The organism is Curtobacterium sp. MCBA15_012, assembly GCF_001864935.2.
Classification (GTDB): Bacteria; Actinomycetota; Actinomycetes; order Actinomycetales; family Microbacteriaceae; genus Curtobacterium.
Map to the genome: position 1 here is coordinate 1203357 of NZ_CP126267.1, position 230686 is coordinate 1434042.

Annotated in this window: 216 protein-coding genes, 1 tRNA gene, 3 rRNA genes and 1 riboswitch (2 of these 221 only partly in view); of the genes, 133 read left to right on the forward strand and 87 right to left on the reverse strand. The window is 72.4% G+C overall.

The annotated features are described in order from the left end of the window. Positions 1-581 carry the final stretch of a DNA polymerase Y family protein gene (locus QOL15_RS05530; RefSeq protein ID WP_370692466.1) on the forward strand. Its footprint begins 967 nt before the window's first position, so the window shows 581 of its 1548 coding nt (coding positions 968-1548); the start codon falls outside the window, past its left edge; the stop codon is at positions 579-581. A 46-nt stretch (positions 582-627) separates the two neighbouring features. Continuing rightward, the gene (locus tag QOL15_RS05535; protein WP_071245837.1) at positions 628-4044 is read left to right on the forward strand and encodes an error-prone DNA polymerase; all 3417 of its coding nucleotides are present in this window, start codon (positions 628-630) and stop codon (positions 4042-4044) included. 42 nt (positions 4045-4086) lie between these two features. Here QOL15_RS05535 and QOL15_RS05540 read toward each other — a convergent pair whose 3' ends face one another. After that, positions 4087-5625, reverse strand: a complete 1539-nt coding sequence (locus tag QOL15_RS05540) for a cell wall metabolism sensor histidine kinase WalK (protein WP_083393846.1) — start codon at positions 5623-5625, stop codon at positions 4087-4089. Further along, positions 5622-6299, reverse strand: coding sequence for a response regulator transcription factor (locus QOL15_RS05545; protein ID WP_065963855.1), 678 nt, complete (start codon positions 6297-6299; stop codon positions 5622-5624). The genes QOL15_RS05540 and QOL15_RS05545 overlap by 4 nt, the downstream gene beginning before the upstream one ends. Positions 6300-6534: 235 nt before the next feature. Between QOL15_RS05545 and QOL15_RS05550 the strand changes: the two genes are divergently transcribed. After that, on the forward strand, positions 6535-6849 hold the full coding sequence (locus QOL15_RS05550; RefSeq protein ID WP_071245840.1) for a hypothetical protein: 315 nt from the start codon (positions 6535-6537) through the stop codon (positions 6847-6849). A 122-nt stretch (positions 6850-6971) separates the two neighbouring features. On the opposite strand, the gene QOL15_RS05555 is transcribed toward QOL15_RS05550, so the two are convergent. Continuing rightward, positions 6972-8162 (reverse strand): aromatic acid exporter family protein, encoded by a 1191-nt coding sequence (locus QOL15_RS05555; RefSeq protein ID WP_175473119.1) that lies wholly within the window; start codon positions 8160-8162, stop codon positions 6972-6974. Positions 8163-8242: 80 nt separating this feature from the next. Here QOL15_RS05555 and QOL15_RS05560 point away from each other — a divergent pair, with 80 nt between their 5' ends. Together QOL15_RS05560 and QOL15_RS05565 are read left to right on the forward strand one after the other, a co-directional pair. Next, positions 8243-9487, forward strand: coding sequence for a phosphotransferase enzyme family protein (locus QOL15_RS05560; RefSeq protein WP_065963860.1), 1245 nt, complete (start codon positions 8243-8245; stop codon positions 9485-9487). Positions 9488-10041: 554 nt separating this feature from the next. After that, positions 10042-12168: a DEAD/DEAH box helicase gene (locus tag QOL15_RS05565; protein WP_065963861.1), complete on the forward strand. Its 2127-nt coding sequence runs from the start codon at positions 10042-10044 to the stop codon at positions 12166-12168. A 166-nt stretch (positions 12169-12334) separates the two neighbouring features. Here the strand turns inward: QOL15_RS05565 and QOL15_RS05570 are convergent, their stop codons facing one another. Next, positions 12335-12607 carry a mycoredoxin gene (locus QOL15_RS05570; RefSeq protein ID WP_065963863.1) on the reverse strand — a complete coding sequence of 91 codons (273 nt, stop codon included), beginning with the start codon at positions 12605-12607 and terminating at the stop codon, positions 12335-12337. Positions 12608-12685: 78 nt separating this feature from the next. On the opposite strand from QOL15_RS05570, the gene QOL15_RS05575 reads away from it, so the two are divergent. Further along, positions 12686-14218 (forward strand): CYTH domain-containing protein, encoded by a 1533-nt coding sequence (locus QOL15_RS05575; RefSeq protein ID WP_071245845.1) that lies wholly within the window; start codon positions 12686-12688, stop codon positions 14216-14218. 84 nt (positions 14219-14302) lie between these two features. Here QOL15_RS05575 and QOL15_RS05580 read toward each other — a convergent pair whose 3' ends face one another. Continuing rightward, positions 14303-16474: a S9 family peptidase gene (locus QOL15_RS05580; protein ID WP_071245847.1), complete on the reverse strand. Its 2172-nt coding sequence runs from the start codon at positions 16472-16474 to the stop codon at positions 14303-14305. Beyond that, a complete protein-coding gene (locus QOL15_RS05585) occupies positions 16471-17808 on the reverse strand; it encodes a Fic family protein (RefSeq protein ID WP_071245849.1) in 1338 nt (445 codons plus the stop codon). The genes QOL15_RS05580 and QOL15_RS05585 overlap by 4 nt, the downstream gene beginning before the upstream one ends. Positions 17809-17971: 163 nt before the next feature. Between QOL15_RS05585 and QOL15_RS05590 the strand changes: the two genes are divergently transcribed. Beyond that, positions 17972-19177, forward strand: a complete 1206-nt coding sequence (locus tag QOL15_RS05590) for an amidohydrolase (RefSeq protein WP_071245851.1) — start codon at positions 17972-17974, stop codon at positions 19175-19177. 72 nt (positions 19178-19249) lie between these two features. Here QOL15_RS05590 and QOL15_RS05595 read toward each other — a convergent pair whose 3' ends face one another. Both QOL15_RS05595 and QOL15_RS05600 read right to left on the reverse strand, forming a co-directional pair. Then, positions 19250-20140, reverse strand: a complete 891-nt coding sequence (locus tag QOL15_RS05595; protein ID WP_071245853.1) for an aminodeoxychorismate lyase — start codon at positions 20138-20140, stop codon at positions 19250-19252. 20 nt (positions 20141-20160) lie between these two features. Continuing rightward, positions 20161-20511, reverse strand: coding sequence for a tryptophan synthase subunit alpha (locus tag QOL15_RS05600; RefSeq protein ID WP_065959777.1), 351 nt, complete (start codon positions 20509-20511; stop codon positions 20161-20163). Between the two features lie 64 nt (positions 20512-20575). On the opposite strand from QOL15_RS05600, the gene QOL15_RS05605 reads away from it, so the two are divergent. Continuing rightward, positions 20576-21106: an 8-oxo-dGTP diphosphatase gene (locus QOL15_RS05605; RefSeq protein ID WP_071245855.1), complete on the forward strand. Its 531-nt coding sequence runs from the start codon at positions 20576-20578 to the stop codon at positions 21104-21106. 56 nt (positions 21107-21162) lie between these two features. Here QOL15_RS05605 and QOL15_RS05610 read toward each other — a convergent pair whose 3' ends face one another. From QOL15_RS05610 to QOL15_RS05620, 3 genes are all read right to left on the reverse strand, one after another. Further along, entirely contained in the window at positions 21163-21450 is a 288-nt protein-coding gene (locus QOL15_RS05610; protein WP_065959780.1) for a hypothetical protein, read from the reverse strand. A gap of 77 nt (positions 21451-21527) precedes the next feature. Further along, complete coding sequence (locus QOL15_RS05615) at positions 21528-23171, reverse strand: ABC transporter permease (RefSeq protein WP_071245857.1); 1644 nt, start codon at positions 23169-23171, stop codon at positions 21528-21530. Between the two features lie 100 nt (positions 23172-23271). Then, complete coding sequence (locus QOL15_RS05620) at positions 23272-24960, reverse strand: sodium:proton antiporter (protein ID WP_071245917.1); 1689 nt, start codon at positions 24958-24960, stop codon at positions 23272-23274. A 115-nt stretch (positions 24961-25075) separates the two neighbouring features. Between QOL15_RS05620 and QOL15_RS05625 the strand changes: the two genes are divergently transcribed. The 3 genes from QOL15_RS05625 to QOL15_RS05635 all read left to right on the forward strand — a co-directional run bounded on the left by QOL15_RS05625 (position 25076) and on the right by QOL15_RS05635 (position 28366). Then, positions 25076-26332: an inorganic phosphate transporter gene (locus QOL15_RS05625; protein ID WP_065959785.1), complete on the forward strand. Its 1257-nt coding sequence runs from the start codon at positions 25076-25078 to the stop codon at positions 26330-26332. Beyond that, entirely contained in the window at positions 26332-26628 is a 297-nt protein-coding gene (locus QOL15_RS05630) for a hypothetical protein (protein WP_071245859.1), read from the forward strand. Before QOL15_RS05625 ends, QOL15_RS05630 begins: the two co-directional genes overlap by 1 nt. Before the next feature lie 247 nt (positions 26629-26875). Continuing rightward, positions 26876-28366, forward strand: coding sequence for an aspartate ammonia-lyase (locus QOL15_RS05635; RefSeq protein WP_071245863.1), 1491 nt, complete (start codon positions 26876-26878; stop codon positions 28364-28366). A 20-nt stretch (positions 28367-28386) separates the two neighbouring features. Here the strand turns inward: QOL15_RS05635 and QOL15_RS05640 are convergent, their stop codons facing one another. Beyond that, positions 28387-29481 carry a YihY/virulence factor BrkB family protein gene (locus tag QOL15_RS05640; protein ID WP_071245865.1) on the reverse strand — a complete coding sequence of 365 codons (1095 nt, stop codon included), beginning with the start codon at positions 29479-29481 and terminating at the stop codon, positions 28387-28389. A gap of 149 nt (positions 29482-29630) precedes the next feature. Beyond that, complete coding sequence (locus QOL15_RS05645) at positions 29631-30947, reverse strand: MFS transporter (RefSeq protein ID WP_083393850.1); 1317 nt, start codon at positions 30945-30947, stop codon at positions 29631-29633. Between the two features lie 138 nt (positions 30948-31085). On the opposite strand from QOL15_RS05645, the gene QOL15_RS05650 reads away from it, so the two are divergent. The 3 genes from QOL15_RS05650 to QOL15_RS05660 all read left to right on the forward strand — a co-directional run bounded on the left by QOL15_RS05650 (position 31086) and on the right by QOL15_RS05660 (position 34718). Continuing rightward, entirely contained in the window at positions 31086-31457 is a 372-nt protein-coding gene (locus tag QOL15_RS05650; RefSeq protein WP_065959796.1) for an FKBP-type peptidyl-prolyl cis-trans isomerase, read from the forward strand. Continuing rightward, positions 31457-32293 (forward strand): aldo/keto reductase, encoded by an 837-nt coding sequence (locus QOL15_RS05655; protein ID WP_065959797.1) that lies wholly within the window; start codon positions 31457-31459, stop codon positions 32291-32293. Before QOL15_RS05650 ends, QOL15_RS05655 begins: the two co-directional genes overlap by 1 nt. 178 nt (positions 32294-32471) lie before the next feature. Beyond that, positions 32472-34718, forward strand: coding sequence for an AAA family ATPase (locus tag QOL15_RS05660; protein ID WP_071245868.1), 2247 nt, complete (start codon positions 32472-32474; stop codon positions 34716-34718). Positions 34719-34800: 82 nt separating this feature from the next. On the opposite strand, the gene QOL15_RS05665 is transcribed toward QOL15_RS05660, so the two are convergent. The 3 genes from QOL15_RS05665 to QOL15_RS05675 all read right to left on the reverse strand — a co-directional run bounded on the left by QOL15_RS05665 (position 34801) and on the right by QOL15_RS05675 (position 37398). Then, a complete protein-coding gene (locus tag QOL15_RS05665; protein WP_071245870.1) occupies positions 34801-35070 on the reverse strand; it encodes a protealysin inhibitor emfourin in 270 nt (89 codons plus the stop codon). 9 nt (positions 35071-35079) lie between these two features. After that, positions 35080-36249 carry a M4 family metallopeptidase gene (locus QOL15_RS05670; protein ID WP_083393851.1) on the reverse strand — a complete coding sequence of 390 codons (1170 nt, stop codon included), beginning with the start codon at positions 36247-36249 and terminating at the stop codon, positions 35080-35082. Positions 36250-36315: 66 nt separating this feature from the next. Then, the gene (locus QOL15_RS05675) at positions 36316-37398 is read right to left on the reverse strand and encodes a glycoside hydrolase family 6 protein (protein ID WP_071245873.1); all 1083 of its coding nucleotides are present in this window, start codon (positions 37396-37398) and stop codon (positions 36316-36318) included. A 144-nt stretch (positions 37399-37542) separates the two neighbouring features. Between QOL15_RS05675 and QOL15_RS05680 the strand changes: the two genes are divergently transcribed. The 3 genes from QOL15_RS05680 (at position 37543) to QOL15_RS05690 (ending at position 39224) form a co-directional block, all read left to right on the forward strand. Next, positions 37543-37989, forward strand: a complete 447-nt coding sequence (locus QOL15_RS05680; RefSeq protein WP_139197315.1) for a VanZ family protein — start codon at positions 37543-37545, stop codon at positions 37987-37989. A 121-nt stretch (positions 37990-38110) separates the two neighbouring features. Then, positions 38111-38380, forward strand: a complete 270-nt coding sequence (gene rpsO / locus QOL15_RS05685) for a 30S ribosomal protein S15 (RefSeq protein WP_058742593.1) — start codon at positions 38111-38113, stop codon at positions 38378-38380. Between the two features lie 175 nt (positions 38381-38555). Further along, entirely contained in the window at positions 38556-39224 is a 669-nt protein-coding gene (locus tag QOL15_RS05690; protein WP_071245874.1) for a CE1759 family FMN reductase, read from the forward strand. A gap of 37 nt (positions 39225-39261) precedes the next feature. On the opposite strand, the gene QOL15_RS05695 is transcribed toward QOL15_RS05690, so the two are convergent. Then, the gene (locus tag QOL15_RS05695) at positions 39262-40458 is read right to left on the reverse strand and encodes a lytic transglycosylase domain-containing protein (protein ID WP_071245875.1); all 1197 of its coding nucleotides are present in this window, start codon (positions 40456-40458) and stop codon (positions 39262-39264) included. A 289-nt stretch (positions 40459-40747) separates the two neighbouring features. Here QOL15_RS05695 and QOL15_RS05700 point away from each other — a divergent pair, with 289 nt between their 5' ends. Next, positions 40748-43021: a polyribonucleotide nucleotidyltransferase gene (locus QOL15_RS05700; RefSeq protein ID WP_065959809.1), complete on the forward strand. Its 2274-nt coding sequence runs from the start codon at positions 40748-40750 to the stop codon at positions 43019-43021. Between the two features lie 82 nt (positions 43022-43103). Here QOL15_RS05700 and QOL15_RS05705 read toward each other — a convergent pair whose 3' ends face one another. Further along, the gene (locus tag QOL15_RS05705) at positions 43104-43631 is read right to left on the reverse strand and encodes a YbhB/YbcL family Raf kinase inhibitor-like protein (protein WP_071245876.1); all 528 of its coding nucleotides are present in this window, start codon (positions 43629-43631) and stop codon (positions 43104-43106) included. 100 nt (positions 43632-43731) lie between these two features. Beyond that, positions 43732-44379: a TetR/AcrR family transcriptional regulator gene (locus QOL15_RS05710; RefSeq protein ID WP_175473797.1), complete on the reverse strand. Its 648-nt coding sequence runs from the start codon at positions 44377-44379 to the stop codon at positions 43732-43734. A 246-nt stretch (positions 44380-44625) separates the two neighbouring features. On the opposite strand from QOL15_RS05710, the gene QOL15_RS05715 reads away from it, so the two are divergent. Both QOL15_RS05715 and QOL15_RS05720 read left to right on the forward strand, forming a co-directional pair. Further along, on the forward strand, positions 44626-45960 hold the full coding sequence (locus QOL15_RS05715; RefSeq protein WP_065959814.1) for a pitrilysin family protein: 1335 nt from the start codon (positions 44626-44628) through the stop codon (positions 45958-45960). A gap of 5 nt (positions 45961-45965) precedes the next feature. Continuing rightward, positions 45966-46568, forward strand: coding sequence for a histidine phosphatase family protein (locus QOL15_RS05720; RefSeq protein ID WP_065959919.1), 603 nt, complete (start codon positions 45966-45968; stop codon positions 46566-46568). Here QOL15_RS05720 and QOL15_RS05725 read toward each other — a convergent pair. Then, a complete protein-coding gene (locus QOL15_RS05725; RefSeq protein WP_071245879.1) occupies positions 46565-47053 on the reverse strand; it encodes a GNAT family N-acetyltransferase in 489 nt (162 codons plus the stop codon). The genes QOL15_RS05720 and QOL15_RS05725 overlap by 4 nt on opposite strands. Before the next feature lie 23 nt (positions 47054-47076). On the opposite strand from QOL15_RS05725, the gene QOL15_RS05730 reads away from it, so the two are divergent. Together QOL15_RS05730 and QOL15_RS05735 are read left to right on the forward strand one after the other, a co-directional pair. Beyond that, positions 47077-47823: a 4-hydroxy-tetrahydrodipicolinate reductase gene (locus tag QOL15_RS05730; RefSeq protein ID WP_071245881.1), complete on the forward strand. Its 747-nt coding sequence runs from the start codon at positions 47077-47079 to the stop codon at positions 47821-47823. A 53-nt stretch (positions 47824-47876) separates the two neighbouring features. Further along, positions 47877-48290, forward strand: a complete 414-nt coding sequence (locus tag QOL15_RS05735; protein WP_065959921.1) for a tetratricopeptide repeat protein — start codon at positions 47877-47879, stop codon at positions 48288-48290. Positions 48291-48429: 139 nt separating this feature from the next. Here the strand turns inward: QOL15_RS05735 and QOL15_RS05740 are convergent, their stop codons facing one another. Further along, complete coding sequence (locus QOL15_RS05740) at positions 48430-49341, reverse strand: TIGR01777 family oxidoreductase (RefSeq protein ID WP_071245882.1); 912 nt, start codon at positions 49339-49341, stop codon at positions 48430-48432. Positions 49342-49467: 126 nt separating this feature from the next. On the opposite strand from QOL15_RS05740, the gene QOL15_RS05745 reads away from it, so the two are divergent. From QOL15_RS05745 to dapF, 17 genes are all read left to right on the forward strand, one after another. Continuing rightward, positions 49468-50298 (forward strand): thymidylate synthase, encoded by an 831-nt coding sequence (locus QOL15_RS05745; RefSeq protein WP_071245884.1) that lies wholly within the window; start codon positions 49468-49470, stop codon positions 50296-50298. Next, positions 50298-50840, forward strand: coding sequence for a dihydrofolate reductase (locus QOL15_RS05750; protein ID WP_083393855.1), 543 nt, complete (start codon positions 50298-50300; stop codon positions 50838-50840). The genes QOL15_RS05745 and QOL15_RS05750 overlap by 1 nt, the downstream gene beginning before the upstream one ends. Before the next feature lie 281 nt (positions 50841-51121). After that, positions 51122-52099, forward strand: a complete 978-nt coding sequence (dapA, locus tag QOL15_RS05755) for a 4-hydroxy-tetrahydrodipicolinate synthase (protein ID WP_065959825.1) — start codon at positions 51122-51124, stop codon at positions 52097-52099. Positions 52100-52146: 47 nt separating this feature from the next. After that, the gene (locus QOL15_RS05760; RefSeq protein ID WP_065959827.1) at positions 52147-53823 is read left to right on the forward strand and encodes a ribonuclease J; all 1677 of its coding nucleotides are present in this window, start codon (positions 52147-52149) and stop codon (positions 53821-53823) included. A 191-nt stretch (positions 53824-54014) separates the two neighbouring features. Beyond that, on the forward strand, positions 54015-55052 hold the full coding sequence (locus QOL15_RS05765; RefSeq protein WP_071245886.1) for an efflux RND transporter periplasmic adaptor subunit: 1038 nt from the start codon (positions 54015-54017) through the stop codon (positions 55050-55052). Then, positions 55049-55798 (forward strand): ABC transporter ATP-binding protein, encoded by a 750-nt coding sequence (locus tag QOL15_RS05770; protein ID WP_071245888.1) that lies wholly within the window; start codon positions 55049-55051, stop codon positions 55796-55798. The genes QOL15_RS05765 and QOL15_RS05770 overlap by 4 nt, the downstream gene beginning before the upstream one ends. Beyond that, positions 55795-57051, forward strand: coding sequence for an ABC transporter permease (locus QOL15_RS05775; RefSeq protein ID WP_071245890.1), 1257 nt, complete (start codon positions 55795-55797; stop codon positions 57049-57051). Before QOL15_RS05770 ends, QOL15_RS05775 begins: the two co-directional genes overlap by 4 nt. A gap of 48 nt (positions 57052-57099) precedes the next feature. After that, positions 57100-60063 carry a DNA translocase FtsK gene (locus QOL15_RS05780; RefSeq protein WP_071245892.1) on the forward strand — a complete coding sequence of 988 codons (2964 nt, stop codon included), beginning with the start codon at positions 57100-57102 and terminating at the stop codon, positions 60061-60063. A gap of 19 nt (positions 60064-60082) precedes the next feature. Then, positions 60083-60721, forward strand: a complete 639-nt coding sequence (gene pgsA, locus QOL15_RS05785) for a CDP-diacylglycerol--glycerol-3-phosphate 3-phosphatidyltransferase (RefSeq protein WP_071245894.1) — start codon at positions 60083-60085, stop codon at positions 60719-60721. A 149-nt stretch (positions 60722-60870) separates the two neighbouring features. Further along, entirely contained in the window at positions 60871-61353 is a 483-nt protein-coding gene (locus tag QOL15_RS05790) for a CinA family protein (protein ID WP_071245925.1), read from the forward strand. Between the two features lie 152 nt (positions 61354-61505). Further along, a complete protein-coding gene (locus tag QOL15_RS05795) occupies positions 61506-61814 on the forward strand; it encodes a helix-turn-helix domain-containing protein (RefSeq protein ID WP_058742950.1) in 309 nt (102 codons plus the stop codon). Between the two features lie 178 nt (positions 61815-61992). After that, positions 61993-62217, forward strand: a complete 225-nt coding sequence (locus QOL15_RS05800; protein ID WP_065959838.1) for a DUF3046 domain-containing protein — start codon at positions 61993-61995, stop codon at positions 62215-62217. A 341-nt stretch (positions 62218-62558) separates the two neighbouring features. Beyond that, on the forward strand, positions 62559-63620 hold the full coding sequence (recA, locus tag QOL15_RS05805; RefSeq protein ID WP_065959841.1) for a recombinase RecA: 1062 nt from the start codon (positions 62559-62561) through the stop codon (positions 63618-63620). Then, entirely contained in the window at positions 63617-64492 is an 876-nt protein-coding gene (locus tag QOL15_RS05810) for a regulatory protein RecX (protein ID WP_083393858.1), read from the forward strand. Before recA ends, QOL15_RS05810 begins: the two co-directional genes overlap by 4 nt. 141 nt (positions 64493-64633) lie before the next feature. After that, positions 64634-66130: a tRNA (N6-isopentenyl adenosine(37)-C2)-methylthiotransferase MiaB gene (miaB, locus tag QOL15_RS05815; RefSeq protein ID WP_071245896.1), complete on the forward strand. Its 1497-nt coding sequence runs from the start codon at positions 64634-64636 to the stop codon at positions 66128-66130. Then, complete coding sequence (miaA, locus tag QOL15_RS05820) at positions 66117-67070, forward strand: tRNA (adenosine(37)-N6)-dimethylallyltransferase MiaA (protein WP_171898699.1); 954 nt, start codon at positions 66117-66119, stop codon at positions 67068-67070. Before miaB ends, miaA begins: the two co-directional genes overlap by 14 nt. Continuing rightward, a complete protein-coding gene (dapF, locus tag QOL15_RS05825; protein ID WP_065959845.1) occupies positions 67067-67957 on the forward strand; it encodes a diaminopimelate epimerase in 891 nt (296 codons plus the stop codon). Before miaA ends, dapF begins: the two co-directional genes overlap by 4 nt. A gap of 72 nt (positions 67958-68029) precedes the next feature. On the opposite strand, the gene QOL15_RS05830 is transcribed toward dapF, so the two are convergent. After that, positions 68030-68644, reverse strand: a complete 615-nt coding sequence (locus QOL15_RS05830; protein ID WP_071245898.1) for a class I SAM-dependent methyltransferase — start codon at positions 68642-68644, stop codon at positions 68030-68032. A 61-nt stretch (positions 68645-68705) separates the two neighbouring features. Between QOL15_RS05830 and hflX the strand changes: the two genes are divergently transcribed. Further along, positions 68706-70244 carry a GTPase HflX gene (hflX, locus tag QOL15_RS05835; RefSeq protein ID WP_071245927.1) on the forward strand — a complete coding sequence of 513 codons (1539 nt, stop codon included), beginning with the start codon at positions 68706-68708 and terminating at the stop codon, positions 70242-70244. Between the two features lie 374 nt (positions 70245-70618). Here the strand turns inward: hflX and lexA are convergent, their stop codons facing one another. Further along, on the reverse strand, positions 70619-71263 hold the full coding sequence (gene lexA, locus QOL15_RS05840; protein ID WP_071245900.1) for a transcriptional repressor LexA: 645 nt from the start codon (positions 71261-71263) through the stop codon (positions 70619-70621). A 236-nt stretch (positions 71264-71499) separates the two neighbouring features. Between lexA and QOL15_RS05845 the strand changes: the two genes are divergently transcribed. From QOL15_RS05845 to QOL15_RS05885, 9 genes are all read left to right on the forward strand, one after another. Next, positions 71500-71877 (forward strand): LysM peptidoglycan-binding domain-containing protein, encoded by a 378-nt coding sequence (locus QOL15_RS05845; RefSeq protein ID WP_065959850.1) that lies wholly within the window; start codon positions 71500-71502, stop codon positions 71875-71877. Positions 71878-72023: 146 nt separating this feature from the next. Then, positions 72024-73160: a histidinol-phosphate transaminase gene (locus QOL15_RS05850; RefSeq protein WP_071245903.1), complete on the forward strand. Its 1137-nt coding sequence runs from the start codon at positions 72024-72026 to the stop codon at positions 73158-73160. Continuing rightward, positions 73157-73759, forward strand: coding sequence for an imidazoleglycerol-phosphate dehydratase HisB (hisB, locus tag QOL15_RS05855; RefSeq protein ID WP_065959853.1), 603 nt, complete (start codon positions 73157-73159; stop codon positions 73757-73759). Before QOL15_RS05850 ends, hisB begins: the two co-directional genes overlap by 4 nt. Beyond that, positions 73756-74406, forward strand: coding sequence for an imidazole glycerol phosphate synthase subunit HisH (hisH, locus tag QOL15_RS05860; RefSeq protein WP_253181533.1), 651 nt, complete (start codon positions 73756-73758; stop codon positions 74404-74406). The genes hisB and hisH overlap by 4 nt, the downstream gene beginning before the upstream one ends. Before the next feature lie 301 nt (positions 74407-74707). Then, positions 74708-75454: a bifunctional 1-(5-phosphoribosyl)-5-((5-phosphoribosylamino)methylideneamino)imidazole-4-carboxamide isomerase/phosphoribosylanthranilate isomerase PriA gene (priA, locus tag QOL15_RS05865; RefSeq protein ID WP_065959937.1), complete on the forward strand. Its 747-nt coding sequence runs from the start codon at positions 74708-74710 to the stop codon at positions 75452-75454. A 4-nt stretch (positions 75455-75458) separates the two neighbouring features. Next, positions 75459-76331, forward strand: a complete 873-nt coding sequence (locus tag QOL15_RS05870) for an SseB family protein (protein ID WP_071245905.1) — start codon at positions 75459-75461, stop codon at positions 76329-76331. Between the two features lie 207 nt (positions 76332-76538). After that, on the forward strand, positions 76539-77417 hold the full coding sequence (locus QOL15_RS05875; protein ID WP_065959856.1) for a ParA family protein: 879 nt from the start codon (positions 76539-76541) through the stop codon (positions 77415-77417). Beyond that, on the forward strand, positions 77401-78252 hold the full coding sequence (locus QOL15_RS05880; protein ID WP_065959858.1) for a ScpA family protein: 852 nt from the start codon (positions 77401-77403) through the stop codon (positions 78250-78252). The genes QOL15_RS05875 and QOL15_RS05880 overlap by 17 nt, the downstream gene beginning before the upstream one ends. Beyond that, on the forward strand, positions 78242-78991 hold the full coding sequence (locus QOL15_RS05885; protein WP_083393859.1) for an SMC-Scp complex subunit ScpB: 750 nt from the start codon (positions 78242-78244) through the stop codon (positions 78989-78991). The genes QOL15_RS05880 and QOL15_RS05885 overlap by 11 nt, the downstream gene beginning before the upstream one ends. On the opposite strand, the gene QOL15_RS05890 is transcribed toward QOL15_RS05885, so the two are convergent. Further along, positions 78894-80237 (reverse strand): hypothetical protein, encoded by a 1344-nt coding sequence (locus tag QOL15_RS05890; RefSeq protein WP_305405908.1) that lies wholly within the window; start codon positions 80235-80237, stop codon positions 78894-78896. The genes QOL15_RS05885 and QOL15_RS05890 overlap by 98 nt on opposite strands. Positions 80238-80396: 159 nt before the next feature. Here QOL15_RS05890 and QOL15_RS05895 point away from each other — a divergent pair, with 159 nt between their 5' ends. The 6 genes from QOL15_RS05895 to QOL15_RS05920 all read left to right on the forward strand — a co-directional run bounded on the left by QOL15_RS05895 (position 80397) and on the right by QOL15_RS05920 (position 86584). Continuing rightward, positions 80397-81227 (forward strand): pseudouridine synthase, encoded by an 831-nt coding sequence (locus tag QOL15_RS05895; RefSeq protein WP_083394138.1) that lies wholly within the window; start codon positions 80397-80399, stop codon positions 81225-81227. A gap of 19 nt (positions 81228-81246) precedes the next feature. Beyond that, the gene (locus QOL15_RS05900; RefSeq protein WP_254784159.1) at positions 81247-82365 is read left to right on the forward strand and encodes a prephenate dehydrogenase; all 1119 of its coding nucleotides are present in this window, start codon (positions 81247-81249) and stop codon (positions 82363-82365) included. Between the two features lie 182 nt (positions 82366-82547). Then, positions 82548-83231, forward strand: a complete 684-nt coding sequence (gene cmk, locus QOL15_RS05905) for a (d)CMP kinase (protein WP_253181540.1) — start codon at positions 82548-82550, stop codon at positions 83229-83231. A 182-nt stretch (positions 83232-83413) separates the two neighbouring features. Then, positions 83414-84937 carry a ribosome biogenesis GTPase Der gene (gene der, locus QOL15_RS05910; RefSeq protein ID WP_071249400.1) on the forward strand — a complete coding sequence of 508 codons (1524 nt, stop codon included), beginning with the start codon at positions 83414-83416 and terminating at the stop codon, positions 84935-84937. Positions 84938-85110: 173 nt separating this feature from the next. After that, the gene (locus tag QOL15_RS05915; RefSeq protein WP_254784160.1) at positions 85111-85635 is read left to right on the forward strand and encodes a hypothetical protein; all 525 of its coding nucleotides are present in this window, start codon (positions 85111-85113) and stop codon (positions 85633-85635) included. Positions 85636-85714: 79 nt separating this feature from the next. Beyond that, positions 85715-86584 carry an oxidoreductase gene (locus QOL15_RS05920; RefSeq protein WP_071249404.1) on the forward strand — a complete coding sequence of 290 codons (870 nt, stop codon included), beginning with the start codon at positions 85715-85717 and terminating at the stop codon, positions 86582-86584. Between the two features lie 526 nt (positions 86585-87110). On the opposite strand, the gene QOL15_RS05925 is transcribed toward QOL15_RS05920, so the two are convergent. Then, positions 87111-89240, reverse strand: a complete 2130-nt coding sequence (locus QOL15_RS05925; RefSeq protein ID WP_065959864.1) for an ATP-dependent DNA helicase RecQ — start codon at positions 89238-89240, stop codon at positions 87111-87113. A gap of 129 nt (positions 89241-89369) precedes the next feature. Continuing rightward, positions 89370-90104 carry an SGNH/GDSL hydrolase family protein gene (locus QOL15_RS05930; protein WP_071249406.1) on the reverse strand — a complete coding sequence of 245 codons (735 nt, stop codon included), beginning with the start codon at positions 90102-90104 and terminating at the stop codon, positions 89370-89372. 140 nt (positions 90105-90244) lie between these two features. Here QOL15_RS05930 and QOL15_RS05935 point away from each other — a divergent pair, with 140 nt between their 5' ends. From QOL15_RS05935 to QOL15_RS05945, 3 genes are all read left to right on the forward strand, one after another. After that, positions 90245-91093 carry an endonuclease/exonuclease/phosphatase family protein gene (locus tag QOL15_RS05935; RefSeq protein WP_071249407.1) on the forward strand — a complete coding sequence of 283 codons (849 nt, stop codon included), beginning with the start codon at positions 90245-90247 and terminating at the stop codon, positions 91091-91093. Beyond that, complete coding sequence (locus tag QOL15_RS05940; RefSeq protein ID WP_139197597.1) at positions 91090-91845, forward strand: hypothetical protein; 756 nt, start codon at positions 91090-91092, stop codon at positions 91843-91845. Before QOL15_RS05935 ends, QOL15_RS05940 begins: the two co-directional genes overlap by 4 nt. Before the next feature lie 132 nt (positions 91846-91977). Further along, positions 91978-92051: transfer RNA gene (locus tag QOL15_RS05945), tRNA-Pro, on the forward strand. A 446-nt stretch (positions 92052-92497) separates the two neighbouring features. Here the strand turns inward: QOL15_RS05945 and QOL15_RS05950 are convergent. Next, positions 92498-93520: a LacI family DNA-binding transcriptional regulator gene (locus tag QOL15_RS05950; protein ID WP_171898702.1), complete on the reverse strand. Its 1023-nt coding sequence runs from the start codon at positions 93518-93520 to the stop codon at positions 92498-92500. A 218-nt stretch (positions 93521-93738) separates the two neighbouring features. Here QOL15_RS05950 and QOL15_RS05955 point away from each other — a divergent pair, with 218 nt between their 5' ends. The 13 genes from QOL15_RS05955 to QOL15_RS06015 all read left to right on the forward strand — a co-directional run bounded on the left by QOL15_RS05955 (position 93739) and on the right by QOL15_RS06015 (position 105762). Next, positions 93739-94734: a family 43 glycosylhydrolase gene (locus tag QOL15_RS05955; RefSeq protein WP_071249423.1), complete on the forward strand. Its 996-nt coding sequence runs from the start codon at positions 93739-93741 to the stop codon at positions 94732-94734. A 49-nt stretch (positions 94735-94783) separates the two neighbouring features. After that, positions 94784-96109, forward strand: coding sequence for an extracellular solute-binding protein (locus QOL15_RS05960; RefSeq protein WP_065959874.1), 1326 nt, complete (start codon positions 94784-94786; stop codon positions 96107-96109). A gap of 73 nt (positions 96110-96182) precedes the next feature. Then, positions 96183-97169, forward strand: a complete 987-nt coding sequence (locus QOL15_RS05965; protein ID WP_253181538.1) for a carbohydrate ABC transporter permease — start codon at positions 96183-96185, stop codon at positions 97167-97169. Then, complete coding sequence (locus QOL15_RS05970) at positions 97166-98014, forward strand: carbohydrate ABC transporter permease (RefSeq protein ID WP_071249411.1); 849 nt, start codon at positions 97166-97168, stop codon at positions 98012-98014. Before QOL15_RS05965 ends, QOL15_RS05970 begins: the two co-directional genes overlap by 4 nt. Next, on the forward strand, positions 98011-98985 hold the full coding sequence (locus tag QOL15_RS05975; protein WP_071249413.1) for an alpha/beta hydrolase: 975 nt from the start codon (positions 98011-98013) through the stop codon (positions 98983-98985). Before QOL15_RS05970 ends, QOL15_RS05975 begins: the two co-directional genes overlap by 4 nt. A 156-nt stretch (positions 98986-99141) precedes the next feature. Continuing rightward, complete coding sequence (locus QOL15_RS05980; RefSeq protein WP_071249417.1) at positions 99142-99882, forward strand: hypothetical protein; 741 nt, start codon at positions 99142-99144, stop codon at positions 99880-99882. A gap of 272 nt (positions 99883-100154) precedes the next feature. After that, positions 100155-102995, forward strand: coding sequence for an alpha/beta fold hydrolase (locus QOL15_RS05985; protein WP_071249419.1), 2841 nt, complete (start codon positions 100155-100157; stop codon positions 102993-102995). Between the two features lie 422 nt (positions 102996-103417). Then, positions 103418-103876 carry an Asp23/Gls24 family envelope stress response protein gene (locus QOL15_RS05990; protein WP_065959883.1) on the forward strand — a complete coding sequence of 153 codons (459 nt, stop codon included), beginning with the start codon at positions 103418-103420 and terminating at the stop codon, positions 103874-103876. Further along, entirely contained in the window at positions 103869-104060 is a 192-nt protein-coding gene (locus tag QOL15_RS05995; RefSeq protein WP_065959885.1) for a DUF2273 domain-containing protein, read from the forward strand. The genes QOL15_RS05990 and QOL15_RS05995 overlap by 8 nt, the downstream gene beginning before the upstream one ends. Beyond that, entirely contained in the window at positions 104057-104371 is a 315-nt protein-coding gene (locus tag QOL15_RS06000; RefSeq protein WP_065959887.1) for a hypothetical protein, read from the forward strand. Before QOL15_RS05995 ends, QOL15_RS06000 begins: the two co-directional genes overlap by 4 nt. 8 nt (positions 104372-104379) lie before the next feature. Further along, positions 104380-104955, forward strand: a complete 576-nt coding sequence (locus QOL15_RS06005) for a DUF6286 domain-containing protein (RefSeq protein ID WP_065959888.1) — start codon at positions 104380-104382, stop codon at positions 104953-104955. After that, on the forward strand, positions 104952-105515 hold the full coding sequence (locus QOL15_RS06010; RefSeq protein WP_305405604.1) for a hypothetical protein: 564 nt from the start codon (positions 104952-104954) through the stop codon (positions 105513-105515). The genes QOL15_RS06005 and QOL15_RS06010 overlap by 4 nt, the downstream gene beginning before the upstream one ends. A gap of 55 nt (positions 105516-105570) precedes the next feature. Next, positions 105571-105762 carry a hypothetical protein gene (locus tag QOL15_RS06015; RefSeq protein ID WP_065959893.1) on the forward strand — a complete coding sequence of 64 codons (192 nt, stop codon included), beginning with the start codon at positions 105571-105573 and terminating at the stop codon, positions 105760-105762. Between the two features lie 135 nt (positions 105763-105897). Here the strand turns inward: QOL15_RS06015 and QOL15_RS06020 are convergent, their stop codons facing one another. Then, positions 105898-106500, reverse strand: a complete 603-nt coding sequence (locus tag QOL15_RS06020) for a dihydrofolate reductase family protein (protein ID WP_071249315.1) — start codon at positions 106498-106500, stop codon at positions 105898-105900. A gap of 101 nt (positions 106501-106601) precedes the next feature. Next, a complete protein-coding gene (locus tag QOL15_RS06025) occupies positions 106602-107180 on the reverse strand; it encodes a tetratricopeptide repeat protein (protein ID WP_083394123.1) in 579 nt (192 codons plus the stop codon). A gap of 116 nt (positions 107181-107296) precedes the next feature. Here QOL15_RS06025 and QOL15_RS06030 point away from each other — a divergent pair, with 116 nt between their 5' ends. Then, positions 107297-108739 carry a GAF domain-containing serine/threonine-protein kinase gene (locus QOL15_RS06030; RefSeq protein WP_071249313.1) on the forward strand — a complete coding sequence of 481 codons (1443 nt, stop codon included), beginning with the start codon at positions 107297-107299 and terminating at the stop codon, positions 108737-108739. 74 nt (positions 108740-108813) lie between these two features. Here the strand turns inward: QOL15_RS06030 and QOL15_RS06035 are convergent, their stop codons facing one another. From QOL15_RS06035 to QOL15_RS06045, 3 genes are all read right to left on the reverse strand, one after another. After that, entirely contained in the window at positions 108814-109506 is a 693-nt protein-coding gene (locus tag QOL15_RS06035; protein ID WP_083394122.1) for a bifunctional 2-polyprenyl-6-hydroxyphenol methylase/3-demethylubiquinol 3-O-methyltransferase UbiG, read from the reverse strand. 240 nt (positions 109507-109746) lie between these two features. Continuing rightward, positions 109747-110691, reverse strand: a complete 945-nt coding sequence (locus QOL15_RS06040) for a DUF1648 domain-containing protein (RefSeq protein ID WP_139197588.1) — start codon at positions 110689-110691, stop codon at positions 109747-109749. A gap of 11 nt (positions 110692-110702) precedes the next feature. Continuing rightward, complete coding sequence (locus tag QOL15_RS06045; protein ID WP_071249309.1) at positions 110703-111053, reverse strand: GntR family transcriptional regulator; 351 nt, start codon at positions 111051-111053, stop codon at positions 110703-110705. Between the two features lie 200 nt (positions 111054-111253). Between QOL15_RS06045 and QOL15_RS06050 the strand changes: the two genes are divergently transcribed. From QOL15_RS06050 to rrf, 8 genes are all read left to right on the forward strand, one after another. Further along, positions 111254-111421, forward strand: a complete 168-nt coding sequence (locus tag QOL15_RS06050) for a hypothetical protein (protein WP_171898703.1) — start codon at positions 111254-111256, stop codon at positions 111419-111421. After that, the gene (locus QOL15_RS06055; RefSeq protein ID WP_071249307.1) at positions 111418-112581 is read left to right on the forward strand and encodes a helix-turn-helix domain-containing protein; all 1164 of its coding nucleotides are present in this window, start codon (positions 111418-111420) and stop codon (positions 112579-112581) included. The genes QOL15_RS06050 and QOL15_RS06055 overlap by 4 nt, the downstream gene beginning before the upstream one ends. Before the next feature lie 97 nt (positions 112582-112678). Next, positions 112679-113554: an alpha/beta fold hydrolase gene (locus tag QOL15_RS06060; protein WP_065959904.1), complete on the forward strand. Its 876-nt coding sequence runs from the start codon at positions 112679-112681 to the stop codon at positions 113552-113554. 200 nt (positions 113555-113754) lie between these two features. After that, on the forward strand, positions 113755-114993 hold the full coding sequence (locus tag QOL15_RS06065; protein ID WP_071249303.1) for a C40 family peptidase: 1239 nt from the start codon (positions 113755-113757) through the stop codon (positions 114991-114993). Between the two features lie 273 nt (positions 114994-115266). Further along, positions 115267-116511, forward strand: a complete 1245-nt coding sequence (rlmN, locus tag QOL15_RS06070) for a 23S rRNA (adenine(2503)-C(2))-methyltransferase RlmN (protein ID WP_065959908.1) — start codon at positions 115267-115269, stop codon at positions 116509-116511. Positions 116512-117036: 525 nt separating this feature from the next. Continuing rightward, positions 117037-118558, forward strand: a 16S ribosomal RNA gene (locus tag QOL15_RS06075). A gap of 469 nt (positions 118559-119027) precedes the next feature. Continuing rightward, a 23S ribosomal RNA gene (locus QOL15_RS06080) occupies positions 119028-122154 on the forward strand. Positions 122155-122291: 137 nt separating this feature from the next. Further along, a 5S ribosomal RNA gene (gene rrf, locus QOL15_RS06085) occupies positions 122292-122408 on the forward strand. Together the 16S, 23S and 5S rRNA genes form the textbook arrangement of a ribosomal RNA operon. A gap of 217 nt (positions 122409-122625) precedes the next feature. Here the strand turns inward: rrf and QOL15_RS06090 are convergent. Together QOL15_RS06090 and QOL15_RS06095 are read right to left on the reverse strand one after the other, a co-directional pair. Further along, complete coding sequence (locus QOL15_RS06090) at positions 122626-125046, reverse strand: excinuclease ABC subunit UvrA (RefSeq protein WP_071249321.1); 2421 nt, start codon at positions 125044-125046, stop codon at positions 122626-122628. A 231-nt stretch (positions 125047-125277) separates the two neighbouring features. Then, complete coding sequence (locus QOL15_RS06095; protein ID WP_071249323.1) at positions 125278-125793, reverse strand: excalibur calcium-binding domain-containing protein; 516 nt, start codon at positions 125791-125793, stop codon at positions 125278-125280. A gap of 182 nt (positions 125794-125975) precedes the next feature. Here QOL15_RS06095 and QOL15_RS06100 point away from each other — a divergent pair, with 182 nt between their 5' ends. From QOL15_RS06100 to QOL15_RS06115, 4 genes are all read left to right on the forward strand, one after another. Continuing rightward, positions 125976-126893, forward strand: coding sequence for a hypothetical protein (locus QOL15_RS06100; protein ID WP_065962647.1), 918 nt, complete (start codon positions 125976-125978; stop codon positions 126891-126893). Further along, entirely contained in the window at positions 126893-127735 is an 843-nt protein-coding gene (locus QOL15_RS06105) for a hypothetical protein (RefSeq protein WP_071249326.1), read from the forward strand. Before QOL15_RS06100 ends, QOL15_RS06105 begins: the two co-directional genes overlap by 1 nt. Further along, positions 127725-128033 (forward strand): hypothetical protein, encoded by a 309-nt coding sequence (locus QOL15_RS06110; RefSeq protein ID WP_071249328.1) that lies wholly within the window; start codon positions 127725-127727, stop codon positions 128031-128033. Before QOL15_RS06105 ends, QOL15_RS06110 begins: the two co-directional genes overlap by 11 nt. Before the next feature lie 64 nt (positions 128034-128097). After that, positions 128098-129027 carry an NADP-dependent oxidoreductase gene (locus tag QOL15_RS06115; protein ID WP_071249330.1) on the forward strand — a complete coding sequence of 310 codons (930 nt, stop codon included), beginning with the start codon at positions 128098-128100 and terminating at the stop codon, positions 129025-129027. A gap of 203 nt (positions 129028-129230) precedes the next feature. Here QOL15_RS06115 and QOL15_RS06120 read toward each other — a convergent pair whose 3' ends face one another. Beyond that, a complete protein-coding gene (locus QOL15_RS06120; protein WP_083394124.1) occupies positions 129231-130049 on the reverse strand; it encodes an SDR family NAD(P)-dependent oxidoreductase in 819 nt (272 codons plus the stop codon). Between the two features lie 110 nt (positions 130050-130159). On the opposite strand from QOL15_RS06120, the gene QOL15_RS06125 reads away from it, so the two are divergent. Continuing rightward, positions 130160-131104 (forward strand): AraC family transcriptional regulator, encoded by a 945-nt coding sequence (locus QOL15_RS06125; protein ID WP_071249332.1) that lies wholly within the window; start codon positions 130160-130162, stop codon positions 131102-131104. A 614-nt stretch (positions 131105-131718) separates the two neighbouring features. Here QOL15_RS06125 and QOL15_RS06130 read toward each other — a convergent pair. From QOL15_RS06130 to QOL15_RS06145, 4 genes are all read right to left on the reverse strand, one after another. Continuing rightward, on the reverse strand, positions 131719-132165 hold the full coding sequence (locus tag QOL15_RS06130) for a hypothetical protein (protein ID WP_071249334.1): 447 nt from the start codon (positions 132163-132165) through the stop codon (positions 131719-131721). Between the two features lie 111 nt (positions 132166-132276). Next, the gene (locus QOL15_RS06135; protein ID WP_216093123.1) at positions 132277-133560 is read right to left on the reverse strand and encodes a hypothetical protein; all 1284 of its coding nucleotides are present in this window, start codon (positions 133558-133560) and stop codon (positions 132277-132279) included. Positions 133561-133729: 169 nt separating this feature from the next. After that, on the reverse strand, positions 133730-134722 hold the full coding sequence (locus QOL15_RS06140) for a hypothetical protein (protein ID WP_065962695.1): 993 nt from the start codon (positions 134720-134722) through the stop codon (positions 133730-133732). A gap of 118 nt (positions 134723-134840) precedes the next feature. Then, the gene (locus QOL15_RS06145) at positions 134841-135065 is read right to left on the reverse strand and encodes a hypothetical protein (protein WP_139197590.1); all 225 of its coding nucleotides are present in this window, start codon (positions 135063-135065) and stop codon (positions 134841-134843) included. Between the two features lie 595 nt (positions 135066-135660). On the opposite strand from QOL15_RS06145, the gene QOL15_RS06150 reads away from it, so the two are divergent. The 3 genes from QOL15_RS06150 to QOL15_RS06160 are packed head-to-tail and all read left to right on the forward strand — an operon-like array spanning position 135661 to position 136860. Continuing rightward, entirely contained in the window at positions 135661-135924 is a 264-nt protein-coding gene (locus tag QOL15_RS06150; RefSeq protein ID WP_065962664.1) for a hypothetical protein, read from the forward strand. Next, positions 135921-136496, forward strand: a complete 576-nt coding sequence (locus tag QOL15_RS06155) for a hypothetical protein (RefSeq protein WP_083230249.1) — start codon at positions 135921-135923, stop codon at positions 136494-136496. The genes QOL15_RS06150 and QOL15_RS06155 overlap by 4 nt, the downstream gene beginning before the upstream one ends. 37 nt (positions 136497-136533) lie before the next feature. After that, positions 136534-136860, forward strand: a complete 327-nt coding sequence (locus QOL15_RS06160; RefSeq protein ID WP_083230250.1) for a hypothetical protein — start codon at positions 136534-136536, stop codon at positions 136858-136860. 853 nt (positions 136861-137713) lie between these two features. Here QOL15_RS06160 and QOL15_RS06165 read toward each other — a convergent pair. The 4 genes from QOL15_RS06165 to QOL15_RS06180 all read right to left on the reverse strand — a co-directional run bounded on the left by QOL15_RS06165 (position 137714) and on the right by QOL15_RS06180 (position 141036). Then, complete coding sequence (locus QOL15_RS06165) at positions 137714-138025, reverse strand: hypothetical protein (RefSeq protein WP_139197591.1); 312 nt, start codon at positions 138023-138025, stop codon at positions 137714-137716. Beyond that, positions 138025-138837: a TdeIII family type II restriction endonuclease gene (locus QOL15_RS06170; protein ID WP_175473871.1), complete on the reverse strand. Its 813-nt coding sequence runs from the start codon at positions 138835-138837 to the stop codon at positions 138025-138027. Before QOL15_RS06170 ends, QOL15_RS06165 begins: the two co-directional genes overlap by 1 nt. Next, entirely contained in the window at positions 138818-140026 is a 1209-nt protein-coding gene (locus tag QOL15_RS06175; RefSeq protein ID WP_083230253.1) for a DNA cytosine methyltransferase, read from the reverse strand. Before QOL15_RS06175 ends, QOL15_RS06170 begins: the two co-directional genes overlap by 20 nt. A gap of 227 nt (positions 140027-140253) precedes the next feature. After that, on the reverse strand, positions 140254-141036 hold the full coding sequence (locus QOL15_RS06180; RefSeq protein ID WP_175473872.1) for an NUDIX hydrolase: 783 nt from the start codon (positions 141034-141036) through the stop codon (positions 140254-140256). 88 nt (positions 141037-141124) lie between these two features. On the opposite strand from QOL15_RS06180, the gene QOL15_RS06185 reads away from it, so the two are divergent. Further along, positions 141125-142066: an ADP-ribosylglycohydrolase family protein gene (locus tag QOL15_RS06185; RefSeq protein ID WP_065962669.1), complete on the forward strand. Its 942-nt coding sequence runs from the start codon at positions 141125-141127 to the stop codon at positions 142064-142066. 592 nt (positions 142067-142658) lie between these two features. On the opposite strand, the gene QOL15_RS06190 is transcribed toward QOL15_RS06185, so the two are convergent. Then, the gene (locus QOL15_RS06190; protein ID WP_083394126.1) at positions 142659-143792 is read right to left on the reverse strand and encodes a G1 family glutamic endopeptidase; all 1134 of its coding nucleotides are present in this window, start codon (positions 143790-143792) and stop codon (positions 142659-142661) included. Positions 143793-143934: 142 nt separating this feature from the next. Between QOL15_RS06190 and QOL15_RS06195 the strand changes: the two genes are divergently transcribed. Next, positions 143935-144339: a hypothetical protein gene (locus tag QOL15_RS06195; RefSeq protein WP_253181642.1), complete on the forward strand. Its 405-nt coding sequence runs from the start codon at positions 143935-143937 to the stop codon at positions 144337-144339. Between the two features lie 230 nt (positions 144340-144569). Here QOL15_RS06195 and QOL15_RS06200 read toward each other — a convergent pair whose 3' ends face one another. The 4 genes from QOL15_RS06200 to vsr all read right to left on the reverse strand — a co-directional run bounded on the left by QOL15_RS06200 (position 144570) and on the right by vsr (position 146569). Continuing rightward, on the reverse strand, positions 144570-145049 hold the full coding sequence (locus QOL15_RS06200) for a DUF4395 domain-containing protein (RefSeq protein ID WP_071249340.1): 480 nt from the start codon (positions 145047-145049) through the stop codon (positions 144570-144572). Further along, entirely contained in the window at positions 145046-145507 is a 462-nt protein-coding gene (locus QOL15_RS06205; protein WP_071249342.1) for a thioredoxin family protein, read from the reverse strand. Before QOL15_RS06205 ends, QOL15_RS06200 begins: the two co-directional genes overlap by 4 nt. A gap of 70 nt (positions 145508-145577) precedes the next feature. Next, positions 145578-146096: a DUF5336 domain-containing protein gene (locus tag QOL15_RS06210; RefSeq protein WP_071249344.1), complete on the reverse strand. Its 519-nt coding sequence runs from the start codon at positions 146094-146096 to the stop codon at positions 145578-145580. After that, complete coding sequence (gene vsr, locus QOL15_RS06215; RefSeq protein WP_071249346.1) at positions 146093-146569, reverse strand: DNA mismatch endonuclease Vsr; 477 nt, start codon at positions 146567-146569, stop codon at positions 146093-146095. Before vsr ends, QOL15_RS06210 begins: the two co-directional genes overlap by 4 nt. Positions 146570-146753: 184 nt before the next feature. On the opposite strand from vsr, the gene QOL15_RS06220 reads away from it, so the two are divergent. Beyond that, the gene (locus QOL15_RS06220) at positions 146754-146972 is read left to right on the forward strand and encodes a DUF1653 domain-containing protein (RefSeq protein WP_254780157.1); all 219 of its coding nucleotides are present in this window, start codon (positions 146754-146756) and stop codon (positions 146970-146972) included. Between the two features lie 57 nt (positions 146973-147029). On the opposite strand, the gene QOL15_RS06225 is transcribed toward QOL15_RS06220, so the two are convergent. The 5 genes from QOL15_RS06225 to QOL15_RS06245 all read right to left on the reverse strand — a co-directional run bounded on the left by QOL15_RS06225 (position 147030) and on the right by QOL15_RS06245 (position 150312). Next, positions 147030-147626 (reverse strand): hypothetical protein, encoded by a 597-nt coding sequence (locus QOL15_RS06225; RefSeq protein ID WP_071249348.1) that lies wholly within the window; start codon positions 147624-147626, stop codon positions 147030-147032. A gap of 65 nt (positions 147627-147691) precedes the next feature. After that, positions 147692-149143 (reverse strand): hypothetical protein, encoded by a 1452-nt coding sequence (locus QOL15_RS06230; RefSeq protein ID WP_071249350.1) that lies wholly within the window; start codon positions 149141-149143, stop codon positions 147692-147694. Beyond that, on the reverse strand, positions 149140-149388 hold the full coding sequence (locus tag QOL15_RS06235) for a hypothetical protein (protein WP_071249351.1): 249 nt from the start codon (positions 149386-149388) through the stop codon (positions 149140-149142). The genes QOL15_RS06230 and QOL15_RS06235 overlap by 4 nt, the downstream gene beginning before the upstream one ends. Positions 149389-149410: 22 nt before the next feature. After that, positions 149411-150145, reverse strand: a complete 735-nt coding sequence (locus QOL15_RS06240) for an ABC transporter ATP-binding protein (RefSeq protein WP_139197592.1) — start codon at positions 150143-150145, stop codon at positions 149411-149413. A 41-nt stretch (positions 150146-150186) separates the two neighbouring features. Continuing rightward, positions 150187-150312, reverse strand: coding sequence for a hypothetical protein (locus tag QOL15_RS06245; RefSeq protein WP_302847165.1), 126 nt, complete (start codon positions 150310-150312; stop codon positions 150187-150189). A 110-nt stretch (positions 150313-150422) separates the two neighbouring features. Here QOL15_RS06245 and QOL15_RS06250 point away from each other — a divergent pair, with 110 nt between their 5' ends. Both QOL15_RS06250 and QOL15_RS06255 read left to right on the forward strand, forming a co-directional pair. Next, complete coding sequence (locus tag QOL15_RS06250) at positions 150423-154034, forward strand: TM0106 family RecB-like putative nuclease (protein ID WP_071249355.1); 3612 nt, start codon at positions 150423-150425, stop codon at positions 154032-154034. Between the two features lie 176 nt (positions 154035-154210). Continuing rightward, positions 154211-154978 (forward strand): nuclease-related domain-containing protein, encoded by a 768-nt coding sequence (locus QOL15_RS06255; RefSeq protein WP_175473873.1) that lies wholly within the window; start codon positions 154211-154213, stop codon positions 154976-154978. Positions 154979-155139: 161 nt separating this feature from the next. Here QOL15_RS06255 and QOL15_RS06260 read toward each other — a convergent pair whose 3' ends face one another. The 3 genes from QOL15_RS06260 to QOL15_RS06270 form a co-directional block, all read right to left on the reverse strand. Further along, entirely contained in the window at positions 155140-155568 is a 429-nt protein-coding gene (locus QOL15_RS06260; RefSeq protein ID WP_071249357.1) for an SseB family protein, read from the reverse strand. A gap of 41 nt (positions 155569-155609) precedes the next feature. Then, entirely contained in the window at positions 155610-156275 is a 666-nt protein-coding gene (locus QOL15_RS06265) for a GPP34 family phosphoprotein (protein WP_071249359.1), read from the reverse strand. 123 nt (positions 156276-156398) lie between these two features. Further along, a complete protein-coding gene (locus QOL15_RS06270; protein ID WP_370692468.1) occupies positions 156399-157163 on the reverse strand; it encodes an HNH endonuclease family protein in 765 nt (254 codons plus the stop codon). 177 nt (positions 157164-157340) lie between these two features. Between QOL15_RS06270 and QOL15_RS06275 the strand changes: the two genes are divergently transcribed. Beyond that, the gene (locus tag QOL15_RS06275) at positions 157341-158120 is read left to right on the forward strand and encodes an aldo/keto reductase (protein ID WP_071249361.1); all 780 of its coding nucleotides are present in this window, start codon (positions 157341-157343) and stop codon (positions 158118-158120) included. A gap of 15 nt (positions 158121-158135) precedes the next feature. Here the strand turns inward: QOL15_RS06275 and QOL15_RS06280 are convergent, their stop codons facing one another. Further along, on the reverse strand, positions 158136-161615 hold the full coding sequence (locus QOL15_RS06280) for a DEAD/DEAH box helicase (RefSeq protein WP_139197593.1): 3480 nt from the start codon (positions 161613-161615) through the stop codon (positions 158136-158138). A 139-nt stretch (positions 161616-161754) separates the two neighbouring features. On the opposite strand from QOL15_RS06280, the gene QOL15_RS06285 reads away from it, so the two are divergent. The 3 genes from QOL15_RS06285 to QOL15_RS06295 all read left to right on the forward strand — a co-directional run bounded on the left by QOL15_RS06285 (position 161755) and on the right by QOL15_RS06295 (position 163932). Beyond that, positions 161755-162204 carry a BLUF domain-containing protein gene (locus tag QOL15_RS06285; protein ID WP_253181734.1) on the forward strand — a complete coding sequence of 150 codons (450 nt, stop codon included), beginning with the start codon at positions 161755-161757 and terminating at the stop codon, positions 162202-162204. 65 nt (positions 162205-162269) lie between these two features. Then, positions 162270-162575 (forward strand): hypothetical protein, encoded by a 306-nt coding sequence (locus QOL15_RS06290; RefSeq protein WP_065965207.1) that lies wholly within the window; start codon positions 162270-162272, stop codon positions 162573-162575. A 247-nt stretch (positions 162576-162822) separates the two neighbouring features. Further along, positions 162823-163932: an acyl-CoA desaturase gene (locus tag QOL15_RS06295; RefSeq protein WP_305405625.1), complete on the forward strand. Its 1110-nt coding sequence runs from the start codon at positions 162823-162825 to the stop codon at positions 163930-163932. A gap of 111 nt (positions 163933-164043) precedes the next feature. Here QOL15_RS06295 and QOL15_RS06300 read toward each other — a convergent pair whose 3' ends face one another. Next, entirely contained in the window at positions 164044-165474 is a 1431-nt protein-coding gene (locus tag QOL15_RS06300) for an amino acid permease (protein ID WP_071249544.1), read from the reverse strand. 45 nt (positions 165475-165519) lie between these two features. On the opposite strand from QOL15_RS06300, the gene QOL15_RS06305 reads away from it, so the two are divergent. Then, entirely contained in the window at positions 165520-166011 is a 492-nt protein-coding gene (locus QOL15_RS06305; protein ID WP_071249540.1) for a DUF427 domain-containing protein, read from the forward strand. 436 nt (positions 166012-166447) lie between these two features. Here QOL15_RS06305 and QOL15_RS06310 read toward each other — a convergent pair whose 3' ends face one another. Further along, positions 166448-166780 carry a hypothetical protein gene (locus QOL15_RS06310; RefSeq protein WP_065964782.1) on the reverse strand — a complete coding sequence of 111 codons (333 nt, stop codon included), beginning with the start codon at positions 166778-166780 and terminating at the stop codon, positions 166448-166450. A gap of 103 nt (positions 166781-166883) precedes the next feature. Between QOL15_RS06310 and QOL15_RS06315 the strand changes: the two genes are divergently transcribed. Continuing rightward, the gene (locus QOL15_RS06315; protein WP_065964781.1) at positions 166884-167276 is read left to right on the forward strand and encodes a hypothetical protein; all 393 of its coding nucleotides are present in this window, start codon (positions 166884-166886) and stop codon (positions 167274-167276) included. 209 nt (positions 167277-167485) lie between these two features. Next, positions 167486-167920, forward strand: coding sequence for a hypothetical protein (locus QOL15_RS06320; RefSeq protein WP_065964780.1), 435 nt, complete (start codon positions 167486-167488; stop codon positions 167918-167920). A 206-nt stretch (positions 167921-168126) separates the two neighbouring features. On the opposite strand, the gene QOL15_RS06325 is transcribed toward QOL15_RS06320, so the two are convergent. Together QOL15_RS06325 and QOL15_RS06330 are read right to left on the reverse strand one after the other, a co-directional pair. Then, positions 168127-168741, reverse strand: a complete 615-nt coding sequence (locus tag QOL15_RS06325) for a hypothetical protein (protein WP_065964779.1) — start codon at positions 168739-168741, stop codon at positions 168127-168129. 213 nt (positions 168742-168954) lie between these two features. After that, the gene (locus tag QOL15_RS06330) at positions 168955-170598 is read right to left on the reverse strand and encodes an APC family permease (protein WP_305405627.1); all 1644 of its coding nucleotides are present in this window, start codon (positions 170596-170598) and stop codon (positions 168955-168957) included. A 126-nt stretch (positions 170599-170724) separates the two neighbouring features. Here QOL15_RS06330 and QOL15_RS06335 point away from each other — a divergent pair, with 126 nt between their 5' ends. After that, entirely contained in the window at positions 170725-171153 is a 429-nt protein-coding gene (locus QOL15_RS06335; RefSeq protein ID WP_065964778.1) for a hypothetical protein, read from the forward strand. 141 nt (positions 171154-171294) lie between these two features. Here the strand turns inward: QOL15_RS06335 and QOL15_RS06340 are convergent, their stop codons facing one another. From QOL15_RS06340 to QOL15_RS06350, 3 genes are read right to left on the reverse strand one after another with little or no spacing between them, the layout of a single operon-like run. After that, the gene (locus QOL15_RS06340; RefSeq protein ID WP_305405629.1) at positions 171295-172077 is read right to left on the reverse strand and encodes a uracil-DNA glycosylase; all 783 of its coding nucleotides are present in this window, start codon (positions 172075-172077) and stop codon (positions 171295-171297) included. Then, the gene (locus tag QOL15_RS06345) at positions 172077-173279 is read right to left on the reverse strand and encodes a glycosyltransferase (RefSeq protein WP_071247461.1); all 1203 of its coding nucleotides are present in this window, start codon (positions 173277-173279) and stop codon (positions 172077-172079) included. Before QOL15_RS06345 ends, QOL15_RS06340 begins: the two co-directional genes overlap by 1 nt. 9 nt (positions 173280-173288) lie before the next feature. Further along, positions 173289-174125, reverse strand: coding sequence for a DUF429 domain-containing protein (locus QOL15_RS06350; protein ID WP_071247458.1), 837 nt, complete (start codon positions 174123-174125; stop codon positions 173289-173291). Positions 174126-174324: 199 nt separating this feature from the next. On the opposite strand from QOL15_RS06350, the gene ligD reads away from it, so the two are divergent. After that, the gene (ligD, locus tag QOL15_RS06355; protein WP_065964121.1) at positions 174325-175344 is read left to right on the forward strand and encodes a non-homologous end-joining DNA ligase; all 1020 of its coding nucleotides are present in this window, start codon (positions 174325-174327) and stop codon (positions 175342-175344) included. Positions 175345-175384: 40 nt separating this feature from the next. Here the strand turns inward: ligD and QOL15_RS06360 are convergent, their stop codons facing one another. Further along, the gene (locus tag QOL15_RS06360) at positions 175385-175525 is read right to left on the reverse strand and encodes a hypothetical protein (RefSeq protein WP_175473141.1); all 141 of its coding nucleotides are present in this window, start codon (positions 175523-175525) and stop codon (positions 175385-175387) included. 170 nt (positions 175526-175695) lie between these two features. Continuing rightward, the gene (locus tag QOL15_RS06365) at positions 175696-176739 is read right to left on the reverse strand and encodes an ATP-dependent DNA ligase (RefSeq protein WP_071247449.1); all 1044 of its coding nucleotides are present in this window, start codon (positions 176737-176739) and stop codon (positions 175696-175698) included. A 116-nt stretch (positions 176740-176855) separates the two neighbouring features. Between QOL15_RS06365 and QOL15_RS06370 the strand changes: the two genes are divergently transcribed. Continuing rightward, on the forward strand, positions 176856-177905 hold the full coding sequence (locus QOL15_RS06370) for an MBL fold metallo-hydrolase (RefSeq protein ID WP_083393994.1): 1050 nt from the start codon (positions 176856-176858) through the stop codon (positions 177903-177905). A 67-nt stretch (positions 177906-177972) separates the two neighbouring features. Here the strand turns inward: QOL15_RS06370 and QOL15_RS06375 are convergent, their stop codons facing one another. The 3 genes from QOL15_RS06375 to QOL15_RS06385 all read right to left on the reverse strand — a co-directional run bounded on the left by QOL15_RS06375 (position 177973) and on the right by QOL15_RS06385 (position 181459). Continuing rightward, positions 177973-178605, reverse strand: coding sequence for an FMN-dependent NADH-azoreductase (locus QOL15_RS06375; protein ID WP_071247446.1), 633 nt, complete (start codon positions 178603-178605; stop codon positions 177973-177975). A gap of 179 nt (positions 178606-178784) precedes the next feature. After that, a complete protein-coding gene (locus QOL15_RS06380; protein WP_139197487.1) occupies positions 178785-180416 on the reverse strand; it encodes a putative Ig domain-containing protein in 1632 nt (543 codons plus the stop codon). A 116-nt stretch (positions 180417-180532) separates the two neighbouring features. Further along, positions 180533-181459 (reverse strand): LysR substrate-binding domain-containing protein, encoded by a 927-nt coding sequence (locus QOL15_RS06385; RefSeq protein WP_065964127.1) that lies wholly within the window; start codon positions 181457-181459, stop codon positions 180533-180535. Positions 181460-181540: 81 nt separating this feature from the next. Here QOL15_RS06385 and QOL15_RS06390 point away from each other — a divergent pair, with 81 nt between their 5' ends. The 4 genes from QOL15_RS06390 (at position 181541) to QOL15_RS06405 (ending at position 186304) form a co-directional block, all read left to right on the forward strand. Beyond that, complete coding sequence (locus QOL15_RS06390; protein ID WP_071247440.1) at positions 181541-185002, forward strand: proline dehydrogenase family protein; 3462 nt, start codon at positions 181541-181543, stop codon at positions 185000-185002. A 152-nt stretch (positions 185003-185154) separates the two neighbouring features. Further along, positions 185155-185310, forward strand: a complete 156-nt coding sequence (locus QOL15_RS06395) for a hypothetical protein (RefSeq protein WP_175473840.1) — start codon at positions 185155-185157, stop codon at positions 185308-185310. Further along, positions 185307-185789: a VOC family protein gene (locus tag QOL15_RS06400; RefSeq protein ID WP_253181688.1), complete on the forward strand. Its 483-nt coding sequence runs from the start codon at positions 185307-185309 to the stop codon at positions 185787-185789. Before QOL15_RS06395 ends, QOL15_RS06400 begins: the two co-directional genes overlap by 4 nt. A gap of 77 nt (positions 185790-185866) precedes the next feature. Continuing rightward, on the forward strand, positions 185867-186304 hold the full coding sequence (locus tag QOL15_RS06405; RefSeq protein WP_071247437.1) for a VOC family protein: 438 nt from the start codon (positions 185867-185869) through the stop codon (positions 186302-186304). 61 nt (positions 186305-186365) lie between these two features. Here the strand turns inward: QOL15_RS06405 and QOL15_RS06410 are convergent, their stop codons facing one another. Then, on the reverse strand, positions 186366-186800 hold the full coding sequence (locus QOL15_RS06410; RefSeq protein WP_065964133.1) for a thioesterase family protein: 435 nt from the start codon (positions 186798-186800) through the stop codon (positions 186366-186368). An 85-nt stretch (positions 186801-186885) separates the two neighbouring features. Continuing rightward, complete coding sequence (locus QOL15_RS06415; protein ID WP_071247434.1) at positions 186886-187524, reverse strand: QsdR family transcriptional regulator; 639 nt, start codon at positions 187522-187524, stop codon at positions 186886-186888. A gap of 45 nt (positions 187525-187569) precedes the next feature. Between QOL15_RS06415 and QOL15_RS06420 the strand changes: the two genes are divergently transcribed. After that, entirely contained in the window at positions 187570-188763 is a 1194-nt protein-coding gene (locus QOL15_RS06420) for an acyl-CoA dehydrogenase family protein (protein ID WP_071247432.1), read from the forward strand. 284 nt (positions 188764-189047) lie between these two features. Here QOL15_RS06420 and QOL15_RS06425 read toward each other — a convergent pair whose 3' ends face one another. The 3 genes from QOL15_RS06425 to QOL15_RS06435 all read right to left on the reverse strand — a co-directional run bounded on the left by QOL15_RS06425 (position 189048) and on the right by QOL15_RS06435 (position 191576). After that, complete coding sequence (locus QOL15_RS06425; protein WP_071247429.1) at positions 189048-189920, reverse strand: patatin-like phospholipase family protein; 873 nt, start codon at positions 189918-189920, stop codon at positions 189048-189050. Between the two features lie 145 nt (positions 189921-190065). Further along, the gene (locus tag QOL15_RS06430) at positions 190066-191094 is read right to left on the reverse strand and encodes an NADPH:quinone reductase (protein WP_071247426.1); all 1029 of its coding nucleotides are present in this window, start codon (positions 191092-191094) and stop codon (positions 190066-190068) included. A 110-nt stretch (positions 191095-191204) separates the two neighbouring features. Further along, complete coding sequence (locus QOL15_RS06435) at positions 191205-191576, reverse strand: helix-turn-helix domain-containing protein (protein ID WP_071247423.1); 372 nt, start codon at positions 191574-191576, stop codon at positions 191205-191207. A 90-nt stretch (positions 191577-191666) separates the two neighbouring features. Between QOL15_RS06435 and QOL15_RS06440 the strand changes: the two genes are divergently transcribed. Then, positions 191667-192320, forward strand: coding sequence for an NAD(P)-dependent oxidoreductase (locus tag QOL15_RS06440; RefSeq protein ID WP_065965039.1), 654 nt, complete (start codon positions 191667-191669; stop codon positions 192318-192320). A gap of 1110 nt (positions 192321-193430) precedes the next feature. On the opposite strand, the gene QOL15_RS06445 is transcribed toward QOL15_RS06440, so the two are convergent. Further along, complete coding sequence (locus QOL15_RS06445) at positions 193431-194756, reverse strand: MFS transporter (protein WP_071247420.1); 1326 nt, start codon at positions 194754-194756, stop codon at positions 193431-193433. A 272-nt stretch (positions 194757-195028) separates the two neighbouring features. Between QOL15_RS06445 and QOL15_RS06450 the strand changes: the two genes are divergently transcribed. Continuing rightward, positions 195029-195886, forward strand: coding sequence for a LysR substrate-binding domain-containing protein (locus QOL15_RS06450; protein WP_065965176.1), 858 nt, complete (start codon positions 195029-195031; stop codon positions 195884-195886). 16 nt (positions 195887-195902) lie between these two features. On the opposite strand, the gene QOL15_RS06455 is transcribed toward QOL15_RS06450, so the two are convergent. Both QOL15_RS06455 and QOL15_RS06460 read right to left on the reverse strand, forming a co-directional pair. Continuing rightward, complete coding sequence (locus QOL15_RS06455; protein WP_071247417.1) at positions 195903-197564, reverse strand: hypothetical protein; 1662 nt, start codon at positions 197562-197564, stop codon at positions 195903-195905. A gap of 166 nt (positions 197565-197730) precedes the next feature. Then, positions 197731-198498: an NADPH-dependent F420 reductase gene (locus QOL15_RS06460; protein WP_139197486.1), complete on the reverse strand. Its 768-nt coding sequence runs from the start codon at positions 198496-198498 to the stop codon at positions 197731-197733. Between QOL15_RS06460 and QOL15_RS06465 the strand changes: the two genes are divergently transcribed. From QOL15_RS06465 to QOL15_RS06480, 4 genes are all read left to right on the forward strand, one after another. Beyond that, complete coding sequence (locus QOL15_RS06465) at positions 198497-198793, forward strand: GNAT family N-acetyltransferase (protein WP_065965141.1); 297 nt, start codon at positions 198497-198499, stop codon at positions 198791-198793. The two genes, QOL15_RS06460 and QOL15_RS06465, sit on opposite strands and share 2 nt — an antisense overlap. Before the next feature lie 19 nt (positions 198794-198812). Next, positions 198813-199274 (forward strand): VOC family protein, encoded by a 462-nt coding sequence (locus QOL15_RS06470; RefSeq protein ID WP_071247505.1) that lies wholly within the window; start codon positions 198813-198815, stop codon positions 199272-199274. Between the two features lie 87 nt (positions 199275-199361). Further along, entirely contained in the window at positions 199362-199832 is a 471-nt protein-coding gene (locus QOL15_RS06475; protein WP_065965143.1) for a MarR family winged helix-turn-helix transcriptional regulator, read from the forward strand. 7 nt (positions 199833-199839) lie between these two features. Next, positions 199840-200343, forward strand: coding sequence for a metallophosphoesterase (locus QOL15_RS06480; protein ID WP_065965146.1), 504 nt, complete (start codon positions 199840-199842; stop codon positions 200341-200343). Positions 200344-200357: 14 nt separating this feature from the next. On the opposite strand, the gene thiD is transcribed toward QOL15_RS06480, so the two are convergent. From thiD to thiM, 3 genes are all read right to left on the reverse strand, one after another. Continuing rightward, positions 200358-201887, reverse strand: a complete 1530-nt coding sequence (thiD, locus tag QOL15_RS06485; RefSeq protein WP_071247414.1) for a bifunctional hydroxymethylpyrimidine kinase/phosphomethylpyrimidine kinase — start codon at positions 201885-201887, stop codon at positions 200358-200360. Continuing rightward, positions 201884-202645 (reverse strand): thiamine phosphate synthase, encoded by a 762-nt coding sequence (thiE, locus tag QOL15_RS06490; RefSeq protein ID WP_083393993.1) that lies wholly within the window; start codon positions 202643-202645, stop codon positions 201884-201886. Before thiE ends, thiD begins: the two co-directional genes overlap by 4 nt. Continuing rightward, the gene (thiM, locus tag QOL15_RS06495) at positions 202642-203514 is read right to left on the reverse strand and encodes a hydroxyethylthiazole kinase (RefSeq protein ID WP_071247410.1); all 873 of its coding nucleotides are present in this window, start codon (positions 203512-203514) and stop codon (positions 202642-202644) included. Before thiM ends, thiE begins: the two co-directional genes overlap by 4 nt. Beyond that, positions 203503-203599: riboswitch (TPP riboswitch) on the reverse strand. It overlaps the preceding gene by 12 nt. 202 nt (positions 203600-203801) lie before the next feature. Here thiM and QOL15_RS06500 point away from each other — a divergent pair. The 3 genes from QOL15_RS06500 (at position 203802) to QOL15_RS06510 (ending at position 206627) form a co-directional block, all read left to right on the forward strand. Then, positions 203802-204716, forward strand: coding sequence for an NUDIX domain-containing protein (locus tag QOL15_RS06500; RefSeq protein ID WP_071247408.1), 915 nt, complete (start codon positions 203802-203804; stop codon positions 204714-204716). A gap of 136 nt (positions 204717-204852) precedes the next feature. Next, entirely contained in the window at positions 204853-205602 is a 750-nt protein-coding gene (locus QOL15_RS06505) for a phosphotransferase enzyme family protein (RefSeq protein WP_065964356.1), read from the forward strand. A 77-nt stretch (positions 205603-205679) separates the two neighbouring features. After that, positions 205680-206627: a DnaJ domain-containing protein gene (locus QOL15_RS06510; RefSeq protein ID WP_071247406.1), complete on the forward strand. Its 948-nt coding sequence runs from the start codon at positions 205680-205682 to the stop codon at positions 206625-206627. A gap of 47 nt (positions 206628-206674) precedes the next feature. Here the strand turns inward: QOL15_RS06510 and QOL15_RS06515 are convergent, their stop codons facing one another. Next, entirely contained in the window at positions 206675-207037 is a 363-nt protein-coding gene (locus QOL15_RS06515; protein ID WP_065964352.1) for an RNA-binding S4 domain-containing protein, read from the reverse strand. 61 nt (positions 207038-207098) lie between these two features. Here QOL15_RS06515 and QOL15_RS06520 point away from each other — a divergent pair, with 61 nt between their 5' ends. Together QOL15_RS06520 and QOL15_RS06525 are read left to right on the forward strand one after the other, a co-directional pair. Beyond that, on the forward strand, positions 207099-207473 hold the full coding sequence (locus tag QOL15_RS06520) for a hypothetical protein (protein ID WP_254784118.1): 375 nt from the start codon (positions 207099-207101) through the stop codon (positions 207471-207473). Between the two features lie 83 nt (positions 207474-207556). Next, positions 207557-208711, forward strand: a complete 1155-nt coding sequence (locus tag QOL15_RS06525; RefSeq protein WP_071247404.1) for a hypothetical protein — start codon at positions 207557-207559, stop codon at positions 208709-208711. A 56-nt stretch (positions 208712-208767) separates the two neighbouring features. Here QOL15_RS06525 and QOL15_RS06530 read toward each other — a convergent pair whose 3' ends face one another. Continuing rightward, a complete protein-coding gene (locus QOL15_RS06530) occupies positions 208768-210369 on the reverse strand; it encodes a S1C family serine protease (protein WP_083393992.1) in 1602 nt (533 codons plus the stop codon). A gap of 284 nt (positions 210370-210653) precedes the next feature. On the opposite strand from QOL15_RS06530, the gene QOL15_RS06535 reads away from it, so the two are divergent. The 5 genes from QOL15_RS06535 to QOL15_RS06555 all read left to right on the forward strand — a co-directional run bounded on the left by QOL15_RS06535 (position 210654) and on the right by QOL15_RS06555 (position 214794). Further along, a complete protein-coding gene (locus tag QOL15_RS06535; protein ID WP_071247402.1) occupies positions 210654-211706 on the forward strand; it encodes an iron chelate uptake ABC transporter family permease subunit in 1053 nt (350 codons plus the stop codon). Then, positions 211703-212683, forward strand: coding sequence for an iron chelate uptake ABC transporter family permease subunit (locus tag QOL15_RS06540; protein WP_071247399.1), 981 nt, complete (start codon positions 211703-211705; stop codon positions 212681-212683). Before QOL15_RS06535 ends, QOL15_RS06540 begins: the two co-directional genes overlap by 4 nt. A gap of 167 nt (positions 212684-212850) precedes the next feature. Then, complete coding sequence (locus QOL15_RS06545; protein WP_071247397.1) at positions 212851-213330, forward strand: FHA domain-containing protein; 480 nt, start codon at positions 212851-212853, stop codon at positions 213328-213330. Further along, entirely contained in the window at positions 213330-214034 is a 705-nt protein-coding gene (locus tag QOL15_RS06550) for a MerR family transcriptional regulator (protein WP_065964341.1), read from the forward strand. Before QOL15_RS06545 ends, QOL15_RS06550 begins: the two co-directional genes overlap by 1 nt. Positions 214035-214233: 199 nt before the next feature. Further along, on the forward strand, positions 214234-214794 hold the full coding sequence (locus QOL15_RS06555) for a MerR family transcriptional regulator (RefSeq protein WP_065964365.1): 561 nt from the start codon (positions 214234-214236) through the stop codon (positions 214792-214794). A gap of 920 nt (positions 214795-215714) precedes the next feature. Here the strand turns inward: QOL15_RS06555 and QOL15_RS06560 are convergent. Further along, positions 215715-216554, reverse strand: a complete 840-nt coding sequence (locus QOL15_RS06560) for a ParA family protein (protein WP_071247497.1) — start codon at positions 216552-216554, stop codon at positions 215715-215717. Between the two features lie 282 nt (positions 216555-216836). Here QOL15_RS06560 and QOL15_RS06565 point away from each other — a divergent pair, with 282 nt between their 5' ends. Continuing rightward, on the forward strand, positions 216837-217340 hold the full coding sequence (locus tag QOL15_RS06565) for a peptide deformylase (RefSeq protein WP_065964877.1): 504 nt from the start codon (positions 216837-216839) through the stop codon (positions 217338-217340). 168 nt (positions 217341-217508) lie between these two features. Beyond that, the gene (locus QOL15_RS06570) at positions 217509-217640 is read left to right on the forward strand and encodes a hypothetical protein (protein ID WP_290439187.1); all 132 of its coding nucleotides are present in this window, start codon (positions 217509-217511) and stop codon (positions 217638-217640) included. Between the two features lie 340 nt (positions 217641-217980). Here QOL15_RS06570 and QOL15_RS06575 read toward each other — a convergent pair whose 3' ends face one another. After that, entirely contained in the window at positions 217981-219825 is a 1845-nt protein-coding gene (locus QOL15_RS06575) for a long-chain fatty acid--CoA ligase (RefSeq protein ID WP_065964875.1), read from the reverse strand. 179 nt (positions 219826-220004) lie between these two features. Here QOL15_RS06575 and QOL15_RS06580 point away from each other — a divergent pair, with 179 nt between their 5' ends. The 3 genes from QOL15_RS06580 to QOL15_RS06590 all read left to right on the forward strand — a co-directional run bounded on the left by QOL15_RS06580 (position 220005) and on the right by QOL15_RS06590 (position 223181). Further along, positions 220005-220958: an ROK family protein gene (locus QOL15_RS06580; protein WP_065964879.1), complete on the forward strand. Its 954-nt coding sequence runs from the start codon at positions 220005-220007 to the stop codon at positions 220956-220958. Between the two features lie 38 nt (positions 220959-220996). Continuing rightward, positions 220997-221722, forward strand: coding sequence for a 1-acyl-sn-glycerol-3-phosphate acyltransferase (locus tag QOL15_RS06585; RefSeq protein WP_065964873.1), 726 nt, complete (start codon positions 220997-220999; stop codon positions 221720-221722). A 73-nt stretch (positions 221723-221795) separates the two neighbouring features. Further along, positions 221796-223181, forward strand: coding sequence for a class II 3-deoxy-7-phosphoheptulonate synthase (locus tag QOL15_RS06590; protein ID WP_071247395.1), 1386 nt, complete (start codon positions 221796-221798; stop codon positions 223179-223181). Positions 223182-223569: 388 nt separating this feature from the next. Here QOL15_RS06590 and pknB read toward each other — a convergent pair whose 3' ends face one another. After that, on the reverse strand, positions 223570-225594 hold the full coding sequence (pknB, locus tag QOL15_RS06595; RefSeq protein ID WP_071247392.1) for a Stk1 family PASTA domain-containing Ser/Thr kinase: 2025 nt from the start codon (positions 225592-225594) through the stop codon (positions 223570-223572). Positions 225595-225723: 129 nt separating this feature from the next. Beyond that, on the reverse strand, positions 225724-227025 hold the full coding sequence (locus QOL15_RS06600; RefSeq protein WP_254784117.1) for a LysM peptidoglycan-binding domain-containing protein: 1302 nt from the start codon (positions 227023-227025) through the stop codon (positions 225724-225726). Positions 227026-227196: 171 nt separating this feature from the next. On the opposite strand from QOL15_RS06600, the gene QOL15_RS06605 reads away from it, so the two are divergent. After that, complete coding sequence (locus QOL15_RS06605) at positions 227197-227553, forward strand: Rv2175c family DNA-binding protein (RefSeq protein WP_253181572.1); 357 nt, start codon at positions 227197-227199, stop codon at positions 227551-227553. A gap of 112 nt (positions 227554-227665) precedes the next feature. On the opposite strand, the gene QOL15_RS06610 is transcribed toward QOL15_RS06605, so the two are convergent. Continuing rightward, complete coding sequence (locus QOL15_RS06610; RefSeq protein WP_071247390.1) at positions 227666-228784, reverse strand: polyprenyl synthetase family protein; 1119 nt, start codon at positions 228782-228784, stop codon at positions 227666-227668. Between the two features lie 192 nt (positions 228785-228976). Between QOL15_RS06610 and QOL15_RS06615 the strand changes: the two genes are divergently transcribed. From QOL15_RS06615 to rsmH, 3 genes are all read left to right on the forward strand, one after another. Next, positions 228977-229378 carry a DUF3040 domain-containing protein gene (locus QOL15_RS06615; protein ID WP_065960846.1) on the forward strand — a complete coding sequence of 134 codons (402 nt, stop codon included), beginning with the start codon at positions 228977-228979 and terminating at the stop codon, positions 229376-229378. Positions 229379-229737: 359 nt separating this feature from the next. Further along, complete coding sequence (gene mraZ, locus QOL15_RS06620) at positions 229738-230169, forward strand: division/cell wall cluster transcriptional repressor MraZ (protein ID WP_065960850.1); 432 nt, start codon at positions 229738-229740, stop codon at positions 230167-230169. 107 nt (positions 230170-230276) lie between these two features. Then, positions 230277-230686 carry the start of a 16S rRNA (cytosine(1402)-N(4))-methyltransferase RsmH gene (gene rsmH, locus QOL15_RS06625; protein WP_065960933.1) on the forward strand. Its footprint extends 547 nt past the window's final position, so 410 of the gene's 957 nt are visible here — the first part of the coding sequence; its start codon is at positions 230277-230279; its stop codon lies off the right edge, out of view.

Here is a 230686-nt window from a genome sequence, read left to right on the forward strand (position 1 = left end):
CCGTCGTCCAGGTCGTGCTGGAGCCGGCCGCGGTGGACGACGCCGCGAACCACGAACGCGGGCTGTGGGGCACGGGACCCGACGAGCGCGTGCACCACGCCCTGGCCCGGGTGCAGGGGCTCGTCGGGCACGAGGGCGTCGTCACCCCGCGGGTCGGTGGCGGACGCACCCTGGCGGAGCGTGTCGTGCTCGTGCCGTGGGGCGACGCCCCCGTGGGCGGTGAGCGTGCCCTGGCGACCGTCCGGGACCGCCCGTGGCCCGGCAAGCTGCCCGGCCCCCCGCCCGCGACGGTGCTCGAACGCCCCCGCCCGGTGGACGTCGTCACGACCGACGGCGGCTCCGTGGACGTCGACGAGCGCGGCGTCCTGACCGGCGCGCCCGAACGGTTCCGGGCCGAGGGGGAGCGGGGCGGACGGTTCGCCCCCGTCACCGCGTGGGCCGGGCCCTGGCCGCTCGTCGTGCGCTGGTGGGAGTCGGGCGGGCGGCGGCTGCACCGGTTGCAGCTCGTCGACGGCGACGGTCGTGCCTGGTACCTGGTACTGGCCGACCACCGCTGGTGGGCCGAGGCGGTCGCGACGTGAACCGCGGCCGTGACGTGGGCCCCCGTCCCGACGACGAGGAGTGCTGATGGGCTACAGCAACCCCCCGATCCCGTGGTCGCAGTTCGAGCGGGCGCTGTCGGACAAGCGTCCCGAGAGCACACACGCCGGCGACGGCGGGGACAGTCCCGCGTGGTCGCGCAAGCGGTCCCGGTACGTCCCGCCGCCCGCGCCCTCCGAGGACGCCGAACCGGTCGTCCCGTACGCCGAGCTGCACGCGCACTCGACGTTCAGCTTCCTCGACGGCGCGAGCGGTCCCGAGCACCTGGTCGAGGAGGCCGCACGACTGCACCTGCACGGGCTGGCGCTCACCGACCACGACGGCTTCTACGGTGCCGCCCGGATGGCCGAGGTCGCCGAGGCGTACCCGACGGTGGCGACCGTCTACGGCACCGAGCTGTCCCTGGGACTCACCGAGCCGCAGAACGGGGTGCCCGATCCCGAGGGCACGCACCTGCTGCTGCTCGCCGACGGCCAGGAGGGCTACCACCGGCTCGCCGCCGCGGTGACGCGGGCACACCTCGCACCCGGGGCCGAGAAGGGGCGCCCGCAGTACGACCTCGACGACCTCGCGGCCCGGGCGGACGGGCACTGGCGGGTCCTCACCGGCTGCCGGAAGGGGGCCGTCCGGCAGGCGCTCGAGCGCGGGGGCGAGTCGGCGGCCGACGAGGCCCTGCGCACGCTGCTCGACCGGTTCGGCACCGCCGGGGTCGTCGTCGAGCTGACCGACCGCGGCGACCCGCTCGACTCGGCCCGCAACGACGCCCTGTCCGTCCTCGCTGCCCGGCACGCGTTGCCCGTCGTGGCGACCGGGAACGTGCACTACGCGACCCCGGACCGCTTCCCCGTGGCGACCGCACTCGCCGCGGTGCGGGCGCGGCGCAGCCTCGACGAGGCCGACGGCTGGCTGCCCGCCGCCCCGACCGCACACCTGCGGTCCGGGGCCGAGATGGCCCGTCGCTTCGCCCGGTACCCCGGCGCGGTGGCGACCACCGTCGACCTCGCCGACGCGCTCGGCTTCCGGCTGCGGGCCGCCAAGCCGGGGTTGCCCGACGTCGACGTCCCGGCGGGGCACACGACGATGTCGTGGCTCCGCGAGCTCACCTGGCGCGGCGCCCGTCGGTTCTACCCGGGCAGCGCGGACGGCATCGACCCGCTCAAGCGCGAACGCATCGAACGCGAGCTCTCGGTGATCGAGGAGAAGGACTTCCCGGGCTACTTCCTGATCGTGCGCGACATGGTGCAGTTCGCCCGCGACCGCGGGATCCTCTGCCAGGGGCGCGGCTCCGCGGCGAACTCGGCGGTCTGCTACCTGCTCGAGATCACCGCCGTCGACTCGATCCGGTACGGGCTGCCGTTCGAGCGGTTCCTGTCGGCGATGCGCGACGAGGAGCCCGACATCGACGTCGACTTCGACTCCGACCGGCGCGAAGAGGTCATCCAGTACGTCTACGACAAGTACGGCCGGTTCAACGCCGCGCAGGTGGCGAACGTCATCACCTACCGGCCGAAGGGCGCCGTCCGCGACATGGCGAAGGCCCTCGGGCACAGTCCCGGGCAGCAGGACGCGTGGTCGAAGCAGGTCGAGCGCTGGGGTTCGGTGACCGAGAGCCAGGACCACGACATCCCCGACACCGTGGTGGACATGGCGCAGCAGGTGCTCGGGTTCCCGCGGCACCTCGGCATCCACTCCGGTGGCATGGTGCTGACGGACCGGCCGGTGGGCGAGGTCGTGCCGATCGAGCACGCCCGGATGGACGGCCGCACGGTCCTGCAGTGGGACAAGGACGACTGCGCCTACATGGGGCTCGTGAAGTTCGACATGCTCGGTCTCGGCATGCTCGCGGCGCTGCAGTACGCGTTCGACCTGGCCGACGAGCACTGCGGGGAGCGCTGGGACATGCACTCCATCCCGAAGGAGGAGCAGGGCGTCTACGACCAGCTCTGCCGTGCCGACACGATCGGGGTGTTCCAGGTGGAGTCCCGGGCGCAGATGGGCACGCTCCCGCGGCTGCTGCCCCGGCGCTTCTACGACCTGGTCATCGAGGTGGCCCTGGTGCGCCCCGGGCCGATCCAGGGCGGCGCGGTGCACCCCTACATCCGACGACGTACCGGTGAGGAACCGATCACCTACATCCACCCGGCGCTCGAGCCCGTGCTGGAGCGGACGCTCGGGGTGCCGCTGTTCCAGGAGCAGCTGATGCAGATGGCGATCGCCGTGGGCGGGTGCTCGGGCGACGACGCCGACCTGCTGCGGCGGGCGATGGGGTCGAAGCGCGGACTCGAGAAGATCGAGCGGCTGCGCGAGAAGCTCTACCTCGGCATGGCGGCGAACGACATCCACGGGGACGACGCCGACGCGATCTACGCGAAGATCCAGGCCTTCGCGAACTTCGGCTTCGCCGAGAGCCACTCGATCAGCTTCGCGCTCATCGTGTACGCGAGCGCGTGGATGCGGTTGCACTACCCGGGAGCGTTCCTGGCGGCACTGCTCCGGGCGCAGCCGATGGGGTTCTACTCACCCCAGACGCTCGTCGCCGACGCGCGTCGACACGGCGTGCAGGTGCTGCGTCCCGACGTCCTGCTGTCGGGGGTCGACGCGACGCTGGAGCCCCTCGACGGGACGGCGGACACCGCGCCGACCGGGCTCGACGCCTGCACGGCCGAGGAGCAGCCCCCGGTGCTGCCGTTCGACGGTTCGGCACCCGACGACACCGCGCAGCACCGACGCGACGGTGCGTTCGCGGTCCGGCTCGGGCTGGCCGAGGTGGCGTCGCTCGGGCGGCGGAGCGCCGAGGCCATCGTCGCCGAACGCACGGCGCACGGACCGTTCACGGACATGTCCGACCTCGCCCGACGGGTCCGGCTGAGCACCGCGCAGCTCGAGGCCCTCGCGGCCGCAGACGCCTTCGCGGGCCTCGGGATCGACCGCCGGAGCGGCATGTGGTCCGCTGCCCAGGCCGCCGCCGAGCGCCCCGACCAGCTCCCGGACACCCAGGTGACCGTGCAGCCGCCGCTGTTCGGGCAGATGACGAGCGGCGACGTGCTCATCGCGGACATGTGGTCGACGGGGATGACGACCGACGACCACCCGGTGGGGCACCTCCGCGACCGGCTCCTCGCCCGCGGCGTGCTCAGCGTGCAGGACACCGCGACGGCCGAGTCCGGGCGTCGCATCGAGGTCGGCGGGATCGTCACCCACCGGCAGCGGCCCGCGACGGCGTCGGGGATCACGTTCCTCAACGTCGAGGACGAGACCGGGTTGGTGAACGTGATCTGCAGCGTCGGGGTGTGGGGACGCTACCGACGGGTGGCGCGTGAGTCACCCGCGGTGATCGTGCGGGGCATCCTCGAGCGGTCCCCGGACGGTGTGGTCAACGTCGTCGCGGACCGGATCGAACACCTGCCGCTCGCCGTCCGGACACGGTCGCGGGACTTCCAGTGACCGCGGTCGGCCCCGGCGGCCGCCTCGCGCGTGCGACGGGCTTCAGTCCTCGGCGGGCACCGCCGGCACCCGGATGGTGACCTCGAGACCACCCGAACGCACGTTGCGGAGGGACGCCGTGCCTCCCGCCCGTTCTGCGATCGCACGGACGATCGCGAGCCCGAGGCCGGAGCCGCCCGGCATCGGGACCCCGCCCGTCGCCGGGTCCGGGTCCCGGCGCGAGGTCCTGGCCTCGTCGGGACGGGTGAACCGGTCGAACGCGACCGGGATGAACGACTCGGGCACGCCCGGTCCGTCGTCGGTGATCTGCAGGACGCCGTCGGTGCCGTCGCTGCGCCACGACACGTACACGCCGCCGCCGCGGGGCAACGCCGCGACCGCGTTGCTGGCGGTGTTGGTGACCAGCTGCGCCATGCCGCCGGTGTCCAGGCGGTACCGCGGTTCGGCGGACGCAGTGTCGCTCGTGCCCGCGCCGGTGGCCCCGGACGAGCTGCCCGACGAGAGGGTCGGCGGCTCGAGGTCGAAGTCGACCGTGACGTCCTTCGCCGACGCGATCATGCGGACACGGTCCACCGCGGCCATCACCTCGTCGCCGAGGTCGGACCACGCGGTCGTCGTCTGCTGGACGCCGTCCTCCTCGCGGCGCTCCGACTCCTCGATGCGGGAGAGCGTGAGCAGGTCGTTCGCCAGACGCGAGAGCCGGGCGACGCTCCGCTTGGCGCGGTCGATGTGGGCGGCGAGCGCAGCGGCGTCGTCCCCGTCGAGCGAGGCCAGGTCGAGCTGGGTGGTGAGGATCGCCAGGGGCGTCCGGAGCTCGTGGCTCGCGTCCGACACCATCTGGCGCTCGCGCTCGGTGACCTGGCGGGTGCGGGCGAGGAACGCGTTGAGGGTGGTGGCGAGCGAGGCCAGTTCGTCCTGCGCCGGGCCGACCGGCAGTTCCGCGCGTTCGGGGGCGACCGAGAGCCGCTCGGCCTCACGGCGCATCCGGTTCACCGGCCGCAGGGCGGCGGTGGCGAGTGCCCACGAGGCGACCCCGAACGCGATGAGGATCGCGAGCCCGGTGAGCGACAGCGTCGTGGTGAGGTCGTCGACGACGATCGCCTCGGCCTGGGAGTTGCGTGCTGCGACGACGGTCCACCGCCCGGCCTGGTTCACGGGGTGCTCGATGACGACCCGGTACTCGGAGTCGGAGACGTCGATGAGCGAGGTGCCGGCCTTGGTCGAGGTGAGGCTGCCGAGCGCGCGTTCGACCCGGGGCGGCATGGTCGACAGCCGGATCTTGCCGGACGGGTCGACGACCGCGACGAGCTGCGCGTTGCCCGGCGCGGACAGGTCCGGGTCGCTGTCGACCTCGAGCGTCGCCACGTACGGGTCGACGTCGGCGTCGAGCAGCGTCCGGGTCGCACTCGCGACGACGCTCACGACCTGGAACCGCATGACGAGCACGAGCAGCAGGATCACCACGGCGGCGATCGCGGTCGAGCCGATCGTGATCCGCGCCCGCAGGGAGAGCACGCGCAGCGGCCGGGGCAGACCGCTGCGGACGCGGTCGGTCCCGGCCCTGGGCGCGGGGTCGGTCACGCCCCGAGCAGGTCGAGCCGGTACCCGCGACCGCGGACGGTGGCGATGGCGACCGTCGCCTCGTGCGAGGTCAGCTTCTTGCGGAGGTACGAGATGTACTGCTCGACGACGTTCGGGTCGACGTGCTGCGAGCCGTCCCAGACCTCCTCGAGGATCTTCGGCCGGTCGACCACGGTGCCGACCGAGCGGGCGAGCAGGCGGAGGAGGGCGAACTCGGTCGGGCTCACCGCGACGCGCTGGCCCTTGATCGAGACCCGGCGGGCCTCGGAGTCGATCGCGACGTCGCCGACCTCGATGGTGCGCGGCGCACCGGCGGACTCACGCCGGCCGAGGGCGCGCAGGCGGGCGGTGAGTTCCGCGAAGGCGAACGGCTTGGTGAGGTAGTCGTCGGCTCCGGCGTCGAGGCCGAACACCCGGTCGTCCACGGCGTCGCGCGCGGTGACGAGCAGGATGCGCACCGGGTCCTCGCGTTCGCGGATGCGTCGGGCGAGCTCGAACCCGGACATGCCGGGCATCATCACGTCGACGATCGCGAGGTCGAACCCCTGCTCGCCGAGCGCGATGAGCGCTTCCACACCGTTCTCGACCGCAGTGACGCGGTACCCCTCCGCAGCGAGCCCGCGCTCCATGAGCGCGCGCATCTCGTCGTCGTCCTCGACCACCAACAGGCGCATGATCGACCTCCTCGGACCCCATCGTGGCATCGAACCGGGCCCCGGGGGCAGTGGCGGCTCCGAAGTCGCTGAATCTCGTCACAGTGACTTCTGTGCGTCTGCGGTCCGGGCGACCCGTGGACAGGGGTAGGACGTGCGTCCCACGGACTGGGGCGGGAGCATGTCACAGCTCGTTGCTAGGGTTCCCCGCGAGGACCCGTACCCGACGGGCCCTCATGTGGTTCTTGGGGGAACGATGAACGACCAGCCGGCCCACCCGGCCCTCGTCCGACTGCGCGCCGAACTCGTCGCGGCCCGCTCCGGCCTGGGGGTGCTCGGCGAGCTGGAGGGCTCGCGGCGTGACCGCGTCCTCGCCGACCTGCTGACGAGCGTCTCCGACGCCGCCAGCCGAGCGGCGCGGGTCGCCGGTGCCGAGGTCGTGGTGGCCGAGGTGCAGCGGTTCGCGTCGGTCGACGGTGCCGCCTCCGGTCCGGGTGGGGCGCCGGCGGTGTGGGACGACATCGCACAGGCGGCGATCGAGGCGGCCACCGCGGTGCACGCGCAGGCCTGACGGCGGCCACCGCGGTGCGTGCGCAGGCCTGACGGCGGCCACCGCGGTGCACGCGCGGGCCTGACGGCGGCCGCCGCGGTGCACGCGCAAACCTGACGGCGGCACGGCCCGCGCCCCGCGCCTCAGTCGTCCTCGCCGAGCAGCTCCTCGCGCACCCGTCGGATGTCCTCGAGCAGCGCCCCGATGAGCACCCAGTGCCGTGAGTTCGGCCGGACCACCCGGATCGGCCTGGTCAGCGCGGGCTCCGCGACACCGAACCCGGCGACCGCACCGCCGCCGTCGCGCGCACCGGTACCGCCGACGGCCTCGCCCGCACCACTGTCGCCGTCGCCCGCCGCGTCGGTGCCGTCCGACACCCCACCCGCACCACGGAGACCGTCGACCCCGTCCGGCCGCGCTCCCTCGTCCCGGGCGTCGAGCCGCGTGGCCTCCACCCGTGCGCTCAGCGACCGGACGTCTGCCCCGATGCGGGCGACCTCGGTGGCGATGCTCCCCACCACGGGGTCCGCGCGCAGGTCCTCGGCGGTGTTGTCCCGGATCGCGCGGGTCATGCCCGTGACGCGGGTCACGAGCACGCGGAGGTGCTCGGTGACGGCGACGTCCCGTTCCAGGATCGTGCGGTGCCGGCCGCCGCGCGGGTTCATCGTGAGCGACTCGCCCGCCGCGGTCAGCGAGGCCTCGGTGCGCGCGTGCTGCTGGCGGAGCGCCCGGGCCTGCAGCAGGGCCTCGTGCCACCGGGCCTCGTCCCACCCCTCGGTCAGGCCGATCGCGATCCGCTCGAACGCGGCGGCGGTGTCGCGGGCCAGCCGGGCGACGGCGAGGTGCGCCGGTTCGAGCAGCACCGGCGGGACGATGAGCGCGTTCACCACGAGCGCGACCAGTGCACCGACGACGGTCTCCAGGATCCGGTCGGCGGAGTAGTTCGGGGTGACGACCCCGGCGGTCAGCACGAGCATGCCGCTGATGCCGACCTGGGTCGCCGAGGTCGGGGTGAGCCGGAGGGCCCAGCTGAGCAGGATCGCGAGCACGATCACCACGAGCACGACCCACACGCCGTCGCCGAGCCACAGGTGGAACCCCGTCGCGAGCACGACGCCGAGCACGACCCCGGCGCTGCGTTCGAGCCCCTTGACGAACGACTGGGTGATGCTCGGCTGCACGACGAGCAGCGCGGCGATCGCGGCGAACGTCGGGAACGGTCCGTCGATGAGGACCCGGCAGAGCAGGACCGCGGCCACCACGGCCACCGCCGTCTTCACGACCTGCAGGAAGGGCGTGCGGGCGGAACTGCGGAGGCGCGCGACCGGGTTCACGACCACCACGGTAGCCACGAGCCGCACGCCGAGCCGTGCACGATGGCGACGAATCCGCACGGGCACGGTTGACTGGTCCCGTGTGGCCCAACCACGAGCGCGTCATCCCGCAGGCCTTCGCCGGCTCCGGGACCTCCGTCGTCGCAGCGCGCGCCCACTCGGTCGAACCCTCCGGCAACGGGTACCTCTACGGCTACGAGGTCGACACGGTCGACCGCGCCGGCCAGCGCGCCACGGTCCTGACGTACGTCGACACCGGCGGCACGCACGACCAGAACAGCGCGATCGTCACCGACCCGGTCACGGGTGACCCGGTGTCGGTGTGGGCGTACCCGAACGACCCCGGGCTGCCGGTGCTCCCGCAGGTGACGTACCGCGACGCCGTGACCGACCTGCTCGGCGGGATCGGCATGCCGGTCACCGACCCGGTGCTGTCCGTGGCGGCCTACCGTCCGGGCAAGCGTGCCGTGGTCCGGGTCGACGCCCCGGAACGCACCCTCTTCCTCAAGATCGTGCGCCCGCACCGGGTGGCCCCGATCGTGGAGTCCCACGAGCAGTTCGTCGCGGCCGGGCTCCCGGTCCCGCGCGTGCTCTCGAGCCGCGGGGACGGCCTGCTCGTGCTCGAGCGGATCCGCGGGGTCCCCGCCGGCAGCCGCATCACCGAGATCGCCGACGACCCGCGCTTCGTCGCCTCGCTCGCCGCGCTGACCGGCCGCATCGCGACCGTGCCGATGACGCAGCAGGCCCGAGCGGACGCCATGGACCACGCCGACTGGCACCGCCGGACGCTCGTCGCCGCGCTGCCGCAGGACGCCGAGGAGATCGACGCCCTGTACGACGAGATCGGGCGGCGCTCGGTGAGCTGGGGGAGCGGGACCCGCCAGGTCGTGCACGGCGACCTGCACCTCGAGCAGGTGTTCGTCGACGAGGACGAGCCGTGGCGCATCTCGGGGCTGCTCGACATCGACACCGCCGGCTGGGGCTTCCCGGTCCGCGACATCGGTGCGGTCGTCGCGCACCTCGTCGTCACGGCGCTCTGGCACCGCTCACGTGGCGACGCCGAACGGGGTGCAGCGGCGGAGCGGCTCGCCGACGCCGTGGCGCGCGACTGGGTCGCGCGGAACCCCGGCGAGGCCGAGCGGATCGGCCCCGCGATCGGTGCCCAGCTCCTCGCCCACGCCGGCGGGCAGGCGACGACGGGGTCCGCCAACGGCGTGCAGACCGCGCAGCACCTGCTCGCGGCGACACGTGCGGCGCTCGCCGACGCTGCACCCGTGCTGCCGTCCGACGGTCTGGTGCGTCCGCGGTCCGCACCGCAGGTCTGAGACGACGACCCTCCGCACCGGTCGGGAGGCGCATGGCGGCCCGGCACCGTGCCTCCGGTCGGTCCGGCTGCCGGTCGGGAGGCGCGTGGCGGCCCGGCACCGTGCCTCCCGTCCGTCCCGTGCGCGGTCCGGAGGTGCGTGGCGCCCGGCGCCGCGCCTCCCGTCCCGTGCGCGCGACGCGCGCGGGGACGCGGGAGTCGCCGCCGTCGGGGGTCGGGGAGTAAACTGCCTGGAGCACGCACCGTGTGCTCGCGTGCCGCGTCGATTCCGGATGCGGCGGTCGGTCGGTTGACCGACGCGGGGGCCGGGCCGTGAGCGTCCAGTGGGGCGCCACGTGCGTGCGACGGCGCCGGACCCCGGCGCGGACCGACGTGTCGCGTACCGAGCGGTGCACGACGGCACGGTCCGCAGGGCTCCACCGGAGTTCCGCAACGGGACCGGCGCACCAGCGGGCCAGGGTGGCCCGCGGGACCGGAGCCGTGCCGGCACCGGTCGAGGACTTCCCGCCACCGACGGCGGCTCGCCCGTGCAGACGGGCGGAACAAGGAGGAGCGTTGGCTCGATCAGGCACCCGGCGTGCAGCCGGCGGGACGCGGACCGCGTCGCGCCGCACCAGGCCGCTCGACAACGACGGCGTCATCCCCGTCCTCGCCCGCGCCGTGCGCGAGGTCGAGGCCGCGGCGCAGCGCGGTCCGCTCAAGGCCACCAACCGGACGAAGTTCCAGGCGGTCGCACTGCTCATGCGTGAGGAGCGTGCCCGCGTCAAGGCGGACACCGAGCTCACCGACGCGCAGCGCGCCGAGCAGCTGAAGCGCCTCGACGGCGTGGCGACGATCCTCGCGAAGACGGCGGCACGCGACACCAGCGTGATCCAGCTGCTGACCGAGGAGGCCTCGGTCAGCGAGGCCACCCGCACGGTCAAGCGCGACATGATGATCGCCGGCGGGATGGAGCTGCAGCCGGAGGACCTCGTCATCGCCGCCGAGCCGTCCCCGGTCGTCGAGACCCCGGTGCGGTCGGTGCTCCCGCAGGCGGTCGTGCAGCGGCAGCTCGCGAACCCGTTCATGCCGCCGGACTTCGCGCTCGCCGACCAGCCCGTCGCGCACCCGCGTCGCCTGGCGAACTGGGAGCTGTTCGGCCCGCTGTTCAAGTCGTTCGAGTACGGCGCGGGCGGGGGAGCGGCGTCGATGCCGCTGCCCGAACCCGCGAACCTGCACACGCGCTCGGGCACCACGCTCATGAAGCACCAGGCGGAGCTCGTCGCCGCCGCGTCGCAGGGACACCGCACGTTCCTGCTCGCCGACGAGCCGGGTCTCGGCAAGACGGCGCAGTCGCTGCTCGCCGCCGACGCCGCGAACGCCTTCCCGCTGCTCGTCGTCGTGCCGAACGTCGTCAAGACGAACTGGGCACGCGAGGCCGAGCGCTGGGTGCCGAACCGCCGCGCGACCGTCATCCACGGTGACGGGGACGACCTCGACGGGTTCGCCGACATCGTCATCGTGAACTACGAGATCCTCGACCGGCACGTCGGCTGGCTCGGCTCGTTCGGGTTCAAGGGCATGGTCGTCGACGAGGCGCACTTCATCAAGAACAAGGAGTCGCAGCGCTCCCGGTTCGTGCTGCAGCTCGCCGAGAAGATCCGCGAGCGCACGGCCGCGCCGCTCCTCATGGCGCTGACCGGGACCCCGCTGATCAACTCGGTCGAGGACTTCCGCACCATCTGGGAGTACCTCGGCTGGATCGACGACAAGAAGCCCCGCGCAAAGCTCATGAACGAGCTCGAGGACATCGGGCTGACTCCCGCCGACCCGGGCTTCTTCGTCGAGGCGCGCAAGGCCGTCATCGACCAGGGCATCGTGCGGCGGCGCAAGGTCGACGTCGCGGCGGACATCCCGGCCCGTCGCATCGCCGACATCCCGGTCGAGCTCGACGGTGAGGAGGGCCGCTCGATCCGCGACGCCGAGCGCGAGCTCACCGCGAAGCTCGTCCGCCGGTACCACCAGGCCCTCGCGGCCCGGACCGGGCAGGACCCGGTGGTCGGCATCGACCACAAGCTCGTGCGGCAGGTCGCCCGCTGGGAGCTCGAGGACCAGGACGCCTCGTCGACCGGCGAGAACGTGTTCTCGATGGTGCGTCGCATCGGCCGTGCGAAGGCCCAGCTCGCGGCGGACTACGCGGCGCAGCTGGCGTCGAACGTCGGCAAGGTCGTGTTCTTCGCGAAGCACCTCGACGTGATGGACCAGGCCGAGGAGGTCTTCGCCCGTCGTGGCCTGAAGACCGCGACCGTCCGCGGCGACCAGACCCCGGTGCAGCGCACGGCCGAGATCGACGCGTTCGTGAACGACCCCGACGTCGCCGTGATCGTCTGCTCGTTGACGGCGGCCGGCGTCGGCCTGAACCTGCAGGTGGCGTCCAACGTCGTGCTCGCGGAGCTGTCGTGGACGAGCGCCGAGCAGACCCAGGCGATCGACCGCGTGCACCGCATCGGGCAGGAGGAGCCGGTCACCGCGTGGCGCATCATCGCCGCGCAGACGATCGACACCAAGATCGCCGAGCTCATCGACTCGAAGGCGTCCCTGGCCGCCCGCGCGCTCGACGGCTCGGACGAGGAGGTCGTCGACTCCGGTGACATCCAGCTCGACGCGATGGTCGCACTGCTGACGGACGCGCTCTCGCGCTGAGTGCGGCGGGGGCCCGCGTGCGTTCGCACAACGAGAAGCGGCTCGAACCACGGAATTCCGTGGTTCGAGCCGCCTCTCGTTGTGCAGGAGCACGTCGCGCCGCGGGGTGGCTCCGGTCAGCACGTCGCGCCGCGGGGTTGCTCCGGCCAGCGCGCCCAGCCGCGGGTCAGATGCGGGACTGCACCTCGGCGAGCGAGGGGTTCGTCGCGGTGCTGCCGTCCGGGAACACGAGCGTCGGCACCGTCTGGTTGCCGCCGTTGACCTCGGCGACGAGCTCGGCCGTGCCGGGCGTCTGCTCGATGTCGACCTCGCGGAAGGGGACGCCCGCCTTGGTCATCTGGTTCTTCAGGCGCGCGCAGTACCCGCACCAGGTGGTCGTGAACATGGTGACGCCGCCGGCCTCCGGCACGAACGCGTCACGGGTGATGGTGTCGCTCATGCCGCGAGCCTAGATCGCCCGGGTGGACGTGCCCCGCGAGTTCGTGGTGCACGACACCGTCCTGGTAGACAGGAGCACGTGACGGACACGCACCTCGAGATCGAGCGCACCTACGACCTGCCCGAGGGCGGGGCCCTCCCGGACCTGATCGGCGTCGGCAGCATCACCGCCACGGACCACCAGGAGCCGTTCGCCCTCGACGCGACCTACTGGGACACCGAGCGCTACGACCTGGTGGCGTCCCGCGTCACCGTCCGCCGACGCACGGGTGGCCCCGACGCCGGCTGGCACATCAAGCGCTCGGCCTCCGACACCGTCCGGCACGAGCAGCACTTCCCCCTCACCGAGGACGCCGACGCCGTGCCCGACGAGGTCCTCGCCGCCCTGTTCACCGAGCGCCGGGGCCGCGCGCTCCGACCGGTCGTGCACATCGCGACCACCCGTACGGTCACGCGCCTGCTCGACGAGGACGACGAGCAGGTCGCCGAGCTCGCCGACGACCTGGTCACCGCGCAGCGTCTGGACGCCGACGCCCCGGCCACGCCCCGCACCTGGCGTGAGGTCGAGGTGGAGGCCGTCGCCGGCGTCGACGAGCAGGTCGCGCACGAGCTGTTCGCGGCGCTGGACGGGCGCTTCGCGGCCGTGGGGGCCGCCCCTGCGGCCGTCGCGTCCAAGCTGGCACGCGGGCTGGCAGGCGCACCGGCACCGCGCCTCCAGACCGCCGACAAGCCCGAGAAGGGCACCGCGGCCCGCGCGCTCGCCAAGCAGCTGAAGAAGCTGCGCGCCGCGCTGCTCGCCCAGGAGGCGCAGCTCCGGTCCGGCGGGCCGGCCGACCTCCGCGAGACGGCCCGGACCGCCCTCGGCATCGCCGCCGTGCTCGGGTCGTACCGCCCGGCGTTCGCCGGGACGGCCGCCGCCGACCGCGCGGCCGAGGCCGCCGACGGCCTTGCCGCGGTGACCGCGCGGGCCGCACTCGCCGACTACCTGGTGGAGCGGCTGCCGTACGCGTCCTCCCCGGCGCAGGACCTCCTGGTCGACACGATGACCCGCGAGCGGGTGCTGGCGGCGACCCGGGAGCGCCGGGCGGTCGCGGTGGCCGAGGTCCTCGCGTTCCTGCACGGTGAGCCGTACCTCGAGCTGCTCGACGCCCTCGACGACGCCGTGGAGCGTCCGGCCCCGACCGACTGGGCACTCCGGTCGCCGAAGCGCGTCGCGCAGGACGTCTCGGCCGTCGAGAAGCCCCGGGTGCGCCGACTCGTGCAGACCGCGGTCGGCGAGGAGGACGACTCCCTCGGCCTGCTCGACCGCGAGGCGACCGAGCGTGCCGCGACCGAGGAGGCCTGGCGTGCCGCCACCCGGGCCCGCGCGGCGATGGACGTGCTCGGCGACGACGCGTTCCCGCACGCGCTGTGGAAGCGGATCGGCGACGCTGCGGACGTGCTGACCGAGCGGGTGCGGTCGCTGCACGCGCTCGACGTGCTGCGGGTGCACTCCGGCATCGCCGAGCGCGGTGGCGAGGGCACGTTCGGGTACGGCGTGCTCGCGGGCGACCGGGTGCGGTTGGCCGAGGACTCCTACGACCAGGCGGTGCACGCGCTCAACCGCGTGTGACGGGCGGGCGCGGGCTGCCGCGTCCGCCGCTGGCCCGCGTCCACCCCGGGCGCGGGCGCGACCCGGGGGCCGCGCCCGTTCGGGTCAGCCGGCGGCGATCGGCTCCGCAGCGGCTGCCGGGTTCACGTCGGCGAGCCCGAGCACGTCGAGCAGCCAGGCGATCTCGAACGCCCGCTCCTTCCACGAGTCGTACCGGCCGCTCACGCCACCGTGCCCGGCTGCCATCTCGGTCTTCAGCAGCACCGGGGCGCCGACCTCGCGGAGCTTCGCGGTCCACTTCGCCGGCTCGACGTAGAGCACGCGGGTGTCGTTGATCGACGTCACCGCGAGGATCCGCGGGTACTGCACGTCGTCGCGGACGTTCTCGTACGGCGAGTACTCGCTCATGTAGCGGTACACCTCGGGGTCGTGCAGCGGGTCGCCCCACTCGTCCCACTCGATGACCGTGAGCGGCAGGTCGGGGTCGAGGATGCTCGTGAGCGCGTCGACGAAGGGCACGGCTGCCAGGATGCCGGCGAAGCGCTCGGGTGCGAGGTTCGCGACCGCACCCATGAGCAGGCCGCCCGCGCTGCCGCCCTCGGCGACGAGCCGGTCGGCGCTGGTCCGCCCGGACGCGATCAGGTGCTCGGCGACCGCGACGAAGTCGGTGAAGGTGTGCTTCTTGGTGAGGGTCTTGCCGTCCTCGTACCAGTGCCGGCCCATCTCGCCGCCACCGCGGACGTGCGCGACCGCGAAGACGACGCCGCGGTCGAGCATCGACAGCCGCATGACGCTGAAGCCCGGGTCGATCGAGTGCTCGTACGAACCGTAGCCGTACAGGTGGAGCGGTGCCGGCCGGTCGGCGTCGACGGCGTCGCGTCGCCAGACGAGCGACACCGGGACCTCCGTGCCGTCGGGGGCGGTCGCCCAGTCGCGCTCCTGCACGTAGTCCGCCGGGTCGTAGCCGCCGAGGACGGGTTGGCGCTTCAGCACGGTGACCTCGCCGGTGGCCAGGTCGAGGTCGCTCACCTCGGACGGGGTGACGAACGACGTGTACCCGATGCGCAGGGTCGGCTGGTGCCACTCCGGGTTGCCGCCGAGTCCCGCCGAGAACAGCGCCTCGTCGAAGGGGACCTCGTGCGCGTCGCCGTAGCCGTCGACCTCGATCGGGATGACGGCGACGCGGGGGAGCGCCTCGGACCGGTACTCGAGCGCGAGGTGCCCGGCGAAGGCGTCCACCGACTCGATGCGTCGCTCCGGGTGGTGCGCGACGACGACCCGGCGGTCCCGCTCGGAGGTGGGGTCGTCGGCGGGCACGTCGACGAGCTCGAAGTTCTCGGCGCCGTCGTTGTGCAGGACGAGGAAGCGGTCGCTCCCGCCGACGATGGCGTGCTCGATCTCGTACTCGACGCCCTCGCGCCGGGGCCACACGACGGTGAACTCGCCGGTCGGGTCCGACGCGTCGAGGACGAGCGCCTCCGAGGTGATCTTCGACCCGAGCTCGATGACGATGTACTGCGACGACCGGGTGACCCCGACACCGACCCAGTACCGGTCGTCCGGCTCCTCGAAGACCACGACGTCCTCGGACGCCGACGTGCCGACCCGGTGCCGCCAGATGCGGTCGGGCCGCCAGGACTCGTCGACGGTCGGGTAGAACAGGTACCGTCCGGAGGGGTCGAAGGTCGCACCCGAACCGGTGTCGGGGATATCGTCGCCGAGGTCCTCGCCGGTCGTCAGGTCGCGCACGTGCAGGGTGTAGCGCTCGTCGCCCTCGACGTCCACGCCGTAGACCAGGCGGGTGCCGTCGTCGCTGATGTCGTAGCTGCCGAGCGAGAAGAAGTCGTGTCCCTCGGCCAGGGCGTTGCCGTCCAGGACGACCTGCTCACCGGGGAGCGTCCCCGCACCCTCGGCGACCGCGGGTGGGGTCCAGTCGTCGGGGCCGGTGATCGGTGCGCGGCAGTGGGTGCCGTACTGGCTGCCCTCGGCGGTGCGCGTGAAGTACCACCAGTCGCCCATGCGGACCGGCACCGAGAGGTCGGTCTCCTGCACGCGGCTCTTCACCTCGGCGAAGACACGGTCGCGCAGCGGGGCGAGGTGCTCGGTGGCGGCGTCGGTGTACGCGTTCTCGGCCTCGAGGTAGGCGATCGTGTCCGGTGACTCCTTGTCGCGCAACCACTCGTAGTCGTCGACGAAGTCGATGCCGTGGTGGGTCCGCGTCACGGGCCGCTTGGCGGCGGACGGCGGGGTGGTGGCCTGGGCGTGCTCGCTGCTCACCGTCCCACCCTATTCGGCGGGTCCGAGCGGCCGCCCACCGACGCGGTGCCGGCTCCGTCCCGAGCGCTCGTCGCCGCAGGGGATCCGCGCGCCCGGGCGTCGACCCCGTCCCGGATCCGCTCGGTGAACGCGTCGAGCTCGGCGACGACCGCGGGCGCCACCCACGCCCGGTTCCGCCGACGCGTGGTGACCGGTCGCAGGACGCCCGCTCGACAGAGGTCGTCGGTCATCCGGTCGACCACGGCCCCGACGTCGCGGCCCACCCCCGGACCGGTCCCACCGGCGGCGCGGCGGACGAGCCGCTCGGCGTGGTCCTCGGTGAGCACGGCGTCCTGCTCGAGCGCCCGCCCCAGCACCGCGTGCACCCCGGACCGGCAGACGCCCGCGGCACGGTCGACCCCCACCTCGGCGAGCAGCAGGGAGGTGACCAGGGCCTCGTCGGCTGCGGCACCCACCGCGATCGCCAGGTCCCGCACCCAGTCGTCGACCGCTCCCTGCCGGTACCGCTCGAGGTGCGCGAAGTACCGGTCGCGTTCGGCGTCGAGCACGACGGCGAGCGGGACGACGGCCGACCGCGCGGCCCCGCGGGCGCGCAGGACCGCGGCGACCAGTGCCCGACCGATGCGGCCGTTGCCGTCGGTGAACGGGTGGATCGACTCGAACTGCGCGTGCGCGATCGCGGCCTGGGCGACGGGGTGCAGGTCGTCGCGCCGGAGGAACGCGAACAGGTCGGCCATGAGCGCCGGGACGTGCTCCGGCGGCGGTGGGACGTACCGGGCCGTCCGCGGGGTGGCGCCGCCGCCGATCCAGTTCTGCACGTCCCGGTACCGCCCGGCGTCCGGCCCGTCGAGCGGGTCGTCGCGCATGAGGTGGTGGTGTGCCCGCAGCAGCGCGGGCTCGTCGACGGTCCCGCCCGACGCCGCCTCGACGAGACCGACGATCGCCTCGGCCGCGCGGACGGTCGCCGTGGCACCCGCGTTCGCCCGCGAGCCGGCGAGGGCACGGGCGATGTCCTCGGTCGTGGCGTGCTCGTGCTCGATCCGCGACGAGGAGACCGCCTCGGTGCGCGCGAGCACGTGCTGCAGGGGACCGGTGCCCGGCGCGTCGTCCAGCGCACGGAGGGCGAGCGCCGCGCGCGCGAGCAGCACCGCCGTCCCGTCGTCGGGGGACCAGACCGCCCCGGCCACGGGCGGCGGCAGCGACACCCGGACCGAGCGCAGGAGCCGGTCGGCGCGCGGGCCCCGCACGGCGCTCCGCCACGGGCGTTCCTCGGTGCGGTGCGACGGCCACACCGGCGTGGTCGTCAGGGGGGTCGTGCTGGTGGGGTCGGGCACGGGCCTCCTCGGGCGGTCGTGGGTCGGACGAGCAGGGACGCCGGCGGCGCCGGACGGCCACCGTCCAACGACGGTAGGACCGGGCGGACGCGCCCGCCAAGGAATGCACATGTCGCATGCACGACCGCGCGGCCCCGGACCCCGACCGCCGTAGCGTGGACGCATGCGTTCCTCCTCCTCCTTCGTCGTCACCGGCGCCCACGTCGTCCCCGTCTCCGCACCCGCCTTCGACGGCGGTGCCGTCGTCGTCGAGGACGGCCGCATCACCGCGGTCGGCCCCGACGTCACCCCGCCGCTCGGCCTGCCCGTCGTGGACGCCGCCGGCGCCTGGCTCGTCCCCGGCTTCGTCGAGGCGCACGGCCACGTCGGCATCCACGAGGAGGCGAACGGCTGGGCGGGGAACGACACGAACGAGATGACCGACCCGAACACGGCCGCCGTCCGGGCGATCGACGCCGTCGACATCGACGACGAGGGCTTCCGCGACGCACTGTCCGGCGGCATCACGAGCATCGTCGTGAAGCCCGGCTCCGGCAACCCGATCGGCGGACAGACCGTGGCGATCAAGACCTGGGGCGGCCGGACGATCGACGAGCAGCTCATCTCCGACGCCGTCAGCGTCAAGAGCGCCCTCGGCGAGAACCCGAAGCGCGTGTACGGCGACAAGGGGCAGACGCCCTCGACCCGCCTGGGCGTCGCGAAGGTCATCCGCGAGGCGTTCGTCGCCGCGCAGGACTACCGCGCCGCACGCGAGGCCGCGGCGGCGAAGGGCGAGCCGTTCACGCGCGACCTGACGAAGGAGACCCTCGTCCGCGTGCTCGACGGCGAGCTCGCGTGGGACCAGCACGTGCACCGGCACGACGACATCGCGACGGCCCTGCGGCTCGCCGACGAGTTCGGGTACCGACTCGTCGTGAACCACGGCACCGAGGCGCACAAGATCGCCGACGTGCTCGCCGAGCGGGACGTACCGGTGATCTACGGCCCGCTGTTCACGAGCCGCTCGAAGGTCGAGCTCCGCGACCGCGGCATCCGGAACCTCGCGACGCTCGCCGCTGCAGGCGTCCGGGTGGCGATCACGACGGACGCCCCGGTCGTGCCGATCAACATGCTCGTCGACCAGGCCACCGCCGCGGTCAAGGAGGGGCTGCCCTGGCAGTCCGCGCTCGAGGCGCTCACCACGAACCCCGCCGACTTCCTCGGCTTCGGGCACCGCGTCGGCCGCATCGAGCCCGGCTTCGACGCGGACCTCGTGCTCTGGGACGGCGACCCGCTCGCCGCGACCAGCCGCGCGACGCGCGTCTGGATCGAGGGCGCGTCCGTCTACGCGTGGGCCGACGGGACCGGCGTCACCACCCCGCGCTGGTGACCGGCTGACGGACGGTAGGCGCGTGGCGGCCCCGCCCCGCGCCTCCCGTCCGCCCTCCCCGCCCCCGGCGGGCTACTGCTCGCGGGACAGCAGGAAGTCGTTGATGCGCTCGGTCATGTCGAGGTCCACCGCGCGCGCGACCCCGTTGACCGAGCGGATCGGCGCCGCCTGGCGGACGCTGGACAGCAGCCAGAGCGCGTCGGCGGCCTCGAGGTCTGCGAGCGTCACGAGCTCGTACGACGTCGCGATGCCCTCGCGCTCGGCGAACCGGAAGACGTCGGCCTGCGTCGTGCCGGCGAGGATGCCGATGTCGGTCCGCGGCGTCACGAAGCGCCCGCCGACCGCCATGACGAGGTTGGCGCGTGTGCCCTCGAGCACGTAGCCGTCCGTCGAGACGAACAGGGCGTCGTCGGCACCGCGGCGCTCGGCTTCGCGCAGCGCGGCCATGTTCACCGCGTACGAGAGCGTCTTCGCGCCCTGCAGCAGCCACGGCGAGGTCCGCTCGACGTCGTGCCGGTAGCCGCGGTCGAGCGTCACGACCGCGATGCCCTCGGTGCGGGCCGCGCTCTGGTCGCCCGAGGGTGCGGCGTACACCCACCCGGTGGGGCGACCGCTGCCCTCGACCCCACGGGTCATCACGGTCTTCGCGAAGGCCTCGTGCACGGGGTCGAGCCGTGCGCACACCGCCTCGATCGCCCGGCGCCAGGCGTCGAGGTCGGGCGTGGGCAGGTCGAGCATCGCCGCGGACCGGACGAACCGCGCCAGGTGCGGTTCGAGGGCCTGCGGACGGCCGTCGACGACCGTGATCGTCTCGAACACGCCGTCGCCGCGGACCGCACCGAGGTCCTGCACCTGCAGGTGCTCCTCGAGCGGCTTCGCCCACGTGTACGCGTCGGCCGCGGGGTCGTGCGGCGCGGCGTCGCGCGAGGGCTGGTTGAGGACGGCGAGGACGGTGTCGGTCATGGCCCCCATCCAACCGCAGGTCAGTCGGCGCGGGGCAGCGACCCGAGGAGCTTCCACACCGCCGGTGTCAGCTCGGGGTGTTGCAGGGCGATGCGGCGCAGCCGGTGGTACTCCTCGCCGAGGGCGGTGCCCTGCCCGGAGGCCGGGTGCCCCGACCAGTGCGCGCTGCGCTGGCTGATCGCCGCGTCGAGCTCGACGGCGTCGGCACGGAGGATGAGCACGACCTGCTCGTCGACGGACGGCAGGGTGGGCATGAACTCCCACGGGTCCTCGCCGGCGCGGCTGCGGTGCTCGACGATCACCGAGATCTCCTCGGCGGCCTCGGCGCGCAGCACTTCGAGGCTGCGCCCGGTCCTGCGGGACTCAGCCACGGTGCCCCCACAGCACGCCTGCCATGCGCCAAGCCTACGTCAGCGGATCGGCCACACTGGACGCGTGACCCCGCGCGACCAGACGAAGTCCCAGCACCCACCGGTCGTCGTCGTGTACCTGCTGCGCGACGGCACGGACGGCCCCGAGGTGCTGCTCGGCGAGAAGCGACGCGGGCTCGGCGCGGGGCGCCTCGTCGGTCCGGGCGGCAAGGTCGAGCCGGGGGAGCCGCCGGTGGCGGCCGCCGTCCGCGAGGTGGCCGAGGAGGTCGGCCTGCGGCTCGACCCCGCCGACCTGGAGGCGCGTGGCACGTTGGACTACCGGTTCCCGTACCGCCCGTCCTGGTCCCAGGTCTCGGACGTGTTCGTCTGCCGCCGCTGGCAGGGGAGCCCGACGGGCAGTGACGAGCTGGTGCCGCGCTGGATCCCGGTCGACGCCGTGCCGTACGACGCGATGTGGGACGACGCCCGCTACTGGCTGCCCGGCGTGCTCGCGGGCGGGACGGTGGACGCGCGGTTCACCTTCGCCGAGGACGACGCGACGGTCGCCGGGTTCACCGGCACGGGGGTGCGGGCGGAGGGCCGCCCGTCCCGGTAGTCGCTCGGCGCTCGTCGTCGGTCAGGTCAGCGCCGGGCTTGCGTCCTGGGGGCAGCTCAGCGCTGGGGCTGCGTGCGGGTGCTGCCGGTGCGGGCCTCCTCGGCCGCGGCGAGCACGTCGGCGTCGCCGCTGCGCCCACCGAGCGGCCGGACGAAGAAGTCGACCACGCCCGCGGCGATCGCGGCGAGCACCGCGAAGATCGCCCAGCCCACGAACAGCCCGGCGACGTTGCGCCCGTCGGCCGGGGCGAGCAGCACGCTCGCGGCGTACAGCCCGGCCGCGACCACGAGGAACACGACGACGACGGTGACGAGGGCGCGGTGCCAGGCGGTGCGGGAGGTCATCGGCCCAGGATACGCCCGGCGCCGGGCGGTTCCGCGTCCTGCCCGCGAGCCCGACGCTCCGCGGGTCGCCCGCGCCGTCACCGCTCCGCGTGCCGCCCGTGGGTGCGGGAGCGGTCCGCCGTGTCGGGCCGGGCCGTCGCGTCGGCGCGCCCCGTCGCGCCGGACCGGGCCGGTCCGTCGGGCCGGGCCGACGTCCTGGACCCGTCCACCCGCGGGACGGGACGGGTGCGCGGACCGTTCCCCGCGCCTCCCGTCCGGGTCGGACCGGAGCGGTCCGCCTGCCGCACCACGGGGATGCGTCCGGTCGGGGTGGTCTCCGTCTCGAGGCCGTCCCGGCCCCCGGTGAAGACGTCCCCGGAGACGCGCTCGTCCTCCCAGTCGTCGTCGCGGAGGACACTGAGCGTGCCCGTCTCGGTCGAGGTGAGGCCGTGCCGCTCGAGCTCGGCGTCGCGCTGCTTGCCGAGGAACTCGCGGTTCGCGTTCTGGGCGTCCTGGAACATCGTGGTGCGGTTGTTCACGATCGCCGAGATGCGGCGTCGCTCCCACCACTGCTTGCCGAAGAACATCAGGACGAGCCCGGCGGCGGCGTAGCAGCCCATCGTCAGCAACCCGCGGCCGAAGCCGGGGCCGACGCCGTAGACCTCGTGCTTGATCATGTCGACCATGCTCGAGCCGACCACCACGTGGTTCAGCCACGCGAACGGCTCGGGCATGAACCACTTCGGGTAGGCGCCACCGGACGACGGCATCGACAGGAAGACGAAGCAGATCATCGCGGGGGCGGCGATGAACCGCCCGACGAAGTAGCTCAGGCCGTTGACCGCGAGGCCGATCGCGACGATCCAGCCCCAGGCGATGAGGACGAGTTCGATCCAGTGCCCGTGGATCGCGCCGACCACCGGACCGGCGAGGGTGTTCGTGATGAGCGAGATGACGAGGCCGCCGACGACGATGACCGCCATCCGGGTGCGGTGCCGCAGCGGGCCGCCCATGATGCCGATGAACATCGCGACCATGTAGCCGCCGATGCACCACGCGAGCATGACGTACATCGCGACGGTGCCGTACTCGTCGTAGGCGGGCAGCGGCGCGAGCTCGGTGACGGTGGGGGCCGGGCCACCGGTGGCCTCGATCACGCTCGAGAGCGTCGCGGGCACGAGCGACGCGACCTGGAACTGGTGCGCGCTGGCCTTGAAGACCTCGTTCGCCGACGGGTCGACCGCGACGGCCATCGTGCCCGCGAGCACGTCGCGCTTCGCCTGTGCGAGGGAGTCGTAGACGTGGAAGACGTACTCGCCCGGCAGGGCCTTGTCGACCGCGGCGACGAGCGTGGGGTCGCTGCCGACCAGGGCGACCGGGACGTCGTGCGGGTGCGGGGCGTGGAACGCGAAGACGTAGCAGAGGCAGAAGCCGACGATGAAGAACAGCGGCATCCAGAGCTGCAGGCCGATGAGCTGCAGGGAGGGGTGCAGCGTGCCGTACCAGCGGCGGTACCGGCTGACCTTCTGCGGTGCGGGGACGGGCGCCTGCCGGACCTGGGACGTCCGGGAGACCGAGCGGCTGCCGGCGACCGGGGCACCGCGGCGGGGCTTCGATCCGCCGCGCGTGGACGGTCGGGTCTGCCGGGACTTCGGTGCGGGCTTCGGCGCGGTGGTGCGCGGCGCTCCGTCTCGGTCAGGGAGGTCGGTGTTCCTGGGGACGTCGTTCCGCGGCTCGCTCACTCGGCGCTGTGCTCCTTCTCCTGGTCGGAGCGTCACGATACGCCCGGGTTGCTCCCCGCGTGCCGTGAGCGGGCGCGGCCGCCGTCCCGCGCGGGACGGTTCAGGACCGGCTGCGCGACGCCTGTGCCGAGTCCATCGCGAGCTCCTCGGCGTCGAGCGTCACGAGCACGCGGCGCATGACCTCCTCGTCGAGGTTGCCCTTCTCGCGCTCCTCGAGCACGATCTCGCGCCGACGGTCGAGCAGCTCGCGCCGGATGTCCTGGATCTGCGCACCGCGGAGGCGCATCGGGGCGTTGCGTTCTTCGTCCTCCTCTTCCTCGGCGTCGCGGCGGAAGGTCTCGGCCTGCCGCTCGAGGCGCGCCTTGAGCCGGTTCACGACGGAGTCCACCGCCTGCGGGCCGTACTGCTCCGACCAGGCCGAGCGGCGGCGTTCGAGGAGCGCGATCGCGGCCTCGGTCGTGCGCTGGTTGAGCCGCATCTCGCTGCGGACGTCCTCCTCGCCCTCGCGCGGGTCCTGCACCTTGAGCGCGCGGATGACGAAGGGGAGCGTGAGCCCCTGCAGCAGGAGCGTGCCGACGGTCACGACGAACGCGATGATGAAGATCGTGTCCTGGGCCTTGATCTCGACCGGGTCCGCCACGACCGCGACCGCTGCGGCGAGCGTCACCACGCCGCGCATGCCGGTCCACGAGACGACCGTGAGCTCGCGCCAGTTGAGCTTCGGCTCCGCCGAGCCGCGGATCCACCGCAGGGAGGGGTGACCGCGGGACAGCCGGACGCGCAGGGGCCGGACCCACCGCCCGTGGAAGCGGTTGCGCACGTACGACTCGAAGACGAACAGCGGCCGGACCAGGACCACGACGACGAGCACGACGGCCGCGGCGGTCAGGGTCTGGCCGAGGCTGCGGTCGCTCTCGACGAGGTCCTGCACGACGGTGTTCAACTGCAGGCCGATGAGCGCGAACACGAAGCCCTCGAGGATGACGTCCATGCTCGTCCACAGCGGGCGCTCCTGCAGGCGGGTCGCGTAGCCCTCCTTCGGCGAGTTGTAGCCGATGTACAGGCCCGCGGTGACGACCGCGATGACGCCGGAACCGGACAGGTGCTCGGCGAGGACGTAGGCGACGAACGGCAGCAGGATGCTCATGATCGTCTCGACGACCGGGTCGTTGATGCGCATCCGGATCCAGTGCACCGCGACGCCGAGCACGATGCCGACCGCGAAGCCGACGCCGATCGCGAGCGCGAAGATCCCGAGGTCCTGCCAGATCGTCAGCGAGGTGCCCGCCGCGATGAGGGTGAACACGCGCACGAGCGTCAGCGAGGCGGCGTCGTTGATGAGGCTCTCGCCCGACAGCACGGTCATCACCCGGCGGGGGAGCCCGAGCTTGCGGCCGATCGACGCCGCGGACACCGCGTCCGGCGGGGCGACGACGGCACCGAGCAGGATCGCCGCGGGCCAGTCCATGTCCGGGATGATCAGGTAGGCCGCGAGGCCGACGGCCAGCGCGGTGATGATCACGAGGAAGACGCCGAGTCGTCGGATCTGCTTGATCGACTGCCGGAAGCTCTGCCACGACACGTCGAGTGCCGCCGAGTACAGCAGCGGCGGCAGGACCACCGTGAGGATGACCTCGGAGTCGATCTCGATCTCGGGCAGCCCCGGGACGAACGACACCGCGAGCGCGACCGCCGTCACGAGCAGGGGCGCTGGTAGTCCCTTGGCGCGGGCGAAGCCGGTCACCGCGAGCGAGCCGACCAGCAGGATGAGGAGCTCGACGATGTCCATGGCCTCCATCCTCCCATCCGGTGGTTCCGATCCTGAACGACCCCGAAGGCCGGGTGGACGCGGGATGAACGACAGGGTTTGTGCTCAGGGGGCAGGCCTGGGACACTCGTCCGCGGTGGACATCACACTCATAGTCGTCCTGGTCATCGCGTTGGCCCTCTTCTTCGACTTCACAAACGGTTTTCACGACACCGCCAACGCGATGGCGACACCGATCGCCACGGGCGCCATGAAGCCCAAGGTGGCGGTCACGGTCGCCGCGGTGCTCAACCTCATCGGTGCGTTCCTCAGCACCGCCGTGGCGACGTCGATCTCGCACGGACTCATCAACGAGGGGCCCGGTGGCGTCGCCATCACCCCCGAGATGATCTTCGCCGGGCTCATCGGCGCGGTGGTCTGGAACATGATCACGTGGCTGCGCGGCCTGCCGTCGTCGTCCTCGCACGCGCTGTTCGGCGGGCTCATCGGTGCTGCGATCGTCGGTGCCGGGTTCGGCTCGGTGAACTACGCCGCGCTGCTGACGGTCGTGATCATCCCGGCGTTCCTGTCCCCGGTCATCGCGGCGCTCGTCTCGCTGCTCGCGACCCGCATCGCCTACCGCGTCACCCGCCGTCCGGTGTTCCCGAACGAGCGCGGCGGCTTCCGGATCGGCCAGGTGTTCACGAGCTCGATGGTGTCGCTCGCGCACGGCACGAACGACGCGCAGAAGACCATGGGCGTCATCACGCTGACCCTGATCGCCTCCGGCTCGCAGTCGGCGGACTCGGGCGTCCAGTTCTGGGTGATCGTCGCCTGTGCGCTCGCGATCGCCCTCGGCACGTACACGGGCGGCTGGCGGATCATCCGCACGCTCGGCTCGGGCCTCACCGAGATCCGCGCGACGCAGGGCTTCGCGGCCGAGGCGTCGACCGCGGCGACGATCCTGGCCTCGAGCCACCTCGGGTTCGCCCTCTCCACCACGCAGGTCTCCTCGGGCTCGATCATCGGTGCCGGCCTCGGCCGTCGCGGGTCGAAGATCCAGTGGTCGACCGCGGGCAAGATCGTGATCGCCTGGTTCATCACGCTCCCCGCCGCCGCCGCGGTCGGGGCGATCGCCTCGGCCATCGCCCTGCTCGGCGTCCCCGGCCTGGTGATCGACGCGGTCGTGGGCGCGGCCGTGATCCTCGGCCTGTACCTCTGGTCGCTCCGCAAGCCGCACGACCAGGCCGCCGCGATCGAGGTCGACGTGGCCGCGAACGCCGTGTTCACCCGCAAGGAGCTCCGCGACATGCAGCGCAAGAAGCGTGCCGCCCGGGTCGCGGAGCGTCGCGCCGAACTCAGCCGCGAGCGCACGCTGCGCCGCATGGCCGGACGCAACGGAGGACGCCGCTGATGAGCATCGACTGGTTGGCCTTCCTCACCGTCGCCGTGGTCGCGGTCGTCTCCGCGTGCTTCGTCGTCCTCGTGTACTCGATCGGGCTGCGCCTGTGGAGCGAGGCCGACACCCGTGCGGGCAAGTACACCGTGAAGGACGACGGCACGATCGGCCCGGCAACGGCCGGCTTCCCGCGGCCGGGGGCGGTGCAGCCCGCCGTGCGCGCGTTCCGCGCGCTGTCGATCGCGTGCTTCGCGGTCACCGGCGCCGCCGTGCTGTACGGGATCTCCCTGATCGTCCCGCAGTTCCACTGATCCCCGAGTCCCACCGGCGCCGGTCGCGGGACGCGACCGCGTGACGGACGGGAGGCCCGTGGCGACACCGCCACGGGCCTCCCGTCCGTCCACCGGTCACCGCGACCACCCGGCGGCCGCCCGTCGGACCGTCCCGTCTCGCGGTGCCGTGCGCCCGGTGCGGCCGCCCGCCCGTCGTTCGGTCCGACGCCACGCAGCGCCGTGCGCGCTGCCGGACCGGACCGACCGGACGGGCTAGCCTCGTGGGGTGACCGGCAACGAAGCAGCACGCACCCGCACCGAGACCGACTCCCTGGGATCCCTGGAGGTCCCCGTGGACGCCTACTGGGGGATCAACACCCTGCGGGCGCTCGAGAACTTCCCGATCACCTCGGTGCCGATCGCGGTCTACCCGGACCTGATCGTGGCGCTCGCGACGGTCAAGCAGGCCGCCGCCCGTGCGAACAAGGCGATCGGGGTGCTCGACGCCGAACGTGCCGACGCGATCGACCGTGCCGCGCAGGAGGTGCGCGACGGCGCGCTGCGGGAGCAGTTCGTCGTGGACGTCGTGCAGGGCGGTGCCGGGACGAGCACGAACATGAACACGAACGAGGTGCTCGCGAACCGCGCCCTCGAGCTGCTCGGCCGCGAGAAGGGCGACTACGGGTACCTGCACCCGATCGACCACGTCAACCGCAGCCAGTCGACCAACGACACGTACCCGACGAGCGTCAAGCTCGCGATGATCCTCGGCGTGCACCGGCTGACCGAGCAGCTCGAGCTGCTGTCGGAGGCCTTCGCCGAGCGGGGCCGCGCGTTCCAGGACGTCCTCAAGGTCGGCCGCACGCAGCTGCAGGACGCCGTCCCGATGACCCTCGGGCAGGAGTTCACCGGCTTCTCGCACACCATCCAGGAGGACGTCCTCCTGCTCCGCACGGTGACGCCGCTGCTCGCCGAGACGAACCTCGGCGCGACGGCCATCGGGACCGGCATCACCGCCGACCCGCTCTACCGCGACGAGGTCCGCCGGCAGCTCCAGGTCGCGAGCGGGCTCGACATCGTGACGGCGCCCGACCTCATCGAGGCGACGAGCGACGCGGGTGCGTTCATGACCCTGTCCGGCGCCGTCAAGCGCAGCGCCGCCAAGCTCTCGAAGATCTGCAACGACCTCCGGTTGCTCGCCTCCGGTCCGCAGGCCGGGCTCGGGGAGATCACGCTGCCGGCTCGTCAGGCCGGGTCGTCGATCATGCCCGGCAAGGTCAACCCGGTGATCCCCGAGGTGGTCAACCAGATCGCGTTCGCCGTCGCGGGTGCCGACACCACGGTGACGATGGCGGCCGAGGGCGGACAGCTGCAGCTCAACGCCTTCGAGCCGATCATCGCGCACTCGATCCTGCAGTCCCTGCAGTGGATGGCGAGCGGGTGCGCGACGCTCCGGGTGAACTGCGTCACCGGGATCGAGGCGAACGAGGCGAAGCTCGCCGCCCAGGTGGACACGAACGTGGGTGTCGTCACGGCACTGACGCCGTACATCGGGTACGCGGCGGCGGCGTCGATCGCGCACACGGCGCTGACGACCTCGACGCCGATCGCGACCCTCGTCACGGCCGCGGGGCTGATGGACGAGGACCAGGTGACCCGGGTGCTCTCCCCGGCACGGCTGTCCGGCATCGAGCTCGCGACCGGGGCGATCCCGGTCGTGACCGAGGAGATGCTCGACGCCGAGGCGGCACGGGTGGCGCGGGAGCGCGAGCAGTAGTCAGGGCTGACGCGGGCGCGTCAGGGCATCGGGGGTTCGCCGACGCGCACCTGCCGGGACAACGCCCGCAGGTGCTCGGCCGTCGGGTCCGGCTCCTCACCGGTCGACTCGTCCGCCGCCGCCTGCTCGGCAGCCGCCAGCCGGACGCGGTGCGCGGTCGCGATGTCCTGGTCCCGCCACCGGGCCAGCACGAAGTTCCGCGTGACGTCGCGCAGCGGCAGCCGGATCGACTCGTCGGCCTCGATCCCGGCGAGCAGCTGCCGCATCCGGATCACCTCGGAGTCGAGCTCCCCGCCGACCACGAGCACGAAGTTCGAGATGTACAGGTAGACGAGCAGCAGGATCGCGCCGCCGAGCCACCCGTACGCCTTGTTGCTGCCGCCGATCGTCTCGACGTAGAGGGCGAAGCCGACCGTGGCGACGGCCCAGGTCCCGATCGCGAACGCGGCACCCGCCGAGACCCACCGCAGCTGCGGCGTCTTCACGTTCGGCGTCGCGTAGTACAGCACCGCCACCATCACGACGAGGTCCACCGCGAGGACGGGCCACTTCGCCACGTTCCAGAGGTCGTCGACCCAGGACGGCCAGCCCAGCTGCGTGATCACCGCGGCCGAGATCGTCGGGGTGACGAGCAGGATGACGATCGCGATCGCACCGCCGACCATCACGAGCAGGGTGACGAGGAGCATCATCGCGCGGAACTTCCAGATCCGCCGGCCCTCCTCGACCTCGTACGCGGTGTTCATCGCGCGGCCGAACGCGGTCGCGTACCCGGACAGCGACCACAGCGTCAGCACCAGGCCGATCGTGAAGCCGGCCCACGGGTTGTCCAGGGAGAGCAGCTGGCGCAGCGGCCCCTCGAGGTGCTGCGCGGTCTCCGGCCGGACGATGAAGCCGAGCACCTGCACCACGTCGGTGAGGCTGTCGCCCTGCCGGTCGACGACCGACAGCGCGGACACCACGGCGAGGGCGCTCGGGAACACGGTGAGCAGGGCGAAGAACGTCAGCGAAGCTGCCGCGTCCACCACCCGGTGCCGGATGACGGAGTGGTAGGTGCGCCGGACGACCGCGCGGAGGCCGGTCCGCTGCAGGTCGCGCGAGGCGCTGTCGGGCATGCCGAGAACGGTACCCGACCCCGGGACGGACGGGAGGCGCGGTGCCGGGCCGCCACGCGCCTCCCGCTGCCGCGGTGCGGACCGGAGGCGCGGTGCCGGGCCGCCACGCGCCTCCCGGCTGCCGCGGTGCGGACCGGAGGCGCAGTGCGTCAGTTCGCGTGCGGGTGCAGCGCGTCGTAGCGGCGGAACGACGGCACCAGCCGGAGCAGCAGCGCGACGAGCCCGATGATGAGCACGCCGCCGATCACCGGTGGGTACGCGATCCCGGCGGCGACCACGAGCCCGGCGTACAGGTCACCGAGGCGCGGACCGCCGGTGACGACCACGATGAAGATGCCCTGGAGTCGGCCGCGCATGCCGTCCGGCGAGGCGGCCTGCAGGATCGTGTTCCGGAACACCGAGCTGACGTTGTCCGCGCCGCCCGCCATCGCGAGGAACAGTGCGGCGAGCCCGAGGGCGGGCAGGATCTCGACGCCGAACGCCTCGCCGGACCGGCCGCCGAGCGCGTGCGCGAGTGCGATGACCACGCCGAACGCCGCGATCGCCCCGCCGTACGCGGTGATCGCCCAGCCGACGGCCTCGCCCTGGCGGCGCACGTGCCCGAGCGGGCCGGAGAACACGCTCGACAGCAGGGCACCGATCGCGTACGCGGCGGTGAGCGTGCCGACCGTGATCGATCCGCCGCCGATGACGAGCGCGCCGATCGCGGGGAAGAGCACGCGCGGCTGGCCGAAGGTCATCGCGACGATGTCGAGCACGAAGGTCATCGTGATGTTGCGGGAGCGCCGGAGGAAGCGCGCACCCTCGACGAGCGAGCTCAGCCCGGGCTTCAGCGCGTCGCGGTCGGCCGCCATCCGCGGCAGCGTGAACACCCCGAGGAACGCGAACGTGAACAGGACGACGTCGATCGTGTACGTCGGCGCGAACCCGACGCTCGCGATGAGCACGCCCGCGATCGCCGGGCCCACCGTGACCTGGAACCCGGACGCGATGCCGCCGAGGGCGCTCGCCGCGGGGAGCAGGTCGGTGCCGACGAGCCGCGGCACGATGGCCGACCGGGAGGCGTTGCTCACGGTGGCGGCGACGGCGTTCACGGTCGCGAGCACGTAGAGGAGTGCGACGCTCTGCAGCCCGAGCCAGGCGTGCGTGGCGATGAGGGCCACCGCGGCCCAGGCGACGATCGAGGACACCAGGGCGACGAGCCGCCGGTCGAAGGCGTCGGCGAGCATGCCGCCGTACAGCCCCGCGACGATCATCGGGAGGAGTGCGATCACCCCGACGAGCGCCACCGCGAAGGTCGAGTGGGTGATCTCGTACACCTCGAGGCCGACCGCGACGGTGGTCATCTGCGTGCCGATCCCGGCGATCGCGGTGCCGGCCCAGAGCCGCGCGAACGCGGGGGAGCGGCGGAGCGGGGTGAGGTCGGCGAGCAGGCGGCGGCGGGGCGCGGTGTCAGGTGGTGTCACGGTGGAACCATTCTGGTGCCTGGCGCGTCCGTCCGCGCGTCCGCGCGTTCGCGCGTTCGCGCGTCCGCGCGTTCGCGGGGAGCGAGACCCTGCGCGGCCCGGGATCGCCCAGACTGACGACCTGGTTGACTGGCGCGCATGACTGACCTCAACAGCAAGCCCGAGTTCGACGCCCCCGAGGGTCCGGCCCCCACCGAGCTCGTGATCACCGACATCGTCGAGGGCGACGGCCCCGAGGCCTCCGCGGGTTCGACGGTCAAGGTGCACTACGCCGGCGTCGAGTACGAGACCGGCGAGGAGTTCGACAGCTCGTGGAACCGCGGCGAGCCGATCGACTTCCCGCTCGCGGCGCTCGTGCGCGGCTGGCAGGAGGGCATCCCCGGCATGAAGGTCGGCGGACGCCGCAAGCTCGTCGTCCCGCCGGAGCTCGCCTACGGCCCGGCCGGCGGCGGCCACTTCCTGTCCGGCAAGACCCTGATCTTCGTGATCGACCTGCTCGGGGTCCGCTGATGCGCGTCGGCGCCCCGACGATCGAGCTGAACGACGGCCACCGGTTCCCGGAGCTCGGGCTCGGCACGTACGGGCTGAACGGCGACGAGGGCGCCGCGGCGGTCGGCGCGGCGATCACGAGCGGCTACCGGCTGCTCGACACCGCGCTGAACTACGGCAACGAGGACGCCGTCGGTCGTGCCGTGCGGGAGTCCGAGGTGGACCGCGAGGACCTCGTCGTCACGTCGAAGCTGCCCGGCCGGCACCACGGCTACGACGAGGCGCACCGCTCGGTCGAGGAGACCCTGGGCAACCTCGGCCTCGACCGCGTGGACCTGTACCTCATCCACTGGCCGAACCCGTCCGTGGACCGGTTCGTCGACACGTGGAAGGCGCTCGTCGACCTGCGTGACAGCGGCACCGTCCGCTCGATCGGCGTCTCGAACTTCACGCCGGCGCACCTGGAGCGGATCATCGACGCCACCGGTGTCGCGCCGGCGGTGAACCAGGTCGAGCTGCACCCGTACTTCCCGCAGGCCGAGCTCCGCAAGGTGCACGCGCAGTACGGGATCGTGACCGAGAGCTGGAGCCCGCTCGCGAAGCAGTCCCAGCTGCTCACCGAACAGCCCGTGCTGGACGCGGCGTCCGCGCACGGGGTCACCCCCGGCCAGGTCGTGCTGCGCTGGCACGTGCAGCTCGGCGCGGTGCCGGTGCCGAAGTCGGGCGACCCGGACCGGCAGCGCGAGAACCTCGACGTGTTCGGCTTCGCGCTCACCGACGACGAGGTGCACGCGATCTCCGCGCTCGAGCGCGGCCGCCTGTGGGACGGCGACCCGGACACCCACGAGGAGATGTAGGGGCTGACGCCCCGACGGTCGGTGCGTCCCGCACCGACCCGCTGCGGACGGGAGGCGCGGTGCCAGCAGGCACCGCGCCTCCCGTCCGTCCGCGGTTGCGTCCCGAGCCCGCACCTGCGTCCTGGGTGTCGGTGCGCCGGGACTACACTGGACACCCCTGTTTCCCGAAGGGTGGCGTGTGTCCGAACCGACCGAGACCGACCGCGAGCGCGGCTACGTGGACGGGCTCTTCGCCCGTCTCGACGACCTGACGGCCGAGGCCGAGCAGCGACTCGCCGAGACCCGCCGCCAGGCGGTCGGCGGCAACCACCAGAGCCGCAGCGAACGCGACGCGTACGCCCGCCTGTACGAGGACACCATCGCGACGCTCGAGCGCGTCGGCGACCGGCTGGTGTTCGGTCGGCTCGAGGTGTCCGAGCCCGCCGACGACGAGGACGCCTTCCGCTACATCGGCCGCGTCGGCCTCCGTGACGACGAGCACCGGCCGCTCCTGCTCGACTGGCGCGTGCCCGGGGCGAGCGCGTTCTACCAGGCCACCGCGGCCCACCCGATGGGGATGCGGGCGCGGCGGCACCTGACGCTCGAGGGCCGCCGGGTGGTCGGCGTCGAGGACGAGGTCTTCGACGCGACGCTCTACGACGACGAGCGCACCCACCTGCAGGGCGAGGGGGCGCTCCTCGCGGCCGTGACCGCCGAGCGCACCGGCCGGATGACCGACATCGTCGCGACGATCCAGGGCGAGCAGGACCGCGTGATCCGCTCCCCGCTCGAGGGCGTCCTCATCGTGCAGGGCGGCCCCGGCACCGGCAAGACCGCGGTCGCGCTGCACCGTGCGGCCTACCTGCTCTACACGCACCGTGACCGGCTCCGCGGGTCCGGCGTGCTCATGGTCGGGCCGTCCTCGGCGTTCCTGACCTACATCGAGCAGGTGCTGCCGTCGCTCGGCGAGACCGGCGTCGTGATGGCCTCGCTCGGCTCGCTGTACCCGGGCGTCCACGCCACCGTGCACGACTCCCGGGACGTCGCCGCCGTGAAGGGCTCCGGGCAGATGGCCGCCCTGCTCCGTCGTGCGGTGCGCTCGCGGCAGGTCGTGCCCACCGAGTCGGTCGTGCTCGACGTCGAGGGCGAGCGCCTGGCCGTCCCCGCGCAGCTCGTCGCCGACGCGGTGAAGCGGGCGCAGGACCGGGGCAAGCCGCACAACGTCGCGCGTGTGACCTTCAACAAGATCGCCCTCGACGCCATGACACGGCTGCTGGCCGACCAGCTGCGGGAGCGCGGCACGACGGTCGACGAGGCCGACGAGAAGGTCCTGCGCGAGGACATCCGCAGCTCGTACGACGCCCGGGTGCTGCTCAACACCGCGTGGCTGCCGCTGCCGCCCGAGAAGTTCCTCGAGGACCTCTACGCCCGGCCGAACTGGCTCGCCTCGCTGACCCCGGACTGGACGCCCGAGCGGCGTGCGCTCCTCGCCCGTCCGCGCGGCGCCGGCTTCACGGTCGAGGACGTCCCGCTCCTGGACGAGGCGGCCGAGCTCCTCGGTCCGTTCGACCCGACCGGCGGCGCGGCCAAGCGGCAGGCCAAGGCGAGCCGGGACCGCGACGTCGAGAACGCCCGCCAGGCCATCGAGAACATGGGCGTCGAGGGGATCGTCACCGCCGAGCAGGTCGCCGGGTCCTTCGCCGAGGGCGGGGACGGCCGGACCACGGCCGAGCGCGCTGCGGCCGACCGTGAGTGGACGTACGGGCACATCGTCGTCGACGAGGCCCAGGAGCTCTCGCCGATGCAGTGGCGTGTGCTCGCCCGGCGCAACCCGCTCCGGTCGTTCACGATCGTCGGGGACATGGCGCAGGGTTCCTCGCCGGGTGCCGCGCGGACCTGGGACGACGTGGTCGGTGCCCTCGCCCGCCGGCGTCGCGGTCGCGCACCGCTCGTGCCGATCGACCACCGCATCGCCGAGCTCACGGTGAACTACCGCACCCCGCGCTCGATCGTGCAGGCCGCCGGGGAGTACGCCGACGCCGCCGGGCTCACCGTGACGCGCAACGAGGCCGTGCGCGACGGCGACCCGGTCGACCGCGTGACCGTGCGTCGTGCCGACCTGCTCGACACCGTGGCCGACCACGTCGTCGCCGAGCGGGAGCGCATCGGGTCGGGCACGATCGGCGTCATCACCCCGGAGGTGCTCGTCACCGCGGTGCGGGAGCGGCTCGCGGCGACGCAGGCCGACGTCCGCGGGCTCGGGTCACCGCGTCCGGGGTCGGTCACGGTGCTCACCGGTGCTGACGCGAAGGGGTTGGAGTTCGACGGGGTCCTGCTGGTGGACCCGGAGCGGGTCGGTGCCGACGCGGCACGTCCGGCGGCGGCGGTCTACGTCGCGATGACGCGACCGACCCGCCGGTTGGTCGTCGTCGACGTCGAGGACTGATGCGGCGGGCGGTGCGCCGGCCGGACCTGCCCGCCACCGCCCCGCCGTCGTCGACGTCGTGGACGGCCGCTGCGCGCGGCCATCAGTCCGGGTCGCCCTGGTCGTGCACCCGCGCGACCAGGGTCGCCCACGGCCCGTCGAGCTGACTGCCCGGGATCGTGACCGTGGTCCGCGCGACCGTGACGGTCCACGTGAAGTCGTCGGGCGGTGTCCGGTGGCGGACGGGGGCCTCGCGCGGCAGGGCACCGACCAACTCGTGCCAGGTCTCCGGGTCGTCGCACGTGTCGGTGTCGATCCGCCAGCCCCGCGAGGTGCCGGCGAACCCACCCGAGCGGCGGACGACGATCTGCATGGCCGGAGGCTACGCCCTGTGGCGCGGGCCGTCCCCGCTGCCGTCCCCGCTGCCGTCCGTGACGGCGTCGCCGTCCGTGCCCACGTCACCGTCCGTGTCCGTGACGCCGTCCGTGGTGCCGGCTGCCGTCGCCCCGAGCACCCCGACCGTCCGCCAGGCGTCGGCGACCGCGGTGGCCTCGGCCGAGCCCCGGCCGAACCGTCGGGCCGCCGCGTCGACCGTGACCCGCGCGAAGCCCGCGAAGTCGATCGACTCCGTGGTCGCGTCGGAGGTCAGGGCGTCCCACCACACGGCACCGGCGCCCTCCCACGCGTTCCCGCCGATGGCCGTGGCCGCCAGGAAGAAGGCGTGGTTCGGGATGCCGGAGTTCAGGTGCACCCCGCCCGAGTCCTCGGTGGTCTGCACGTACCCGGCCATCGTCGCGGGCTGCGGGTCCTTGCCGAGGACCGGGTCGTCGTAGGCGGTCCCCGGCGCACGCATCGACCGCAGCGCGTCGCCGTGCACCGCGTCCGTGAAGAGGCCCTCGCCGATGAGCCACGTCGCCTGCTCGGCGGTCTGGCCCGCGGCGTACTGCGCGACGAGCGAGCCGAAGACGTCGCTCACCGACTCGTTCAGCGCACCCGACTGCCCCTCGTACGTCAGGTCGGCGGTGTACTGCGTGACCCCGTGCGCGAGTTCGTGGCCGATCACGTCGAGCGCGACCGTGAAGCGGCGGAACACCTCGTCGTCCCCGTCGCCGAACACCATCCGCTGCCCGTCCCAGTAGGCGTTGTCGTAGTTCTGGCCGTAGTGGACCGTCGCGTCGAGGGGGAGTCCGGCGCCGTCGATCGACACGCGGCCGAACACCTCGAGCCAGAACGCGTGCGTCGCGCCGAGGCCCGCGTACGCCTCGTCGACCGCGGCGTCGCCGGTGGCGGGCTCGCCCTCGCGTCGGACGACGGTGCCGGGGAGCGTGGTCGTGCCTGCGGCGTCGGCGATCGTGCGCTGCGGTGACCGGTCGGGCGTGGCGGCGAGCTGTCGCGGTCGGACGCGGTGCTCGTGCTTGGGCGCGCTGACCGCGGACATCTCGGCGAGGGCGGTGCGGGCGGCCGCGGCGGCACGGGGGTGTTCGGCCGCCCGGGCCACGGCCTGCAGCAGGTAGGGCGGGACGACGGAACGGAACCGGTCGTGTGCGGTCATGGCGTCATGCAACCACCGACCGCCGACGGTCGCGTGGCCCGTGCGGGGAACGGCGGGCGGCGCGGCTCAGTCCTGGCGGCGGTTCGCCACCAGGTCGAGCGCGTAGGACTCCCACCACTGCCCGGCCGCCGGGCCGCCGTTGCAGGTGCCGTCGCTCAGCCCCGGGGTCTTCACCCACAGCAGCGCGTCGAGCCGGGTCGTGCCCCGGGTCACGTGCGGCGGCTGCCCGAGCCCCGCGCCCTCGGGGTTGCACCACGTGCCGCGCCAGCCCTGTCCGTTGCGGGAGACGTCGACGACGAAGTGCGGGTCGCCGCCGATCGCGTCGGCCAGCCGGTCGGCGTAGGCGCGCTCCTGGTCGACGCGGTAGAAGTTCGACACGTTCGTCGCGAAGCCCTGCACCCGGTCGACCCCGGCCTGTCGCAGCCAGCGGGCCATCGTCGCCACGGGGACCCGGTCCTCGTTGCCGCCGTCGAGGTACACCGTCAGGCCCCGCCCGGTCAGCTCGTCGACGGCCTGGCGCAGCAGGTGCAGTCGGTCGGCGCCGAGCCGCTCGCACACGTGGATCTGCGCGATCGAGTCCGGCTCGACCAGGACCACGGCGTGCGAACCGGCCATCGCCCGCACCGCCGACCGGACCCACGGCAGGTAGTCGCGCTCGGCCGTCCCGCCCTTCGAGAAGCTCCCGCAGTCCCGGTCGGGGATCGCGTACAGGACGAACACCGGGGTGCGGCCCTGCTGCCGGGCGTCCCGGACGACCCGGCGCACGACCTGGCGCGTCGCGGTCTCGTCGGGGTCGGTGAGCCAGGTCGCGACGGGCTGGTCGGCGATCACCGCGAGCCGCCCGGCGGTGCTCGTGTCGCCGGCGGCGCGGGCGTCGGCCTCGCGCCGGCCTGCCTGGTTGTCCTGCACGGGCTGCTGTGCGAGCCCACCCGGGAAGGCGGCCGCCGCGGTGCGCCGCGCGGTGATCGTGCGGTCGTCGTGGTGGTCGGGCGGTCGGACCAGCACGACGGCGGTGACGATCGCGACGACGAGGAGCGCGACGGCGCCGATCCACGCCCACTGTCGGCGCCCGCTGTCCCGACGGGCACCGCGCGTGCGCCCGCCCGGACGTCCGGTGTCGCCCCGGCCGTGGTCCCCTTGCTGCGGCATGCGTCCATGCTGGCAGGTCGAGCGCCGGGGGACCACTGCACGACGTCGGGTCACAGGCTCGGCGGTCGGTCCGTTCAGGGTCGCCGGGCGTCCGCACAGCCCGGACGCCGGGTCCTGCCAGGCGTGCACCCCGATACTTGCCGGATGTTCCGGAAGGCCCTGCTCCTCGCCACCACCGTCGGCTACGGCTGGGTGATCTGGCGGATGACGCTGACCCCGCGGGTCTTCTCGCACGCCCAGGACGCGCTGGTCCTCCGGGCGATCGCCTGGGTGCAGCAGCTGCCGCACGGCACGTGGTTCACCTACGACCGGGTCGAGTTCCTCGCGAACATCGCGATGTTCGTCCCCGTCGGCGTGCTCGCGGCCCTCTGGCTGCCGCGGCGCTGGTGGGTCCTCGGCGCCGTCGTCGCGGTGGGCCTGTCGACCGGCATCGAGCTGGCGCAGGCCGCCTTCCTGCCGTACCGCGTCGCCGACCCCCGCGACGTGCTGTCGAACGGTCTCGGCGGACTGCTCGGGGCGACGCTCGTCGGCCTCGTCCGGAGCCTGCTGCCGGCGCCGCGCCGCCGCCGGCTCCGCGTCCGCACGGTGTGACCGGCGGCGTCGGCGTGCCCGATCTCTGGTAGTCTCGTCCGGTTGCCGTCGAACGGCCGCGGACAAAGAGCGCTCGTGCATCAGGCACGGGCACCGCGCAACGGACAGAGAGGGGATCACCATGGCACTTGACGCGAAGGTCAAGCAGGAGATCATCGAAGAGTACGCGACCCACCCGGGCGACACCGGATCCCCCGAGGTCCAGGTCGCCGTTCTGACGCGTCGCATCAACGACCTGAACGAGCACCTCAAGGAGCACAAGCACGACCACCACTCGCGTCGTGGTCTGCTGCTCATGGTCGGTCAGCGTCGCCGTCTCCTCGGGTACCTCTCCGACGTCGACATCAGCCGCTACCGTGCGCTCATCGAGCGCCTCGGCCTGCGCCGCTAGTCGTCTCGCAGACACTGCTCGACCGGACGCCCCGGTCCTCCTCGTGAGGACCGGGGCGTTCCTCGTTCCCACCCGGCGCGGACGGAGGTGCTCCTCGTCCGCACCGGGAATGGTTGCGTCCGCCTCCCGGTTCGGTAGGATGTTCATGCAAACGCATCGAAAGACAGGACGCACCATGACCACCATCGCCGTCGTCTCCGCCGGGCTCTCCGAGCCCAGCTCCACGCGCCTGCTCGCCGACCGCCTCGCCGAGGCCACGGTCGCCGCCGTCGCGGCCGACCAGGCATCGGCCGGCCCGACGACGGCCGACCGGACGACGGGTGACGGCCGGGGAGGCGCGGTGCAGGTCCGCCACGTCGAGCTGCGTCCGATCGCGCACGAGATCGTCGACGCGATGCTCACCGGGTTCGCCGCGCCCGCGCTCGCCGCCGCGCAGGCGACCGTCCTCGAGGCCGACGCGGTCGTGTTCGTCACGCCGGTCTTCACGGCCGGGGTGAGCGGCCTGGCGAAGAGCTTCCTCGACGTGCTCGACAAGGACGCGCTCGTCGACGTGCCCGTGCTCCTGGCGGCCACGGGCGGGACCGCGCGGCACTCGCTCGCGATCGACCACGCGCTGCGGCCGGTCTTCGCCTACCTCCGTGCGGCGGTCGTCCCGACGGGCGTCTTCGCCGCGACCGACGACTGGGGGAGCGCCGCCGACTCGGCCGCGCTCGACGCGCGCATCCGCCGGGCCGGGGTCGACCTGGCCTGGGCGATCCGCGCCTCCCGGCGGACGCCGCAGCGGGCCGACGCCCTCCCGGAGACGGTCGACTTCGCGTCCCTGCTCGGCGGCCTCGGCCACTGAGCCGAGGGGCCGGCCGACCGACGGTCCGGTGGGCCCGTCAGTACCAGTGCGGGTTGACGCTCATCTCGTGGTGCCACGCGCCGCACGGCGACCCGTAGGCGTCCCGGATGTACGCCAGGCCCCAGTCGACCTGCGTCGCCGCGTTCGTGCGCCAGTCGGCCCCGGCCACCGACATCTTGTTCGCGGGGAGTGCCTGCGGGATGCCGTAGGCCCCGCTCGACGCGTTGAGGGCGTTCGCGCGCCACCCGGACTCCTGCGTCCACAGCGACACGAGGCACGAGTACTGGTCGGAACCCCAGCCGTAGCTGCCGAGCCGGCTCTGCGCGTACGCCTTGGCGCCCGCCGGGTCGACCGCGACGCCGTCGGTGCTCGGGTAGGCGTTCCCGCCGCCCGACGACGCCGACGATCCCGACGACCCCGCCGCCTGTCGTGCCTGCTCCGCCAGGGCGGCGGCCTGCGCGGCGCGGGCCTGTGCGGCGGCCTGTGCCGCGACCGCCTGGCCGACGGCGTACTGCTGCTCGGTCGCCGCGGTCGTGTCCTTGAGCGCCGCGAGCTGTGCGTACAGCTCGTCGCTGTGCTGCTGCGTGCTGTCGACCGCCTGCTGCGCGGCGTCCGACGCGGACGTGGCGGCGTCGGACTTCTGCTCCGCCGCCGCGGCCAGCGCGGTCCGCTCGTCCTCGGCGCGGAGGGCCTGCTCGTGCAGGGACGACGCCGTGTGCGCTGCGACGGACGCGTCGTCGAGGACGTCGGTCCAGGTGCCGGTGAGCTGGTCGAGTGCGCCGAGCTGGTAGAGCAGCTCGTCCGGGTCGTGGGCGCTCGCGATGCGGGTGGTCATCGCGCCCTGGTTGCCGTCCCGGTACAGGCTCGCCGCCAGTTGGCCGGCACGGGTCTTCGCCCGGTCGGCGGTCTGCTGCGCCTCCGTCGCCTGGGCCTGGAGGCTCGTGGCGGTCTGGGTGGCCACGGTCAGGTCCGCCTCGGCGCGGTCGGCGGCCGCGGACGCGTCGAGCGCGGCCTGCGACTTGGTCGCGGCGTCGGCCTGTGCCGCGTGCAGGGCGTCCTGGATCGTGGCGACCTCGGCCTGCTTCGCCTGCTCGTTGCCCTTCGCGGCCTCGACGTCCTGCCACGACGGGTAGGTGGTGGCGCTGGCGGGGACGGCGGTGACGACCGGGGCGACGAGCGCGCCGGCGACCAGGGCCACCGCGACGAGCACCGCCCGCGAGGGAGAGGAGCGCATGGCGGCAGGTTACCGGGGACACGCCCGTTCGCCACGAGCCTCGCCGTCCGGCGCCCGAGGGCTGGTAAAGTCCTCATCGTCCAGGGACCGATCCCCGGACGTCACACACGCTGTGACACCACAACATCGCGCAGACCGGGCACGGAGCTGGTCATCGGTGGTGGTTCGCGGGCCGTCCGGAGTCCCGAGTGCTTCTACTGCTGGCCAGACATGCGCCCCGACACATCGGCGCGCACGCACCACGAGTGCCGTCGCCCAGGTCTGCCGAACACGTCAAGGAGGCACCCTTTTGGAGGGTCCCGAGATCAAGTTCGCCGAGGCTGTCATCGACAACGGCCGCTTCGGCACGCGCACCGTCCGGTTCGAGACCGGTCGGCTCGCACAGCAGGCCCAGGGCGCGGTTGCCGCGTACCTCGACGAGGAGACCATGCTCCTCTCGGCCACCAGCGCCGGCAAGCACCCGCGTGAGGGCTTCGACTTCTTCCCGCTGACGGTGGACGTCGAGGAGCGCTCGTACGCCGCCGGCAAGATCCCCGGTTCGTTCTTCCGTCGCGAGGGCCGCCCCTCGACCGAGGCGATCCTGGTCTGCCGTCTCATCGACCGGCCGCTGCGCCCGTCGTTCGTCGACGGTCTCCGCAACGAGGTCCAGATCGTCATCACCGTCCTGAGCATCGCGCCGGACGAGTTCTACGACGCGCTCGCGATCAACGCCGCGTCGGCGTCGACGCAGATCTCCGGTCTGCCGTTCTCCGGCCCGATCGCCGGTGTGCGCCTCGCGCTCATCGACGGCCAGTGGGTCGCGTTCCCGAAGGCGTCGCAGCTCGCCGAGGCCGTCTTCGACCTCACCGTCGCGGGCCGTGTCGTCACGGACGAGGCCGGCAACGAGGACGTCGCGATCATGATGGTCGAGGCCGAGGCCACCGAGCACAGCTGGGACCTCATCCAGGCCGGCGCGACGAAGCCCGACGAGGCCGTCGTCGCGCAGGGCCTCGAGGCGGCCAAGCCGTTCCTCAAGGTCCTCGTCGAGGCGCAGGCGAAGATGGCCGCGCAGTCGGCCAAGGAGATCCAGGACTACCCGGTCTTCCCGCCCTACGCCCCCGAGGTCTACGACGCCGTCGAGGCGATCGCCCTCGACGAGCTCAAGGACGTCTACCAGATCGCCGGCAAGATCGAGCGTCAGGACAAGGACGACGCCCTCAAGGCCCGCGTCAAGGAGGCCATCGCCGCCAAGGTGACGGCAGGCGAGCTCCCCGAGAGCGCCAACGGCCAGGTCAGCGGCGCCTACAAGTCGGTCACGAAGAAGGTCGTCCGCGGCCGCATCCTGACCGAGCAGGTCCGCATGGACGGTCGCGGCCTCGCCGACATCCGTCCGCTCGACGCCGAGGTCGCCGTGATCCCGCGCGTCCACGGTTCGGCGGTGTTCCAGCGCGGCGAGACGCAGATCCTCGGCGTCACCACGCTGAACATGCTCAAGATGGAGCAGCAGATCGACTCGCTGTCGCCCGTCACGAAGAAGCGTTACCTGCACCACTACAACTTCCCGCCGTACTCGACCGGTGAGACCGGTCGCGTCGGGTCGCCGAAGCGTCGCGAGATCGGGCACGGCTTCCTCGCCGAGCGCGCCCTCGTGCCGGTGCTGCCGTCGCGTGACGAGTTCCCCTACGCCATCCGCCAGGTGTCCGAGGCGCTGAGCTCCAACGGCTCGACGTCGATGGGCTCGGTCTGCGCGTCGACCCTGTCGCTCCTCAACGCCGGTGTGCCGCTCAAGGCCCCGGTCGCGGGCATCGCGATGGGCCTCGTGTCCGACACCGTCGACGGTCAGACCCGCTACGCGGCGCTGACCGACATCCTCGGTGCCGAGGACGCACTGGGCGACATGGACTTCAAGGTCGCCGGCACGGCGGACTTCGTCACGGCGATCCAGCTCGACACGAAGCTCGACGGCATCCCGTCGTCGGTCCTCGACGCCGCGCTCAAGCAGGCGAAGGAGGCCCGCTCGGCCATCCTCGGTGTCCTCAACGAGGCCATCGACGGACCGGACGAGATGGCCGACACCGCCCCGCGTGTGATCTCGGTGCAGATCCCCGTCGACAAGATCGGCGAGCTGATCGGCCCGAAGGGCAAGACGATCAACGGGATCCAGGACGAGACCGGCGCCGACATCTCCATCGAGGACGACGGCACCGTCTACATCGGCGCCGTCGACGGCCCGTCGGCCGAGGCCGCCCGTGCCCAGGTCAACGCGATCGCGAACCCGACGAACCCGGAGATCGGGGACCAGTTCCTCGGCACGGTCGTCAAGATCGCGACCTTCGGTGCCTTCGTGTCGCTGCTCCCGGGCCGCGACGGTCTGCTCCACGTCTCCGAGGTGCGCAAGCTCGCCGGTGGCAAGCGTGTGGAGAACGTCGAGGACGTCCTCGGCGTCGGCCAGAAGATCCTGGTCGAGGTCACCAAGGTGGACGACCGCGGCAAGCTCTCGCTCGCGCCGGTCGTCGCCGACGAGGTGGACACCGAGGGCCGCGAGGGTCACGAGAAGCACGCCGAGGCTCCGGCCGAGGGCTGAACCCCAGCGCGCTGACACACGGACGGCCGCCACTCCCCGCCGGGAGTGGCGGCCGTCCGTCGTTCGTGGTCCGGTCCCGCCGTCAGGAGGCGGGGGTCTCCTGCGTGCCGGTGAGCTGCGCGCGCCCGAGCAGGTGCTCGCGCAGCAGGAACCCGACGACCGCGGGCGTGGCGTCGGCGGGTGCCTCGAGGACGGGGACGTCGAGCGCGCTCACCGTGAAGACGTAGCGGTGCGGTCCGTGTCCGGCGGGCGGTGCGGCGCCGAGGAAGGTGTCGGTGCCGTACTCGTTGCGGCGACGCAGCGCCTCGGCGGGCAGCAGCGCGTCGTCCGTGCCGGCGCCGCGCTCGAGCGACGTGGTCGACGCGGGGAGGTCGGTCAGGCTCCAGTGCCAGAAGCCGGAGCCGGTCGGGGCGTCGGGGTCGTACACCGTGAGCACGTAGCTCTGCGTGCCCTCGGGCGCCCCGGTCCACTCGAGTGCGGGGGAGCGGTCCTCGCCACCGGCGTCGCCGCCGCGTGCCCAGTCGGGCAGGACGCCGCCGTCGGCGAAGTCGGGACTCGTCAGGGTGAACGTGGGGACCTCGGGGAGGTTCCAGTTGGGGTCGTTGGCCATGGGACCAGCCAACACCCGCGCCCTGTCCCGGGGATGGGACGGACGGGAGGCGCGTGGCGGGCCCGCCACGCGCCTCCCGTCCGGGACGTGGACCGGTCGGTCAGGCCGCGATGACGCGGTCGACCACGCGACCGAGCGCCGCCGTCGCGGCGATCGCGTCGCCCGCGTAGGCGCCGGACATCGCGCCGTCGCGCGCGAGCATGAGCTCGTCGGCACCGTCCCCCGGCAGCGGGTGGCCGGCGCGCTGCAGCAGGGCGAACAGTTCCTCCGTGTACCAGTCACGGTGGCTGGCGACGACCTCGCGCACGGGGTGCCGGGGGTCGTGGTACTCCGCGGCGGCGTTGAGGAACGCGCACCCGCGGAACTCGGCCCGGCTCACCTCGCCGGAGACGGCGGCGACCCACGCGCGGACGGCCTCGGTGGGGGTCTCGGCCTCGGCGACGAGCTGTTCGAAGCCGGCGCGGACGCGCTCGTGCTGGGCGTGCACGTAGGCGAGGATCAGGTTGTCCTTCGAGCCGTAGTGCTTGTAGAAGGTGGCCTTCGTGACGCTCGCGGCCGAGATGAGCCGGTCGACGCCGACGCACTGGATGCCCTCCTCGTAGAAGAGCCGCGACGCGGTGTCGAGGATGCGGACCTTCGCGCCGCCGGAGCGGGGAGTCGGGGGGACGCTCGACCCGTCCGGCGACGCGAGGTTCGTGCTCGGGCCGGGGAGACGCTGGACGGCCGGTTGGGGGGAATCGACCGTCACAGCGTTGCTCCTCGGACTCATCGGCTCCGCGGGGGAGTGGGGGGACTCCGCCGCGCAGGACTGATGTCCCGAGCCACCGGGTCGGAATCTAGGGGGGCTTCCGACCCGATGAGAAGAACTGTACCACAGTGAGGACAGACAGACGAGTCTTTCTATCCTCCACAGATGTACCCCAGTTTGAGGCACGTGGCGTGTGGCTGGGGAAACTGGGCGGCGCGCTCGTGCGGATCAGTAGGCTCTCCTGCGATGAACCAACCAGTGCCGTTGCCGCTCGAGGCCCCTGACACGTCGTTCCTGACGTCCGGTGGTGCATTCGTCCGTCGAACCGTGCTGCCGTCCGGTGTGCGGGTCCTCACCGAGACCGTCCCGGGGGCCAGCTCGACGAGCCTCGGCTTCTGGGTGGGCGTCGGGTCCCGCGACGAGCGCGAGGGGCAGTACGGCTCCACGCACTTCCTCGAGCACCTGCTCTTCAAGGGCACCGAACGTCGCAGTGCGCTCGACATCGCGATCTCCTTCGACTCCGTGGGCGGCGAGCACAACGCGGCGACGGCGAAGGAGTACACCTGCTACTACGCCCGTGTCCGGGACACCGACGTCCCCATGGCGGTCGAGGTGATCGGTGACATGGTCACCGGATCCGTGCTCGAGGCCGAGGCGTTCGACGTCGAGCGCGGCGTCATCCTCGAGGAACTCGCGATGGCGGCCGACGACCCCGCCGACGTCGCGGGCGAGGCGTTCTTCGCCGCGGCCTTCGGCGGGCACCCCCTCGGTCGCCCGATCGGCGGCACCCCCGAGAGCATCCGCGCGGTCGGACGCGACGAGGTCCTGTCCCACTACCGCGAGCACTACGCGCCGAACGGCATCGTCGTGACCGCGGCCGGTGCCGTCGACCACGACCGCTTCCGCGAGCTCGTCGAGCAGGTCTTCCGCGACGCCCCAGACGCCGCACCGCTCGCCCGCCGGACCCCGAGCGCGGCGGCCGACCCCGCGGTCTCCGAGCTCACGGTCACGCACCGGCCGACCGAGCAGGTCAGCATGCTGCGCGGCTCGCAGGGGCTCGACCTCCGCGACGACCGCCGCCCGGTGCTCAGCGTGCTCAACGCCGTGCTCGGCGGCGGCATGAGCTCGCGGCTGTTCCAGGAGGTCCGCGAGCGTCGCGGCCTCGCCTACGCCGTGTCGTCGTTCGCGCCGGCCTACCTCGACAACGGTGCGTTCGGCGTGTACGCCGGGTGCGCGCCGGACAACGTCGCCGGGGTCGTCGAGATCATCGACGCCGAGTTCCGCCGCATGGTCGACCACGGCATCACCGAGGACGAACTGCGCCGCGCCAAGGGCCAGATCGAGGGCGCGCTCACCCTGTCGCTCGAGGACTCCGACGCCCGGATGACCCGGCTCGGCCGATCCGAGCTCGGCACCGGGGAGTTCACCGACCTCGGCACCGCCCTGCAGCGCGTCGACCGGGTCACGCAGGTCGACGTCCTCGAGCTGGCGCGCGACCTGCTCACCCGTCCGACGATCACCTCGGTGGTCGGTGCCGTGCAGCAGTCCGAGCTGGCCGCGGCCCTCGGCGTCGAGGGGTGACGGACGTGTCGCACTACCTGTACCTCGTCCGCCACGGTGAACACCAGGACGCCGAGCACGGCCTCCGCGACGGCAAGCTCTCCGAGCGCGGGAAGCGGCAGTCGATGCTCGTCGCCGACCGCCTGGGCGGCGTGCCCTTCGACGGCGTGTACCACTCGCCGCTCGACGCCCCGAGCGAGACCGCGTCGTTCCTGGCGAAGCGCCTGCCCGCGATCCAGCCGCAGCCGTCGACCCTGCTGTTCGACTGCATCCCGTCCGGACCGACCCCGGACATGCCGCACGCCTACCAGGGCTGGTACGGCGGCGTGACCGAGGAGGAGATCGTCGCCGGTCAGGCCCAGATGGGCGACGCCGTCGCGGAGTGGTTCACGCCCGCGCGCGAGGACCGGCACGACCTGCTCATCACCCACAACGCCGTCATCGGGTGGTTCGTCCGCGAGGCGTTCCAGGCACCCGAGTGGCGGTGGATGGGCACGAACGTCGCGCACACGGCACTGACGATCATCCGCATCCGCAGCGCCAAGCCCGCCGAGGTGGTCACGCTGAACGACCTCGCGCACCTGCCGGTCGAGCTGCGCACGGGCCTGCCGGTCGACCAGCCCGTCTAACGGCTCCCGTCCGCGAGCGGCAGCCGGTACCAGGCGGTCGCGTTCGGGTTGTCGTTGAACGGCTCCGTCCGCCGGTAGCCACGACCGCGGTACATCGCCCCGGCCGCGACGAGCGAGTCGTTCGTGTCGAGCACGACGCCCGTCGCCCCGGCGTCGCGGGCCGCGGCCTCGAGGGCGTCCATCACGGCCGTGGCGACGCCCCGTCCGCGACCAGCGGGGGAGACGTACACGTGCTTCACCTCGAAGCGGACGTCGTCGCCGTCGTCCGCGATCCGCCGGAGCCCACCGCAGCCGACCGGGACGCCGTCGTCGTACGCGACCACGAAGGTGCCGCGCGGTGCCGTGAACTCGACCGCCGGCGTGCGCTTCCGTGCGTACGTCCCCTGCGCACTCGGGAAGGTCGCCTCGCGCTCGTCGAGGTACGCGTCGAGCAGCACGTCCACCTCGGGTGCGTCCGCGGGCACGGTCCTGACCTGGAGCGTCATGCGTCGATCCTAGGATGGGAGCCATGGTCACTCCCGTCGCCGTCGTCGGCGCCACCGGTCGTCTCGGAGGCCTGGTGTCCTCCGTCGTCGAGTCGCTCGAGGGCTTCGAGCTCGTCGCGTCGCTCTCGTCGCGGGACGGCGCCCACGAGGCACCCCCGTCGGTGTTCGGCGGTGCCGCGCTCGTGGTCGACGTGACCGTCCCCGCGCTGAGCCCCGCGATCGTCGACAACGCACTGGCGAGCGGTGCGAACGTGCTCGTCGGCACGTCCGGCTGGTCCGCCGCACGGCTCGCGACGCTGCGCTCCGGGCTCGAGGACCGCCCCGAGCAGGGTGTCCTCGTGGTGCCGAACTTCTCGATCGGATCGGTGCTGGCGACCCACCTCGCGACGATCGCCGCGCCCTGGTTCCCCTCCGCCGAGATCGTCGAGACGCACCACGCCGGCAAGGTCGACTCGCCCTCGGGCACCGCGGTGCGCACGGCCGAGCTCATCGCCGAGGCCCGCCGCGACGTCGGTCCGGTCGAGGCCCCGCACGTCGACCAGCGGGCCCGCGGGCAGCAGGTCGCGAGCGTGCCGGTCCACTCGCTCCGTCTGCCCGGGGTGAAGGCCGTGCAGGACGTCGTGCTGAGCGGGCCGGGCGAGACCGTCACGATCCGGCACGACACGAACGACGACGTCGCCTACGTCGCCGGCATCCGGGCCGCGCTGGCCGCCACCGTCGGAGCCCGCGGGCTCACGGTCGGCCTCGGCAGCGTGCTGGGCATCGCGTGACCGAGCGTCCGTTCCTCCGGGCCGTCCGCTCCCCGTTCTGGGGCGCCGCGCTCATGGCCGTCCTGCTCGCGCTGTACATCGTGCTCGTCGGGCAGCGCGCGGTCGCGTTCGTCGCCACCGGGCAGCCGATCGGGATCGGCATCGGGGTCGCGCTCGTCGTCGTCGCCGTGATCGGCGCGCTCCTGCTCGTCCTCGAGTTCCGCTTCGGCATCCGGATCACCCGGCTCGGCGCGCGCCTCGAACGCGAGGGCGGGACGCCGCAGGAGGTCGTCGCGCTCCTGCCGAGCGGTCGCCCGGACCGTGCGGCCGCCGACGAGCTGTTCCCCGCCCACCGCGACGCGGTCGAGGCGGACCCGGATGACTGGCGGGCGTGGTTCCGCCTCGGCGTCGTCTACGACGCCGCCGGCGACCGCAAGCGCGCCCGAGCGGCGATGCGGACCGCGCTCGCCAAGGCGAGCACGCGCTGACGGGAGGCCCGTGGCGGGCCCGGCCCGCGCCTCCCGTCCGGCGCCGCGCCGGTCAGGAACGGACCAGCGGGGCTGACCCGCGCCTCCCGTCCGCAGCGCCGAGTGTCGGCACGCGACCTGCGTCGGGACGCGACCTGCGTCAGAACGCGGCGTCGACCGCGTCCTCGGCGCGCTCGTACCGGAACCGGTACCCGGTGTCGAGGAGCTTCCTCGGCACCATCCGCTGGTTCGACAGGAGCATCTCGTCGGCGGCCTCGCGCAGCAGTGCCTTGAGCGCGAACGCGGGCACGTTGACGAGGTAGGGGCGGTGCAGGTCCTCGGCGACGCGCTTCGTGATGCGGTCGGCGACGGCGGGCTCGGGTCCGGCGAGGTTGACCGGGCCGCGGACCTCGGCGGCGTCCGGGCTGGTCGCGAGGTGCACGATCGCGCCGACCTCGTCGTCGAGTCCGATCCACGGCCACCACTGGCCGCCGGTGCCGAGCTTGCCGCCGAGGCCGGCCTTCGTGAGCGGGACGAGCGGTGCGAGCGCGCCGCCGCCCTGGCCGACGACGACGCCGGTGCGGAGCAGCACGACGCGGACGCCCTCGGGTGCGGCGGTCGCGGCGGCCTCCCACGCGGTGCAGACGTCGGCGAGGAAGCCCCGGCCGGCGGCGGCGTCGTCGTCGAGCACGTCCGCGGGGCGGTCGCCGTACACGCCCGAGGCGGACCCGGACAGGAAGAGCGCGGGCGGGGTGGGGGCCTTCCGCATGGCCGCGACGAGCGTCTCGGTCGCCTGCACGCGGGAGTCCAGGATCTGTCGCTTGTAGGACTCGGTCCACGGGAGATTGCCGATGCTCGCGCCCGCCAGGTTGACGACCACGTCGGCACCGTCGAGGACGGCCGGGTCGAGCGGGCGGGAGCCGGGCGACCAGCGGAACTCCGACGCGGTGCGCGGCTCGCGTCGCACGAGCGTCGTCACGTGGTGTCCGGCCTCGCGCAGGGCACGGACGAGGGGGGTCCCGATGAAGCCGGACGCACCGGCGACGAGGATCGAGAGCGGCTCTGGCGTCATGCCGTCGACGTTACTCAGCCAGCTGACGGGAGGCCCGGTGCGCGTCCGGTGGTCGGCTCGCCGTGGCGGCGGCGCGCGTCCCGCGCTCGGCTCGCCGTGGCGGCGGAGCGCGTCTAGGCTGCTGGCGTGACCGACAGCGTGACCGTGCAGCCCGACCCCACCGTCCCGACCCCGTACGAGGACCTGTTGCGCCGGGTGCTCGAGGAGGGCGCGCCGAAGGGCGACCGCACCGGGACCGGCACGCGCAGCCTGTTCGGCGCGCAGCTGCGGTACGACCTGTCGCAGGGCTTCCCCCTGGTCAGCACGAAGCGGGTGCACTTCAAGTCGGTCGCGTACGAACTGCTCTGGTTCCTGCGCGGCGACGGGAACGCCCGCTGGCTGCAGGAGCACGGCGTCCGGATCTGGAACGAGTGGGCGGGTGAGGACGGTGACCTCGGCCCGGTGTACGGCGTGCAGTGGCGCTCGTGGCCGACGCCGTCCGGGGAGCACGTCGACCAGATCGCCCAGGTCATCGAGCAGATCCGCACGAACCCGGACAGCCGACGGCTCATCGTCTCGGCGTGGAACGTCGCCGACGTGCCGGACATGGCGCTCGCCCCGTGCCACGCGTTCTTCCAGTTCTCCGTCAACGACGGCAGGCTCTCGTGCCAGCTGTACCAGCGGAGCGCGGACATGTTCCTCGGCGTCCCGTTCAACATCGCCTCGTACGCGCTGCTGACCCACATGGTCGCGGCGCAGACCGGGCTCGAGGTCGGCGACTTCGTCTGGACCGGCGGCGACTGCCACGTGTACGACAACCACGTCGAGCAGGTCCGCGAGCAGCTCACCCGGACCGCGTACCCGATGCCCCGGCTCGAGCTCGCGCCGCGCGACTCGATCGACGACTACGTCTACGAGGACATCACGGTCGTCGGGTACGAGCACCACCCGGCGATCTCGGCCGCGGTCGCGGTCTGATGCCGGAGGCCCCCTCGACCGACCCCGTGCGGACCGACCCGACGTGGACCGAGCCGGCGCGCGGCGTCGGGCTCGTCTGGGCACGCACGGCCGCCGGCGTGATCGGCGCCGACGGCGGGATCCCGTGGCACCTGCCCGAGGACCTCGCGCACTTCCGGCGGGTCACCGGCGACGGCGTCGTCGTCATGGGGCGCCGCACCTGGGACTCGCTGCCGCCGCGGTTCCGGCCGCTGCCCGGACGCCGCAACGTCGTGCTCACCCGGGACGCGACCTGGTCGGCCCCCGGCGCGGAGGTCGTCCACGACCTGGCGACCGCGCTCGACACCGACGAGCCCGTGTGGGTGATCGGCGGGGGAGCGGTGTACGCCGACGCCGTGCCGTTCGCCGACCGGGTGTCCGAGACGATCGTCGACCTCGAGGTGCCGGGCGACACCCGGGCGCCCGACCTCGGCGACGGGTGGACGCTCGTCGAGGACGGGCCGTGGCAGGAGTCCCGCGTGGACGGCACCCGCTACCGCTTCCGGGAGTGGCGCCGCGCCTAGGGCCCGATGCACGCCGCGGTCGCGGCGCGACGTGCTCGCGCACAACCGGAAGCACGTCGCACCACGCGATCCCGCGGCGCGACGTGCTTCCGGTTGTGCACGGCGCCAGTCCCGGTCGCGAGCCGAGCACCGGGCGTGACCACGCGCCTCCCGGCCTGGACCGTCCGGGCGCGACCACGCGCCTCCCGGCCTGGACCGTCCGGGCGTGACCACGCGCCTCCCGGCCTGGACCGTCCGGGCGGACTGCGGAGCGGACGCACCGGGCCGGTACGCTGGTCGGCGTGTCCCAGCGTGAGAATCCCTTCGGTCAGGTCCTCGTCGCCCTCGTGACGCCGTTCACGGCCGACGGCGAGGTCGACTGGCCCGGCGTCGAGCAGCACATCGACGACTGCATCACCGCCGGCGCCGACGGCATCGTCGTGACCGGCACCACCGGCGAGACGAGCACCCTGACCGACCCGGAGAAGCTCCGCCTGGTCGAGGTCGGCAAGTCCGTCGCCGCGGGCCGCGCGAAGATCATCACGGGCGGTGGCTCGAACGAGACCGCGCATGCGATCCACCTGTACAAGCAGAGCGAGCGGGCCGGCGCGGACGGCGTCATGATCGTCACGCCGTACTACAACAAGCCGACGCAGGCCGGCGTGCTCACGCACTTCCGGATGATCGCGGACGCCACCGACCTGCCGGTGATCCTGTACGACATCCCCGGACGCACCGGCATCCCGATCACGTACGAGACCATCGTGCGCGCGTCGAAGCACCCGAACATCCTCGCCGTGAAGGACGCCAAGGGCGACTTCGCCGAGGTCTCGCGCGTGCTCAACAACACCGACCTCATGTACTTCTCGGGCGACGACACGAACGTCCTCCCGCACCTGTCGATCGGTGCCACGGGGCTCATCGGCGTCACCGCGAACATCACGAGCACGCCGTACCGCACCATCGTCGACGCCGTGAACCGCGGCGACCTGGCGACCGCGACCGCCGAGCACAAGCGCGTCGAACCCCTCGTCCGTGCGATCATGACCCACGTCCCCGGGACCGTCGCCGCGAAGTACGTGCTGCACGGGCTCGGCCGGATCGGCAGCCCGCGCGTGCGGTTGCCGCTCGTCGGCCCCGAGGACAGCGAGGCGTACGCCATCGAGACCTCGCTCGAAGCGGTCCGGGACGTCCCCGGCGCCGACTTCTCGAACTTCCGTCCGGACCGCAACGCAGCGGCGGGCGGCGCACTGCCGAAGGTGCCAGGCACCACACGTTAGGAAGACCGCGGCGCGCTGGTGGCGCGTCGCACGACAGTCAGGACCGAATGCCCACCCAGATCTCCACACCGCAGCCGCTCGAACCCGGAACCCTCCGCGTGATCCCCGTCGGGGGTCTCGGCGAGATCGGTCGCAACATGACCGTCTACGAGTTCGAGGGCAAGCTCCTCGTCGTCGACGCCGGCGTGCTGTTCCCCGAGGAGCACCAGCCCGGTGTCGACCTCATCCTCCCGGACTTCTCGCTCATCCGGGACCGCCTCGACGACGTCCTCGGCGTCGTGCTCACCCACGGGCACGAGGACCACATCGGCGCGGTGCCGTACCTGCTCAAGCTCAAGGGCGACATCCCGCTGATCGGCTCGACGCTGACCCTCGCGCTCGTCGAGGCGAAGCTCAAGGAACACCGGATCAAGCCGTACACGCTCGTCGTGGCCGAGGACCAGACCGAGCAGCTCGGCCCGTTCCACCTCGAGTTCGTCGCCGTGAACCACTCCATCCCGGACGCACTCGCCGTCGCGATCACGACCCCCGCGGGGCGCGTGCTGCACACGGGTGACTTCAAGATGGACCAGCTGCCGCTCGACGACCGGATCACGGACCTCCGTGCCTTCGCGCGCCTCGGCGAGCAGGGCGTCGACCTGTTCCTGCCCGACTCGACCAACGCCGACGTCCCGGGCTTCACCGCCCCGGAGCGCGACATCGGCCCGGTCCTCGAGAGCATCATCTCGAAGGCCCGCAAGAAGGTCGTCGTCGCGAGCTTCTCGTCGCACGTGCACCGCGTGCAGCAGGTCCTCGACGCCGCCGCGGCCGCGAACCGCAAGGTCGCGTTCATGGGCCGCTCGATGATCCGCAACATGACGATCGCCGCCGAGCTCGGGTACCTGCGGGTGCCGGAGGACGTGCTGATCGACACGAAGAAGGCCAAGAACGTCCCCGACGACCAGGTCGTCTACATGTCGACCGGCTCGCAGGGCGAACCGATGGCTGTCCTCGCGCGCATGGCGAACCTCGAGCACCAGATCGAGATCGGCGAGGGCGACACCGTCATCCTCGCGTCGAGCCTCATCCCGGGCAACGAGAACGCCGTCTACCGCGTCATCGACGGGCTGACGAAGCTCGGCGCGAAGGTCGTCCACAAGGGCAACGCGAAGGTGCACGTCTCGGGCCACGCATCGGCTGGCGAGCTGCTCTACTGCTACAACATCCTCCGCCCGAAGAACGTCCTCCCCGTGCACGGCGAGCACCGCCACCTGTACGCGAACGCCGACCTGGCGATCCAGACCGGTGTCCCGCCGCGCAACGTGATCCTCGGGCAGGACGGCATCGTCGTCGACCTCAAGGACGGCGCCGTCACGGTGGCCGGCCAGCTCGACATCGGCTACGTCTACGTCGACGGGTCGACCGTGGGCGAGATCACCGACGCCGACCTCAAGGACCGCCGGGTCCTCGCGGAGGAGGGGTTCATCTCGGTCTTCTGCGCCGTCGACTTCACCACGGGCCAGTGCGTGGTCGGGCCGGAGATCCAGTCGCGCGGTTTCGCCGAGGACGACTCGGTCTTCGACAGCGTCCGCCCGCAGATCACCAAGGCCATCGCCGAGGCGGCGGCGAACGGCACGCGCGACGCGCACGCCTTCAGCCAGGTCGTCCGGCGCACCGTCGGCCGCTGGGTGAACACGAAGCACCGTCGGCGCCCGATGATCGTCCCGGTGGTCATCGAGGCGTAGCGCGCACGGCGCGCTGCGCGCCGCATTGCCGGCCAGGAGGCGCGGTGCACCTCCGTCAGGAACGTGCACCGCGCCTCCTGGCCGTCCACCGTCCGTGGTCCGTCGGCCGACGGCGGTCCCGTCCCACAGGCCAACCTGGTTCATCCCACAGGATGATGCTCCCTCGGTATGTCAGCCAATACCGTCCAGAGGTGACCGTCCTGCGACGCTGGGTGTGGCCCGGCCTGAAGTTCCTCGTGTTCGCCGCCATCGCGGTGGCCCTCGTCCGCCTCGCGTTCTTCGCGGCCCAGCCCGACGGCGAGGAGACCACGCCGACCGCGCAGCTCGAGGACCCGACGGTCGCGGTGACCACCGGCGACGTCGTCAACGACGTCGAGGCGACCGGGACCGTCGAGTCCGTCCCGTCGACCGCGGTGCGCGCCACGGCCGAGGGCACCGTCAACCGGGTGTTCGTCGCGAACGGCACCGCCGTGCAGCAGGGCACGCCGATCCTCGACCTGCGCGTCGAGACGCCGTCCACCGCGACCGCCGAGGACGGCTCCGCGCTGCCGCCCAAGGTGACGTTCGCCACCGTCGTCGCACCCGCGGCCGGGAAGGTGTCCGGCCTCGACCTCGTGGCGAAGCAGCCCGTCGCGATCGGTGACACCGTGGCGCGGGTCGCCCCGGACGCCTACCGGGTGTCCGCGACGCTCGCCGCGGCGCAGCTGTACCGTCTGACCGCGCGCCCGTCCGAGGCGACGGTCACGGTCACCGACGGCCCGGCCCCGTTCACCTGCACGAACCTCACGTTGACGAGCGCCGGCCAGGACGCCGGCTCACCCGGGTCCGCCGCGGGCGGGTCGCAGTCGGGCGACCAGGGCGCGGGCACCGGCACCGGGGGCGGCGCCGGGACCTCCGGCGGCACGCAGCTGCAGTGCGACGTCCCGGGCGACGTCACGGTGTTCCCCGGGCTCGAGGTGAAGGTCGCCGTCGCGGCGGGTTCGGCGAAGGGCGTGCTGACCCTGCCCACCACGGCCGTGCAGGGCACCGCGCAGCAGGGCGTCGTGACGGTCGTCGACGACGAGGGGAAGCGCAGCGAGCGCACCGTACAGCTCGGCCTGAACGACGGCGAGACCGTCGAGGTGCGCGCCGGCGTGGCCGAGGGCGACACCGTGCTGCAGTTCGTGCCGGGCAAGCAGGAGCAGCCCGAGGACGACGCGACCGAGGGCGGGACGGTGACGGGCGGATGAGCCTCGTCCACGTGCGCGGGCTCCGGAAGTCCGTCCCGCTGCCCGACGGGTCGACGCTGGAGATCCTGCGCGGGGTCGACCTCGACGTCGAGGCGGACAGCCGCGTCGCGATCGTCGGTCGCTCCGGCTCGGGGAAGTCCACGCTGCTCAACGTCCTGGGGCTGCTCGACACCCCGACCGACGGGCTGCACGAGTTCGACGGACGCGACGTCGGGCGTGCCGGTTCGGTGCGCCGCGACGGCATCCGGGGCGCCGACGTCGGCTTCGTGTTCCAGCAGTTCAACCTGCTGCAGGGCCGGACCGCGGTCGAGAACGTCGAGGTCCCGTTGCTGTACGCGAGCGGGCGTACCTTTTGGACGCGCCGCCGTGCCGCCCTCGAGATGCTCGACCGCGTCGGGCTCGCCGACAAGGCCGACACCCAGCCGCACCGGTTGTCCGGCGGTGAGCAGCAGCGGGTCGCGATCGCCCGGGCGCTCGTGCGCGGGCCCCGGCTGATCCTGGCCGACGAGCCGACCGGCGCGCTCGACGTCGACACCGGACGCGTCGTGATGGAGCTGCTCGAGACGGTGGCGTCGGAGACCGGAGCGGCGCTCGTCACGATCACGCACGACCCCGCGGTGGCCGCACGGGCGGACGTGGTGCACACGATCGACCACGGGGTGGTCGTGGACGGGCCGGTCCCGGACGGGGGCGGCGCGGGTCCCACCGAGGACGTGCGCGTCGCCGGTGCGGGGGTCGTCGCGTGAACCGGCTGCTCACCACCGTGGTCGGGACGTTCGTCGAGTCTTGGCAGGAGCTCCGCGTCCACCGGGGACGCGTCGTCCTCAGCCTGGTCGGCGTCACCATCGCGGTCGCCTCGCTCGCGGTCGTCGTCGGGTTCGGCTCGCTCGCGGAGCGCGTCACCGCCGCCTACAGCGAGCAGTACGGCGGCCGGGCGGCGACCTGGACCTTCAGCGGGACCTCCCCGGCCTCGTCCGGGACCGGGACCGGGACCGGTCCCGCGGCCGTCGCGGACGCCGCCGCACTCGACCGGGAGCTCCGGGCCGGGGCCGAGCGCTACCGCGTGCGGTACGTCACCGAGGCGACCTACCTGCAGCGCGACGTGCAGTTCCCCGACGGCGTCGCCTCGGTGTCCGGCACGACGGTCGACCCCGCCTACGCCGAGATGCACCGGGTGCGCCTCGGCGCGGGGGAGTGGTTCACCGAGGCGGACCGGGACCGACTCGCCCCTGCGATCGTCGTGAACCAGGCGTTCCTCGACCGCATCGGGAACCCCGACATCAGCACCCACCCGACCGTCCGGCTCCCCGGGAGCCCGGCCGTCACCGCGGTGGTGATCGGGTCCGTCGTCACGTCGGAGTACGACACCGACCCCACGATGTTCCAGCTCGCGAACTCCGTCGCCACCGCGAACGCGACGGCGTCCCCCGACCTCGGGACCCAGCGCGCCTTCGAGGTCTGGGTCCCGGAGGCCGACGGCAAGGCGGTCGCGAAGCGCATGGCGTCCGACGCGGAGCGCGCGCTCGGCCCCGGGTGGACGGTCGAGCCCTCGCGCTCGGACGCCGGTGGCTCGGTGGGCGGCGACCCGCTCGGTGCGCTCCGCTGGGTGATCGCGGGCACCGCCGTCCTGGTCCTGGTGCTCGGCGGCCTCGGGCTCCTCAACGTCTCGCTCGTCAGCGTGCGACAGCGCATCCGCGAGATCGGCATCCGGCGCGGGGTCGGCGCGACCGCGGGCCGCATCTTCGTCGCGGTGCTGCTCGAGAACGTGCTGGGAACCCTCGTCGCCGGCGGGATCGGCGTCATGGTCGGCGCCGCGGTGCTCGGCAACGACACCGTGCGCGGGCTCATCACCGACGGTGTCGAGATCGGCGGGGCACCGTTCCCCGTCGAGGCGGCGCTCGTCGGGGTCGGTTCGGCGGTGCTCGTCGGGGCGCTCGCCGGCTTCCTGCCGGCGCTCGTCGCGGTCCGGGTCAAGGTGATCGACGCGATCCGGTACTGATGGCGGGGCATCCACGGAATGTCCCGGCCGGGGATTAGGGTCGACGCCATGGCCGGAGGCACCAAGTCGACCACGCGCTCGCGCGCGTCCACGTCGTCCCGCGGGAGCGGGTCGCGCGGGACGTCGCGCACGCAGGCGACCACGAAGAAGCTGCCGCAGGCCACCCCGACACCGGTGTTCCGCGAGCAGAACCCGCTCGTCACGGCGTGGCTCGGCATGGCGCACGGCGTCGGCGCGCTGTTCCGCCTGCTCGGCAAGGAGTCCCTGGCCGCCGACGAGCGGCGCGACGGCTTCCCGTTCCTGCTGTTCGTGCTCGCGCTCGCCGGTGGCGTCGTCGAGTGGCTCAACCCGACGAACCCGGTGTCGATCGCCCTCGACGCGTACACGTTCGGCGGGATCTTCGGCCGTCTGGCGTTCGCGCTCCCGGTCATCATGATCGTCTTCGCGGGGTGGCTCTTCCGGCACCCCGCCTCGGTGCACGACAACACCCGGATCGGGATCGGCCTCGGGCTGCTCCTGGTGTCCATCGCCTCGCTCTGCCACGTGTTCGGCGGGCAGCCGAGCGCGGCCGACGGCATGGTCGCGCTCGCGTCCGCCGGTGGTGTCCTCGGCTGGGTCGTGATCAGCTGGCTCGTGGCGGTGGCCACCGTGTGGGTCGCGGTCCCGGTCGCCGTGGTGCTCCTCGTGCTCTCGCTCTTCATCATCACCAAGACGCCCCCGAACAAGACCGGCCGACGGCTGCACGAGCTCTACGCGTACCTGTTCGGCGCCCCGGCGCCCGCGGACACCGAGGACGTCGACGAGCCGGCCGCCCCGGCGCAGCCGACGCCGCGCACCAAGGGGTCGCGTCGGACGAAGCAGGACGGACCCGAGCTCCAGCTGTTCGACGACCTCGGGTTCGACGAGCAGGGCGACCCCGAGGCGGCCGACGCCGAGGGCAGCACCGTGCCCTGGTGGCGGCGGAACAAGTCCGGCCGCGAGGAAGACCCGGCGTACGACAGCCCCGTGCTGCCGGCCGCCGCGACGCAGCAGGCACCGCCCGTGCCGCCGACGGTCGCCGCGCCCGCGGTCTCGCCGAACGGCGGAGCCGCCGCCGGTCTCGTCGACCACACCCCGGCCGTGCCCGCCTCGGTCAACCTCAACGACTCGGTCGAGCAGGACGTCGAGCACGACCTCGACGTCGCCGAACAGGCGCTGCGCAACTCCGGGGTCGCCGTGCCCGAGCGGCCCGCCCCACCCGTCGTCCGTCCCGACGCGGGTGTCTCGCCGGTCGTGTCGGCCTCGGCGCCCGAGCCCGACGACGCGGGACCGCTCGCCGCGACGGACGCCGACGAGGACCCCGCCGCGCCGTACCGCCTGCCCGCCGCGACGACCCTGAGCGCCGGCACGCCCTCGGTCGCCCGCAGCCAGGCGAACGACGACATCGTCGCCGCGATCACCGGCGTGCTCACCGAGTTCAAGGTCGACGCGAAGGTCACCGGCTTCTCGCGCGGCCCGACGGTCACGCGCTACGAGATCGAGCTCGGCCCGGGTGTGAAGGTCGAGCGCGTCACGGCGCTGTCGAAGAACCTGTCGTACGCGGTCGCGTCGAACGAGGTCCGGATCCTGTCGCCGATCCCGGGTAAGAGCGCCATCGGCGTCGAGATCCCGAACACCGACCGCGAGGTCGTCTCGCTCGGCGACGTCCTGCGTTCGAACGCGGCGACCAAGTCGAAGCACCCGATGACCATCGGCGTCGGCAAGGACGTCGAGGGCGGCTTCGTCGTGGCGAACCTCGCGAAGATGCCGCACATGCTCGTCGCGGGTTCGACCGGCTCCGGCAAGTCGGTGTTCATCAACTCGATGATCACCTCGCTGCTCATGCGCGCGAAGCCGTCCGAGGTCCGGATGGTCCTGGTGGACCCGAAGCGCGTCGAGCTCTCGATCTACGCCGGTGTCCCGCACCTCATCACGCCCATCATCACGAACCCGAAGAAGGCGGCCGAGGCGCTGCAGTGGGTCGTGAAGGAGATGGACATGCGGTACGACGACCTCGCGTCGTTCGGGTTCCGTCACGTCGACGACTTCAACAAGGCCGTGCAGAACGACGAGATCATCCTGCCCGCGGGGAGCGAGCGGAAGCTCAAGCCGTACCCGTACCTGCTCGTCGTCGTCGACGAGCTCGCGGACCTCATGCTCGTCGCGCCGCGTGACGTCGAGGAGTCGATCGTCCGCATCACGCAGCTGGCACGTGCGGCCGGCATCCACCTCGTGCTCGCGACGCAGCGTCCGTCGGTCGACGTCATCACCGGTCTCATCAAGGCCAACGTGCCGTCGCGCATCGCGTTCGCGGTGACGAGCGTCACCGACTCGCGCGTCATCCTCGACCAGCCGGGAGCCGACAAGCTCATCGGGCAGGGCGACGCGCTGTTCCTGCCGATGGGGTCCTCGAAGGCCGTGCGCGTGCAGGGCGCCTGGGTGCAGGAGAGCGAGGTCGCCGAGGTCGTCGCGCACGTCACCCGGCAGGCCCGCCCCGAGTACCGCCAGGACGTCCAGGCCGTGGTCGAGCGCAAGGAGATCGACGCCGACATCGGCGACGACCTCGAGCTCCTGCTCGCGGCCGTCGAGCAGGTCGTGTCGACGCAGTTCGGCTCGACGTCGATGCTGCAGCGCAAGCTCCGCGTCGGGTTCGCGAAGGCCGGACGGCTCATGGACCTCATGGAGTCCCGGGACATCGTCGGGCCGTCCGAGGGGTCGAAGGCGCGCGACGTCCTCGTCACCCCGGACCAGCTCCCCGGTGTGCTGGCGAAGCTGCGCGGCGAGGACCCGCCGGCCGCTGCCGCTGCCGCTCCTGCCGTCGGTGCGGCGTCCGACGGCATCGGTGGCGCCGCGGGTGCGGCGGGCGGTGCGGTGTCGTCCGACGGTGACGACGACCGCTACGGGGCCGACCCGGTGGCGGACATGACCCGTGGGTACCCTGAGGAGGACGAGGGGCCGGACGAGGACGCGTGGGGGTTGACGGGTCGTGACTGACGGACGAGGGACGGGTGCGATGAGCGGGACGGGCAGCAGCCGCAGCGCGGCACGGTTCCCCTGGCGGGGCCGCGTGCTGCGCAAGGGCCCGGGGCCGGCGTCGACCGCGAACGTGGCGAACGTCATCACCGTCGTGCGCATCCTCATGGCGCCGCTGTTCTTCGTCATGCTGCTGACCGACGACGGGCAGGACACGTCGCTGCGCATCTGGGCGGCCGTCGTGTTCGTCGTGGCGATCGTCACGGACAGCGCCGACGGGATCATCGCCCGCCGACAGGACCTCGTCACCGACTTCGGCAAGCTCGTCGACCCGATCGCCGACAAGGTGCTCATCGGCGGCGCGCTCGTGGCGCTGTCGATCCTGGGCGAGCTGCCCTGGATCGTGACGGTGCTCATCATGGTCCGCGAGATCGGCATCACGGTGTTCCGGTTCGCGGTGCTGTCCGACCGCGTCATCCCGGCGAGCCGCGGCGGCAAGGTGAAGACCGTGCTGCAAGCCGTCGCGATCACCCTGGCGCTGTTCCCGTGGTGGAACCTCGTCGGCGACCTCGCGCACTGGGTGAACGGCATCCTCATGACCGCGGCCCTCGCGGCGACCGTCCTGAGCGGTGTGGACTACCTGTGGCAGGCCTGGAAGCACAACCGGACCACGTCCTGATGGCGACCGACCCGGGGGCGCACGACGCCCCGGCGACGCGGGTCGCGCCTCCCGGCCCGTCGTCCGGCGACCACGTGCCGGACGTGCCCGACCAGTCGGAGCCGACCGGCCAGGCGGAGCCGACCGCCCGGCCGGACGCGACCGTCGGGGTGGCCCGGGCACTCGTCGCGGCGCTCACCGAACGCGGCGAGACCGTCGCGGTCGCCGAGTCCCTGACCGGGGGCCTGGTCGTCGCGACGCTCGTCGGGGTCCCCGGTGCGAGCGCCGTCGTCCGCGGTGGGGTCGTGGCGTACGCGACGCCCGTGAAGCACACCGTGCTCGGGGTCGATGCAGCGCTCCTCGCGGCGAACGGCGCCGTGGACCCGGAGGTCGCACGGCAGATGGCGAGCGGCGTCCGCACCGCGCTGGCGGTCGACGGCGAGCCCGCGACGTGGGGGATCAGCACGACGGGTGTCGCCGGTCCGGACCCGCAGGACGGCAAGCCCGTCGGCACCGTCTTCGTCGGCATCGCGTCGGCCGACGGGGCCCGGGCGGTCGAACTGCACCTCGACGGCGACCGCGGGGCAATCCGGGACGCGACCGTCTCCGAACTCCTGACACGGATGTCGGCGACGGTGCACGAGGGGGAATAGGCCTCGTTACCGCTGGGTTACATCCCACGCAATCTCCAGCAGGACGGCAGGCAGCGTCGCTAGCATGCTGCGATCGGCAACGTCACTGTTGCAACCCGACCCCGGTCACCCGGACCAGGCGGGCGCGGAGACGACAGGAAGGAGGAGTCCACATGGTTCTCGTTCGTCAGGAGATCGGCGACGTGCTTCGGGACTTCCGCTTGCAGAAGGGCCGGACCCTCCGTCAGGTCGCGTCCAAGGCCAGCGTCGCGCTCGGTTACCTGAGCGAGGTGGAGCGTGGGCAGAAGGAAGCCAGCTCCGAGATCCTCGCCTCGGTGGCCGACGCACTCGACACCCCCATCTCGACCATCATGCGAGAGGTCGGAGACCGTCTCGCCGTCGTCGAGGGACTCACCCCGGTCCCCGACACGCTGCCCGATGACCTCGTCGCCGAGTTCGACAACGACCTCGCGGTGCGCTGACCCGTCCCGCCACGACACGTGACGCCCCTGCCGACCACGGCGGGGGCGTTCGTGCGTCCGGGGGTGTGCGTGCGGCCGTGGCAGGTCGTGCTCCCGGCGGTGCTGGTGCGCTCCCGGCGGTGCCGGTGCGCTCCCGGGAGTGGGGGAGGCGTGGCTGCGACCTCGGTACGCTGGACGGATGCGGGTGAGTGAGTTCTGGCGGGCCGTCGACCAGGTGTTCGGTGCGGCCTACGGTGCCGTCGTCACCCGGGACGTCGTGCTCGAGGAGCTCGGCGGCCGGTCGGCAGCCGAGGCCCTGGACGCCGGGGTCGACACCCGACGGGTCTGGGACGCCCTCTGCGAGTCGCAGGACGTCCCGCTCGACAAGCGGCACGGCAAGGGGCTCGCCGAGCCGCACGACTGACCGGGCGCGGGCGCGGGCTCGCTGGCGGACGCGGGCGGGGGCTCGCTCGCGGGCATCGGTGCTCCGGTGCCGGGCTCGTCGCGGGGCGCCGCGCCCGAACGTGTGTTCGGCGTGTTGCTCGAACGCGTGTTCGATCGGTGCTACGTTCCTCCACAACGGCGCTGTTCCAGAAGCTCGTCCACAGGACCCGCGGTCGTCGGCAGTGATGTCGGTGGCCCGCCCTAGGTTCGAGTCATCGGGAACAGCCCGAAGCCTTGTCGCACAGCACCGGCCCTGCACCACCGGCCGGGGTGGACGCGACAGCCTACAGGCGGCCGACATCGAGCACGAAGGAGCACCCCATGCCATCACCGGCAGACCGCGAGAAGGCCCTGGAGACCGCACTCGCACAGATCGACAGGCAGTTCGGCAAGGGCACGGTCATGCGCCTCGGCTCGGACGACCGGGCACCCGTCGCCACCATCCCCACCGGGTCCGTCGCCCTGGACGTCGCACTCGGCATCGGCGGCCTGCCCCGCGGCCGCATCATCGAGATCTACGGCCCGGAGTCCTCCGGCAAGACGACGCTGACGCTGCACGCCATCGCGAACGCCCAGCGGGCCGGGGGCATCGCAGCCTTCATCGACGCCGAGCACGCGCTCGACCCCGAGTACGCCAAGAAGCTCGGCGTCGACATCGACGCACTCCTCGTGTCGCAGCCCGACACCGGTGAGCAGGCGCTCGAGATCGCGGACATGCTCGTCCGCTCGGGCTCGATCGACCTCATCGTCGTCGACTCCGTCGCGGCGCTCGTGCCCCGCGCCGAGATCGAGGGCGAGATGGGTGACTCGCACGTCGGTCTGCAGGCGCGACTCATGTCGCAGGCGCTCCGCAAGCTCGCGGGTGGCCTGAACCAGACCCAGACCACAATGATCTTCATCAACCAGCTGCGCGAGAAGATCGGTGTGTTCTTCGGCAGCCCCGAGACCACCGCGGGCGGCAAGGCGCTGAAGTTCTACGCCTCGGTGCGCCTCGACATCCGTCGCATCGAGACGCTGAAGAGCGGCACCGACGCCGTCGGCAACCGCACGCGCGTCAAGGTCGTCAAGAACAAGATGGCCCCGCCCTTCAAGCAGGCCGAGTTCGACATCCTGTACGGCACCGGCATCTCCCGCGAGGGCTCGCTGCTCGACTTCGGCGTCGACCACGGCATCGTGAAGAAGTCGGGCGCCTGGTACACGTACGACGGCGACCAGCTCGGGCAGGGCAAGGAGAACTCGCGCTCGTTCCTCATCCAGAACCCGGACATCGCCGCTGACATCGAGGGCAAGATCCTCGTGAAGCTCGGCGTCGGTGGGGCGAAGGAGACGGACGCGAAGGTCGAGCCGATCGCGCCGAAGATCGCGGAGCGCAAGGGCGCGTGACGGACGAGCACGACCACGGCGAGGGTCTCGCACCGGTCACCGACCTGTTCGGTGCGCGGTCCCGCCGTGGTCGCCCTCGCACGGACGACACCGCGGGAGCAGGTGCCGCCGGGGGTGCAGCGGGCGTCGATGACGGACTGTCGGTCGCCGCACAGGACTCCTGGGCGGACGACCGTGGCGAGGACGGCGCTCCCGCTCCGGCCGAGTGGCTGTCCCCGGTCGTCGGTGACGGCACCGGGCGCAGCGCCCGTGCCGAGCTCGACGGCTACGACAGCGACACCGCGGACGCGGCCGGCGCGTCGGTCTTCGCCATCCACTCCGGCGAAGCGCTCGACCCGGCGGATGCGCCGCGACCGATCGAGGAACAGCGCGCGGACGCCGAGCGACTGAGCATGCGCGCGCTGGGTCGCAAGGGCGTCAGCGAGTCCGAGATGCGTCAGGTGCTGACCAAGCAGGACCTCGACCCCGACGTCGTCGAACACGAGGTGGCACGCCTGACGCGCGTCGGTCTGCTCGACGACGTCGCCCTCGCGACCGACCTCGTGGACCGCCTGCACGACCGCAAGGGCCTCGGCCGGCAGGGCGTCGTCGCGGAACTCCGCCGACGGGGCATCGACCAGGCGGCGATCGAAGCCGCGCTCGACGCCGCTGCCGACGACGCGGACGACGAGTTCGTCCGCGCGATCGAGCTCGCCGAGAAGCGCGCCGGGCAGATGCGCGGACTCGACCGGGCGACCGCGGAACGACGACTGAGCGGCTTCCTCATGCGCAAGGGCTACGGCTCGGGCGTGGTGCGGGTCGCGGTGGCCCGGGCGCTCGACGGCGGGCCTCGGCGCCCCTCGCCGGGTGGCGGCGCGGTCCGCTTCGAGTAGCGGCGCGGGGCGGTCCGAGGGGTGGCCGGCGGGGCGCGCCGCTGCATCCCGGTGCATGCGCCCCGACGGCCGGACGGGGTGTGCCTGAGCGCCTCGGACCGGGCCCGGCGGCCGCGCCGTCAGACCTACACTGGGACGATCATGGCCACCGTCGCAGCGCCCACGCGCACCTACGAAGTCCGCACCTACGGGTGCCAGATGAACGTGCACGACTCGGAGCGGCTCAGTGGTTCGCTCCAGGCCGCCGGGTACGTCGCGGCGGACGGTGAGCAGGCCGACGTCGTCGTCATCAACACCTGCGCGGTGCGCGAGAACGCGGACAACCGACTCTACGGCAACCTCGGGCAGCTCGCGGGCATCAAGCGGGAGCACCCCGGCATGCAGATCGCCGTCGGCGGGTGCCTGGCGCAGAAGGACAAGAACGTCATCCTCGAGAAGGCGCCCTGGGTGGACGTCGTCTTCGGGACGCACAACATGGGATCCCTGCCGACGCTGCTCGAGCGTGCGCGGCACAACGACGAGGCGCAGATCGAGATCCTCGAGGCGCTCGACGTGTTCCCCTCGACCCTGCCGACGAAGCGCGACTCGACGCACAGCGGCTGGGTGTCGATCTCGGTCGGCTGCAACAACACCTGCACGTTCTGCATCGTGCCGTCCCTGCGCGGCAAGGAGAAGGACCGCCGGCCCGGTGACGTCCTCGCCGAGATCCAGGCGCTCGTCGACGACGGCGCGATCGAGGTCACGCTCCTCGGGCAGAACGTCAACTCGTACGGCGTCGAGTTCGGCGACCGCCAGGCCTTCGGCAAGCTGCTGCGAGCGGCCGGTGCGATCGAGGGCCTGGAGCGCGTGCGGTTCACGAGCCCGCACCCGGCCGCCTTCACCGACGACGTGATCGACGCCATGGCCGAGACGCCGAACGTGATGCCGCAGCTGCACATGCCCCTGCAGTCCGGCTCCGACCGGGTGCTCAAGGCGATGCGCCGCAGCTACCGCAGCGAGCGGTTCCTCGGCATCCTCGACCGGGTGCGCGCGAAGATCCCGCACGCCGCGATCTCGACCGACATCATCGTGGGCTTCCCCGGCGAGACCGAGGAGGACTTCCAGGACACCCTCCGCGTCGTCGAGCAGTCCCGGTTCGCCTCGGCGTTCACGTTCCAGTACTCGATCCGACCCGGGACACCGGCCGCGACGATGGACGAGCAACTGCCGAAGGCCGTCGTGCAGGAGCGGTACGAGCGACTCGTCGCGCTGCAGGACCGGATCACCGCCGAGGAGCACGCGAAGCAGGTCGGCCGCACGGTCGAGGTGCTCGTCGCCACCGGTGAGGGCAAGAAGGACGACGCCACGCACCGGCTGTCCGGCCGCGCCGAGGACTCCCGCCTCGTGCACTTCGCGGTGCCGCAGGGCTCCGCGGTGCCACGTCCGGGCGACGTCGTCACGGTCGAGGTCACCCGGGCCGCCCCGCACTTCCTCATCGCCGACGGCGACGCACCGCTCCGCATCCGCCGCACACGCGCCGGCGACGCATGGGACCGCGCCCAGGCGGAGAGCTGCGGGGTCCCCGCTGCGCCGACCCCCGCCGCGAACGGCCCGCGTCCCGTCTCGCTCGGCCTGCCCACGCTCCGTGTCGGACGCTGAGCCCGCGACCCACGCCGCTGCCGTCGACCTGATCGCCGTCGTCGGCGCGACGGGGACCGGGAAGTCCGAGTTCGCACTCGCGATCGCCGAGCAGCTCGCGCGGTCCGGTCGCGCGGCGGAGATCGTCAACGCCGACGCCATGCAGCTGTACCGCGGCATGGACATCGGGACCGCCAAGCTCGACGTCGCGGAACGGCGGGGTGTGCCGCACCACCAGCTCGACGTGCTCGACGTCACCGACGAGGCCAGTGTCGCGGCCTACCAGCAGGAGGCCCGCGCCGACGTCGAGCGGATCACGGCGTCGGGGTCCGTGGCGCTCCTCGTCGGCGGCAGCGGGCTCTACGTGTCGTCGGTGCTGTTCGACCTCGCGTTCCCGGGCACGGACCCCGAGCTGCGCGCACAGCTCGAGCGCGAGCACGCCGAGCTCGGACCGGGCGTGCTCGTCGAACGGCTGCGCGCCCTCGACCCCGCGGCCGCAGCCGACGTCGACCAGCGCAACCCGCGGCGGTTGATCCGGGCACTCGAGATCGCGAGCCGGTCCGAGGTCGTGACCCCGCGCCTCCCGTCCGCGCCCCGCGCCTGGCGACCCGCCCGCGTCCTGCACCTGCACCGCGAACGGACCGCCCTCGTCGAGTCGCTGCACGCGCGCGCAGCGCGCATGTTCGACCGGGGGCTCGTCGACGAGGTGGCCGGCCTGCGAGCGCGGGGACTCGAGCAGGGCCGGACCGCCCGGGCCGCGATCGGCTACTCGCAGGCGCTCGACGTGCTCCACGGGCGGGCGACCGTCGACGAGGCCGTCGAGGCGACCGCAGTCGCGACCCGCAAGTACGCGCGGCGACAGGTGTCCTGGTTCAAGCGCTACGCCGACGCCGAGGTGCTCGACGTCACCGGGGCCGACGTCGCGGGGCTGCAGGAGGCGGCCCGTAGGATCGTCCCGTGACCGAGCTGCACTTCACCAAGGGCCAGGGGACCGGCAACGACTTCGTCCTGTTCGCCGACCCCGACGCGACGGTCGACCTGACCCCCGAGCGCGTCCGCGCCATCGCCGACCGCCGGTTCGGTGTCGGCGGCGACGGCGTCATCCGCGCGGTCCGCTCCGAGGCGCTGCCCGAGGGCCGTCCGCTGCTCGCCGTCGCACCCGAGGCGACGTGGTTCATGGACTACCACAACGCCGACGGCTCGATCGCGGAGATGTGCGGCAACGGCATCCGGGTGTTCGCGCGGTACCTCACCGAGTCCGGGCTCGTCGACCTGGCGCCCGGCGAGACGCTGACCGTCGGCAGCCGGAAGGGGCTCGTCGACGTCCAGCGCACCACGAACGGCTTCTCGGCCGACCTCGGACGGTGGGGGCTCGGCATCGAGGGCGGCGGTGCGAACGACGTGCTGGTCCGTGCCAGGGAGCTCGACGGCGCACGACCGGGCCTGGGGATCGACGTCGGCAACCCGCACGTCGTCGTCGCGGTCGCCACCGAGGACGAACTGTCCGGTCTCGACCTGACCTACATCCCGGTCCTCGACCCCGCACCGGAAGCCGGGGCGAACGTCGAGTTCGTCCTGCCCGGCGACCCGCTCGTCAAGGACGGCGTGGGCGAGATCACCATGCGCGTGCACGAGCGGGGGAGCGGCGAGACGCTGTCCTGCGGGACCGGGGCGGTCGCCGCCGCCCTGGCGACCCGGTACTGGGCCGGACCGTCCGCGCCGGACACCTGGCGCGTGCGCGTCCCCGGTGGCGTCGTCACCGTGCGGATGTTCGCGGCCGAGGACGGCGAGCACGTGGCGCTCGCGGGGCCGGCGGAGCTGGTGTTCTCGGGGGACCTGACCGTCTGAGCGGCGGGCATCCCGCCGGACGGTCACGATCGGACATCCCGCCGGTCGGGCGGCGGGGCGGCTCGCGGCCCGCTACTCGGCGGTGCGGTGCACCCGGATGACGCGGAACCCCTTGGCCGTCGACGCCCGGCTGACCACGAACGCGCCGCCGAGCGTGTCCGCGAGCCACTTCTGCAGCGAATCCCCACCGAGGTCCTTCGACACGACGAGCCAGGCGTCACCGCCCACCTCGAGCCGCGGCAACCACGTCGTGAGGATGGTGTGCAGTTCGTCCTTGCCGACGCGGATGGGCGGGTTGGACCAGATCGTGCGGAAGCGGAGGTCGGCGGGGACGTCGTCGGGGAGGGCGACGGTGACGTTCTCGGTCCCCGCGGTCTGCGCGTTGGCGCGGGCGAGTCCGAGCACGCGCTCGTTCACGTCGACGCCCCAGACCTGGGCGTCCGGGGACTCGAGCGCCATCGTGATCGCGATCGGGCCCCAGCCGCAGCCGACGTCGAGGAGGGCGCCCTCGGTCGCGGGCGGTGGCACGGCGCCGAGCAGGACGCGGGTGCCGCGGTCGATCCCGTCCGGGCTGAAGACGCCCGCTGCGGTGCTCAGGGTGAGGTCGCGGCCGGCGAGCGTGACGTGCACCTGGCGTTGACGCTCCTCCGACGACGGGTTCGCGGAGAAGTAGTGGTCGTTCGCCATGGAAGAACCGTACCGGCCCACCCGTGTGTCCCGGGCGTGGCGGCGGTACCCTGTGGAGAAGATGACGGAAACGAACATGAACGACGGACGGTCCGACGACAGCGCCGAGGGTGTCGTCGAGCGGGTCCTCCGCAACGCGGACTCCCGAGCCTCCTCGGCGATCTTCGCACCGGCCCAGGCGATCCAGACGCGCTCGGTCGACGACCACGGCTGGACCGGCGACGGCGACCAGTACGACCGTGAGGACCGGGCCGCCCTGCGCCGGGTCGCCGGTCTCTCCACCGAACTCGAGGACGTCACCGAGGTCGAGTACCGGCAACTCCGGCTCGAGCAGGTCGTCCTCATCGGCGTGTACCCGCAGGGCGATGCGCAGGACGCCGAGAACTCGCTCCGTGAGCTCGCGGCGCTGGCCGAGACGGCCGGTGCGGTGGTGCTCGACGGGCTGCTGCAGCGACGACCCACGCCCGACCCCTCGACCTACCTGGGGAAGGGCAAGGCCGCCGAGCTCGCGATGGTCGTCAAGGCCACCGGCGCCGACACGGTCATCGCGGACACGGAGCTCGCGCCCTCGCAGCGTCGTGCGCTCGAGGACGTCGTGAAGGTCAAGGTGATCGACCGCACGGCCGTGATCCTCGACATCTTCAGCCAGCACGCCTCCACCCGCGAGGGCAAGGCGCAGGTCGAGCTCGCACAGCTCCAGTACCTGCTGCCGCGTCTGCGCGGTTGGGGTGAGTCGATGTCCCGGCAGGCCGGTGGTCAGGTCTCCGGCGGTGCGGGCATGGGTTCCCGTGGTCCCGGTGAGACGAAGATGGAGCTCGACCGCCGGAAGATCCACACCCGGATGGCCAAGCTCCGTCGGCAGATCGCCGGGTTCACCCCGGCGCGTGAGGCCAAGCGTGCCGACCGCGCCCGCAACGAGGTGCCGAGCGTCGCGATCGCGGGCTACACGAACGCCGGCAAGTCCTCGCTGCTGAACCGGCTGACGAGCGCGGGCGTGCTGGTGCAGAACCAGCTGTTCGCGACGCTGGACGCAACGGTCCGCCGGACCGAGAGCACGAAGGGCCGCGAGTTCACGTTCGTCGACACCGTCGGGTTCGTGCGCAACCTGCCGCACCAGCTGGTGGAGGCGTTCCGGTCCACGCTCGAGGAGGTCGGCCAGGCCGACGTCATCGTGCACGTCGTCGACGGCTCGCACCCTGACCCCGCGGCCCAGCTCGCGACGGTCCGAGAGGTCATCGGCGACGTGGGCGCCCGGGACATCCCCGAGGTGGTCGCGTTCAACAAGGCCGACCTGATCGACGAGTCGCAGCGGCTCGTCCTGGTCGGGCTCGTCCCGGACGCGGTGTTCGTCTCGGCGCGCACCGGCGAGGGCGTCCCCGAGCTGCTCGCCGCGATCGAGGAGCGACTGCCCGAACCGGACGTCGACCTCACCGTGGTGATCCCGTACGACCGCGGCGACCTGGTGTCGTCGCTGCACGACTCCGGCGCGGTCGAGTCGACGGAGTACGTCGAGGACGGCACACGTCTGCGGGTGCGCGTCTTCCAGCGCCAGGTCGCGGAGCTCGACCCCTACGTGGTCGCGCCGGTCGCGGCCGGCTAGGACCGGACCAGAGGACGGACGGGAGGCGCGGTGCCGGCTGGCACCGCGCCTCCCGTCCGTCCGTCGTCGCGTCGGACGCGAGCCGGCCAGGTCGCGTCGGTTCGGCGCGGCGCGGCCGCTCCGTGCCTGCACCGCGGCGCGTCCCGCGCCCGCGCTGTGGGGCGGCACCGCTGCGCGCCGCACGCTCGTCGCGTCCGCTCGTCGCGCACGCGCGTTGCGCGAGACGCGGGCGCGCCGCACAACGAGAGGCACGTCGCACCACGTGATCACGTGGCGCGACGTGCCTCTCGTTGTGCGGCGGTACCGCGAGCCGCGCGCAGACCGCCGCGGCCGCCCACGGCGGTCCGCGACCGCGATCGCCTGCGGCGACGCGGCTAGATGGAGCGGAGGACCGCGACGACCTTGCCGAGCACGGTCGCGGCGTCGCCGAGGATCGGCTCGAACGCCGAGTTCCGCGGGAGCAACCACGTGTGCCCGTCGCGCTGGCGGAAGACCTTGACGGTCGCTTCCTCGTCGAGCATCGCGGCGACGATGTCCCCGTTGTCCGCGGTCTGCTGCGAGCGGACGACCACCCAGTCGCCGTCGCAGATCGCGGCGTCGATCATGGACTCGCCGACGACCTTGAGCATGAACAGGTCACCGGTCCCGACGAGCTGCCGGGGGAGCGGCACGAGTTCGTCGACGTGCTGCTCGGCGGTGATCGGCACACCGGCGGCGATGCGGCCGACGAGCGGCACGAGGGTCGTCGCGTCGACGTCCGGGGTGTCGACGTCGGGCGTGGGCTCGTCGACCAGGACCTCGAGCGCACGGGGGCGGTTCGGGTCGCGGCGGATCCAGCCGCCGAGCTCGAGCTGGCCGAGCTGGTGGGAGACGCTCGAGAGCGAGGACAGGCCGGCCGCGTCGCCGATCTCGCGCATGCTCGGCGGGTAGCCCCGGTTCGCCACCGACGCACGAATCGCGTCGAGGATCGCCTGCTGCTTCGCCGTCAGCGGCTTCTGGCTCCGCAGTTCGTCCGCCACGTCGTCTCGCCCTTCGTCGGTGCCGGAGCCGGTCGGCGGGAATGTCGGTGGTCCCCGCTTGACTCGTCCCAGTCGATCGAAACAGTATCCGACCGCTCCAGGCCGGACAAACACCTGTTCGAGCGTGTCGGCAGAAAATCCCGCAGAAATCTCTCCCTGGGACTTGTGCGGGCGCCGGTTCGAAACTATGTTCGGTACACGACTTCGGTCCACCCGAACGGGAAGGCAAGAACGACATGAGCACCATCGCCATCGCTGACCACCAGCGCTCCGCGACGACCGCCGTCCGTACGCGCCTGCGTCTCACGCGCCGCGGACGCATCGTCTTCACGACCCTCGCCGCGATCCCCCTGTTCGCCGCAGTGGCCGTGGCCGTCCTCAACGGTGGACAGGCCTCCGCCGGTGACGCCTCGCGCGCCGGGTCGACGGTCCACTTCGCGACCGTCACCGTGCAGCCGGGGGAGACCCTGTGGCAGCTCGCCGAGGAGACAGCGCCGCAGGCAGACCCCCGCGACTTCGTGCAGGACGTCGTCAGCCTGAACGCGCTCGACGGGTCGTCGCTGCAGGCGGGCGAGCAGATCGCCATCCCGGCGAAGTACACCCACGGCGACTGAGTCGGAGCGTCGGCCCGCGGGCCGCTCGACCGGCTGGCATGACGGGCAGCGCGGGCCGCTCGGCCGGCTGGCATGACGGGCAGCGCAGGTCGCTCGACGGCAGTGTGACCGTTCGCCCGTCAGTCACCGTCCGGACGGCCTGGGGCATGCAGCCCCCGTCGGCCTACGATGGATCGGTGGCAACCTCGCTCGACGACCTCCCCATCCGCGACGACCTCCGCGGGCAGAGCCCGTACGGCGCTCCTCAGAAGCACGTGCGTGTGCAGCTCAACGTCAACGAGAACACGCATCCCGTGCCGCAGGACGTCGCCGACGACATCGTCGCCTCCATCCGGCAGGCGCTGACCACGGTCAACCGGTACCCCGACCGCGAGTTCACGGAGCTCCGCGAGTCCCTGGCCGCGTACCTCGGCCACGGACTCACCGCGGAGCAGCTGTGGGCAGCGAACGGCTCGAACGAGGTCCTGCAGCAGCTCCTGCAGGCGTTCGGGGGCCCGGGTCGCTCGGTGCTCGGCTTCCCGCCCACCTACTCGATGCACTCGATCCTCGCGGCCGGCACCGGGACGACCTGGATCCCGGCAGAGCGTGACGACGAGTTCCGGATCTCGCCGGAGACCGTCGTCGCGGCGATCCGGGAGCACCAGCCCGACATCGTGTTCCTCTGCGGGCCGAACAACCCGACCGGGACCCCGCTGTCGATCGACACGATCCGTGCCGCCTACGACGCGACCGACGGCATCGTGATGGTCGACGAGGCGTACGCCGAGTTCATGCCCGTCGACGCCCCGAGCGCCGTGACCCTCCTGCCGGGACGCGAGCGCCTCGTGGTCTCCCGGACGATGAGCAAGGCGTTCGCCTTCGCGGGCGCCCGCGTCGGGTACATGGCCGCCGACCCCGCCGTGGTCGACGCGGTCCGGCTCGTCCGCCTGCCGTACCACCTGTCCGCCCTGACGCAGGCTGCCGCCGTCGCCGCGCTCCGCCACGCCCCGGAGATGCTCGCGATGGTCGACGACATCAAGGAGCAGCGCGACCGCATGGTGACCGAACTGGCCGCGATGGGCTACCGAACCTACGAGACGTGGTCGAACTTCGTGTTGTTCGGTGGCGTCGCCGATCCGAATGCGGCGTTCGAGGCCCTGCTCGAGCAGGACGTCATCGTCCGGGACCTCGGGATCCCGAACCACCTGCGGGTGAGCGCCGGTACCGAGGAGGAGACCACCGCGTTCCTCGAGGCCATGCGCCGCGTCGCCGTCGACCAGCCCCCGGTTAGGGTTGCAGCATGACCGCCCGTACCGCCGCCATCAGCCGGAGCACGAGCGAGTCGAGCATCGAGCTGTCGCTCGACCTGGACGGCACCGGCTCGTCCGACGTCTCGACGAGCGTGCCCTTCTTCGACCACATGCTCACGGCGTTCAGCAAGCACTCGCTGATCGACCTCCGCGTCCGGTCGACGGGTGACACCGACATCGACGTGCACCACACGGTCGAGGACACCGGCATCGTGCTGGGGCAGGCGATCAAGCAGGCCCTCGGCGACCGGTCCGGCATCGGCCGGTACGGTGACGCCCTCGTGCCGCTCGACGAGGCGCTCGCGCAGGCGGTCGTCGACGTGTCCGGCCGCCCGTACCTCGTGCACACCGGAGAGCCCGAGGGCTTCGCGTTCCACCGGATCGGCGGGCACTTCACCGGCTCGATGGTCCGCCACGTCTTCGAGGCGATCACGGTCAACGCGGGCATCACCGTGCACGTCCGGGTGCTCGGCGGTCGCGACCCGCACCACATCGCCGAGGCCGAGTTCAAGGCGTTCGCCCGGGCGATGCGTCGCGCGGTCGAGCTCGACCCCCGCGTCGACGGCATCCCGTCCACCAAGGGAGCACTGTGACCGAGCTGCTGACCGGCGCGAAGCCGGACGTCGTCGTCCTCGACTACGGGTCCGGCAACGTCCACTCGGCCGCCAAGGCGCTCGAGCGCGCCGGGGCGAACGTCACCCTCACGGCCGACAAGCAGGCCGCGCTGCGCGCGGACGGTCTCCTGGTCCCCGGCGTCGGCGCGTTCGCCGCGGTCGTCGACCAGCTCGAGGGGGTGCGGGGCGGCGAGATCGTCGACCACCGCCTGGCCGGCGGACGCCCGGTGCTCGGCATCTGCGTCGGCATGCAGGTGATGTTCGCGCGCGGGATCGAGCGCGGGGTCGACGTCGAGGGCCTCGGGCAGTGGCCGGGCACGGTCGAGCAGATCGAGGCCGACGTCCTGCCGCACATGGGGTGGAACACGGTCGAGGCCCCGGCCGACTCGGTGCTCTTCGACGGCCTGCACGACGAGCGGTTCTACTTCGTGCACTCCTACGGCGTCACCGACTTCCCGCTCGATGCCTACGGTCCCTTCCGTGCGCCGGGCCTGACCTGGGCCGAGCACGGGCAGCGGTTCGTCGCGGCGGTCGAGAACGGCCCCCTCACGGCGACGCAGTTCCACCCCGAGAAGTCGGGCGAGCCGGGCATCCGGCTCCTCCGGAACTGGGTGCAGTCGCTCTGATGCCCCGGCTCGGCGCCGCGTCGGCTCGGCTCGCTACGAGATGGCGCCTGCGCCGCGGACGCTCCCGGCGCGTGACCGCCGACCAGCCCCGCAGCGCCCGCGCGACCACGCGCAGCGGACGGTGACCAACCGCCCACGCGACCGCCGCGACGAGCGCGACCCGCGCCTCCAGACCGACACCAGCCCGACCGCCGCGACCAGCACGACCGCCACGACCAGCCCGACCGCCGCGACCAGCCCGACCAGCACGACCACCGCGACCACAGCCACCGACCCCCACCGCACCGGAGCCGACAGGACCATGACCGACCTCACCGCGACCCCGCCCCTCGTCCTGCTCCCCGCCGTCGACGTCGTCGACGGCCAGGCCGTCCGCCTCACGCAGGGCGAGGCCGGCAGCGAGACGTCGTACGGCGACCCGGTCGCCGCCGCCCGCACCTGGCGCGACCAGGGCGCGGAGTGGATCCACCTCGTCGACCTCGACGCGGCGTTCGGCCGTGGCGACAACCGCCGCCTGATCGCGAAGGCGGTCCGCGAGGTCGAGGGCGTGTCGGTCGAGCTCTCCGGCGGGATCCGCGACGACGCCTCGCTCGAGGCGGCCCTCGCGACCGGGGCGGCCCGGGTGAACCTCGGCACCGCGGCGCTCGAGGACCCGGCGTGGGCGGCCCGGGTGATCGGTGAGTACGGCGACCAGATCGCGGTCGGCCTCGACGTCCGCGGCACGACGCTCGCGAGCCGCGGCTGGACCGAGGACGCCGGTGACCTGTGGGAGGTGCTCGACCGCCTCGAGGCCGCCGGCTGCTCGCGCTACGTCGTGACCGACGTCACGAAGGACGGCACGCTCCAGGGCCCGAACGTCGACCTGCTGCGCGAGGTCTGCGACCGCACCGACCAGCCCGTCGTGGCCTCGGGTGGCATCTCGACGCTCGACGACCTCCGGGCGCTGCGCGAGCTCGTGCCGCACGGCCTCGAGGGCGCCATCATCGGCAAGGCGCTCTACTCGGGCGCGTTCACCCTGCCGGCCGCCCTCGACGTCGCCGGGGAGTAACGCCGTGGCGGGTATCTCGAACGGCCGCGGCACCGGTCCCGACGCCGGCGCGGACGCATCGGGGACCGCCGCCGGCGCGGACGCACCGGGGGCCGCCGCACCGGACGACGCGCACACGCCCGGTGGTGCCGGCGACTCGGCCGGGAACCCGTGGGCCGGTCGGACGTTCGACCACCACGACGAGGCCTACGCCGACGACGACGGCCTGGCCGACCCCGCCGTGGTCGCCGCGGTCCTCGCGTTGCAGCAGGGCGCGTCGCAGCGGGGCGTGGTGGACGCGCTCCGCTCGGCCCGGCTGCTCATCCCGCTCGTCGCGCAGGCCGGCGACGTCGGGCACACGCCCGACGGTCGGCTCGTCGACAAGACCCAGGAGCTGTCGATCGTCACGGTCGCCGGTCCCGACGGCCGCAGCGTCATGCCGGCGTTCACCTCGGCCGAGGCGATGCGGTCCTGGGACCCCGCCGCCCGTCCGGTGCCCGCGGACTCGCGGCGCGTGGCGATGGCCGCGGCGAGCGAGGAGACGCAGCTCGTCGTGCTCGACCCGACCGCGCCGACCGAGTTCGTGCTCCGCCGGCCGGCCGTGTGGGCGATCGGGCAGGACCTGCCGTGGACGCCCTGCTTCGAGGACCCGGAGGTCGCGCAGGCGTTCGCGGACTCGATCGTCGGCGAGGACGCCGTCGCCCGTGTCGAGCTGTCGCCGGGGGACCCGCTCGGCCGGTTCGCGGGTGCCGAACTGACGGTCGGGCTCGCGCTGCGGCCGGGGCTCGACCAGACGGCGGTGCAGCAGCTCGTCGGCCGGCTGCAGGAGCGTTGGACGGCGGACGCCGTCATCGCCGACCGGGTGGACAGCATGCGGGTGGCCCTCCGCCCTGCCTGACGGCCGGCGCGGGTCGCCTCCGGTGGACGGCTCGCTTGACCGTCGGCGCGGGTCGCCTCCGGTGGACGGCTCGCCTGACCGCCGGCCGGGAGGCGCGGGTCGTCCCCGGCGGACCGGCTCTGGTCGGCAGGTGGTGCCGTCCGGTGCGCGTGCGGACGCCCCGGCGGTGCGCCCGGCGCGGTGCCGGGTCGCCGGTACCATGACGGGGTGAGCACGAACCCGACGACCAGGCCCGGAACCGGCGATCCCGCGGTCGGCCCCACCGGCCGTCCCCGCCGCGAGTTCCCGGTGCCCGAGGAACTCGACGGCCACGGCCCGGCTCGCATCATCGCGCTGTGCAACCAGAAGGGCGGCGTCGGCAAGACCACGACGTCGATCAACCTCGGTGCGGCGCTCGCGGAGTACGGCCGCCGCGTCCTCGCCGTGGACTTCGACCCGCAGGGCGCGCTCTCCGCGGGGCTCGGGGTCCGGACCCACGACATCCCGACGGTCTACGACCTGCTGATGGGTTCCGTGAAGGACCCGAACCAGATCATCCAGCCGACGAACACGCCGGGGCTCGACGTCATCCCGGCGAACATCGACCTGTCCGCGGCCGAGGTGCACCTGGTCAACGAGGTCGCCCGCGAGCAGATCCTGGCGAGCGTCCTCCGCAAGGTCTCGAACGACTACGACCTGATCCTCGTCGACTGCCAGCCCTCGCTCGGGCTCCTCACCGTGAACGCCCTGACCGCGGCGCACGGTGTGCTCATCCCGCTCGAGTGCGAGTTCTTCGCGCTGCGCGGTGTGGCGCTGCTCATCGAGACGATCGACAAGGTGCGCGACCGGCTCAACCCGGCGCTCCGGCTCGACGGCATCCTCGCCACCATGTACGACTCGCGCACACTGCACTCGCGCGAGGTCATGGAGCGCGTCGTCGAGACCTTCGACGACCGCGTGCTCGACACGGTCATCAACCGCACCGTGAAGTTCCCGGACGCCACGGTGTCGGCGCGCCCGATCACCCAGACCGCGCCGGACCACGCCGCCGCGCACGCGTACCGGCAGTTGGCGCGGGAGCTCGTCCAGCGTGGCGCCGTCGCCTGACGCCGCCTCCGCTCGGTCGGCCGACGCGCCGGCCGGCACCACGACGGCGCCCGGGTTCCGGGTGCGGCTGCGCAACTTCGACGGCCCGTTCGACCTGCTGCTGTCGCTCATCACGAAGCACGAGCTCGACATCACCGAGGTGTCGCTCGGCGCCGTGACGGGGGAGTTCATCGCCTACGTGCGCCAGGCGGAGTCGGCGGACGAGCTCGACGAGGCCAGCGAGTTCCTCGTCGTGGCCGCGACCCTGCTCGACCTGAAGATCGCCGGCCTCCTGCCGCAGGGCGAACTCGTCGACGCCGAGGACGTCGCCCTGTTGGAGGCCCGCGACCTGCTGTTCGCACGACTGCTGCAGTACCGGGCGTTCAAGCAGGCGGCCGAGTGGTTCGGCGAGCGGTGGCTGACCGAGTCCCGCCGACACGTCCGCCGGGTGCGCCTGGAGGAACGGTTCCGCGCCCGGACGCCCGAGCTCGTGTGGACCCTGTCGGTGCAGGACTTCGCCGCGATCGCGACGCTCGCCTTCGCGCCGCGCGAGCTGCCGACCGTCGGGCTCGACCACCTGCACGCACCGCTCGTCAGCATCCGCGAGCAGGCCGCCATCGTCGTGTCGATCCTGCGGACGCGCGCCGACGAGGACGTCCCGTTCCGCGAACTGGTCGCGGGCGTCTCGGAGACGGGTATCGTGGTGGCTCGCTTCCTGGCGATCCTGGAGCTGTACCGGAACGCGTCGATCTCGTTCGAGCAGTTCGAACCGCTGGGGGAGCTGACACTCCGGTGGACCGCCGAGGACTGGTCCGACGAGAGCCTCGCCGACCTGGGAGCCGACTATGACGGATGACGCCGTGCCGCACGACGCGGCTGCCGTCGCGCGCCACGGCGGCGCCGGTGCCGAACCCGGGGGAGCGGACGAGGTCGCCGACGCCGCCGCGCTCGAGCACGAGCTGCGCGCGGGGGCCGATGCCGCACCCGAGCCGGACCCCGACGAGGGCCGTCGTGCGCCCGTCGACGTCCCCGTCGACCGGCAACTCGAGGCGATCCTGATGATCGCCGACGAGCCGCAGTCGCCCGTCGCCCTCGCGGCCGCGGTCGGCGCACCGGTCCCGGTCGTGCGCCAGGCCCTCGAACGGCTCGTCGCCGACTTCGACGGCGTCGACGGCACCGTCCGACGTGGCTTCGAGCTGCGCGAGGTCGGCGGTGGCTGGCGCTTCTACGTGCGCGAGGAGCTCGACGCCGTCGTGGAGCAGTTCGTCGAGGCGGAGCGCCCGGCGCGGCTGTCCCAGGCGGCGCTCGAGACCCTGGCCGTCGTGGCCTACAAGCAACCGATCACCCGGTCACAGATCGCCTCGATCCGGGCCGTGAACGTGGACGGCGTGGTCCGCACGCTCGTCGCGCGCGGCCTCATCGAGGAGTCGTTCACCGACGCCGAGACCGGCGCGATCAACTACATCACGTCCGGGCTGCTGCTCCAGCAGCTCGGAATCAACTCGCTCGACGAGCTGCCGCTGATCTCTCCACTCCTGGAGGACGGAACGGGCGGCTTCGGGCAGGACGAAGGGATCCCCGATGGCCGCGTTTGAGGACGGACGACGAGGTGGGCCGCGCGGCGGCTCCGCAGGACGGTCGGGAGGCGCGCCCCGCGACCGCGACGGCGGCTCCGGTCGGTCGGGTGGCCGGCCCGGTGAGGACCGTGGCGGGTACCGCGGACGCGACGAGCGGTCCGGTGGCGACCGTGGTGGGTACCAGGGTCGCGACGACCGGTCCGGCGGTGGCTACCGCGGTCGTGACGAGCGTCCCGCCGGTGGTGGCTACCGGGGTCGTGACGAGCGTCCCGCCGGTGGCGGGAACCGCGGTCGTGACGAGCGTCCCGCCGGTGGCGGGTACCGGGGTCGTGACGAGCGTCCCGTTGGTGGCGGGTACCGGGGTCGTGACGAGCGTCCCGCTGGTGGTGGGTACCGCGGTCGTGACGAGCGTCCGACCGGTGGTGACCGTGGTGGGTACCAGGGTCGGGACGACCGCTCCGGTGGCGGCTACCGCGGGCGCGACGAGCGTCCCGCCGGAGGTGGGTACCAGGGTCGGGACGACCGCTCCGGCGGTGGGTACCGCGGACGTGACGAGCGTCCGGCCGGTGGTGGCTACCGGGGTCGTGACGACCGTTCCGGTGGCGACCGTGGTGGGTACCAGGGTCGTGACGACCGCTCCGGCGGTGGGTACCGCGGACGTGACGAGCGTCCGGCCGGTGGTGGCTACCGGGGTCGTGACGAGCGTCCGGCCGGTGGAGACCGTGGTGGGTACCAGGGCCGGGACGACCGTTCCGGCGGTGGGTACCGCGGCCGTGACGAGCGTCCGGCGGGTGGTGGCTACCGGGGTCGGGACGAGCGTCCGTCCGGTGGCGACCGTGGTGGGTACCAGGGTCGGGACGACCGTTCCGGTGGCGGCACCCGCGGTCGTGACGACCGGTCCGGCGGCGGCGACCGCGGTCGCTTCGTCGGCCGTGAGGACGACCGACGCGGTGGTGACCGTGGTGGCTTCGTGCGCCGCGAGGACGACCGTGGCGGGTACCGGGGTCGTGACGACCGTTCCGGTGGCGGTGACCGTGGTGGGTACCGGGGTCGGGACGATCGTTCCGGCGGCGGTGACCGTGGTGGGTACCGCGGCCGTGACGAGCGTTCCGGTGGCGGTGACCGTGATGGGTACCGCGGCCGTGACGACCGCGGCGGCGACCGTCGCCCCACGGGCGGCCGCGACGACCGCCGTGACGACCGCCGGGACCCGGCCCGCGAGGACCGTCGCACGCCCGACGGGCGCCCCAGCACGGTCTGGCACAACGGCCGCCGGTACGTCGGCGGCACCACGACGGCGCGCAACGGTGACCGCCAGGGCGCCTCGGCGCAGCGCGACACCGCCCGCCGCACGACGCCGCGCCCGGAGGGCGCCCGCGACGAGCACGGACTGCCGGTCGAGGGCACGCCCGAGCGGCCGCTGATCCCGGACTGGGACGCGTCCGAGGCGACGTCGACCGCCGGGGGCGAGGCGAGCCTCCAGGCCGACGGTGAGCGCCTGCAGAAGGTGATCGCCGCTGCGGGCGTGGCGTCCCGACGCGTCGCGGAGAACCTGATCGTCGAGGGCCGCGTGACGGTCAACGGCGAGGTCGTGGACGCGCTCGGCCGCCGGGTCGACCCGGCAACCGACGAGATCGCCGTCGACGGTCTGCCGGTGCAGATCGACTCCTCGCGACGGTACGTGCTCCTCAACAAGCCGACCGGCATGGTGTCGAGCCTGCAGGACGAGCGCGGCCGACGCGACCTGTCCGAGTACGTCGACCGCTACGAGGAGCGCCTGTTCAACGTGGGTCGCCTCGATGCCGAGACGTCGGGCCTCCTGCTGCTGACGAACGACGGCGACCTGGCACACGTGCTCGCCCACCCGTCGTTCGGCGTCGCCAAGACCTACATCGCGAAGGTGCACGGCAACGTGAACCCTGCCGTCGTGCAGCGGCTGCTCGAGGGCGTCGACCTCGAGGACGGGCCGATCGCGGCGGACAAGGTGCGGCTCATCGAGTCGTCCCGCGGCGAGTCCTTGGTCGAGGTCACGCTGCACTCGGGCCGCAACCGGATCGTCCGGCGCATGTTCGAGGCGGTCGACCACCCGGTCATCGAGCTCGTCCGGCGGTCGTTCGGTCCGCTCCAGCTCGGGTCGCTGCCGATCGGCAAGACGCGCGAGCTCTCCAAGGTCGAGCTCGGGGGACTGCTCCGCATGGCCCGCGAGGCGAAGGGGACGGCGCAGGACGACGCAGACGAGGAGTCGACGGACTGACGCTCGGTAGGCTGGCGGGGTGACCGACACCCCCGCCGTGCCCGCCGACGTCGACCGACGCCTCCGCGGACCGGTCCGGATCGTCGGCGCCGGCCTGCTCGGGGCGTCGATCGGCCTGGCGCTCCGCGAGAAGGGCGTGGACGTCGTCCTCGACGACGTCTCGCCCGCAGCCCTCGCGCTCGCCGTCGACTACGGCGCCGGCCGACGCCCCGCCGACGGCGACGACCCCGAACTCGTGGTCGTCGCCGTGCCCCCGGACGTCGTGGCGACGGTCGTCGAACGGGAACTCGCGGCCTGGCCCCGCGCGATCGTCACCGACGTCGCCAGCGTCAAGACGGGACCGCTCGAGCGGCTGCTCGCCGCCGGAGCCGACGTCGGCCGGTACATCGGCTCGCACCCGATGGCCGGACGCGAGCGGAGCGGTCCGACCGCCGCCCGCGCCGACCTGTTCGTCGGACGCCCCTGGGTGATCGCCGGGCACGACGCGATCTCCTACCAGCGTGCGGCGGTCGTCGAGGACCTCGCGCTCGACGTCGGTGCGACGGTCGTGCCGATGGACCCCGAGGCGCACGACCTCGCGGTGGCGTACGTGTCCCACGCCCCGCAGCTCGTCTCGACGCTCATGGCGGCGCGGCTGCAGGCGGCACCGGACGGGTCGCTCGACCTGGCCGGCGGCGGGGTCCGCGACGTCACCCGGATCGCCGCGAGCGACCCCGGCCTGTGGGTGCAGATCATCGGCGCGAACGCGGGGCACATCCGCCCCGTGCTCACCGACCTGCGCGACGACCTCGACCGGGTGATCGCGGCGCTCGGCGACCCGGACGCCGCGGGCGCGCCCCGAGCGATCGCCGAGACGATCGCCGCCGGCAACCGCGGGGTCGAGCGGCTGCCCGGCAAGCACGGCACCACGAAGCGCTTCGCCCGGGTGGTCGTCCTCGTCGACGACACCCCGGGCCAGATCGCCGCGCTCCTCGCGTTCATCGGGGAGATCGGCATCAACCTCGAGGACATGCGCCTCGAGCACTCACCGGGCGCACCGATCGGCATCGTCGAGGTGTCGGTCGTGCCCGAGCAGGAACAGCGACTCGTCGAGGAACTCGAGGGTCGCGGATGGAGGATCGCAGCAGCATGGGCCTGAACAACGAGACGACCCCGACCGCGCACGACTCCGGCGTCACCGGCGGTCCGGACGGGCCCGACACCGGGCTGCCGACGCCGGGGAACTCCACCGGGCCGCTCGGCGGCGGCGACGTCGCCGGTGGGCTGGACGGGCAGGGCGGCGGCGAGCCCGGCTCGACGAGCGCCCCGGTCCCGTCCGGGTTGCCCGCGGGTGCCTTCGTCGCGAAGACCGTCATCGCCGTCGACGGCCCGGCCGGCAGCGGCAAGTCGAGCGTCTCCCGTGCGGCCGCACGCGTGCTCGGCTTCGGCTACCAGGACACCGGGGCCGCGTACCGCGCCCTCGCCTGGCACGCGCTGCAGCAGCGCGTCGACCTGGACGACCCGGCGGCCGTCCTCGCGAGCTGGGACACCTTCGACTACGCGATCGGCACCGACCCCGACGACTACTTCGTCCGCGTGGGCGACACCGACGTGACCGACGCGATCCGCACGCCCGAGGTCACCGCAGCCGTCGCCCACATCGCGAAGCTCCCGGAGGTCCGTGAGCGGCTCGTCCAGCTCTTCCGCCAGGTCATGCGGAAGGCCGACGCGCAGGGCATCATCACCGAGGGACGCGACATCACGACCGTCGTCGCACCCGACGCCGAGGTCCGGATCCTGCTGACCGCCGACGAGTCGGTTAGGATGGCCCGACGCTCGGCTGAGGTCACGACCCAGTCGGCCGCCGAGACCTCCGCCGCACTCGCCCGACGCGACGCGGCGGACGCGAAGGTCGTCGACTTCATGAACGCCGCGGACGGTGTCACGACGCTCGACTCCACCGACCTCGACTTCGACCAGACCGTCCAGGCGGTCGTCGACCTGGCCCGAGCGGCCACGCACTGACGTGAGACCGGGCGCCGTCCGGTCACCACGACCGGGCAGCCGGTCACCAGGACCGGGCAGTCCGGTCACCAGGACCGGGCAGCCGGTCACCAGGACCGGTTCCCCGGCCACCACGGCCGGGGGACCGGCCCGGCCGGGAACGGCCACCGACACCGCGGCCCGACCGCACACGAGGAAACGACATGGCCCAACAGGACAGCCCCGACAACGACGACTTCCCGGAGTACGACGACGCCCTGGGTGAGCGGCTCGCCGGTCTCGACGAGGCCGAGGCCGACCAGCGGGCGAACGCGCTCCGCGCCGGCCTGGACGAGTACGAGCTCGACGACGAGGACGTCGCGCTCCTCGACGCCGGCACCATCGGCGAGGACGGCCTGCACTACCTGCCGGCCTACCCGGTGCTCGCGATCGTCGGACGGCCGAACGTCGGCAAGTCCGCGCTCGTCAACCGCATCATCGGTCGCCGCGAGGCCGTCGTCCAGGACGTCCCCGGCGTCACCCGCGACCGCGTCTCGTACAAGGCCGAGTGGAACGACAAGCGATTCACCCTCGTCGACACCGGCGGGTGGGAGCCCGACGCCCGCGGCATCAACGCCTCGGTCGCCGCCCAGGCCGAGGTCGCGGTCGACCTCGCCGACGCCGTCCTGTTCGTCGTCGACGTCACGGTCGGCATCACCGCGACCGACGAGCACGTCGTGAAGATGCTGCGCGGCACCGACCGCCCGGTCATCGTCGCCGCCAACAAGGCCGATGACGACCGTCGCGACCTCGACGCGTTCGAGCTCTGGAACCTGGGTCTCGGCGAGCCGCACCCGGTCTCGGCGCTGCACGGCCGCGGCGTCGCGGACCTGATGGACCTCATCATCAAGACGCTCCCCGACACGTCGGCCGTCGCCAAGCAGGAGGTCGGCGGGCCCCGACGCGTCGCCATCCTGGGCCGCCCGAACGTCGGCAAGAGCTCGCTGCTCAACAAGGCGGCGGGCGAGGAGCGCGTGGTCGTCAACGACCTCGCCGGCACCACCCGCGACCCGGTCGACGAGCAGATCGAGCTCGGCGGCAAGATCTGGCGCTTCGTCGACACCGCGGGCATCCGCAAGCGCGTGCACCTGCAGCAGGGCGCCGACTTCTACGCGTCGCTCCGCACCACCGCGGCGCTCGAGAAGGCCGAGGTCGCGGTCGTCGTGCTCGACGTCACCGAACCCGTGTCGACGCAGGACCTCCGCATCATCGACCTGGTGCTCGAGTCCGGCCGGGCACTCGTCCTGGCCTACAACAAGTGGGACCTGCTCGACGACGACCGCCGCCGCTACCTGGAGCGCGAGATCGAGCAGGACCTGGCGCACGTCGCCTGGGCCCCGCGCGTGAACATCTCCGCACGCACCGGACGCCACCTCGAGAAGCTCGTCCCGGCCCTCGAGACCGCGCTCGAGTCGTGGGACACGCGCATCCCGACCGGCAAGGTCAACGCCTTCATCGCCGAGCTCGTGCAGGAGCACCCGCACCCGGTCCGCGGCGGCAAGCAGCCCCGCATCCTGTTCGGGACCCAGGCGTCGAGCCAGCCGCCGACGTTCGTCCTGTTCACGTCGGCGTTCCTCGACCCGCAGTACCGCCGCTTCATCACGCGCCGCCTGCGCGAGGTGTGGGGCTTCTCGGGTACCCCGATCAACGTGAACATGCGGGTGCGCGAGCGCCGGAAGCGCACCTGATCCGAGCGGATCCGGACGAGACACGGCGAGTCGCGGTCATCCCGTCACTCGCCGTCGTCGTCCGGGCGGCGGGCGGTGGACCGCGGTCGTCTGCGTGGTCTGCGAACGTCGGGTGCGCGGCGGACGGGAGGCGCGGTGTCGGACCGCCCCGCCGGATGCGGCACCATGGACTCGTGCGTCTCCCCGTCCTCGCCGACCGTCTGTGGTGTCGGCTGCACCTCGACCGCCTGGCCGGCGGTCGCCAGGCCGCGTACGTCATCCGCGAGGACATGCTCGCCCACCCCGACACCGTGCGGTCGTTCCGGTGGATCCGCTGGCTGCTCGTCGGTGAGACCGTCGTCGGGCTCGCCGCCATCGTGATCGCCGTGCTGCTCACCCGTGCGGGTGAGACCGTCGCATGGGCGGTGTGGTTCCGCGCGACCGTGGTGCTGCTCATCACCCTGACGCTCTACGTGTTCGCGTGGCGCGCGCAGTTGGGCTACTACTGGGCGTACCAGCGACTGCGGCTCTTCAGCCGGATCTTCCCGATCGTGACGCTCGTCGTCGCAGCGATCCCCGGGCTCTACCCGTTCTGGATGGTCATCGAGCAGATCGTCTTCTCGCTGCTCATGATCGGGATCGGCGACGTCCTGACGAGCGACCACATGCGATCGACGTTCCCGAAGCCGGACCGCGCGCGGGTGACGGGTCGGCACTAGTCGTCCCGGAGCACTCCCGCGACGACCAGGGGACAACGGGAGCCAGGTGGGTCCGAGGCGCGCGGAGCAGGGTCGACGCATGACGAACGACACGCTCCCCGGGGGCACGTACGACCTCGGCGACCTCGAGGTCACCCGCTTCGGCTACGGCGCCATGCAGCTCGCCGGCCCGCAGGTCTTCGGACCGCCCGAGGACCGCGACGAAGCCGTCCGGGTCCTCCGCACCGCCGTCGAGCTCGGCATCACGCACATCGACACCGCGGACTTCTACGGCCCGCACGTCACGAACGAGATCATCCGCGAGGCCCTGCACCCGTACCCGGGCGACCTCCACATCGTCACGAAGGTCGGCAGTCGGCGGAACGCGAAGGGACAGTGGCCGCCCGCGCGGAAGCCCGAGCAGCTGGTCGAGGACGTGCACGCCAACCTCGAACGTCTCGGCGTCGAGCAGCTCGACGTCGTCAACCTCCGCGTCGGCGGCTTCGACGCGCCCGAGCCCGGCAGCATCGCGCCGCAGTTCGAGGCGCTGGCCGAACTCCGGCAGCAGGGGCTCATCCGGCACCTCGGCCTGTCGACCGTCACCGGTGCGCAGCTCGTCGAGGCGCTCGCCATCGCCCCGGTCGTGTGCGTGCAGAACATGTACAACGTCGCGCAGCGAGCCGACGACGACCTGGTCGACCTGACCGCGGCCGAGGGGATCGCCTTCGTGCCCTACTTCCCGCTCGGCGGGTTCTCGCCCATCCAGTCGAGCGCGCTCGACGCCGTCGCGGAGCGCGTGGGGGAGTCGCGGCTGTCGGTCGCGCTCGCCTGGCTGCTGCAGCGCTCGCCGAACATCCTGCTCATCCCGGGCACGTCGTCGGTCGAGCACCTGCGCGCGAACGTCGCCGGTGCGGGCATCACCCTGCCGGCGGACGCGCTCGCCGAGCTGGACGCCATCGGCGCCGCCTGACGCGTCGGCCGCCGGCGCCGGTCGCCTGCGCCGGTGCGGAACGGCCTGGTGCCGACGTCCGCACAACCAGAAGCACGTCGCACCACGCGATTCCGTGGTGCGAGGTGCTCCCGGTTGTGCGGGAGCACTCCGCGCCGCGGGACGGTCATGACGGTGCGCGGGGGCGGTACGCACGGCCGTGCGGACGTCTGCACAAGCGAAAGCACGTCGCGCCACGCGATTCCGTGGTGCGACGTGCTCCCGGTTGTTCGGAAGTATTCCGCGCCGCTGAAGAGCGGGACGGCCGCCGGGCCGACGTGGGATCGAAGGACGGCGGGACGGCGGGAGCGGTCCGGCGGTCACGGGGCGGCGGTCGCCGGGCGGCGCATGCGGCCGTGCGGACGTCCGCACAAGCGAAAGCACGTCGCACCACGCGATTCCGTGGTGCGACGTGCTTTTCGTTGTTCGGGAGCATCCCGCGCCGGGGGACGGCGAGGACCGCGGGTGGCGCGCTGCCACGGGTGGGGTGCCGCAGGGGCGGCCGGGGTCAGGCCACCGTCGCGAGGGCGAACGGCAGCACGGCGTCCGCTCCCGCCCGCCGGAGCTCGCGGCCCGCGACCGTCACGGTCCAGCGGCTGTCGACCAGGTCGTCGACCAGGAGCACCGGGCCCTCGTGCGCCTGCAACGCCGATGCCAGTGCGGGGTCGACCACGAACGTGTCCCAGACGCCGGACAACCGGTAGGCGCTGTTCGTCGCACCGTCCCCGCGCGGCTCACCGCCGTTGCGCCCGAGCGTCCCGAGGAACTGCAACCGCCCGATCGAGGACAGTGCCTGCGCCAGGGACCCGACGAGCTCCGGCCGGGACCGCGAGCTCATCGCGACGACGCCGGTCGGGCGCACGGCCCACGGCCAGTCCTTGAGCGCCCGGATGCAGCCGTCGACGAGTTCGCGCGACACCGGGGCGTCGGGTGTCGACGGCGAGAACAGCGCACGCAGCGGGCCGCCCCAGCCGAGGTCGGTGAGCCTGGCGACGGCACGCCCGGGTTCGACGAGTTCACCGGCCGGGATGCGGCCCTTCACCGGGACGCCGAGGGACGCCATGCCCGACGGCCACTGCGCCCGCGGTGCGATCTCCACGCCCACGGTGTCGAGCGCCGCGGCCGCTCCCGAGGCGTCGGAGTCGGACACCGCCGTCGGGAACCAGACCCCGGCGCAGTTGTCGCACCGCCCGCACGGTTCCGCCGACGGGTCGTCGAGGTCCTGCTGCAGGAGCTGCATGCGGCACGCCGAAGTCGACTCGTAGTCGAGCATCGAGGCTGCCTCGGCCTCGCGCGCCGCGGCGACCCGCTGGTACCGGGCGGCGTCGTACTCCCACGGTTGCCCGGTCGCGACCCAGCCGCCGGCGACCCGTCGCACCGCGCCGTCGACGTCGAGCACCTTGAGCAGGAGTTCGAGCGTGGACCGCTTGATGTCGACGAGCCCTTCGAGCGCGACGGTCGACATCGCCGAGTCGGTCGACAGTGCGCCGAGGACGGCGGCAGCGCGGGACTCGGTCGGCATCGACGCGCTCGCGAAGTACTGCCAGATCTCACGGTCCTCGCGCCCGGGCAGCAGCAGGACGTCGGCGTTGTCGGTGGCGCGGCCGGCGCGACCGATCTGCTGGTAGTAGGCGACCGGCGACGACGGCGCCCCGACGTGCACCACGAAGCCGAGGTCGGGCTTGTCGAAGCCCATGCCGAGCGCGCTCGTGGCGACGAGGGCCTTCAGCTCGTTGCCCTTGAGCTGCTGTTCGAGCTGCTCGCGTTCCTCGGTGTCGGTGCGGCCCGTGTACGCCCGCACCGCGTACCCGTTGTCGCGCAGGAGGCGGGCGATGTCCTCGGCCGCCGAGACGGTGAGCGTGTAGATGATGCCGCTGCCCGGCAGGTCGCCGAGGTGCGCGAGCAGCCACCCGAGCCGCTGGCGGGCATCGGGCAGGGTCAGCACGCCCAGCCGCAGCGACGACCGCGCGAGGGACCCGCGGATCGTGAACACCGGGTCGTCGGGGCCGGCGGTGAGCTGCTCGGCGACGTCCTCGACCACGCGCTCGTTCGCGGTCGCGGTCGTCGCGAGGACGGGCACCCCGTGCGGCAGCGACCGGATGAGCTCGGCGAGCCGGCGGTAGTCGGGTCGGAAGTCGTGCCCCCAGTCGGAGATGCAGTGCGCCTCGTCGACCACGAGCATGCCCATCCGCGCGATCAGCGTCGGGAGTTGTTCGTCGCGGAACCGCGGGTTGTTGAGGCGTTCCGGGGAGACGAGCAGCACGTCGACCTCGTCACGGGCGAGCGCCGCCTGCGTGTCGGACCATTCGTGCGCGTTCGCGGAGTTGATCGACACCGCACGGACGCCCGCGCGTGCTGCGGCGGCCACCTGGTCGCGCATGAGCGCCAGGAGCGGCGAGACGAGGACGGTCGGGCCACCCCCGCGGCGCCGCAGCAGCAGCGTGGCGAGGAAGTACACGGCGGACTTGCCCCACCCGGTGCGCTGCACGACGAGGGCCCGCTGCCGGTGCTCGACGAGGGCCGAGATCGCCTCGAGCTGTCCGGGGTGGAACACCGCGTCGGCGCGGCCGGTGAGCGCCGCGAGCGCCTGCTGGGCCTCGGCGGCGATGTCTGCGGAGGGCGGGGCGGTCGGTTCCATGCCCCCATGCTGTCAGGACCCGCCGACGCGACGCGTGTCGCGCCTCCCGGCTGTGGACGGAACCGACCACCCACCGAGCTGTGGAGGACGCCGCTGCCGAACCAACAGCCGAAGCCGCGGCTGCACCCCTCAGAGGTGGAAGCCCGCCCGCTCCAGGTCCGCCCGGAACGTCGCCGCGAGCACCTGCTGCCCGGCGACCGTCGGGTGCTCGCTGTCCGCCTGCAGCCAGTCGGCGTGCCCGGCGAGCGGCTGCCCGACGTCGATGAAGGTGCCACCCACGCTCGTCACCGCCTGTTGCAGCGCCGAGCTCGTCTGGGCGACCTCGGCGGGCACGTCGCCGGGCTGGTCCCACAGGGTGCTGAGCCCGACGATCGTGGCGCCCGGCATCGCCTGGTGGATCTGCGCGACGGTCTGCTGCGTCGCCTGTGCGACCGTCGTCGGGTCGGAGTCGAAGTCGTTGTCGGAGGACTGCACGACGACGAGCTCGGGCTTCGCGGTGACGGCGCGCGGCACCAGTCCGGCGAAGTCGGTGCCGCAGTCGCCGACCGAGACGAAGCCAGCGCCGCTGCACGAGTCGTTCGCGACCTGCGCGCCGGTCTGCTGCCCGAGCACCGCCGGCCAGGCGTCCGCGGCGTCGTCGAGGCCGTACCCGGCCATGATCGAGTCGCCGATCACCACGACGTCGGAGTCGATCGTGAAGGGCGCGAGGGTCGGGGTCGGTGACGCCGTCGGGCTCGCCGAGGCGATGCGCTCCGCGGACGCGGCGGCGACGTGCCCCGAGGCGGCGTGCCAGCCGACCACGCCGAGCACGGACACCGCGACCGTGACGACCACGGCGGCGAGGAACGGACGGGTGAGGGGCACGTCATCGACTGTAGATGCGTGTGCGCGCCGGTGCCCGGCTCCTGTGACGACTGCTGGGAGCCTCTGACCTGCGTCATGGGGAGCGGGGGACACGCGGCGGTCCTGGGAACGCGACGGTGGCCGTCTCGTAGACAGGGAGCATGCAGGACGCCCCCGTTGCCTCGGACGCCCCGGTCGACCCTCCGGTCATCGGGCCGGTCGACGCGCCCGCCGTGCACTGCGTGACGCTCAACCTGCGCCGCCGCGTCCCGCGGCCGGCCGGGCACCCGGACGCATGGGAACGACGACGGGACGCGGTGGCCGCGCTCGTCACCTCCGAAGCGCCCACCGTCCTCGCCGTCCAGGAGGCGCTGCCCACCCAGGTCGCGGACCTCACGGCCCGCACGGGGTCGCGCTGGGAACCGGTCGTCGTCGGGCGCGGTGCCCGTGGTGGCGGCGAGGCGGTCGGGCTCCTGACCGACCGCGAGCGCGTCCGCGTCGTCGAACAGCGTACGTGGGCACTGTCCCGCACGCCCTCGCGGCCCGGGTCTCGTTCGTGGGCCACGGCCTTCCCGCGGCACGCCGTCGGCGCCGTGCTCGACGACCTGGCGACCGGGACCCGGTTCCTCGCCGTCGCCACCCACCTCGACGTCGTGTCACCGTGGGCGCGGCTGCGCGGCGCGCAGCTGCTCGGGCGGATCGTGCGGGACGGCGGCCTGCCCGCCGTCGTGATGGCCGACTGGAACTGCCCGGCCGGTTCCGCGCCCTGGCGGGCACTGGCGGAGGCGGGCGTCACGGACACCTGGAGCCGCGCCTCCCGGCCGGTCACCGAGCCCTACGGGACGTACCCGCACTACGGGAGTCCCCGCGTCGGCGGGCCGCGCATCGACGGTGTGCTGGCGACCGGCGACGCCGTCGTCGAGCGCGCCGCGGTCTCGACGCGGCGACCCGGCGGCGTCTGGCCGTCCGACCACGCCGCCGTGCACGCCGTCCTGCGGTGGACCCCGTGATCGCGACGCTCGGCACGACGTTCCTGCGCCCGAGGTTCCTGCCCGCCGACGTCGTGCGCGCGCTGACCCTGGTGAGCCTGCCGATCGCGACGATCGGGTGGGGGAGCACGTCGTTCGCGGTGATGTCGCTCGCGCTGTTCGGGGTCGTGCTGCCGCGGATGCTCGGCCTGCGACAGGCGTTCGACGTCGCGGTGTGCCTGCTCGTGCTGCTCGCCGGGTGGTCGAGCGCGCTCGAGTGGTACACCTCGGTGTTCCTGTGGGACAAGTTCGTGCACGTCGTGCTGACCGGGCTGCTCGCGGCCCTGCTCGCGGTCATCGCGGCCGACCTGCGGCTCGTCCCGCACGCGCCCGACGCCGGCCGGGTCCCGGTGGCGCTCCTGGTGTTCTCGGCCGGGCTCGCGATCGGGGCGGTGTGGGAGATGGGGGAGTGGCTCGGGCACAACTACGTCGACTCGCGGATCTACGTCGGGTACGACGACACGATCGGTGACCTGGCGGCGGACGGGCTCGGTGGGTTGCTCGTCGGGTTCGCGCTGCCGTGGTTGGCGGACCGGCGGGAGGTCGTGCGGCCTGCCGCTGGGTCTGGCGCGGGGCCTGCCGGGCCTGCCGGGCCTGCCGCGTCCGCCGGGCCTGCCGCGTCCGCCGGGTCTGCCGGGTCTGCCGGGCCTGCCGGGCCTGCCGGGTCTGCCGGGCCTGCCGGACGGCCTGGTGCGCGGCCCGTCACGCGGTCGGAGGGCTCGCGGCGGGGGTGAGCGGGGTGCCCGCGACGCGCCGTGGCGCGGAGGGGCTCCGGGGTCCGCTATGCTTGACGGGCTGCTCACGCTCCGGTCGGACGTGGGTGGTGGAGCCCCACTCGTGGGGTTCCGGGTCCGCTTGCGGACCTACGGGCTGTGGCGCAGCTTGGTAGCGCACTTGACTGGGGGTCAAGGGGTCGCAGGTTCAAATCCTGTCAGCCCGACCGGAAGGTGTCGTGAGACACCGCAACGACGAGAGGCCCGCAGCCGGATGGCTGCGGGCCTCTCGTCGTCCACGGGACTTGCGGGCTGCAGTGTGGTCGAGCGGTGCATGCCGCCGACGGGCGTCCGCGCCGGTTCGTCCGAGCGCGGTCAGCGTCGCGAGAAGCGGTGGTCCGGTTCCGGCTTGTCCGTCGTGCCCGTGGAGAACCCGAGCGAGAAGGTATTCGCGGTGAAGCCGTCGAAGTCCCGGTACGCGACGGCGAAGAGGTGCCCGTCGCTTCCCGGTGGGCGTGCCGGCACAGGCGACGAGCGCCACCGAGGCCAGGAGGATCGTGAGGACCGCCAGCGTCGTCTTGCGCCTCAGCACGTGGTCGTCTCCGTCCTGGCGCACTCGCGGTCCGCTCTCGTCGCAGCACGATAGCCGCCGTCGAGATCGAACCGTGCCGGGTCAGTGCGGCCGGTCGAACGACCGGATGCCCTGCGGCACCGCCGACACCGAACCGCGAACCCGGACGGGCATCGGCACGAGGTGCTCGTCCGGCGCCATGTCCGGCTGCAGCAGCAGGCGGACGGCCAGGGCGCCCATCTCTTCGTACGGCAGGGCCGCCGTCGTCAGGGTCGGTTCGAGGTAGAGCGCGATGTCGTCGTCGTCGAACGAGACGACCGAGACCTCGTCGGGGACCGAGATCCCGGCCTCGGCCAGGGCGCGGTACACCCCGAACGCCAGACGGTCGTTGAGCGCGATGACGGCCGCCGGGCGCCGACCGCCGGCGAGCAGGTCCCGCATCGCGACGTACCCGTGGTCGGGGTCCCACGGGTGGCAGTCGACCTCGGCGACGGGGACGACCCCGTAGGCGTCGAGCGCGGTCGTGATCCCGTCCAGACGTCGCTCGATCGCGGCGGTGCTCCACTCGACCGAGCTCGCACGGTCGCGACCGATCACGACGACGTCGTCGGTGTGGCCGGCCCCGAGGAGCAGGCGGACGATCTCCTCGCCACCGGCGCGCTCGTCGGCGAGCACGGTCGTGGTGGGGCGGGTGGCGACGGCGTTGAGCATCACGGTCGGGATGCCGCCGCCGACGTCGGGCAGGTCGACCGGGTGCGGGCGGATGGAGGCGTACACGAGGCCGTCGACCTGGTGGTCGATGAGCACGCCGAACGCCGCGGCCATCGCGTCCTGCTGGTCCTCGGTCTCGGTGATGAACAGCACGTGGCCCTGGCGCTTCGCCTCGGCCAGGGCACCGCGGATCATGCCGCTGCCGAAGCGGTCGGTGGTGATCGCCTCGGACACGAGTCCGATGACGCCCGACCGCCGGGTCGTGAGCGAGCGGGCCGTGAGGTTCGGGCGGTACCCGAGTTCGCCGGCCGCAGCTCGGATGCGCGCTGCCGCGTCGGCGGAGACCCGTGACGCGGGGTGGTCGTTCAGGACCTGGGAGACCGCGGCCTTCGACAGGCCGACCTGCTGCGCCACGTCGGAGAGCGTGACGCGTCGCGCACTCACGGCACTTCCGCGGACTGTTTGCGCATTCGCTCATCATACGGGCTTGACAGCAGGTGGTGAACCGGTACACCATTCGTGATCAACCGGTTCACCAACGCAGGTGCAACCGATGACGACCTCGATGAAGAGTGGTGCCGAGCAGTGACTGACCTCCTCCTGACCGACAGCGTCCGTCCGTGTGGTGCGACGTGCTGAGGGTCCCCGACCACTGGGTGTGGGACTTCTGGTTCGCCGACGACGGTGCGCAGCACCACGTGTTCTTCCTGCAGGCGCCGACCTCCCTCGGTGACGAGGGGCGCCGCCACCGCGCGGCCCGCATCGGCCACGCCACGAGCACCGACCTCGTGCACTGGGAGCCGACCGAGCAGCCGTTCGGACCCGGGTCCGCCGACGACTTCGACGCGACGACCACCTGGACCGGCAGCGTCGTCCGTGGCGACGACGGCCTGTGGCGGATGTTCTACACGGGCACCCGGTTCCTGGCGGACGAGCCGGACCACACGAACGTCGAGACCGTCGGCGTCGCCGTGTCGGAGGACCTCCGCACCTGGCACAAGCGTCCCGGTCCGGTGACCCGTGCCGACGCACGCTGGTACGAGACGCTGGGCGCCGCTCCCGACGCCGAGGGTGCGGTGTTCCGCGAGGAGGCCTGGCGCGACCCGTGGGTGTTCCGCGACCCGTCGGGCGACGGCTGGCACATGCTCGTCACCGCGCGGACGAACGACGGCACGCTCGACGAGCGCGGCGTCGTCGGTCACGCGGTCTCCCCGGACCTCGAGCACTGGGAGGTCCGGCCGCCGCTGAGCACGCCCGGCTCCGGCTTCGTGCACCTCGAGGTCCCGCAGGTCGTCGAGGTGCAGGGGCAGTGGTTCCTGCTGTTCTCGTGCCCGCAGGAGGCCCTGAGCCCCGCGCACCCCGCCGTGCACTCGACCCCGGGCACCTGGTCGATGCCGATCGACGACCCCACCGGCCCCTTCGACGTCACCCGTGCGGTACCGCTGACCGACGCGACCCGGTACTCCGGGCGCCTGGTGCAGCACCGCGGCGGGTCGTGGGCGCTCGTGACGTTCGAGAACGGCCCCGCCGGCGGCCCCCTGCCGGGTGTGCTGACCGACCCGGTCCCCGTGGACGTCGTCGACGGACAGCTCGCCCTGCGCGCTCCCGCCGTCGCCACCACCCCCTGATCCCGCGGCGAACCCGCGCCACCCCGAAGAACCCTTCCCGAGGAGAACCATGAACACCAAGCTCACCGCCCGCCGAGCGGGGGTGGCCGTCGCGATGCTCGCGGTCGCCGCTGCCGCCCTCACCGGTTGCTCCGCCGGTTCCGGATCCGGCAGTGCTGCCGGCGACGGCACCGGGGACATCGTCGTCTGGGGCCACCAGGGCCAGGACAGCGAGGTCAGCGCCATCCAGGACACCGTCAAGTCGTTCAACGCGTCGCAGAAGAAGGTGCACGTCACCCTCAAGCTGATCTCCGGTGACACCTACACGAGCACCGTCACGAACACGCCCACGAACAAGCTGCCCGACGTGCTCGAGATGGACGGGCCGACGCTCGCCAGCTACGCGTACAACGGCAAGCTCGCGCCGCTGACCGGCTCCGTGTCGAAGTCGACCGTGTCGAACGCGACCGACGGCTCCATCGCCGAGGGCACGTACGACGGCAAGCTCTACGGCCTGGCCCAGTACAGCTCCGCGATGGGCCTGTACGGCAACAAGAAGATGCTCGAGGCGGCCGGGGTGTCCATCCCCAGTTCGCCGTCCGAGGCGTGGACCCCGGACCAGTTCTCGGACGCGCTGAAGAAGCTCGCCGCCGCGAACGCGTCGGGCAAGTCGCTCGACCTGTCCGAGTCGGCCCTGAACGGCGAGTGGGGCACGTACGGCTTCTCGCCGATGCTGCAGTCCGCCGGGGGCAACCTCGTCAAGGGCGACAAGGCGTCGGGCGTGCTCGACTCGTCCGACTCGGTCAAGGCCCTCGAGGACATCGCGTCCTGGAAGCCCTACGTCGACTCGAACACCGACGGCAACGCCTTCCCGAACGGCCGTGTCGCGCTGAGCCTCAGCGGGCACTGGAACTACCCGACCTACTCGAAGGCGGTCGGCAGCGACCTCGTCGCCCTGCCGCTGCCGAACTTCGGTGACGGCGAGAAGGTCGGCGCCGGTTCCTGGACCTGGGGCATCGGTTCCGCGACGAAGCACGGCAAGGCCGCCGGTGCCTTCCTCGACTACCTGCTGAACGACGCGAACGTGAAGGCCATCACCGACGCCAACGGCGCACCCGCGGCGACCAAGTCGGCGTTCACCGCGCAGAGCGTCTACCAGTCGGGCGGCGCGCTCGCCCTCTGGGGCAAGCAGCTCGAGGCGTCCTGCCCGGCGACCGCGATCACGAAGGACTGCATCGCCGTCTACCGTCCGGTGACCCCGGGCTACCCGGTCATCACGTCGAAGTTCTCCAGCGCCCTGTCGGCGGTCTGGGGCGGCGCCGACGCGAAGGAGCAGCTGACCACCGCTGCGAAGTCGATCGACCAGGCCTACTCGGACAACAACGACTACAAGTGATCGGCCGTGGCGGCGTCGGACCTCGGCGCCGCCACCCCGGTCCTCCCGCAGAACCAGGAGACCAGGAGTCCTCGTGACCACCACGACCACCCCGCAGCCGGCCGCGCCGGCAGCACCGTCCGCCGAACGGCGCCGTCGGGCACCCCGGCAGCTCCGCCGGCAGCGCAGCGACCTCGTCGCCGGTCCGCTCATGGCCCTGCCCGCGATGGCCGGCATCGTCCTGTTCATCGCGGTGCCGTTCGCCGCGGCCATCGGGCTGTCCTTCTTCAACGTGCAGCTCGGCTCCCCGCGTCCGCCGACGTTCGTGGGGATGAGCCAGTACGTCCGGCTGTTCACGGACCCGGTCGAGGCGCCCCAGTTCCTCCGGGCCCTCGGGAACAACCTGTTCTTCGCGGCGGTCGTCATCCCGCTGCAGACAGGGCTCGCCCTGGTCTTCGCCGTGCTGCTCAACCAGCAGCTCAAGGGCATCCGGTTCTTCCGCACCTTCTTCTTCATGCCCGTCGTGTTCCCGATGGCGCTCGTCGCGGTCATCTGGCGCGTCATCCTCGACCGCAGCGGCAGTGGCCTGCTGAACAGTGCCGTCGACGCGGTCACCGGGGGAGCGGTCGGTCCGCACGACTGGCTCGGCTCCGGCGCGACCGCGATGCTGTCCGTCATCGCGCTGTCCGTCTGGCAGGGCGTCGGGTTCCAGATGGTGATCATCCTCGCCGCGCTGCAGGAGATCCCCGAGGAACGCTACGAGGCGGCCCGGCTGGATCGGGCGAACGGCTTCCAGCAGTTCGTGCACATCACCGTCCCTGGCGTGCGCAACACCCTGATCTTCGTGGTGTTGCTCACCACGATCTTCGCGTTCCGCGTCTACGACCAGGTGTACATCCTGATCACCACGGCCGGGGGCAACGAGAACGCCCTGCGCACCGTCCTGTACCAGGCCACGAACGCGATCATCACCGAGAACAGCGTCGGCCGTGCCACCGCGATCTCCGTGGTCCTGTTCGTGATCATCGTCGTCATCGCGCTGGTCCAGCGGGCCGTGCTCCGACAGAGGAGTGAGAGTTGACCACCATCCGCCCGCGCCGTCTGGCGTCCAAGACCGGCTCCTACGCGATCCTGATCGTCCTCTCGGCGCTCATGTTCGCCCCCGTCTACTACCTGCTCCTCGGCAGCTTCAAGCCGAGCGGCGAGGTCCTCGACGGGTTCACCGGCTTCCTGCCGACCCACCTGTCGCTCGACAACTACCGCGGCGTGTTCGCGGCGCTCGACTCCGACGCCACCGGGTACTTCTGGCAGTTCATGACGAACTCGGTGCTCATCTCGCTCGTGGTCGTCGTCGGCGGGCTCGTCGTGAACGCCATGGCCGGGTACTCGTTCGCGCGGCTGCAGTGGAAGGGCAAGAACGCCGTGTTCCTGCTCGTGGTGCTGCTCGTCATCGTGCCGTTCGAGTCGGTCGCGGTGCCCCTGCTGTACCTGCTGAACGGTCAGCGCGACACCCTGGTCGTGCAGATGATCCCGTTCATCGCGAACGCCTTCTCGATCTTCCTGTTCTACACGTTCTTCCTCAACCTGCCGAAGAGTGTCGAGGAGGCCGCACGGCTCGACGGACTCGGGGCCTTCGGCACGTTCGTGCGCGTGGTCGTGCCGAACGCCCGCCCGGTGTTCGCGACGGTCGCGATCCTGACGTTCCTCAGCTCGTGGGGCTCGTACCTGTGGCCCTCGATCGTCACCTCCGACCCGACCGCCCGCCCGCTGCCGCTCGAGATCAGCGTGTTCTCGGGCCAGGAGCCCGTCGACTGGGGCCAGACGTTCGCGTTCGGCACGCTGCTCGTGCTGCCCGTCTTGATCGTCTTCCTCGCCTTCCAGCGGTACTTCATCCAGAGCGTCGCCGGCTCGGCCGTCAAGGGATGACGCCGGACCCGGTGACGCCCGACCCGACGACGCTCGACCCCCAGGTCGTCGCCCTCCTCGCGCGGCTCGCCCGCGACCCGTCCGGAGGGGGAGCCGGCGGGCCCGCGACGGTGGCCGGCCAGCGCGCGCAGGCCGTCCGGTTCGCGGCGCTCGCCGGACCCGTGGTCGCGGTCGGGATGGTCGAGGACCGGACGCTCCCGACGGCGCACGGCGACGTCCCGGTCCGCCTGTACGTCCCGGACGCGGTGGAGGCCCGTGGCCCGCTGCCCGTCACCGTGTTCCTGCACGGTGGCGGGTGGGTGCTCGGCGACCTCGACAGTCAGGACCACATCGCCCGGGTCGTGTGCGCCCGGGCACGGTGCCTAGTCGTGTCCGTGGACTACCGGCTCGCGCCCGAGCACCCCTTCCCGGCGGCGGTGGACGACGCGGAGGGCGCCGTGGCTTGGATCCTCGACCACGCCGACCAGCTCGGCGGCGACCCGGAGCGGGTCGTCCTGTTCGGCGAGAGCGCCGGAGCGACCCTCGCGGCGGTCGCGGCCCGTCACGCTCGCGACCGCGGCGGCCGACAGCCGGTCCTGCAGGTCCTCGTCCACCCGGTGACCGACCACGCCGACGACTCCGGTTCGATGCGCACCTTCGCCGACGGCCCGGTCCTCACCGCGGCGCAGATGCGGTGGTTCTGGGACACGTACCTCGGCGACGCGGACGGGTCCGACCCGCGCGCGTCACCGATCCGCACCCCCGACCTGCACGGCGTCGCCCCGGCCATGGTCGTCTCGGCCGCGGTCGACCCGCTGCTCGACCAGGGTGTCCGGTACGTCGAGGCCCTGCGCGCCGCCCGGGTCCCGGTCCGCCACGAGGTCGTGCCCGGCGTCCCGCACGCCTTCCTGTCGTTCACCGGAGAGGTCGAGCGGTCGGCCGCGACCCTCGACGCGATCGCCGACGCGATCCGGACGGCTGTCCGCCGCTGACGGAGGGTCGGGGTGCCACGGAGCGGACACCCGTTCCCCGTCCCACTACCATCAGCCCGTACGGGGGTACCCACAAGTAGTGGACGCGCGCATCGTCGCCGCCGGGAACACGGGCGATCGGCCTGAGGACCTCCACGACGGGGAGGGCAGGTCGCAGTGACGCGGTACCGACGACCAGCACTCGGCGTCGCCACGGTGCTCACCGCGGCGCTCGTCGCGGGTCTGCTCGCGGGCTGCTCGGGTCCGCTCCCCGGTGGGGCCGGCGGCTCGACCGGCACCGGACACGGAAGCGAGTCCCGCGTGATCCACCACGGACCGACCCCGACCGCGATGCGCCACGAGGACGGCGTCGAGGTGTGGGACCTCACCGGACCGCCGACCGTCGAGGCCTTCGGCATCGACACCCGCGGGCGCGCGCCGCTTCGCGGCGCCACCGGGGCCTACAGCTCGACCCCGGAGCGGCAGGTCCGGCTGCTCCTGCCCGGCGGGCGGTCCGTCGACCTCGCGGCGGGGGAGGTCATCTTCGAGGCGTCGGACTCCGAGGAGGCGGTGACCGACCCGGACAGCGGCGAGGTGATCATCCCCCAGGGGCGCCGGTTCTTCCTGCGCGTCGACGGCGTCACCGAGGAGGGCGTCGACGCCGGGGTCGGTGCCTTCCGCGACGCGCTGCAGCGAGCCGACCTGCCGACGACGAAGGCGGACGAACTGCGGGACCGGGCGACCGAGCCCGCCGCGACGGCCGACACGATGAGCACGAAGCGCATCGGCGAGAGTGTCGAGGTCCCCGGCGTGCAGGGCGCGACGGCGTCCGTCAGCTCGTCGTTCGGGCCCCGGCCCGACGTGCTCGTCTTCCAGCTGCAGGTCTCCGTCGCGTGGGACCCGGTCCCGATCCCCTGAACGCCCGCGACCGCGACCACAGCCGCGACCACGGCTGCGACAGCGACAGCGACCGCGACCACAGCCGCGACCGCGACAGCGACAGCGACGGCGACCACAGCCGCGACCACGGCTGCGACCGCGACCACGGCCCGCGCCCGCGCCGCCGCCCTGCGGGAAGTCGCACCTCTGCGCGGCTTCCCGCACCCCCCGGCCCCTGCCGTCCGCCCGTCTCCGGCGTCGAGTTAGCGTCACATGACCGACCGACCCGCAGCACGGTGAACAGGGGCCCCATGCTCATCTCGACCGACACGACCGCAGCCGCTCCCGCGCAGCCGCCGCGGTCGGCACCGCACCCCTTCGACGTCACGCTGCTCGACGGCCTCGCCGCCGTCGCCGAGCGACTGCCCGACGCCCTCGCCCTGACCGACGAGCACACGTCGTTCACGCACGCGGAGCTGGACCGCACGGCCCGGGCGCTCGGCGCGCTCCTGCACGAGCAGCTCACGCCGGACGACCACAGCGGTCGCGGTGTCGGCGCCGAGCCCGGGGGAGCGTCGGTCCCGGTCGGGGTGATGGTCGCGCACGGTCACGGCTCGGTCGTGGCGCTGCTCGGGCTCGTGCACGCCGGACGGATCATCGTCGCCCTCGACCCGTTCCTCCCCGAGGCCCGGCTGCAGCACGTGATGGCGCTCGCCGGGATCGTCGACGTCGTCGCGGACGACGAACACGCCGACCGTGCGCGCGAGCTCGTCGCCGCCCAGGGCCGGGGCGGCCGGGTCCTGCCCGCCGCCGACCTGCTGGAACGAGCACGAACGGCCGCGACCACCGCCGACCTGCTCGAACGAGCACGAACGGCCGCGACCACGGCCGACCGGTCGACGACTACGGCCCACCAGGCGACGAACGGCCCGACCGCCCCGATCCCCACCGTCCCCGGCGCCCGCGACCGCACCGGCCAGGACCCCATGGTCATCATCTTCACCTCGGGCTCCACCGGCGCCCCCAAGGGCGTCACCATGTCCCACCGTCAGATCGTCGTCGACACCGTCGCCCAGCGCGAGGCGTTCCGGTTCGGCCCCGACGACCGCGTCGCCTCGGTCCTCCCGCACGGCTTCGCCGCGGGCTTCACGCTCGTCCTCTCCGCCCTGCTCGCGGGCGCGTCGGTGCACGTCGTCGACCCGCGGAGGACCGGGGTGGACCGGCTCGTCACCTGGGTCCGCGACGCCGCACTGACCACGCTGCACACCACGCCGCACCTGGTCCGGTCGATCACGGCCGCGCTCGACCCCGCCGACGACCGTCTCCGCGGGCTCCGCATCGTCGCCACCGTGGGTGAGGCCGTCACCGGTCCGGACATCGCGGCGCTGCGTCCGCTGCTCGGCTCCGCGACGTCGTTCTGCAACTGGACCGGCTCGAGCGAGACCGCCGTCTACGCCGTGAACGAGATCCGGGCCGAGGACCCGATCCCGGAGCGCAGCGTCCCCTCGGGCCGGATCGTCACCGGGAAGCGCATCGAGGTCCGCCGCCCGGACGGCTCGGTCGCCGACGTCGGCGAGGGCGGTGCCGTCGTGTGCATCTCCGACGCCATGACGATCGGCTACTGGGGCGCCCCGGAGGTCACCGCGACCCGCGCCGGCGTCGACCCGGACGGCACCCCGACCTGGTCGATCGGCGACCTCGGCCGCTTCGACGCCGACGGTCGGCTCACGCTCCTCGGCCGCGCCGACGACGCCGTGAAGGTGCGCGGCTACCTGGTCGAGCCGAGCGAGGTCGAGGCCGCGTTCCGCACGGTCGACGCCGTGCAGGAGGCCACGGTCGTCGCGGTCAAGGCCCCGCCCGCGCCGACCCGGCTCGTCGCCTACGTCGTGACCCGCCCCGGGCGTCGGTCGCCGTCGCCCGCCGCGCTCCGCAAGGCGCTCCGCGACCTGCTGCCCGACTACATGGTGCCGACGGCGATCGTGCCGATGGCGGCGCTGCCCCGGAACGAGCGCGGCAAGGTCGACCGTGCCTCCCTGCCCGAGGCACCGACGGTCGAGGCCGGGCTCGAGCTCGACGCGGACACCTACGACCAGTGGCAGCTCGCCGTCGGGCAGATCTGGGCGGAGGTGCTCGGCCTCCCGACGGTCGGTCCGCTCGAGCTGCCGGCCGTCGGACTCGACAACGACTTCGCGGCGCTCGGTGGCGACTCGCTGTCGGCGGAGGAGATGCTCGCCGCCGTGGGCGACCGCCTCGGCGTCACCCTGCCCTCGACCGAGCTCCTCGAGCACCCCACGCTCCGGACCTTCACCGAGCGCATCCGGCGCGGTGCCGCGGCGACCCCGAGCCACCCGGACGTCGTCGCGCTCGCCGACCGGGCCGGACTCGAGGCCGAACCGCTGTTCTGCATCGCCGGGGCCGGCGCCCTCGCGTTGACGTACGCGCCGCTGACCCGTCGGCTCGGGGACCGCCCGGTGTACGCCTTCCAGCAGCACGGCATGGAGCGGCGCGCGGTCCCGGACTGGAGCGTCCGCGCGATGGCGAAGCGGTACATCGAGCTCATGCGCATCGTGCAGCCCCGCGGCCCGTACACGCTCGTCGGGCACTCGTTCGGCGGGATCGTCGCCCTCGAGATGGCCACGATCCTCACGGCGGCCGGCCAGGAGGTCCGCCGTGTCGTCCTGCTCGACACCTACCTGCCCGACCAGGCCGCGGAGCAGGCCGGCGTCGTCGAGTTCGGTGAACTCGACCCGGTGGCACCGGCCGCAGCGGGTCGCCCGCGGGCAGGCGCGCTCCGGCGCGTGGCCGCGCGGACGAGCGCGTTCCGCGGGCGGGTCCTGACACCGATGGGCCAGATCGGGCGGCACGCGCGGGCGTACGGCGCCGGGGTGTTCCGCTGGCAGGGCCAGCAGCAGTTCCGCGCGTTCTTCGACCACGCGCTCGTCGTGTCCCGCGGGCACCGCCTGCCCGTCTACGGGGGAGCGGTGACACTGGTGATCGCCGACGGCAACGAGTCGGGTGCGGCCCGGTGGGCCCCCTACCTGCCCGGCGACGTCGACGAGGTGCGCATCCACGCGGAGCACACCTCCGTCCTGCGGGAACCGCACGTCGCCGAGCTCGCGACGGTCCTGGCGGCGCGGCTCGCAGCCGACTGACGTCGGGAGGGGACGGACGGGAGGCGCGGCACCGGCGGGTGGCGCGCCTCCCGTCCGTCCCGTCCCGCGTCACGGACCGGTGGCCGCCCCGACGAGCAGGCGACCGCCCGTCGGGTCGCGCCGGGCGACCGCCCGGACCGGCGGACGACCGCACCGCGGCGCGCGCAGCGCCGACGGGGGCCGGTGCCGTCGACGGCGGCCACCGGACCGCCGGAAGGCGCACGTGCGCGACCAGGTTGCGCAGGACAACCGCGCTCCGGACACCGATCGGGGTACAGCACACCGCGGGAATCCGCCGATCCTGGGGAATCGCTCGGAACGGAACGGGGGACGTGACGAACCTCGGTGACAGCCCGTCTCATCCGTGAACAGCATCCGCTGGGCACGAGCCCGGCGGGTCCCCATCGGAAGGAGCACACCTCATGGCTGACACCACCACCACGACCTCTGCGACCACCCCGGCCGCCGCGCGCACCGCCGGCACCAAGCCGTCGTCCGCCAACGGCAAGACCACGATCGACGACACCGTCGTCGAGAAGGTCGCCGGCATCGCCGCCCGCGAGGTCAACGGCGTGCACTCCCTCGGCAACGGCGCCGCCCGTGCCATCGGCGCCATCCGCGACGCCATCGGCCAGCGCGACCACGGCCAGGGCGTCAAGGTCGAGGTCGGCGAGAAGCAGGTCGCTGCCGACGTCGTGATCGTCGCCGAGTACCCCGTGCCGCTGCAGCAGCTCGCCGACGGCGTCCGCGCCTCGGTCAGCCGTGCGCTCGAGCAGATCGTCGGCATGGACGTCGTCGAGGTCAACGTGACCGTCCAGGACGTCTACATCCCGGGCGACGACGACGACAACGAGGACAAGAAGGAGTCGCGCGTTGAGTAACACACTGGTCGGCGCCCTGATCGGCGCGATCCTCGCCGTCGTGGCACTGCAGTTCGGGTTCTGGGGCTTCGTCCTGGTCATCGTGTTCGGCCTGATCGGCGCCCTCGTGGCGGCCCTGTCGACCGGCAAGATCGACCGCGGCGCCCTGACCGACGTGCTGACCGGACGCCGGAGCTCCCGGTGAGCGCCGGCCCGGACGTCCCGGGCCGCGTCGAGATCACCGCTCGTGCACTGACCGCGTTGTCGCGGGCGGTCGCAGCAGAACGGCTCGGCGCTCCCGCGAAGCGTCTCCGAGTCGACCTCGGTGACCACGACGGCATGCTGTCGCTCGAGGTCACCGGCCCGATCCGGGCCCAGGACGACGTCATCGGTGCGGCCACGGCCGCTGCCGAGCGCATCCGGGCCCGGGTCGGGGAGTTGTCCGGCCGGAAGGTCGGACGCGCCCACATCGAGTTGACCGGCATCGTGCGTGAGCACGAGGGCCGGGTCCGGTAGGAGGAACCATGAGCACCAGCAGCATCGAGCGGCGCCTGCGTCGCCGGAGCGTGCACCGGTCCCGGTCCACCGCCGTGTCCGTGGCCCTGGTCGTGACCGCGCTCGTCGCGGCGTGGATCGGCACTGAATCGGTCCTGAAGGCGATCGGTCAGGCACCCCTGCTCGCCGACCCGCAGACCGTCGTCGACACCGCCCTGAAGCCCGACGCGGCGTTCACGACCATCGCCGAGGTCATCGCCGCGGTCCTCGTGATCGCCGGGATCGTCCTGGTCGTCCTCGCCCTCAAGCCCGGCCGGATGTCGCGCTCCGCGATCGACCACGACCGCGGCGCCGTCGTGATCGACACCCGCATCCTCGCCTCGACCGCAGCCAACGCCGCAGCATCCGCCGCGCACCTGCCCGAGTCGAACACCTCCGCCACCGCCCGCGGCCACCACACCGAGGTGCGCGTGGTGCCCCTGTCCGGCATCCCCGTCGACCAGGCAGCCGTCCGCGACGCCGTCCAGGAACGCCTCGGCCGGCTCGGCGGCAAGCACGGCACCCGCGTGAGGGTGCACGTGGAACAGAAGGGAACCCTGTCGTGACGACCACGAACCGCACCCTGAACCGGATCCTGCTGTTCCTGCTCGGCCTGGTCGCGATCATCGTCGGCGTCGTCATCGGCGCCGGGGTCCTCACCCCCGTCCGCGACGCCGTGGAGCCCTACGTCACGTTGCCGTCGAAGGTCGACGTGCCGTCGCAGGCGTTGCGGATCATCGCCGCCGTCTGCGCGGTCGTGATCATCCTGGCGTTGGTCGTGGTGTTCACCCGTGGTGGTGGCGGCACCTCGGTCGCGGCCCGGGAACGCACGGGCGATGACCAGGTCACCGTGAACGTCGCGCTCGTGCGGGACGTGGTCGACCACGAACTCGCCGACGTCCACGACGTGGTCGCGGCGAAGGTCGACACGTACCTGGTCCGGAAGCAGCGGGCCGCGCGGATCAAGGTCCACGTCCGTCGTGGTGGGGACGCGGTCGGTGTCCTGACCGCGGTCGAGCACGCCGTCGACACCCTCGACCAGACCCTGGGCCACCAGCTCCCGGTCCTGGTCCACCTCACCGGCGGCACCCGCACCACCCTCGCAAAACCCGCCCGCGTCCACTAGCCGGACCCGGACGAACCGCCACCGCACGACCCACGTCCAGCAGCAAGGAGTCCCCATGCGCAACCGCATCATCGTCCTCGGTGTCGTCGCCCTGATCGCCGTCTGGCTCGGTTCGCGGTCGAACCGGCCGGTCGTCAAGAAGACGAGCACCGCGGAGACCCTCCGCATGGCGTGGAACGATCCGCACGCCCGCAAGCAGCGCGCGAAGCTGCGGAAGAAGGTCGCGAAGGCGGCCCAGGGTCACTGACCCGAGCAGGCGACCCACGACGGACGGGAGGCGCGGTGCCAGCTGGCACCGCGCCTCCCGTCCGTTCGTCGTCCGTAGCGACCGCGATCCGGGCCGTCCGTCGTCAGCGGCGTCCGTCTCGTCCGCCGTCCGTCGTCACCGTCGGATGTCGTACCGGTGCATGACGACGCCGTTGTCGAACGACCGCGTCTCGAGCAGGTCGAGCAGCAGCGGCGGCCGCGTCCCCGACGCCGGCGGATCGAACAGCGGTCGACCGCGGCCGAGCACTGCGGGGTGGACGAACAACAGGAGCTCGTCGAGCAGGCCGGCGTCGAGCAACTGCGTCGCGACGTTCGCACCGCCGACCCCGACGTCGCCCGACCCCTCCTCGCGGATCTGCGCGAGTCGTTCGATCGCGTCACCGTCGGCGCCGATGACCGTCGTGTCGTGGTCGGCACTGGTGCGGCTGCGTGACACGAGCACCTTCGGCTGGGCCGTCCAGATCTCGCCGTACTCCCGTTCCACCGGGAGGGCGGACTCGTCCGTCCGGGCGTCGGGCCAGTAGGGGTCCATCATGTCGCGGACGACGCGGCCCTCGACCGACATGGTCATCGCCCGGGCCCGGTCGTTGAACTCCTGGTGCAGCTGCTCGTCGATGCGGATCCAGCCCGGCGCGTCCGGGCCGCCGTGCTCACCCGGCTCGGCCTCGATGTAGCCGTCGACCGAGACGTTCATCCAGTACACGAACCGTGCGGGCATCGGGACTCCTTCGTCGCGTGTGCGGTGGCGCCGATGCTAGTGCCGCGGGTCTCCGTGCGACAGTCCCCGGTGCGGTCCCGGAGGCCTCACGGCCGAGGGTGTCACTCCCCGGTCAACGCCGCCGCGTACGCCCGCACCGACCGGTGGTAGCGCGGCAGCGTCGGGACGAGCGCCTCGATCGCAACCCGCAGCGCCTCGTCACCGCGCCCGGCACTGTGCAGCGCCAGGGCGAGGAACACCCGCGGCGCCGCCCCGGTGGCCGGGTGCTCGGGGGCGTCCCGCAGCATGGCGATCGCCTCGTCGACCCGGCCGAGGTTCCGCAGGGTGGACGCGTGCTGCACCACCATCCGGGCGGCCCGGTCCGGGTCGACCTCGTCGAGTCCCGCCGCGGTCGCCGCCGCGTACTGCTCGTGCGCGGCCGCCTCCTGCCCGCCCGAGTCGAAGGCCCCGCCCAGCTCGAACGCGCCGAGGGCGGGGTGCGGCGCGGCCCGCGCGAGCACGTGCATGCGCGCGATCCGCTCCTGCCCGTCGACGGCCGCGTCGTCCCACAGGGCGGCCACCTCCGCCTCCCAGGTCGCGTCCGTGGGTCGGGGCGGGACGGACGGGAGGCCCGTGGCGGCGCCGCCACGCGCCTCCCGTCCGTCGTCCCGGCCGGTCGCGTCGTCGCTCGAGTGCGTCATCTGGCCACCGTAGCGGCGTGTCTGCCCCGTGCCGGGGCGTCGCGGGCGGTGAGTGCACCGGGCGGCGTGTCGGGATGCGAAGATGCATCGTTGCCCCCGGACACGAAGAGGAACGCATGGGACACGACGACGCGGCGCCGCTCCTCGACGGGCGGTACCGGATCGAGCAGGCCATCGGCCGCGGCGGCATGTCCGTCGTGTACCGCGCGACCGACGAGGTGCTGCACCGTCAGGTCGCGGTCAAGGTCTTCCACGCGGGGTCGGTCGACATCGCCCGGCAGGACGCCGAGCTCGGCGTGCTCGCCTCGCTCGAGCACCACAACCTGGTCGGGCTGCTCGACACCGGCGTGCTCACCACCAAGGACGGTGTGGCGCAGCGGTACCTCGTGATGTCGCTCGTGGTCGGCCAGGACCTCGAGGCGCGGCTGTCCGCCGGCCCCCTCGCGTCGCGGCACATCGGCGAGATCGGCTACGACATGGCCGAGGCGCTCGACTACATCCACGCCCGCGGCGTCGTGCACCGGGACATCAAGCCGTCGAACATCCTGCTCGTCGACTACGGCAACGGCTCGGAGCGCGCGCGTGCACGGCTGACGGACTTCGGCATCGCCCTGGCCGCCGGGGTCGAGCGCCTCACCGCCGACGGCGTCACGACCGGCACCGCCGCCTACCTCAGCCCGGAGCAGGCCCGCGGCGCCGACGTCGGACCCGCGAGCGACGTGTACTCCCTCGGGCTCGTGCTGCTGCAGTGCTTCACGCGACGGCAGGAGTTCCCCGGCTCCATCGTCGAGTCGGCGATCGCGCGCCTGTCCCGCGGCCCGGTCCTGCCGGAGCCGCTGCCCGAGCACTGGAAGCACCTGCTCCGCGCGATGACCGCGCAGACCCCGGCCGACCGTCCGGTCGGCGGGCAGCTCGTCGCGATGCTCCGCGACGTCGTCATCGCCGAGACGGCCAGCAGCGACCCGTCCGGCGGTCAGTCGCCCGGGTCGACCGACGGCGGCCGCACCACGACCGCCGAGGGCACCCGTCCCGCGACCGCCGACGGCACCCGCCCGGCGACCGCCGAGGGCACGCGCCCCACGACGCTCGACGTCCTGCCCGAGGAGTCGCTGCAGCGCACCGTCGCGATGGCTGCCCGGCTGTTCGACGCCCCGATCGCGCTGGTCGACGTCCTCGACGAGGACCGCGAGTGGTCGCAGTCGTGGATCGCCGAGGGCGTCGACGAGGCCGCGCGCAACATCACCTTCCGCAACGGCTTCGCACCCGTGCCGGTGCCCGTCGTGATCCCGGACGGCTCGACCCACCCCGAGATGCGCGAGAGCCCGCTCGTCACCGGCCCGCTCGGCCTGCGCTTCTACGTGAGCGTCCCCCTGCTGCGCCACGACGGCACCGCGGTGGGCACCCTCGCGGTGCTCGACACGCACCCGCGCGAGGCCTCGGAGGCCGACCTGGCGAACCTCCGGGACCTCGCGGCGCTGGCGGTCACGCAGCTCGAACTCCGGCAGGAGTCGCTGCGCACCACGAACGACGCGCTGCCCCTGGACGCGCACGGCGTCTGAGCGAGCCCGGTCCGGCGCGGTCAGGCCTGACCCGGTCAGGTCCGGCTGGGCCCAGCCCGGCCGGGTCCGGTCGGTCAGCTCCGCCGACGCAGCAGCACCACGCTGTCGGCCGTCTCGTGCGCCGTCCCGTCCGGGGCGGTCGCGGTCCGCGGTCGGAGCTCGGCGTGGCGGACCTCCCACGTGTCACGGTCGTCGCCCCGTAGTGCGGCGAGGTCCTCCTCGGGCGTCGGGAACCGGTACGACCGCATCTCCGCGGGCAGGTCGCGGTGCGGGGGCGCGGCGTGCGCGGTGACCAGGACGTGCCCGCCGGGTGCGACGAACCCGGCGGCCCGTCGCAGGATCGCCGCGCGCGGGATCTCGACCGGCCACGACTGCAGGAACGACGCCGTGACGAGGTCGTACCGCTCGCCCGCCGGGGGCACCCAGGTGGCGAGGTCCGCAGCGGCGAACGCGGTACGGTCGGCCACCCCGGCGGTGGTCGCGGCGGCTGCGGCACGGGCGACCGCCGTGGGGGAGAGGTCGACCCCGGTCGCGTGCCAGCCCCGCCCGGCGAGCCAGACGACGTCACCGCCCTCGCCGCACCCCAGGTCGAGGGCGGTGCCGCCCGGCAGCTCCGCGGCGACGGCGGCGAGGACGGCGTTCACGCGGCCCGACCAGATGCCGTCGCGCTCGGCGTAGCGCTCCTCCCACCAGGTGCGGGCGTCCCGCTCGTCGACCTGGGCGCCGCGCTCGTCGGCTCGGGCGGCAGCGGTGTCGTGCTCGTGCATCCGGTCAGTCCACCGCGCGGCTGCGCCGCGGCGCAAGCCGCGTTGCCGGTCCGGCAACGATCCGGCCGGGAGGCGCGTGGCGGCCCCGCCCCGTGCCTCCCGGCCGCCAGGGCCGACCGACGGGAGGCGCGTGGCTGGCCGCCCCGTCCCTCCCGTCCGCCCACGACGGAGGGGAGGCGCGTGGCGGCCCGACCCCGTCCCTCCCGTCCGCCCCGGGGTCGCGTCCGCCGGCCGGCCGGGTCAGGCCGCGCGTGCCTCGAGCAGCGCCCCGAGGGTGGCGGCCGCCTCGGCAGCCCCGTCCACGGTCACCAGGCGGGCGCCGCCGCCGACCGTCTCGACGACGAGCCCCGGTCCCGATCGCGAGACGTACGCGACGCCGCGGCCGCTGATCCGGTACCCCCAACCGCCCCACTGTCCGGGGGAGACGTCCTCCCACCCGCAGGACCGGACCTGGTCGAGCGGGACGCGCATGAGCGGGAGCCGGGTCACGGCGGAGGTCACCCGGAGACCGCGGCGGTCGACGGTGACCTCGACCCGGGCGAGCACGAGCACCGTGAGGCCGACGAACACGGACACCCCACCCGTGATGACCGCGGTCCCGGTGGCGTCCGCCCCGACGCCGACCATCACCGCCGCGACCACGCCGATCACCGTGAGCAGGACCCCGAGCACCGCGAACCAGCGGCTCCCGGCACGGCCCCGCCACGCGACCCGGGCACCGGGCGGCACCGCCAGCGGCGCGACCGCGCGACGGGGGACCGGGCCGGCCGTCCGCCAGAGGGCGACGAGCGGGACCGCCCCGGCCACGACCGCGACCGGCACGATGACGAGCGTCGCGGCGACGGGCAGGGTGGGTTCGGCGGACCGGTTCACGACCGCCAGCAGGATCCAGGTGACGACGAGCACCGAGGCGAGCAGCTCCGTGACGAGCACGACCATGGCGGCGGTCCGTCGGTCGGGGAACCGGGGTACCGCGAGGGCGACGCCGAGCGCGACGACCGCGGTCGCGAGGGCCCCGCCGAACACCGGCCACGGCGATCCCCACCCGTTCGCGGTGCCGGCGGCGTCGAAGTGCTGCGCGATGCGGGCGGGCAGCTCGGGCCCGAGGGCCACCGCCGCCACCAGGAGCGCGAGGAGCAGCACCGCCGCCGGTGCGGTCACCGCCGTCCGTGTCGCTCGGCTCATCGGTCGTGTCGTCATCGTGCCCCCTTGATCATGGTGAACAGGTCGTCGAGCGGGACCCCGAGGGCCTCCGCCTGGTCGCGGAGTTCGCCGACCAGCGAGCGCAGCTGGTCGAACGAGGCGTTGCCGGACCGGAGCACGGTGGCCCCCCGGCCGCGACGGAGCTCGATGAGCCCGTCCTCCTGCAGCCGCGCGTAGGCGCGCAGCACCGTGTGCATGTTCACGTCGACCGCCGCCGCGAGGTCCCGCGCGGACGGCAGCTTCTCGCCCTCCCGGAGCTCCCCGCGGGCGATCGCGGTCCGCACCCGCGCGGCGATCTGCTCGGCGAGCGAGGCCCGCGCTGCGGGGTCGACGGTGATCAGCATAGTTCGCATAGTAGGCGAGCAATGCACTCCGGAGAAGGGGATCCGGGACATCCACCATGCGCGGATCTGACCCGGCGAACGGTACGCCGCCGCGTACCGTCCGGGACACGACGAGTCCGCAGTGCGTCGGCGTCGCACGGACGATCCGCAGGGGGTCGGACGGGGCGGTGCAGCGGCGCCGTGATGCAGGGAGCACGACGATGTCGAAGTACGAGACCGACCAGCACGTCCAGCAGGTCCACGTGACCACCTACCGCCACCTCCGGCGGGCCGCCCGTCGCGGGTGGGAGCTCGCGGAGCCGGTGGCCACCCCGTCGCTCGCCGACCTCGTCGGCACACCCGTGCCGCGGAGACCGGAGCACCGGTGACCGCCGCGCAGGCGGACGTCGGGCCGCCGACACACGCGCCGACGCACGCCGCGACGCCGCGCACCGTCCACCGCGGTGGGAGCGACCCGGACGACGCCCGCGCCCTCTACGAAGAGGTGTACGACGCCCGCGACGTCACCTTCACGACCGATCCGCACGCTGGCACCGGCACCGGCACCGGCACCGGCACCGGCACCGGCACAGGCACCGGACCCGGCACCGGCACCGGCACCGACCCGCACGCCGGCACCGACCACCCGGCACGCACTCCCACGGCCCCGTTCACCTTCCGCTACCGCTGCACGGGCGACGACCACGTCACCCTCCGCACCTCGTCCGTGTCGGCGCACCGGTCCGGTGTGCTCGCCCCCGACCGGCAGTACGTCCTCGCCTGGTCCGTCGAGGGCGGCGTCGTCATCGACCCGGACCGCGAGGACGGCGTCACCCTCCGCGCCGGCGTCCCCGTGATGTGCCCGGCGGGTCGGCCCTTCGCCGCCACGGCACCGCCCGGGACGGTGCACCTCGTGCACTTCGACGCCGACTTCCTCGAGGCGGTCGCGGTCGTCGAGGACGGCAACGCCCCGGTCCCGCTCGCCTTCCCGGTCTCGGTGCCCTCGAGCCACCTCGCGCCCCTGCAGGCGGTGCTCCGCGAGGTCGCGGCCCGTCTGCTCGACGAGACCGTGGTCGACGGCGAACGCGCGGCACTCGACCTGCGGCTCGCCGAGGCCGTCCTGCAGGCGTTCCGCCCCGAGCGCGACGGCGGACCGCCCGACGTCCCGGTCGGCACGATCGTTCGGGCGAAGTCCTTCATGTACGCGCACTTCGCGCGGCCGCTCGCCACCGCGGACATCGCCGCGGCGGCCGAGGTCAGCGTCCGCACGCTGCAGGAGACGTTCCAACGCCGCGAGGGCACGACCCCCACGGCCTTCCTCCGGGACCTCCGCCTCGAGAAGGCCCGGCTGGCACTCCAGCTCGCCGACGTCCGCGAGACGTCGGTCGCCGCCGTCGCGCACTCGTGCGGCTTCCGGCACATGGGCCGCTTCTCCGGTGCATACGCGGCGCAGTACGGCGAGTTCCCCGGTGCCACCCTGCGCGGCCAACGACGGCTCGTCGGGGTCGGCGGACCGGTCCGCAGGGCGTCGGCCCGCCGTGCCGGGTGACCGTCCACGAGGTGGTCGGCAGACCGGCCGGGAGGCGCGGCTCGTCCCCGACCCGCACCCCCGGCCCGTGACGTGGTCGCCTGGGTACCGTGGAGTGATGCAGCCCGGATCGTCCCCGACGACCGACACCGACGGTGTCGCCGCCACCGTGCGCGGCGCGGGATCGCCGGTGCTCGTGCTGCACGGCACCCCGGGCGGACTCCGCACCGCCGAGGTGATGGGTCGGTTCCTGCCCGCCGACCGCTTCCGGGTCGTCTCCGTGGCGCGCCCCGGGTACGCCGGGACGTCGCTCCTGCCGGGACGGTCCTCGCTCGACGACGAGAGCGACCGGTACGTCGCACTCCTCGACCGGCTCGGCATCGACCGCGTCGCCGTGCTGGCCTGGTCCGGCGGGGGACCGGCTGCATACCGGCTCGCCGTCCGGCACCCCGACCGCGTCTCCGCACTCGTCGTCGCCGCCGGACTGTCGGGTCGGTGGACGCCGCCGCGCCCCTCGGTGGCCGAGTGGATCGTCTCGCGGACGCGGCTGGGGTCCCGGCTCTCGGCGCTCGCCGCCCGCGTCCTGCCCGGCGTCGTGGTCCGCGCCGCGTCGGAGGGCGTCAGCTCCCTCCGGGGTGCGGCGCTCCGGGACCACGTCGCCGACGTCATGCGCGACCCGTTGCGTCGCGGGTTCGTGCTCGACCTCGCGACGGGCGGCAACGCCTCCGGTGGACACCGTGGCGGGTGGGACAACGACGTCCGGGTGCTGGGTGCCGTGGAGGACCTCGAGCTCGGTGCCGTCCGGGCTCCGACCCTGCTCGTGCACGGCGACGCCGACACCGACGTGCTGCCCGAGCACAGCGCCCGCGTCGCCGCTGCGGTGCCGGACGTCGAGCTCGTCACCCTGCCCGGCGGGACCCACTTCGCACTGTGGGACCACCACGACGCCGCAGCCGTGCAGGCACTCGTGCAGGCGCACCTCGACCGCTCCTGACCGCCGGGTCGGCCGCGACGACGGCGAGCGGGGCGGGGGACAGACCGGGGGACACCGGCGAGTGCTCTCCTCGGTGTCGGCTGCAGGTTGCGCCCGAAACTGAGACGACCCGCAGGGAACGGCCGCCGCTGCCCAGTCGGACCCAGCTTCGTTACCAATACGTTGTCTTCTCGAGCCACCCGCTCGACCCGGAAGGAACCATGGGACGTCACGCCCTCCCCGCAGCACCCGACGCCACCGTCCTCGACCGCAGCACCACCGCACGCCGCGTCGAGACGGAACCCGCACCCGTCGTCCTCCCGTCCGTCGACCGCACCTCGGCCACCCCCGTGCCGGACGCCCACCGCGCCGCCGGGGACGCTGCGCCGATGCGTCGCCCCCGCGGTCGCCGATCGGCCCTCGGACCGGCCGCAGACGCCGCCGCCGTGCAGACGCCGGTCCCGACCGGGGCGACCGAGCGCGTGGCCCCCGTCACCCGGACGCTGACCTCCGCACCCCAGCAGAGCCGCACGGTCCCGACGCCCGTGGTCGCAGCCCCGGTCGAGTCCGCACCGACCACCGGCGCACCGACCACCGGCGCACCGACCACCGGCGCACCGACCGTCGGCGTGCCGGCCCCGGCCGTGTCCCACGGCCACGCCCGCCGCCACCGCGACGAGCGCACCCGCCGCGCCGCCGCCGCGCGCACGGTCGTCGTCGTGCCGCCCGTCGCGGGGACCGTCGTCCTGTCCCGGTCGGCTGCCCTCCGTGCCGAGCGTGCCGTCGACCCGCGCCACATGCGCCGGGCGGCGACCGCCAAGCGCGCCGCGATCCTGCTCGCACCGGCGCTCGCCGTGACCTCGAGCCTCACGCTCTCCCTGCCGGCGACCGCCGCACCGCTCGACGACGCCGGTCAGCCCGTCTCGTCCTCGGCGCCGTACCGCTCGCAGTCCTTCACCGTCGCCCGCGACGTCGAGGTCCCGGTCGTCTCGACCGACGGCATGACCACCACCACGACGGTCGTCTCCTACCCGACGATCGTCACGAAGTGGGGCGTCACGACGGAGCAGGCGGAGCAGGCGATCTCCGCGGCGCTGTCGTCCGGTGGTCCCCGCGCGACGATCATCTCGACCGCCCTGCAGTACATGGGCGACCCGTACGTCGAGGGCGGCGCGAGCCACCAGGGCATCGACTGCTCCGGACTGACGATGGTGGCGTACGCGGCCGTCGGCATCCCGCTCGCGCACTACGTGCCGACGCAGGACGACGTCGCGACGACCATCCCCGCGTCCGAGGCGAAGCCCGGCGACCTCGTGGTGTTCGACGACCAGGACCACGTCGGGATCTTCCTCGGCGACGGGCTCGTGCTGCAGGCGCCGCACCCGGGCGACCCGGTCGACATCGTGCCGGTGTACCCGAACGCCCACCACTTCGCCCGGCTGCTGCCCGCCGGACAGTGACCCTCGGTGCGCGTCGGGCGAACCCGGCGCGCACCACGGACCCGGGACCGGGGCCCGAGACCGCGTGCGCCAGCCCCCCGCCGGCGGACCGACCGCGCGCCTCCGGACCGGCCGCGCGCCTCCGGTCCTGACCGCCGCCCGAACGGGACGCGACCACCTGTCGGCAGTGACCCGACCCGCCGAGCCGGCCCGCGCCTCCCGTCCGCTCCGCCGTCCACACGGCCATGCACCCCGCGCGACGGAGGCCTTGCGCGCCTCCCGTAAACTGGAGTGATGGCCACCGAGACCCGCACCCCGTTCGAAGAGCAGCGTTCTGCTCGTCCGCAGGTGCGGCCGCGCACCGAGGGCTGGACCCAGGCGCAGGACTCCGAGGGCCGTCCCCTCCTGCAGTTCGCGTCGCCCAAGCGAGGCAAGCCGCCGGAGCACCTCGCCGACCTGACCGTCGAGGAGCGTGTGGCGAAGGTGCAGGAGCTCGGACTCCCCGGCTTCCGTGCCAAGCAGCTCTCGACGCACTACTTCACGCACCACACCTCCGACCCGGAGCGGATGACCGACCTGCCGGCCGCACAGCGCGAGCAGCTCGTCGCCGGGATGCTGCCGCCCCTGCTCACCGAGACCCGACGGTTGGCGACGGACAAGGGCGACACGATCAAGTTCCTCTGGAAGCTGCACGACGGCGCCCTCGTCGAGTCGGTGCTCATGCGCTACCCCGGTCGCATCACCCTCTGCGTCTCGTCGCAGGCGGGCTGCGGCATGAACTGCCCGTTCTGCGCGACCGGCCAGCAGGGGCTCACCCGCAACATGTCCACCGCCGAGATCATCGAGCAGATCGTCCGGGCGAACGCGGCCATCGCGGCCGGCGAACTCGGCGGCGACCCGCGCAAGGGCGGCAAGGACCGGGTGGACGCCGAGCGCGTCACGAACATCGTGTTCATGGGCATGGGGGAGCCGCTCGCGAACTACAAGCGCGTGATGGACGCCGTCCGCACGATGGTGGCGCCGCAGCCGCACGGCCTCGGCATGAGCGCCCGCGGCATCACGATCTCGACCGTGGGCCTGGTGCCGGCGATCAAGAAGCTCGCCGACGAGAACATCCCGATCACCTTCGCGCTCTCGTTGCACGCCCCGGACGACGAGCTCCGCGACGAGCTCATCCCGGTCAACTCGCGCTGGAAGGCCGACGAGGCGATCGACGCCGCGTACGAGTACTACGCCAAGACCGGCCGCCGGGTCTCGATCGAGTACGCGCTCATCAAGGACATGAACGACCACGCCTGGCGTGCGGACCTGCTCGCCGACAAGCTCAACGCGCGCGGCAAGGGCTGGGTGCACGTGAACCCGATCCCGCTCAACCCGACGCCGGGCTCGGTGTGGACCTCCTCCGAGCCGCACGTGCAGGACGAGTTCGTCCGTCGGCTCAACGCGGCCGGGGTCCCGACCACGCTGCGCGACACCCGCGGCAAGGAGATCGACGGGGCGTGCGGGCAGCTGGCCGCCGCCGACGAGACGGACGTCTGAGCAGACGCTCGTCCAGGACGATCGTCGATCGACGCGTCCCGAGGAGCGGACGGGAGGCGCGGTGCGGGTTCGCACCGCGCCTCCCGTCGTCCCAGGGGAGCGCTGGTACCCCTGCTTCCCCGTGTTCCCGGGGAAGTCGGGGTACGACACGCCCGGGATGTCAGCGCTGTTGGCGGTGCTGTTCACCTCTGCGTAAAGTAATCACTCGTTGCCGCTGAGGCGGAGAACGGAACGGCCGGGACGGTCGCCAGGTCATCGACTTGGGGATCTCGTCCGCCACGGTTCTTCCCCGGGTAACGAGCCAGCTCCTTCGTGAAGCGCCCTGATGGGTGTGGAGTGTTGGGTGCGTCTGGTCCTTGAGAACTCAACAGCGTGCACATTGTCAATGCCAATTTATTGACCCCGTGCCTGGCTGGCCTTTTGGTTGGTCGGGTCGGAGACAATTCCTTTTGGATTGAAGATTGTCCAGTGGACAGTCGACAGTCAGTTTCAACTCGCTGACACTTCGGTGTTGGTTGTAATTTTTTTACGGAGAGTTTGATCCTGGCTCAGGACGAACGCTGGCGGCGTGCTTAACACATGCAAGTCGAACGATGATCAGGAGCTTGCTTCTGTGATTAGTGGCGAACGGGTGAGTAACACGTGAGTAACCTGCCCCTGACTCTGGGATAAGCGTTGGAAACGACGTCTAATACTGGATAGGACTACTGGCCGCATGGTCTGGTGGTGGAAAGATTTTTTGGTTGGGGATGGACTCGCGGCCTATCAGCTTGTTGGTGAGGTAATGGCTCACCAAGGCGACGACGGGTAGCCGGCCTGAGAGGGTGACCGGCCACACTGGGACTGAGACACGGCCCAGACTCCTACGGGAGGCAGCAGTGGGGAATATTGCACAATGGGCGAAAGCCTGATGCAGCAACGCCGCGTGAGGGATGACGGCCTTCGGGTTGTAAACCTCTTTTAGTAGGGAAGAAGCGAAAGTGACGGTACCTGCAGAAAAAGCACCGGCTAACTACGTGCCAGCAGCCGCGGTAATACGTAGGGTGCAAGCGTTGTCCGGAATTATTGGGCGTAAAGAGCTCGTAGGCGGTTTGTCGCGTCTGCTGTGAAATCCCGAGGCTCAACCTCGGGCTTGCAGTGGGTACGGGCAGACTAGAGTGCGGTAGGGGAGATTGGAATTCCTGGTGTAGCGGTGGAATGCGCAGATATCAGGAGGAACACCGATGGCGAAGGCAGATCTCTGGGCCGTAACTGACGCTGAGGAGCGAAAGCATGGGGAGCGAACAGGATTAGATACCCTGGTAGTCCATGCCGTAAACGTTGGGCGCTAGATGTAGGGACCTTTCCACGGTTTCTGTGTCGTAGCTAACGCATTAAGCGCCCCGCCTGGGGAGTACGGCCGCAAGGCTAAAACTCAAAGGAATTGACGGGGGCCCGCACAAGCGGCGGAGCATGCGGATTAATTCGATGCAACGCGAAGAACCTTACCAAGGCTTGACATACACCGGAAACGGCCAGAGATGGTCGCCCCCTTGTGGTCGGTGTACAGGTGGTGCATGGTTGTCGTCAGCTCGTGTCGTGAGATGTTGGGTTAAGTCCCGCAACGAGCGCAACCCTCGTTCTATGTTGCCAGCGCGTTATGGCGGGGACTCATAGGAGACTGCCGGGGTCAACTCGGAGGAAGGTGGGGATGACGTCAAATCATCATGCCCCTTATGTCTTGGGCTTCACGCATGCTACAATGGCCGGTACAAAGGGCTGCGATACCGTAAGGTGGAGCGAATCCCAAAAAGCCGGTCTCAGTTCGGATTGAGGTCTGCAACTCGACCTCATGAAGTCGGAGTCGCTAGTAATCGCAGATCAGCAACGCTGCGGTGAATACGTTCCCGGGCCTTGTACACACCGCCCGTCAAGTCATGAAAGTCGGTAACACCCGAAGCCGGTGGCCTAACCCTTGTGGAAGGAGCCGTCGAAGGTGGGATCGGTGATTAGGACTAAGTCGTAACAAGGTAGCCGTACCGGAAGGTGCGGCTGGATCACCTCCTTTCTAAGGAGCATCTGGCTCGTCTCGTGTCTGCAGATGCAGGTGTGGGGTGGGTCCAGGCGCCCGGTTCGGACCGAACGTGTCCGACGGGTAGCTCATGGGTGGAACATTGACAGTGCAGGTGGGAGTCATGCTCTCGGCGTCAGTACATCGATCGTTCGCGGTTGGTTGGAAGGGGTCGGGGTGTGGTGAGCATCTGGTGCACGTTGTTGGGTCCTGAGGGACCAGGCTTCCCGGCCCGTTGTGGTTGGGGGTTGAGCCGTCTGGTGCTGCCCTGTGTGGGTGGTGCTGGGGACGCGGTTCTTCGAGTGGGCCATGTGATGCCGGCGCGGTTGCGTTGGTGGAGGATGGTGCCGATCGTATGTTGAGAACTACACAGTGGACGCGAGCATCTTTAGATTCGCGTCATCGCATGATCACCGGCTTCGGTTGGTGGTTGTGGTTGGCGTTGGATCGCAATTTTAATCTTTGTGGTCAAGTTTCTAAGAGCAAACGGTGGATGCCTTGGCATCTGGAGCCGAAGAAGGACGTAGAAATCTGCGATAAGCCTCGGGGAGCTGATAATCGAGCTGTGAGCCGAGGATTTCCGAATGGGGAAACCCCGCCAGGCGCTTTTGTGACCTGGTGACTCCCGCCTGAATATATAGGGCGGGTAGAGGGAACGTGGGGAAGTGAAACATCTCAGTACCCACAGGAAGAGAAAACAACATGTGATTCCGTGAGTAGTGGCGAGCGAAAGCGGATGAGGCTAAACCGATCATGTGTGATAGCCGGCGGGCGTTGCATGGTCGGGGTTGTGGGACACGTCACTCAGTTCTGCCGGACTGGGGCGGTTACAGCGCATCATAGTCGAACCGGTTTGAAAGCCGGGCCGTAGTGGGTGCCAGCCCCGTAGACGAAATGGTGTTATGGCCGGATGTGTATCCCAAGTAGCACGGGGCCCGAGAAATCCCGTGTGAATCTGTCAGGACCACCTGATAAGCCTAAATACTCCCAGATGACCGATAGCGGACAAGTACCGTGAGGGAAAGGTGAAAAGTACCCCGGGAGGGGAGTGAAATAGTACCTGAAACCGTTTGCTTACAAACCGTCGGAGCCTCCTTAGTAGGGGTGACGGCGTGCCTTTTGAAGAATGAGCCTGCGAGTTAGTGATATGTGGCGAGGTTAACCCGTGTGGGGCAGCCGTAGCGAAAGCGAGTCTGAATAGGGCGGTTCAGTCGCATGTCCTAGACCCGAAGCGAAGTGATCTATCCATGGCCAGGTTGAAGCGACGGTAAGACGTCGTGGAGGACCGAACCCACTTCAGTTGAAAATGGAGGGGATGAGCTGTGGATAGGGGTGAAAGGCCAATCAAACTTCGTGATAGCTGGTTCTCTCCGAAATGCATTTAGGTGCAGCGTTGCGTGTTTCTCGCCGGAGGTAGAGCTACTGGATGGCCGATGGGCCTCAACAGGTTACTGACGTCAGCCAAACTCCGAATGCCGGTGAGTGAGAGCGCAGCAGTGAGACGGTGGGGGATAAGCTTCATCGTCGAGAGGGAAACAACCCAGACTACCAACTAAGGCCCCTAAGCGTGTGCTAAGTGGGAAAGGATGTGGAGTTGCACAGACAACCAGGAGGTTGGCTTAGAAGCAGCCACCCTTGAAAGAGTGCGTAATAGCTCACTGGTCAAGTGATTCCGCGCCGACAATGTAACGGGGCTCAAGCACACCGCCGAAGTTGTAGATTTCGCACACAGACAAGCCTTCGTGGTTCAGTCGTGCGGAGTGGTAGGAGAGCGTCGTGTGGCGAGTGAAGCGGCGGAGTAATCCAGCCGTGGACGCCACACGAGTGAGAATGCAGGCATGAGTAGCGAAAGACGGGTGAGAAACCCGTCCTCCGAAAGACCAAGGGTTCCAGGGCCAGGTTAATCCGCCCTGGGTAAGTCGGGACCTAAGGCGAGGCCGACAGGCGTAGTCGATGGACAACGGGTTGATATTCCCGTACCGGCGAACAACCGCCCAAGCTAATCCAGTGGTGCTAAGAGTCCTAACCCGGTTCGTCGGATCCCTTCGGGGTGATGGTGTCCGGTCTAACGCTCGACCCCATGCTGGTGCGGCTAGCGTATGAACAGGTGTGACGCAGGAAGGTAGCTGAGCCAGGCGATGGTATCCGTAAGGTGAACCTGGTGTAAGGATGTAGGGCTGACGATAGGCAAATCCGTCGTCTGTACGCCTGAGATCCGACGCGTACCCGTAAGGGGAAATCAGTGATCCTATGCTGCCGAGAAAAGCATCGACGCGAGGTTGCAGCCGCCCGTACCCGAAACCGACTCAGGTGGTCAGGTAGAGAATACCAAGGAGATCGAGATAATCGTGGTTAAGGAACTCGGCAAAATGCCCCCGTAACTTCGGGAGAAGGGGGGCCGGACACGTGACCGGACTTGCTCCGTGAGCGTTGAAGGCCGCAGAGACCAGTGGGAAGCGACTGTTTACTAAAAACACAGGTCCGTGCGAAGTCGCAAGACGATGTATACGGACTGACGCCTGCCCGGTGCTGGAAGGTTAAGAGGAAGGGTTAGCCCTCGGGCGAAGCTCTGAATTTAAGCCCCAGTAAACGGCGGTGGTAACTATAACCATCCTAAGGTAGCGAAATTCCTTGTCGGGTAAGTTCCGACCTGCACGAATGGCGTAACGACTTCCCAGCTGTCTCAACCGCGAACTCGGCGAAATTGCACTACGAGTAAAGATGCTCGTTACGCGCAGCAGGACGGAAAGACCCCGTGACCTTTACTACAGTTTGGTATTGGTGTTCGGAGTGGCTTGTGTAGGATAGGTGGGAGACTGTGAAGCGGGCACGCTAGTGTTCGTGGAGTCATTGTTGAAATACCACTCTGGTCACTTTGGATGTCTAACGTAGGACCCTGATCGGGTTCATGGACAGTGCCTGATGGGTAGTTTAACTGGGGCGGTTGCCTCCCAAAGAGTAACGGAGGCGCCCAAAGGTTCCCTCAACCTGGTTGGCAATCAGGTGGCGAGTGTAAGTGCACAAGGGAGCTTGACTGTGAGACTGACAGGTCGAGCAGGGACGAAAGTCGGGACTAGTGATCCGGCAGTGGCTTGTGGAAGCGCTGTCGCTCAACGGATAAAAGGTACCTCGGGGATAACAGGCTGATCTTGCCCAAGAGTCCATATCGACGGCATGGTTTGGCACCTCGATGTCGGCTCGTCGCATCCTGGGGCTGGAGTAGGTCCCAAGGGTTGGGCTGTTCGCCCATTAAAGCGGTACGCGAGCTGGGTTTAGAACGTCGTGAGACAGTTCGGTCCCTATCCGCTGCGCGCGTTGGAAATTTGAGAAGATCTATCCCTAGTACGAGAGGACCGGGATGGACGAACCTCTGGTGTGTCAGTTGTTCTGCCAAGGGCACCGCTGATTAGCTACGTTCGGACCGGATAACCGCTGAAAGCATCTAAGCGGGAAGCCGTCTTCGAGATGAGATTTCCATGCACCTTGAGTGTGAGAGGCTCCCAGCAGACTACTGGGTTGATAGGCCGGATGTGGAAGCGGGGACTAACGACCCGTGGAGCTGACCGGTACTAATAAGCCGAAGACTTGACAACACAATTATTTCCCTACCCTTGTGGTGGGGGCTCGCGTCCACTTTGTGGTTCCCGACAGACGATCGGGAATCAAACTGAATACTTCAGCTGAACCAGCATGAAGGAACAGTGTTTGATCCGTTTCGGGTCGACAGTGTTCCGGTGGTCATAGCGAGAGGGAAACGCCCGGTCACATTCCGAACCCGGAAGCTAAGCCTCTCAGCGCCGATGGTACTGCAAGGGGGACCTTGTGGGAGAGTAGGACGCCGCCGGACTCAACTTCACGTACGACCAGGGAACCCCTGACCATTCGGTCAGGGGTTTTCTGCATTCCAGGGCGCTTGGCCCGGACGGTTCCCTCTTGCGTTTCCCGGGCACGTGCCGGCGGCCGGGCGAATGCGTTTCTCGAGCACATGCCAGTTCGGGGTGGCGTGGACGGGAGGAGCGTGGCGGGCCCGTCCCGCGCCTCCCGGCCGGTGTTGATCGGGCCGGTCAGCCGCCCAGTTCGGCGCGCAGGTACGGTGCCGTGCGGCTGTCCGCCGACGCGGCGACCGCGGCCGGCGTGCCGGACGCGACCACACGACCACCGTCGTCGCCCCCGGCGGGACCCATGTCGATGACGTGGTCCGCTCGGGCGACGACGCTCATGGTGTGCTCGACCACGACGACGGTGTTCCCGGCGTCGGTGAGTCGGGCGAGCTGCGCGGCGAGCAGCTCGACGTCGGCCGGGTGCAATCCGGTGGTGGGCTCGTCGAGCACATAGAGCGTGTGGCCCGACCGGGCGCGCTGGAGTTCCGTGGCGAGCTTGATGCGCTGGGCCTCGCCGCCGGACAGCTCCGGCGCGGGCTGTCCGAGACGCAGGTAGCCGAGGCCCACGCTGCGGAGGGCGTCGAGGGCGCGGGCGGCTGCGGGCACGGACGCGAGGGCATCGGCGGCCTGGTCGACGGTCATGCCGAGGACGTCGGCGATCGTCGCGCCGTTCCAGCGGACCTCGAGGGTCTCGTCGGTGTACCGGGAGCCGTGGCACTCGGGGCACGGGGCCCAGCTGCCGGGGAGGAAGAGGAGCTCGACCGAGACGGAACCCTCGCCCTGGCAGACCGGGCAGCGGCCGCCCTCGACGTTGAACGAGAACCGCCCGGCCGACCAGCCGCGGGAGCGGGCCTCGTCGGTGGCCGCGAAGGCCTGGCGGACGGCGTCGAACAGGCCCGTGTAGGTCGCGAGGTTCGAGCGGGGGGTGCGGCCGATCGGCTTCTGGTCGACCTCGACGACGCGCGACACCGTCGGGTGCTGCGTCGCGACCGCGGGGAGGACACCGCCGACGAGCGAGGACTTGCCCGAGCCGGACACCCCCGTCACGGCGGTCATCACGCCGAGGGGCAGGTCGACGTCGAGGCTGCGGAGGTTGTGCCGTGTGATGCCGCGGAGCTCGAGCGTGCCGACCGGTTCGCGCGGCTCGTGCTGCACCGGGGTGGTCCGGGGGTGCAGGTACCGGCGGGTGACGCTCGCCTCGACGTCCGCGAGTCCGTCCGGCGGCCCGCTGTACAGGACGGTGCCGCCGCCGGAGCCCGCACCGGGGCCGACGTCGACGATCCAGTCGGAGCGGCGGACGATGCCCATGTCGTGCTCGACGACGAACACGCTGTTGCCGCTCGCGCGGAGGTCCTCGAGCACCTGGACGAGCGGCTCCGCGTCGGCGGGGTGCAGGCCCGCGCTCGGCTCGTCGAGGACGTACACGACACCGAACAGCCCGCTGCGGAGCTGCGTCGCGATGCGGAGGCGCTGCATCTCGCCGGGGGAGAGCGTCGGCGTCGCCCGGTCGAGGCCGAGGTACCCGAGCCCGAGGCCGGTGAGGACCTCGACGCGGGACAGCAGGTCCGCGGCGATCGACTTCGCCACCTCGGACCGCTCGCCCGAGGTCACGCGGGAGGTCGCCGCGACCGGGTCCGTGAGCTCCGCGGTGGGGCGGAGGACCTCGGCGACCTCGGTCAGCGGCAGGGCGTGGAACTCTGCGATCGACAGCCCGCCGAACGTCACCGCGAGGGCCGCCCGGGTCAGGCCCGAGCCGCCGCAGAGCTGGCACGGCCCGGACTCGACGTACTGCATCGCCTTCTTGCGCTGCGCCTCGCTCTGCGAGTCGGCGAGGGTGTGCAGCGTGTACTGCCGGGCACTCCAGAACCGGCCCTTGTACGGCTTCGCCACCCGGTCGCGTTTCGGGTGCACCTGCACCACGGGCTGCTCCTCGGTGAAGAGGAGCCAGTCGCGGTCCTCTCGCGGCAGCTCGCGCCACGGCCGGTCGATGTCGTACCCGAGGACCGCCGTCACGTCGCGGAGGTTCTTGCCCTGCCAAGCACCCGGCCACGCGGTGATCGCACCGTCCCGGATGCTCAGCGACGGGTCGTGCACGGCGGAGGCCTCGGTCACCTCGTGCGCCGTCCCGATGCCGTGGCAGCGCGGGCACGCCCCGACCGCGGTGTTCGGCGAGAACGAGTCGGAGTAGAGCTGCTCGGCGCCCTCCGGGTAGGAGCCGGCCCGCGAGAACAGCATGCGCGTCGAGTTGCTCAGGGTCGTCAGCGTGCCGACGGTGGACCGGGTGCTCGGGGCGCTGCGACGCTGCTGCAGCGCGACGGCCGGGGGCAGGCCCGTGATCTCGTCGACGTGCGGGGTGCTGCCCTGCGCGATGAGCCGGCGGGCGTACGGGGCGACGGACTCCAGGAAGCGGCGCTGCGCCTCGGCGAAGACCGTGCCGAACGCGAGGCTCGACTTGCCCGAGCCGGACACCCCGGTGAAGGCGACGATGCGGTCGCGGGGGATGTCCACGTCGACGTCGCGGAGGTTGTGCTCGCGGGCGCCGCGGACGCGGATGAAGCCGTCGGGTGCGGGGGTCGTGTCGGTCTCGTGGTGCGGGGCGGGCATTCGTTCGACTGTAGGCGCGGTGGCTGGGCGGCGTTCTGTCGTGGGCGCGGCGGGGCCGCGGGCGCGGCGCCGCCTGCGGTCGGGAGGCGCGTGGCGGGGGTGCGGCGTGCCTCCCGTCCGGTGGGTGTCGGTCGGGAGGCGCGTGGCGGGGGTGCGGTGCGCCTCCCGTCCGGTGGGTGTCGGTCGGGAGGCGCGTGGCGGGGGTGCGGTGCGCCTCCTGTCCGGTGGGGCTCAGTCCTCGCAGCCGACCCCGTCGCCGTCCCGGTCGAGCTTGCGGGAGTAGCCGGGCTCACCGGCGCGGATGGGGGCCGCTCCCGCGGCGCGCACCGCGTCGCAGTTCGCGTAGAACGCCGACGCGGGTGCGGCTGCCGCCGGCGCCGCTGCCGCCTGGGCTGCTGCTGCGGCGGCCTGGGCGTCGGCGGCGGCCTTGGCGTCCGCTGCGGCCTTGGCGTCGGCCGCGGCCTTCGCCGCGGCTTCTGCGGCTGCGCGTTGCGCGGCCTCCTCTGCTGCGCGCTTGGCAGCGGCGTCCGCAGCGACCTTCGCGGCCTCCGCTGCCGCGGCCTGTTCGGCGGCCGCCTTCGCCGCGGCCGCGCTGGCGGTGGAGGTCGGGCTGGAGCTCGACGCGGCTGCGACGAACGCCGCGGCGTCCTCCGAGGAGCCGGCGCTGCATGCGCTCAGGGAGAGGGCGAGGGTGAGTGCGCCGGCGGCGGCCCAGGCGATGCCGAGGCGCTTCGAGGTGCGGGTCATCGGTGACTCCAGAAGGTGAGGGAACCGCAATCATCTCCCGGGGTGGGCGCTCAGCAGCACTCCCCAGAGCGGGGGTGCGTCGCGCCTCCCGTTCTCGTACGGGTGCGCGAGCGACCTCGGGGCGGGGATCGGTGGTCGTCGGTAGGGTCGTGCCGGGGGAACACGATCGGCGAGGGGGACGCATGAGCGACGACGAGCACGTGCGGCAACGCGGCGGGCACCGGAAGCACGGCGGCGGATGGATCGCCGGCAGCATCGTGGCGATCGTGGTGGGCTGGTACCTCGCGCTCGCGTCGGTCCTGTCGACGGCGGGCCCGTGGTCGAGCCGCTGGCCGGACGCCGGGATGCTCATCGCGTACCTGATCGCCGCGGCGCTCGGCTTCGGGGTGCCGCTCTGGGGCTTCACCAGCCTGCGGCGCGAGGGCACGGTCGACCCGAGCGTGAGCATGGTCGGCCCGACGGTCTGCCTGCTCGTGCTGTCGCTCGGCGGCGTGACGCTCCTGCCGTTGCCGCTGGTCCAGGGGTCGCACATGGTGTCCGACGCCGTCGAACGGGCGCAGCCGCCGACCGCTCGTGAGACCGCGCGGACGGTGCCGCAGGCGCAGGAGGAACTCGCAGCCCTCGGTGACCGCGTCGTCGTGGCGATGGGCGGCGACCCCGCCGCTCCGGCAGCCGAGACGGAGACGGACTCGTGCCGCCTCGGGAACCAGGCTCCCGGGACGATGGTGCGGTACTCGTGGTGGCGGGGGACCGCCGATGACGGTCCGGCCGCCGGTGCCGCGCCCGAGGGCGCTGCGGCACCTGCCGAGCCGACGCCCTCGCCGTCCGCGACGGTGTCGGACGCGGAGGGTGTGCGGATGAGTGCGCCCGCGGTCGAGCTGCTGCAGGACGAGGGGTACCACGTGTACCAGCGGTACGACGGGGGAGGCGGCCGCCTGACCACCGACGCGTGGAGGGGGAGCGCGACCGTCGGGCAGCGTGGAGAGAGCCTGCTGTTGGAGAGCGGGTGCCTGGTCGATCCGGACGCGGTGGACGAGGACCAGGACCGTGCGTCAGGCGTTGAGCCTCGGGCGCACGGGAAGGACGAGGGGGATTCGTGATGGACGACACCGCGTGGTCGCCACCGAGGCGGCGGAACGGCATCTGGTGGATCGTGGCGAGCGGGCTGCTCCTGCCCGCGGGGTGGATCGCGTGGCTGCTCGTCGCGCTCGCCGGGTACAGCGGAGCGGGGAACTCCACACACTCGCTCTCGACGCAGACGACGGGGAGCATCGTCGTCACCGTCGTGTGTGCCGGAGTGCCGCTGACCGGCGTCGTGCTGCTGCTGGTGCAGCGACGGCGGGACCCGTCGGTGACGCTGGTCGGGCCGGTGGCGTGCGCGGTGTTCGCGGTCGTCGCGGCCGTGTCGCTCGGCTACCCGACCGTGGAGGTCGCGAAGCACTGGACGGCGGATGCGGAGCGACGGGCGCAACCCCTGACCGCGCTCGAGACGAGCAGGACGCAGGCACAGGCCGAGCGGGACCTCGCCGAGCTGGGCGAGCGTGCCGTGCGGGCACTGGGCGAGGACCCCGGCGCGGGTGAGGTCGGGCTGTTCTCGCGCGGGTGCCCGCTGTCGAACCTCGAGCGGGGCACCGAGTACACGTGGAGGTGGTCGTCGCCCGGCGAGCGCGAGGGCGAGGACGAGCCGGGGACCGAGGCGGACCGCACTGCCGATCTGCTGCCGCAGGACGAGGCCGAACGGCGCCTCGCGGCGGTCCGCGAGGTCTTCCGCGGTGCCGGGCTCCGTGATGTGGACCCGCTCGGCTGGGACGCCCGGGCGGTCGGCGACGACTGGCTCGCGGAGGGGAACGCGGGTGTGAGCCGGACCACCGGCGACGTGGTGATCCAGACGACCTGCTTCGCCGGCGGTCCGGGGGACGGGTACGACGACGATGACGGATGAGCCGGACGCCACCGCGGGCGCTCGTCGCCGGGCACCCGCCGGCGTGTGGGGCGCCTTCGTGGTGGCCGCCGGGTGCACCGTGTACGAACTCCTCGCCGGTGCGCTCGTGGAGTGGACCGGGCTCGGCTTCGTACCGCTGCTCTTCGTGCCGCCGCTGTACCTCACGGCGATCCTGCTGCTGATCTGGGTCGGACAGCAGGGGATCCCGGTGGTGCGGACGTTGGCGGTCGTCCTGGGGATCGTGCTCGCTGCGTCATTGCCGGTCGCAGTCGTCGTCGCGCTGCGGACGTGGAACTGACCACGGTGTTCGCTCCTGCAACGTCCGCTGAGTCCGCTCCGTCGCCGGCGCGTAGACCGGGAGCATGAAGGTCGTCGGAGTCGCAACGTTCGGAGGGCCCGGAGCCCTCGCCGTCCACGAAGTGCCGGAGCCGCACGCCGGCCACGGCACCGTCCGGATCCGGGTGCAGGCGTTCGCCGTGAACCCCACCGACACGGGGGTGCGCGAAGGACAGCGCCCGACCGACACCGAGCCGCCGTACGTGCCCGGGATGGACGCCGCCGGGGTGATCGACGAGGTCGGGCCCGACGTGTCCGACTGGCAGGTCGGCGACGAGGTCATGGCGATGGCCCTCCCGCTCACCGAGCACGGCGGCGCCTACGTCGAGCACCTCGTCGCGCCCGTCGGGTCCTTCACGCGGACCCCCGCCGGCACGTCGATCGAGGAGGCCGCCACCGTCCCGATGAACGGGCTGACCGCGCTGCAGATCCTCGCACGCTCGGGACTCCGTGCGGGCGACACCCTCGCGGTCACCGGTGCCGCCGGGCTGCTCGGGAACTACGTCGTGCAGCTCGCGAAGCAGCGCGGCATCACGGTCATCGCGGACGCCGCACCGAAGGACGAGGAGCTCGTCCGCTCCCTCGGCCCCGACCACGTCGTCCCGCGCGGCGACGGGTTCGCCGCAGCCGTCCGAGGCCTCGTGCCGGACGGGGTCGACGCGCTCGCCGACGCCGCGGTGCAGCGTGAGGAGGTCGTCGAGGCCGTGCGCGACGGTGGCTTCTTCGCCGACGTGCGGGGCTGGGAGGGCAACGGCGCTCGCGGCATCCGGTTCGAGCGGATCATGGTGTTCGAGGAGTACACGTCGTTCGACCTGCTCGAGGAGCTCCGGCAGGCGGTGGAGGACGGGATCCTCACACCGCGGGTCGCGGAGGTGCTGCCCGCCTCGCGGGCGGGGGAGGCGCACGAGCGCCTGGCCGCCGGTGGGACGCGCGGGCGGTTCGTGCTCACCTGGTGAGGGCGGGTCACGGTCGCGACCGTGTGACGGACGGGAGGCGCGGTGCCAGCTGGCACCGCGCCTCCCGTCCGTCCCTGGGGCGCATCGCGTCGCGTCGCGTCGCGTCACTTCGCGTTGCCGCCTTGCGGAGCGCGCCCGTCCGTCCCGGTGTCACGCCCCGACGCTGCGTGTTGCCGCCCGACGGGGCGGGCCCGGCCGCGCCCTCAGGACAGCCGCGTCGAGGCGATCCCGCCGTCGACGTCGATCGTGCCGCCCGTGACGAACGCCGCCTGGTCGGACGCGACCCAGCGGACCGCGCGCGCGATGTCGACCGGCTGGACCGGGCGGCCAGCCGGGGTGCCCTGGGTCATCGCGGCGAGGACCTCCGCCGAGTCGGCGTTGCCCGGTGTCGCCGTCGCGCCCGGGGCGACGGTCACGACGCGGATGCCGCGGTGCCCGTACTCCGCGGCCCAGGCGCGCGTGAGCTGCTCGACCGCGGCCTTCGTCGCGGGGTAGAGGGCCATGAACGGGACACCGACGCGTGCCATCCACGAGCCGATGTTCACGACGACACCGCCGCCGCGCTCGGCCATGCCCGGGGCGAGTGCCGCGACGAGGACGTGCGGTGCGCGGACGTTCGTCGCGAGCAGGGCGTCGACGGTGTCGTCGGACAGCGACTCGGTCGGGCCCCCGGGGTAGACGCCCGCGTTGTTCACGAGGACGTCGACGTGCCCGCCGAGTCGGTCGAGCGCCGCGGCCGCGAGGTCCCGGACCGCCGTGGCGCTGGCGGACAGGTCGGCGACGAGTGCGACGGCACGTCCGCCCTGCGCCTGGATGTCGGCGGCGACCGCCCGGGTGCGCTGCTCGTCGCGGCCGTGGACGGCCACGGTCAGGCCGGCGGCGGCGAGCTCGCGGGCGACGGCCTCGCCGATGCCGCTCGAGGCGCCGGTCACGAGGGCGGTGCGGGGTGTCGTGTGGTCAGGGGTCGTCTCGGCGGACTGCGTCGTCTGGTGGGGTGTCGTCTGCTCGTGCTGTGTCGTCATGGTCCGATGCTCCGGCTGCGGGCACGGCCGTCGCTTGCCCGGATCCGCGAGGACCTTGCCCGATCCCGTGACGTCTCCTGCTGGTGTGCTCGGATGGGTAGGTTGGCGACGTGGACGACCGCATCGCGCAGCACCTCGACCGTGCAGCCGCGATCGCGTCTGCGCACGCCGCCGTCCTCGGGAACGACCACCACGCAGCGGCCGCCCGCACCGGATCGGCGCACCACGCCGAGGCGCTCGGGCTCACCGTGTCCCGGGTGCACCAGCCGACGGGGTTGTTCGACCGGCGGTACGTGCCGTCGCTGTCCGTGGTGCTGCGCGGGCGGAAGCGCTCGATCGTCGGGGACGACGACCAGGAGTGGGGCCGCGAGCGGTTCATCATCACGCCCGTGGACCTGCCCGTCGTCGCCGGCGTGGTGGACGCCGCGGGGGAGGACGGCTTCGTCTCCGCGGTGTGGCGGCTCGATCCCGTCGTCGTCGGTGAGGTCGTCGCCTCCATGTCCGTCCCCGCTGTTGCAGCCGCCGCGCCGGTGCCGAGACTCGGGCGCTGGACCGAGGCCCTCGCGGACGCGTTCGCCCGGCTGCTCGGACTGCTCGACGCCCCGGAGGACATCCCCGTGCTGTTCCCGCTCGTCTCGCGGGAGATCGTGCTGCGGCTGCTGCAGACCGCGCAGGCACCGAGGATCACGGCGGCGCTCGACGGGAGCGGCACCTCCGTGGTGGCGGGTGCGACTGCGCTGCTGACCTCGCGAATGGACGAGCCGTGGTCGATGGACCGGCTCGCGCGGACCCTGCGGGTGAGCGAGTCGACGCTGTTCGCCCGGTTCAAGGAAGCGACGGGGATGACGCCGGCGCAGTACCTCAAGCGGACACGACTGGGGGAGGCGCGGCGGCGGATGGTCGTGCACGGGGACACCGCGGCGCGGGCTGCGGCCGCGGTCGGGTTCCGGAGTGCGTCGCACTTCTCGCGGGACTACCGGGAGGCGTACGGGCGGCCGCCGGCCGCGGATGCGGTGGTGGCGCGGGCGCAACTGGCGTCGGCGACGGCGGTGTAGTCGCGCAGGGTGGGGCGGGACGGACTGGAGGCGCGGGGCGGGGTGGTGACGGGCCTCCCGTCCGGTGGGTGGCGCCGTGGGTCCCGTCGCTGCGCGAGCACGCGCGCCGGGAGGTCAGCCGTGTTCGCGGCCGGGGAGCGGGGCGCCATCGAGGAACGCCTCGTAGTCGGCGCGGGCGTCCTCGTCGACGGTCGGGGCGCCGCGACCGTACCGGGCGTCGGTGCGGTCGCGCTTCGGGCCGGAGAGCCAGAACCACTCGTCGGTCTCGACGTCGCGGAAGTTGGCGTCGAACCCCTGCTCGCGGGCGAGGGTGCGGGCGTGGAAGGACGCGGTCCTCTCAGGTCTTCGTGAAGCGCACGCGGCTGATCCAGGCGGGGCCGGCGTCGGTGGGGTGGCCGGTCTTCAGCTGGACGTACATGATGCGGTCGGGCATGGGGGGAGCGTAGCGGTCCGAGGTCGCCTTCCCCGGGCCTGTGCTCGCGTCACCACCGTGGCAGGTCATCGTGCCACGGATGACCCTTCGGCAGGCCCACCCGCGAGGTCTCCGTCGCGAGCGCGTGGAACTTCGGCGGCAGCAGGACCGGCACCTCGTTCGTCGGGAGCGCGAGTGAGGATCAGGCGTCCTCGTAGCGACCGAACGTGGGCAGTGGGACACGGGACCGCTCCGGTCCGGCGTTCCGGGTGCCAGCCGGGATCCCGGGAGTCGTCAACCAGTCCATGTGCTGGATCCAGGCGGCCGCCGCGACGTGGTCGCGGGGCACGACGAAGTAGCGCAGCGGCGCAGACAGGTCGTCGTCGATGGCCACCATGACGAACCACTCGTGTCGATGCAGGGAGGGCTGTTGGGACTTCTCGCCGAGTGGCCACGAGAGCCGAGGGCCGCTCCCTCGCGCGGACTTCACCTGCACCTCGACCATCGTGCGGTCTCCTCCGAGCTGGACCGCGAGGATGTCCGTGCGTTCCAGACCGTCGCGGGTCAGCGCCGGTGCCCAACCGTGTCGCGCGAGCTCGGCCGCGACTGCGTGCTCACCGATCGTCTTCGTCTGTTTCGTGTCGACCACGCGATGAGCATAGGCAGCGCGATGTGCGGTGCGCGGCGTCTGCCACCGAGAGGCACCGCGCGGAGTCGCCCCCGCGCGCAGTCATCGCGGCCGTCACCCAGATCGGTGGTGTCAGTCGAGGAAGTAGGCCGCGGTCTTCTCGTCGGAGTCGAGGATGTCCGCGGGAGCCACCCCGACCTCGATCGCGAGCGCGACCGATCCGGCGAGCGCGGTTTCCACGTCTGGTGAGAACGCGCGGTCGAGGACTGCGACGTACGTCGACGTCGCGGATCTGAGCCGGTCGACGAGTTGTTCCTGTTCGCTCGTGAGACGTTCTCCGAGCAACCGCTGCTCGTCGGCGTATCGCTCGAGGAGCTCGCACTCCCGCCGAGCGAGGGAATCAGACACCGTCTCGTACATCACGGTACCGATCGTGTTGCCGATCACGGCTCCGAGGACCGGGATGGGGATGACCGCTTGGCCGACGAGCGACGAGACCGCACTGACCGCAGCTTCCAGCGAGACCAGTTCGGCACGCTCCATGAACTCGCGCTCCGTGATCGTTCCGGTACGCAGCTCGTTCGCCAGCTCGGCTATGCCGAAGCTCGCCGTGACGAGTGCACTCGCAACAGCAGCGGGCGTCGCGGCCAGGTTGGTCAAGGTGTAGACACTCACACCGCGGACGCCGCCCTTCACGACGCCCACTCCCGATTCGCCGAGGACCTCGGTCCAGTCGCCGGTGGTGAACTGCGCGAGCGGTGTCCCAGCACGGTGCTTCCTGACGACTGCCATGACGAACGTCGTCACCCCTTCGACGGTGCCAGCGGCGATCGTGGCCTTGCCCGCCTCTCGGATGGATGCTCGCCCTGCGGCGGATGCATCGGCACGCTGCGATCGAGCGGTTGCGCGCAGCGAGTCCTTCTCGCTCTCGAGAGTGGCCGTGTACGAGCCGCGTTGGACGTCCGCGTAGTCGAGTGCGGATGGCTCGAGCGAGTCCACGTCGACTCGTCCGGTACCGAAGAACGCTCGGATGCGGAGCCAGTCCCGGTACGACGGGCCGTCACCGGACCCCGCGACGAGCTTGCTCGCGTCCGTTGCCGACATGGAATGCAAGTCGCGGATGGTCTCGTAGTGGTCCGCGGGGATCTGGTACTTCCCACCGTTCCGGATGAAGTCGGGGTACTTGTCGAGGTGCTCGCCGATCGCCCCCAGCCCGAGACGACCGCCCGCGGCGACGAACTTCTGCTGGATCTCGACGCCGTCTCGGAGGAGGTCGACTGGGCCGTTGTCGTTGACCCACCCGTAGCGAGCAGCGTCGCCGACGATTCGTGCTCGGGCGTTGCCGACGCCGACCTCAGCGACCTCCGCGATGAAGCCGTGCATTCCCTTCACCCCGCCTCGGTTCCGGGCGACCACCTCGAGGTCGATCCTGCGGAGCGCCGCGTCGACCGTTGACAGCGCTCCGTCGAGGTCGTTCGCGTGCCGTTCCAGACGAGCGAAGAGCGCCTCGAGGCGGACCTCGTTCAGGTGGTTCACCCAGGCAGCGACGGCTTGCTCCTGGATCCGCTTCGCGCCGCTGATCGGGTCAGTCATCCGCGGTCTCCGACGCGATGCGCGTCCCGAGGAGGGCAGCGCAGGAGGTCGCTGTGTTGACCAGTGACGTAAGACGCGCCTGATCCGTCCTGGGGCGCTCGGCGAAGTCCTCGCCGAAGGCGGAGAGCGACTGTGTGTAGTTGTCTCGGAGGAGTTCGCGGACCGACGTGCTCCGGTCGAGCAGAGCCCTGATCTGCGTTTCGAGCGACCGGACGGCGGCGGTGTTCTCGCGAAGCGCGAGCAGCGCCTGGTGCTTCGCTTCCCGTGTCTCGGACTTCTTCTTCGTGAAGAGCACGATCGACGTGAGGAGCGCGGCCCCGGCCACGCTCCAGCCGATCGGACCTGCCAGCGCGAGGAGCGCTCCGCCCATCGCGGTTCCGCCCCCGCCAGCCGCCAGCGCGCCCCCTCCCAACCACGCGAGTGCTGCGTTGGTGGCGGCCGCTCCCGACAGCGTGGAGATCGCCGTCCCGGTGGAGGCCGCACCGAAGGTGGTCGCGGTCCACATCGCCGCTGCGGGCGCCAGGCTCGCCACGGCGGCGCCGACCGTGACGCCGGCGCCCGCTCCGAACGCCGATGCCCGAGCGGCTTCGAGGTCCTTCCGCGCGAACTCCTCGGCCTCGAGGAACGCGGTCCGGTTGAGCTGAACCCGCTCGAAAGCCGTCCCGAACGACTTCGGCGTGTTGGCGATGCTGTTGACGAGGTGCTCAACGAGTTCGAGCAGGTCCACCGACCGCTCGCGCTGCCGGAGGAGCTCGAGACCGGTGTCCGTCATCGACGTGTGCGCCGCGTTGTAGTCGATCGTGGCTCGCTCGTACGGATCTTCGTCCGGACCTCGGCGCGCTTCGAGGGCGTCCTCTGCCGACTCCCGCAAGGAGCGCGCCTGTCCGATCACCCGTGATGAGGTGTCACGGGTGGCCTGGCCCACGCTGTCGAGCGTCTTGGCCAGCCCCTGCTTGAGCTTGTCGGGGTCGAATGGTTGGGGCAACGTCACTCCTGGGCTCACCGATGGTGTTCGGAAAGCTACCTGAAGCGAGCGACAGTCAGGTCGGGCCGGGTTGGAACCGCGGCGCGGTCGTCGGGATCACCCTCCGGCCGCGGCTGGTTCAGGCCAGCGCAGCCGAAGAACGCGCGGCGACGAAGCTGTACAAGGCTTCGGCGGTGACGACCGCAAGACCCCTCAGAAAATCCTCGAGCCGGACGCCTTCGACGTGGTCGTAGATCGACAGTCGGGCGAGACGGACCACGCCCGTGGCCGCAGCCGCATCCTTGACTGCGTCGTACAGTGCTCGCTGCTTCCACCGGGGAGCGCCGACACTCAGGAACACCATCTCCGCGTCCGCGGGACCGAACATCCGCTCGGCGGACGGATTCGTCCACCGTCTGCCGCCGGTGCCGGACCGCTGTTCATGTTCTGCCGAGTGACGTTGGTAGTCGACGGCCCACGGGAGTGCTGATGCGAACGGAGCGAGCAGGGTCAGCGCGCGGTAACGGTTGAAGTGGAAGTCTTCGTCGAGCTCGACGATGACTTCGCCGTACGACAGATCCCACGGCCCTGGTCGGAACAGTGGCTCGGGTGCGAGTCCGCCGAGCGAGTGGTACAGGTCGAGGATGTCTGCTCGGGTGCTCGCTGGCAGGTCAGGGAGCCTGGGCGCCGCCGGCAGCTCGGCTCTCGACCGGTGAGCTCGCCGAGCGTATCGGCCTCATTGCAGACGAGGCGACCAACAGTACAGTGGCAGACGGCACCTTCTTCGGCCAGCTGTCGATTGCGAATCCGCCTTCCGTTGTTGATGCCGTGGACGCGCTCTTCGCCGAATGGCGTGAGCTCGGAGGCACGGTCGATTTCGGGGGCGCTCGGGAAAGCAGTGCATTCATGGTCGCGCCAAGACGTTCCGCCGCGGGGCCGTCTCACTGGCTTTTCACGGTATGCCCGATCGCCACCAGTGTCGAAGTCGTCTTCCAGCACCTTCGCGTCCGCCGTTCGACGACGTCACGATCCGCCAGGAGTTCCGCGCCCGTCTCGATGCGATCAGGGGAGTCGACCTGCCCGCCAGCCGCATCGACAAGCGGCCATCGTTCCCGGTCGAGGTGTTCATTGACGAGCATGCTCGGAACGCGGTCGTCGAGGCGCTGCGGTGGTTCGTCGACCAGGTGCTGGACCGACTGTCCGAAGAGGAGGATGCAGCGTGACCGACAACTCTGAAGTGAACAAGGTGTTCGATCAGGTCGAGCTGGTCAGCGACGGAGACGGCATCGCCGTGATCGGCACGCCCTCGGCCGTCGAGCAATTCCTCCGAAGCGAAGAGCTCGGAGGACCTGGCCCGGTTTCGGCGACCGATCTGCCCCTCAGCGTGCTCGGCAGCTTCGGGCAAGTCACAGCTGCCGGCATGGCCAGCTCCGGCAAGTGGGTGCAACTCGCCGACGAGTCCGCTGCCGTCGCCCGCATATTCGATCTGGTGAAGAACAGCCAGACCGGGCTGAGCATGGGGATCGCGAAGATGCCCGACGGACAGTTCGTCAAGCACCTTCAATTCGTGTCGGTCGGTCCGATGGTCAACCCCACGACCATTGCCAGCATCGGCACGTTGATGAGTCAGATGGCTCTGCAGAAGTCGATCCATCGGCTCGGCGACTACCTCGAGGTGATCGACGAAAAGGTGGACCACGTCCTGCGCAACCAGCAGGACGCGGTCCTGGCGGATATGATCGGCGTCGACTTCGTGATCGAGGACGCTTCGACTTCGTGTTCGAGGACGCGATGACCGGCCGTGCTCCCGCCAGTCGCGTCGACGAAGCCACGTGATCGAAGATCCGGGGGACCTCCGCAACCCGGCCGGCACTCAGGCGTACGCGCTCAGGCAGCTCGACGGCCTGGCGCAGAAGCTTGAGAATAAGATGAAACTGGGGGAGTTGGCCGACGCAACCGAGACGATCGAATCGAAGGTCCGCGAGTGGCTCGCTGTGATCGCGCACTCCCCGCAAGTGCAGGACACCGTCGACGTGCTCGAACTCGACCGAGTGCTCGACGCGGCGCCGGAGGAAGCGACGCAGAAACGACTCGCGCTCAAGGCGATCCGTGAGAACCGCGCCGCGCGTATCTCCGGAGCCACTCGTCACCTCAGCTAGCGCATGGAGGCCGCGGCGATGCGGGCCAATTCGAAAGTCCTGCTCCAGCCGATACCGGCTCGGGCGATCGTGCGAGCGAGCAATGAGGTCGGGGCCGACATGGGCACGTCCCATGGGCGGACCGGGGCCGGACGAGGTCACGATGGTTTAGACGCCAAACGCTGGCTACAGGCGGTCGGCGAGCTCCGTGATCGCGCCGGCGAGGAGAGCGCCGGAGGACTGGACGCGGCGAAGACTTGCAGATCGTCGGCAATCGCTCGCGCCCGCCTCGCTCCGTGGAAAATAGCGGCGGACATCGCGGAGCGGGCGCTCTGGGAGCGGGACGAGGGCGGGCGCGCGTTGTAGGAGAAGGGCGAGGGCGAGGGGTGGAGCGCCTCAGGACGCCCTTCACGTCGCCGACAAACATCCTTGTTGGTCGCGCCCCCGGTGCCCGGATATTGCCGTCAACAGGTGAGGTGGAGAAGCAGAGATGGAACTCATACGCTGGTTTGCGCCGACTAGAAGCCTGCTACCCGCGGTTCGGTATCTATGATGCGTGCCTAAGCCAGGCAACACTGAAGACGGAATGTATACAAAGGGCTGCTTGCGCTCTCATCATCGCATGGATGCCAATTCATTTCTGCATGAGCACTAAGCGAAATCGACGTCGGGGCTGGAGGGGCGGCGAAGCCGGCTCAAATCTCGTCTGACTCCGAAGGCTCGCTGATGATTAGGCGCGTACTGCGCCCGTGAGACTGGTTTTCATCGTATGGCTCAGAACCGAGCGTTTTGCGTCGTGGACAACCGCGGGGTCCTTTCGTGCGATCCATCGAGGAGAGCACAAATGTAGGCGCGCACGCCAGGCTGTGCTGCGTCATTCACCCGGCGATTCACCGAGCTGCCAGGTCGGCAAGGGACCTTCGAGTAGTTCTACCATCTGAACCAAATATCGAATGAAAAACGCTTCGTCGCCGCGGATCTCGACCGCATTGCTGGCCAGGGCGTTCTTTGTGGAGGCGGCTACGGTGAGCTGCGCGCGCTCATCAACAACAAACTCTATACATTGGTCGTGGGGAAGAGCTGGTTCTGTTTGCACTTCTCGCCAACCATCCGTGGCCAGAGCGAATACTTGACGTTGCAGAATGCTTTCTCCGTCTACTATCCAGAGAATGGCGTGGCCCAACATCAAACCTCCGTCAAGAGTGAAAGAAGCTCCTGCTTGCGAGCCCTGCCTACCTCGTAGAAGCAATCTATAAGCTCATCGGAAGTATCATCCGACGCGCCAATATAATTCCAAAACGCTTCCCCTACGAGGAGATCAACGCCCGAATCGAGGTATATGCGGGTGGTGGGCCAGCCGTACGCGCCCCAACGGCCGTTGGGATTGTAAGGCATTCCGACGATACTTCGAACTGGCAGAGGTGAGCGGGCTGCATGGATACGTAGGATCCGTCGTTTTGCCGCTCTCATTTGATCATAGTTTGGCTTTGGCGTTTTGATCTCTATGTGGTGCTCGACGCCATGCGAATCTATGTAAAACGCGTCGTCCTTCTCGGATACGGATTCTTGAGCCCCGCCGAGGGATGCTGTCGAGAGGACGGTTGACAGTTCGCTGGTTGTGTCGGGAAGCCGGCGCGGCTTGTCTCGGTACGAATTGATGATCGACTCGATGGTAGTGGCGGTTACTGCGGGGATGGAGCAAGTCACGTGATGATCATGGATGCCGTTGCCATGCGTCGCCTTCGCAATGTCTGCCACAACCTTATCCCAGCCCCAGCCAAGGGCAGTATTCAGGGCGCGCTCTAGTGTGGCTGCAACCTTAATCTCGGGGAATACAGTCTTTATAAAAGGAGAGGCTGCACCGGAGTTCCCCGAGGATCGGAAAGGGTCGCTGACCTCAACTGTGTATAGCTGCGTTCGACGGCCTTGGTAGGTGGAAAGCAGGGTGTCGACGTTAGAATTAAGTCGGGAAAGCAACTTATCGCGCGGAATTGTCACTGTCATTAACCTTCGAGATATCGATGATTGCGCGACCGATTGCTTCGGCCATGCTCACGGGGACGGCATTGCCAATCTGGCGGTATCGGCTGCTTTTGCTTCCGACAAACTCGAAGTCGTCAGGGAAGTCCTGCAACGCGGCGTATTCAGGTATGGACAACGGGCGATCCTCTTCTGGGTGACAGAGGCTACTGGCTAATTGTTGCGGTTGCGCGGTGAGCGTCGGCGCTGGACGACTCCAGGTTAGGCGCCGGTAGTACCCTTCCTTCCCACCGCCGGATTTGAGTGCCGCAGCGCCCATCCACCGCTCAAGATAAGATTCACCGAAGTTCGGATCGGCCTTCAAATACTTCCAGTTTTTGCCCGGCGGTACGTTTGCAAAGACGGCAGCTCGTTCGCTGCTGTAAGTGTAAGCGTCTTGTGCGGAAGGATTCCGGAACGATTGCTGGCCGATAACATCGCCTATTGTGCGCCAGGGCTGTAGTCCGCCATAACGGGCCGTTCGATGGTGAGTCGGCGGGATGAGATCAAGGCTCATCATGGCCCTAGACGTTTGCTTCCGGAACACCACGGCGCCGAACTCTTTATCCCTACTGCCGAGCATAACTACGCGGTGCCGGATTTGCGCGGCCCCATAATCGGCCGAGTTGAGAATGCCGAACACAACCTCGTAACCCAACTTCTTAAAAGTCGGAAGAATGAGCCGCTCCATGACGCTTCCGAGCGCCGCATTCGGGTCGGAAGGGATCTCTTTTGGAGATAACCGATCGGCGAGTGGTCGGTGTGCTAGAGCGGCGGAGAGCAAACCGCGCACGTTTTCGAAGACGAAGTATCGCGGTCGGAGCTTCTCGACCATGTGGAAGTAGTTATGAACCACCGCTCCGGAACCGTGAATGCCCTGCCGAAGCCCCGCTGTGCTGAATGCTTGGCAGGGAGGCCCACCCGCGAGCAGGAAAGTCTCCCCTTCCGCGAGTTGCGCTGCTTGCATGAGTGTATCTGCGCTGATATCGGTGATATCATTGAAAATCGACTCTGGAGACGCAAGGTTGTTCCGCAAAAGCGTCTTCCGGGCGTCTGGGTCGATCTCGACTGAAGCTCGAATATTCACGCGATCCGGATCGGCGCGTTCGAGTCCGAGATCAAGTCCGCCAGCGCCGGAGAACAGCGAGACGACGGGGAATTCAAGCACCTATACCTCTTTAATGATTCGGGTGGCTAAAATTTAAGTGCCACCCGGTCGTCGATCTGGCGTGGCCGGGTAAGCCGCGAGTAAGTTCATATCACTAGCCGCAGACACGGAGCTCGGGTGGCTGCAATAGAAGGTTGTGATCGCCGGCATCCCTGGTCGACACTGACCTTAGCGTGTAGTTTGGCTCGCGCGAGCGAGGGCACAGCGTCGTTGGGGCGTGAGGGACGTCAACCGCCTAGGCGGGGCAAGCGCGCGGCATATACCCCTAGCGAGTCAGGTGCAGCGGCGGTGGGCGGCGGCGCCTGCAATTTCTGCTTGTCGCCGGCGTGGCGTTCCGACATCCCTCGGGCCTGGCTGCGAGGGTGGTTCCGCCACCACGTCCCTGCCGGCTTCCCCGGCCCCTCCGCCCGCTTCCCCTCCGCAGCCACGAGCATCGGCACCATCGCCCGCCGGAACGAGTCCGGCAACAGCGCCCGCCCGGCCACGGCTTCGTGCACCCGCCGCAATTCCGTCATGGTGAACGGCTCCGCCACGAGCCCCCACGGGTCGGGAGCCACGTCGTACGCGGCCCGCAACCGATTCACCGCCACGGCAACGATGTTGTCGTGCCCGTGCACCATCCCGCGCGCAGCGGTGACCGGCACGAGCCGCACCCTCGACCCGTCCAGACCCGACGACAGCGCCGAGAACGGCACCACGTCGAGGTGCCCGACCGACATCACCCACCCCCGACTGTCCCGCGCCGGATCGTCGAACACCTGCAACTGCTGCGGTGCCAACCCCGTCACACCGGCCTTGGTCCGCAGCGACCGCAGCACCGCGTCGGCCAACCGCTCGCCCTCGTGCACGAATGTCCCTGGCAGCCGCCAGTCCCCGTCGACCGCGTCCCGCACCTGCAGTACGGACAGTTCTTCCTCCACAGTGACGGTCAGCACGGCGGTGTCCACAGCCACCGAGGGTCGCGGGTAGTCGACCAGGCGCTTTCCGGCAGGATCGCGGTACTCACTCACGACGACGAGTTTACGCACACTTGCGCAAACAGCGGCAGCCTGGCAATGTCGGGTTCACGCAGAAACGCGCAAACAAGGGGAGGCGCTCATGGACACCACCGCACACGACCGCGCGATCGGCGCGGTGCTCGGCTCCGCCGCGGGCGATGCCCTCGGCGCCGGGTACGAGTTCAAGCCCGCGGTCCCGGAACCCACGCCGATCCGCATGACGGGCGGCGGCTCCTTCGGCTGGGCGCCGGGGGAGTGGACCGACGACACGAGCATGGCCGTCCCGATCCTCCGCACCCTCGCCCGCGGCGGTGACCCCGCCGGCGAGTCCTCCCTCGACGGCCTCGTCGCCGCCTGGGCGGCATGGGCGCAGACCGCCCCCGACGTCGGCATCCAGACACGCAACGTGCTCAGCGGTCTGGAGGCGCGCACCGCCGCCCACAGTCGCGCTGCGGCCCGGCAGGAACACGAGTACAAGGGCCAGTCCGCGGGGAACGGCTCGCTCATGCGCGCGGCTCCGCTGGTGCTCGGTTACCTCCACGACGAAGACGATGAGGAGACGAAGCTCGCCGAGGCAGCGCGTGCGATCAGCGACCTGACCCACTTCGAGGCAGACGCCGGGGACGGGTGCGTCCTCTGGTGCGTCGCGATCCGGCACGCGGTGCTGACCGGTGAGCTCGATGTCCTCCGTGGGTTGGAACTGCTCGACCTCGACCGCCGCCAGCTCTGGGCGGAGCGACTCGTCCGCGCCGAGCACGCCGAACCGGTCGACTTCACCGACTCGAACGGCTGGGTGGTTTCCGCGCTCCAGGCCGCCTACGCCGCCGTGCGTGGGAGCTCGAGCCTCGAGGACGCCCTCGTCCGCGCGGTCCGCACCGGCAACGACACCGACACGGTCGCCGCGATCGCCGGAGGCCTCGCTGGGGCGCTGTACGGCGCTTCGGCGCTCCCGGCCGAGTGGCGCGAGCTGCTCCACGGGTGGCCGGCGCTGCGTGCGGACGACCTCGTCAGCCTCAGCGACCAGGCCCTCGCCGCACGGTGACGGAGGATGGAGCCAGGTCGGAGGATGCCATGGGGGGATCCTCCGGCTCGGCTCCCGGTGCTGCGCTGGAGACGGAGCGATGCGCCGACGACGGCACGGGGGGGGCAGACAGCCCGCACCCGCCGTCGGAGCGCCCAGCGCACGGACGGGGGCACGGATCACCCTGTCAGCGCGACGTGCGCAGCGCAGGTGGTCCGGGTCTCCCGTCGGACTGCCGGACGTCATCCGGACCGGCGGCCGTCAGACGCCGCTGCTTCGCGGGCAGAACACGCTGGCCCCGACCAGCCGGACGGAGAGCAGGCAACCGAGGCAGACGTCGAAGACTGCGTTGAGGAGCGCGGCGACCGGCGCGATAGCGGCGCGGACGCGCCGGAGGCCGTCCAGGGATGCTGAACGGCGCGTCGACGCTCCTCGTCGAGTGGCGCGAGCTGCTCCACGGGTTGCCGGCACTGCGGGCAGGCGGCGCGGACTTCTTCAGCGAGCAGTTCCTCGCCGCGTGCTGGAGCCACCGGCTCCGGCGCCGGACACTTCGTTGGGGACGTGTCCGCCGCCGGGGCCGAACCGGCGAGTGCGTTCGCGGAACGCAGTCGATTCAGCAGGTCGTGCCGGTGTCCTTGAACGTGATCGAGAAGTCACCCGTGGACCCGAGTGACGAGACCGAGTCCAAATAGGGCGTCCCGCCATTGCACTGGGTCATCACGTCTCTCTGCAACACCGTGTTCTGCGTCGGGCCCGAACCGAGGTTGTAGGTCGTGGAGCTCGTCCCCGGGCCGTTCTCGAGTGCGAACTGGTTTCCGCTCGTGGGAATGGTACCGAAGGGTTCGAGCATGCTGATTCCGCCGTTGTACCCGTGCCGTTCCAGGATCCATTCGCCCTGTTGCGCAAGCGTGGAGACGTTGCCGGTCATGTCCTCAACGCCCGAGACGCACTTCTTCTCGGACTGCGAGCAGATTCCCCAGTAGAGCGCGTTCTGCGTCGCGCTGAAGATGGCGTAACTGGAGACAGCATCCCCACCGGCAACCGTGTAGTTCTTCACGATCTGTTCCTGCTCGTGCGGGTACACCTCGTAGAACCCGTATGTACCGCTTGGACCGATGCCGAGCGCGCCCGGGCCGCTGTAGGAGACCGTGCCGGCTTGCAGCAGCGAGTCGGTCGTGTTCGTGACCTTGTGGCCAGAACCGATGCCGACCCACTGCGACACACTCAACTGGTTCACCCCGTGGGTCGGAGCCGGCGGAGACGGAACGATCCACCCTCCTGAGACGCTGGAGTAGTACTTGTGGTCGTAGTCGACGCCAACGCGTTCGTACCCCGACCAGTTGGTGTAGTAGCCGGTTGTGCTTGCTTGCGACAGGGTCTTCGCGCCCGCCGACGGCGAGGCTGCAGGCGTGACCTGCTGTGGTCTGCTCGCGGGCACCTGAACGCCGCAGTCCATCTTCTGGACCCACGTCGGGTTCTGGGCGAAGATCGCCGTGACGGAGTGGGGCACCTGCGCCGCGAGCGAGGGGTCTGCAGCGAGATCCGCTGGTCGGAACAGCGCTCGTGCGCCGTGTTCGGCAACTGCCGTCGGGTTGGGCGCGAGCGTCTGCATGTCCCCTGCGCAGCCACTGGACGCTTGGATGCGCGGCGCTGCAACAGCGGGGTTCGCGGCGTTTGCGGCGCTCACTGGTACGACGACGAACGCAATCGTCGTTGCCGCGACCATTGCGGCGATCACTTTCTTCATGTGCTTTTCCCCTCGCGAAGGCACCCTGCCCCCCTGGCAGTCAGTGTTATCGCCACGGTACGGAACGAGACAAGAGATCCGAGATGAGAACCGTTACAGAATGGTTCACGCAGCGCAGCTTGCTTGCCGTAGCGTTCTCGACATGCGTTCGGCACGGGGAGTCGCAGCCGCGATGGCAATCAGCGTTGTTCTGATCGGGAGCATTTCTGGGTGCAGCGTTTCGGGCTGCAGCGGAGCGCGGCAATCGACAGCGAGCGTTTCGGTCGACGTGACTGCCTGGTCGTCGGCCCACCCGGGGCACACCCTGTCCGTCTGTCTCGACACCATCTGCAAGGACGTCACCACGATGGACTCGATCACGGCTTCGTCGTCCGAACCATCTGGCCATGCCTTCGCGATCAGGGTGACCGACACCACCAGCAAGCAGGTGGTCGGCCAGGCGACGTCGCGTCTGTCCGAGGGGCGGGAGGAGACAGCATGCGGGGACGTGTCGTACCCGACGGGCACGGTCACCGTCGAGGGTGATGGACGCCTGAGCATCACGTGACGCTCATGCGTCGACGCGGGCTGAGATGACGCGGACAGAGGCGAGCTGCTCACGGCAGGCGCGATGGCGTCCCGCCTGCTGAGCGCGATGAACCGCTGCGGCCAGCTGGGCCCGTCACTGCTCCAGGTGCACGGACGGGAGGCACGGGTCACCCTGCCAGCGCGGCGTGCGTCGCGAAGGCGATCCGCGCCTCCAGTCCGACTGCCGACCGCCCTGCGGACCGGCGGCCGTCAGGCGGCGCTGCGCCGCGGACGGAACACGCCCGCACGGACCAGCCACACGTAGAGCAGGCAGCCGATGCAGACGTCGAAGACGGCGTTGAGGAACGCGGCGACCAGGGCGATCGCGGCGCCGACCGGTGCAGCGTAGGGGACGCCGACCAGGGCGAGCACGAGGGCGAGCGCCGTGATGACGAGGCCGACCTGCTGCGCGAAGGTCGGGGGCTCGGGAGCCTCGAGTTCGGTGGGCGGTGCGAGCCTCGGGCGGACGAACCGGCGGAACAGCGCGCCGTAGGGGTGACGACGGATGCCCGCGATGCCGCCGATCGCGAAGAACACGACGATGACGGCCAGGAGCACGATGCCCACGACCCACGTGGCGGGCACGAGGGTCAGGATGATCGTCGCGGCGAGGAGCACGGTGGTGATCGCGGCGCCGAAGCGAGGCGAGCGCGGGTCGATCCCGCGGGCGGTGTCGTTCGTGGTGGTCATCGGGACTCCCGGGTTCCGGCGGTCAGGACGGTGTCGAGTGCGGCGGCGAGCTCCGCGGGTCTGGGCGGTCCGCCGAAGCTGGTGCGGACGCGGCGGTCGGCATCGAGGAGCAGGACGGTCGGGGTCTGCATGACGTCGAAGCGGCGGGCGAGCTCGGGGCGTTCGGCGAGGTCGACCTCGATGCGGCGGACGTCCTCGTGGCGGTCGGCGACGGCGTCGAGCTGGCGGCGGGTGGCAGGGCAACGGGCGCAGGTCGGCGTGGAGAACTGGACGAGGGTCGCGGCGGAGCCGTACGCGGCGGCCGGAGCGAGGTCGTCGGTGCGGGGTCCGCCCGCGACGGCTCCTGTGCTGGACGGCGACGTGCGTGCGCGGCCCGTGCGGTGCCGGAGGACGAGGCCGAGCACGGTCGCGAGGGCGAGCACCCCCACGAGCACGGCGACGGCGGTTCCGACGGTCATGCCGGCACGGTACGCCGAGCGGGTGACGGTCCGGGGAACGTGTCGCCCCGTGACGCGGGCCGGGTCGGGATCAGTCCGGGACGCCGGCGGCTTCGCACTTCGCCCACTGCTCGGGGCGGTGCTGCGCGAGCCAGGCGGTGAACTCGGGGAAGCCGCGGTTCGTCGTGTAGACGCGGAACTGCTGCTTCCGGTTCTCGTCCCAGCCGACGACGCTGATGAACGTCATGCCGTTGCCGCTGCGCTGCTTGTCGAAGCGGAGGGTCTCCACGGCGGTGACGTCTCGCCGACGCTTCCGACCCCAGCCGCGGCGGACGTCGTACCGCTCGTCGTACACGGTGATCCGGCTGCCACAGAGGATCGCCCCGATGGGCAGCGCCACGATGCCGGCGCCGAGGAGCATCGCCGGGATCGGGCCGCCGAGGTCCGGCGCGACGCTCGACTGCACGATGGCGCCGAGGAACCCGAGCACGAACGCGCCGAGGCCGAGCCACAGGATCAGCGTCGAACCGGCCCACGACCGTCGAACGATGAACTGCGGCTTCGCAGCGCCCTTCGTGACGGTCCCACCCCAGGTGTTGATGTCGCTCATCGTTCCCCCTCCGTCGCACACCGTACCGGGCCGTCGGTGCGCGTGTTCGAGCCCACGACGGCGGCCCAGCGGTCGAGGGCACGTTCGACGCGGTCGGCGGTCTCGGCCGGGTCGTCGTGCTCCCACGCGCGGAGGACACACCAGCCCTCGGCGACGAGGATCGCCTGGTTCCTCGCATCGCGCTGCTGGTTCGCCAGGAGCTTGCGGTGCCACAGCTCGGCGTTCGCCTTCGGCAGGTGCGTGTGGTCGGGGCAGAAGTGCCAGAAGCAGCCGTCGACGAAGACCGCCACGCGGGCGCGCGGGAACACCAGGTCTGGGCGGACCCTGCAGCGAGCGCTGACCGGACGGTCGACGAAGAACCGGCGGCCGCGGCGGTGGAGCTCTCGGCGGACGGCGAGCTCGGGGGCGGTGTCGCGACGGCCGAAGCGGGCCATGTGCCGGCGGCGGGCTTCGTCGGCCTCCCAGTGGTCCATGGTCCGAGGGTCCCAGCCGGGCCGTCACCTGCGGGTGGAGGGCGGGCGATCTGTGGACGGCTCGTCGCGCTCGCTGGACTGGGTGAGCGCCTGGTCGGTCGTGCCGGTCGTGTCGGTCGTGCCGGTCGGGCCGACCGCGCCGCCCGGCCCGTCGCGCTCGTCGGGTCCGGCTAGCATCGGCCCGGTGAGCAACGACGTGACCCCCGGCCGGTACCGCCACTTCAAGGGCGGCGAGTACGAGGTGGTCCTCGTCGCGAAGGACGTCGAGACCGAGGAACCGGTCGTCGTCTACCAGGCGCTCTACGGCGAACGCGGGCACTGGGTTCGGACGCTTGCCGACTTCACCTCGTACGTGTCGCGCGACGGGTACGAGGGGCCGCGGTTCGCGCGAACGGATCCATGAGGCACGGGCGACGACCGCCACCGCCCGGTCAGCTCGCGGCCCCTCACCTTCCTGACGTCACCGCCGAGTGCGCATCCTCCCGACAGCATCGCGGAGATTCGCCCCGTCTCCGGTCGGAAGCGCGAGTGTCGCGAGATGACCGGCGCCGATGGCCCCCAGGGCGATCGCCGCAACCGGGTGAGCAGCGACGAGCATGAGCGTGACACATGCGACCACAACGGCGCACGGGCCGGCGGTGACGACGATGACCTCGCGAACGGGAGCAAGTCGGGGACGCACGATGTGCGCGAACCCCAGCTGAGCGACCACGTGCACGTGCGGTCGGCTCCGAGAAACGACACCCAAGGCCACGAGGTGCCCGAACTCGTGGCAGATGTTCGTCGCGATGAGCAGAGCGACGAGGACGAGCGGTGCGGACGTCGTCGAGGCTGCGGTGCTGGCCACTGCGACCGCCGCGGCGAGCGTCAAGGGTCCCGAGGCCGACGCGATGAGCAGGCCTGCAAGCGAGAGGGAGATCCGGGCGCTGATCGCTGAGCCGGACACGCTGACGGCCCGGCCGAGGAATGCGTGCCGCACCTTGGGCCCCGGCAGGACGAGGAACCCGTTGTCGACAGCAGCCGAACGGTGTGACGAGGTCGACACCGGCACCGTCACGCCGAATCCGCGGCATGCGACGCCGTCAGGCACCGAGGTGCAGCAAGACGCCAGCCGTGGACGTCTCACCGCGATCGCGTCAGGCTCTGGACTGCCAGGAGGGCCCCGACGATGAGAAGCGATGTGATGATCGCGGTGACGAAGAGTCCCAGCTGTTCGGACGTCTCGCTGATGTGCGTGGTGAGCCCGACGGACGCCATCACGAGCACGGTGGTGACGACGAGAGCGACACTTCCCGACAGCGGCTGAGCATCGCTCCAAGGAACGAGGGCTCCGGCCAGTGCCGCAGCACTGAAGAGCAGCGCACCACGGAGGGCCATCCCCGAGAGGTCATCGACGCGGATGAGCCCGAGCCAGAGCGCTCCGCCAGCGAGCACGGTCCAGACGATGCAAGCAGCAGCCACGTGCGTGATCGCGGCGGGCGCGACCCACCACCGTCGATCCTTTCCGAGGGGTGGCCCGATCCAACCCGTCGGGAGTGCCCTCCCCGGCGCGAACATGATGAGGGCGAATCCCGCGGCTGGCGTGGCCGCAGCGATCGCGCTGCGCAAGGACTCCGGCAGGGAAGGCGGGAACACCCACGCGACGGCGGCCACGAAGCACGTGGCGCCTCCTACCGTGAGGAGGGTCTGGGGTGCACGGATCAGCATCAGGAGATGGGCCGCCAGGACGCCGGATGCCCCGCCGACGAATCTCGAGGTCGGAAGCAGGGCTCGCCCCGGAGGAGAAGCTTTCACATCGGGCAGGCGGCTGGCTGCCCAGACGATGACCACCGTCATCGCAGCAACGGTCCCGAGCAACACCCAGGCGAGTGGCTCTCCCGGCACGACAGCGACATCTGCGGGAAGGCCTGCGAGCGTCGGGACGGCAGCGGCTCCGGATGACGCTGGAGCGAGCACCCCGGGGCCGAAGACCAGCAGCGCGGTGCTGATGGCGACCGCGCCGCTGGCCGCTGAGGCGACCGAGCCGGGCATCCTCAACAGCCGCCGGCAGACGCCCGTGACGACCTGGAGGATGGTCTGCGCAATCGCCACGACGACCGACATGCAGATGAACAACGCGATCAGGAACCGCGATGACTGGGCGACGTCGAGGATGTGGAGTGCCAACAGCATCGCTGGCATGCTCAGCGCGAGCGAGCCGAGAGCCGCAAGGCCCGCGGCCGGGGTCGCGGTGCCGATCGATCGCGCACTCCTGGTCACGGGTAACGAGCAGAGGAGATGATCGAAGGACGAGCGTGCAGGCGTAGCGAGCCCCAGGATCACGGTCACCAGCGCTGTGCTCAGGAGAGAACCGGACGTGGCCGTCTCGATCATGAGCCGGGCGAAGCCCTCCGGGACCTGCCGGGTCAGTGTGGAGACCGTGGCGAGGCCGAGCGCTGTACCGAGCGCCAGCGCGCTCACACCGATCGCTGCAGCGCCTGCCAGCACCCGACGACGGGTGATGTCGAATGCGCCGGCGAGTTCCGCGATCCAGATCAGGCTCGTCGTCCGCGCGACCGTCCTGATCTGCTTCACCGATCACGCCTTCGACGCTGGCCGGCGAGCACGTAGATGGCGGTGGTCCCGAAGACCACGAGCGCCAGGCCGAGCCCGTTGGGGCTGAACTCGATCGACGGAAGGCCGTTCTCCTCGCCCACCGTGGCAGAGAAGACCAGCGGGACCGCAGAAGGCGAACCGGTCGTCGCCGCGATCATGATCGTCGCGACCATCAGGAGGAACGCAACTGCGACACCCAGCACGAAGCCGACCGTCGTTCTCACGATTGTTCTCATGTCATTCCGTTCATCGTGGGGCGAAGAGCGCGCGGAGCCGGATGTCGCGAGTCGAACGCGCTGATGCTCGCTGGGTCTTCTCCGAGAAGCAGCGTCCGAGGGACCCGTGTTCCAGGACGATCTGCCGAGTGCTCCCGTGCACCACCGTCTCGCCCGCGTGGAGCATGGTGATCTGATCGCAGTGCGCTTCCGCTCGCAACAAGTCGTGCGTCGCCATCAGCACCGCGCCGCCCTGCCCGGTGAAGAGCTCGATGCAGCTCCGCAGCACTTCGCTGGTGTCCGGATCGAGGCCTCGGAAGGGTTCGTCGAGGATCAGCAGGGAAGGTCTGTGCATGAGGGCACAGATCAGCTGGACCTTCCGCTTCATACCGTGCGAGTAGGAGGACATCGGTTTGTCCAGTGCGCTCCGCACGTCGAGCACGTGCGCGAACTCCAGCGCACGAGCTGCATCGTCTCGCCTGCGGAGCGAATCGTGCAGGCCCAGGTACTCACGACCGGTGAGGGCCAGCGGCAACGGGAGATCATCGGGAGCGAGACCGAACCGCGAGCGGGCTGCGGCCCGGGTCACAGGGATCCCCTCGTGGAGGACGACCCCGTGGTCCGGATCGATGATCCCCGTCATCACGTGGAGGGCGGTGCTCTTGCCCGAACCGTTGGAGCCGAGGAGCCCGTGGACCTGACCCGCGTGCACGGAGATCGAGAACGTGCTCAGTGCCACGCGGCCGCTGAACGCCTTCGTGACCATGCTCGCTTCCAACACGGGGTTCACGGACCCCTCGGCGGCGTTCACTTGCGGCAGTACGCCTTCGACGTGCCCTCGGCATTGAAGCTCGGCCGCTGGTACGCGGCATCGATGCTGCCGAGGAGAGCGGATTGCGACTGGACTGCTCCCGTGAGCACGAGGTTTGACATGGACCCCCCCCTTTCGTTCGCGCCCAACGTAGCACCTGAGATTTCACATCTGTCAACCCCTGTCGGAGTAGAAGTAGGCTCTCCGAGCAGCCACTGACGAGGGGGAACGCATGCAGATCCGCACCGACGGGCAGGTCCTGCTCAGCCCGAGCGACCTCAGCACATGGGCGACCTGCGAGTGGGCGTTCCTCCGCCGCCTCGACGCCAAGCTCGGTCGCGGCGGACCCCTGCCCGACGAGCACGACGACATGCTCGAGCGCACCGCACGCCTGGGGGACCAGCACGAGCTCGACCACCTGGAGATCCTCAAGCGGTCCCACGACGTGGTCGAGTTCGAGCGCCCCGCCCCACCGGACTACGCGAGTGCCGCAGCCGCGGCACGGCAGGCGTTCCAGGACGGCGCCGACGTCCTCTACCAGCCGACGTTCTTCGAGCCGCCGACGCCCGGGCACCCGGGGTTCATCGGCTTCGCGGACTTCATCCTCCGCAATGACGCCGGCGAGTACGAGGTCTACGACACCAAGCTGGCCCGGCACGCCAAGATCAGCGCGCTGCTCCAGCTCGCCGCCTACGCCGAGCGGATGCAGGCGCACGGCATCCCGACCGGCCGCCAGGTGCACCTCGTGCTGGGCGACCGGAGGACCACCACGCACGACCTCGGCGACATCGCTCCGGTGTACCGCACGCAGCGCGCCGAGCTGGAGCGGGTCATCGCCGAGCGCCTCGACGCCGACGACGAACTGCGCTGGGGCGACCCCCGCTACTCCAGCTGCGGCCGCTGCGCGATCTGCCAGACCCAGGTGCAGCAGCACCGCGACCTGGTCCTCGTCGCCGGGATGCGGCTGGACCAGCGGACGAAGCTGATCCGGCAGGGGGTGCGGACGATCGACGACCTGGCGGACCGCACCGCGGCCGTGCCGGGCATGTCGCGGTCGACGCAGGACCGGCTGGTGCGGCAGGCGCGCCTCCAGACCGAGACCGAAGCCGGACAGGACGCGCAGCGCCGGGCCGGATGGCCGACGAAGCCGCGATTCGAGGTCCTCGACGCCCGCGCGCTCGACGCGATCCCCGCACCGGACCCGGGCGACGTGTTCTTCGACTTCGAGGGCGACCCCCTGCACACCGAGGACGGCGTGCACTGGGGCCTCGACTACCTGTTCGGCCTGGTCGACGACCGCGCCGACTTCACGGCGTTCTGGGCACACACGATCCGCGACGAGCGGCAGGCACTCCTGGACTTCCTCGAGTTCATCGCCGAGCGGCGTGAGCAGCACCCGGACATGCACGTCTACCACTACGCGGCGTACGAGCGGACGCACCTGCTGTCGCTCGCCGCGCGGCACGGGGTGGGCGAGGACGCCGTCGACGACCTGCTCCGCGCGGGCGTGCTCGTCGACCTGTACCCGGTCGTGCGCAAGGCCCTCGTGGTCGGCAGCCACAGCTACTCGATCAAGAAGCTCGAGCCGCTCTACATGGGCGACGACCTGCGGTTGAGCGACGTCACGAACGCCGCCGACAGCATCACCGCCTACGTCGAGGCCATCGAGGAACGCCGGAACGGGGACCCCGCCGAGGGGCAGCGGATGCTCGACCAGGTCGCCGACTACAACGCGTACGACTGCCGCTCCACGCTGCGGCTGCGCGACTGGCTGCTGTCGCTGCGGCCGCCCCGCGCCGAGGAACCGGTCGACGAGACGCTCCTGCCCCCGATCCCCGTCGAGCGCGAGCCGAACCCGGTGTCCACCGCGCTCGCCGCCGAGATCGCGGACGTCGACCCGCTCGACCGTGACGCCGACCAGACGGCCCTGGCGCTCGCCGCAGCGGCGATCGACTACCACCGCCGCGAGGCGAAGACGTTCTGGCAGGACCACTTCGACCGGCTCCGGAACCCGGTCGACGACTGGGCGGACACCCGGGACGTCCTCGTCGTCGAGCGCGCGTCGGTCGAGCGCGACTGGGGCACGCTGCCGCGTGCCCGCGCGCAGTCGCGAGAGATCCGGTTGTCGGGGACGCTCGCGCCCGGTTCGCGGATCCGGCCGGGAGGCACGCCCCACCTCGTCTACGACGACCCGCTCCCGGCGTCGGTCACCTCCCCGGGCCCGGGTTCGAAGGGCGCGTCGGCCCGCGCGGTCGTGCTGGACGCGTGGGACGACGGCGACGCGTTCGAGGTGCTGGTCAAGGAGAGCCTGCCGGTCGGCGGGGGAGCGCCGCACGACGCGTTCCCGGTCGCCCTCGCCCCCGCGGCTCCGCCCCGCGCGAAGCCGCAGCCCGAGGCGATCGCCGAGTGGGGACAGGAGGTGCTCGACGCGTTGCCGTCGATGCTGCCCGACCCGGCCCTCGACCTGCTCCGCCGGGTCCCGCCGCGAGGGGCGCTCGCACCGGTGGTCGGCGACGACACGGTGGGCGCCGTCGTCACGACGTTGCTCGGGCTCGACCGGTCGTACCTGGCGATCCAGGGACCTCCCGGTACCGGGAAGACGTACGTCGGATCGAACGTCGTCGCCCGGCTCGTCCGCGAGTACGGCTGGCGCGTCGGGGTCGTCGGGCAGTCCCACGCGACGTCGGAGAACTTCCTGTCCGCGGTGGTCCGGGCCGGGGTACGGGCCGACCGCGTAGTGAAGGTCCCGAAGTCCGGTGCCACCGAGGACGACCTCGAGGCCGCCGCGTGGACGGCCGTGAAGAACAACGCCGCCGTCGCCGCGTTCCTGTCCTCGTGCGCCGAGACCGGCACCGGGGGCGTCGTCGGTGGGACGGCGTGGACCTTCGCGAACGAGGGCACGATCCCACGGCGCTCCCTCGACCTGCTCGTCGTCGACGAGGCCGGACAGTTCTCCCTCGCCCCGACCATCGCGTCGTCGATCGCCGCCACCCGCCTGCTCCTGCTCGGCGACCCGCAGCAGCTGCCGCAGGTGTCGCAGGGCTCGCACCCGGAGCCGGTCGACCAGTCGGCGCTCGGCTGGTTGGCCGACGGTGAGCACGTGCTGCCCGCCGAGTTCGGCTACTTCCTCGCGCGCACCCGCCGCATGGAGCCGGCGCTGACCGCGGCCGTCTCGGGTCTGTCGTACGACGGGCAACTCGCGTCGATGGTGTCCGGCCGGCACCTGGACGGGCTCGAGCCTGGCGTCCACGCGGTGCCGGTGCTGCACAGCGGCAACACGACGTCCTCCGTCGAAGAGGCCGAGCGCGTCGTCGCCCTTGCCCGCGATGTCGTCGGACGCTCGTGGACCGACGACGACGGGATCACCCGGGACATGACCGACGAGGACGTCATCGTCGTCGCGCCCTACAACGCCCAGGGAGCGGTGATCCGTGCGGCCCTCGACGCGGCCGGGCTCCGCGGAACGCAGGTCGGCACGGTCGACATGTTCCAGGGGCGCGAGGCCGTCGTCTCGATCACGTCACTCGCGGCGTCGAGCGCGGCGGACATCCCGCGCGGGCTCGACTTCCTGCTCATGCCGAACCGCTTGAACGTGGCGTTGTCGCGGGCGAAGTGGGCGGCCTACCTCGTGTACTCGCCGGCGCTCACCACGGGGTTGCCGCCGTCGATCGCGGGTCTGTCGCTGCTGTCCCGGTTCATCGAGCTCGTCGAGCCGTCGTGGCCGGACCAGGATGCCGCAGGGGCAGGGGCAAGGGCAGGGGCAGGGGCAGGGGCAGGGGCCGGTGCCGCGCTCCCGTCGTCGTCACGGTTGTCGTCCGGCGAGGACCCGGTTCCGCAGGGGTAGACCGCCACCGATCGGTGACGTTCTCGGTGCACGATCCCCGGCGATCGTGCACCGAGAACGTCACACGCCGCGGTGATCGACACGTCGTACAGCGGCACCACCCGAACGTGGGCTGTCCTCACGATCAAGCACCGCGAGAGGCTGGGTCCGTGGGGGAGATGACGAACAGTCCGCCGGTGTCCGGGACGACTGCGCGGGGCGGCGCGCACCCGACCCTCCGCGCGCGGAAGCCCGGCTACGCCGTGATGCAGGAGTGCCTCGCGATCCAGTCCGCGGCACCTTCCCGGACGCGACAACAGCGCTTCTGGGGTCGCGACCCGCTCGTACCCGAGGCCCGTTCCTGGTTCAAGGGAGCCCTCGGCGAGCGGCACGTCGCCCGGCAACTCGAAGCACTCGGACCCGACTTCGCCGTCCTGCACGCGGTACCCGTCGGACGCGGTGCCACCGACATCGACCACGTCGTGATCGGCCCGACCGGCGTCTTCTCGATCAACACCAAGAACCACTCCGGTCACGACGTCTGGGCCGGTGGCCGGACCCTGATGGTGAACGGTCAGCGGACCCCGCACGCGCACCGCGCGCTCGTCGAGGGGGAACGAGCGACGACGCTGTTGTCAGCCGCCGCGGGGCAGCAGGTCTCCGTGCAGCCGGTGCTCGCCGTCGTCGCTCGTCGACTCCGGTTCGGACGGACGACCCCTGCCGTGGCGACCCTGCCGCCCGAAGGCCTCGGACCGTGGCTGCGCGGGCTCCCGAGGGTCTTCTCGGACGAAACGGTCCGCTTCCTGTCGATGGTCGCCGAGGAACGCAGGACGTGGCACGTCGAGGCTGTCGTCCTCCACGACACGCTGCGGCACGTGCAACGCTTCGAACGGCTCGAGCGGGAGCGCGTCGTCGCGGCTGACCGTCGACGACTCCTGCGGAAGGCCCGAGCGCTCGCCGGCTGAGCGCTCGTGCTCGGCGGTCTCGCGTTCCGCAGCATCTTCTTCTGCGTGGGCACCCTCTGCTGAATGCTGACGATCTTGGTGCACGGTTCCCGGCGATCGTGCACCGAGAGCGTCACCGCTCGGGCGGAACCGCTGCTCGACGGGAACGATCGGCGAGTGGCTCAGCCCTCCGCGGAGGCCTCGTCGTCCGGGACCGGCCCGCGCAGCTGCGCACGCATGTTCGCGAGGACGTCGGCTTGCAGGAAGTTCGCTGCCTCCGCTCCCGTCGGGTCGACGACGATGCCGAACTCCTCGGGGAGCGCGGTCACGAGCTCGGACATCGGGACCGGGCGGCCCTCGGTCCCCGGCAGGCCGGCTGCGAGTTCAGCGGGGTCGGTGAAGACCGGCACGAACGGCAGGTCGCGGATGATGACGTGCGCGATGCTCCCGCCGTCCGGGGTGCCCTCGGGCTTCCACGGCACCCACGCCGCACTCCGGAGGAACCCCGCGGGCGAGGTCGCCATCCGACGCCGGAGCTCGCCGGCGGCGGTGGGCGGGGCCTTGTCGACGCCCCGACCGAAGGCCGACCCGTCCGTCTCGTTCGTGCTCATCCCGACATGCTGTCACGCCCGCGAGCAGACCCCGACCGGACTCAGGTGCTCCCCGAGGTCGTCGCCGCCGTACTCGCCGCGATGACCCCGGCCGTCATCGCCGCCGAGGAGTTGATGTCGGCGAGGACCCGGCGGACCGCGGAGGCGATCGCATCGCCCTGCACGACCGAACGGACGACGTGCTCGTCGACCCGGCCGAACTCGGCGCGGAGCGTGTCGGTGGCGTCGAGCAGTCCGACGACGGCCGCGACGTAGGGCGACGGAGCAGCCCGGCCGGACAGGACGTCACCGACGGCCTGTCGGACCTGCGCCTCCGGCAGTGCATCACGCTCCGGGTGTCGGGTCGTCGTGAACACCAAGAGCGTCCGGTGCTCCTCTTCGGCGAGGATGCCGCGCTTGACGAGCTGGGCGACGACGGCGTCGTGCAGCGGGCGCTTGCCGAGGTGCCGCACCCACCACTTCGCCGGTTTCGGCGGCGAGCCGGCGATCGACGCCAGCGCGGTGTCGAGGACCTGGTCGGCCGTCGGCACCCCGCTCGCGAGGACGACCTGGTCACCGGACAGCGTGATCGCACCCCGCAGGGCGAGGTCGGCGAGCACGCCGCCCGCGGTGCCGAGCTCGGTCCGCGTGACGGTCGCGCGGGCACGCCCGTCCGGTGCGATCTGCATGAGCGCGAACGCCTGGGGGATCGTCAACAACGCGGCCATGCTCGCAGCGTGCCACACGGGGCGGAGGTGTGTCGCGCCTCCAGTCCGGCAGTGCTCGCGGACGGACGCGCGCCGGCCGCCGGGGGAACCGTCCCGGTACCCGGCCGCGGGCGGCGGCAGCACTCAACCGGGCGTCGGGCCCGCGCAGCGGTCGAGGACCCGCGCCATCGCGTCCCGCTCCGCCGGCGTCACCCACAGGCGGTACGTCGTCTTGACGGCGACCTGGTGCTCGACGTACGTGCAGCGGAAGCCGGTCGCGGCCGGCAGCCAGGTCGCCGCGTCCCCGGACCGCTTCTGCGCGTTCGAGTGCCCGTCGACTGCGAACAGGTTGGCCGGGTCGTTCGCCAGGGCCTCGCGTTCCTGCAGGCTGAGCTGCTGCGCGCCGGTCCGCCAGGCGTTCTCGAGGGCGACGACGTGGTCGATCTGCACGAGCGTCGACGTCGTGTTCCCCCGGACGAAGTCGATGTGCTGGCCGGTGTAGGGCGAGGTGAGCTCACCGCGGAGGACCGTGCACCGCCCCCGGCGCTGGACGTCGACGAGGTCGCGGGCGAGCACGTCGTTGCGGGTGTCGCAGCCGTTGTGGTCAACGTCGAGCCAGGCGGTGCCGAACTGCGCCACGCGGTCGTAGCCGGTCGCGGGGGCCTTGCCCTTGACGGGGAGGGCCGCCAGCTGGGTGCGCGCCATCGCGGCGGCGGACGGATCGGCGCCGTCGGTCGGTGCGGCTCCTGTGGCCGCCTCGACGGTCGGTCGGGAGGCCCGGCTCGGCTCGGTCGCGTCGGGTCCCGTCGAGATCGAGGGTGCGTCGGTCGCGGCCGAGCCGGCACCGGTGTCGTGCAACAGCCAGCCGCCAGCGGTGACCACGACGAGGACGATCAGGGAGGTGACCATCGTGCGGGTGCGGCGGCTGCGCAGGGAACGGGTGCTGGTCGTGCGGGAACTGCGGCGTCGGCGGGACGTCATGGGGGATGGGGCTCCGTGGTGCTGGTGGTGCGGTGGTGCGGACCCGATCGGGCCGAGGACGATCTTGCCGTGCGGCACCGACGTGGCACGGCGTAGACACGGGGCATGACCGACTACGCGAACCCGTCCGTACCCGTCGCCGGTGGGTCGATGCCGCTCCTCGGCTTCGGCACCTGGCAGATCCCCGACGCCGGTGCACCCGCCGCCGTGGGGGCAGCGCTCGAGGCCGGCTACCGGCACATCGACACCGCGACGGGCTACTCCAACCAGCGCGGCGTGGGGAAGGCGCTCGCCGACTCGGGGTTGGCCCGTGATGACGTCTTCGTGACGACGAAGCTCCCGCCGGACAACGCCGACCGTGTGCGCGAGACGATCGAGGAGAGCCTCGACCAGCTCGGGCTCGATCACCTGGACCTGTGGCTCGTGCACTGGCCGCCGAACGGCGAGGCCCGCCCGGACGTGTGGGAGCAGGTCGTGCAGGCCCAGACCGACGGACTGACCCGCGCCGTCGGCGTGAGCAACTACTCGCTCGACCAGATCGACGAGCTCGTCCGGGCGACCGGGACCACCCCCGCGGTGAACCAGATCAAGTGGAGCCCGGTCGAGTTCGACCGTGCGATCGCCGACGGACTGCGCGAGCGCGGGGTCGTCCTGGAGGGCTACAGCCCCTTCAAGGCGAGCAACCTGCAGGACCCGACGCTCGTCGAGATCGCCGAGGCGCACGACGTCGACAGCGCCCAGGTGATCGTCGCGTGGCACGTGGCGCACGAGTTCGTCGTGATCCCGAAGTCGTCGAACCCGGAGCGCATCCGGTCGAACGCCGCGGGCGCCCGCATCGAGCTGTCCGCCGACGAGGTCACGCGCATCGACGCCCTCGCTCGCTGACGGTCCGCGACCCGGTCAGGCGAGCAGGGAGCGGATGTCCTCGGCGCTCAGGTCGTCGGCGAACAGCGCGTCGTCGTCGATCATCGTCGCGAACAGCTCGGCCTTCTTCGCCGCGAGGGCCAGGACCTTCTCCTCGATGGTGTCCTCGGCGATGAACCGCTGGACGTTCACCGACCGGGTCTGCCCGATGCGGTGGGTCCGGTCGACGGCCTGCGACTCGGCGGCCGGGTTCCACCACGGGTCGAGGACGAAGACGGTGTCGGCCTCGGTGAGCGTCAGCCCGAACCCGCCGGCCTTGAGCGAGATGAGGAACGCGGGTGCCGTGCCGGACCGGAAGCGCTCGATGACCTCGGGGCGCTTCCGGGTCGACCCGTCGAGGTACTCGTAGCCGATCCCGCGTTCGTCGAGGGCCCCGGCGACCATGCGCAGGAAGGTCGTGAACTGACTGAACACCAGGGCGCGTCGGCCCTCGGCGGCGAGCTGCTCGAGCTCGTCGAGCAGCAGTTCGAGCTTGGCCGAGGTCACCGGCTCGTCGGACTCCTGGACGAGCCCGGGGGAGAGCGCGAGCATCCGCAGCAGCGTCAGGGAACGGAACACGATCATCCGGTTCCGCGGCAGGTCGTCGATGAGGTCGAGGACCTTGAGCCGCTCCCGGTTCAGCGTCCGCTCGTACAGCGCCCGGTGCGCCGGGTCGAGCGTGACGCGCACCACCTGCTCCTGCTTCGGCGGCAGGTCGGCGGCGACGCTCTCCTTGGTCCGCCGGAGCATGAGCGGGCGGATCCGCCGCCGGAGCCGTGCGGTGAGCTCACGGCGTGCCTCGCCGCGGAGGTCCGGGGACGCGAGCGGCTTGACGTAGTCGTCGCCGAACCGGGACCACGAGGACAGCAGCCCCGGCGCGACGACGTGGAACAGTGCCCACAGGTCGGTCAGGCCGTTCTCGAGCGGCGTCCCGGTGATCGCGAACTTCACCGGAGCGGGCAGGTCGACGGCGGCCCGGTGGGTCTGCGACTGCGGGTTCTTGACGAACTGCGCCTCATCGAGGACGAGCGCCGACCACGGCAGCTCGCGGTACTCGGCGGCGTCGAGTCGGAGCAGTGCGTACGAGGTCACGACGACGTCGCTCGCGGCCGCCGCCTTCGCCACTCGTGCGTGGTCCTTGATCGACGTCGCGGTGACGGTCGTGACCCGGAGCGACGGCGTGAACCGCGCGGCCTCGAGCGCCCAGTTGCCGACGACCGAGGTCGGCGCGACGACGAGGAACGGCGGCGCGTCCGGCTCGTCGCGTCGTGCGGCGGCGATCATCGCGAGCACCTGCAGGGTCTTGCCGAGCCCCATGTCGTCGGCGAGGACACCGCCGACGCCGTGCTCGCGCAGGAACCGCAGCCAGGCGTACCCGGCGTGCTGGTAGGGCCGCAACTCGGCGTGCACGGTGTCGGGCACGGGCACGTCGTCACCGGGCGGGGTCGCGTCGAGGAGCGCGGCGGCGATGCGTTGCCACCGCCCGTCGTGCTCGGTCTCGTCGGCGAGCTGGTCGAACTCCGCCCACAGGCCGGCCTGCAGCGGGGTCACGGTGAGGGGCTGGTCGGGCTCCCACTCGTCGAGGTCGCGGGCTTCCTCGATGAGCTCCTTGAGCCGGTCGAACGCCGGGTCGGCGAGCGACAGGTACGAGTTGTCGACGAGCTTCATCCGCCGGTCGCGCTTCGCGAGCGCCCGGAGCAGCGGCGTGAACGGCACCTGCTTGCCGTTCACGGTGACGAAGATCCCGAGGTCGAACCAGTCGTGCTTGTCGGACGGCATCGTCGTGACGCGGATGTGCGGCCGTCCGGTCAGCCGTTCGTACTCGCTGCGCTCGCCCTGCACGACGGTCCGGACGCCCAGACCGGGCAGCGCCGGCAGCAGCTCGGTCGCGAACACCGCGACGTCGGCGCCGTCGATCGTGCCCTCCTCGAACCAGGCCAGGCCGCCGCCCGGCCCGCCGCCGCCTGGCCGCTCGCCGCCTGACCGCTCGCCGCCTGGCCGCTCGCCGCCTGGCCCGGCCCCGTCGGGTCCGGTTTGCGTGTCATCGCCGACCCCGCCGGGAGGCCCGTCCTGCGTCCGCGCGTCGGCGTCGGTCGCGGGGACGGCCGGGTCGTGGGCCGGGTCCGTGTCGTGGGCGTCGTCAGGGTCGGGGTCGTCGGCCGCCCGGAGCCGGCTGAGGTCGGGCAGCGGGCCGTGCAACGCCACGGGGTCCTTGCGCCCGTCGACGTGCCAGCGCCACTGCAGGTGCACGCGGTCGTCGGTGCGGGGTGCCCGGGCCGGTTCGAACGTCGCCGTCAGGACGAGTTCGGGTGCCTGTCGCTCCGGCAGCTCGAGCGAGCCGTCGGAGCTGACGAGCCCGAGCGTCCCGCGGAGCCGGGGTGACCAGTCGGCCAGGAACTCGTCGACCTCGTCGCTCGGGACCGTCACGCGCGCGCCCTCGACGAGCATGCGGCGCTGGTCCTCGGGCACGAGGCCCGGTGTCGGAGCGAGCGTGACGGAGAACTCGGGGCTCTCGCGGAACGCGTACACGCCGTGGTCGCCGATCGTGCGGGCGGCGCCGTCGGGCACCGGGCGGCCGTCGACGACCGCCGAGGCACCGATCACGAGACCGACACCGGACCGGACGGCGTCGAGCAGCACCCGCGCGTCGGCCCCGAGCACCGCGCCGCCCTCGCGCTTGCCGGTGACGAACGCGATCCCGAGCGCCGGTGCCTGACGCAGGAGCGGCCAGAGCAGGGGACTGCCGAAGTCGTCGAGGTGCACCCAGTCGCTCTCGCCCGGGAGACCCGCGAGCTGTCCGGCGCGGTGCAGTGCGGCGAACTGCAGGAACCACGCGTGCTGCTCGGGGACCAGCCCGAGCCGGTTGACCGAGTAGGGGAGCGTGCCCCACGTGAGCTGCCCGCGCACCCAGTTGCCCGCGCCGCTGCGCGTGACTGGACGCACCCCGAGCCGCACGCTGCGCGACCGGGTCGGCACCGACCGGCCGGTCTCGCGCGCCCGCGCGGCGAGCCGGGCGGGCACCGCGTCCCGCAGCTCGAACTGCATGCCGAGCGGGGTGCCCTGCGGACCGGCCACCTGCTCGTCGGCACCGGCGAGGCGGGCGAGGTCGTGCCTCCAGTCCGGGGTGGGGGCTGGTTGGGCGGAGGTGGGCCGCGGGGTGGTGGTGACCGTCGACAACGCCCGCGCGTTGACGGTGAGGAGCGCCGCCGCGACGTGCTTGCAGTCGCCCCCGAGCGGACACGTGCACGTGCTGCGCACGGGGCGGACGAAGTCGCCGCGGGCGAGCGTCGTCTCCACACGCAGCTCGTACGGGTCGTCGGCGGAACCGGACACGCTCGCCGTGATGGTGCCGGAGTCCTCGTGCCAGGTGGCGTCCTCGACCAGGCCCGCACGGACGACGTCGCGGGCGCGACCGAAGGTCTGCGGTCCGACGAAGCGGATGACGTCGACGGCGTCGATCATCGGGGCGGCTGGCACGGGACCATCGTGCCAGCCGCCACCGACCAGCAGGATCCTGTCCACACCTTCCCGTTCTGGGGGGCGTCGTCCACAGGGGAACCGGGGCAGGATCAGAGGTGGTCGCGATCGCGGTCGGTCGGGACCGGAGGGATGGACGTTGCTGCACTCGCTGGTCTACATGAGCTCCGCGACCGAGCCCTTCGACGACGACGCGCTCGACGCCGTCCTCGAGCAGGCCCGCGCACGGAACACCGCCGACGGCCTGACCGGGCTGCTCGTGCACCGCGGCGGTCGCTTCATGCAGCTGCTCGAGGGGCCGCACGACGCCGTCGTGGCCACCTACGCGCGCATCGTCGGCGACGAACGGCACGACGACGTCCGGCTGCTGGTCGAGGAGTCGATCCACACCCGGCGGTTCCCGGACTGGTCGATGGCGTACGACCGCGAGGCCGACGGCAACGGCCTGCCCGAGGGGTTCAGCACGTTCCTCGAGGACGGCGACCGCAGTGCCGACGGGAGCCGGCCGCGCGAGCTGCTGCGCTGGTTCCGCAACCACCCGATGGCCGACCCGACGGCGGCGAAGGGCAAGCACCGGCGCGAGGGGTGATGGCCGGCGGGGTCGCGATCCGCTCGTCGGGATCACGCCGCCTCCGGGCGGGCGATACTGGAGTCGTGACGACACTCCGAGGCACGATCCGCTCCACCGAGGTCCGCGACTCCGAGGGCTTCGCCGACTCCGTGGTGACCGCGAAGGAGACCGCGATTGCTTCGCTCGACATCGACGGGTACGCGCTGACCCAGGCGAACGCCGTCGAGAGCAAGGCCACGGGGGAGACGACGATCCGCGCGACCGCCCGCTCGACCGCGACGCGTGAGCACGAGGCGTCGGGGCCGGACTACGCGTCGGCGCTCGCCGCCTTCCGCGACTCCGTGCCCGAGGGGTGGCAGGCGCAGCACGTCTGGGTCGTCGAGGACTGAGCCGGGGACGCGGACGTCCGGGGCGTCGGGGCGGACCCGGGGCGAGGATGTCCGGGTCGTCGAGGACCGACGCGGTGCGGGGACGTCCACTTGCCGCGGATGTGACCGCCGCCGCGCGGTGATCGCAGCCGTTATCCGTTCTCCCAGGTGGAGACCCATGAACGTGACCTACGGTTCTCGACAAGCGCACGTGCGTGAACTCTCCGGACCGGTCGAAGGACCGCTCACCACAGAAGGTCGGTCCACGATGACGACCACGCCCCTCGCTCCCGGCTTCACCCGCACCCGTCCGGGGAACGGCAGCCGGAACGGCACCTCCACCTACTCCTCCCTGCTCGCCCAGGTGAAGGAGAACGGCCTGCTCCGACGGCGCACCGGGTTCTACTGGTCCCTGTTCGGCAGCCTCGTCGCCGGTCTCGCGCTCGCCTGGGTGGCGTTCGCGTTGTTGGGTGACTCGTGGTTCCAGTTGATCGTGGCGGGTGCGTTGGGTGTGGTGTTCACGCAGTTCGCGTTCCTGTCGCACGAGGCCGCGCACCGGCAGGTGTTCGACTCGCAGAAGTGGAACGACCACGCCGGCCGGTGGATCGGCACGTTCCTGGTCGGGTTGTCGTACTCGTGGTGGATGAACAAGCACACCCGGCACCACGGGAACCCGAACACGGTCGGCAAGGACCCCGACATCGCGCCCGACGGGATCCGGTTCCTGCCCGAGGACGCCGCCGCTGCCCGCGGTCCGCTGATGCGCACGTTCCTGCGGTTCCAGGGGTGGTTGTTCTTCCCGCTGCTGACCCTCGAGGGCATCAACCTGCACCGGCACGCGGTCGTGTCGGTGGTGCGTGGTGCCGGGGGTCGTCCGGACACGAAGGGCCGGGTGCTGGAGGGGGTGCTGCTGGCGGCGCGGTTCGCGATCTACCTGACGGTGGTGTTCTGGTTCCTGCCGTTCGGGATGGCGTGTGCGTTCCTCGGGGTCCAGCTCGCGGTGTTCGGGGTGATGATGGGTGCCTCGTTCGCGCCGAACCACAAGGGCATGCCCACGATCGCGCACGACGCGAAGGTCGACTTCTTCTCCCGTCAGGTCCGCACGTCCCGCAACATCCGTGGGGGTTGGTGGGTGTCGTTCCTGATGGGTGGGTTGAACTACCAGGTCGAGCACCACCTGTTCCCGTCGATGCCGCGGCCCGCGTTGAAGCAGGCGCGGCTGCTGGTCCGGGACCACTGCGACACGTTGGACGTGCCGTACACCGAGACGACGTTGCTGCGGTCCTACGGGATCGTCGTGCGGTACCTCAACCGTGTCGGCCTCGCCGCCCGCGACCCGTTCGCGTGCCCGATGGTGGCGCAGCTGCGGATCCACTGACCCACGGGTGCACATAGGGGGCGGGCCGGCGGATCACTCCGCTGGCCCGCCCTCTACGTGTGCAGCTGTGGCCGGAAGCTCCGGACCGGCCGGCCCAGGGTCCCCGATCGACTACCGGTCGGTGGTCGGCTCCGCCCCCGTCCGCGCCAGCGCACTGTGCCGCCGCGAGTACCCGAAGTACACCCCGAGCCCGATCGCGAACCACACGGCGAACCGCACCCACGTCTCCCACTGCAGGAACGTGACGAGCCACAGCGACGCGATGACGCCGATGGCCGGGACGACGGGCATGAACGGGAGCCGGAACTGCCGGTCGAGGTCGGGCTGCCGGTAGCGCAGCACGATCACCGCCGAGCAGACCACCACGAACGCGAGCAGGATGCCGATGTTCGTCAGCTCGGCGACGATGCCGATCGGCAGCACGCCCGCGAGGACGGCCGACGCCCCGCCGAGGATCCAGGTGACCCGGGTGGGGACGTGCCGCTTCGGGTCGGTCTTGGCGAACCACTTCGGCATGAGGCCGTCGCGGCTCATCGAGAACCAGACGCGCGAGGCGCCGAGCATGAACGTCACGAGCACGGTCACGATGCCGACGATGGCCCCGATTGCGATGACGTTCGCGACGCCGCCGAGCCCGACCGACGCGAACGCCGACGAGAAGCCCGACGCCGGGTCGATGTCGGTGTACTTCTGCATGCCGGTGAGCACGAGGGTCGCCAGGACGTACAGGACCATCGCGATGCCGAGGGACAGCAGGATCGCCTTCGGCATGTGCCTGCGGGCGTCGACGGACTCCTCGGCCGCGGTCGACATCGCGTCGTAGCCGAACACGGCGAAGAACACGGTCGCGGCACCGGTCATCACGCCGCCGAACCCGAACGGGAAGTACGGGTCGTAGTTGGCGCTGTTGATGTGGAACACCCCGAGCACGACGATGAGCACCACGAGCGCGACCTTGATGCCGACCGCGACGAACTCGAACCGGGCGGCGCTGCGGATGCCGCGGGTGAGCACGAACGCGGTGAGCAGGCAGAGCAGGATCGCGAACACGTCGACCACGTGCCCGTCGCCGGTGCCGGGCGCCCCGAGCATCCACGCGGGCAGGTCGACGCCGAACTGCCCGACCAGGAAGCCGACGTAGCCGGAGATGCCGATCGCGACCACCGCCACGATCGCGGTGTACTCGAGCAGCAGGTCCCAGCCGATGAACCACGCCACGACCTCGCCGAGCACGGCGTACCCGTACGTGTAGGCACTGCCGGCCTTCGGGATCATCCCCGCGAACTCAGCGTAGGACAGCGCGGCCGCGGCGCTCGCGACCCCTGCGACCAGGAAGCTGATGAGCACAGCCGGCCCGGCCACCCCGTTCGCGACCGTGCCGGCGAGGGTGAAGATGCCCGCGCCGATGATGCCGCCGATGCCGATCGCGGTGAGTTGCCAGAGGCCGAGGTGGCGTTTCAGGCCGCCCTCGCCCTCGCCGGCCTCGTCGTCGATCGCGTCGATCGGCTTCCGTCGAAAGATTCCCTGCGTCGTCGTCGTCACCCGACCACTCTGCTCCTCCGACGGCGACGGTGGTAGACCCGGGTCATGCGTCGCCCCGAACGAGTCGTCCCCGGTCCCGGTCAGGAGTCCGTCTGGGACTATCCCCGCCCGCCCGCCGTCGAGGCGCTCCGCGAGCGCGTGGTGGTCCGGCTCGGCGGTGCGGTCGTGGCGGACACGACCGATGCCGTGCGGGTGCTCGAGACCTCGCACCCGCCGGTGTACTACCTGCCGATGGCGGGCATGGACCTGCGCCCGGCCGCGGGGTCGAGCATGTGCGAGTTCAAGGGGCGTGCGCGCTACTTCGACGTGGTCGGCGGCGACGGGGTCGTCGCGCCGCGTGCCGCGTGGAACTACCCGACGCCGGAGCCGGGGTACGAGGAGCTGCGGGACCGCGTCGCGATCTACCCGTCGGCGATGGACTCGTGCGAGGTTGGTGGCGAGGTCGTCCAGGCACAGGAGGGCGACTTCTACGGCGGGTGGATCACCTCGGCGATCGTCGGGCCGTTCAAGGGCGGGGCCGGCACCTTCGGCTGGTGACGGGCGTCGTCCGATCGGAGGACGCCGGGAGGCGCGTCACGCCTCCTCCGGTCGGCCCGCGTCGGTCACGTGACCGGCCTGGAGGCGCGGCTCGCGCCCGCCTGTCGGCTCACCTCCGCGACGTGGCGTGCCTGGAGGCGCGGCTCGCGCCCGCCTGTCGGCTCACCTCCGCGACGTGGCGTGCTGGGAGGCGCGCGGTGCGTCCGCACCGTCCGCCCGCGTCCGTGACGTGGCGGACCGTCGCCGCGCCTCCCGACCGCTCGTCTGCTCGCTCGGGCGGCGCTGGGCGCCGGTCGCGTGCCTCCGGCCTGACCGTCCGTCGGCGTGACCGGAGCGGCGGGCGGGTGGCGCGCCTCCCGTCCCGTGGTCTGCTCGCGGGCGCGGCGGGGCGGGCGTCGGGTGCGCCTCCCCATCGTGTCCCGTGGCCCGACGGTCGTCAGCGTCGCGCGTAGGGGGACCAGAACGGCGGCGGGAACGCGCCGTCGGTCGCGAAGGTGAGCAACTGCCAGGCGAGCATCGCGAGCCCCGCGGCCCCGAGGAGCATCCCGACCCAGGCCCACACGCGGACCGCACGGCGGCGGCCGGCGATGCGGAGCGCCCGGACCCCGCTCAGGACGCACACGAGCCCGAACACGAGGCCGAGGAACACGTGCCTCCCCATGCCGGCGGCGGGCACGATGATCCCCATCCACAGCGACAACGGGGCGAGGAGCACGGCCGCGGTGGCCGGGGCGGCGGGCGGCTCGTGGTCGCGCGTCGCAGCTCCCATGGCTCGAACCTACCGAGGGGACACGCCGGTGTCCGTCGCGGTGGTCGGGCCGCACCGGGGTGGCGGTTGGCGAACCGGCCGGTCGGAGGAGCAGCATGGAGGCATGCGTTCCTTCTTCCGGGTCCTCCTCGGCCTCGCGCTCGTCTTCGCGGGGACGAGCCACCTCACCTTCGCCCGCCGTGACTTCCGCGCACAGGTCCCGGACTTCGTGCCGCTCGACGTCGACACCACGGTGCTCGCCTCGGGTGTCGCCGAGATCGGGCTCGGCAGCGCGCTCCTGCTCGCACCCCGGGCGCGTCGCCGGACGGTCGGGAACATCGCGGCGCTGTTCTTCACGGCGATCTTCCCGGGCAACATCGCGCAGTGGGTCAACCGGCGCGACGCGTTCGGGCTCGACACCGACGAGAAGCGCGTCGCCCGGCTGTTCGGGCAGCCGGTGCTCATCGCGTGGGCGCTCTGGTCGACGCGCGGGGGCGCCGGGCGCCGGTCGCGCTGAGGCGGGGCTGCGGGGCGGCTTGGCGGCGGCCGCGGGGTCTCTCGCACAAGGGAAAGCAGCTCGCGCCACGGAATCTCGTGGCGCGAGCTGCTTTCTGTTGTGCGGCGCGATCGGTGCTCGTTCCTGCACAGGGCGGTCAGCAGTCCGCGCTGTCCACAGGTTCGTGGGCGCGGCCACGACGGAGCGACCCGCCACGGGAGGCTCGTGGCATGACCGGAACAGACGAACTCGACCGCCTCTTCGCCACCCCCGCCCGTACCGACGCCGACGTGGTCGCCCTCGTCGAGGGGGTGGTGGGCAAGCCGCTCCGACGACAGTGCTGGGTGCTGTTCCTCGACGCACGGGCGCTGCCGGTGCCGTTCCTGCTGCCGGTGTCCGACCTGCCGTGGGAGCCCGACGAGCACGTCGAGGACTTCGCCACCCTCGTCGCCGAGGTCTGCGCGGACACCACCGCGGTCGAGGTGGTCGTGGTCTGGGAGCGCCCGGGGGAGTCGCGGCTGTTCCCGGTCGACTGGGAGTGGGTGGACGCCTGTGCGTGTGCGTTCGCGGAACGGTCCGTCCGGCTCCGCGGGCAGGTCGTCGTGCACACCGGGGGCGCGTCGATGATCGAGCTGCACGACGCCGAGTTGCCGGAGTCGGCGTGAGCGCGGTCATCGGACGCACTCGGGGGAAGGCATCGGTCTGGCGCTCACCCCGGCGGGCGCGGTCAGCCTCCGCTCGTGGGTCGGCGCACGTCCGGCCGTCAGCCCTGCTGACGCGCTCGGCGTCCGCTCGGGGGCCAGCCGTGCGGACGCGCTCGGCGTCCGCTCGGGAACCAGCCGTGCGGACGCGCTCGGCGTCCGCTCGGTGGTCAACCCTGCGGGGCGGTGTCCGGGACGGTCTGGCCGGTGAGGCCCTCGACGATGGTCTTCGCCTCGGGCCAGAACTTCGCGTAGTGGTCCGGGTCCGAGTTGATCTGCACGGCGTGCGCCATCTGCGTCGGCGTCATCGTCTTCCAGCCGGGCACCTTGACGAGCTTCGTGTAGAACATCGTCGCCGCCGTGTACGGGTCCATCCGCTGCTCGTAGGTGCCCCACGCGCCGTTGTCCCGCTGCTGGAACAGTCCGCGGCTGTCCGGACCGGCGGTGTCACCGTGGTCGAGGTTCACCAGGCTCGACTCACCGATCGCCGTCATCACCCCGACCGCCTGCGTGTGGGGGCCGATGCCCTGGGCCTGGGCGGCCTGGATCACGGATGCGGCGTTGACGAGTCGGTCCTGGCAGAACCCGGCGATCGGTCCGGCCGGCACCGCGATGCCGCCGACGGTCTTCGTCGGCACGTCCGGGCACGCCGGGGCTGCCTCGACGGACTTCGCTGCACCGGTGAGGGAGTGCACGGCGATGACGACCACGACGATCACACCGATCACGGCCGCCACGACGCCGGCGCCGAAGACCGAGGCGATCGTGATGCCAGCGCGGCGCATGCGGGTCCTCTCGTGCGGGTGGTCGACGGGCTGTCAGGCACAGCGACCCTACGGTCACCCGCTGGGAAGCACCACCGCCCGGACGAGGGGCAGGGCGGTGGCTGCCGTCGGCTCCCGGTCAGCGCTCCCGACGACCGAAGACCCCGGCGGCGGCGAGGGAACACACCACGATCGAGCCGATTGCGACGGCGAAGATCACCTCGGAGGCGTCCATCACGACGTCCGGTCGTCGTCTCGACCGGGGCCGCGCGAGCCCGAGCCGTGCTGGTCCCCGGTGCCGTGCTGGTCGCCGGTGCCGTGCTGGTCGCCGGTGCCGTGCGGGTCGCCGGTGCCGTGCGGGTCGCCGGTGCCGTGCGGGTCGGAGCCGTTGAGGTCCCCGCCGCCGTGGCCGCCGTGGTGAGCGCTGTGTCCGGCGGTCCCGGTTCCCGGCCGGACGACCGCGGTCGGCTCGGTGACCAGGCCGGTGGGGGCCTTCTCCGGGTGCTTGCGACCGTGGGTCAGCCACGTGACGATCCAGAGCAGGACGCCGAGCGCCAGCAGGGCACCGGCGATCTGGTACTGCTGCGGGTCGCGGCCGGACGAGAACGGCATGACGAGCCACAGGCAGGTCACGACGCCGATCACCGGCACGACGACCCCGGCACGGAAGTGCTTGTGGTCCACCTGGTCGCGCCGGAGCACGAGGACGGCGGCGTTCACCACGGCGAACACGGACAGGAGCAGGAGCGAGGTGGTGCCACCGAGGACCACGACGATGGGGGAGTCGGGGTCGAGCGAGACCCAGCCGATGAGCGCGAGCGAGATGAGCGTGGTGAAGACGATCGCGGTCGACGGAGTGCGGCGCGCCGGGGACACCCGGCCGAGGAAGCCCGGCAGCACGCCTTGCTTGCTCATGCCGTACAGCAGCCGCGACGCCATCATCATGTTGATGAGCGCGGTGTTCGCGACCGCGAACATCGAGATGAACGGCAGCAGGTCGGCGATCGGGAAGTCCGGCGCCGCGGTCTGCACGACCGTGACGAGCGGGGTCTCGTTGCCGGCCAGCTCACCGATCGGCACGACGGCGACGGCGCAGATGGACACCAGCACGTAGATCACGGCGGCGATCCCGAGCCCGGTGAGCATCACCTTCGGGAAGATGCGGGAGGGGTCCTTCGTCTCCTCGGCCATGTTCACCGAGTCCTCGAACCCGACCATCGCGAAGAACGCCAGCGAGGTCGCGGTCGACACCGAGAGCAGCAGGGTCTTGTCCTCGGGGGTGTCGAACATCACGACGCGGGAGAAGTCCGCATTGCCGCCGGCGATCGCCCAGAACCCGATGAGGATCACCATCACCAGGCCGGACAGCTCGACGAGGGTCAGGACGACGTTGGTCTTCACGCTCTCGCTGACGCCGCGGAAGTTCACCGCCATCACCGCGAGCATGAAGCCCATCGCGATGAGCATCACGACGGCGTTCGGCAGCTCGAGACCGAAGCCCGCGCCGAGGTTCGCAGCGAACGCGCGGGACGCCGTCGACGCCGAGGTGATGCCGGAGCACATCACGATGAACGTGACGATGAACGTGACGAAGTGGATGCCGAAGGCCTTGTGCACGTAGAGCGCCGCCCCGGCCGTCTGCGGGTACTTCGTGACGAGCTCCAGGTACGAGAACGCCGTGAGGAGCGCGACCGCGAACGCGATGAGGAAGGGGAGCCACGCTGCCCCGCCGACCTCGGCCGCGACCTGCCCGGTGAGCGCGTAGACGCCCGTGCCCAGGATGTCGCCGACGATGAAGAGCAACAGCAGCTTGGGACCGATGACCCGGCGCAGCTCCGTCGGCTGCTGCGTGGGGCGGTCCGTCTCGGTGGTGGCCATGCCCGTCAGCCTGACCCCGGGGGACACGTCGCTGTCCGGTTTCACAGGAACCTCCCCGAAGACCGCAACACGGCTGTGCCCTGGCCGGTGCGGACGCACTCGGGTGGCATCGCTACGCTCCGACGCATGTACGAGGATTCCGAGACCACCGAAGAGCCCGTCGAGTTCGCCGACTTCAACGCGAAGCTGCTGGTGCTCGACGTCCTCTGCTACGACCTCGACGTGATCGAGCCGTACTCCGGCGCGGACGACGAGGTGTCCGACGAGGACCTCGACGTCGAGGGCCAGGACGACCGGGCGCGGGAGTACTACGACGACATCGACCTGCTGCCGTCGCAGCTCGCGATGGTGGTGGAGCTGACCGTCGACTCCGACCTCGAGGTGCTGCAGGACGTGCACCCCGGGTGGGAGGGCTCCGACGACCGCTTCGACCCGCAGAACTGGGACGACGTGCTCGACCTCCCGGAACTCGCGGTCGTGTACGCCGCGGCACCGTTGCCCGCGCACGTCGCCGAGCGCCTCGCGGCGAAGGGCGTCGACGTCCGCTCCGCCTGACGGTCCGACGCACCGCGCGCGGTGATCCCGTGCGGTGCGGCATGCTCGCGCACAACCGAAGGCACCTCGCACCACGGAAGGACGTGGCGCGAGGTGCTTCCCGTTGTGCGAAGCGCCCCCGCAGGTGCGCCCGGGGGTCAGCTACCGCTGCAGCGCGCGCACCTGCTCGGTGAACTGCGCCGCGCCGCCCTGGGCCGGGTGTCGCACGGCCACCGCGTCGATGCCCGCGAGCGCGAGCGCCCCCTGCGCCTTCCGTCCGACCGCGACGACCCGGACGGGCCGCAGCCCCGGCCGCGCGGCACCCGCACCGGTCGCGTCCACAGCACCGGTACCGCCGCCGCCGAGCGCATCGAGCAGCGCCAGCGCGACCGGTGCCCCCGCCCGCACCTCGGCCGGCCGTGGGGTCCGGTTCGTCAGCCGGTCCGGCGCCACGAACGGGTGGTGCGGGAAGATCGCCCACGTCAGCGGCAACGGCCCCCACCAGTCCCGGAGCGCCGCCTGCACCACACGGGACGAGGCCTCCCACGGTGCGGTCGGCTCCTCGGGCTCGAGCACGTCGAACCCGAGCGACCCGAGCTCCCGCATGCTCGTGAACGGGATGCCGGTGTTGGTCATGCCCCGCCAGCCCGGGGCCTCGGCGACCAGGACGGTGTCCGCCACGGGTCCGACGTGCGCCAGGTAGCGGGACAGGTTCTCGCGTCGCAGTCGGCCCGCCGCGGTCGACACGTCGTACAGGGCCTCGGCGTCCTCCGCCACCGGGACGGCGTCGAGCGCAGCCCAGAAGCCGTCGAACCCGGACGGGGACGCGGACCCGCCGGCCCCGGACCGGCCGGCCCCGGACCCGGCGGCCCCGGACCCGGCGGCCCCGGACCCGCCGGCCCCGGACCAGCCGACCCCGGACCCGTCGAACGCAGCCCCGCCCATCAGCCCCGCCCGAGCACCCGGCGGTAGACGTCCTCGAGTCCACCCGCCGACCGCTCCCAGCTCAACCGCTCAGCGTGCTCCCGCCCCGCCGCGGCGAGCCCGGACGCGTACGCGGGGTCGGTCAGGATGTGCTCGATCTCCGCTGCCCACACCGCCGGGTCGCGGGACTCGAGCACGACCCCGGTCTCGCCGTCGACCACGGCCTCGCGCAGACCTCCGGCAGCGGCGGCCACGACGGGCACCCCGGACGCCGAGCCCTCGAGCGCCACCAGGCCGTACGTCTCGGAGTGCGACGGCACGAGCACGGCTGCCGCGCCGCGGAACAGGAGCGCCAGGTCGGCACGCGACTGCGGCCCGATGAAGGTGACCCGGTCGGCCACGCCGTGCGCGGACGCGAGCCGACGCAGTTCGGCGAGGTGGTCGCCCGCCTCGCTCGAGGCGTCCCCCGCGATGACGAGGGTGGGGCGTGCCTCCAGGCCGATGCCGGCGATCGCCTCGATCGCCAGGTCGAGCCCCTTCAACGGCTGCACGCGCGCCGCGGCGACGACGTACGGGACGGCCGCGCGGCGGGCGCCGGCGGTCGCCGGACGGAAGACGGACCCGTCGACGCCCGGCGGGACGATCCAGACGCGCGACGGGTCGCCGCCCAGGCGGGTGCGCACCGTGTCTGCCTCCGCCTCGGAGACCACGACGACGGCGTCGGAGTCACGCGCCAGGAGGCGCTCGCCGGCCTCGCGGCCGGCCGACTCCGGACGTTCGCCCTCGGACAGCGGGGTGTCGGCGCTCGCCGCGATCGAGTGGAAGGACTGCACGTGCGGGATCCCGCGTTCGCGTGCGATCGGCAGGGCCGCGGCCCCGGAGAACCAGTGGTGCGAGTGCAGCACGTCGTACGGCCCGAGGTCGGCAAGGGCGTCGCGGAAGGGTGCGATGAACGCGTCGTGCTCGCCCTTCGGCACGGGCTGGGCGGGGCCGGCGGACAGGAACCGCAGGCACACGCCGGGGAGCAGCGAGACGCTGTCCGGCTGCGTCGGGGCCGATCGCCTGGTGATGACGTCGACCTGGTGACCGCGGTCGGCCAGGGCCTCGGCCTGGTGGCGGACGACCACGTTCATGCCGCCGACCTCGCCGGATCCGGGCTCGTCGCCGGGGGAGGTGTGCAGCGACACCAGCCCGATGCGCAGGGGTTCGGTGGTGGTGCTCACCGGCCAAGCCTACCCAGCGGGTCGCCGCTGGGACGGGCGCGCTGGCGCGACGACAACCGGTCTCCGGCCCGCCTCGTCCACCGGGTCGGACGGGAGGCGCGGATCACCTCCCAGCACCTGCACGCGCTGGTCGCCGTGCCGCTCCCAGAACGCGGCCGTCCAGGCGCACAGGGCGCCGTCCAGCAGGTCCTCCCGGTGCTTGTGCGTCGGCCCGTGCAGCACGGAGGGCTCGGCGAGCCCGGCCGTCAGCGGGTGCGAGTCGAGGCGCAGCGGGGGATCGAGCGGGGTCGAGCGGAGCCGGCGCACGAGTTCGTCGAACGCCTCGGCGCGGCGGGCGCGCGCCACCGGGGCGGGGACCTTCAGGTCGAGCCGCTTGTAGCGGGGACGCTCGTCGTCGTAGCCGAGTTCCTCGACCCCGACGAGCGTCGTGTACGGGTAGCACTCGAACGCCGCCGGACCGGTGCGCGCCCGCATCCCATCGGTGTCGGACACGTACCCGACGCCGAGCGCGGTCAGCCGGGCGAGCAGCGCGGTGCCGGCGCTCGCCGCGGAGGCCTGGTTCGTCGGGTTCGCGGCGACCTTCCACCGGCCGTAGCGCTGCCCGACCTGCCGTTCGGCCTCGCGGATGCCGGTGGGGTTCGTCACGACGAGCGAGGCGTCGACGGCGACGAGCGTGCGTGGACCGAGGTGTCCGGCGATCCAGTCGGTCACGGCATCGACGCCGCGGGCCCACCCGGCGTCGGCGATCGTGCCGTCGGCGTCGGTCGCGACGAGGCCGGTCTCGTTCGCGGGCTTCCGGTCGCTGCCGAGGCCCCACGCCAGGTCCACTCCGAGGTACGCGGTCACCCACCCATCGTGCACCGTGTGCCTCCTGCTCCCGTCCCCACCCGGGAGGCGTGGCGTGCCCCGATGGAGCAGACGATGTCGGGTCGAGGGCGCCGACCCGACGGTTCCTGCTCCACCGACACGGGAAGGGCGGGAGCGTCGCGGGGGCTGCCGGGCGTCATGTGACCTCGTCCCGACGGGTCCGTGTACGGTCCGCTGCATGGCGAGCGAGGCGACGACGCTGACGGTCCCGGGGCCGCACGGCGACCGGGAGGTCCGGATCAGCAGCCCGTCCCGGGTGCTCTGGCCCGGGGCCGGGATCACGAAGCTCGACCTCGCCGAGTACCTCGTCGCCGTCGGGGACGCCTTCGTCCGGGCGAACGGCGACCGGCCGATCTCGCTGCAGCGGTTCGGCGCGGGCATCGACGGGGAGTCGTTCTTCTCGAAGAACCCGCCGAAGGGCGCGCCGGACTACGTCCGCGACGTCACGGTGACCTACCCGAGCGGGCGGTCGCACCCGCAGCTCGTGGTCGACGAGCCGGCGGTCGCGGTGTGGGCGGCGCAGATGAACACCGTGGTGTTCCACCCGTGGGCCTCCCGTGCGGAGGACAGCGACCACCCCGACCAGCTCCGCATCGACCTCGACCCGCAGCCCGGCACCGACTTCGCCGACGCCGTCCCGATCGCGCACGCGCTCCGCGAGGTGCTCGCCGAGGCCGGCCTGACCGCGTGGGCCAAGACGAGCGGCAACCGCGGCCTGCACGTGTTCGCGCCGATCCGCCCGGAGCACGAGTTCCTCGACGTGCGGCACGCGGTGATCGCCGCCGCCCGCGAACTCGAGCGACGGATGCCGGACCGGGTGACGACCGCGTGGTGGAAGGAGGAGCGCGGGCAGCGGGTGTTCGTCGACTTCAACCAGGCGAACCGCGACCGGACGATGGCCGGTGCCTACAGCCCCCGCGCCCTGGCGCACGCGAGCGTCTCGACGCCCGTCTCCTGGGACGAGCTGGACGACGTCGACCCGACGCGCTTCACGGTGCTGTCCGTGCCGGAGCGGCTCCGGACGGTCGGCGACCCGTGGGAGACGATGCACGAGGAGCCGGGGGAGTTGTCCACGCTGCTCGGTTGGTGGGAGCGGGACCTGGCGGCCGGGCTGGGCGAACTGCCCTTCCCGCCGGACTTCCCGAAGATGCCAGGGGAACCGCCGCGGGTGCAGCCGTCCCGCGCGAGGAAGTCCTGACCCAGGAGCGGGTCCGGTCGACCGACCGGACCGATCGGTCTCAGACGGCGGAGAGGTCTTCGCGCCGGTCGGGGTCGACCACGCGCGTGGTGTGCATCGGGAGCGTGACGCTCGCGGTGTGCAGGCGCGTCAGGCGGGACCAGGTGCCGCGGTTCGCGTCGCTGATGCCGTCGATGATCATGTCCCGCTCCCGTCCCGTGGCGTCCCCCGCCACGTTCCCAAGTCACTAGTTAGCCTAACTACTCCCGCAGCATATGAGGGGTCGTCGACCCTCGCAAGCGGACTGGCCAGAAGTCGCAGTCCCCCGTTCGGGGCGGCGCGCCGGGCACGGTGTGCGGAGTCGGGCGGACCTCAGCGCAGCACCTCGCGCAGGTCGTACGCCGTCGGCACCTCGAGCTGGTCGAACCCGCACGACCGCGCGTCCCGGTCCGGTCGCCAGCGCGCGAACTGCACCGTGTGGCGGAACCGGTCGCCCTCCATCTGGTCGTACCGGACCTCGAGCACGCGCTCCGGCGCGAGCCGGACGAACGACGTGTCGCGACCCGACGAGAACCGCGACCGTTCCCCGTCACCGGTGACGGGCCTCCCGTCCGCATCGCGGAGCACGACGGGGTCGAGCTCCTCGACCAACGCGAGCCGCGTCTTGTCGGTGAAGGCGGACACGCCGCCCACCTGCCGGAGCTCCCCGTCGTCGTCGTACAACCCGACCAGGAGCGAGCCGACCCCGGTCCCGCTCTTGCGCACGCGGTACCCGATCGCGACGACGTCGGCGGTGCGGTGGTGCTTGACCTTGAGCATGGTGCGCTTGTTCGGCTCGTAGGGCTTCGTGCGCGGCTTCGCGACGACACCGTCCAGGCCGGCTCCCTCGAAGGTGGTGAGCCACTCGCGGGCGAGCGCGACGTCGAGGGTCGTCTGCGTGACGAACAGCGGGTCCGCCAGGTCGGCGCCGAGGTCCTCGAGCCGGGCACGCCGCTCGTCGAACGGCAGGTCGAGCAGCTCGGACCCGTCGACGGCGAGCAGGTCGAACGCGACGAACTGCGCCGGGGTCTCGACGCTGAGCGTCCGGATGCGTGACGCGGCGGGGTGGATGCGCTGCGACAGTGCCTCCCAGTCGAGGCATTCGGCCCCGGGCTCGCCCGCGCGCACGACGACCTCGCCGTCGAGCACGACCGGGTGGTCGCGACCGCCGAACTGCGCGCGGAACGTCTCGACCAGCTCGGGGAAGTACCGGGTCAGCGGCTTCGCGCCGCGGCTGCCGATCGTGACGTCGTCGCCGTCGACGGTCACGATCCCGCGGAAGCCGTCCCACTTCGGTTCGTAGCGCAGGCCGCCGCGCACGCTGTCCGGGTCGGGGACGGCGGCGACCGCCTTGGCGAGCATCGGTGCGATCTCCATGCGCCCTGTCTACCCGGCACGGGCTGGCGGGCCGGGCGGGCGGGGCAGGCGCGGTGCGAGCGGCCTGGAGGCGCGGTGCGGCCGGTCGGGTCGGCGCGCCTCACTAGGGTGGTCGCGTGACGACCGTGCCCCCGCCGGCAGCGCCGGCACCGGAACCGACCAGTCCCGTGCAGGCCGCCGCCCTCCGCGCGGGCGAGCTGCCGCCCGTCGAGGAGGTCCGGCCGGGGGTGTGGACCCTGGCGGTGCCGTTCCACGGCGGGGTGCCCGCGGCGACGCTCGCGTACGTGGTCGAGGACGCAGCCGGGGACCTCACGGTCATCGACCCGGGGTGGAGCGGCGACGGGTCGCTCACCGAGCTGCGTGCGGGCCTGCGGTCGATCGGCCGGTCCCTCGACCACGTTGCCCTCGTCGCGGTCACGCACCTGCACGCCGACCACCTCGGTGCCGCCGCTGCGGTCCGTGCGGCGTCCGGCGCACGGGTCGCGATGCACGCGGCCGAGGTGCACGCCCTCGAGCACGAGCGGGCGGACGCTGCCGCGAACGACGCGGACATCGCGACGTGGGGCCTGCCCGAGGACCTGCGGGCCGGGGTCGTCGCGGCGTGGGGCACCGGCCGTCGGATCGGTCGCTCCGCGGGGGAGCCGCCGTACGCCGACCTCCTGCTCGGGGACGGCGACGTGCTGCCCGTGCCCGGACGGACGATCACCGCGCTCGGGACCCCGGGGCACACCGGCGGGCACCTGTGCTTCGTCGACGAGGCCGACGGGCTGCTGTTCACCGGCGACCACGTGCTGCCGCGGATCAACCCGGGCATCGGGCTCGGCGGGCGCACCGCGACGAACCCGCTCGCCGACTACCTGGCGTCGCTCCGACGACTCGACCCGTACGCCGACCTCGAGGTCTGCCCCGGGCACGAGTACCGCTTCCGCGACGTCGTGACCCGGGCACGCACCCTCGTGCAGCACCGGGAGGAGCGGACCCGCCACGTCGCGGCGGCGCTCGACGCCCTGGCGGGGACCGACCCCACGCTGTACGAGGTCGCCTCACGCGTGCCGTTCAGCGGCGGGATCGGCTCGATGACCGGGTTCCTGCTCGCGAGCGCGCTGACGCAGACGCGGTTCCACGCGGACCTGCTCGGTCGTGGCGACGAGGTCCGCCCCGCCTGACGCCCCGCCCGTCAGCGCCGCGCCCGCTGGCGCCGTCCTGCTGGCGGCGGCGCCGGCAGGCGCGGCGTCACACGATCGTCGCGGCGAGTCGTTCGAGCGTCGTGCGGGCGTCGGCGACCTCGGCGGCGGCGTGGTCGGCGAGCGGTGCGAGCTCCGGGACGCGGTCGGCGAGCGTCGCGCTCACCGTGACCGGGTAGTGCTTCATGCCGAGCGCGGACGCGAGGACGATGTCGAGCACGGGGGAGCCGTGGTCCCAGGTCTCCGTCGGGGTGCCGACGTCGTAGGTGGCCCCGCGGCTCACCACCGTGACGACCGGTCGACCGGCGAGTGGCTGCACCGCACCGGCGAGGACCCCGGGCACGTGCACGCGGTCGATCCAGGCCTTGAGGGTCGACGGCACCGTGTAGTTGTACAGCGGCGCCCCGATGACGACGGCGTCGGCCGCCAGGAGCTCGTCGACGACCTCCTGGCGCAGGCGCTCGGCCTCGGGAGCGACGGCCTCGTCCGGGCGACGGTCGGCGGCCGCCCAGTGCAGCGCCGAGCTCTCGAGGTGCGGGAGCGGGTCGGTGTGCAGGTCCCGGCGAATGACCGTGTACTCGGGGCCGCGGGCACGCCAGGCGTCGGCGAACGCCGCGGTGAGGTCGCGGGAGCGGGAATGCGCGAGGTCGGCCGACGAGTCGATGTGCAGCAGGGAGGGCATGGGCCCACGCTACCCACGCCGGGCCCCGGCGGACGGGCAGCCGACCGGTCGTGTCCGCACGGACGCCCACGGCCCCGTCGTGTCCGGGTGGGACACGGCGGGGCTGTGGGAGGTGCCTCCGGTCCGGTCCGGTCCGACGGCCCGACGAACGGGACCGACGGCCGTGCCGAACGGCGGTGTCAGCGCTGGGTGCGACGGCGACCGATGGTGCGGGCGCCTGCCAGGCCCGCACCAGCGGCGATCAGGCTGAGGGCCCAGGCGATCGGCGCGGTCTCGTCGGCGCCGGTGAAGGCGAGCTGGCCCTTCGTCGTCATCGCCGCGGTCGGCGCGGTGCCGACGGTCGCAGCGGTCGGGACGACCGTCACCGGGAAGGAGACCGAGATGCCGTCCTGCGCCACCGTCAGGCGGTGGGTCGAGGCGTGCGGGAACGTGACCTTCGTCGCGTACTCGTCCTCGTCGAAGGCGATCTGGTCGGTGGCGACGTCGCTGGTCACGGTCGGCTCGGGACGGTTGCCGTCCGCGTCGTACTGCGTCGTCGAGTTGCCGAACTCGTCGACCAGCTCCCCGCTGATCCAGAGCGACCCGCCCCGGGCCACGGTCGGGTTGCCGCCCTCCACGATCGTCGGTTCCAGCGAGTCGTCCGCGGGCTGGGTGGAGCTGGTGATGGTGCCGTCCGGGTGGATGATCCAGGTCTTGACCGGGTGCGTCAGGTGGGCGTCACCGTTCTCGTCGATGGAGTCGTAGTACTCCGCCGACGAGGTGTCCGTGGCGTAGGCGAGGACACCGACGGCGGCGGCCGGGTCGACCGTGATCTCGACGTACTGGGTCGAGGTCGTCGTCCCGTCCGTGGCGACGATCGTGAACTCGTAGTCGCCGGCGACGATCGGCGTGCCGCTCAGGACACCGGTCGTCGCGTCGAGCTCCAGGTCGTAGGGCAGGCGCAACGCCGGGTCGTCGTCGGGGTCCGTCGGGTCGGCGGACGACGGGTCGGCGTAGCCGACGGAGTACGTCACGGCACCGCTGGGCGCCGGGACGGCGAACGAGCGCGAGAACGCCTGGCCGGCGGTGGTCGTCAGCGTCAGGGCCTGGGCGACGACGACGGTGTCCTGCGCGAACTGCTCCTGCGTGCTGCCCAGCAGCGACAGGGTGATCGTCTTGCCGACCAGCTCCTTCGGCACGACGAAGGTGTCGCCGCGTCCGACCTCGTTGCCGTCGACGAGCCAGAAGGCGTCGATCGGATCGGTGAACCCGGTGGAGACGTACCCCAGGGTGCTGCCGACGGTGGGCGTGCCGACGATGGTCACCGTCGGTGCGGCCACGGCGGCGGCGGTCGGGCCGTCCGTCGCTGCGGGGGCGGGGGCGGCCGGGGACGCCGTCGATGCGGCGTCCGACGCCGCCGCGTCCGACGACGTCGGCGCCGCGGTCTCGGTGCCCGACGGCGTCGAGGGGCTCGTCGAGGAGTCGGACGGCGTCGACGAGGCACCGGACGGGCTCGTCGAGGTGCCGGTCGGGGTCGACGGGTCGGGGGTCGCGCCGGCGGCGGACGACTGGCCGGCCGGTGCGTTGGTCGTGGTGTCGGTCGGTGCGGCCGTCGACTGCGAGGGGTCGGTCGACGAGACGGCAGCCGTCGTGTCGGCGAACGCGGCGGTCGAGGTGAAGACGCCCAGACCGGTGGTCAGACCGATGAGTGCGACGGTGGTCCCCAGCGCGCAGGCGCGGCGGGTCGTGGAGGTGCTGTGGTGCACTGTTCCCCCAGTGCCCGGTGGGAACGTCGCGGTCTGCCGGGGGACCGGCCGGTCGTCGTGCTGCATGTCTTCTCCCTGGTGTGCGGTGGAGCCGTGGTGGCTCCTCACCTGGAGGTGTGCAGCACGGCGACCGATCTCACCGACGTCGGGTCACGATCCGGCAACGGCGGGGCGGCAGGGCCTCACGCGTGGTCGCGCTGGACGCTCGCCGCGCCCTCGAGGGCTGCCCGGAGGGCCGTCACGGCGGGCGAGTCCGCGCTCGACATCCGCTGGGCCGTGAAGATCGTGCGGCGTGCCGGGTCGGGCAGGTCGAGGAGCCGGCAGGACGTCGATCGACCCGCCCAGACGAGGTCCGGCATCAGGCCGACCGCGTTCCCCGACTCGATCAGGCGGATCTGCGCCTGCAGGTCGGCGGTCTCGTAGCGGACGTCCGGTTCGAAGCCGGCGCGGCGGCAGGTCTGCTCAGCGAAGTGCCGGGACGCGGCCCCGCGGGGCTCCATCACCCACGGCATGTCCGCGGCGTCGAGCAGGGCGACGCCGGGGTCGTCGTCGCTGAGCGGTACCAGGCAGACGTCGACGGGCGGGAGCGCGAGCCGGACCGAGTCGGTGGTGAGGTCGCGACGGTCGAGCCCGGGGAAGCGCGGTGCCGCGTGCGCCGGGTACTGCTCGGCGATCACCATGTCGAAGTCCCGCGCCCAGGTCTCGTTCAGCGCCGTCTCCGGCTCGCGCTGCACCATCTCGACCCGGACGTCGGGGTGCTCCAGCGCCATCGTGCGGAGTGCCGTCGGCATCAGGGCGAGGGCTGCGGACTGGAAGACGGCGACGCGCACGCGGCCCTGCACGGACGTCAGGGTCGACTCCACGCTGGCCTGTGCGCGTTCGAGCACGTCGAGCACCTCGCCCGCCGCGGCCACGAGGACCTCGGCCTGCGGGGTGAGCTGCAGCCGCCGACCGGAGCGTCGCAGGAGCTGCACGCCGGCCTCCCGCTCGAGCACCGCGAGCTGCTGCGAGACCGCCGAGGGGGTGAAGTTCATCGCACCGGCCACGGCGGCGACGGTGCCCCGGATCGAGAGTTCCCGGAGGAGCACGAGACGGCGGACGTCGAGCACGACGGAACAGTAGCAGGACTGAACGGTACGCGTCAGCAGGAGTTGCTTCCGCTTACGCTTCCGGAACTCCACACTGATCCCATGACCGACCTCCAGGCACGCGACACCGACGCCGCTCCGACCCCGCACGACGACCTGGCGGACCAGTCCGTCGCGCTGGTCCGGCAGTGGCTGGCCGAGGCGGAGACGTACCCGGCCGACGGCTCCGCCAAGCAGCTCGCGGGCGTGCTCGCCGACCCGAAGGGCCTGGCGTTCGCGGTCGGCTTCGTCGACGGTGTCGTCCGCCCCGAGGACCTCGGCGTCGCGGCCCGGCGGCTGCGTGCGATCGCACCCGACGCCCCCGGGTTCCTGCCCGCGGCGCTCCGCGGGCTCGTCCGGCTCGGTGGCGGCATGGCGCCCGTGCTGCCGAACGTCGTCGTGCCGATCGCCCGCCGTGTGCTCCGCGAGATGGTCGGGCACCTCATCGTCGACGCCACCGACGCCAAGCTCGGGCCGGCCATCGCGAAGATCAAGCGCGAGGGCGTCCGCCTCAACGTCAACCTGCTCGGCGAGGCCGTGCTCGGCGAGAAGGAGGCGGCCCGGCGGCTCGAGGGCACCGAGCGCCTGCTCGCCCGCGACGACGTCGACTACGTGTCGATCAAGGTCTCGTCGACCGTGCACCCGCACTCGCCGTGGGCCTTCGACCACGCCGTCGAGGACATCATCGCCAAGCTCCGCCCGCTGTTCCGCCGTGCGGCCGCGTCGAGCCCGGCGAAGTTCATCAACCTCGACATGGAGGAGTACAAGGACCTCGACCTGACGATCGCGGTCTTCACGAAGCTCCTCGACGAGCCCGAGTTCACCGCGCTCGAGGCCGGCATCGTCCTGCAGGCGTACCTGCCCGACGCGCTCGCCGCGATGCAGCACCTGCAGGAGTGGTCCGCCGCCCGTCGTGCCCGGGGCGGGGCCGACATCAAGGTCCGGCTCGTCAAGGGCGCGAACCTGCCGATGGAGCAGGTCGAGGCGTCCGTGCACGGCTGGCCCCTCGCGACGTGGCACACCAAGCAGGACTCCGACACGAACTACAAGCGGGTGCTCGACTGGGCGCTGACGCCCGAGCGCATCGCGAACGTCCGCGTGGGTGTCGCGGGGCACAACCTGTTCGACGTCGCCCACGCCTGGCTGCTCGCCGGGGAACGCGGGGTCCGGGACGGCATCGAGTTCGAGATGCTGCTCGGCATGGCCCAGGGGCAGGCCGAGGCCGTCCGCCGGACCGTCGGGTCCCTGCTGCTCTACACGCCGGTCGTGCACCCCGGTGAGTTCGACGTCGCGATCGCGTACCTCATCCGCCGCCTCGAGGAGGGTGCGTCGCACGACAACTTCATGTCGGCGGTGTTCTCGCTCGCGTCCTCGCCCGAGCTCTTCGCCCGTGAGGAGTCCCGCTTCCGCGACTCCCTCGTCCCGCTCGGCGAGCCCGGTGGCCTCGACGCGCCGGCCCCGCACCGCGTCGCCGACCGCTACGCGGCCGTCGAGCGCCCCCGGCCGGGCCACTTCGAGAACACCCCGGACAGCGACCCGTCGGTCGCCGCGATCCGCGAGTGGGGCGCCGGCATCACCGGCCGGGTCGCCTCGTCGACGCTCGGCGAGCGCGGCGTCCAGGAGGCCCGGATCACCGCCGCCGAGCAGCTCACGTCGGTCCTCGACCGCGTGCGCACCGCCGGTGCGACCTGGGGGACCTGGTCCGGTGCCGCGCGCGGCGCGGTCCTGCACGCCGTCGGCGACGCGCTCGAGGCGAACCGGGCCGCACTCGTCGAGGTCATGGCGGCCGAGGCCGGCAAGACCATCGACCAGGCCGACCCCGAGGTCTCCGAGGCGATCGACTTCGCGCACTTCTACGGTGAACTCGCGGCGCAGCTCGACGACGTCGACGGTGCCGCGTTCACGCCGGCTGCGCTGACCCTCGTCACGCCGCCGTGGAACTTCCCGGTCGCGATCCCCGCGGGGTCGACGCTCGCCGCCCTGGCCGCCGGGTCCGCCGTCGTGCTGAAGCCCGCGCCGCCCGCCGAACGTTCGGGTGCGGTGCTCGCCTCGATCATCGAGACCGCGCTCGACGCGCACGGTGCGCCCGCGGACGTCCTCGCGTTCGTGCAGGTGGCGGAGGACGAGCTCGGTCAGCAGCTCATCACGGCACCGCAGGTCGACCGCGTGATCCTCACCGGCGCCTACGAGACGGCCGAGCTGTTCCGGTCGTTCCGCCCCGACCTGCCGCTGCTCGCCGAGACCTCGGGCAAGAACGCGATCATCGTCACACCGTCGGCCGACCTCGACCTGGCCGTGAAGGACGTCGTCGCGTCCGCGTTCGGGCACGCCGGGCAGAAGTGCTCCGCTGCGTCCCTGGTCGTCCTCGTCGGCTCGGTCGCGACGTCGCGTCGGTTCCGGTCGCAGCTGCTCGACGCCGTGTCGTCGCTCACCGTCGGCCACCCGACCGACCCGACGACGCAGATGGGCCCGGTCATCGAGCCCGCCGCCGGCAAGCTCCTCGAGGGCCTGACCACGCTCGGCGCCGGCGAGTCCTGGGCGGTCGCGCCGCGGAAGCTCGACGAAACCGGCCGGCTCTGGAGCCCGGGCGTCCGCGACGGCGTGGCCCGCGGGTCGGCGTTCCACCGCACCGAGTACTTCGGTCCGATCCTCGGCATCATGACGGCGAAGACCCTCGACGAGGCGATCGCGATCGTGAACGAGGTCGACTACGGACTGACGTCGGGCCTGCACTCGCTCGACCCCCGTGAGATCGGCACCTGGCTCGACCGGATCGAGGCAGGCAACCTCTACGTCAACCGCGGCATCACCGGCGCGATCGTGCGCCGCCAGCCGTTCGGCGGGTGGAAGAAGTCGGCGGTCGGTGCCGGGACCAAGGCGGGCGGGTTGAACTACCTGCTCGGTCTCGGGTCCTGGACGCCGCGCGAGGCCTCCGCGGGGGTCCCGGCGAGCCGTGCCGTGCGGGAGTTCGTCCGCGCCGCGGGGCTGGACAGCGCCTCGCTCGAGCGCGCCGTCGCGTCCGACGAGCACGCGTGGTCGACGCTGTTCGGCACCGCGGTCGACGTGTCCGCGCTGTCGGCCGAGCGGAACGTCGCGCGCTACCTGCCCTTCCCCGGCGTCCACGTGCGCCTGGCCGACGACGACGTGCCCGCGCTCGTGCGGGTCGTGGCGGCGGCGCTCCGCGCCGGGACCACCGTCGACGTGTCCGTCGCCGGTGGTCTGCCCACGGCGGTCGCGGCAGCCGTGCGGGCGCTCCCCGTGGTGCGGTCCGTTGCCGAGAGCGTGAGCGATGCCGCGTTCGCGAAGCGCATCGCCGCCGGGTCGTCCACGCGCGTGCGGCTCGTCGGTGGGGACGCCGCGGAACTCACCCGTGCCGTGGGCGGTCGGCCCGACGTGGCCGTGTACGGCGGACCCGTCACCGAGGCCGGTCGGATCGAACTGCTGCCGTTCCTCCGCGAGCAGGCGGTGTCGATCACGGCGCACCGCTTCGGGACGCCGAACCACCTCACCGACGACCTGATCTAGGTCGACGAGCCCGACCGGCAACGGCCCCCGACCTCGGTCGGGGGCCGTTCCCGGTTCGTCCCACCGAGGTCCGGACGTCCCGACTGTCCATTGTCCGTACCGGTCGCGCGTTCCCGGACCGGTCCGGACCACGGCTGCGTACCGTCGGCGTCATGTGCGAGTCCGTCCAGTGCCCCGTGTGCGGCAAGATCTCGTGGACCGGCTGCGGCGACCACGTCCGCGACGTCCTGCGCGGCACCCGTCGCCGCGACCGGTGCGGCGGCCACGGGGTCCCGCACCACATGCTCGACGGCGCCGGGTTCCGGTGAGCGGGACGGCGTCGGCCGCCGGTGGTGCGGGCACGGACGGCATCGTCGACCCGCAGGGCTTCGCGCACGTCCGGCTCACCGTGACCGACATCCGGCGGAGCAAGGCCTTCTACGAACAGCTCCTCGGCAGGCCGCCCGGGAGCGACTTCAGCGACCAGATCGACGACCCGACGATCCACGACGACCCGTGGCGCACGTACGGCGGCTGCTCGTTCACCTTCCAGGGACAGACACTCGGCCTGCGTCCCGTCGCGGCTCCGGGGGACCGGTTCGACCCGGACCGCGTCGGCCTCGACCACCTCAGCCTGCGTGTGCGGAGCGTCGACGACCTGCACCGGGCCGTCGAACGCCTCGACGCCGCCGGGATCGAGCACGGCGCAGTGACCGACCTCGAACCGTTCGGCGTCGTCGTCCTGTCGCTCCAGGACCCGGACGACATCAACCTCGAGCTCACCGCGCCGAGGCCGTCCGCCGCCTGATCCGGCACGGGTCGCCCGTTGGCCGGTAGCCGCGCTCACCCCGTCGCCGCCCAGGGCCCGCGCGTTGGCTCGGCACCATGACCGACCAGATCGTCCAGCCCCTCGGCCTCGCCCACGTGCGGGTCACCGTCACCGACATCCACCGCAGCAAGGCCTTCTACGAGCAGCTGTTCGGCACGGCGCCGGCGATGGACTTCAGCGAGCACATCGACGAGCCCGGCATCGCCGACGACCGGGAGCGCCTGTACGGCGGGTGCATCTTCCCGGTCGGCGAGCAGCTCTTCGGCCTGCGTCCGGTCGCACCGAGCGGCCAGCGCTTCGACCCGGACACGGTCGGGCTCGACCACGTGAGCTTCGTCGTCGGTTCGGTCGACGAGCTGCACGCCGCCGCCGAGCGCCTCGACGCCGCCGGGGTCGACCACGGCGAGGTGACCGACCTCGGCGACGCCGGCATGGTGATCCTGTCCGTGCAGGACCCGGACGACATCAACCTGGAGCTCGCCGCCCAGAAGTGACGTCCCGCACCCGGCAGGGGAGGCGCGGCCTGCGTCCCCGCCGGGTGTCGCGCATCGGCGCTCAGGCGTCGACCGGGACCGCCATCGTGTCCGCGACGAGCGTGCGGAGCTCCGGCGGCACGGGCATCGGCCGACGGGCCCCCTCGCGGTCGATGATGACGTGCACGAACTCGCCGGTGGCGAGCAGGGTGCCGTCGGACTGCCGGAACAGGCCGAACTCCCACGTCAGGCTGGTGTTCCCGATGCGCTTCGAGCGCATGCCGACCTCGATCACGTCCGGCCAGACGGCGGACTCGACGAAGTGGCAGCTGGACGTCACGAGCACCGCGATCCAGTCCGACGAGAACGGGTCGAGCCCGGCCTCCTCACGGAACCAGTACGTCGACGCGTTGTCCATCGCGCTGTAGTAGATCGTGTTGTTGACGTGGCCGAACATGTCGTTGTCGTTCCACCGCGTGGGGTAGGTGCGGTGGAAGGGGTACTCGTCGAGGGTCATCGAACTCCGTTCCTTCGTCTGCCATCCTCTCGCGCCGACCTCGGTGTGGGCGCAGGACCTCGTGGGCGCGTCGGACCGGTCGGGCTCACGGGCGCAGCACGTACTCGAAGGTCGTGCGTGCCCGGCGGGGGTCGGGTCGGTCGCCGCTGATCAGGTCGGCGTACGTGAACGACTCCGAGATGCGGACGAGCAGCCGTGCGAGTTCCTCGGCCGTCAGCGGCGCGGGGTCGAACGCCCCGTGGTCGTGCTCCTCCTGCACGAGCGCGGTGACGACGGCGACGAACCGCCGCTGCACGTCGCTGTCCGTGGTGGTGAGCAGTCGGAGCGCCCGCGCGGGCTCGCGCGTCAGGAAGGTCCGGAAGTAGGGCGCCTCGATCAGGTCCGCCGTGAAGTGGTCGAGCACGGCCGCGATCCTGGCGGCCCCGGTCAGGTCGGTCGCCGCGCGGGACGCCGCGTCGAGCGTGGGGACGGCGAGGGACCACAGGATCTCCGAGAGGAGCTGGTCGCGGTTGCCGACCCAGCGGAACAACGACGTGCGGTCGACCCCGAGCGAGGACGCCAGCGACCCCATGTCGATCCGTGAGCCGGCGATGAAGGTGCGCCGCGCGGAACGGAACGCGCGTCGTGACTCGGGATGGGCCTCCAGTCTGGTGGTGAGCGCGCTCGGGACGAGCGCCGCCCCGAGCGCTGCCGTGTCGTGTGCTGTGCGTTCCTGTGAAGGCACGATCCTCCCTTGCAACGTTTTCGAGAATGATGCACGCTCGGAGGTATGTCAACGACGTCCGTGGTGACCCCCCTCCTCGAATCCGACTTCTACCGGTTCCAGGACGGCCTGACGGAGCGTGAGCGCGCCTCGCTCGGTGAGCTCCGTGCGTACCTCGAGGCCGAGGTCCGTCCGATCGCCGACGAGTACTGGGCCCGGGCGGAGTTCCCGCGGCAGACCATCGCGCCGCTCGCGGAACTCGGCATGTACGGCCCGAGCATCCCGCTCGTGCGGCAGTTCGAGAACTCGGCCGTGTACCGCGGCTGGGCGGCCCTCGAGCTCGGGCGCGTGGACGCCAGCGTCGCGACGTTCATCGGCGTGCAGTCCGGTCTGGCCATGAACTCGATCGCGGTCGGCGGCAGTGACGAGCAGCAGCGCGAGTGGCTGCCGCGCATGGCCACCGGCGAGGTCGTCGGTGCCTTCGGCCTGACCGAACCGCTCTCCGGCAGCGACTCCGCCCGCGGGCTCCGCACGACCGCGCGACGCGAGGGCGACACGTGGGTCCTCGACGGCGAGAAGCGCTGGATCGGCAACGCGACCTTCGCGGACGTCGTCGTGATCTGGGCGAAGGACGTCGCCGACGAGCAGGTCAAGGGCTTCCTCGTCACCACGGACACCCCAGGCTTCACCGCGACGAAGATCGAGGACAAGATCGCCCTGCGCGGGGTGCAGAACGCCGACATCGTCATGCAGGGCGTGCGGGTGCCCGAGTCGCGCCGGCTCCAGCGCGCGAACTCGTTCCGGGCGACCGCCGAGGTCCTGCGCCTCACCCGCACCGAGGTGGCCTGGCAGGCGATCGGCATCGCGGTCGGCGCCTACGAGGCGGCGCTCGACTACGCCCGCGAGCGCGTCCAGTTCGGGAAGCCGATCGCGTCCCACCAGATGGTGCAGGACCTCCTCGTGAAGTCCCTCGCGAACATCACCGCGTCGATCGCCCTGTGCACGCGCGCGTCGCAGATGCAGGACGAGGGCATCGGCGGCGACGAGCACTCCGCGATGGCGAAGGCGTTCGCGACCGCTCGGATGCGGGAGACCGTCGGCTGGTGCCGCGAGGTCCAGGGCGGCAACGGCATCGTCCTCGACAAGGGCGTCGCGCGGTTCTTCGCCGACGCCGAGGCGATCTACTCGTACGAGGGCACGCGCGAGGTGAACACGCTCATCGTGGGCCGGGCGATCACGGGCCAGGCCGCGTTCGTGTAGCGGGGCGGGTGCGTCTCGCGTCCGCCGCTGCTGGGCGACACCGCCGCTGTCGGACGACAGCGGCGGTGTCGCATCATGCGCACGCACCGACCGCCGGGCGCTGCGTGCGTCATCTCCGACGTCGTACGACAGCCGCGATGTCGCATCATGCGCGCGCACGAAAGCCCGAGCGGTGGAGGCGTCATCGTGGACGTCGTACGACAGCGGCGATGTCGTTCCGCAGCGGCACCCCACCACGCGACACCGCCCGCTACCCCGCCCGGCCCGCTACCCCCGCCCGTAGCTCAGGCCCAGAACGCCGCGATCGCCTCCGCGACCCCCGCCCCCTGCCGCCGCCCCTCGACGGACGCCGGTGCCTGGGTCGACAGCGACAACGAGTTCGCGCCGAACGCGTGCTGCGACGCACTGTCCGCGACGATCACCTCGACCGAGCTGCCGCCCGCGCGCAGGGACTCGACCGCGACGTCGAGCCACGGTCCGAGCGGCGATGCACCCTCGGGCCCGCACGCCACGACGAGCACGCGCTCGTGCCCGGCGGCGACGTCGGCGTTCGTGGCCGAGCGGAGCCCGCCGTCGATGTGCGGCACCCCGTCGATGTGCACGGGCGACCACACGAACGGCACCGAGCAGCTCGCCGCCACGGCACGCGTCAGGGGCACGCCGGTCGTCGCGGTGAGCACCTTGAACGTGCCGTCGGTGGCGTCGATCGTCGTGACCCCGAGCGGCTTCTCCGGCCACTCGGTCCCGGGCAGGGTCTCGGCGAAGGTCGCGATGCGCTCCTCGTCGGTCTGCCCGGTGACGACCTGCTGCGCGACGGCGCCGAGCCGGGCGCGGGCGTCCTGCTCCGAGGTCGAGCCGGCCAGCACCTGCGCGAGGCGCTCCTGGAAGTCCTCGCCCGCGATCGGCGCCGGCTCCTCGTAGGTGGAGGGCACCGGCGCGTGCAGCTGCTCGTACGCGGGCGCGACCGCGCCGTACCGGACGAACGTCCCGACGACGCTGCCGGCGCTCGACCCGACCACCAGGTCCGCCGCGTCGAGGTCGACCCCGGCCTCCTGCAGCGCGGACAGGACCCCGACCTCCCACGCGATGCCGGCGACGCCGCCACCGCCCAGGACGAGTGCGCGGGTACCGGGGGCTGGGGTGGCGAGTTCGCTCATTCGACCTGCTTACCAGGTGGGGGAAGGACGGACGGGAGGATCGTGGCGGGCCCGCCACGATCCTCCCGTCCGTCCTGTGTCGGCTCGGCCGACCCGTCACCGCCGGTCCGGCGCGGACCGGCCCCGTCTCGCGAGAGCTGCGGGGTCAGTCCGACGCGACGTCGATGAGGACCTTGCCGACCGCGTCGCCCTCGACCGCGTCGTGGGCGGCGGCGGTGTCCTCGAGCGCGAAGCGCACGAGCGGCAGGCCGGCGTCCTCGCCGACGGGGAGCACACCGTCGCGGAGGGCCGCGGTGACGTCCTCGGCGGCTGCCGTCAGCGCGTCGTCGCCGATCGTGTAGAGCAGCAGGAACTGGTAGCGGGCGTTCACGCTCATGTTCGGACGGATCGGCAGGGTCGCGTGGTCGCCGCCGTTGTTCGCGTAGATCGAGACGACGCCGTGGTTCGCCAGGACGTCCGCGACCAGGTCGGCGTTCTGCGGGATCGACACCTCGACGACGATGTCGACGCCGCCGGGGGCGATCTCGCGGATGCGGGCGGCGGCGTCCTCGTCGCGGTAGTTCACCGTGTGGTGGGCGCCGGCGGCGGTCGCGAGGGCGGCCTTGGCGTCGGAGCTGATCGTCGTGACGACGGTCGCCCCGGCCCAGCGCGCGAGCTGGACGGCGGCGTGCCCGACGGCTCCGGCGCCACCGGCGACGAGGACCGTGCGGCCCGCGAGTGCACCGGGGGACAGGCGCGAGGGGCCGTGCTCGTGCGTGGTGAGGGCGCGGTGGGCGGTCATCGCGGGGACGCCGAGCGAGGCGCCGACGTCGAAGCTCGTGCCCTCGGGCAGACGGACGGCCCGTGCGGCGGGGACGACCGTGTACTCCTGCGCGGTGCCGGTCGGGCGGCTCGCGGCGGCCATGTACAGCCAGACGCGGTCGCCCTCGGCGAGGTCCTCGACGCCCTCGCCCACGGCGTCGGCCACGCCGGCGCCGTCCTGGTTCGGGGTGATCTCGGGGAAGGGCAGGCCGTCGCCGTACGTGCCGCCGGCGCGGGCCTTCCAGTCGGTGGGGTTGACGCCGGAGACGACGACGCGGACGCGGACCTCGCCGGGGCCGGGCTGGGGGACCTCGCGGTCGACCAGGTCGAGGACGCTGCTGTCACCGGGCTTCGTGTAGACGATGGATCGCATGTGTCCAGGCAACCACCGCGGGGTGCGGGGTCGTCCCGGTGGCGTTCAGCGCGGTGCGCTGGTGCGCGGCGTGTCGCGCGCCGTTCCGTGCGGCGCGCGACCGGTGCCGCTCAGTGCGGGGTGCGCGCGTCGTACTCGTCGCGTGACTCCTGCACGTCGGCCATGTGGTCGGTCGCCCAGTCCTCGAGCGGCGCGAGCACCGTGCGGAGAGAGCGGCCGCGTTCGGTGAGCTCGTACTCCACCCGTGGCGGGATCTCGGGGAACACCGTCCGGGTGACGAGGCCGTCCCGCTCGAGCGCACGGAGGGTCTGCGCCAGCATCTTCTGCGACACGCCCTGCACCCGCGCCGCGAGCGTCGAGTACCGCTGGGGACCGTCCACGAGGGACCCGATCGTGAGCACGCTCCACCGGTCGCCGATCCGGTCGAGGAGCTGCCGCGACGGGCAGTCCGCGGCGTAGGGGCTGTACTCGAGCGCTGACATCGCATCCTCCGTTACGCACCATCAGGTGCCTACTTCCCAGAAGAGAGTAACGCGAGTACGGTCGGGATCACCAGTCACGGAAGGACACTCATGACCAACATCGTCGTCTTCGGCGGCACCGGCTACGCCGGCTCCGCCATCGTCCGCGAGGCCCTGTCCCGCGGGATCGCCGTCACCGCCGTCGCGCGCGACACCTCGAAGCTCGACGCCGCCGAGGGCCTGACCCTCGCGCAGGGCGACGCCTTCGACGCCGACTTCGTCGCGGACGTGACGAAGGGCGCCGACGTCGTCATCGTCTCGCTGCAGGCGGTCCAGGCCGACGGCAGCGAGCTCAAGGACAAGTTCCAGCACTTCGTCGACGCGGCCGCGGCTGCCGGCGCACGCCTCGGCATCGTCGGCGGCGCCGGCTCGCTGCTCGTCGCGGAGGGTGGCCCGGCGCTGGTCGACACCGCCGAGTTCCCGGACGAGGTCAAGCCGGAGGCGAAGAGCCACGGCAAGATCCTCGAGGGGCTGCGGTCGGGCGCCTACACGGGCGACGTCGACTGGTTCTACGTGAGCCCGGCGGCGGCGTTCGGCAGCTGGAACCCCGGCGAGCGGAAGGGCACCTACCGCACCACGGACGACCTGCTGCTCACCGACGCCGACGGCAACTCGGACATCTCCGGCGAGGACTACGCCATCGCGATCGTCGACGAGGTCGAGCGCCCGGCGCACCACCGCGCCCGCTTCGGCGTCGCGTACTGAGGCACGGCGCGCCGCGGGAAACCGTGGCGCGCAGCGCCCGCGCACAGTCGAGAGCACGCCGCACCACGCATCAGCGTGGTGCGGCGTGCTCTTCGTGGTCGGGCCGCCCCGTGTCGGCCGGGAGGCGCGTGGCGGCCTGGCCCCGCGCCTCCCGGCCGACGTGTGGTGCGTGCTGCTCCCGCACAACGGGAGGCACGTCGCGCCACGTGATCCCGTGGTGCGACGTGCCCGCGGTTGTGCGCCGCGCGCACGGCGGCTGCGCCGCGCCCGCTCGCGCGGCGGCTGCGCCGCGCCCGCTCGCGCGGCCGGTCGGTCCGTCCCGCGTCCGCCGGGAGGCGCGTGGCGGCCTGGCCCCGCGCCTCCCGTCCGCCGTGTGGTGCGTGCTGTTCCCGCACAACGGGAGGCACGTCGCGCCACGTGATTCCGTGGTGCGACGTGCTCCTGGTTGTGCGTCGTGTGCACGGCGGCTGCGCCGTGCCCGTTCGCGCGGCTGGTCGGTCCGCCCCGTGTCGGCCGGGAGGCGCGCGTCGGACGGGAGGCTCGTGGCGGCCCGGCCACGGGCCTCCCGTCCGCCGTGTGGTGCGTGCTGCTCCCGCACAACGCAAAGCACGTCGCGCCACGTGATTCCGTGGCGCGACGTGCTTCCCGTTGTGCGCGGCGCGCACGGCGGCTGCGCCGTGCCCGTTCGCGCGGCCGGTCGGTCCGTCCCGCGTCCGCCGGGAGGCCCGTGGCGGCCCGGCCACGTGCCTCCCGTCCGACGTGTGGTGCGGGCTGCTGCCGCACAACGCAAAGCACGTCGCGCCACGTGATCCCGTGGTGCGACGTGCCTCCGCTTGTGCGCCGCGCGCACGGCGGCTGCGCCGCGCCCGCTCGCGCGGCCGGTCGGGCCGCCGCGCGTCGGACGGGAGGCTCGTGGCGGCCCGGCCACGGGCCTCCCGGCCGACGTGTGGTGCGGGCTGCTCCCGCACAACGCAAAGCACGTCGCGCCACGTGATTCCGTGGCGCGACGTGCTTCCCGTTGTGCGCCCGCCCCGGCCAGCGCGACCGCGCGCGGCGATCGCGCCCGCGGCGCCGTGCCGCCCGCCGCGCGCGCCGCGACCGCGCGCCGCCCTACCGCTGCCCGACGATCGCGGGCATCGGCAGGTGGTGGCGCATCCGCACGGCGAGGTGCAGACCGCCCCGCCGGGCGAGGACGAGCCCCACGACGACCGCCGCCGCTGCCGGGACGCCCCCGGCGACGACCATGCCGACGTGGGCGCCGAAGTGGTCCACGACCTGACCCATCAGCGGGCCGCCGATCGCCTGCCCGCCGAGCAGCACGAGGACGTACAGCGACATCACTCGGCCGCGGATCGCCACGTTCGAGGACAACTGCACGAGCGAGTTCGAGGCGGTCATGAACAGCAGCTGCGACATCCCGACCGCGACGAGCGCGACCGTGAACGGCGCGATCACCGGGATCGAGCCGGACACCACGAGCAGGACCCCGGTCCAGAACACCCCGCCGACGATCGTGCGGAGCCGCACCACCGCTCGACGGGTCGACAGCAGCGCACCGACCAGGGCACCGACCGCGACGGCCGAGTTGAACGCGCCGTAGCCCGCGGCGCCGACGTCGTAGACCTTCGACGCGAACGCCGACAGCAGCACGGGCATGGTCAGGGCGAACACCGAGAAGAACACCATGAGCACGACGGGCACCAGGATGGTCGGCTTCCGCACGGCGTAGCGGAGCCCCTCGACGAGCTGTCCCTTCGTGCGGGGAGCCGGCGGTGTCCGGTGCAGTTCGGACACCCGCAGGAACCCGAGCGTCACCACCACGGCGACGCACGCGGTCGCGTTGACGCCGAACGACCACCCGGCCCCGACCGCGACGAGCAGGGCGCCGGAGAGCGCCGGCCCGATCATGCCGCCGAGCTGGAACACGCTCGAGTTGACGCTGATGGCGTTGCGGAGGTGCTGGTGCCCCACGATCTCGGTGACGAACACCTGGCGCGCGGGGTTGTCGATCACGGTCACCATGCCGACGAGGAACGCGATCACCCAGATGTGCCACGCCTCCACCACCCCGGTCAGGGTGAGCACGGCGAGCAGGGCGGACAGCACCGCGAACGCCCCCTGCGTGATCATCATCAGCGCACGCTTCGAGAACCGGTCGACGAGCACGCCGCCCCAGAGCCCGAAGAACAGCATCGGCGCGAACTGGCACGCGACCGTGATGCCGACCTGCGCGACCGACCCGGTGAGCTGGAGCACGAGCCAGTCCTGCGCGATGCGCTGCATCCACCCCGCGGTCATCGCCACGAGGTTCGTCGCCGTGAACAGGCGGAAGTTCGGGACGGAGAGCGCGATGAGGGTGTGGCGCCACGGCGGCCGTTCGGCCTGGATCGGGAGGGGTTCGGTGGGGGGAGGGAGGGTCGTCGGTGACGCACTCACGGTGGTGGGGCTCCGGATCGTCGGGGGCGGATTCGTACCCGTTCGAAACTACGTCACCGCGGCCCATTCGATCCCCGTATGGTGACTATCAGTCCATTGCGGAACGCAATGACCGGCGCAGCGTCGACCAGCGCCGGCCATCGCGGAACCCAACGACCGGCGCAGCGTCGACCAGCGCCGGCCATCGCGGAACGCAACGACCGGCGCACCGCCGACCAGCGCCGCCCGACCTGAGCGACCTCGACCCACCCTCCCGACCAGATGGAGCCCCCGTGCTCGACCCCGTCCTGTTGCAGACCTTCCTCGCGGTCGCCGAGACCGGGAGCTTCACGGTCGCCGGTCAGCGCCTCGGCATCAGCCAGCCGACCGTCTCCCAGCACGTGCGGCGGCTCGAGACCGCGGTGTCGCGCACCCTCGTCGCCCGGGACACCCGTGGGGTCGCGCTCACCGACAACGGCGACGCGATGGCGGGCTTCGCCCGGACGATCCTCGCGGCCCACGCCACGGCTGACGCGTACTTCTCGGGGGCGGCCACCCGCGGTCGGCTCCGGTTCGGCGCGGCCGACGACCTCGCGATCACGCAGCTCCCGCGGATCCTCCGGGACTTCCGGCGCCTGCACCCGCAGGTGAACCTCGAGCTCACGGTGAACCAGTCCGCCCCGCTCCTGCGCCGGGTGCACGCCGGGCAGCTCGACCTCGTGTTCATCAAGCAGACCGCGGGGGAGTCGGCCGAGGGCACCCGCGTCGCGACCGACCAGATGGTGTGGATGGCGCAGGACGGCATCGCGCTCGAGCCCGGCGAACCGGTCCCGCTCATCGCGTACCAGGCCCCGAGCATCAGCCGGCAGATGGCGATCGACGCCCTCGAGGCGGCCGGTCGCACCTGGCGGATCACCTGCAACACGCGTGACGTGAACGGGGTCCTGGCCGCGGTCCGGGCCGGGATCGGGGTGGCGGTGTTCCCGCACTCGCTCATCCCCGCCGACCTGGTGAAGGTCTCGCAGCGGCTCGCGCTGCCGGACCTGCCGGCCGTCGACTACGTGCTCATCGCGAACCCGACGGTGCAGCGCGAGCCGATCGAGGCCCTGACGAACGCGATCACCTCGCGCGGGGTCGTCCGCGCGGTCTGACGGCGGGCGCTCCGCCCTACGGGGCGACGCCCGGCACGACGCCGGTCCCGGTCACGTCCGGCAGCGCGATCCCACCAGCACCGAGCAGCGCCGCCGCGAGGGCCCAGAGCAGCACGAGCGTCCCGACCCCGCCGAGCACGGCACCGAGGAGGGCGAGCGGCCGCTGCCACGTCGTGGTCGGGTCCCGCAGGACGGTCGTCGACAGCACGAGCGCGACGATCCCGAGGGCGATCCCCGTCGCGTGCACGGTCGCCGGCGCGGTGAACCACCACGCGGCGAGCGCGAGGGTCGCGCCGCCGGTCAGGGCACCGAGCAGGCCGCCCGTGGTCGGCGAGACCGCGGGCCGCCGGTCGGTGCGCGTGGTCGCGGAACCGGCCGGGAGGCGCGGTGCACGTCCGTCGGTCCGGCCCGCGTGGCCGGGACGGTCACCGGTGCTCGCGTGGTCACCGGTGGACGGGTGGCCAACCGCTCCCGCGCGCGCACCGAGGGCCCGGCTGCGCGCCTCGGGAGCGGACGTCCGGCCGGCCCGTGGCCCGGACCGTCCACGCCCTCGTCGGGGTCGAGCGGACCGCGCCGCACGTTCGCTCTCGGGCAGGTCGATCGTCTCGAGGGGCATCGTCGCGACGGAGAGGCCGTCCTCGTCGCCGGGGACCGCCGCTCCGAGGGCACCGGACGCGTCCGTGTGCGGCACGCTCCGGTGCGCCGCGCCGCCGTCGGGTGCGGTGTCGGCCGTGGTCGGGGTGCTCGTCGGGGGAGCGAGGACGGCCTCGAAGGACGGCGCCGACTGCTGCTGGTCGCGCGGGGCCTGCGGCGCGATGGGGGCCTGCTGTCGGGCGAAGCGTGCGGGGGTGCGGTAGCCGATCGGCCCGGTCGGCTCCGGTTCGGTGCCCTCCACGAGGACGTGCTCGAGGCCGGGGACCGAGAACCGCGGTCGGCCGACCGCGGGGTCGAGCCCGCTGTCGGGCACGGCGACCGGGACCGGTGCCGCCGTCGCCGCACGAGCCGGTGCCGAGCGCTCCCGTGCCGGACCCGGTGCGACCGGGACGCTGTCGGTGGGCGGGACCCGCACCGCGGGCGAGGTCGGGGCCGGCGGCAGGAGGTCCTGCTGCGGCGGGAAGTCCGGGACGACCACGTCGTCGGCCGAGGGCAGCGCACCCGGCGCCGCTCCGGCGAGGGCAGCCAGGTCGCTCGCCGGGCTGGCCGGACCGGCGCCCCGGACGGACGCCTCGGAGGTAACGGGGACCGGCCATCCGCTCGACGCGACCGTCCCGTGCGGAGCGGCGGGACCGTCCGCTGCGTCGATCGCGGTCGGCACGGCGTGCACGACGGACGGACCGGTGCCGGACGGCAGGTGCGCGGAGACGGCGGCGCCGACCGGGACCGTGCCGGCCAGGGCAGGAGCGGTGTGCGCGGGACCGGACAGCACGGCGTGCGGCGCGGAACCGTCGCGGGCCGGGGCGTCGACCGGGGCGCCGGACGTGACGGCCGGGGCGGTGGTGACGACGGCGGTCACCGCGAGGGCACCGGAGGGGCGGGCCGGTCCACCGGGGGTGGGGCGGGCCTCCAGGCCGGGTGCCGGGGACGTGCCGGACGCGACCTCGTCGAGGGGCGGAGCGGTGACCCAGGCGGGGACCGGGCGGCGGGGCCGGTCCCGGTCCGACATGCGGTGCGACGCCACTCGTGCTCCTTCGCGTTGTCTGATCCATCGTCAGTTCTATCCGGACGCATGGTCTCGGACGAGCCCCAGTTCCGGGGTCGTCGGTGATGCCGGGACGCACGAGGGCGGTCCTCCGCCGCGCCGTGACGCTGGGGAGGACCGCCCTCGGTGTGCGGTGCCGGGCCGGCTACTGGTCCCGGTAGCGCTTCGCCTCGGCGAGCTTGCCGCGGAGCTCGTCCGCCGTGAAGCGGGGGCCGTAGCCGGGGGTGTCCCGCTGGATGCGCCAGCCCTCGGCGAGCGGCCCGGCGTCGACGACGTCGAAGCCGAACTCGTCGATGATCGCGGCCACGGTGCGCTTGGCGTCCTCGTCGTCACCGGCGACCACGAGGGCACGACGGTCCGGGGTGCCGGCCGGTGAGGCGTCGCCGGTGAGCGCGTCGGCTCCGATGTGGTTGAACGCCTTGACGACGTGCGCGCCGCGCAGGTGGTCCTGCAGGAGCTCGGCGGTCGTCGTGGTCTCGTCGTCGAGCTGCGCGATGTGTCCGTCGCGCTGCGGGTAGTAGTTGTTCGTGTCGATGACGACCTTGCCGACGAGCGGTTCGACGGGGATGGTCTCGATCGCCGCGAGCGGGGTGGTGACCACGACGACCTCGCCGGCCGACGCCGCCTCGTCGCGGGTGGCAGCGCGGGCGCCGTCGCCGAGCTCCGCCACGAGGTCCTGCAGCGTCTCCGGTCCGCGCGAGTTCGCGATGACGACCTGGTGGCCGTGCTGCACCGCGAGGCGTGCGAGCTGGGATCCGATGTTGCCTGCTCCGATGATGCCGATGACTGTCATGCGGGGTGCAACAGGACGAGCGCCTCGCCATTCCCGCGAGCGGGCCGCGGTGTCCGGTGGGGCCGTCCGGTCGCCGACGCTGCGACATCGACGGCGGGGTGAGGGGCATGATGGCCGCATGGCCCACGAGTTCCGCGACGAGACCGACCGCGACCGCTACGCGATGTACGTCGACGGCGTGCTCGTGAGCGTGCTCGACTACCGGGTCGGCGAGGACGCGGTGTCGTTCCCGCACACGTACACGGTGCCGGCGCACCGCGGACACGGCTACGCGGCGGAGCTCGTCGAGCACGCCGTGGCCGACGTCGAGCGCCGCACCACGAAGCGCATCGTCCCGATGTGCTGGTTCGTCGGCAAGTGGTTCGACGAGCACCCCGACAAGGCACCCCTGCTCAGCCGCAGTGCCGCGGACTGAGCCCGACCGGGAGGCGACGATGCCGTCCATCACCCCGTTCCTCTGGTACGACGACCAGGCCGAGGAGGCCGCGGAGCACTACACGAGCCTGTTCCCGGACAGTCGGGTCGACAGCGTCGCCCGGACGCCCGACGGCACCGCGCTCGTCGTCGAGTTCACGCTGCTCGGCCGGCCCTACCGCGCGATGAACGGCGGCCCCGGGCACCCGCACACCGACGCGGTGTCCTTCCAGGTCGACGTCGACACCCAGGAGGAGCTCGACCGCGTCTGGGACGCCCTGCTCGCGGACGGCGGGAAGCCGGTCGCGTGCGGGTGGCTCGTCGACCGGTGGGGTCTGTCGTGGCAGGTCACGCCGTCGATGATGGGCGACCTGATGACCGGGAACGGTGACCCGGAGGCGAACGCCCGGGTGTTCGCCGCGATGCGCGACATGGTGAAGCTCGACATCCCCGCGCTGCACGCCGCGGCGGCGGGTCGCTGAGGGATCGTCGGAGATGGTCGCCGGTAGGGTGACGGGACCGAACGGCGCCGAGCGGCCGGCGCCGTCAGCGACAGGCTGGAGACCGCGATGAGCAGCCCCGGGCCCGACCTCCGAGACGCCTCGATCGGCCGCGCGTACACCGAGCTCTCGCGCATCACCCGACGCGCGAGCATCCGGGCGCGCGGTGACGACGAGGTCCTCAGCATCGTCGACCAGTCCCTCGTCGACTTCGTCGTCCAGCACCCCGGGTGCATGGCGATCGACATCGCCCGCTACCTGCGCCTGAACCGGTCGACGATCTCGCGGCAGCTCTCCGGGCTCCTCGCGGCCGGGCTCGTGCGGACCACCGACGGCGGCTCGGGCAACGCCAAGCCGCTCGAGGCCACCGAGGCCGGACGGACCGCCCTCGAACGGTCGGTGCGCCTGCACCGCGACGCACTCGAGGAGCGGCTCGCCGAGTGGTCCGACGACGACGTCGCACTGCTCGCCGGCCTGCTCGAACGGCTCGGCGCCGCGGACGAGGCCGGGCTGCCGATGCCCGGACGCGCGGAGTCGTGAGCCGCCGGTGACGACGTCGTTCGTCCTGCTCTCAGACACCCACCTGCCGAAGCGCGCCAAGGACCTGCCCCCGGGCCTCTGGGCGGACGTGGACGCCGCCGACCTCGTGGTGCACGCGGGGGACTGGGTCGACCTGGCGACCCTCGACGCGGTGCAGGGGCGTGCGCGGCGGTTCGCGGGCGTCCGCGGCAACAACGACGGCCCGGAGTTCGACGACCGCCTGCCCCTCGTGGCGCGCTTCGCGGTCGAGGACCTGCGCTGGGCCCTCGTGCACGAGACCGGCGCGTCGACGGGCCGGGAGCGCCGAGCGGACGCGGCGTACCCGGACACCGACGTGCTCGTCTTCGGTCACTCGCACATCCCGTGGGACACCGTCGCCCCGTCGGGGATGCGGCTGCTCAACCCCGGGTCGCCGACCGACCGGCGCCGGCAGCCGCACCACACGTGGATGCGGGGCACGGTGTCCGGCGCCGACCTGTCCGTCGAGCTCGTGCGGCTGCCGCCGCGCTGACGCGTGCCGACGGATCAGCCCGTCGGCATGCGGAAGAACGCGAGCTCCCACGCCGTCGACACCCGGAACGCCCGGGCCATGCGGCCGCGCTCCTCGGCGCTCGCCGCGACCGCGTGCCGCTCGACCCGGTCCGTCGCCCCCGCCGAGGCCGCCGCGAACCCCGGGTCGCCGTACGCTCCGAGCCAGTCGGCGAACGGGTGCCCCTCCGGCGCCCGGCCGAGCTGCGTCCCGACCCAGGCGTAGACCCGGAAGCACGGCAGGACCGCGGCGGCCAGCACCGCCGCCGAGCCGGTGTCGGCCGCCCGCTGCAGGTGTGCGAGGTACCCGGCGCACACGGGGTGCACCGGGTCGTCCGCGTGCGTGCCGGCGAGCCGACGGTGGTGCAGGTCCCGCGCCTCGTCCGCGCAGCCCTGCGCCGCAGCCGCCCAGAAGGCGGACTCCGACCCCGCCGACACCCCGGACCCGGCCGAGCCCGCCGACCCCACCGGCTCCAGCCCCGACCCCGACCCGTCCCCGCTCGCCGCCCGCGCCAGCGCCTCGAGGTGCCCCTGGTACGCCCGCAGGTAGTGCACGTCCTGCGCCAGGTACCCCGCGAACACGTCCGCCGGCAGCGACCCGTCCCGCAGCCCGACCAGGAACGGTGTCGCGAGCGTCTCCTCGCGCACCCCCGCGACGTCGGCCCACCAGCGGTCCGTCCACCGCCGCTCCGGCAGCAGCGCGCGCACGGCGGCACCGTGGTCGACGGGTCCGTTCCCGCTCCCGACCCGCAGCGCGTCCGCCCCGCCGAGCGCCTGCCCGAGCCAGTCCTTCGCCTCGCCGACCGCGAGCTCCCAGTCGCCCGAGGCGGCCGCGAGCGTCGCGACCGCGCTCGACAGCGAGCACCCCGTCCCGTGCGTGTTCGTCGTCGCGACCCGCGGCGCCGAGAAGGTCCGCCGCTCGCCGGACGGCGACACGAGCTCGTCGTCCGCGGTCGGTCCGTCGTCGTGCCCGCCCTTCGCCAGCACCCGGACGTCCCAGGTCCGCGCGACGAGGAGCGCCGGGTCCGCGGCGTCGGCGTCCCCGGCGAGCTCCGCCAGCACGGCGAGCTCCGGTCGGTTCGGCGTCACGAGGTCGGCGAGGCCGAGCAGCGCGCGCACCGCGTCGGTGGCGTCCTCGTCGAGCAGCCGGTCGCCGCTCGTGGCCACCATCACCGGGTCGACGACGACCACCGGCGGCCGGTGCTCGCGGAGCCACGCGGTCACCTCGCGCACCACGGCCGCGGTGCCGAGCATCCCGACCTTCACGGCGTCGACCTCGACGTCGTCGGACACGGCGTCGAGCTGCTCCCGCAGGAACCGCACGTCGGGCACGTGCACCGACCGCACGCCGTGCGTGTTCTGCGCCACGAGCGCGGTCACCACGCCCATCCCGTAGCCGTCGTGCGCCGCGATCGCCTTGAGGTCGGCCTGCAGCCCGGCGCCGCCGGTCGGGTCGGTCCCCGCGATCGCCAGCACGCGCGGCACGACCGGACGCGGGTCCCCGCCCGCGACCGTCGGCCGGGTCACCGTCGGCCCCCGTCCGGCACGGCACCGGCCTGGAGGCGCGGATCGCCGCCCGCGGTCGGGTCCGGCTCCGTCCCGTGGACGGCTCCGACCCCGTCGCGGAGGTCGGCGACGCCGGCCCACGCCGCCAGGTACGCGACCGCCGCCGCGCCGGGGTCGGCCGCCGCGCAGATCCCGGACACCACGGCCACCCCGGCGACGCCGGCCGCGTGGAGCGCCGGGACGTCGTCGAGGCCCACGCCGCCGATCGCCACGCACGGCACGTCGGTGGCGGCCGCGATCCGCGCGACCCCCGCGTGGCCGAGCGGTGCCGGGTGGTCGGGCTTCGTCGAGGTGGGGTGCACGACCCCGACGCCGAGCAGGTCGACGGTGCCGCGGGGCAGCCGGTCGACGGCGGCCAGGTGCGCCGGCGTGTTCGCGGTGAGGCCGACGTGGGCGTCCGGGCCGAGGAGCGCCCGCGCGGCCGTCACGGGCAGGTCGGACTGTCCGAGGTGCACCCCGGCGACCCGGTGTCCGGCGACCCGGGCGGCGAGCGCGACGTCGAGGCGGTCGTCGACCACCACCGTGGCACGGTCGCCCACCGCGTCGGCGACGGCCGCGGTCAGCGCGAGCAGGTCCCGTGCCGAGGCCGTCTTGTCGCGCACCTGCACGGTCCGGACGCCGGCCTGTACCGCGGCGCGGACGACGCCGAGCACGCCGACGCCGTGCCGGTCGCAGAGCGCCCCGTCGGTGACCAGGTACACGCCGAGGTCGGCGGTCACGACCGGACGCCGTCCGTCGTGCCGGCACCGACCGGGGCGGCCGTGACCGTGACGCGGGCCTCGCGGACGACGTCGTCCGGGGTGAGCGCGGCCAGCCGGTCGAGGAAGAGCGGCTGGAACGTGCCCGGACCGCCGGCGTCCCGGGCGGCGAGCTCGGCCGCGACCGTGTGCACCACGGTGGCCGCGACGGCGGCCGCGCCGGGGTCGTCCGGGGCGACCGCGGTGAAGGCGGCGACGACGGCGCCGAGGGCGCACCCGCCGCCCGTGATCCGCGTGAGCAGTTCCGTGCCGTTCGCGACGCGCACCGTCCCGGTGCCGGGCGCGACCAGCAGGTCGACCGGACCCGACACGGCCAGCGCGCCCACGGTCCTCCCGTCCGACGCGGCGACGGCGGCCGCGAGCGCGTCGTCGGGGCCGACCGTGCTGTCCACGCCGCGCCCGCCGGCCGAGGCGCCGAGCACGGCGAGGACCTCGGAGGCGTTGCCGCGCAGCACCGTGGGACGGAGCGCGAGGAGCTCGCGGGCGAGCGCGGTGCGCACCGGGAGCGAGCCGACCGCGACCGGGTCGAGCACCCAGGGGGTGCCGGCGTCGACGGCGGCGGTGGCGGCCTCGACGGACGCGACCCGCGGCTCCGCGTGCGGCGTGCCCGTGTTCACGAGCAGGGCGTCCGCGACGCGGGCGAACGGCCCGGCCTCGGTCGGCACGTCGACCATCGCGGCCGAGGCGCCGAGCGCGAGCAGCACGTTCGCGGTCACGTTCTGCACCACCGTGTTCGTGATGCACTGCACGAGCGGTGCCCGGGCGCGGACGGCCTCGAGCAGTTCGGCGGTGCGGTGTGCCCAGGCAGGGGAGGGCGCAGCGTTCTCCATGGACGATCCCTTCGCGAGTACGAGCTCGAGCAGGTTCGACGGGTGTGATCTCAGCCGCCCGGTGGCGGCACCCCGTGTCTCGAGCGTCACCGTACACGAGCTCCGGGGCCCTGCGGGAGGGGCGTCGGCGAGCGTCCACCACCGGTCCGCCGCCCGGCCCGTGGTCCGGCCCGCCGCCCGGCCCGCGCTCGGTCCGCGCCCGGTCCTCCGGTCGGGGGACGGGCCGCGCGGTGACGTCCAGCGACCTCGCCGGACGGACCCGGGGGACCCTGTGCCAGGGTTGACGGGTGCAGCGCGCAACGCCTCCCGGACCGCCACCCGGCCCCCGCGACCCCGGGGACGCCTGGGCGGTCGGACCCGACGGCACCAAGGCCTGGGGCCGCTTCGGCGCCGCCGGGTTGCTCGTCGACGACGGCGCCGGACGGGTGCTCCTGCAGCACCGCGTCGAGTGGAGCCACCACGGCGGCACCTGGGGGATCCCGGGCGGCGCCCGCCACCAGGGCGAGGACCCCGTGCGCGCGGCGCTCCGCGAGTCCGCCGAGGAGGCCGGCGTGCCGGCCGACGGCGTCACCCTGCGGCACACGTCCGTGCTCGACCTGGGGTTCTGGACCTACACGACCGTCGTGGGGCGCGCCTCCCGGCCCTTCGAACCGGTGATCGCCGACCGCGAGAGCCTCGCGCTGTCCTGGGTGCCCGTCGACGAGGTCGACGACCTGCCGCTCCACCCCGGGTTCGGCGCCTCCTGGCCCGCGCTCCGTGCCGCGGTGCCGACCACCCCGCACGTCGTCGTCGACGCCGCGAACGTCGTCGGCAGCGTGCCGGACGGGTGGTGGCGCGACCGGGCGGGCGCGGCCGGACGGCTGCTCGACACCGTGACGGCGCTCGCCGCGGCCGGGTTGCCGGCGGCGTCGCTCGGGCTCGGGTTCACCCGGTGGTGGCCGCGGTGGACCGTGGTCCTCGAGGGCGAGGCCCGTGCCGCTGCCGACGCCGCGGGCGCGGTCGAGGTCGTGCGTGCCGAGGGGTCCGGGGACGACGCGATCGTGGCGGCCGCCGGAGCCGCCGTCGACGCGGGCGACGCGCCCGTCGTCGTGGTCACGGCGGACCGTGGCCTGCGGTCCCGCGTCGAGGCGCTCGGTGCCGAGGTGCGCGGCCCCGGGTGGTTCCGCGAGCAGGACCACGAGGGCGCTCCGACGACGCCCTGACCGCGATCGCGGGTGGGGGCAGCAGGGTGCTCCCGCGACGCCCTGACCGCGGATCGCGACCAGATCGCCCACCGGGGCCCCGTCGCCGGTACGCTGGCCCCCACGTCGACGGAGACGTGCCGACAGGAGGTCCACGATGGAACGCGTCACGAGAGCCGACGACCGTGTCCACCGTCCTGCGGGGCCGTGGACACCGACCGTGCACCACCTGCTCGCGCACCTGCACGAGCAGGGCTTCGTCGCCGCACCGGAACCGATCGCCCTCGGCGACGTCCTCGAGACGGTGACCTTCGTCCCGGGCACCGCGGGCAACTACCCGTGGACCGCGGAGATCGCGAGCGAGGCCGCGCTCGTCACCTCGGCCCGGCTGCTCCGGCAGTACCACGACGCCGCCGCCACGTACCCGCGCAGCGCAGCCGACGTCTGGTCGCAGGCCGAGCGGCTGCCGGTCGAGACGATCGTGCACGGCGACTTCGCCCCCTACAACTGCGTCTACGACGGCATCGCCGCGAGCGGCCTCATCGACTTCGACACCGCGCACCCCGGCCCGCGGGTCTGGGACGTCGCGAGCGCCGTCTACCGGTTCGCCCCCTTCACGACGGGCGTCGTCGAGGGGAGCACCGCACCGTCCCTGGGCGAGCGGCTCGCCCGTGCCGCGGAGTTCTGCCGCGCCTACGGCCTGGACGACCGGTCGCGCGGTGTCCTCGTCGACACGATGACGGCGTCCCTCGTCGCCCTCGTCACGACGATGGAGACCGAGGCCGCCGCCGGCAACCCGAAGTTCGTCAGCGACCTGGAACACGGGCACGCGGAGCTCTACCGCGCCGACGTGGCGTACCTCGAGGCGAACGCCGACGCGATCCGGGACGCCGTCACCGCGCCCTGACCGGCGGCAGGCGTCCAGCCGCCGTGCAGCCCGCACGCGGCCGGCTCCGACCCCGCCTCGGGTACTGTCGCAGGGCCATGACCGACAGCCCGGCCGACGCCACCCCCTACGAGGTCCTCGGCGTCCCCGCGACCGCCGACGACGACGACCTGCGCCGAGCCTACCGTCGCGCCGCCCGCGAGTCCCACCCCGACCTCGGCGGCGACCCCCGACGCTTCCGCCAGGTGCAGCTCGCCTGGGAACGCATCGGCACGCCCGCGGCACGCCGGGCCTACGACGCGGGATCGCGCGCCACGAGCGGGCAGGGCGCGTCCGGTCCGTCGGGCTCCTCGGTCTGGAGGGACGGCTCCGGTCGCGACGAGTACGCACCTCCGGCAGCGCGTCGCGACTCCCGCCCCCGGGCGCGGTCCCACGGACACCCCGGCGGTCGGTCGCGCGAGGTGTTCCTGCAGGCCGAGCGGGAGTGGGTCGGCCTCGGCGACCCGATCGAGGACCCGTACGACCCCGCGCTCGTCCGCTCCGCCCCGCGGCACGTCCGGCGCCTCCTCGGCGAGGCCCTGGCAGAGGAGGCCACCGCCGCGATCGTCGCCGGCATGGGCATCGGCGTGACGGTGTGGCACGACCTCGACGCCGGGGCCGAGGGCAAGCTCGACCACGCGGTGCTCACCCCGAGCGGGCTCTGGGCCGTCGAGTCGATCGACTGGGGCGGTCCGGTGCGCATCGAGCACGGCGAGGTCGTCGGCGAGACGCTCGCACCGGGGGAGCGGCCGGTCAAGGAACTCGTACGCGCGGCCCGAGCCGTGCAGAAGCAGACGCGGGTCCGCTTCACCGGGCGTCTCCTGGTCGTCCCCGACGGCGCCGTCGACGAGGACGTGCAGGTCGTCGGCTCCCCGCGGAAGCCCACGGCGTTCGTGGTCCGGCGCAGCGCACTCGGTCAGGTGCTCAGCGGCGTGTGGTCGCCCGAGGGCAGCGTCGACGTGTTCGACGTCCGCGACCGGATGCAGCAGACCGTCCGCTTCGTCTGACCGACCGGACCGGACCGACCGGGCCACGCTGACCGGACTGCGGGGGTTCAGTACCCGCGGAGCTTCTCGAGGTCGCGGCGCTCCCGCTTGCTCGGCCGCCCGGTCCCGGGGTCGCGCATCGGGACGAACCCGGCCTCCTCACGGGGGAGCCGCGGCGGCGTGCGGTCCTCGAAGTGCTTCGCGGCCTCGGGCGCGCTCGTGCGCTTGAGGATGATCCCCGTCACGACGACGATCCGGTCGAACCCGGCCTGGCGCACGCGGACCTCGTCGCCCGGACCGACCGTCTGCGCCGGCTTCGCGCGTTCGCCGTTCACCCGGACGTGGCCGGCCTTGCACGCCGCGGTCGCCGCGGAGCGGGTCTTCGTGATCCGCACCGCCCAGATCCAGCTGTCGACGCGTGCCTTGTCCATCCGTCCACCCTAGGCGTGCCGACCCGGCGCGACCCGGACCGCGCCCGCTACCGTCGGGAGCGTGCAGGACCACCCGAGCGACCACACGACCGGCGGCGCGACGGGCGGCGCGACGGGCGGCGGGGTCGACCACGCCGCGGCCCGTCCGCCGGCGCCGACCGGTCCCGTCGCACCCCCGGCGGCGACCGACCAGGACGCCCTCGCCCGGTCCCGCGCCCTCGCGGTGCTCCGCGCCGCGGCCCTCGGCGACCGGCTCGTCGTGCGCGCCCGGCACGGTGACGGCGCCCGGGACGCCCTCGGGGTGCTGACGGCCCGGACGGCGTCGACCGTCACGGTCGACACCCGCCGAGGCCCGGTCGAGGTCCCGCTCGACGACGTCGTGGCCGCGAAGCCCGTGCCACCGCCACCCGAGCGCCGACCCCGCCGGGCACCGTGAGCCACCACCGCCCGACCTCGTGTCCCGGACGCTCCCGGCGAGCCGCGTCCGTCCGCGCAGCACCCCACCCGTAGCCTCGGGGCATGCCCGCTCCCGTCCCCCTCGGCACCGAGGACCGGACCGCCCGGCTGACCCTCCGCCGCCCCGACCACTGGCGCCGCGAGGAGCACCCGCAGGCGGACCTCCGCCTCACCGGTGACGACGTCGTGCTCACCGTGCGGTCCCGCCCGAGCGAGCGCACCATCGCCGAGGAGCACACCGGTCTGCTCGAGCGGCTCCCGGGCTCGGTCGAGGGCCTCCGCCTGGTCGGCTGCGACGCCTGGACGGCCGCCGGTGCCCCCGCGCGCCTCGTCGAGTACGTGCGCCCGGACGACGAGCGCGACGTCGCCGGCGCCCACCTGCTGTTCGTCACCGGTCGGCACCGCGTCGACGTCACGGTCGAGCGCCCGCTCGCGCGCCTGCTCGCGACCGACGACCTCGTCTTCGCGGTCCTCGACGGCGTGCGGGCCACCGAGCCCGCTCCGGCACGACCGCAGCGGGAGCTCGAACCGCTCCCGGAGGCCCCGCCCGAGCCGCCCCTCGCCGGTCCGCGCATCAGCGCGGCCGCGCTCGGGACGCTCCAGGGGCTCGTCGGCCGACGCTGGAACCCGACCGTGCTCCGCACCGAGGCGGGCCGCGAACTCGTCGAGGCCGGCCTGGTCGGCCGGCTCGGCACCCTGCCGGAGCCGACGCAGGCGCTCCTCGTGCCCTGGCAGGACGGCACCGAGCCGGTCACCCTGGAACAGCAGCTGCCCGACGGGCGCAGGACGCGCCTCCAGGCCTGGTCCGACACCGTCGTCGACGGTGCCGACGACGTCGTGGTCGCGTCCCTGCCGCCCGAGCGGACGGTCGCGCTCCTGGCCGGGCGGCTCGGCATCGGTCCGACGTGGACCTTCCCGTTCCGCACGGGGTCGCTCCGGGCCGACCTGCTCGCCCGCAGGGCGGGCGGCGGACCCGACGTGCCGGACCTGCCGCCGGCGGTCGCCGACGGCGACCCCCGCCTCGCCCGCTTCTGGGCCGCTCCGTGGACCGTGTCGCACCTGCGCCGTCCCGGCCGCCCGGAGCCCGTGACGATCGTGCACGCTGCCGGTCACGGCTTCGCGCGCGTCGGACGCACGGTCGCCGGGGAGACGGCCTTCCGGACGGACTCCCCGGCGAACGTGTACCGGAGCGTGGTGCGCGCGGTCCTGACGCCCTGACGCCCTGACCGGGTCGGCGGCGGTCGTCCCGGTCCGGGGCGGCCGTCGCTCCGCGGCTAGGCGGCGGGGCCGGCCGTCAGGGTCACCGTCACGGTCTTCGCCGCACCGGTGGCGTCGGTGTAGCCGACCTGGACGCGGTCACCGACGGCGTGGGTGCGGACCGCGGCGGTGAGGGCGTCGCTGCTCGTCACGGCGGTGCCGTCGAGGCTCGTCACCGTGTCGCCCGCGACGAGACCGGCAGCGGCCGCGCCGGAGCCCTCGACGGTGCCCGCCACCGCGACGCCCGTCCCCGTGCCCTGCGCCGAGGACACCTCGACGCCGAGGAACGCCGGCAGGCCGATGGTGACGGTGTCGGACGCCTCGCCGGACAGGATCTGCGAGGCGATCGCCTTGGCGGTCGCGATCGGGATCGCGTAGCCGGTGACGTCGGCCGAGCCGGAGGACGCGGCCGTGGCCATGCCGACGACCTCGCCCTCGGCGTCGACGACCGGGCCGCCGGAGTCGCCGGGCACGATGTCCGCGGCGACCTCGATGAGGCCCTGCAGCGACTCGGTCCCGGTGCCGGACTCGCTCTGCACCTGGATGTCCTGACCGAGTGCGGTCACGGTGCCCTGCGCGGCGACGAGGTCACCGGTCCCGCCCGCGTTCCCCACGTCGGTCACGGTGTCGCCGGTCCGCGGCTCGCCGTCGTCGTCGAGCGTCACCGTCGACAGGCCGGAGGCGCCCTGCAACCGGAGCACGGCGACGTCGTGCGTGGCGTCGGTCCCGACCACCTGGGCGGTGTACTGCTTCCCGGTCGTCTCGTCGGTGGCCGTGATGCTCGTCGCGCCCTGCACGACGTGGTTGTTCGTCAGGACCGTGCCGTCCGCCGTCAGCACCATGCCCGTACCGGCCGCGCGGGACGAGTCGTCGTACCCGACGACGGTGTCGATCGTGACGACGCCGCGCTGCTGCGCCGCGGTGGCCGGGGTCGCGGCGGACTCGGTGCCGGTCCCGCTGCCGGTGCTGCCACCGGTGCCGGAGCTGCCGCCCGTGCCGCTCCCGCCCCCGGGGACGGTGAAGCCGTTCGTGCCGGAGCCGCTGCCGGTGCCGGTGCCGGGCAGGGTCGTCGACCCCTGCGACTGGCTCGAGGTGGTCGTGGTGTGCTGCGAGGACAGGCCGAACGCCGTGCCGCCGGCCGCACCGACGATCGCGAGGGCCGCGACGCCCGAGCCGATCGCCAGGCCGAGGCGGCGCCTCCGGCCACGCCGGTCCGCGGTGCCGCCCCACGCGGGGGAGGCGTGGTCCGCGCTCGCGGCCGCCGTCGCCCACCCCGCGGACGTGGAGCCCGCGGCCGTGCCGGGCGTCGTGGTCCCGGAGCCGGCCGTACCGGGCCCGCCGACGCCGCCGAGCGCCGTGCTCCCGACGAGGAAGGGACCGCGGCCGTCCGACGCGTAGGCGTAGGGGCCGGAGCCGTCCTGGCCGTACAGCCACGGGCCGCTGCCGTCGAACGCGTACGCCGCGCGGAGCGAGGCCCGGTCGGCGTGCGGCGCCTCCGGTCCGGACCACGGTCCGCGTGCCGCACCGGGGGCCGGCTGTGCGGTCGCGGAGCGGTCGGCGTCGTGCTGACCGAGGCCGTGCTGGTCGTCGGCCGGTGCGGGGTTCGTGGTCTCGTTCATCGGTGCTCTCCGGTGGTCCGTCGCCGACCCGGGGCTCGCGCCGCCGGTGTCGATCCGTCCTCGACGACCCGGGCGGGTGTCGATGGAGCAAGTACAGGAGCCGAACCCATGACGACCCTATGAGCGAGCCACGTGTGACCTCCGCGCTCGCCACGAGGAGGCCGCACGCGGCGACGACCGTGCGGGCACCTCGTCCCCGGCCGTCGTCGTCCGTGCCCGCGCGGTCGGGGGACCCGCCCCACCGGTCCGGCTCGGCGGCCGCGGTTAGGCTGACGACACCGCCCATGCGCACGTCCTCCTCCCGAACCCCCGCACGCCGCCCGCGATCCGCACCGGCGTCGCGCAGCCGTCTCGTCCTCGCCACCGTGCTCGCCGTGGTCGTGCTGCTGGTCGCCGTCGCACTGTCGGTCGCCCTCGGGTCCCGTCCGATCCCGCTCGGGACCGTGGTCGACACCCTGCTGCACCCCGGCAGGCAGGACGAGGTCGGGCTGATCGTCCTCGGCAACCGCGTCCCCCGCACCGTCGTCGGGCTGCTCGCCGGTGCCGCGCTCGGGGTCGCCGGCGCCGTCATGCAGGGCGTCACGCGGAACCCGCTCGCCGACCCCAGCGTGCTCGGCATCAACGCCGGTGCAGCACTCGCCGTCGTCGTCGGCATCGCGGTCCTCGGGATCAGCGGGACCGCCGCCTACCTGCCCTTCGCGTTCGTCGGCGCCGGGCTCGCCGCGCTGCTCGTCTACGGCGTGGCCGCGGTCGCCCGCAGAGGCCTGTCGCCCGTGGGCCTCGCGCTCGCCGGGGCCGTCGTCGCGGCCGCCCTGTCCTCGGTCACCACCGCGGTGCTCGTGACGAGCCAGAGCCTGCTCGACCAGCTGCGGTTCTGGCAGGTCGGGGCGCTCGCGGGCAAGGACCTCGGGACCGCCGGGGTGATCGCCGTGCCGGTGCTCGTCGGACTCGTCGTCGCCGCCGCACTCGGGCGCTCGTTGAACACCCTCGCGCTCGGCGACGAGCTCGCGGCGTCGCTCGGACAGCGTGTGGTGCTCGTCCGCGTCGTCGGCGGCGTCGTGACGGTCCTGCTGGCGGGGTCGGCGGTCGCCGCCGCGGGGCCGATCGCGTTCGTCGGCCTCGCCGTGCCGCACGCCGTCCGTCGGCTGAGCGGATCCGACCAGCGCTGGACGATCCTCCTGTCCGCCCTGGTCGCGCCCGCGCTCCTGCTCGTCGCCGACGTCGTGGGCCGTCTCGTGGCGTACCCGGGGGAGCTGCAGGTCGGCATCGTGACCGCGCTCATCGGTGCCCCGGTGTTCATCTGGCTCGTGCGCGCCCGGGTGGTGACCGGCCTGTGACCGCCGTCCGTCGCGAGGTCGCCGTCCTCGGCGGGGTCCTCCTGCTCCTCGTGGCCCTCGTGCTCGTCGGTCTCGGCGTCGGGGAGATCCCGCTGTCCCCGCTCCAGGTCGCCGGAGCGCTCGTCGGGCACGGCGACACCGTGTCGGACTTCGTCGTCGGGCAGCTCCGCGGGCCCCGGGTCGCCGGTGCGGTCCTCGTCGGCGCGGCGCTCGGCGTCGCGGGCGGCATCGTGCAGAGCGTCGTGCGGAACCCGATCGCGAGCCCCGACGTCATCGGGGTGACGTCCGGGGCGAGCGCCGCCGGGCTGACCGCGATCGTGCTGTTCGGTGCGAGCGGCGGCACCCTGTTCGCGGCCGTCGTGGTCGGGGCCGTGCTCGTCGCGGTCGTCATCGCCGCGCTGTCCTGGCGGCGGGGGATCACCGGCAACCGGGTGGTCCTCGTCGGCATCGGCGTCGCCGCGGTCTGCCTGAGCGTCACCGGCTGGCTCCTCACCTCCGGGTCCGTGCAGCAGGCCGGGACCGCGCTCCTCTGGCTCTCGGGTAGCCTCAACGCCGTCGACCGGACGCTCGTCGGCGTGCTCGCGGTCACGGTGGTCGTCCTGCTCACGGCGGCCCTGCTGCAGTCCCCCCGGCTCACGGTGCTCGCGCTCGGGGACGACGTCGCCGCCGCGCTCGGACTGCGGCCGGACCGCGCGAAGGTGCTCCTCCTGCTCACCGCCGTGTGCCTGACCGCGGGGGCGGTCGCGACCGCGGGGCCGGTGTCCTTCGTCGCGCTCATGGCCGCGCCGATCGCCCGACGGCTCGTCGGCAACGGTCGGGTCGCCCTCGGGCCGATCGCGGCCGTCGGCGCCGTGGTCACGCTCGCGAGCGACCTCGTGGCGCAGTTCGCGATCCCGGGGAACGCGCTGCCCGTGGGCGTCGTGACCGGGGTCGTCGGCGCGCCGTACCTGCTCTGGTTGCTCGCGCGGGGGCGCTGACCGACCGGTCGGAGCGGCCGGGTACCTGTCCGTCGTCGGTGTGCGGGGCGGGCATCTTCGATGCGTTCCCTGGGCGTCGGCTGTCGCTTTCTCCACAGCCTCGTTCGGGGCTCCCGCACGGTCACCGGTTTCCGATACGCTGGGGCGCCAAGAGGAGGAGGTCCACGATGCCAGATCCAGTGGTCCCGCAGCACGGCGGTCAGAAGACCCCGGAGCAGCGGCTGGTCGACACCACCCTGACCTTCAGCATGGACATGGGGGCGGCACTCACCCCCGAGTCCGGGGTGTCGGTCGAGGAACGCGACGCGATCAACGCGTTGCCCTCCGGCTCCGCCCTGCTGGTGGTCCGACGCGGTCCGAACGTGGGCGCGCGGTTCCTCCTCGACTCCGACGTCACGACGGTCGGTCGGCACCCCGACGCCGACATCTTCCTCGACGACGTCACGGTGTCCCGCAAGCACGCCGAGTTCCTCCGCCAGGGCACCGCCTTCAGCGTCAAGGACAACGGCTCGCTCAACGGCACGTACTTCGACGGCGTCCGGATCGACGAAGCGCTGCTCACCGACGGGGCCGAGGTCCAGGTCGGCAAGTTCCGCCTCACGTTCTACGCATCACGGGTCGACCTGGCGCGCCTGGCGAACGCGTAGTGGCCGGGCGGTCCGCCGCGGCCCTCACCGGTGCCGCGGTCCCGGACCTGCTCACCATCGGGCAGGTCCTCGCTCGTCTCAAGCCCGAGTTCCCCGACCTGTCGAGCTCGAAGCTGCGCTTCCTCGAGGAGCGCGAGCTGGTCACTCCCGTGCGCACGGCGAGCGGGTACCGCAAGTTCTCGGCGGCCGACGTCGACCGGCTGCGGATCGTCCTCGGGCTGCAGCGTGACCACTACCTGCCGCTCAAGGTCATCAAGGACTACCTGGCCGACCTCGACGCCGGGCGCGATCCGGTGTTGCCGGGCGGGGGAGACGCACCGAAGCCCTCGATCCTGGGCCGCGAGCGTCGGTACACCCGTGACGAGACCGTCCGTGCCGCCGGGGCGTCGCCGATGCTGCTCTCCGACGCCGTCTCCGCGTCGCTGCTACCCGCGGCCGACACCTACACGGACGACGCCGTCGCGGTGCTCAAGGCGCTCGTCGACCTCCAGCGCACCGGGATCGAACCGCGCCACCTGCGCAGCATGCGCGGCGTCGCGGAGCGCGAGGTCGGGCTCATCGAGTCGGCGCTCATGCCGGTCTCCCGCCGCGGGGACGCCACGTCGCGCGCCAAGGCGACCGAGATGGCCCGCGAGATCGCCGCCCAGCTCGAGGTGATCCGGTCGAGTCTCATCCGGTCGGCCATCGGTCGTCTCGACGCATGAGCAGCAGATCCGCGCCGGTCGTGACTGCTCCCGCCCCTGTCGGCGGTCGGCGGTCGGGGCGTATCCTCGACACGCCGGACGCGCCGAGCCGGATGTGCCGCGTGCGGAGCACCCGAGTCGCTACCGTGGACCCCGGAACAACTCTCAACCCGTCGTTGAACCTTCGGGTGGGAGCTCGAACGTCGTGGAAGGCATGCACATGAGTGGGACTGACACCCCCGGTACCGAGTCCGACATGACTCGGTACGACCTCGGTCTGCTCTTCACCGACGGTCTCCCCGAGCACGACGAGCAGAACGGCTACCGCGGCACCGTCGCCGCCCGAGCCGCCGGCATCTCGTACCGCCAGCTCGACTACTGGGCCCGGACCGAGCTCGTGCAGCCCACCATCCGCGGTGCCGCGGGGTCGGGTTCGCAGCGGCTCTACGGGTTCCGCGACATCCTCGTCCTCAAGCTCGTCAAGCGACTGCTCGACACCGGCATCTCGCTCCAGCAGATCCGCACCGCCGTGAACCAGCTCCGTGAGTCCGGCGTCTCCGACCTGGCCCAGACGACGCTCATGTCCGACGGCGCCTCGGTGTACCTGTGCACGTCGGACGACGAGGTCATCGACCTGGTCTCGCGCGGGCAGGGCGTGTTCGGCATCGCCGTCGGCAAGGTCCTGCGCGAGGTCGAGAGCTCGCTCGTCGAGCTCGACGCGACCCCGGCTGCCGACCCCGACGACGAGCTCGCCGCCCGCCGGGCATCGCGCGCTTCCTGATCCGACCGGGTCACCCGCGCCGCGCCCGTCCGCGAGTGCCACGTCCGGTCCGTTACGCCCGAAGCGCGCACGTTCCTGAGCGCCATACTTGTCACCCTCGACGCACGCACGTTCCTGAGCGGGCCACATCCGTCACCCTGAACGCACGCACGTTCCTGAGCGCGCCACATCCGTCACCCTGGACGTGCGCACGCGCCGGATTCCGCGCGCTCAACGGAACCCGTGCGGCGCGTCCTGCTCGCTCGACGGCGTTGGCAGTACGCGGTCGGGATCGGGGTCCAGGACCTTGGGGGCCGGATCAGTGAGTGACGCCGCCCGGGCGAGCTGGATCAGCCAGTGACGCCGCCCGGGCGAGCCGGAACGCGACCCGGGCGATCGAGGCGTCCCGGTGGTGAGCCGGGCGATCGAGGCGACCCGGTTGCGAGCCGAGCACCCGCGGTCGTGACCCGCCGTCGCAACGGAGGTCGTGCCTCCCGGACGCACCGTCGAGCGCGAGCGAGCAGGACGTGCCGCGTGCGCGTCGTCGCGTGGGCGGTCGACGTCGCTGCCGGGCCGCGAGCGTGACAGGAACGGCCCGTTCGGCTGAGGGCCGCCCCGCCCGTCGTCTGCCGTCGGGAAGGAGCGAGCGAGCGAGGGCGAGCGAGCAGGACGTGCCGCGTGCGCGTCGTCGTGTGGGCGGTGCACGTCGCTGCCGGACCGCGAGCGTGACAGGAACGGCTCGTTCAGCTGGGCCCCGCCCGTCGTCCGCCGTCGGGCACGAGCGAGCACGACGTGCCGTGTGCGTGTCGTGCCGCGGGCGCGGTACGTCGCCCGCGGGCCGCGAGCGTGACGGAAGATGCCCGCTCGGCGCTGTCGACCGACGCCGACCGGCAAGCCGGCCAGACGACCGCAGGACGGCCGACAGGCCGCCCCCGCGCGCCCTACGCCGTGACGGCCCCCGCGGCAGCCCCGGCCCCGCCACCGTCGGCGTAGGGACCGATCTTGCCCGTGCGCATGATGCGCTCGAGCAGCTGGTCGAAGTTCCGCGCCATCTCCTGCGCCGACTCGCCGGGCCAGACGTGCAGCGGCTTCGCGGCACCCTGCGCCTGCTGCAGCGACGTGCGCTCCGGCAGCTGCGGGGAGAGCACGAGCGGCCCGAACATGTCGCGCAGCTCCTTGATGCGGAACTGGTGCTCGAGCGACTGCACGCGGGCACGGTTCACGATGATGCCGAGCGGCTGCAGGCGGGGGGAGAGACCGCGGCGGATCTCCTCGATCGCGCGGAGGGCACGGTCGGCGGCGGCAACGGAGAACAGGCCCGGCTCGGTGACGACGGTCACGCGGTCGGACGCGGCCCACGCGGTGCGCGTGAGGGCGTTGAGCGACGGCGCGCAGTCGATGAGGACGAGCTCGTAGTCCTGCTCGACGTTGGCGAGTGCCTCCTCGAGCTTCCAGATGTCGCGGATCGACGGGTGCGGCCCGTCGAAGTTGATCGCCGAGGGGGAGCCCACGAGGACGTCGACCTTGCCCTGCGAGCCCTTCGTCCACCCCGACGGTGCGATCGCCTGACGGACGATCTTCTCCTTCGGGTTCTCGAGGACGTCGGCGACGTTGAGGTGGCCGGAGATGTCGATGTCGAGGCCGGTCGAGACGTCGGACTGCGGGTCGAGGTCCACCACCAGCGTGCGCAGTCCCCTGGCGAACGCGGCCGAAGTCAGGCCGAGCGTCACCGTCGTCTTGCCGACACCACCCTTGAGGGAGCTCACGCTGAGTACATGCACGGTGAGCCACGTTACCGCCACTAGGGTTGTGACACCTCAACCCGCGCTGGGAGGGTCGTCGAGTCCAGCAGGTTCCCCGTCGCGCGACGGAGGGCGGATCGCCGTCCCGGCCGCCGTCCGGCAGGGTCTGCACCGGGTCCCGACGGCCACCGACGGACCGGTCCGTCCGGGCGTGGTCGAGGTGAAGGAACACGCGGCCGCCGACCGGTACCGACGGCCGTCCCGCGACCCCGACGGTGCCGTGCGCGCCCGTCGACGACCTCCTGGTGGTGCTGCAGCAACGTGACCGTCCGTCCCATCCGCCTGTTCGGTGATCCCGTCCTCCGTTCGCCCGCCGACCCGATCGCGCCGGCCGCGCTCGGCTCGCAGGGCATCCGCGACCTCGTCCAGGACCTCCTCGACACCGTGCGCGAGCCCGGTCGGGCCGGTGTCGCGGCGCCGCAGATCGGCGTCGGGCTCCGGGCGTTCTCGTACAACGTCGACGGCGTGGTGGGGTACGTCCTGAACCCCGAGGTGGTCGCAGTCTCCGGCGAGCCCGAGCTGATGGACGAGGGCTGCCTGTCGGTGCCCGGCCTCGCCTACCCGACCCGGCGCCACCCGCACGCCCGCGTGGAGGGCGTCGACGTCGACGGCCAGCCGGTCGTGCTCGAGGGCGACGGCCTCATGGCGGAGGCGCTGCAGCACGAGGTCGACCACCTCGACGGCACGGTCTACGTGATGACGCTCGACCCCGAGCTCCGACGGCAGGCGCTGCGGGACATCCGGTCGCAGGACTGGTTCCACTGACCGCGTGCCGGTGACCCGGCGGAGCCGAGGGCGCACCGACACCGCACGTTCGCGTGCGGGGAACCGTGACACCCCTTCGCGGGATTGCCACGGGGGGCCCGACGCGAGGTACGGTGTCCGCGTCGGCACCCACCGACGCGTCACCCCACCCCCATCAGGACACCCCGCATGACCGTTCAGAACGACGAGCTCAGCTCGCACCGCACCCGCACCAACCGTCGCCCAGACCCCACCCCGGTGGCGACCTCCTCGATCGCCGTCCTCGACGTCGCCGACGCGTCGCAGGAGCCGCAGCGCTGACCCCGCGCGGGTCGTGCCCCGCGGACAGCCCAGCACGGACCGGACCCGGTGCCCCTCCCACGAGCGGCACCGGGTCCGCTGCCGTCCGGCAGCCCGTCCGGGCGCAGGCCGGGAGGCGCGGTGCCGGTCCCGGGACCGGCCGCCGGTCGTCCGCCTGACCGACCGCACGACCCGGTGCCGGCCCGGGACCGGCCGCCGGTCGTCCGCGGGACCGCCCGCGCGACCCGGTGCCGGTCCCGGGACCGGCCGCCGGTCGTGCTGGTGACGGCCTGGAGGCCCGGTGCCGGCCCGACGGACCGGCACCGGGCCTCCAGGCGGTCGCCCCGGCCCTGACGGGCCGTCAGCCGCGTCGCCGCCGCGAGGTCACGACCGGCGTCGCGGTGGTCTGCACCGCAGACCCCGAGTAGATGTGCTCGACCTCCGCGGCGAAGTCCTTCATCACGACCGCGCGCTTGATCGTCAGCTTGGGCGTGAGGTGCCCGGACGCCTCGGTGAGCTCGGTGTCCACCACGGTGAACGACCGGACCGACTCGGCGCGCGACACGCGCTGGTTCGCGGCGTCGATCGCCTCCTGCACGGCCTGGTGGACACGCTCGTCGTACGCGGCCTCGCGCGCGGTGAGCACGGGGTCGATGCCGCGCGAGCGGCACCAGCCGGGCAGCATCTCCCGGTCGAGGGTGACGAGGGCGGCGACGAACGGCTTGCCCTCGCCGACCACGACCACCTGGCCGACCAGCGGGTGCTCGCGGATGCCGTCCTCGAGCGGGGCGGGGGCGACGTTCTTGCCGCTCGCGGTGACGATGAGCTCCTTGGCCCGACCCGTGACCGTGAGCACGCCGTCGGCGTCGAGTCGTCCGAGGTCGCCGGTGCGGAACCAGCCGTCGGCGAACGCCTTCGCGGTGGCCTCCTCGTTGTGCCAGTACCGGTCGAAGACGTCGACGCCGCGGATGAGGATCTCGCCGTCGTCGGCGATCCGCACCTCGACGCCCGGCAGGGCCCGTCCGACGGTGCCGATCCGGAGTTCGGCGGCACGGTTGACCGTGGCGGGCGCGGTGGTCTCCGTCAGTCCGTAGCCCTCGAGGATGTTCACGCCGATCGACCGGAAGAAGTGCGACAGCCGCGGGGAGAGCGGCGCGGAACCACTGATCGCGTACTCGACCCGTCCGCCGATCGCCGCGCGGAGCTTCGAGAAGACGAGCTTGTCGAACAGCGCGTAGCGGGCGCGGAGGCCGAACGGCACGCGGCCGGCGGCCACCGCCTCGGAGTGCGCGACCGCGACCGCAGCGGCCGCGCGGAAGACCTTGCCCTTGCCGCCGAGGTCGGCCTTCTGCTCGGCCGAGTTGTAGATCTTCTCGAACACGCGCGGGACCGCCAGCAGGAACGTCGGGCGGAACGTCGACACCGCCTGCATGAGGTCGCGCGTGTCCGGTTCGTGGCCGACGAGGACCCCGGTGTGCACCGACATCACCGCGATGAAGCGCGCGAAGACGTGCGCCAGGGGGATGAACAGCAGCGTCGACGAGCCCTCGGCGACGACCTCGGGCATGGCCTCGGTGGCGCCCTCGACCGTCGCGGTGAAGTTGTCGTGCCGCAGGACGCAGCCCTTGGGCCGCCCGGTGGTGCCCGACGTGTAGATGATCGTCGCGTCGTCGTGCCCGTGCACGTCGGCGGTGCGGGCGTCGAGCTCGGCGTCGGTGACGGTCTCGCCGAGCCGCACGAGGTCGTCGAGTCCGCCGCCGTCGATCGTCCAGTGCTGGCCGAGGTGCGGCAGGTCCGGCGCGATCGAGGCGACCCGGCGCGCGTGCTCCTCCTGCTCGACCACGATCGCGACGGTCTCGGAGTCGGACAGGATCCAGCGCACCTGGTCGGGCGAACTCGTCTCGTAGACCGGGACCGACACGAGGCCGGCGGTCCACACCGCGAAGTCGACGAGGGTCCACTCCAGCCGCGTGCGGGACAGGATCGCGACGTGCGACCCGGGCTGCAGGCCGGCGGCCACGAAGCCCTTGGCGATGCCGCGCACGCGTGCGAGCACGTCCGACGCGGTGATCGGCGTCCAGGTGTCGCCGTGGCGCTCGGCCAGGATGTGCCGGTCGGGCGTGCGTCGGGCCCGCTCCGAGAGCAGGCGGGCCGCTGACCCGTGGTCGGGTGCGGAGGTGGGTGCGGGCTGCCGCTGATCGTTCACGGTTGACTCCCTTGTCGGCCGGTTCGATTCGAGGACGCCTCAGCGACGAGGTGTCCCGATCAGCATATGGCGAGCAGCCGGGGATCCGGTGCGAACCGGGCGGGTGGTCGCCGTGGAGCCCGGCGGCCCGGTCCGCCGCCGTCCCGGTCGGGTGCAGGGAGGCGGTAGGCTCGGTGCTCGTGCATGCCATCGGAATCGACATCGGGGGCACCAAGATCGCGGGAGCGGTCGTCACGGAGCTCGGCGAGATCCTCGCCGAGGACCGCGTCGCCACCAACGCGGCTGACCCGGACGCCATGCTGGACGACGTCGTGACGATGGTCACGCGTCTCCGCGCCGCCCACGACGTGGGAGCGGTCGGCGTCGCGGCGCCGGGCTTCATCGACGCCTCGCAGTCGATCGTCTACTACACGCCCAACATCCGGTGGCGGAACGAGCCCCTGCGGCAGAAGCTGCAGGAGCGGCTCGGCGACCTGCACATCACGGTCGACAACGACGCCAACGCGGCGGGCTGGGCGGAGTTCCGCTTCGGCGCCGGTCGGCTCGTGTCGGACATGACCATGCTCACGATCGGCACCGGTGTCGGCGGGGCCATCGTCACCGAGGACCGCCTGTTCCGCGGTGGATTCGGCACCGGCGGCGAGATCGGTCACCTCCGGATCGTGCCGAACGGCCTGCCCTGCGGCTGCGGTGCGCGCGGCTGCATCGAGCAGTACGGCTCCGGTCGTGCCCTGCAGCGCATGGCGAACGACGTCGCTGACGCCGGCGGCATCGGCTCGGCCCTCGCCGACGCCCGCGAGCAGAACGGCGGGCAGCTCGACGGCGGCATCGTCGGGGACCTCATCCTCGCCGACGACCCGGGCGCCCTCGCTGCCCTGCGCCGCCTCGGCCGGCACCTGGGCGAGGCGTGCGCCTCGCTCTCCGCCGTGCTCGACCCGCAGCTCTTCGTGTTCGGCGGCGGCGTCGCGAGCGCGGGGGACCGGCTGCTCGAGCCGATCAAGCAGGCGTACCTCGCGAACCTCCCGGCCCGCGGGTACCACCCGGAGCCCGACTTCGTCATCGCCGAGCTGGTCAACGACGCCGGCGTCGTCGGTGCCGCCGACCTCGCCCGCATCCACGCCCGCACGGCGTAGGGTCCCACCGGCACGTCCGTCGCGAACTGGAGTCGATGATGACCTACTGGCTGCTGAAGAACTTCCTGCTCGGCCCGCTCATCCTCACCCTCTTTCGCCCGTGGGTGATCGGCCGCGAGCACGTCCCCGCGAAGGGGCCCGTGATCTTCGCGTCGAACCACATCTCGTTCATCGACTCGGTGGTCCTGCCCGCGGTGCTCGACCGGCGCATCTCGTTCCTGGCGAAGAGCGACTACTTCACCGGCCGCGGCCTCAAGGGCTGGGCCACGAAGACGTTCTTCAACGCCATCGGTCAGCTGCCCATCGACCGGTCCGGCGGCAAGGCGTCCGAGGCGTCGCTGCACACCGGCCTCCAGGTGCTCGCCCGGGGTGAGCAGCTCGGCATCTACCCCGAGGGCACGCGCAGCCCCGACGGCAAGCTCTACCGCGGGCGCACCGGCATCGCGCGGATGATCCTCGAAGGCCGCGTCACGGTCGTCCCGGTCGCGATGATCGGCACCCGCGAGGTCCAGCAGATCGGGCAGCGGTTCCCGAAGCCGAAGCGCGTCGGCGTCGTGTTCGGCAAGCCGCTCGACTTCTCGCGCTTCGAGGGGTTCGAGACCGACCGCTTCATCCTGCGCAGCGTCACCGACGAGGTCATGCACGAGCTCGCCGGCCTGAGCCGCCAGGAGTACGTCGACGTCTACGCCACGAGCGTCAAGGAGCGCGCGAGCTCCGCACGCGAACAGGTCATGCAGACCCGTCGGGGTCCGGCCGCCCGCTAGGATCTGAGGACCCCGGCACCCGCCGGACGACCTGTCCCACCAGGTCTGGAACCCAGAACTCCGAGGTACCGCCTTGCCCGAGACGCTCGACCCCGTCGCCCTGCACGATCCGGACGTCATCGAGGGCCTCGACCACTGGCGCACCCTGCCGATCAAGCAGCAGCCGACGTGGCCGGACGCCGCCGAGGCCGAGGCTGCCTCGGCCGAGATCGCCACGCTCCCGCCGCTCGTCTTCGCGGGCGAGGTCGACAAGCTGCGCGACCGGCTCGCCGCCGCGGCCCAGGGCCGGGCGTTCCTGCTCCAGGGCGGCGACTGCGCCGAGACCTTCGCCGGTGCCACCGCCGACTCGATCCGCGACCGCGTGAAGACGATCCTGCAGATGGCGGTCGTGCTGACGTACGGCGCCTCGATGCCGGTCATCAAGATGGGCCGGATGGCGGGACAGTTCGCCAAGCCCCGGTCGAGCGACTTCGAGACCCGCGGCGACGTCACGCTGCCCGCCTACCGCGGCGACATCGTCAACGGCTACGACTTCACGCCGGAGAGCCGCCGCGCCGACCCGCGCCGCCTCGTGCAGGGGTACCACACCGCCGCGTCGACCCTGAACCTCGTCCGCGCCTTCACGCAGGGCGGGTTCGCCGACCTGCGCCAGGTGCACTCCTGGAACAAGGGCTTCGCGTCGAACCCGGCCAACGCCCGGTACGAGCACCTGGCGAAGGAGATCGACCGCGCGATCCGCTTCATGGACGCCTGCGGTGCCGACTTCGAGGCGCTCAAGCACACCGAGTTCTACGCCTCGCACGAGGGTCTGCTCATGGACTACGAGCGCCCGATGACCCGGATCGACTCCCGCTCCGGCCAGGCGTACGACACCTCCGGCCACTTCATCTGGATCGGGGAGCGCACGCGCGACCTGGACGGCGCACACGTCGACTTCCTGTCCCGTGTCCGGAACCCGATCGGCGTGAAGCTCGGCCCCACCACCTCGGTCGCCGACATGCAGGCCCTCGTCGAGAAGCTCGACCCCGAGCGCGAGCCCGGGCGCCTGACGTTCATCACCCGCATGGGCGCCGGCAAGATCCGCGACGAGCTCCCGAAGCTGCTCGAGGCGATCAAGGGCATGGAAGCCAACCCGCTCTGGGTCACCGACCCGATGCACGGCAACGGTCTGACCACCCCGACGGGCTACAAGACCCGCCGGTTCGACGACGTCGTGGACGAGGTCCTCGGCTTCTTCGAGGCGCACCGACAGGTGGGCACGTACCCGGGCGGCATGCACGTCGAGCTCACGGGTGACGACGTCACCGAGTGCCTCGGCGGCTCGGAGCAGATCGACGAGGCGACCCTGGCGACGCGCTACGAGTCGCTGTGCGACCCGCGCCTGAACCACATGCAGTCGCTCGAGCTCGCGTTCCTCGTGGCCGAGGAGCTCGGCGCGCACCCGTACGTGCGCGCGTAGTCCCGACGCGACCCGACGACGGACGGGAGGCGCGGTGCCAGCCGGCACCGCGCCTCCCGTCCGTCGTGTGGTCGCGCCCCACGCGCCGGCCGTCGGCCCGCCTGGTCCGGCTCACCCCGGCCTGCCTGCCCTGGCCCCGCCCGGTCCGACCCACCCCGCCCGCCTGTTCGCGAAAGCGACAGATCGCCGCGGACCATCCGCGGCGATCTGTCGTTTCCGCGGACACGTCGGCGCCGGGAGGACGAGGACTGTCGCCTTCGCCGCACGGCGGCGCACCCGCGCCGCACGGCGGCGCACCCGCGCCGCACGGCGGCGCACCCGCGCCGCACGGCGGCGCACCCCGCGCCACACGGCGGCGCCCGACGCCGCGCCCCGCGCGAGCCGGTGGCTAGAGGTCGTAGCGGAGCGTGATGGTGTCGCCGCGGTGCACGGTCGTGCCCTGCACCGGGTCGGTGGAGGACACCGGCAGGACCGACTTCCAGTCGCCGATGCGGCAGAGCAGGTTGGTGCACTCCGGGACCGAGACCTCGAGCCCGAGGTTCTCGAGCGTGGCGGTGGCCTCGTCGATCGTCTTGCCGGCGACGTTCGGCAGCGTGATCGGGGTCGGACCGCGCGAGACGACGACGTTCACCGCGCTGCCCTGCACGACGGGGGAGCCCTCGGCCTCGGCGGAGATCACCTGCCCCTTCGGCACCGAGTCGTCGTACCGTTGGGTCTGCTCGCCGAGGGTCAGTCCCACGCTCTCGAGCGTCGTCGACGCGTCGGCGACGGTCTTGCCCCGGACGTCCGGCACCGGGCCGAGCGAGACCGTGAGGGTCACCGGGCCGCGCTCCCCGTACTCGGGCACCTGGGCGAGGTCGACGGTCTGGCCGTCGGTCCCCACCCCGGTGGCGGCGATGACGGTGTCCTTCGGCGCGTCGGCCGAGAACTCGTAGCGGTCGTCCTGCAGCTGGAAGTCGTCGTCGAGCGCCGCGGTCACGGTGGACACGGGTTGGCCGACGATCGCCGGCAGGGTGATCATCCGCGGGCCGTCCGAGACGACGATCTGCACCGAGGTGCCCTTGCGGACCTCGCGTGCTGCTGCGGGCTTCGTCGTCGAGACCTGGCCGCGCGTGACGACCGCGTCGAACCGGCTCGCGGTGGCCGCTGCGGTCCGGAGGCCCTGCGCCTCGAGCAGCTGCCGGGCCTGGGAGACGGACTTGCCCGCGACCTCGGGGATGCGGACGTTGCCCCACGGGCCGGGGCCGAACGCCCAGCCGACGACGCCGGCCAGGACCGCGAGGACGACGACGATCGTGAGGACGATCCACCCGCGGCGTCGACGCTTGGCGGACTTGTCGGCGAGGCGCTGTCCTGCGGGGGAGAGCGCGCCGGGCTGGGAGCCGGTGCGGCGGGGGCCGGGAGCACCGCGACGGACCGGGGCGGACGGGGCGTCGGCGGTGGCGCGGGGGATGACGCTCGTCGCGTCGCCCGAGTCCGGCGCGGAGCCGATCGAGGACGGCGAGACGGCACCGGCCGGGAGGATCGCGGTCGCGTTCTCGGGGCGCAGCACGGCCGTGCGGTACTGCCCGGTCGCGCGCTGCTGGACGCCCGACATGTGGTCGAGCATCTCGCGGGCGTCGCGGGGTCGGTCCTCGGGGTCGCGGGCCGTCGACCAGGCCACGAGGTCGTCGAGCTCCGGCGGGATCCCGGGCGTCGACGCGCTCGGGGCCGGCACGGTGTCGTTGGCGTGCTGGTAGGCGATCTGCATCGGCTGGTCGCCCTTGTAGGGCTGCTCGCCGGTGAGCATCTCGTAGAGCATGATGCCGAGCGCGTAGATGTCGCTGCGCGAGTCGGCGGACCCGCGGGTGACGAGCTCGGGGGAGAGGTAGGCGATGGTGCCGAGGAGCGCCGCGCCGGTCGCGGTGTTCGCGGTCGTCGCACGGGCGAGCCCGAAGTCGCCGAGCTTGATGCGCCCGTCGTCGGCGAGCAGGACGTTCTCGGGCTTGAGGTCGCGGTGCACGATCCCGGCGCGGTGCGCCGAGGCGAGACCGGCGAGGACGGCCCGGAGGATGTCGGTCGCCTGCTCGGGCGTGAGCGCGTGGTGCTCCTGCAGGAGGTCCCGGAGCGTGATGCCCGGGATGTACTCCATGACGATGTACGCGGTGTCGTCCTCGGCACCCTGGTCGTAGACGCCGACGAGGTTCGGGTGGGAGAGCCGGGCGGCCGACCGGGCCTCCTGGATGAAGCGCTCCCGGAACGCCTGGTCGTCGGCCAGGTGTCCGTGCATGATCTTGATCGCGACCCGGCGCTCGAGCCGGACGTCGGTCGCGAGGTACACCGTGGCCATGCCGCCGCGGGCGATCCGCGAGCGCACGCGGTACCGCTGGTCGATCATGCGACCGATCATGGGGTCCGTGGCGTTGGTGGTCATCGGCGGCATTCTACGAAGCCGTCCTGGTCGGGCCCGCGCTGACGCACCGGTCGTTACCCGATCTCGATCTCGAGGATGAGTCGGGTCGGCCGACCGACCGGCTGCGCGTGTCCGCTACGGACGTCGGGGTCAGAGCGTGGCCAGGAGCGACTTCGCGGTCTGCTCCCACTTCGCGTACTCGCCCGGGTACGCGGAGACCTGCACGGCCTGCGCCGCGTCGGTCAGGGCCATGCCCGACCAGTTCGGGATCGCGAGCAGGCCGCGGGTCTTGCCCGGGTTGCCCTTGAAGAAGAGGCGCGTGGCCGAAGCCGGGTCCTGCAGCGTGGCCTTGTCGCCCCAGCCCTGGCTCGGACGCTGTTGGAACAGGCCGACCGAGTCACGGTCGCCGTTCGGCAGGTTGCGCAGGCTCGACTCCTGGAGTGCGGCGGCGAGGGCGATGACGATCCCGCGCTCCGGCACCCCCATCGACCGACCGACCGAGGCGATCGTGGCCGCGTTCGCGCGCTGCTCGGCGGAGAGCGCGACCCCGTTGACGCTGGACTGGACGGGGCCGGCGACGGCGACGGTCGTCGGCGCGGACGCCGTCACGGTGGACGCCGGGAGTACGAGGGTCTTGCCCGCGTAGATCGTGCTCGTGTAGGTCAGGCCGTTCGCCGACAGGAGCGCCTTCACCGACACCCCGTTCGCCGTGGCGATCGCGGCGATGGTGTCGCCGGTCCGGATCTGGACGCTGCCGGCCCGCGCCGGAGCGCTCGCGGCGGCCGGTGCTGCGGTCGCCGCCGGAGCCGGGGCGGCCGAGACCGGCGCCGGGGCGGACGCGCCCGGGACGGTCAGGGTCTGGCCGGGGTAGATCGTGGAGCGCTGCGACAGGTTGTTCGCGCTGAGCAGCGCCGAGGTGGAGACCCCCACGCGCGCGGCGATCGCGGACACCGTGTCGCCCTGCTTGACGTGGTAGCTGCCCGTGGCGCTCGCGGTCGCGGTGGACGCCGGGCGAGCCGGCGCTGCTGCCGAGGCCGCGGGCTGCGACGCCAGGTGCAGGGTCTGGCCCGGGTGGATGATCGTGTTCCAGCCGAGGCCGTTGCGCACGAGGACGTCCTGCGCGGACAGCCCGAAGCGGGACGCGATGCCGGAGATCGTGTCGCCCTGGCGGACCGTGTACGTGGTCGGCGCCGCCGACACCGACGCGACCGTGGTGACGGTGGCCTGGCCGGGGCGGGCGACCGCGGTGCCGAAGACCGGGCGGTCCCCGACGTTGCGGTCCTGGTCGACCTGCCGCTTCTTCGCGGAGTCGTCGTCGTGCCGGGGCTCGGCGTGGGCGATCGGACCGGTGAGGCCGGCCGTCACCGCGATCGTGCCCGCGAGGACGATGGGCATGGTGGCGAACCGGGCGGATCGTGCGCGCCGGGCGACTTCGTCTGCAGCGTTGTCCACGGGTTTCTCCTGTCTGGGGTGAGCCGTCCTCGCGCGTGCGAGCACTCACAGGTGACTCCACGCTGGCATGGCGTGATTCCCAAGTCAACCAGAGAGTCGAGTGGGGTGCATGTGACTCGTGTGACGAACGAGACCGACGGCACCGGGCGTCTCCTCTGGCACGATGGGTCCGTGAGTGCTGCACCGATCGACGACACGACCCTCTCCGAGCGCTGGCTGACGGTCCCCGACCTGGTGGACATGCTGAGCACCAGCCCGGGGCGCATCCACCGCCTGTTCGAGCAGAAGACCCTGCTCGCCGCCCGGGTCGGTGGTGTCCTCCGGGTCCCGAGCGAGTTCCTGGACGGCCGCGAGCCCCTGCCCGAGCTGCGCGGGACGCTCGTCGTCCTCGGCGACAACGGCTTCACCGACGACGAGGCCGTGCGCTGGATGCTGTCCGAGGAGCCCGCCCTGGGGACCTCGCCGATCGCGGCGCTGCGCGCCGGCCGCAAGGCCGAGGTGCGCCGCGTCGCCCAGTCGCTGCTCTGACGGGCAGTCGCTGCCCTGACGGACCGACCGAAGACGGACGGGAGGCGCGTGGCGATCGCGCCACGCGCCTCCCGTCCGTCGGTGGGTCGCGTCCCGGGCCGCGCGTGCGTCGCTAGGCGACCCGGCGGCTGACCGTGTCGGCCAGCGCGAGGAGCTGGTCGCGCGCGGACGGCGTGAGCGGGGTCGCCTCGAGCGCGGTCTTCGCGCGGTGCACGTGCCGCTCGATCGAACGCTCGACCGCGGCGACCGCGCCGGACTCGGTGAGCGTCGCGCGGAGCATCTGCACCTGCGCCTCGTCGAGCTCCGGGTCGCCGAGGAGCTCGTCGAGGAGCTGCCGCGGGCCGGGGGACAGCGCCTTGCGGGCCGAGGCGATGAGGACGGTGCGCTTGCCCTCGCGGAGGTCGTCGCCCGCGGGCTTGCCGGTCACCTCGGGGTCACCGAAGACGCCGAGCAGGTCGTCCCGCAGCTGGTACGCGACGCCGAGGGGGAGGCCGAACGAGCGGAGGCCCTCGAGTTGGGCCTCGGACGCACCGGCGACCAGGGCGCCGATCACGAGCGGGGCCTCGATCGAGTACTTCGCCGACTTGAAGACGATGACGCGTTGGGCACGGACGAGGTGCTCGGACTCGTCGATCGACGGCCAGGCGGTCTCCTCGTGGACGTCGAGGTACTGACCGGCCGTGACGTCGAGCCGCATCGCGTGGAACTCCCGCCGCACGATCCGGGCACGGGCGGGGTCGAGCAGGGCCAGGCCCTCGTCGAAGACCGCGTCGCTCAGGGAGAGCAGCAGGTCGCCGAGCAGGAGCGCGGAGTTCGTGCCGTAGAGGGAGCGGTCACCGGCCCAGCCGGACTCGGCGTGCAGTGACTCGAACCGGCGGTGCGCCGCGGGGCGCCCGCGACGGGTGTCGGAGCGGTCCATGATGTCGTCGTGCACGAGGGCTGCGGCGTGGAAGACCTCGAGCGCGGCGGCGACGGTGACGATCGCCTCGGCGGTGGTCTGCCGGGACCCCTCGGCCAGGGGGTCGAAGGAGCCCGACCGGCCCGCCACCGACTGCCATCCCCAGTAGCAGAACAGCGCCCGGAAGCGCTTGCCGCCGGACAGCAGGTCCCGCGCGTACCGGTCGAACGGCGCGAGGTCCGGGCTGATCGCGAGGAGCCGCTCACGCTGCTCGTCGAGGGCCCGTTCCACCCGTGCCGAAACGAGGTCCACTAATCGCGTACTCTCAGCCACGGTCCCTACCCTAGTGGAGCGGCTGAGACGTAGACTCGGTCCACTTCCGGCGGTGGTGCCGACCTGACTCCACCGACCCGCACGAACGGGCCGTGACCTCGGTCGAGCCGGAGCAACCAGTGCCCGTCACGACCGGTGCGAGCACGACCAGCGGTCACCAGGACAGCATCCCCAGGAACAGAGGGAAACAAGATGCCACTCTCGGAGCAAGAGCAGCGCCTCCTCGAGGAGATGGAGCGCAGCCTCTACCAGAACGACTCCGACTTCGTGGCGCGCGTCACGCGTCGCCAGGGCCGTCCGAGCTACACGACGATCACCATCGGGGTGCTCGGTGCCCTCGTCGGGATCGCCGTCCTCGTCCTCGCGCTCGTCCTCAAGCAGCCGTTGCTCGGTCTGCCCGGCTTCGTCGTGATGCTCGCCGGCGTGCTCTACGCGCTGCGTCCGGGCATGCGCATGCCGAAGGCCGGGGCCGGTGCGCCGCGCGCCGGGTCCTCCGCGCCGGGTCGCCCCGCGCGTCCCGCATCGTCGGGCGGGTCCTTCATGGACCGGCTCAACGAGCGCTGGGACAAGCGCAACGATCCCGGGCAGCAGTAGCCGCTCCTCCACACGCCTCCACGGGGCCGGTCCTTCGGGACCGGCCCCGTTCGTCGTTCCCGGGGGTGGGGTGACGGACGGGAGGCGCGGGGCGGGGCCGACCCGCGCCTCCCGTCCGGCGCGCCCTCCGACCGCCACCGACCTGTGGAAGTCCTCCACTTCCCTCCACGCGCGCCACCGCGCGCCCGATCGCCGTGTCTGCGCGGATCGGTGCCGCTCGTCCCCACCGCCGGGGCGCTCCAGGGGCCCCCAGAACGGGGGATCCGGGCAGATCGGGGAGCCCTGACCGTTCCGCGGGGAGCGAAGTGGAGTAAAGTGGGGAACACGACGGTCCGGTGGAGCGGAGGGGAGGCCCCGACGTGTTGCTCGGTACCCATGCCCCGAAGCTCGACGAGAAGGGTCGCGTGATCCTCCCCGCCAAGTTCCGGGACGAACTGTCCGGCGGGCTCGTGATGACCCGTGGACAGGAGCGTTGCGTCGTCGTCTACAGCGCGGACACGTTCGAGCAGCTGCACGAACGGATCCGCACCGCACCGATGACGTCGAAGCGCACCCGGGACTACATGCGCCTGTTCCTCTCCGGAGCGAGCGCGGAGACCCCGGACAAGCAGAACCGCGTCACGATCCCGCAGAACCTCCGCGAGTACGCGGGGCTCGAGCGGGACCTCACGGTCATCGGCAGCGGTGACCGTGCCGAGATCTGGTCGACCCCCGCGTGGGAGGCCTACTACGCAGAGGTCGAAGAGGGCTTCGCCGACAACGACGAGGAGGTGATCCCGGGGATCTTCTGATCCGTGGATCGGGACTCCCAGCCGTGGTGCCCTGACACACCTTCCCCGGTGTCAGGTCGCATGGATGGGGATCCGGGTGCGTGGCCCAGGAGGCCGAGGGGCTGCACATGGCCGAAGACCAGCCGAAGTTCCCGCACACGCCGGTGATGCTGCAGCGCATCGTCGACCTGTTCACACCGACCCTCGAGGGGCCGGGCAAGGTCGTCGTCGACGCCACGCTCGGCATGGGCGGACACTCCGAGGCGCTCCTCGAGCGCTTCCCGGAGCTGACCCTGATCGGGCTCGACCGCGACACCGACGCCCTCGGCATCGCGGGGGAGCGGCTCGCCCGCTTCGGCGACCGCGTGCGCCTCGTGCACACGGTCTACGACGGCATCGTCGACGCGGTCGAGGGCGAGGGGTTCCGCGAGGTCGACGGCGTGCTGTTCGACCTCGGCGTCTCGTCGCTCCAGCTCGACCGGGCGGAGCGCGGCTTCGCCTACAGCCAGGACGCACCGCTCGACATGCGCATGGACCG

Bases quoted from the DNA above. Each gene is read 5' to 3' on its own strand.
- QOL15_RS06190 (WP_083394126.1), bottom strand. From the start codon at position 143,792: ATGAAGAAAGTGATCGCCGCAATGGTCGCGGCAACGACGATTGCGTTC.
- QOL15_RS05920 (WP_071249404.1), top strand. From the start codon at position 85,715: ATGACGAACGACACGCTCCCCGGGGGCACGTACGACCTCGGCGACCTC.
- QOL15_RS06265 (WP_071249359.1), bottom strand. From the start codon at position 156,275: ATGGCCGCGTTGTTGACGATCCCCCAGGCGTTCGCGCTCATGCAGATC.
- QOL15_RS05990 (WP_065959883.1), top strand. From the start codon at position 103,418: ATGGCTGACACCACCACCACGACCTCTGCGACCACCCCGGCCGCCGCG.
- QOL15_RS05630 (WP_071245859.1), top strand. From the start codon at position 26,332: ATGAGCATCGACTGGTTGGCCTTCCTCACCGTCGCCGTGGTCGCGGTC.
- QOL15_RS06295 (WP_305405625.1), top strand. From the start codon at position 162,823: ATGACGACCACGCCCCTCGCTCCCGGCTTCACCCGCACCCGTCCGGGG.
- QOL15_RS06545 (WP_071247397.1), top strand. From the start codon at position 212,851: ATGCCAGATCCAGTGGTCCCGCAGCACGGCGGTCAGAAGACCCCGGAG.
- QOL15_RS06090 (WP_071249321.1), bottom strand. From the start codon at position 125,046: ATGCCCGCCCCGCACCACGAGACCGACACGACCCCCGCACCCGACGGC.
- QOL15_RS06380 (WP_139197487.1), bottom strand. From the start codon at position 180,416: ATGCAGCACGACGACCGGCCGGTCCCCCGGCAGACCGCGACGTTCCCA.
- QOL15_RS05800 (WP_065959838.1), top strand. From the start codon at position 61,993: ATGCGGGTGAGTGAGTTCTGGCGGGCCGTCGACCAGGTGTTCGGTGCG.
- QOL15_RS06105 (WP_071249326.1), top strand. From the start codon at position 126,893: ATGGACGACACCGCGTGGTCGCCACCGAGGCGGCGGAACGGCATCTGG.
- QOL15_RS06020 (WP_071249315.1), bottom strand. From the start codon at position 106,500: ATGCCCGCACGGTTCGTGTACTGGATGAACGTCTCGGTCGACGGCTAC.
- QOL15_RS06005 (WP_065959888.1), top strand. From the start codon at position 104,380: ATGAGCACCAGCAGCATCGAGCGGCGCCTGCGTCGCCGGAGCGTGCAC.
- QOL15_RS06270 (WP_370692468.1), bottom strand. From the start codon at position 157,163: ATGGTCACCTCCCTGATCGTCCTCGTCGTGGTCACCGCTGGCGGCTGG.
- QOL15_RS05735 (WP_065959921.1), top strand. From the start codon at position 47,877: ATGGCCGTCCTGCTCGCGCTGTACATCGTGCTCGTCGGGCAGCGCGCG.
- QOL15_RS06505 (WP_065964356.1), top strand. From the start codon at position 204,853: ATGGAACGCGTCACGAGAGCCGACGACCGTGTCCACCGTCCTGCGGGG.
- QOL15_RS05715 (WP_065959814.1), top strand. From the start codon at position 44,626: ATGAACCAACCAGTGCCGTTGCCGCTCGAGGCCCCTGACACGTCGTTC.
- QOL15_RS05740 (WP_071245882.1), bottom strand. From the start codon at position 49,341: ATGACGCCAGAGCCGCTCTCGATCCTCGTCGCCGGTGCGTCCGGCTTC.
- QOL15_RS06465 (WP_065965141.1), top strand. From the start codon at position 198,497: ATGGCCCACGAGTTCCGCGACGAGACCGACCGCGACCGCTACGCGATG.
- QOL15_RS05655 (WP_065959797.1), top strand. From the start codon at position 31,457: ATGCGCGTCGGCGCCCCGACGATCGAGCTGAACGACGGCCACCGGTTC.
- QOL15_RS06430 (WP_071247426.1), bottom strand. From the start codon at position 191,094: ATGCGATCCATCGTCTACACGAAGCCCGGTGACAGCAGCGTCCTCGAC.
- QOL15_RS05680 (WP_139197315.1), top strand. From the start codon at position 37,543: ATGTTCCGGAAGGCCCTGCTCCTCGCCACCACCGTCGGCTACGGCTGG.
- QOL15_RS06460 (WP_139197486.1), bottom strand. From the start codon at position 198,498: ATGCGGCCATCATGCCCCTCACCCCGCCGTCGATGTCGCAGCGTCGGC.
- QOL15_RS06405 (WP_071247437.1), top strand. From the start codon at position 185,867: ATGACCGACCAGATCGTCCAGCCCCTCGGCCTCGCCCACGTGCGGGTC.
- QOL15_RS06065 (WP_071249303.1), top strand. From the start codon at position 113,755: ATGGGACGTCACGCCCTCCCCGCAGCACCCGACGCCACCGTCCTCGAC.
- hflX (WP_071245927.1), top strand. From the start codon at position 68,706: ATGACGGAAACGAACATGAACGACGGACGGTCCGACGACAGCGCCGAG.
- QOL15_RS06115 (WP_071249330.1), top strand. From the start codon at position 128,098: ATGAAGGTCGTCGGAGTCGCAACGTTCGGAGGGCCCGGAGCCCTCGCC.
- thiM (WP_071247410.1), bottom strand. From the start codon at position 203,514: ATGGAGAACGCTGCGCCCTCCCCTGCCTGGGCACACCGCACCGCCGAA.
- miaB (WP_071245896.1), top strand. From the start codon at position 64,634: ATGGCCACCGTCGCAGCGCCCACGCGCACCTACGAAGTCCGCACCTAC.
- QOL15_RS05650 (WP_065959796.1), top strand. From the start codon at position 31,086: ATGACTGACCTCAACAGCAAGCCCGAGTTCGACGCCCCCGAGGGTCCG.
- pgsA (WP_071245894.1), top strand. From the start codon at position 60,083: ATGAGCGGGACGGGCAGCAGCCGCAGCGCGGCACGGTTCCCCTGGCGG.
- QOL15_RS06440 (WP_065965039.1), top strand. From the start codon at position 191,667: ATGACCAACATCGTCGTCTTCGGCGGCACCGGCTACGCCGGCTCCGCC.
- QOL15_RS05570 (WP_065963863.1), bottom strand. From the start codon at position 12,607: ATGAGCGACACCATCACCCGTGACGCGTTCGTGCCGGAGGCCGGCGGC.
- QOL15_RS06470 (WP_071247505.1), top strand. From the start codon at position 198,813: ATGCCGTCCATCACCCCGTTCCTCTGGTACGACGACCAGGCCGAGGAG.
- QOL15_RS06050 (WP_171898703.1), top strand. From the start codon at position 111,254: ATGTCGAAGTACGAGACCGACCAGCACGTCCAGCAGGTCCACGTGACC.
- QOL15_RS06435 (WP_071247423.1), bottom strand. From the start codon at position 191,576: ATGTCAGCGCTCGAGTACAGCCCCTACGCCGCGGACTGCCCGTCGCGG.
- ligD (WP_065964121.1), top strand. From the start codon at position 174,325: ATGGCGAGCGAGGCGACGACGCTGACGGTCCCGGGGCCGCACGGCGAC.
- hisB (WP_065959853.1), top strand. From the start codon at position 73,157: ATGACCGCCCGTACCGCCGCCATCAGCCGGAGCACGAGCGAGTCGAGC.
- QOL15_RS06030 (WP_071249313.1), top strand. From the start codon at position 107,297: ATGGGACACGACGACGCGGCGCCGCTCCTCGACGGGCGGTACCGGATC.
- QOL15_RS06040 (WP_139197588.1), bottom strand. From the start codon at position 110,691: ATGAGCCGAGCGACACGGACGGCGGTGACCGCACCGGCGGCGGTGCTG.
- QOL15_RS05985 (WP_071249419.1), top strand. From the start codon at position 100,155: ATGCTCATCTCGACCGACACGACCGCAGCCGCTCCCGCGCAGCCGCCG.
- QOL15_RS06335 (WP_065964778.1), top strand. From the start codon at position 170,725: ATGTACGAGGATTCCGAGACCACCGAAGAGCCCGTCGAGTTCGCCGAC.
- QOL15_RS06315 (WP_065964781.1), top strand. From the start codon at position 166,884: ATGCGTTCCTTCTTCCGGGTCCTCCTCGGCCTCGCGCTCGTCTTCGCG.
- QOL15_RS06245 (WP_302847165.1), bottom strand. From the start codon at position 150,312: ATGTCAAACCTCGTGCTCACGGGAGCAGTCCAGTCGCAATCCGCTCTC.
- QOL15_RS05620 (WP_071245917.1), bottom strand. From the start codon at position 24,960: ATGGACATCGTCGAGCTCCTCATCCTGCTGGTCGGCTCGCTCGCGGTG.
- QOL15_RS05590 (WP_071245851.1), top strand. From the start codon at position 17,972: ATGCGTTCCTCCTCCTCCTTCGTCGTCACCGGCGCCCACGTCGTCCCC.
- QOL15_RS06525 (WP_071247404.1), top strand. From the start codon at position 207,557: ATGCCCGCTCCCGTCCCCCTCGGCACCGAGGACCGGACCGCCCGGCTG.
- QOL15_RS05725 (WP_071245879.1), bottom strand. From the start codon at position 47,053: ATGACGCTCCAGGTCAGGACCGTGCCCGCGGACGCACCCGAGGTGGAC.
- QOL15_RS06205 (WP_071249342.1), bottom strand. From the start codon at position 145,507: ATGACCGTCGGAACCGCCGTCGCCGTGCTCGTGGGGGTGCTCGCCCTC.
- QOL15_RS06585 (WP_065964873.1), top strand. From the start codon at position 220,997: ATGACCTACTGGCTGCTGAAGAACTTCCTGCTCGGCCCGCTCATCCTC.
- QOL15_RS06240 (WP_139197592.1), bottom strand. From the start codon at position 150,145: ATGGTCACGAAGGCGTTCAGCGGCCGCGTGGCACTGAGCACGTTCTCG.
- QOL15_RS06330 (WP_305405627.1), bottom strand. From the start codon at position 170,598: ATGGCCACCACCGAGACGGACCGCCCCACGCAGCAGCCGACGGAGCTG.
- QOL15_RS05670 (WP_083393851.1), bottom strand. From the start codon at position 36,249: ATGACCGCACACGACCGGTTCCGTTCCGTCGTCCCGCCCTACCTGCTG.
- QOL15_RS06410 (WP_065964133.1), bottom strand. From the start codon at position 186,800: ATGACCCTCGACGAGTACCCCTTCCACCGCACCTACCCCACGCGGTGG.
- QOL15_RS06555 (WP_065964365.1), top strand. From the start codon at position 214,234: ATGAGTGGGACTGACACCCCCGGTACCGAGTCCGACATGACTCGGTAC.
- QOL15_RS06035 (WP_083394122.1), bottom strand. From the start codon at position 109,506: ATGCACGAGCACGACACCGCTGCCGCCCGAGCCGACGAGCGCGGCGCC.
- QOL15_RS05960 (WP_065959874.1), top strand. From the start codon at position 94,784: ATGAACACCAAGCTCACCGCCCGCCGAGCGGGGGTGGCCGTCGCGATG.
- QOL15_RS06110 (WP_071249328.1), top strand. From the start codon at position 127,725: ATGACGGATGAGCCGGACGCCACCGCGGGCGCTCGTCGCCGGGCACCC.
- QOL15_RS06325 (WP_065964779.1), bottom strand. From the start codon at position 168,741: ATGCGCCGCGCTGGCATCACGATCGCCTCGGTCTTCGGCGCCGGCGTC.
- QOL15_RS06570 (WP_290439187.1), top strand. From the start codon at position 217,509: ATGACCGTTCAGAACGACGAGCTCAGCTCGCACCGCACCCGCACCAAC.
- QOL15_RS06340 (WP_305405629.1), bottom strand. From the start codon at position 172,077: ATGGGCGGGGCTGCGTTCGACGGGTCCGGGGTCGGCTGGTCCGGGGCC.
- rpsO (WP_058742593.1), top strand. From the start codon at position 38,111: ATGGCACTTGACGCGAAGGTCAAGCAGGAGATCATCGAAGAGTACGCG.
- QOL15_RS05595 (WP_071245853.1), bottom strand. From the start codon at position 20,140: ATGACCGACACCGTCCTCGCCGTCCTCAACCAGCCCTCGCGCGACGCC.
- QOL15_RS06015 (WP_065959893.1), top strand. From the start codon at position 105,571: ATGCGCAACCGCATCATCGTCCTCGGTGTCGTCGCCCTGATCGCCGTC.
- QOL15_RS05545 (WP_065963855.1), bottom strand. From the start codon at position 6,299: ATGCGCCTGTTGGTGGTCGAGGACGACGACGAGATGCGCGCGCTCATG.
- QOL15_RS06100 (WP_065962647.1), top strand. From the start codon at position 125,976: ATGAGCGACGACGAGCACGTGCGGCAACGCGGCGGGCACCGGAAGCAC.
- QOL15_RS06185 (WP_065962669.1), top strand. From the start codon at position 141,125: ATGGACACCACCGCACACGACCGCGCGATCGGCGCGGTGCTCGGCTCC.
- QOL15_RS05690 (WP_071245874.1), top strand. From the start codon at position 38,556: ATGACCACCATCGCCGTCGTCTCCGCCGGGCTCTCCGAGCCCAGCTCC.
- QOL15_RS06195 (WP_253181642.1), top strand. From the start codon at position 143,935: ATGCGTTCGGCACGGGGAGTCGCAGCCGCGATGGCAATCAGCGTTGTT.
- pknB (WP_071247392.1), bottom strand. From the start codon at position 225,594: ATGACCACCAACGCCACGGACCCCATGATCGGTCGCATGATCGACCAG.
- vsr (WP_071249346.1), bottom strand. From the start codon at position 146,569: ATGGACCACTGGGAGGCCGACGAAGCCCGCCGCCGGCACATGGCCCGC.
- rlmN (WP_065959908.1), top strand. From the start codon at position 115,267: ATGGCCACCGAGACCCGCACCCCGTTCGAAGAGCAGCGTTCTGCTCGT.
- QOL15_RS05885 (WP_083393859.1), top strand. From the start codon at position 78,242: ATGACGGATGACGCCGTGCCGCACGACGCGGCTGCCGTCGCGCGCCAC.
- QOL15_RS06515 (WP_065964352.1), bottom strand. From the start codon at position 207,037: ATGGACAAGGCACGCGTCGACAGCTGGATCTGGGCGGTGCGGATCACG.
- QOL15_RS05675 (WP_071245873.1), bottom strand. From the start codon at position 37,398: ATGCCGCAGCAAGGGGACCACGGCCGGGGCGACACCGGACGTCCGGGC.
- QOL15_RS06250 (WP_071249355.1), top strand. From the start codon at position 150,423: ATGCAGATCCGCACCGACGGGCAGGTCCTGCTCAGCCCGAGCGACCTC.
- recA (WP_065959841.1), top strand. From the start codon at position 62,559: ATGCCATCACCGGCAGACCGCGAGAAGGCCCTGGAGACCGCACTCGCA.
- QOL15_RS05695 (WP_071245875.1), bottom strand. From the start codon at position 40,458: ATGCGCTCCTCTCCCTCGCGGGCGGTGCTCGTCGCGGTGGCCCTGGTC.
- QOL15_RS06360 (WP_175473141.1), bottom strand. From the start codon at position 175,525: ATGATCATCGACGGCATCAGCGACGCGAACCGCGGCACCTGGTCCCGC.
- QOL15_RS06275 (WP_071249361.1), top strand. From the start codon at position 157,341: ATGACCGACTACGCGAACCCGTCCGTACCCGTCGCCGGTGGGTCGATG.
- QOL15_RS06375 (WP_071247446.1), bottom strand. From the start codon at position 178,605: ATGCCCTCCCTGCTGCACATCGACTCGTCGGCCGACCTCGCGCATTCC.
- QOL15_RS05760 (WP_065959827.1), top strand. From the start codon at position 52,147: ATGCCCACCCAGATCTCCACACCGCAGCCGCTCGAACCCGGAACCCTC.
- QOL15_RS06145 (WP_139197590.1), bottom strand. From the start codon at position 135,065: ATGGTGTTCCTGAGTGTCGGCGCTCCCCGGTGGAAGCAGCGAGCACTG.
- QOL15_RS06320 (WP_065964780.1), top strand. From the start codon at position 167,486: ATGACCGGAACAGACGAACTCGACCGCCTCTTCGCCACCCCCGCCCGT.
- QOL15_RS06210 (WP_071249344.1), bottom strand. From the start codon at position 146,096: ATGAGCGACATCAACACCTGGGGTGGGACCGTCACGAAGGGCGCTGCG.
- QOL15_RS05770 (WP_071245888.1), top strand. From the start codon at position 55,049: ATGAGCCTCGTCCACGTGCGCGGGCTCCGGAAGTCCGTCCCGCTGCCC.
- QOL15_RS05975 (WP_071249413.1), top strand. From the start codon at position 98,011: ATGACGCCGGACCCGGTGACGCCCGACCCGACGACGCTCGACCCCCAG.
- QOL15_RS06095 (WP_071249323.1), bottom strand. From the start codon at position 125,793: ATGACCCGCACCTCGAAGCGCCTCGGCATCGCCTGGGCCGCCGCCGGC.
- QOL15_RS06615 (WP_065960846.1), top strand. From the start codon at position 228,977: ATGCCACTCTCGGAGCAAGAGCAGCGCCTCCTCGAGGAGATGGAGCGC.
- QOL15_RS06420 (WP_071247432.1), top strand. From the start codon at position 187,570: ATGTCAACGACGTCCGTGGTGACCCCCCTCCTCGAATCCGACTTCTAC.
- QOL15_RS05935 (WP_071249407.1), top strand. From the start codon at position 90,245: ATGCAGGACGCCCCCGTTGCCTCGGACGCCCCGGTCGACCCTCCGGTC.
- QOL15_RS06150 (WP_065962664.1), top strand. From the start codon at position 135,661: ATGCCCGATCGCCACCAGTGTCGAAGTCGTCTTCCAGCACCTTCGCGT.
- QOL15_RS05640 (WP_071245865.1), bottom strand. From the start codon at position 29,481: ATGCCCGACAGCGCCTCGCGCGACCTGCAGCGGACCGGCCTCCGCGCG.
- QOL15_RS06365 (WP_071247449.1), bottom strand. From the start codon at position 176,739: ATGGAGATCGCACCGATGCTCGCCAAGGCGGTCGCCGCCGTCCCCGAC.
- QOL15_RS06305 (WP_071249540.1), top strand. From the start codon at position 165,520: ATGCGTCGCCCCGAACGAGTCGTCCCCGGTCCCGGTCAGGAGTCCGTC.
- QOL15_RS05780 (WP_071245892.1), top strand. From the start codon at position 57,100: ATGGCCGGAGGCACCAAGTCGACCACGCGCTCGCGCGCGTCCACGTCG.
- QOL15_RS06060 (WP_065959904.1), top strand. From the start codon at position 112,679: ATGCAGCCCGGATCGTCCCCGACGACCGACACCGACGGTGTCGCCGCC.
- QOL15_RS05665 (WP_071245870.1), bottom strand. From the start codon at position 35,070: ATGCAGATCGTCGTCCGCCGCTCGGGTGGGTTCGCCGGCACCTCGCGG.
- QOL15_RS06395 (WP_175473840.1), top strand. From the start codon at position 185,155: ATGTGCGAGTCCGTCCAGTGCCCCGTGTGCGGCAAGATCTCGTGGACC.
- QOL15_RS06530 (WP_083393992.1), bottom strand. From the start codon at position 210,369: ATGAACGAGACCACGAACCCCGCACCGGCCGACGACCAGCACGGCCTC.
- QOL15_RS05750 (WP_083393855.1), top strand. From the start codon at position 50,298: ATGCCGGAGGCCCCCTCGACCGACCCCGTGCGGACCGACCCGACGTGG.
- QOL15_RS06475 (WP_065965143.1), top strand. From the start codon at position 199,362: ATGAGCAGCCCCGGGCCCGACCTCCGAGACGCCTCGATCGGCCGCGCG.
- QOL15_RS05550 (WP_071245840.1), top strand. From the start codon at position 6,535: ATGAACGACCAGCCGGCCCACCCGGCCCTCGTCCGACTGCGCGCCGAA.
- QOL15_RS06120 (WP_083394124.1), bottom strand. From the start codon at position 130,049: ATGACGACACAGCACGAGCAGACGACACCCCACCAGACGACGCAGTCC.
- der (WP_071249400.1), top strand. From the start codon at position 83,414: ATGGCCCAACAGGACAGCCCCGACAACGACGACTTCCCGGAGTACGAC.
- QOL15_RS06045 (WP_071249309.1), bottom strand. From the start codon at position 111,053: ATGCTGATCACCGTCGACCCCGCAGCGCGGGCCTCGCTCGCCGAGCAG.
- QOL15_RS06510 (WP_071247406.1), top strand. From the start codon at position 205,680: ATGACCGACAGCCCGGCCGACGCCACCCCCTACGAGGTCCTCGGCGTC.
- QOL15_RS06165 (WP_139197591.1), bottom strand. From the start codon at position 138,025: ATGTTGGGCCACGCCATTCTCTGGATAGTAGACGGAGAAAGCATTCTG.
- QOL15_RS05610 (WP_065959780.1), bottom strand. From the start codon at position 21,450: ATGACCTCCCGCACCGCCTGGCACCGCGCCCTCGTCACCGTCGTCGTC.
- QOL15_RS05850 (WP_071245903.1), top strand. From the start codon at position 72,024: ATGCAGCCCCCGTCGGCCTACGATGGATCGGTGGCAACCTCGCTCGAC.
- QOL15_RS05705 (WP_071245876.1), bottom strand. From the start codon at position 43,631: ATGGCCAACGACCCCAACTGGAACCTCCCCGAGGTCCCCACGTTCACC.
- QOL15_RS06425 (WP_071247429.1), bottom strand. From the start codon at position 189,920: ATGAGCGAACTCGCCACCCCAGCCCCCGGTACCCGCGCACTCGTCCTG.
- QOL15_RS05830 (WP_071245898.1), bottom strand. From the start codon at position 68,644: ATGGCGAACGACCACTACTTCTCCGCGAACCCGTCGTCGGAGGAGCGT.
- QOL15_RS05845 (WP_065959850.1), top strand. From the start codon at position 71,500: ATGAGCACCATCGCCATCGCTGACCACCAGCGCTCCGCGACGACCGCC.
- QOL15_RS06200 (WP_071249340.1), bottom strand. From the start codon at position 145,049: ATGACCACCACGAACGACACCGCCCGCGGGATCGACCCGCGCTCGCCT.
- QOL15_RS06535 (WP_071247402.1), top strand. From the start codon at position 210,654: ATGCGCACGTCCTCCTCCCGAACCCCCGCACGCCGCCCGCGATCCGCA.
- QOL15_RS05730 (WP_071245881.1), top strand. From the start codon at position 47,077: ATGGTCACTCCCGTCGCCGTCGTCGGCGCCACCGGTCGTCTCGGAGGC.
- QOL15_RS06390 (WP_071247440.1), top strand. From the start codon at position 181,541: ATGACCGACCTCCAGGCACGCGACACCGACGCCGCTCCGACCCCGCAC.
- QOL15_RS06025 (WP_083394123.1), bottom strand. From the start codon at position 107,180: ATGACGCACTCGAGCGACGACGCGACCGGCCGGGACGACGGACGGGAG.
- QOL15_RS06310 (WP_065964782.1), bottom strand. From the start codon at position 166,780: ATGGGAGCTGCGACGCGCGACCACGAGCCGCCCGCCGCCCCGGCCACC.
- priA (WP_065959937.1), top strand. From the start codon at position 74,708: ATGACCGACCTCACCGCGACCCCGCCCCTCGTCCTGCTCCCCGCCGTC.
- QOL15_RS05925 (WP_065959864.1), bottom strand. From the start codon at position 89,240: ATGGAACCGACCGCCCCGCCCTCCGCAGACATCGCCGCCGAGGCCCAG.
- QOL15_RS05795 (WP_058742950.1), top strand. From the start codon at position 61,506: ATGGTTCTCGTTCGTCAGGAGATCGGCGACGTGCTTCGGGACTTCCGC.
- QOL15_RS06260 (WP_071249357.1), bottom strand. From the start codon at position 155,568: ATGAGCACGAACGAGACGGACGGGTCGGCCTTCGGTCGGGGCGTCGAC.
- QOL15_RS05535 (WP_071245837.1), top strand. From the start codon at position 628: ATGGGCTACAGCAACCCCCCGATCCCGTGGTCGCAGTTCGAGCGGGCG.